Origin of the sequence: uncultured Merdimonas sp., from assembly GCF_963929015.1 — a bacterium.
Classification (GTDB): Bacteria; Bacillota; Clostridia; order Lachnospirales; family Lachnospiraceae; genus Merdimonas.
On sequence record NZ_CAWVHE010000003.1, the window covers coordinates 374,324 to 605,009 of the forward strand.

The 230,686-nt window shown below is 48.1% G+C and carries 228 protein-coding genes and 4 pseudogenes (2 of these 232 cut by a window edge); 181 read left to right on the top strand and 51 right to left on the bottom strand.

The window, feature by feature from the left end:
• Both ABGT54_RS02630 and ABGT54_RS02635 read left to right on the top strand, forming a co-directional pair.
• Positions 1-2,512, top strand: partial view of a PolC-type DNA polymerase III gene (locus tag ABGT54_RS02630; RefSeq protein WP_346662710.1) — the 3' portion only. 1,976 nt of this gene lie to the left of the window's left edge; only the last 2,512 of its 4,488 coding nucleotides appear in the window; its start codon lies beyond the left edge, outside the window; it ends in the stop codon at positions 2,510-2,512.
• Positions 2,513-2,561: 49 nt separating this feature from the next.
• Positions 2,562-3,458 carry an aminoglycoside 6-adenylyltransferase gene (locus ABGT54_RS02635; RefSeq protein WP_346662711.1) on the top strand — a complete coding sequence of 299 codons (897 nt, stop codon included), beginning with the start codon at positions 2,562-2,564 and terminating at the stop codon, positions 3,456-3,458.
• Here ABGT54_RS02635 and ABGT54_RS02640 read toward each other — a convergent pair whose 3' ends face one another.
• Positions 3,459-4,025, bottom strand: a complete 567-nt coding sequence (locus tag ABGT54_RS02640; protein ID WP_346662712.1) for a TetR/AcrR family transcriptional regulator — start codon at positions 4,023-4,025, stop codon at positions 3,459-3,461.
• A 199-nt stretch (positions 4,026-4,224) separates the two neighbouring features.
• Between ABGT54_RS02640 and ABGT54_RS02645 the strand changes: the two genes are divergently transcribed.
• Positions 4,225-6,543 (top strand): YhgE/Pip domain-containing protein, encoded by a 2,319-nt coding sequence (locus tag ABGT54_RS02645; RefSeq protein WP_346662713.1) that lies wholly within the window; start codon positions 4,225-4,227, stop codon positions 6,541-6,543.
• A 65-nt stretch (positions 6,544-6,608) separates the two neighbouring features.
• Here ABGT54_RS02645 and ABGT54_RS02650 read toward each other — a convergent pair whose 3' ends face one another.
• The 3 genes from ABGT54_RS02650 to ABGT54_RS02660 form a co-directional block, all read right to left on the bottom strand.
• Positions 6,609-7,949: a nucleobase:cation symporter-2 family protein gene (locus ABGT54_RS02650; protein ID WP_346662714.1), complete on the bottom strand. Its 1,341-nt coding sequence runs from the start codon at positions 7,947-7,949 to the stop codon at positions 6,609-6,611.
• A gap of 60 nt (positions 7,950-8,009) precedes the next feature.
• A complete protein-coding gene (locus tag ABGT54_RS02655; protein ID WP_346662715.1) occupies positions 8,010-8,855 on the bottom strand; it encodes a DUF368 domain-containing protein in 846 nt (281 codons plus the stop codon).
• Positions 8,856-8,999: 144 nt separating this feature from the next.
• On the bottom strand, positions 9,000-10,328 hold the full coding sequence (locus tag ABGT54_RS02660; protein WP_346662716.1) for a threonine/serine exporter family protein: 1,329 nt from the start codon (positions 10,326-10,328) through the stop codon (positions 9,000-9,002).
• 170 nt (positions 10,329-10,498) lie between these two features.
• Between ABGT54_RS02660 and ABGT54_RS02665 the strand changes: the two genes are divergently transcribed.
• The 5 genes from ABGT54_RS02665 (at position 10,499) to ABGT54_RS02685 (ending at position 14,935) form a co-directional block, all read left to right on the top strand.
• Positions 10,499-11,230, top strand: coding sequence for a DUF134 domain-containing protein (locus ABGT54_RS02665; protein ID WP_346662717.1), 732 nt, complete (start codon positions 10,499-10,501; stop codon positions 11,228-11,230).
• Positions 11,231-11,372: 142 nt separating this feature from the next.
• Positions 11,373-12,296 (top strand): quinolinate synthase NadA, encoded by a 924-nt coding sequence (nadA, locus tag ABGT54_RS02670; protein ID WP_346662718.1) that lies wholly within the window; start codon positions 11,373-11,375, stop codon positions 12,294-12,296.
• 5 nt (positions 12,297-12,301) lie between these two features.
• Positions 12,302-13,486, top strand: coding sequence for an L-aspartate oxidase (locus ABGT54_RS02675; protein ID WP_346662719.1), 1,185 nt, complete (start codon positions 12,302-12,304; stop codon positions 13,484-13,486).
• A 20-nt stretch (positions 13,487-13,506) separates the two neighbouring features.
• The gene (nadC, locus tag ABGT54_RS02680; RefSeq protein WP_346662720.1) at positions 13,507-14,367 is read left to right on the top strand and encodes a carboxylating nicotinate-nucleotide diphosphorylase; all 861 of its coding nucleotides are present in this window, start codon (positions 13,507-13,509) and stop codon (positions 14,365-14,367) included.
• 46 nt (positions 14,368-14,413) lie between these two features.
• Positions 14,414-14,935 (top strand): transcription repressor NadR, encoded by a 522-nt coding sequence (locus ABGT54_RS02685; RefSeq protein ID WP_346662721.1) that lies wholly within the window; start codon positions 14,414-14,416, stop codon positions 14,933-14,935.
• Between the two features lie 16 nt (positions 14,936-14,951).
• Here the strand turns inward: ABGT54_RS02685 and ABGT54_RS02690 are convergent, their stop codons facing one another.
• Together ABGT54_RS02690 and ABGT54_RS02695 are read right to left on the bottom strand one after the other, a co-directional pair.
• Complete coding sequence (locus tag ABGT54_RS02690; RefSeq protein WP_346662722.1) at positions 14,952-15,902, bottom strand: MFS transporter; 951 nt, start codon at positions 15,900-15,902, stop codon at positions 14,952-14,954.
• Positions 15,903-16,039: 137 nt separating this feature from the next.
• The gene (locus ABGT54_RS02695) at positions 16,040-16,318 is read right to left on the bottom strand and encodes a type II toxin-antitoxin system HicB family antitoxin (RefSeq protein WP_346662723.1); all 279 of its coding nucleotides are present in this window, start codon (positions 16,316-16,318) and stop codon (positions 16,040-16,042) included.
• Between the two features lie 171 nt (positions 16,319-16,489).
• Between ABGT54_RS02695 and ABGT54_RS02700 the strand changes: the two are divergent.
• The 3 genes and pseudogenes from ABGT54_RS02700 to ABGT54_RS02710 form a co-directional block, all read left to right on the top strand.
• Positions 16,490-17,855: pseudogene (locus ABGT54_RS02700) on the top strand (transposase); the annotation flags it as partial.
• A gap of 394 nt (positions 17,856-18,249) precedes the next feature.
• On the top strand, positions 18,250-18,717 hold the full coding sequence (locus ABGT54_RS02705; RefSeq protein WP_204909884.1) for a flavodoxin: 468 nt from the start codon (positions 18,250-18,252) through the stop codon (positions 18,715-18,717).
• Between the two features lie 14 nt (positions 18,718-18,731).
• On the top strand, positions 18,732-19,298 hold the full coding sequence (locus ABGT54_RS02710; protein ID WP_346662916.1) for a class I SAM-dependent methyltransferase: 567 nt from the start codon (positions 18,732-18,734) through the stop codon (positions 19,296-19,298).
• Between the two features lie 4 nt (positions 19,299-19,302).
• Here ABGT54_RS02710 and ABGT54_RS02715 read toward each other — a convergent pair whose 3' ends face one another.
• Positions 19,303-20,220, bottom strand: a complete 918-nt coding sequence (locus tag ABGT54_RS02715) for a radical SAM protein (protein ID WP_346662724.1) — start codon at positions 20,218-20,220, stop codon at positions 19,303-19,305.
• Between the two features lie 161 nt (positions 20,221-20,381).
• Here ABGT54_RS02715 and ABGT54_RS02720 point away from each other — a divergent pair, with 161 nt between their 5' ends.
• From ABGT54_RS02720 to ABGT54_RS02750, 7 genes are all read left to right on the top strand, one after another.
• Positions 20,382-20,861: a pyridoxamine 5'-phosphate oxidase family protein gene (locus ABGT54_RS02720; RefSeq protein ID WP_346662725.1), complete on the top strand. Its 480-nt coding sequence runs from the start codon at positions 20,382-20,384 to the stop codon at positions 20,859-20,861.
• Between the two features lie 80 nt (positions 20,862-20,941).
• Positions 20,942-22,696 (top strand): indolepyruvate ferredoxin oxidoreductase subunit alpha, encoded by a 1,755-nt coding sequence (gene iorA / locus ABGT54_RS02725; RefSeq protein ID WP_346662726.1) that lies wholly within the window; start codon positions 20,942-20,944, stop codon positions 22,694-22,696.
• The gene (locus ABGT54_RS02730) at positions 22,696-23,265 is read left to right on the top strand and encodes an indolepyruvate oxidoreductase subunit beta (RefSeq protein ID WP_204930428.1); all 570 of its coding nucleotides are present in this window, start codon (positions 22,696-22,698) and stop codon (positions 23,263-23,265) included. Before iorA ends, ABGT54_RS02730 begins: the two co-directional genes overlap by 1 nt.
• A 127-nt stretch (positions 23,266-23,392) precedes the next feature.
• Entirely contained in the window at positions 23,393-24,724 is a 1,332-nt protein-coding gene (locus tag ABGT54_RS02735) for a phenylacetate--CoA ligase (protein ID WP_346662727.1), read from the top strand.
• A gap of 16 nt (positions 24,725-24,740) precedes the next feature.
• Positions 24,741-25,184 (top strand): amino acid-binding protein, encoded by a 444-nt coding sequence (locus ABGT54_RS02740; protein WP_346662728.1) that lies wholly within the window; start codon positions 24,741-24,743, stop codon positions 25,182-25,184.
• 421 nt (positions 25,185-25,605) lie between these two features.
• Positions 25,606-25,812: a helix-turn-helix transcriptional regulator gene (locus ABGT54_RS02745; protein ID WP_204908324.1), complete on the top strand. Its 207-nt coding sequence runs from the start codon at positions 25,606-25,608 to the stop codon at positions 25,810-25,812.
• Between the two features lies 1 nt (position 25,813).
• Positions 25,814-26,587, top strand: coding sequence for a DUF3169 family protein (locus tag ABGT54_RS02750; protein WP_346662729.1), 774 nt, complete (start codon positions 25,814-25,816; stop codon positions 26,585-26,587).
• Positions 26,588-26,688: 101 nt separating this feature from the next.
• Here the strand turns inward: ABGT54_RS02750 and folK are convergent, their stop codons facing one another.
• From folK to ABGT54_RS02780, 6 genes are all read right to left on the bottom strand, one after another.
• A complete protein-coding gene (folK, locus tag ABGT54_RS02755; protein WP_346662730.1) occupies positions 26,689-27,507 on the bottom strand; it encodes a 2-amino-4-hydroxy-6-hydroxymethyldihydropteridine diphosphokinase in 819 nt (272 codons plus the stop codon).
• Between the two features lie 36 nt (positions 27,508-27,543).
• Positions 27,544-28,359 carry a dihydropteroate synthase gene (gene folP / locus ABGT54_RS02760; protein ID WP_346662731.1) on the bottom strand — a complete coding sequence of 272 codons (816 nt, stop codon included), beginning with the start codon at positions 28,357-28,359 and terminating at the stop codon, positions 27,544-27,546.
• A gap of 2 nt (positions 28,360-28,361) precedes the next feature.
• Entirely contained in the window at positions 28,362-28,916 is a 555-nt protein-coding gene (locus tag ABGT54_RS02765) for an HD domain-containing protein (protein ID WP_346662732.1), read from the bottom strand.
• Between the two features lies 1 nt (position 28,917).
• A complete protein-coding gene (gene folE, locus ABGT54_RS02770) occupies positions 28,918-29,481 on the bottom strand; it encodes a GTP cyclohydrolase I FolE (RefSeq protein ID WP_346662733.1) in 564 nt (187 codons plus the stop codon).
• 58 nt (positions 29,482-29,539) lie between these two features.
• Entirely contained in the window at positions 29,540-30,847 is a 1,308-nt protein-coding gene (locus ABGT54_RS02775; protein WP_346662734.1) for a folylpolyglutamate synthase/dihydrofolate synthase family protein, read from the bottom strand.
• Positions 30,848-31,176: 329 nt separating this feature from the next.
• Positions 31,177-31,374: a cold shock domain-containing protein gene (locus ABGT54_RS02780; protein ID WP_204908317.1), complete on the bottom strand. Its 198-nt coding sequence runs from the start codon at positions 31,372-31,374 to the stop codon at positions 31,177-31,179.
• Positions 31,375-31,565: 191 nt separating this feature from the next.
• Here ABGT54_RS02780 and ptsP point away from each other — a divergent pair, with 191 nt between their 5' ends.
• The 3 genes from ptsP (at position 31,566) to ABGT54_RS02795 (ending at position 35,428) form a co-directional block, all read left to right on the top strand.
• Complete coding sequence (ptsP, locus tag ABGT54_RS02785) at positions 31,566-33,191, top strand: phosphoenolpyruvate--protein phosphotransferase (protein WP_346662735.1); 1,626 nt, start codon at positions 31,566-31,568, stop codon at positions 33,189-33,191.
• A gap of 48 nt (positions 33,192-33,239) precedes the next feature.
• Positions 33,240-34,559 carry a D-serine ammonia-lyase gene (gene dsdA / locus ABGT54_RS02790; RefSeq protein ID WP_346662736.1) on the top strand — a complete coding sequence of 440 codons (1,320 nt, stop codon included), beginning with the start codon at positions 33,240-33,242 and terminating at the stop codon, positions 34,557-34,559.
• 83 nt (positions 34,560-34,642) lie between these two features.
• Positions 34,643-35,428 (top strand): GH25 family lysozyme, encoded by a 786-nt coding sequence (locus ABGT54_RS02795; protein ID WP_346662737.1) that lies wholly within the window; start codon positions 34,643-34,645, stop codon positions 35,426-35,428.
• A 91-nt stretch (positions 35,429-35,519) separates the two neighbouring features.
• On the opposite strand, the gene ABGT54_RS02800 is transcribed toward ABGT54_RS02795, so the two are convergent.
• Positions 35,520-36,521: a LacI family DNA-binding transcriptional regulator gene (locus ABGT54_RS02800; RefSeq protein WP_346662738.1), complete on the bottom strand. Its 1,002-nt coding sequence runs from the start codon at positions 36,519-36,521 to the stop codon at positions 35,520-35,522.
• Between the two features lie 207 nt (positions 36,522-36,728).
• Between ABGT54_RS02800 and ABGT54_RS02805 the strand changes: the two genes are divergently transcribed.
• From ABGT54_RS02805 to ABGT54_RS02815, 3 genes are read left to right on the top strand one after another with little or no spacing between them, the layout of a single operon-like run.
• Positions 36,729-38,993, top strand: coding sequence for a glycogen/starch/alpha-glucan phosphorylase (locus ABGT54_RS02805; RefSeq protein ID WP_346662739.1), 2,265 nt, complete (start codon positions 36,729-36,731; stop codon positions 38,991-38,993).
• Between the two features lie 15 nt (positions 38,994-39,008).
• Entirely contained in the window at positions 39,009-40,487 is a 1,479-nt protein-coding gene (gene malQ / locus ABGT54_RS02810) for a 4-alpha-glucanotransferase (protein WP_346662740.1), read from the top strand.
• Positions 40,488-40,518: 31 nt separating this feature from the next.
• Positions 40,519-42,144, top strand: a complete 1,626-nt coding sequence (locus ABGT54_RS02815; protein ID WP_346662741.1) for an alpha-glucosidase — start codon at positions 40,519-40,521, stop codon at positions 42,142-42,144.
• 54 nt (positions 42,145-42,198) lie between these two features.
• Here ABGT54_RS02815 and ABGT54_RS02820 read toward each other — a convergent pair whose 3' ends face one another.
• The gene (locus ABGT54_RS02820; protein ID WP_346662742.1) at positions 42,199-44,259 is read right to left on the bottom strand and encodes a TIM-barrel domain-containing protein; all 2,061 of its coding nucleotides are present in this window, start codon (positions 44,257-44,259) and stop codon (positions 42,199-42,201) included.
• Between the two features lie 182 nt (positions 44,260-44,441).
• Between ABGT54_RS02820 and ABGT54_RS02825 the strand changes: the two genes are divergently transcribed.
• The 5 genes from ABGT54_RS02825 to cdd all read left to right on the top strand — a co-directional run bounded on the left by ABGT54_RS02825 (position 44,442) and on the right by cdd (position 48,075).
• Positions 44,442-45,332, top strand: a complete 891-nt coding sequence (locus tag ABGT54_RS02825) for an AraC family transcriptional regulator (protein ID WP_346662743.1) — start codon at positions 44,442-44,444, stop codon at positions 45,330-45,332.
• A 25-nt stretch (positions 45,333-45,357) separates the two neighbouring features.
• Positions 45,358-46,206 carry a hypothetical protein gene (locus tag ABGT54_RS02830; RefSeq protein WP_346662744.1) on the top strand — a complete coding sequence of 283 codons (849 nt, stop codon included), beginning with the start codon at positions 45,358-45,360 and terminating at the stop codon, positions 46,204-46,206.
• 46 nt (positions 46,207-46,252) lie between these two features.
• Entirely contained in the window at positions 46,253-46,768 is a 516-nt protein-coding gene (locus tag ABGT54_RS02835; RefSeq protein WP_346662745.1) for a GNAT family N-acetyltransferase, read from the top strand.
• Between the two features lie 24 nt (positions 46,769-46,792).
• Positions 46,793-47,572 carry a uridine phosphorylase gene (udp, locus tag ABGT54_RS02840; RefSeq protein WP_346662746.1) on the top strand — a complete coding sequence of 260 codons (780 nt, stop codon included), beginning with the start codon at positions 46,793-46,795 and terminating at the stop codon, positions 47,570-47,572.
• 65 nt (positions 47,573-47,637) lie between these two features.
• Positions 47,638-48,075: a cytidine deaminase gene (gene cdd / locus ABGT54_RS02845; protein ID WP_346662917.1), complete on the top strand. Its 438-nt coding sequence runs from the start codon at positions 47,638-47,640 to the stop codon at positions 48,073-48,075.
• Between the two features lie 21 nt (positions 48,076-48,096).
• On the opposite strand, the gene ABGT54_RS02850 is transcribed toward cdd, so the two are convergent.
• On the bottom strand, positions 48,097-49,647 hold the full coding sequence (locus tag ABGT54_RS02850; RefSeq protein WP_346662747.1) for an L-glutamate gamma-semialdehyde dehydrogenase: 1,551 nt from the start codon (positions 49,645-49,647) through the stop codon (positions 48,097-48,099).
• A gap of 107 nt (positions 49,648-49,754) precedes the next feature.
• Entirely contained in the window at positions 49,755-50,642 is an 888-nt protein-coding gene (locus ABGT54_RS02855) for a LysR family transcriptional regulator (protein ID WP_346662748.1), read from the bottom strand.
• Positions 50,643-50,791: 149 nt separating this feature from the next.
• On the opposite strand from ABGT54_RS02855, the gene ABGT54_RS02860 reads away from it, so the two are divergent.
• The 14 genes from ABGT54_RS02860 (at position 50,792) to ABGT54_RS02925 (ending at position 63,555) form a co-directional block, all read left to right on the top strand.
• Positions 50,792-51,790, top strand: a complete 999-nt coding sequence (locus tag ABGT54_RS02860; RefSeq protein ID WP_346662749.1) for an alpha/beta hydrolase — start codon at positions 50,792-50,794, stop codon at positions 51,788-51,790.
• 307 nt (positions 51,791-52,097) lie between these two features.
• Positions 52,098-52,697, top strand: a complete 600-nt coding sequence (locus ABGT54_RS02865) for a DNA-3-methyladenine glycosylase I (protein ID WP_346662750.1) — start codon at positions 52,098-52,100, stop codon at positions 52,695-52,697.
• Positions 52,698-52,702: 5 nt separating this feature from the next.
• Entirely contained in the window at positions 52,703-53,209 is a 507-nt protein-coding gene (locus ABGT54_RS02870; protein ID WP_346662751.1) for a GNAT family protein, read from the top strand.
• Between the two features lie 524 nt (positions 53,210-53,733).
• Entirely contained in the window at positions 53,734-53,949 is a 216-nt protein-coding gene (locus ABGT54_RS02875; protein WP_346662752.1) for a hypothetical protein, read from the top strand.
• A gap of 2 nt (positions 53,950-53,951) precedes the next feature.
• Entirely contained in the window at positions 53,952-54,458 is a 507-nt protein-coding gene (locus ABGT54_RS02880; protein ID WP_346662753.1) for an adenylate kinase, read from the top strand.
• A gap of 2 nt (positions 54,459-54,460) precedes the next feature.
• Entirely contained in the window at positions 54,461-54,988 is a 528-nt protein-coding gene (locus ABGT54_RS02885; protein WP_346662754.1) for an acyltransferase domain-containing protein, read from the top strand.
• 7 nt (positions 54,989-54,995) lie between these two features.
• Positions 54,996-55,274: a hypothetical protein gene (locus ABGT54_RS02890; protein WP_346662755.1), complete on the top strand. Its 279-nt coding sequence runs from the start codon at positions 54,996-54,998 to the stop codon at positions 55,272-55,274.
• Between the two features lie 12 nt (positions 55,275-55,286).
• Positions 55,287-56,342 carry an N-acetyltransferase gene (locus tag ABGT54_RS02895; RefSeq protein ID WP_346662756.1) on the top strand — a complete coding sequence of 352 codons (1,056 nt, stop codon included), beginning with the start codon at positions 55,287-55,289 and terminating at the stop codon, positions 56,340-56,342.
• A gap of 38 nt (positions 56,343-56,380) precedes the next feature.
• Complete coding sequence (locus ABGT54_RS02900; RefSeq protein WP_346662757.1) at positions 56,381-57,055, top strand: 4Fe-4S double cluster binding domain-containing protein; 675 nt, start codon at positions 56,381-56,383, stop codon at positions 57,053-57,055.
• Positions 57,056-57,111: 56 nt separating this feature from the next.
• Positions 57,112-57,891, top strand: a complete 780-nt coding sequence (locus ABGT54_RS02905) for an SseB family protein (protein WP_346662758.1) — start codon at positions 57,112-57,114, stop codon at positions 57,889-57,891.
• Between the two features lie 84 nt (positions 57,892-57,975).
• Positions 57,976-58,599 carry a sugar O-acetyltransferase gene (locus ABGT54_RS02910; protein ID WP_346662759.1) on the top strand — a complete coding sequence of 208 codons (624 nt, stop codon included), beginning with the start codon at positions 57,976-57,978 and terminating at the stop codon, positions 58,597-58,599.
• A gap of 25 nt (positions 58,600-58,624) precedes the next feature.
• Complete coding sequence (locus ABGT54_RS02915; RefSeq protein WP_346662760.1) at positions 58,625-59,824, top strand: phosphopentomutase; 1,200 nt, start codon at positions 58,625-58,627, stop codon at positions 59,822-59,824.
• Between the two features lie 147 nt (positions 59,825-59,971).
• Positions 59,972-61,804, top strand: a complete 1,833-nt coding sequence (locus ABGT54_RS02920) for an NAD(P)-binding protein (protein WP_346662761.1) — start codon at positions 59,972-59,974, stop codon at positions 61,802-61,804.
• A complete protein-coding gene (locus tag ABGT54_RS02925) occupies positions 61,798-63,555 on the top strand; it encodes a [FeFe] hydrogenase, group A (RefSeq protein ID WP_346662762.1) in 1,758 nt (585 codons plus the stop codon). The genes ABGT54_RS02920 and ABGT54_RS02925 overlap by 7 nt, the downstream gene beginning before the upstream one ends.
• Positions 63,556-63,633: 78 nt before the next feature.
• Here ABGT54_RS02925 and ABGT54_RS02930 read toward each other — a convergent pair whose 3' ends face one another.
• From ABGT54_RS02930 to ABGT54_RS02945, 4 genes are read right to left on the bottom strand one after another with little or no spacing between them, the layout of a single operon-like run.
• Positions 63,634-65,829: an alpha-galactosidase gene (locus tag ABGT54_RS02930; protein ID WP_346662763.1), complete on the bottom strand. Its 2,196-nt coding sequence runs from the start codon at positions 65,827-65,829 to the stop codon at positions 63,634-63,636.
• Positions 65,830-65,860: 31 nt separating this feature from the next.
• Positions 65,861-66,706, bottom strand: a complete 846-nt coding sequence (locus ABGT54_RS02935) for a carbohydrate ABC transporter permease (protein WP_346662764.1) — start codon at positions 66,704-66,706, stop codon at positions 65,861-65,863.
• Entirely contained in the window at positions 66,706-67,572 is an 867-nt protein-coding gene (locus ABGT54_RS02940) for a sugar ABC transporter permease (protein WP_346662765.1), read from the bottom strand. Before ABGT54_RS02940 ends, ABGT54_RS02935 begins: the two co-directional genes overlap by 1 nt.
• An 18-nt stretch (positions 67,573-67,590) precedes the next feature.
• Positions 67,591-68,877 carry an extracellular solute-binding protein gene (locus ABGT54_RS02945; RefSeq protein ID WP_346662766.1) on the bottom strand — a complete coding sequence of 429 codons (1,287 nt, stop codon included), beginning with the start codon at positions 68,875-68,877 and terminating at the stop codon, positions 67,591-67,593.
• Positions 68,878-69,148: 271 nt separating this feature from the next.
• Here ABGT54_RS02945 and ABGT54_RS02950 point away from each other — a divergent pair, with 271 nt between their 5' ends.
• Complete coding sequence (locus tag ABGT54_RS02950; RefSeq protein WP_346662767.1) at positions 69,149-70,000, top strand: AraC family transcriptional regulator; 852 nt, start codon at positions 69,149-69,151, stop codon at positions 69,998-70,000.
• Between the two features lie 94 nt (positions 70,001-70,094).
• Entirely contained in the window at positions 70,095-70,412 is a 318-nt protein-coding gene (locus ABGT54_RS02955; protein WP_346662768.1) for an ABC transporter substrate-binding protein, read from the top strand.
• Here the strand turns inward: ABGT54_RS02955 and ABGT54_RS02960 are convergent.
• The 6 genes from ABGT54_RS02960 to ABGT54_RS02985 form a co-directional block, all read right to left on the bottom strand.
• A complete protein-coding gene (locus ABGT54_RS02960) occupies positions 70,407-71,804 on the bottom strand; it encodes a recombinase family protein (protein WP_346662769.1) in 1,398 nt (465 codons plus the stop codon). The two genes, ABGT54_RS02955 and ABGT54_RS02960, sit on opposite strands and share 6 nt — an antisense overlap.
• 195 nt (positions 71,805-71,999) lie before the next feature.
• Positions 72,000-73,055: an Abi family protein gene (locus ABGT54_RS02965; protein ID WP_346662770.1), complete on the bottom strand. Its 1,056-nt coding sequence runs from the start codon at positions 73,053-73,055 to the stop codon at positions 72,000-72,002.
• Between the two features lie 271 nt (positions 73,056-73,326).
• Positions 73,327-74,175, bottom strand: coding sequence for a hypothetical protein (locus ABGT54_RS02970; protein ID WP_346662771.1), 849 nt, complete (start codon positions 74,173-74,175; stop codon positions 73,327-73,329).
• Between the two features lie 72 nt (positions 74,176-74,247).
• Positions 74,248-75,135: a hypothetical protein gene (locus tag ABGT54_RS02975; RefSeq protein ID WP_346662772.1), complete on the bottom strand. Its 888-nt coding sequence runs from the start codon at positions 75,133-75,135 to the stop codon at positions 74,248-74,250.
• Positions 75,136-75,185: 50 nt separating this feature from the next.
• Positions 75,186-75,923, bottom strand: coding sequence for an ImmA/IrrE family metallo-endopeptidase (locus tag ABGT54_RS02980; protein WP_346662773.1), 738 nt, complete (start codon positions 75,921-75,923; stop codon positions 75,186-75,188).
• A gap of 16 nt (positions 75,924-75,939) precedes the next feature.
• On the bottom strand, positions 75,940-76,272 hold the full coding sequence (locus ABGT54_RS02985) for a helix-turn-helix transcriptional regulator (protein WP_346662774.1): 333 nt from the start codon (positions 76,270-76,272) through the stop codon (positions 75,940-75,942).
• A 165-nt stretch (positions 76,273-76,437) separates the two neighbouring features.
• On the opposite strand from ABGT54_RS02985, the gene ABGT54_RS02990 reads away from it, so the two are divergent.
• Positions 76,438-76,665: a helix-turn-helix transcriptional regulator gene (locus ABGT54_RS02990; RefSeq protein WP_346662775.1), complete on the top strand. Its 228-nt coding sequence runs from the start codon at positions 76,438-76,440 to the stop codon at positions 76,663-76,665.
• A gap of 197 nt (positions 76,666-76,862) precedes the next feature.
• On the opposite strand, the gene ABGT54_RS02995 is transcribed toward ABGT54_RS02990, so the two are convergent.
• Entirely contained in the window at positions 76,863-77,186 is a 324-nt protein-coding gene (locus tag ABGT54_RS02995; protein ID WP_346662776.1) for a hypothetical protein, read from the bottom strand.
• Positions 77,187-77,544: 358 nt separating this feature from the next.
• Between ABGT54_RS02995 and ABGT54_RS03000 the strand changes: the two genes are divergently transcribed.
• The 47 genes and pseudogenes from ABGT54_RS03000 to ABGT54_RS03230 all read left to right on the top strand — a co-directional run bounded on the left by ABGT54_RS03000 (position 77,545) and on the right by ABGT54_RS03230 (position 115,260).
• Positions 77,545-77,742 (top strand): hypothetical protein, encoded by a 198-nt coding sequence (locus ABGT54_RS03000; protein ID WP_346662777.1) that lies wholly within the window; start codon positions 77,545-77,547, stop codon positions 77,740-77,742.
• A gap of 85 nt (positions 77,743-77,827) precedes the next feature.
• A complete protein-coding gene (locus ABGT54_RS03005) occupies positions 77,828-78,058 on the top strand; it encodes a PC4/YdbC family ssDNA-binding protein (protein WP_346662778.1) in 231 nt (76 codons plus the stop codon).
• 13 nt (positions 78,059-78,071) lie between these two features.
• A complete protein-coding gene (locus ABGT54_RS03010) occupies positions 78,072-78,410 on the top strand; it encodes a hypothetical protein (RefSeq protein WP_346662779.1) in 339 nt (112 codons plus the stop codon).
• Between the two features lie 26 nt (positions 78,411-78,436).
• Positions 78,437-79,327 carry a hypothetical protein gene (locus tag ABGT54_RS03015; RefSeq protein ID WP_346662780.1) on the top strand — a complete coding sequence of 297 codons (891 nt, stop codon included), beginning with the start codon at positions 78,437-78,439 and terminating at the stop codon, positions 79,325-79,327.
• Positions 79,296-80,045 carry a PD-(D/E)XK nuclease-like domain-containing protein gene (locus ABGT54_RS03020; RefSeq protein WP_346662781.1) on the top strand — a complete coding sequence of 250 codons (750 nt, stop codon included), beginning with the start codon at positions 79,296-79,298 and terminating at the stop codon, positions 80,043-80,045. The genes ABGT54_RS03015 and ABGT54_RS03020 overlap by 32 nt, the downstream gene beginning before the upstream one ends.
• Positions 80,046-80,048: 3 nt before the next feature.
• Positions 80,049-81,602, top strand: a complete 1,554-nt coding sequence (locus tag ABGT54_RS03025; protein ID WP_346662782.1) for an ATP-binding protein — start codon at positions 80,049-80,051, stop codon at positions 81,600-81,602.
• Between the two features lie 18 nt (positions 81,603-81,620).
• Positions 81,621-82,061 carry a hypothetical protein gene (locus tag ABGT54_RS03030; RefSeq protein WP_346662783.1) on the top strand — a complete coding sequence of 147 codons (441 nt, stop codon included), beginning with the start codon at positions 81,621-81,623 and terminating at the stop codon, positions 82,059-82,061.
• A 15-nt stretch (positions 82,062-82,076) separates the two neighbouring features.
• A complete protein-coding gene (locus tag ABGT54_RS03035) occupies positions 82,077-82,820 on the top strand; it encodes a hypothetical protein (RefSeq protein WP_346662784.1) in 744 nt (247 codons plus the stop codon).
• Positions 82,821-82,921: 101 nt separating this feature from the next.
• Positions 82,922-83,362: a RusA family crossover junction endodeoxyribonuclease gene (locus ABGT54_RS03040; protein WP_346662785.1), complete on the top strand. Its 441-nt coding sequence runs from the start codon at positions 82,922-82,924 to the stop codon at positions 83,360-83,362.
• 9 nt (positions 83,363-83,371) lie between these two features.
• Positions 83,372-84,229 carry a DUF4373 domain-containing protein gene (locus tag ABGT54_RS03045; RefSeq protein ID WP_346662786.1) on the top strand — a complete coding sequence of 286 codons (858 nt, stop codon included), beginning with the start codon at positions 83,372-83,374 and terminating at the stop codon, positions 84,227-84,229.
• The gene (locus ABGT54_RS03050; protein WP_346662787.1) at positions 84,226-84,390 is read left to right on the top strand and encodes a hypothetical protein; all 165 of its coding nucleotides are present in this window, start codon (positions 84,226-84,228) and stop codon (positions 84,388-84,390) included. Before ABGT54_RS03045 ends, ABGT54_RS03050 begins: the two co-directional genes overlap by 4 nt.
• A 75-nt stretch (positions 84,391-84,465) precedes the next feature.
• On the top strand, positions 84,466-85,812 hold the full coding sequence (locus ABGT54_RS03055) for a hypothetical protein (RefSeq protein WP_346662788.1): 1,347 nt from the start codon (positions 84,466-84,468) through the stop codon (positions 85,810-85,812).
• A gap of 33 nt (positions 85,813-85,845) precedes the next feature.
• The gene (locus tag ABGT54_RS03060; protein WP_346662789.1) at positions 85,846-86,946 is read left to right on the top strand and encodes a DNA methyltransferase; all 1,101 of its coding nucleotides are present in this window, start codon (positions 85,846-85,848) and stop codon (positions 86,944-86,946) included.
• A gap of 223 nt (positions 86,947-87,169) precedes the next feature.
• Positions 87,170-87,556, top strand: coding sequence for a hypothetical protein (locus ABGT54_RS03065; RefSeq protein WP_346662790.1), 387 nt, complete (start codon positions 87,170-87,172; stop codon positions 87,554-87,556).
• Between the two features lies 1 nt (position 87,557).
• The gene (locus ABGT54_RS03070; protein WP_346662791.1) at positions 87,558-87,797 is read left to right on the top strand and encodes a hypothetical protein; all 240 of its coding nucleotides are present in this window, start codon (positions 87,558-87,560) and stop codon (positions 87,795-87,797) included.
• A gap of 19 nt (positions 87,798-87,816) precedes the next feature.
• Positions 87,817-88,200, top strand: a complete 384-nt coding sequence (locus ABGT54_RS03075) for a hypothetical protein (RefSeq protein WP_346662792.1) — start codon at positions 87,817-87,819, stop codon at positions 88,198-88,200.
• Between the two features lie 30 nt (positions 88,201-88,230).
• Entirely contained in the window at positions 88,231-88,440 is a 210-nt protein-coding gene (locus ABGT54_RS03080) for a hypothetical protein (protein WP_346662793.1), read from the top strand.
• Positions 88,437-88,730 carry a hypothetical protein gene (locus ABGT54_RS03085; RefSeq protein ID WP_346662794.1) on the top strand — a complete coding sequence of 98 codons (294 nt, stop codon included), beginning with the start codon at positions 88,437-88,439 and terminating at the stop codon, positions 88,728-88,730. The genes ABGT54_RS03080 and ABGT54_RS03085 overlap by 4 nt, the downstream gene beginning before the upstream one ends.
• Entirely contained in the window at positions 88,727-88,897 is a 171-nt protein-coding gene (locus ABGT54_RS03090; RefSeq protein WP_346662795.1) for a hypothetical protein, read from the top strand. The genes ABGT54_RS03085 and ABGT54_RS03090 overlap by 4 nt, the downstream gene beginning before the upstream one ends.
• A complete protein-coding gene (locus tag ABGT54_RS03095) occupies positions 88,894-89,127 on the top strand; it encodes a hypothetical protein (RefSeq protein WP_346662796.1) in 234 nt (77 codons plus the stop codon). Before ABGT54_RS03090 ends, ABGT54_RS03095 begins: the two co-directional genes overlap by 4 nt.
• Entirely contained in the window at positions 89,057-89,479 is a 423-nt protein-coding gene (locus ABGT54_RS03100) for a hypothetical protein (RefSeq protein WP_346662918.1), read from the top strand. Before ABGT54_RS03095 ends, ABGT54_RS03100 begins: the two co-directional genes overlap by 71 nt.
• Before the next feature lie 175 nt (positions 89,480-89,654).
• Positions 89,655-90,449 (top strand): hypothetical protein, encoded by a 795-nt coding sequence (locus ABGT54_RS03105; RefSeq protein ID WP_346662797.1) that lies wholly within the window; start codon positions 89,655-89,657, stop codon positions 90,447-90,449.
• Positions 90,450-90,519: 70 nt separating this feature from the next.
• Entirely contained in the window at positions 90,520-91,245 is a 726-nt protein-coding gene (gene terS / locus ABGT54_RS03110) for a phage terminase small subunit (RefSeq protein ID WP_346662798.1), read from the top strand.
• Complete coding sequence (locus ABGT54_RS03115; RefSeq protein ID WP_346662799.1) at positions 91,232-92,485, top strand: PBSX family phage terminase large subunit; 1,254 nt, start codon at positions 91,232-91,234, stop codon at positions 92,483-92,485. Before terS ends, ABGT54_RS03115 begins: the two co-directional genes overlap by 14 nt.
• 2 nt (positions 92,486-92,487) lie before the next feature.
• On the top strand, positions 92,488-94,020 hold the full coding sequence (locus ABGT54_RS03120) for a phage portal protein (protein WP_346662800.1): 1,533 nt from the start codon (positions 92,488-92,490) through the stop codon (positions 94,018-94,020).
• Positions 93,968-95,593 carry a minor capsid protein gene (locus tag ABGT54_RS03125; protein WP_346662801.1) on the top strand — a complete coding sequence of 542 codons (1,626 nt, stop codon included), beginning with the start codon at positions 93,968-93,970 and terminating at the stop codon, positions 95,591-95,593. The genes ABGT54_RS03120 and ABGT54_RS03125 overlap by 53 nt, the downstream gene beginning before the upstream one ends.
• Complete coding sequence (locus tag ABGT54_RS03130) at positions 95,593-95,775, top strand: hypothetical protein (protein WP_307999323.1); 183 nt, start codon at positions 95,593-95,595, stop codon at positions 95,773-95,775. Before ABGT54_RS03125 ends, ABGT54_RS03130 begins: the two co-directional genes overlap by 1 nt.
• Positions 95,776-95,842: 67 nt before the next feature.
• Positions 95,843-96,355, top strand: coding sequence for a DUF2829 domain-containing protein (locus tag ABGT54_RS03135; RefSeq protein ID WP_346662802.1), 513 nt, complete (start codon positions 95,843-95,845; stop codon positions 96,353-96,355).
• A 74-nt stretch (positions 96,356-96,429) separates the two neighbouring features.
• Positions 96,430-96,708: a ribosomal-processing cysteine protease Prp gene (locus tag ABGT54_RS03140; protein ID WP_346662919.1), complete on the top strand. Its 279-nt coding sequence runs from the start codon at positions 96,430-96,432 to the stop codon at positions 96,706-96,708.
• Between the two features lie 118 nt (positions 96,709-96,826).
• On the top strand, positions 96,827-97,441 hold the full coding sequence (locus ABGT54_RS03145) for a DUF4355 domain-containing protein (RefSeq protein WP_346662803.1): 615 nt from the start codon (positions 96,827-96,829) through the stop codon (positions 97,439-97,441).
• Positions 97,442-97,457: 16 nt separating this feature from the next.
• A complete protein-coding gene (locus tag ABGT54_RS03150) occupies positions 97,458-98,675 on the top strand; it encodes a phage major capsid protein (protein WP_346662804.1) in 1,218 nt (405 codons plus the stop codon).
• A gap of 12 nt (positions 98,676-98,687) precedes the next feature.
• Entirely contained in the window at positions 98,688-98,900 is a 213-nt protein-coding gene (locus ABGT54_RS03155; RefSeq protein ID WP_346662805.1) for a hypothetical protein, read from the top strand.
• Positions 98,901-98,915: 15 nt separating this feature from the next.
• A complete protein-coding gene (locus ABGT54_RS03160; RefSeq protein WP_307999330.1) occupies positions 98,916-99,248 on the top strand; it encodes a phage head-tail connector protein in 333 nt (110 codons plus the stop codon).
• Entirely contained in the window at positions 99,245-99,547 is a 303-nt protein-coding gene (locus ABGT54_RS03165) for a hypothetical protein (protein WP_346662806.1), read from the top strand. Before ABGT54_RS03160 ends, ABGT54_RS03165 begins: the two co-directional genes overlap by 4 nt.
• Entirely contained in the window at positions 99,547-99,882 is a 336-nt protein-coding gene (locus tag ABGT54_RS03170) for an HK97-gp10 family putative phage morphogenesis protein (protein ID WP_346662807.1), read from the top strand. The genes ABGT54_RS03165 and ABGT54_RS03170 overlap by 1 nt, the downstream gene beginning before the upstream one ends.
• Before the next feature lie 11 nt (positions 99,883-99,893).
• Positions 99,894-100,277 carry a hypothetical protein gene (locus ABGT54_RS03175; RefSeq protein ID WP_204931586.1) on the top strand — a complete coding sequence of 128 codons (384 nt, stop codon included), beginning with the start codon at positions 99,894-99,896 and terminating at the stop codon, positions 100,275-100,277.
• A 16-nt stretch (positions 100,278-100,293) separates the two neighbouring features.
• Complete coding sequence (locus ABGT54_RS03180) at positions 100,294-100,878, top strand: phage major tail protein, TP901-1 family (RefSeq protein WP_346662808.1); 585 nt, start codon at positions 100,294-100,296, stop codon at positions 100,876-100,878.
• Positions 100,879-100,936: 58 nt separating this feature from the next.
• Entirely contained in the window at positions 100,937-101,332 is a 396-nt protein-coding gene (locus ABGT54_RS03185; protein WP_346662809.1) for a tail assembly chaperone, read from the top strand.
• A 59-nt stretch (positions 101,333-101,391) separates the two neighbouring features.
• Complete coding sequence (locus tag ABGT54_RS03190) at positions 101,392-101,712, top strand: hypothetical protein (protein ID WP_346662810.1); 321 nt, start codon at positions 101,392-101,394, stop codon at positions 101,710-101,712.
• Positions 101,699-105,727: a tape measure protein gene (locus ABGT54_RS03195; RefSeq protein ID WP_346662811.1), complete on the top strand. Its 4,029-nt coding sequence runs from the start codon at positions 101,699-101,701 to the stop codon at positions 105,725-105,727. Before ABGT54_RS03190 ends, ABGT54_RS03195 begins: the two co-directional genes overlap by 14 nt.
• A gap of 2 nt (positions 105,728-105,729) precedes the next feature.
• Positions 105,730-107,274: a distal tail protein Dit gene (locus tag ABGT54_RS03200; protein ID WP_346662812.1), complete on the top strand. Its 1,545-nt coding sequence runs from the start codon at positions 105,730-105,732 to the stop codon at positions 107,272-107,274.
• Positions 107,275-110,802 carry a phage tail spike protein gene (locus ABGT54_RS03205; protein WP_346662813.1) on the top strand — a complete coding sequence of 1,176 codons (3,528 nt, stop codon included), beginning with the start codon at positions 107,275-107,277 and terminating at the stop codon, positions 110,800-110,802.
• Positions 110,803-110,883: 81 nt separating this feature from the next.
• Positions 110,884-111,195 carry a branched-chain amino acid ABC transporter permease gene (locus ABGT54_RS03210; RefSeq protein WP_346662814.1) on the top strand — a complete coding sequence of 104 codons (312 nt, stop codon included), beginning with the start codon at positions 110,884-110,886 and terminating at the stop codon, positions 111,193-111,195.
• A gap of 3 nt (positions 111,196-111,198) precedes the next feature.
• Positions 111,199-111,525 carry a ribonuclease gene (locus ABGT54_RS03215; RefSeq protein ID WP_346662815.1) on the top strand — a complete coding sequence of 109 codons (327 nt, stop codon included), beginning with the start codon at positions 111,199-111,201 and terminating at the stop codon, positions 111,523-111,525.
• Positions 111,526-111,589: 64 nt separating this feature from the next.
• A complete protein-coding gene (locus ABGT54_RS03220) occupies positions 111,590-112,573 on the top strand; it encodes an NlpC/P60 family protein (RefSeq protein WP_346662816.1) in 984 nt (327 codons plus the stop codon).
• Between the two features lie 164 nt (positions 112,574-112,737).
• Positions 112,738-113,544 (top strand): annotated as a pseudogene (locus ABGT54_RS03225) (ABC transporter substrate-binding protein); the annotation flags it as partial.
• A gap of 81 nt (positions 113,545-113,625) precedes the next feature.
• A complete protein-coding gene (locus ABGT54_RS03230; protein ID WP_346662817.1) occupies positions 113,626-115,260 on the top strand; it encodes a class I adenylate-forming enzyme family protein in 1,635 nt (544 codons plus the stop codon).
• Between the two features lie 59 nt (positions 115,261-115,319).
• On the opposite strand, the gene ABGT54_RS03235 is transcribed toward ABGT54_RS03230, so the two are convergent.
• Both ABGT54_RS03235 and ABGT54_RS03240 read right to left on the bottom strand, forming a co-directional pair.
• Complete coding sequence (locus tag ABGT54_RS03235) at positions 115,320-115,796, bottom strand: hypothetical protein (RefSeq protein WP_346662818.1); 477 nt, start codon at positions 115,794-115,796, stop codon at positions 115,320-115,322.
• Between the two features lie 40 nt (positions 115,797-115,836).
• The gene (locus tag ABGT54_RS03240) at positions 115,837-116,058 is read right to left on the bottom strand and encodes a hypothetical protein (RefSeq protein ID WP_346662819.1); all 222 of its coding nucleotides are present in this window, start codon (positions 116,056-116,058) and stop codon (positions 115,837-115,839) included.
• 186 nt (positions 116,059-116,244) lie between these two features.
• Here ABGT54_RS03240 and ABGT54_RS03245 point away from each other — a divergent pair, with 186 nt between their 5' ends.
• Both ABGT54_RS03245 and ABGT54_RS03250 read left to right on the top strand, forming a co-directional pair.
• On the top strand, positions 116,245-116,970 hold the full coding sequence (locus ABGT54_RS03245) for a phosphatase (protein WP_346662920.1): 726 nt from the start codon (positions 116,245-116,247) through the stop codon (positions 116,968-116,970).
• 64 nt (positions 116,971-117,034) lie between these two features.
• Positions 117,035-117,334, top strand: a complete 300-nt coding sequence (locus ABGT54_RS03250) for a YerC/YecD family TrpR-related protein (protein WP_346662820.1) — start codon at positions 117,035-117,037, stop codon at positions 117,332-117,334.
• Positions 117,335-117,364: 30 nt separating this feature from the next.
• On the opposite strand, the gene ABGT54_RS03255 is transcribed toward ABGT54_RS03250, so the two are convergent.
• Positions 117,365-117,979: a DUF1836 domain-containing protein gene (locus ABGT54_RS03255; protein ID WP_346662821.1), complete on the bottom strand. Its 615-nt coding sequence runs from the start codon at positions 117,977-117,979 to the stop codon at positions 117,365-117,367.
• A gap of 136 nt (positions 117,980-118,115) precedes the next feature.
• Here ABGT54_RS03255 and ABGT54_RS03260 point away from each other — a divergent pair, with 136 nt between their 5' ends.
• The 8 genes from ABGT54_RS03260 (at position 118,116) to ABGT54_RS03295 (ending at position 126,073) form a co-directional block, all read left to right on the top strand.
• Positions 118,116-118,529 carry a DUF3783 domain-containing protein gene (locus ABGT54_RS03260; protein ID WP_346662822.1) on the top strand — a complete coding sequence of 138 codons (414 nt, stop codon included), beginning with the start codon at positions 118,116-118,118 and terminating at the stop codon, positions 118,527-118,529.
• Complete coding sequence (gene pcrA, locus ABGT54_RS03265) at positions 118,526-120,760, top strand: DNA helicase PcrA (RefSeq protein ID WP_346662823.1); 2,235 nt, start codon at positions 118,526-118,528, stop codon at positions 120,758-120,760. Before ABGT54_RS03260 ends, pcrA begins: the two co-directional genes overlap by 4 nt.
• Positions 120,761-120,854: 94 nt before the next feature.
• Positions 120,855-121,097: a DUF4366 domain-containing protein gene (locus tag ABGT54_RS03270; protein ID WP_346662824.1), complete on the top strand. Its 243-nt coding sequence runs from the start codon at positions 120,855-120,857 to the stop codon at positions 121,095-121,097.
• A gap of 120 nt (positions 121,098-121,217) precedes the next feature.
• Positions 121,218-122,168 carry an NYN domain-containing protein gene (locus tag ABGT54_RS03275; RefSeq protein WP_204932019.1) on the top strand — a complete coding sequence of 317 codons (951 nt, stop codon included), beginning with the start codon at positions 121,218-121,220 and terminating at the stop codon, positions 122,166-122,168.
• A gap of 33 nt (positions 122,169-122,201) precedes the next feature.
• Positions 122,202-123,578, top strand: a complete 1,377-nt coding sequence (gene rlmD / locus ABGT54_RS03280; RefSeq protein WP_346662825.1) for a 23S rRNA (uracil(1939)-C(5))-methyltransferase RlmD — start codon at positions 122,202-122,204, stop codon at positions 123,576-123,578.
• 270 nt (positions 123,579-123,848) lie between these two features.
• Positions 123,849-124,727 (top strand): hypothetical protein, encoded by an 879-nt coding sequence (locus ABGT54_RS03285; protein ID WP_346662826.1) that lies wholly within the window; start codon positions 123,849-123,851, stop codon positions 124,725-124,727.
• A gap of 28 nt (positions 124,728-124,755) precedes the next feature.
• Positions 124,756-125,181 carry an SMI1/KNR4 family protein gene (locus ABGT54_RS03290; RefSeq protein ID WP_346662827.1) on the top strand — a complete coding sequence of 142 codons (426 nt, stop codon included), beginning with the start codon at positions 124,756-124,758 and terminating at the stop codon, positions 125,179-125,181.
• A gap of 4 nt (positions 125,182-125,185) precedes the next feature.
• Positions 125,186-126,073, top strand: coding sequence for a teneurin-3 (locus ABGT54_RS03295; protein WP_346662828.1), 888 nt, complete (start codon positions 125,186-125,188; stop codon positions 126,071-126,073).
• 54 nt (positions 126,074-126,127) lie between these two features.
• Here the strand turns inward: ABGT54_RS03295 and ABGT54_RS03300 are convergent, their stop codons facing one another.
• The 7 genes and pseudogenes from ABGT54_RS03300 to ABGT54_RS03330 form a co-directional block, all read right to left on the bottom strand.
• Positions 126,128-126,634, bottom strand: coding sequence for a hypothetical protein (locus tag ABGT54_RS03300; protein ID WP_346662829.1), 507 nt, complete (start codon positions 126,632-126,634; stop codon positions 126,128-126,130).
• Positions 126,635-126,790: 156 nt separating this feature from the next.
• Positions 126,791-127,993, bottom strand: a complete 1,203-nt coding sequence (locus tag ABGT54_RS03305) for an IS256 family transposase (protein WP_346662921.1) — start codon at positions 127,991-127,993, stop codon at positions 126,791-126,793.
• A gap of 225 nt (positions 127,994-128,218) precedes the next feature.
• Positions 128,219-129,658: an ISLre2 family transposase gene (locus tag ABGT54_RS03310; protein ID WP_346662830.1), complete on the bottom strand. Its 1,440-nt coding sequence runs from the start codon at positions 129,656-129,658 to the stop codon at positions 128,219-128,221.
• Between the two features lie 128 nt (positions 129,659-129,786).
• Positions 129,787-130,128 (bottom strand): annotated as a pseudogene (locus ABGT54_RS03315) (recombinase family protein); the annotation flags it as partial.
• A 151-nt stretch (positions 130,129-130,279) separates the two neighbouring features.
• Entirely contained in the window at positions 130,280-131,071 is a 792-nt protein-coding gene (gene istB, locus ABGT54_RS03320; RefSeq protein WP_346662831.1) for an IS21-like element helper ATPase IstB, read from the bottom strand.
• On the bottom strand, positions 131,068-131,856 hold the full coding sequence (locus ABGT54_RS03325; RefSeq protein WP_346662832.1) for a hypothetical protein: 789 nt from the start codon (positions 131,854-131,856) through the stop codon (positions 131,068-131,070). Before ABGT54_RS03325 ends, istB begins: the two co-directional genes overlap by 4 nt.
• A gap of 256 nt (positions 131,857-132,112) precedes the next feature.
• Positions 132,113-132,295, bottom strand: coding sequence for an Arc family DNA-binding protein (locus tag ABGT54_RS03330; RefSeq protein WP_346662833.1), 183 nt, complete (start codon positions 132,293-132,295; stop codon positions 132,113-132,115).
• A gap of 198 nt (positions 132,296-132,493) precedes the next feature.
• Here ABGT54_RS03330 and ABGT54_RS03335 point away from each other — a divergent pair, with 198 nt between their 5' ends.
• From ABGT54_RS03335 to ABGT54_RS03360, 6 genes are all read left to right on the top strand, one after another.
• The gene (locus tag ABGT54_RS03335) at positions 132,494-133,141 is read left to right on the top strand and encodes a hypothetical protein (RefSeq protein ID WP_346662834.1); all 648 of its coding nucleotides are present in this window, start codon (positions 132,494-132,496) and stop codon (positions 133,139-133,141) included.
• Between the two features lie 230 nt (positions 133,142-133,371).
• On the top strand, positions 133,372-136,962 hold the full coding sequence (locus ABGT54_RS03340; protein ID WP_346662835.1) for a DEAD/DEAH box helicase: 3,591 nt from the start codon (positions 133,372-133,374) through the stop codon (positions 136,960-136,962).
• A 1-nt stretch (position 136,963) separates the two neighbouring features.
• Positions 136,964-138,697, top strand: coding sequence for an ATP-binding domain-containing protein (locus ABGT54_RS03345; protein ID WP_346662836.1), 1,734 nt, complete (start codon positions 136,964-136,966; stop codon positions 138,695-138,697).
• Between the two features lie 35 nt (positions 138,698-138,732).
• Positions 138,733-138,909 carry a hypothetical protein gene (locus ABGT54_RS03350; RefSeq protein ID WP_171027986.1) on the top strand — a complete coding sequence of 59 codons (177 nt, stop codon included), beginning with the start codon at positions 138,733-138,735 and terminating at the stop codon, positions 138,907-138,909.
• A gap of 247 nt (positions 138,910-139,156) precedes the next feature.
• Complete coding sequence (locus ABGT54_RS03355; protein WP_346662837.1) at positions 139,157-140,539, top strand: RNA-binding domain-containing protein; 1,383 nt, start codon at positions 139,157-139,159, stop codon at positions 140,537-140,539.
• Positions 140,540-140,730: 191 nt separating this feature from the next.
• Positions 140,731-141,621: an HIRAN domain-containing protein gene (locus ABGT54_RS03360; protein ID WP_346662838.1), complete on the top strand. Its 891-nt coding sequence runs from the start codon at positions 140,731-140,733 to the stop codon at positions 141,619-141,621.
• 61 nt (positions 141,622-141,682) lie between these two features.
• Here ABGT54_RS03360 and ABGT54_RS03365 read toward each other — a convergent pair whose 3' ends face one another.
• Positions 141,683-142,249 (bottom strand): helix-turn-helix transcriptional regulator, encoded by a 567-nt coding sequence (locus ABGT54_RS03365; protein WP_118048501.1) that lies wholly within the window; start codon positions 142,247-142,249, stop codon positions 141,683-141,685.
• 439 nt (positions 142,250-142,688) lie between these two features.
• Here ABGT54_RS03365 and ABGT54_RS03370 point away from each other — a divergent pair, with 439 nt between their 5' ends.
• From ABGT54_RS03370 to ABGT54_RS03385, 4 genes are all read left to right on the top strand, one after another.
• Positions 142,689-142,850, top strand: a complete 162-nt coding sequence (locus ABGT54_RS03370; RefSeq protein WP_346662839.1) for a hypothetical protein — start codon at positions 142,689-142,691, stop codon at positions 142,848-142,850.
• 147 nt (positions 142,851-142,997) lie between these two features.
• The gene (locus ABGT54_RS03375) at positions 142,998-144,692 is read left to right on the top strand and encodes a recombinase family protein (RefSeq protein ID WP_346662840.1); all 1,695 of its coding nucleotides are present in this window, start codon (positions 142,998-143,000) and stop codon (positions 144,690-144,692) included.
• Positions 144,693-144,975: 283 nt separating this feature from the next.
• Positions 144,976-145,968: a helix-turn-helix transcriptional regulator gene (locus ABGT54_RS03380; protein WP_204932023.1), complete on the top strand. Its 993-nt coding sequence runs from the start codon at positions 144,976-144,978 to the stop codon at positions 145,966-145,968.
• A gap of 82 nt (positions 145,969-146,050) precedes the next feature.
• Positions 146,051-146,563: a nitroreductase family protein gene (locus ABGT54_RS03385; RefSeq protein ID WP_346662841.1), complete on the top strand. Its 513-nt coding sequence runs from the start codon at positions 146,051-146,053 to the stop codon at positions 146,561-146,563.
• 57 nt (positions 146,564-146,620) lie between these two features.
• On the opposite strand, the gene asnS is transcribed toward ABGT54_RS03385, so the two are convergent.
• From asnS to ABGT54_RS03410, 5 genes are all read right to left on the bottom strand, one after another.
• On the bottom strand, positions 146,621-148,021 hold the full coding sequence (gene asnS / locus ABGT54_RS03390; RefSeq protein WP_346662842.1) for an asparagine--tRNA ligase: 1,401 nt from the start codon (positions 148,019-148,021) through the stop codon (positions 146,621-146,623).
• Positions 148,022-148,555: 534 nt separating this feature from the next.
• Entirely contained in the window at positions 148,556-149,047 is a 492-nt protein-coding gene (locus ABGT54_RS03395) for a methylated-DNA--[protein]-cysteine S-methyltransferase (protein ID WP_346662843.1), read from the bottom strand.
• 69 nt (positions 149,048-149,116) lie between these two features.
• Positions 149,117-149,656: a DUF308 domain-containing protein gene (locus ABGT54_RS03400; RefSeq protein ID WP_204931370.1), complete on the bottom strand. Its 540-nt coding sequence runs from the start codon at positions 149,654-149,656 to the stop codon at positions 149,117-149,119.
• The gene (gene ftsH, locus ABGT54_RS03405; protein WP_346662844.1) at positions 149,653-151,485 is read right to left on the bottom strand and encodes an ATP-dependent zinc metalloprotease FtsH; all 1,833 of its coding nucleotides are present in this window, start codon (positions 151,483-151,485) and stop codon (positions 149,653-149,655) included. Before ftsH ends, ABGT54_RS03400 begins: the two co-directional genes overlap by 4 nt.
• A 165-nt stretch (positions 151,486-151,650) precedes the next feature.
• Positions 151,651-152,187: a TetR/AcrR family transcriptional regulator gene (locus tag ABGT54_RS03410; protein ID WP_346662845.1), complete on the bottom strand. Its 537-nt coding sequence runs from the start codon at positions 152,185-152,187 to the stop codon at positions 151,651-151,653.
• A gap of 170 nt (positions 152,188-152,357) precedes the next feature.
• Between ABGT54_RS03410 and ABGT54_RS03415 the strand changes: the two genes are divergently transcribed.
• Entirely contained in the window at positions 152,358-153,704 is a 1,347-nt protein-coding gene (locus ABGT54_RS03415; protein ID WP_346662922.1) for an MATE family efflux transporter, read from the top strand.
• Between the two features lie 69 nt (positions 153,705-153,773).
• Positions 153,774-154,598, top strand: coding sequence for a biotin--[acetyl-CoA-carboxylase] ligase (locus ABGT54_RS03420; protein ID WP_346662846.1), 825 nt, complete (start codon positions 153,774-153,776; stop codon positions 154,596-154,598).
• Positions 154,599-154,683: 85 nt separating this feature from the next.
• On the opposite strand, the gene ABGT54_RS03425 is transcribed toward ABGT54_RS03420, so the two are convergent.
• Positions 154,684-156,405, bottom strand: a complete 1,722-nt coding sequence (locus ABGT54_RS03425; RefSeq protein ID WP_346662847.1) for an L-lactate permease — start codon at positions 156,403-156,405, stop codon at positions 154,684-154,686.
• A 358-nt stretch (positions 156,406-156,763) separates the two neighbouring features.
• Here ABGT54_RS03425 and ABGT54_RS03430 point away from each other — a divergent pair, with 358 nt between their 5' ends.
• The 11 genes from ABGT54_RS03430 (at position 156,764) to ABGT54_RS03480 (ending at position 166,472) form a co-directional block, all read left to right on the top strand.
• Entirely contained in the window at positions 156,764-157,402 is a 639-nt protein-coding gene (locus ABGT54_RS03430) for a TetR/AcrR family transcriptional regulator C-terminal domain-containing protein (protein ID WP_346662848.1), read from the top strand.
• The gene (locus ABGT54_RS03435; RefSeq protein ID WP_346662849.1) at positions 157,396-158,235 is read left to right on the top strand and encodes a glycine/betaine/sarcosine/D-proline family reductase selenoprotein B; all 840 of its coding nucleotides are present in this window, start codon (positions 157,396-157,398) and stop codon (positions 158,233-158,235) included. Before ABGT54_RS03430 ends, ABGT54_RS03435 begins: the two co-directional genes overlap by 7 nt.
• A gap of 177 nt (positions 158,236-158,412) precedes the next feature.
• The gene (locus ABGT54_RS03440; RefSeq protein ID WP_346662850.1) at positions 158,413-159,693 is read left to right on the top strand and encodes a glycine/sarcosine/betaine reductase component B subunit; all 1,281 of its coding nucleotides are present in this window, start codon (positions 158,413-158,415) and stop codon (positions 159,691-159,693) included.
• A gap of 4 nt (positions 159,694-159,697) precedes the next feature.
• The gene (locus tag ABGT54_RS03445) at positions 159,698-161,017 is read left to right on the top strand and encodes a glycine/betaine/sarcosine/D-proline family reductase selenoprotein B (RefSeq protein ID WP_346662851.1); all 1,320 of its coding nucleotides are present in this window, start codon (positions 159,698-159,700) and stop codon (positions 161,015-161,017) included.
• An 11-nt stretch (positions 161,018-161,028) separates the two neighbouring features.
• Positions 161,029-162,207 carry a M20 family metallopeptidase gene (locus ABGT54_RS03450; RefSeq protein ID WP_346662852.1) on the top strand — a complete coding sequence of 393 codons (1,179 nt, stop codon included), beginning with the start codon at positions 161,029-161,031 and terminating at the stop codon, positions 162,205-162,207.
• The gene (locus ABGT54_RS03455; RefSeq protein ID WP_346662853.1) at positions 162,173-163,057 is read left to right on the top strand and encodes a radical SAM protein; all 885 of its coding nucleotides are present in this window, start codon (positions 162,173-162,175) and stop codon (positions 163,055-163,057) included. The genes ABGT54_RS03450 and ABGT54_RS03455 overlap by 35 nt, the downstream gene beginning before the upstream one ends.
• Positions 163,058-163,283: 226 nt before the next feature.
• On the top strand, positions 163,284-163,925 hold the full coding sequence (locus tag ABGT54_RS03460; RefSeq protein ID WP_346662854.1) for an alpha/beta hydrolase: 642 nt from the start codon (positions 163,284-163,286) through the stop codon (positions 163,923-163,925).
• The gene (locus ABGT54_RS03465) at positions 163,903-164,376 is read left to right on the top strand and encodes an alpha/beta hydrolase fold domain-containing protein (protein WP_346662855.1); all 474 of its coding nucleotides are present in this window, start codon (positions 163,903-163,905) and stop codon (positions 164,374-164,376) included. The genes ABGT54_RS03460 and ABGT54_RS03465 overlap by 23 nt, the downstream gene beginning before the upstream one ends.
• Before the next feature lie 21 nt (positions 164,377-164,397).
• A complete protein-coding gene (locus tag ABGT54_RS03470; RefSeq protein ID WP_270645128.1) occupies positions 164,398-164,814 on the top strand; it encodes a hypothetical protein in 417 nt (138 codons plus the stop codon).
• A gap of 86 nt (positions 164,815-164,900) precedes the next feature.
• Positions 164,901-166,031 carry an alpha/beta hydrolase gene (locus ABGT54_RS03475; RefSeq protein WP_270645127.1) on the top strand — a complete coding sequence of 377 codons (1,131 nt, stop codon included), beginning with the start codon at positions 164,901-164,903 and terminating at the stop codon, positions 166,029-166,031.
• 24 nt (positions 166,032-166,055) lie between these two features.
• On the top strand, positions 166,056-166,472 hold the full coding sequence (locus tag ABGT54_RS03480) for a hypothetical protein (protein WP_270645126.1): 417 nt from the start codon (positions 166,056-166,058) through the stop codon (positions 166,470-166,472).
• Here ABGT54_RS03480 and ABGT54_RS03485 read toward each other — a convergent pair.
• Positions 166,462-166,986 carry a TetR/AcrR family transcriptional regulator gene (locus ABGT54_RS03485; RefSeq protein ID WP_346662856.1) on the bottom strand — a complete coding sequence of 175 codons (525 nt, stop codon included), beginning with the start codon at positions 166,984-166,986 and terminating at the stop codon, positions 166,462-166,464. The genes ABGT54_RS03480 and ABGT54_RS03485 overlap by 11 nt on opposite strands.
• Before the next feature lie 155 nt (positions 166,987-167,141).
• On the opposite strand from ABGT54_RS03485, the gene ABGT54_RS03490 reads away from it, so the two are divergent.
• The gene (locus tag ABGT54_RS03490; protein ID WP_346662857.1) at positions 167,142-167,840 is read left to right on the top strand and encodes an LrgB family protein; all 699 of its coding nucleotides are present in this window, start codon (positions 167,142-167,144) and stop codon (positions 167,838-167,840) included.
• Here ABGT54_RS03490 and ABGT54_RS03495 read toward each other — a convergent pair.
• The 3 genes from ABGT54_RS03495 to ABGT54_RS03505 form a co-directional block, all read right to left on the bottom strand.
• Positions 167,833-169,578 (bottom strand): ABC transporter ATP-binding protein, encoded by a 1,746-nt coding sequence (locus tag ABGT54_RS03495; RefSeq protein WP_346662858.1) that lies wholly within the window; start codon positions 169,576-169,578, stop codon positions 167,833-167,835. The two genes, ABGT54_RS03490 and ABGT54_RS03495, sit on opposite strands and share 8 nt — an antisense overlap.
• On the bottom strand, positions 169,575-171,383 hold the full coding sequence (locus tag ABGT54_RS03500; RefSeq protein WP_346662859.1) for an ABC transporter ATP-binding protein: 1,809 nt from the start codon (positions 171,381-171,383) through the stop codon (positions 169,575-169,577). Before ABGT54_RS03500 ends, ABGT54_RS03495 begins: the two co-directional genes overlap by 4 nt.
• Positions 171,384-171,459: 76 nt before the next feature.
• A complete protein-coding gene (locus tag ABGT54_RS03505; protein ID WP_346662860.1) occupies positions 171,460-172,077 on the bottom strand; it encodes a TetR/AcrR family transcriptional regulator in 618 nt (205 codons plus the stop codon).
• Between the two features lie 196 nt (positions 172,078-172,273).
• Between ABGT54_RS03505 and ABGT54_RS03510 the strand changes: the two genes are divergently transcribed.
• From ABGT54_RS03510 to ABGT54_RS03705, 40 genes are all read left to right on the top strand, one after another.
• Entirely contained in the window at positions 172,274-172,420 is a 147-nt protein-coding gene (locus tag ABGT54_RS03510) for a hypothetical protein (protein WP_204931352.1), read from the top strand.
• On the top strand, positions 172,410-172,709 hold the full coding sequence (locus ABGT54_RS03515) for a DUF6110 family protein (protein WP_346662861.1): 300 nt from the start codon (positions 172,410-172,412) through the stop codon (positions 172,707-172,709). Before ABGT54_RS03510 ends, ABGT54_RS03515 begins: the two co-directional genes overlap by 11 nt.
• Before the next feature lie 6 nt (positions 172,710-172,715).
• Entirely contained in the window at positions 172,716-174,797 is a 2,082-nt protein-coding gene (locus ABGT54_RS03520; RefSeq protein ID WP_346662862.1) for a heavy metal translocating P-type ATPase, read from the top strand.
• Positions 174,798-174,970: 173 nt separating this feature from the next.
• A complete protein-coding gene (locus tag ABGT54_RS03525) occupies positions 174,971-175,339 on the top strand; it encodes a heavy metal-associated domain-containing protein (protein ID WP_346662863.1) in 369 nt (122 codons plus the stop codon).
• A 14-nt stretch (positions 175,340-175,353) separates the two neighbouring features.
• The gene (locus ABGT54_RS03530) at positions 175,354-175,761 is read left to right on the top strand and encodes a transcriptional repressor (protein WP_346662864.1); all 408 of its coding nucleotides are present in this window, start codon (positions 175,354-175,356) and stop codon (positions 175,759-175,761) included.
• Positions 175,762-175,863: 102 nt separating this feature from the next.
• Complete coding sequence (locus ABGT54_RS03535; RefSeq protein ID WP_346662865.1) at positions 175,864-176,127, top strand: glutaredoxin domain-containing protein; 264 nt, start codon at positions 175,864-175,866, stop codon at positions 176,125-176,127.
• A complete protein-coding gene (locus ABGT54_RS03540; protein ID WP_346662866.1) occupies positions 176,124-176,684 on the top strand; it encodes a 5-formyltetrahydrofolate cyclo-ligase in 561 nt (186 codons plus the stop codon). The genes ABGT54_RS03535 and ABGT54_RS03540 overlap by 4 nt, the downstream gene beginning before the upstream one ends.
• A 189-nt stretch (positions 176,685-176,873) precedes the next feature.
• Positions 176,874-177,818 (top strand): L-lactate dehydrogenase, encoded by a 945-nt coding sequence (locus tag ABGT54_RS03545; protein WP_204908716.1) that lies wholly within the window; start codon positions 176,874-176,876, stop codon positions 177,816-177,818.
• Between the two features lie 19 nt (positions 177,819-177,837).
• Entirely contained in the window at positions 177,838-178,635 is a 798-nt protein-coding gene (locus ABGT54_RS03550; protein WP_346662867.1) for a CoB--CoM heterodisulfide reductase iron-sulfur subunit B family protein, read from the top strand.
• Positions 178,632-179,021: a 4Fe-4S dicluster domain-containing protein gene (locus tag ABGT54_RS03555; protein WP_204908714.1), complete on the top strand. Its 390-nt coding sequence runs from the start codon at positions 178,632-178,634 to the stop codon at positions 179,019-179,021. The genes ABGT54_RS03550 and ABGT54_RS03555 overlap by 4 nt, the downstream gene beginning before the upstream one ends.
• A gap of 6 nt (positions 179,022-179,027) precedes the next feature.
• Positions 179,028-181,016, top strand: coding sequence for a 4Fe-4S binding protein (locus tag ABGT54_RS03560; RefSeq protein ID WP_204908713.1), 1,989 nt, complete (start codon positions 179,028-179,030; stop codon positions 181,014-181,016).
• Positions 181,007-181,453, top strand: a complete 447-nt coding sequence (locus ABGT54_RS03565) for a hydrogenase iron-sulfur subunit (RefSeq protein WP_204908712.1) — start codon at positions 181,007-181,009, stop codon at positions 181,451-181,453. Before ABGT54_RS03560 ends, ABGT54_RS03565 begins: the two co-directional genes overlap by 10 nt.
• A complete protein-coding gene (locus ABGT54_RS03570) occupies positions 181,438-182,412 on the top strand; it encodes a 4Fe-4S dicluster domain-containing protein (RefSeq protein ID WP_346662868.1) in 975 nt (324 codons plus the stop codon). The genes ABGT54_RS03565 and ABGT54_RS03570 overlap by 16 nt, the downstream gene beginning before the upstream one ends.
• A gap of 3 nt (positions 182,413-182,415) precedes the next feature.
• The gene (locus ABGT54_RS03575; RefSeq protein WP_346662869.1) at positions 182,416-183,462 is read left to right on the top strand and encodes a 4Fe-4S dicluster domain-containing protein; all 1,047 of its coding nucleotides are present in this window, start codon (positions 182,416-182,418) and stop codon (positions 183,460-183,462) included.
• Positions 183,459-184,313: an FAD/NAD(P)-binding protein gene (locus ABGT54_RS03580; protein WP_204908709.1), complete on the top strand. Its 855-nt coding sequence runs from the start codon at positions 183,459-183,461 to the stop codon at positions 184,311-184,313. Before ABGT54_RS03575 ends, ABGT54_RS03580 begins: the two co-directional genes overlap by 4 nt.
• A gap of 174 nt (positions 184,314-184,487) precedes the next feature.
• The gene (locus tag ABGT54_RS03585) at positions 184,488-185,162 is read left to right on the top strand and encodes a 4Fe-4S dicluster domain-containing protein (protein ID WP_204929914.1); all 675 of its coding nucleotides are present in this window, start codon (positions 184,488-184,490) and stop codon (positions 185,160-185,162) included.
• Positions 185,163-185,176: 14 nt separating this feature from the next.
• Entirely contained in the window at positions 185,177-186,778 is a 1,602-nt protein-coding gene (locus ABGT54_RS03590) for an FAD-dependent oxidoreductase (RefSeq protein WP_204929916.1), read from the top strand.
• 107 nt (positions 186,779-186,885) lie between these two features.
• On the top strand, positions 186,886-188,019 hold the full coding sequence (locus ABGT54_RS03595; protein ID WP_346662923.1) for a permease: 1,134 nt from the start codon (positions 186,886-186,888) through the stop codon (positions 188,017-188,019).
• A gap of 66 nt (positions 188,020-188,085) precedes the next feature.
• The gene (locus tag ABGT54_RS03600) at positions 188,086-188,928 is read left to right on the top strand and encodes a fumarate hydratase (RefSeq protein WP_204908706.1); all 843 of its coding nucleotides are present in this window, start codon (positions 188,086-188,088) and stop codon (positions 188,926-188,928) included.
• On the top strand, positions 188,929-189,483 hold the full coding sequence (locus tag ABGT54_RS03605; RefSeq protein WP_346662870.1) for a Fe-S-containing hydro-lyase: 555 nt from the start codon (positions 188,929-188,931) through the stop codon (positions 189,481-189,483).
• 170 nt (positions 189,484-189,653) lie between these two features.
• Positions 189,654-190,997 (top strand): hemolysin family protein, encoded by a 1,344-nt coding sequence (locus tag ABGT54_RS03610; protein WP_346662871.1) that lies wholly within the window; start codon positions 189,654-189,656, stop codon positions 190,995-190,997.
• A 164-nt stretch (positions 190,998-191,161) separates the two neighbouring features.
• Positions 191,162-194,545 carry an ABC transporter ATP-binding protein/permease gene (locus ABGT54_RS03615; RefSeq protein ID WP_346662872.1) on the top strand — a complete coding sequence of 1,128 codons (3,384 nt, stop codon included), beginning with the start codon at positions 191,162-191,164 and terminating at the stop codon, positions 194,543-194,545.
• Positions 194,546-194,598: 53 nt separating this feature from the next.
• Entirely contained in the window at positions 194,599-195,483 is an 885-nt protein-coding gene (locus ABGT54_RS03620; RefSeq protein WP_346662873.1) for a radical SAM protein, read from the top strand.
• Between the two features lie 190 nt (positions 195,484-195,673).
• Entirely contained in the window at positions 195,674-196,651 is a 978-nt protein-coding gene (locus tag ABGT54_RS03625; protein ID WP_346662874.1) for a DnaJ C-terminal domain-containing protein, read from the top strand.
• 79 nt (positions 196,652-196,730) lie between these two features.
• Complete coding sequence (locus ABGT54_RS03630) at positions 196,731-197,576, top strand: deoxyribonuclease IV (protein ID WP_346662875.1); 846 nt, start codon at positions 196,731-196,733, stop codon at positions 197,574-197,576.
• A 3-nt stretch (positions 197,577-197,579) separates the two neighbouring features.
• The gene (gene tsaA, locus ABGT54_RS03635) at positions 197,580-198,293 is read left to right on the top strand and encodes a tRNA (N6-threonylcarbamoyladenosine(37)-N6)-methyltransferase TrmO (RefSeq protein ID WP_346662876.1); all 714 of its coding nucleotides are present in this window, start codon (positions 197,580-197,582) and stop codon (positions 198,291-198,293) included.
• 22 nt (positions 198,294-198,315) lie between these two features.
• Positions 198,316-198,828 carry a GNAT family N-acetyltransferase gene (locus ABGT54_RS03640; RefSeq protein WP_204908698.1) on the top strand — a complete coding sequence of 171 codons (513 nt, stop codon included), beginning with the start codon at positions 198,316-198,318 and terminating at the stop codon, positions 198,826-198,828.
• Between the two features lie 15 nt (positions 198,829-198,843).
• Complete coding sequence (locus tag ABGT54_RS03645; protein ID WP_346662877.1) at positions 198,844-200,754, top strand: BMP family ABC transporter substrate-binding protein; 1,911 nt, start codon at positions 198,844-198,846, stop codon at positions 200,752-200,754.
• Positions 200,755-200,766: 12 nt separating this feature from the next.
• A complete protein-coding gene (locus ABGT54_RS03650; RefSeq protein ID WP_204908696.1) occupies positions 200,767-201,387 on the top strand; it encodes a metallophosphoesterase in 621 nt (206 codons plus the stop codon).
• A gap of 110 nt (positions 201,388-201,497) precedes the next feature.
• Entirely contained in the window at positions 201,498-201,797 is a 300-nt protein-coding gene (locus tag ABGT54_RS03655; protein ID WP_204908695.1) for a metal-sensing transcriptional repressor, read from the top strand.
• A 56-nt stretch (positions 201,798-201,853) separates the two neighbouring features.
• Positions 201,854-204,370, top strand: coding sequence for a heavy metal translocating P-type ATPase (locus ABGT54_RS03660; RefSeq protein ID WP_346662878.1), 2,517 nt, complete (start codon positions 201,854-201,856; stop codon positions 204,368-204,370).
• A gap of 6 nt (positions 204,371-204,376) precedes the next feature.
• Positions 204,377-205,297, top strand: a complete 921-nt coding sequence (locus ABGT54_RS03665) for a tRNA-dihydrouridine synthase family protein (protein ID WP_346662879.1) — start codon at positions 204,377-204,379, stop codon at positions 205,295-205,297.
• Positions 205,298-205,386: 89 nt separating this feature from the next.
• Positions 205,387-205,878, top strand: coding sequence for a prolyl-tRNA synthetase associated domain-containing protein (locus tag ABGT54_RS03670; protein WP_346662880.1), 492 nt, complete (start codon positions 205,387-205,389; stop codon positions 205,876-205,878).
• 40 nt (positions 205,879-205,918) lie between these two features.
• Positions 205,919-206,866, top strand: a complete 948-nt coding sequence (locus ABGT54_RS03675) for a type II CAAX endopeptidase family protein (RefSeq protein ID WP_346662881.1) — start codon at positions 205,919-205,921, stop codon at positions 206,864-206,866.
• 144 nt (positions 206,867-207,010) lie between these two features.
• The gene (locus ABGT54_RS03680) at positions 207,011-208,177 is read left to right on the top strand and encodes an NlpC/P60 family protein (RefSeq protein WP_346662882.1); all 1,167 of its coding nucleotides are present in this window, start codon (positions 207,011-207,013) and stop codon (positions 208,175-208,177) included.
• A 161-nt stretch (positions 208,178-208,338) separates the two neighbouring features.
• The gene (locus tag ABGT54_RS03685; RefSeq protein WP_346662883.1) at positions 208,339-209,586 is read left to right on the top strand and encodes an NlpC/P60 family protein; all 1,248 of its coding nucleotides are present in this window, start codon (positions 208,339-208,341) and stop codon (positions 209,584-209,586) included.
• A 155-nt stretch (positions 209,587-209,741) separates the two neighbouring features.
• Positions 209,742-210,671 (top strand): DDE-type integrase/transposase/recombinase, encoded by a 930-nt coding sequence (locus tag ABGT54_RS03690; protein ID WP_346662884.1) that lies wholly within the window; start codon positions 209,742-209,744, stop codon positions 210,669-210,671.
• Positions 210,672-211,001: 330 nt separating this feature from the next.
• The gene (gene rpsB / locus ABGT54_RS03695; RefSeq protein ID WP_346662885.1) at positions 211,002-211,757 is read left to right on the top strand and encodes a 30S ribosomal protein S2; all 756 of its coding nucleotides are present in this window, start codon (positions 211,002-211,004) and stop codon (positions 211,755-211,757) included.
• 26 nt (positions 211,758-211,783) lie between these two features.
• Positions 211,784-212,704, top strand: coding sequence for a translation elongation factor Ts (tsf, locus tag ABGT54_RS03700; protein ID WP_346662886.1), 921 nt, complete (start codon positions 211,784-211,786; stop codon positions 212,702-212,704).
• A gap of 117 nt (positions 212,705-212,821) precedes the next feature.
• Positions 212,822-213,697 carry a DUF368 domain-containing protein gene (locus ABGT54_RS03705; protein ID WP_346662887.1) on the top strand — a complete coding sequence of 292 codons (876 nt, stop codon included), beginning with the start codon at positions 212,822-212,824 and terminating at the stop codon, positions 213,695-213,697.
• A 92-nt stretch (positions 213,698-213,789) separates the two neighbouring features.
• On the opposite strand, the gene ABGT54_RS03710 is transcribed toward ABGT54_RS03705, so the two are convergent.
• Positions 213,790-214,002, bottom strand: coding sequence for a hypothetical protein (locus ABGT54_RS03710; protein WP_346662888.1), 213 nt, complete (start codon positions 214,000-214,002; stop codon positions 213,790-213,792).
• 157 nt (positions 214,003-214,159) lie between these two features.
• Between ABGT54_RS03710 and ABGT54_RS03715 the strand changes: the two genes are divergently transcribed.
• The 9 genes from ABGT54_RS03715 to rseP all read left to right on the top strand — a co-directional run bounded on the left by ABGT54_RS03715 (position 214,160) and on the right by rseP (position 222,307).
• Positions 214,160-214,801, top strand: a complete 642-nt coding sequence (locus tag ABGT54_RS03715) for a TetR/AcrR family transcriptional regulator (protein ID WP_346662889.1) — start codon at positions 214,160-214,162, stop codon at positions 214,799-214,801.
• 82 nt (positions 214,802-214,883) lie between these two features.
• Entirely contained in the window at positions 214,884-215,732 is an 849-nt protein-coding gene (locus tag ABGT54_RS03720; RefSeq protein WP_346662890.1) for a YitT family protein, read from the top strand.
• A 103-nt stretch (positions 215,733-215,835) separates the two neighbouring features.
• Positions 215,836-217,161 (top strand): MATE family efflux transporter, encoded by a 1,326-nt coding sequence (locus tag ABGT54_RS03725; RefSeq protein ID WP_346662891.1) that lies wholly within the window; start codon positions 215,836-215,838, stop codon positions 217,159-217,161.
• A 93-nt stretch (positions 217,162-217,254) separates the two neighbouring features.
• Positions 217,255-217,950: a UMP kinase gene (gene pyrH / locus ABGT54_RS03730; RefSeq protein ID WP_346662892.1), complete on the top strand. Its 696-nt coding sequence runs from the start codon at positions 217,255-217,257 to the stop codon at positions 217,948-217,950.
• A gap of 21 nt (positions 217,951-217,971) precedes the next feature.
• Positions 217,972-218,523 (top strand): ribosome recycling factor, encoded by a 552-nt coding sequence (gene frr, locus ABGT54_RS03735; RefSeq protein ID WP_346662893.1) that lies wholly within the window; start codon positions 217,972-217,974, stop codon positions 218,521-218,523.
• A gap of 78 nt (positions 218,524-218,601) precedes the next feature.
• On the top strand, positions 218,602-219,309 hold the full coding sequence (locus ABGT54_RS03740; protein WP_346662894.1) for an isoprenyl transferase: 708 nt from the start codon (positions 218,602-218,604) through the stop codon (positions 219,307-219,309).
• Between the two features lie 4 nt (positions 219,310-219,313).
• Entirely contained in the window at positions 219,314-220,111 is a 798-nt protein-coding gene (locus ABGT54_RS03745) for a phosphatidate cytidylyltransferase (protein WP_346662895.1), read from the top strand.
• Between the two features lie 18 nt (positions 220,112-220,129).
• Positions 220,130-221,272: a 1-deoxy-D-xylulose-5-phosphate reductoisomerase gene (dxr, locus tag ABGT54_RS03750; protein WP_346662896.1), complete on the top strand. Its 1,143-nt coding sequence runs from the start codon at positions 220,130-220,132 to the stop codon at positions 221,270-221,272.
• Positions 221,273-221,275: 3 nt separating this feature from the next.
• On the top strand, positions 221,276-222,307 hold the full coding sequence (gene rseP, locus ABGT54_RS03755; RefSeq protein WP_346662897.1) for an RIP metalloprotease RseP: 1,032 nt from the start codon (positions 221,276-221,278) through the stop codon (positions 222,305-222,307).
• A gap of 85 nt (positions 222,308-222,392) precedes the next feature.
• Here rseP and ABGT54_RS03760 read toward each other — a convergent pair whose 3' ends face one another.
• On the bottom strand, positions 222,393-223,661 hold the full coding sequence (locus tag ABGT54_RS03760) for a peptidoglycan-binding protein (protein WP_346662898.1): 1,269 nt from the start codon (positions 223,659-223,661) through the stop codon (positions 222,393-222,395).
• 183 nt (positions 223,662-223,844) lie between these two features.
• On the opposite strand from ABGT54_RS03760, the gene ABGT54_RS03765 reads away from it, so the two are divergent.
• The 5 genes and pseudogenes from ABGT54_RS03765 to ABGT54_RS03785 all read left to right on the top strand — a co-directional run.
• A complete protein-coding gene (locus tag ABGT54_RS03765) occupies positions 223,845-224,912 on the top strand; it encodes a carbamoyl phosphate synthase small subunit (protein ID WP_346662899.1) in 1,068 nt (355 codons plus the stop codon).
• 2 nt (positions 224,913-224,914) lie between these two features.
• Positions 224,915-228,112 carry a carbamoyl-phosphate synthase large subunit gene (gene carB, locus ABGT54_RS03770; protein WP_346662900.1) on the top strand — a complete coding sequence of 1,066 codons (3,198 nt, stop codon included), beginning with the start codon at positions 224,915-224,917 and terminating at the stop codon, positions 228,110-228,112.
• A 26-nt stretch (positions 228,113-228,138) separates the two neighbouring features.
• Positions 228,139-228,810, top strand: a complete 672-nt coding sequence (locus tag ABGT54_RS03775) for a response regulator transcription factor (RefSeq protein ID WP_346662901.1) — start codon at positions 228,139-228,141, stop codon at positions 228,808-228,810.
• Entirely contained in the window at positions 228,807-229,868 is a 1,062-nt protein-coding gene (locus tag ABGT54_RS03780) for a sensor histidine kinase (protein WP_346662902.1), read from the top strand. The genes ABGT54_RS03775 and ABGT54_RS03780 overlap by 4 nt, the downstream gene beginning before the upstream one ends.
• A 178-nt stretch (positions 229,869-230,046) precedes the next feature.
• Positions 230,047-230,686: pseudogene (locus tag ABGT54_RS03785) on the top strand (transposase); its annotated part runs 726 nt beyond the window's last position; the annotation flags it as partial.

Below are 230,686 nucleotides of genomic sequence, written 5' to 3' on the forward strand. Positions count from 1 at the left end.
CCTGATCTCCAAGTCTCATCTGGAGTATTATGCCAGAAGACCCAGGATCCCGAAAAGTGTACTTTCCAGATACCGGGAAGGCCTGCTGGTGGGAAGCGCCTGCGAGGCAGGAGAACTTTATCAGGCTCTGCTGAGTGAAAAGTCTGATGCCAGGATTGCAAAGATCGTCAGCTTTTATGATTATCTGGAGATCCAGCCGGTGGGAAATAACCGGTTTATGATCGAAAGCGACAGGATCAGAAATGTAAATTCTGTAGAGGATATCCGGAATCTGAACCGGAAGATCGTCCGGCTGGGAGAGCAGTTTCGCAAACCGGTGGTGGCTACCTGTGACGTACATTTTATGGATCCGGAGGATGAAGTCTACCGGCGGATCATTATGGCAGGAAAAGGCTTTTCGGACGCCGATGAACAGGCGCCTCTGTATCTGCATACCACGGACGAGATGCTGGAGGAATTTGAATATCTGGGTTCTGCGAAAGCCAGAGAGATCGTCATCGAGAATCCGAATAAGATTGCAGACATGATCGAGAAGATCACGCCCATCCGGCCGGATAAGTGTCCGCCGGTGATTCCGGATTCGGATAAGCAGTTAAGAGAAATCTGCTACAATAAAGCTCATTCCATGTATGGAGATCCGCTGCCGGAGGTGGTAACGGAACGTCTGGAACGAGAACTGAACTCCATCATTTCCAATGGATTTGCGGTCATGTATATCATTGCCCAGAAGCTGGTGTGGAAGTCCAATGAGGACGGATATCTGGTAGGTTCCCGGGGATCCGTAGGATCTTCTTTTGTTGCCACCATGGCGGGAATTACAGAGGTCAATCCCTTAAGCCCACACTATTACTGTAAAAAATGTCATTACAGCGACTTTGATTCCGAAGAAGTCAGGGCCTATGCGGGAGGCTGTGGCTGGGATATGCCGGATAAGCTGTGTCCGGTCTGCGGGGAGCCGCTTACAAAGGACGGTTTTGATATCCCCTTTGAGACCTTCCTGGGATTTAAAGGAAATAAGGAGCCGGATATTGACCTGAACTTTTCCGGTGATTATCAGAGTAATGCTCATAAATACACGGAGGTCATTTTCGGAGCCGGACAGACCTACCGGGCCGGGACGATTGCCACCCTGGCGGACAAGACCGCGTTCGGATATGTGAAGAATTATTATGAAGAACGGGGACAGGGAAAACGAAACTGCGAGATTGACCGGATCGTTCAGGGATGTACCGGGATCCGCAGGAGTACCGGACAGCATCCGGGCGGAATCATCGTTCTGCCGCTGGGAGAGGAGATCAACTCTTTTACGCCGGTCCAGCATCCGGCCAATGACACCACGACGGACATCGTAACCACCCATTTTGATTATCATTCCATTGACCATAACCTGCTGAAACTGGACATTCTGGGACACGATGATCCCACCATGATCAAGACACTGGAAGAGTATATCAGTTCCCCGGCTATGGATAATGAATACAATGAAACGGACCACCGGTTTGAAGCAACGAAGATCCCTCTGGACGATCCCGGCGTGATGTCTTTATTTCACGACACCTCGGCTCTTGGCATTAAGCCGGACGACATTGGCGGCTGCCCGGTGGGGTGTCTCGGGATTCCGGAGTTTGGAACGGATTTCGTTATCCAGATGGTAGTAGACACCAAGCCACAGACCCTTTCCGATCTGATCCGGATCTCCGGACTGTCTCACGGGACGGATGTGTGGCTGAACAATGCCCAGGAGTTGATCCGCAGCGGAAAAGCCACGATTTCCACGGCCATCTGTACCCGTGACGATATCATGACTTATCTGATCAATCAGGGCCTGGACAGTGAGGAATCCTTTACCATTATGGAGCGAGTCCGGAAGGGAGCCGTGGCAAAAGGAAAATGCAAGGAGTGGCCGGACTTTAAGAAAGACATGGCGGAGCATGGCGTGCCGGACTGGTATATCTGGTCCTGCGAAAAGATCAAGTACATGTTCCCCAAGGCTCACGCGGCAGCCTATGTAATGATGGCATACCGCATCGCGTACTGTAAGATCAATTATCCGCTGGCCTATTATGGAGCCTATTTCGGAATCCGTGCCGATGCCTTCTCCTATGAGATCATGTGCCAGGGAAAAGAAGTCCTGCAGAAATATATCGATGATTATAACAGACGGTCTAATTCCCTGAGTAAGAAGGAACAGGACACTATGAAGGATATGCATATCGTACAGGAAATGTATGCCAGAGGATATGAATTCCTGCCCATTGATATCTACCGGGCGAAGGCGACCAAGTTCCAGATCATCGACGGAAAACTGATGCCCCCCTTTGTCAGTATCGACGGCATGGGTGAAAAAGCGGCGGAAGCGGTAGAAGAGGCGGCCAAGGACGGACCCTATCTGTCCAGGGACGACTTCCGCCAGCGGACCAAAGCAAGCAAGACAGTGATCGATTATATGGGAGATCTGGGGCTTCTGGGTGATCTGCCGGAGTCCAATCAGCTGTCACTGTTTGATCTGTAGGACGGCGCCAGGAGGCGCCGTCCGGATCTTAAAAACAGCAGGTAGATGTATGGAAAGGAGTATCAAGGATACCATGCGTAGCGAAAAGGAAATGTTTGATCTGCTGATATCTACAGCCAGAGAAGACGAAAGAATCCTGGCTGCATATCTGGAAGGATCAAGGACGGTACCTGGAGTTCCCAAAGATATTTTTCAGGATTATGACCTGGTGTATGTAGTGAAAGAGACTAGATCATTTATTGAAGACAGGAGGTGGATCGACCGATTTGGAGAACGGCTGTATATGCAGTATCCGGACGATGGATTCTGGGCTTCGGGAAACCAGGATCATTGCTACGGCTGGCTGATGCAGTTTGTTGACGGAAATCGCCTCGATTTGCATGTGTGTACGCTGCCGTATGTGAAAGAGCAGATGAAAAAGGAAGAACCTTATCAGATCCTCTTAGATAAAGTAGAATGTCTGCCGGTACCGGATGAAGTATCAGACAGGGCTTATTGGGTAAAAAAGCCCTCCATGGAAGAATTCCGGGCTGTTTGTAATGAATTCTGGTGGTGCCTGAATAACGTGGCAAAGGGATTGTGGAGAGACGAAATCCCTTATGTAATGGAAATGCTGGATTTCGTGATTCGCCCCATGCTGTTTCAGGTAATCAGCTGGAAAGCAGGTATAGAATATGATTTTTCAATCAGTGTGGGGAAAGGCGGAAAATATCTGCGGAAATATCTTCCCGGAGCTGTTTATGAAAGCTATCTGCGTACTTATCCGGCGGGAGAAATAGTGGCGATTTGGAAGAGCGTTTTTGAGATGTGCACCCTTTTTGATACAGTGGCCCGAGAGGTGGGGAAAAATCTGGGGTTTCCCTATCAGGAAGAAGAGGCTGAAAATTCCAGAACTTATCTGGATCATGTCAGCCGGCTTCCTGTGGATGCGAAAGAAATTTATTAATCAGGATTTGATGTTTAAGGTGTTCGTGATAAGCCGGAATGTCAGCTTTGCCATGTGCTCCGGGCTTTCCGGGGAGGCGGCAGCCAGCCAGGTCTTGATGAGGCCGACACAGCCGGAGAGGCAGAAAGCGTAAGAGTACTTAAGGTCATCTGACCGGTCAGGGAATGTTGCTTCGAGTACTTTCAGGCTGTGTTTTGACAAGATGGCTTCGATCCGGTGGAGAAAGGCAATGTCTCCGTTAGAACCTAAAAGCGCGGCGCAGATCGCTTTATTTTCTGCCAGAATGGCAAAGATGTCCTCAATAAAAGGAAAACTGTTTTCTCCGAAGGGGCTGACCGGGCGTGCCTGGATCAGCTCCTCGATCTTTTCCACCAGTTCGTTTTCAATGCTTTCCATCATATCATAAATATCGCGGTAGTGAAGATAGAAAGTTGAGCGGTTGATATCAACCCGTTCGGTCAGTTCTGTTACAGTGATTTCATTAATCGCTTTTTCCCGCAGAAGTCCGGCAAGCCCATTTTCCAGTTGTGTCTTGGTTTTCCGGACTCTTCTGTCTTTTGGATTCATTTTTCCCTCCACAGATTCTTAAAATTTCATAAACAACCGACATGGGAACAGAGATGTGTCGATTATCCGACGTTGGCTCCCATATCTGATGGTTGCTTCCTTTTCTTTTGTTCAGTATAATGCAATCGGTTCTAAAAATCAACATAATGTCTATTAATAGAAATGATGTCTTTCAACTGACAGAAAGGGGAAAATAAACATGGTCAGACAGGAGTGGAAGAAGCTCTTCCATAACAAAATACTTTTATTGGTGGTTATTGCAGTCATCGCGATCCCATCTATCTACACAACCTTATTTTTGGGGTCTATGTGGGATCCATATGGAAAGGCAGACCAGCTTCCTGTTGCAGTGGTCAATCAGGATCAGGCTGCTTATTATGAAGGGAAGGAGATGAAGATCGGGGAGGAACTGACGGAGAAGCTAAAAGAGGACGATTCTCTGGATTTTCGTTTTACAGATGAAAAAACGGCGAAACAGTGGCTGGCAGACGGGAAATGCTACATGGTGATTACGATCCCGGAAGATTTTTCGGCAAATGCGGCCACTGTTACAAGTGAAAATCCGAAAAAAATGGAACTTTCTTATGAGACGAACCCGGGGACTAATTATATTGCTTCTAAAATGAGCGAAACGGCGATGAAGAGTATGGAAAACACGGTCCGGGAGAAAGTGACTACCGTTTATGCAAAAGTCATGTTTGACAGTATCAGAGAGGCCGGAGACGGGATGGCGGAGGCTGCGGATGGAAGCGGCCAGCTGGCAGACGGCGCAAAAGAAGCGGTTTCCGGAAGTGACAGGCTGGCAGAAAATCTGGGGACTCTGGCGGAGAGTACTCTGACCTTTCAAAACGGAGGAGAGGCCCTGACAGAAGGGCTGAAGGAATATACCCGAGGGGTAGAGGCAGCAGGAGACGGCGCAAGGGAGCTGGACGAGGGGGCAGGGAAACTGGCCGATGCTGCCGGACAGATTTCAGATGGGGCTGGGAGCCTGAAAAACGGAGCAGATACTTTGAATGACGGACTGCAGGCCATTGTGGGAGAAAGCCACGGACAATCTCAGGCACTGACAGATGGAGCCCGTTCGCTGAGTGAAGGAATGGCTGCATTTTCGGGAGCCCTTTCCCAGATACCTGCTTCTTCGGATCTGTCAGGTTATGCGCAGCAGATGAAGGAAGCTTCCGCTGCACTCGGCGGGGCGCCGGCTGCAGCGGATCCCTCCTATCTGGCAGGACAGATCGAAGCAGCCGTGGAGGCGAAAGATACAGAACAGTTGGCAGCGCTGGCCCGGCAAGCGCTTCAGGAAGCCCAGGCTAATTATCAAAGCGCTCAGACTATGAGCAGTCAGGTTTCCCAGGCTCAGACTGCGCTTTCCCAGGCAGGGGATCTCTTATCGGCGGCATCGAATTCAACAGAAGGGCTGCAGACGCTGGCATCGCAGGCGAAGGTACTGGAAGAAAAATCGGCTGCGCTGGCAGACGGCGTGCAGACTTATACAGCGGGGGTAGATCAGGCGGCAGACGGAAGCGCCGCTCTTGCATCAGGGATGGAAACTTTTGCTGCATCCGCACAGCAGGCTGAAAATGGCATCAAGTCATTGAAGCAGGGATCCGCCTCTCTGGCGAACGGAGCAGAACAGCTAAATGGAGCATCTCCCAAGCTGGTAACCGGTGCGAATGAGCTTACCAAAGGAGCAGAAAAGATCCATACAGGCGCAGAACAGTTAAGAGACGGAAGCGGGCAGCTTAGTACAGGGCTTTTAAAGGTACAGGATGGAGCAGACGCTCTGGCTTCAGGGTTAAAAGAGGGGGCAGATAAGGTTAGAAAGGCCAACACAGGTGATAATGCAGCGGAGATGGTTGCGGCTCCGGTGGATACCAGAGAAAGCCAGATGACAGATATGCCCAATAACGGACACGCGATGGCTCCCTACATGATGTCAGTGGGACTTTGGGTCGGTTGCATTGCCTTTAGTCTGATGTATCCTTTGAACAGCTACAGTGGAAAATTACGCTCCGGAAAAGCATGGTGGCGCAGCAAGGCTACAGTTCTCTATACGGTAGCAGTTTTGCAGGCATTGGTAATGTTGGGCGCGCTCCATCTATTTGACGGATTTGCACCTGCCAGATGGGGAGAAACCATTCTGACAGCCTGTGTGGCTTCTGTAGCATTTATGTCTATTATGTATTTCTTTACTGATCTGTTCGGGAAGGCAGGAAGCTTTCTGATGCTGATCTTTATGGTGGTACAGCTGGCGGGATCGGCCGGGACCTACCCGTTGGAAGTTTCCGGCAGCTTCGTGCCGGCCCTTCATGGATGGGTACCTTTTACGTATACCGTACAGGCTTTCCGAAGTACCATCAGCGGCGGGGAAAGTATCCGGGGATGTCTGGTCTATCTTCTGATCCTGGCGGCAGTATTTACTCTGTTTACTATTGGTGCGTTCCGGATCCGGGCGCACAGGATCCGGGAAGAAAAGCCGCTTTTGATGGATTGGCTGGAGTGTCATGGACTGGGATAGGATGTTGATATGATAAAAGATAAGTATACAAAAAACGCTGAAGCCTTATGGCCTCAGCGTTTTTCTTACTTTTGCTTTTCTTCCTTTGGAAGGATCACATTCAGCAGGATGGCCATCAATGTGGCTACCACTACCGGGGAACTTCCAAATACTGTGGTGACCCATTCAGGGAAGGCAGCCAGGGATTCGGAAGCCTGGGTAATGCCCATTCCAAGAGCAACGGACAGTCCGACAATGGATGTGTTGCGGAAATTCATTTCCTCCTGGAAGATCAGTTTGATCCCGGTCATGGCGATGGAGGCGAAAACAGAGATCGTAGCGCCGCCCAGTACGCACTGCGGGATGGTGGTCAGAAGACCGGAAAACTTAGGCACAAAACCGGCGATCATCAGGATGATGGCTGCCAGTCCAAGGACGCACCGGTTAATGACTTTTGTGGTGGTAACGATGCCCACGTTCTGGCTGTAGGTGGCAGTCGGCAGTCCGCCAAAGAACGCACACAGGATATTGCTGATGCCGTACATAATGATTCCGCCCTGCAGCTCTTTGTTATCCGGCATGCGGTTCATACTTCCGGAAGTGGTTGCAGAAAAATCTCCGATGGCCTGAATGGAGTTGATGGCAAACAAAAGGCCGATGGCCACACAGGCGGAGGGCTCGAAACTGATGGAAAAATGCAGCGGTTGCGGAAGCTGGAAGATTCCGGCGGACTGTACTCCGGAAAGATCCACCAGGCCGAAAGGTACAGCCAGGATATATCCGGCCACAATTCCCACCAGAATAGAAGCCAGCTTTAAAAATCCTTTGGCAAAGTGGTTCAGGCCTGTTACAACAGCCAGAGTAAAGAACGCCACCAGCCAGTTCTGCCAGGAACCATAATTTTCGCTGGAGGTTCCGCCTGCCATGTAGTTGACAGCAGTCGGATACAGAGAAAGTCCGATAGTGAAGACCACAGTTCCGGTTACCAGAGGCGGAAACAGTACACGGATCTTCCGGATGCAGAAGCCTACAATGATGGCGACGACACCGCCGACTACCTGAGCTCCCAGGATGGTGGCAATGTCATAGGTTCCGGCAATGGCCTGCATACTTGGCACATAGGCAAAGCTGATGCCGAGGATCACAGGAAGCGCGCTTCCCAGCTGCATATTTCCGAACCGGATAAAAGGGAAGAGCTGTAACAGTGTACTGATGGCAGAGCAGAACAGGGCCGCCTGGATCAGGATCACCCGGTCAGAAGGACTGACGCCTGCGACTCCTGCCACAATGATGGATGGAGTGACACAGCCCACGATCATGGCAACAACATGCTGCATAGCCAGTGGCAGCGCCTGCCCCAGAGACGGGACACCGTTCAGTTCAAAAACGGACGCGCGGCCTTTTTTAACAGATGGATTTGTGTTCATGTGGATAGTCTCCTTTTCATTCCTTTGTATAGTATTCCTGCCAGGAAGCAGGAAATAAACTTATTTTACTTCTACACGGCTGTTAAATTTATCCAGAAGAAGGGCTGCGATCACACCTGCCACAAGACAGATGATGTTGATGAGGCATCCGCTTACGGAAGCAGTAAAGCTGGAATATGGGACGATCACGACTGTGGCTGCGATCACAATCCCCACAATCCCGTGGAAAGCCAGGGAATAAAAATGTTCAAACAATGCGTTGATGGCTTTTGCAAGGCAGATCATTGTGACAACAGCGCCGATCCCGCCGGGGATCAGTACCTGAAAGTCCAGATGACCGATGCCGTCTACAAAAGGGGTGTACAGGCCAAGCGGCATCAGCAGTGTGGAAAAGCTCATGCCCGGGGCGATCACGCTTAAGGCCAGACAGAAGCCGCAGAACAGATAGGAAGCAAAGCCTGGTCTGATCTCAACAGAAGCAGCGCTTAGTCCGGTCAGCAGTGCAAAGATCGCGATCATGCAGACGATAAGAGAAATGTAGGAGCCTCTGGTGACTCCTTTTTCTCCGGCTTCCCGGAAAAGGGAAGGAAGCATGCCGGTGATCAGTCCGACAAAGAGACACACGGACGGATCCGGATATTTGTTCAGGAAAAAGGCCAGAAGATTGGCAATTCCCAGAAATCCGATCATGCCGCCGATAAATACCGGGATCAGAGGGGGGACATGTGTTTTGAAATTCTTAAAAGGATTGGACAACAGTTCCATAATCGGTTTATAGATACCGAAGATCACACTTAACACTCCGCCGGAGATACCGGGCAGAACAGCGCCAAGGCCGATCAGCGCGCCCTGGACGACCCGGTATATCAACAGCAGTGGATTGGTACCGTTTGTTTTTTGGATCATAGAATACCTCTTTTTTCTTTTTTTGCAGTTTGTCCGGGGAAATTTAAGATTTGCCGGATACTGCGGCACATCTACTATAGCATAGATTCTATGCGGAATCTATCCGTAAAATTGACCGGAATATCCGGGAATCCCTGATAAAAATTAACTACAGTGCCGGAAAGACCGGTCGGTGATGATCCGGGCAAAGATGAGTCCAAGCGGAAGCGCCAGGACGATCAGGAGGGCAGAGGCAAGCCAGGAGGCAGAATCTCCCAGGTACATTTCCCCCAGGTTATAGACAGCCCGGTACAGATAAAGGCCGGGGACCATGATCACAATGGAAGGCACTGTAATAGAGATCCGCGGGAATCCCAGGGGCTTTTGCAGAAGAGACGCCAGAAGCCCTGCAGTCAGAGAACCCAGAAATGCGGCCATGGCAGGCGGACATCCTGCCAGATCAACCATTTCCAGGCGAAGCGTATTGGCGATCATGCCGATCAAAGCCGCCGTTGCCGCAAGGGGGAGGGGGCTGTTGAACATAAGAGAAAAGCCAAATACACCGCAGAAGCTTGCCAGCAGTCTAAGGAAAAAAAGCGCCAGAGGCGGAACGACAAAGGAAGGGAATTCTTCCGGCTGCAGGTGTAAAAGCAACGCCATTGCCCATGCTGTGGTAGTGGCAACCACGATAATCATGACTGCATAGATCAGCCGCTCCATGCCGGAACGCATATCCTGCTTGGCAAGATCGATGCCGCTGGTGATAAAGGGAAATCCCGGGATGATAAATAACATGGAGCAGATATAACCGGCTTCGTGAGAGGACGGAATGGCAAAGCACCACTCACACAGCTGTATGGCTGCTGCATAGACAAGACAGGCCAGCGCCACGGATGCGGTAATACATAAAAACAGGGTGTATTTGCGCTGATTCAGTTTTGCCCGCAGATAATTGCCGGCTCCGGCGCCCAGGAAGGTACAAACCATCTCGGAAATACCGCCGCCCAGCAGAAAACAGAATGCACAACAGGCCATAGCTGCGGCCAGTCCCTGCATCAGAGGCGTATAATGGCCCCCGATCTTTTCAATCTCGTCCAGACGGGAGTGGAGGTCTTCCAGACTAAGGTCTTTCCCGGATTTTACAAAATCTTTGACAAAGCGCTCCAGCCGGTCCAGCCTGGAAGTGTTGACTCCGGTGCTGGGAAGACTTAGAGAATGGGAGACAGATTCTCTCCCGTCAAAACAGGTATAATCAATGGACAAAAGTCCGATATTGGCAGTACAGGTGACAGAAAGTTCAGATGCAAGAGTATTCATGGAGCTTCGGACTCTCCAGGCTCCGGTGCCGCAGGAGAGGAGCATCAGTCCCGTCCTTCCGATCAGCGCCGCTTTTTCATGAAGGCCGGCACAGGTGACGGGAAGATCCTTTCTGTGATCTATATAGTCATGCCAGTATACGTTCATATGATTGGGGGTAACAGGTGTCTGAGACATAAAGATTCCTTTCTATCATCAATCAGAGTGTGGATGGTATGAATTGGTTATCCACATATCAGTATAGAGAGAATGCGGTAAATGTCAAGCGCTTGTTTGGGGTTGCCTTTCTTATTAAAATATGTTATGGTATTTCCGACATATGACGGAAATGAAACGGAGGGATCTGTATGGCAAGGCCGAGAAAATGCAGGAGAGTCTGTATGGAACCGGATCACGTTTGTTTTTGGCCAGAGGGTGCTTCCCGGGCAGAGAAAGTAATCCTTACGGTGGATGAATACGAGGTGATCCGCCTGATCGATCTTGGGAAAATGACGCATGAACAATGCGGAAAGCAGATGGACATCTCCAGAACGACAGTGACGGAAATCTATGAGAGCGCCAGAGAAAAGATCGCAGACTGCATTGTAAACGGCAAGATCCTGCAGATCTTTGGCGGTGATTACCGGTTGTATGGCATGATACCAGAGAAAGGGGAACACAGTATGAGAGTTGCGGTAACATATGAAAATGGAAATGTATTTCAGCACTTTGGACACACGGAGCAGTTTAAGGTCTATGATGTAGAAGACGGCAGAATTACTGCCGGGCAGGTGACAGAGACAAATGGAAGCGGACATGGGGCGCTGGCAGGCTTCCTGAAGGATCTGGGAGCAGACGTACTGATCTGCGGCGGCATCGGAATGGGTGCGAAGATGGCGCTGGAAGAGGCCGGTATCCGGCTGTACGGAGGGGTATCCGGAGATGCAGACGAGGCGGTTCGGGCATTACTTGAAGGGAAACTGAATTATAATCCGGATGTGCAGTGCAGCCATCATGGAGAAGGTCATCATGGAGAAGGCCATCACTGTGGAGAGCATTCTCACGGCTGCGGTGGTCATGGAAGCTGCGGACAGATCTAAATAATCGAAAGTAATAATGTGCAGATGAGCAGGAGTTCATCTGCACATTTTTTGTGATTTCCATGAAATACACATATGTCTTGTCATATGTAAATACAGGTGCTATAATGTGTAAAGTTCGTGTAAAAGGAGAAAGTGAAAAATGGAAATTACACAAAAGATCGAACAGTTAAAAAATGAAAAAGACGCAGTGATCCTGGCGCATTATTATGTCAGGCCTGAAGTACAGAAGATTGCCGACTACATCGGAGATTCCTTTTATCTGGCGCAGGTTGCGGAAAAGCTTACCAACCAGGTGATTGTGTTTGCCGGAGTTTCTTTTATGGGGGAGAGCGCAAAAATCCTGAATCCAGAAAAGACGGTACTGCTGCCGGATGCCTGCGCTGACTGCGCGATGGCGCACATGGCAGATGCAGAAACCATTCAGAGGATGCGTAAGGCCTATGAAGATCTGGCGGTGGTGTGCTACATTAATTCTACGGCTGAATTGAAACGGTATGCGGATGTATGCGTGACGTCTGCCAATGCGGTGAAGATTGTAAAAGAGCTTCCGAATCAGAATATTTACTTTATCCCGGATCGGAACCTGGCAAGAGTTGTGGCGGCTCAGGTACCGGAGAAGCATTTTGTTTTTCATGATGGCTTCTGTCCTGTTCATGAACAGATGAAACTGGAGGAAATTCTGGAGATAAAGGAAGGGCATCCGGCCGCTTTGGTACTGGTACATCCGGAATGCCCGGAATCCATCTGTGCTCTGGCAGATTATATCGGAAGCACCTCCGGGATCATCCGGTATGCGACGGAGAGCGACGCGGAAGAGTTTCTGATCTGTACTGAAAACGGTGTACGCTATGAACTGGAACAAAAGAACCCGGGAAAGAAATTTTATTTTCCAAAGACAGAACCAGTCTGTACGGACATGAAGAGGATTACCCTTGAAAAGATCTGGGAAGTTCTGGAAACCGGGAAAAATGCCGTGGAAATTGACCGGATATTTGCGGATCAGGCCAGGGAGCCTTTAAGAAAAATGCTGGATCTGGCTGCAAAGAAGGAAGACCGGAGGTGATCCATATGACAAAAAAGACAGACGTGGTGATCGCAGGGACAGGAGTGGCCGGCCTTTATGGGGCGTTAAATCTCCCACGGTCTTTGCAGGTGCTTATGATCACAAAGAAGGATGTAAAAAGCAGCGATTCTTTTCTCGCGCAGGGAGGAATCTGCGTGTTAAGGGATGCGGACGACTATGACAGCTATTTTGAAGACACCATGCGGGCGGGCCATTATGAGAACCGCAAGGAATCGGTGGACATTATGATCCGCAGCTCCAGGCATGTGATTGAAGAGCTGGAAAGGTACGGCGTGGAATTTGCAAAAAAGAACGGAGCATACAGATATACAAGAGAAGGGGCCCATTCCAGACCAAGGATCCTGTTCCATGAAGACATTACCGGGGAGGAGATCACCAGCAAATTACTGAAAAAAGTACAGGAACTTCCCAATGTGACGATCTGGGAAGAAACAGAAATGACAGACATTATCGAGGAGGATGGAAGATGTCGGGGAATCCTGGCTAAAGGGCCGGATGGGGAGACAGAGATACGGGCGTCTTATACTTTGCTTGCCACCGGCGGGATTGGCGGGCAGTACCGCCACTCTACGAACTTTCCCCACCTGACGGGAGACGCCGTCGAGATTGCAAAAAGGCACGGGATTCGGACAGAACATCTGGATTATGTGCAGATCCATCCGACCACTTTGTATTCCACAAAACCAGGACGCAGGTTCCTGATCTCGGAATCTGTAAGGGGGGAAGGAGCTGTGTTATACAACCACAAGAAGGAACGGTTTGTGGATGAACTTAAGCCCAGAGATGTGGTGACAAAAGCCATTCGCGAAGAGATGGAAAAGGAAGGGACGGATTATGTCTGGCTGTCCATGGAACACATTTCAAAAGAAACGATCCTGGAACATTTTCCCCATATTTACCGCCACTGTCTGGAAGAGGGGTATGATGTGACCAGAGAGTGGATCCCCGTGGTGCCGGCGCAGCATTACTTTATGGGCGGAATCTGGGTAGACAGTGTAAGTCATACGTCTATGCCGGGACTCTATGCGGCAGGAGAGACCAGCTGCAACGGTGTGCACGGAGCGAACCGCCTGGCCAGTAATTCTTTGCTGGAAAGTCTGGTATTCTCTGAACGGGCGGCAAAAGATATTGCAAAGAAACTGGAAAAGCGTATAATCATAGAGAAATAGCAGGAAAAGGAGAAAACTACATGAATCAGATTACCATGACGCTTCAGGCAGATCATCTGCTCCTGGAGGCATTGAAAGAAGATATATCCAGTGAAGATGTGACAACGAATGCGGTGATGAAAGAAGCGGTGCCAGGAGAAGTGGATCTTCTGGCAAAGGAAGAGGGCATCGTTGCAGGACTGCAGGTTTTTGAAAGAGTGTTCCGCCTCCTGGATGAAAAGACAGAGGTTGAGTTTTATTGCAAAGACGGAGATCCGGTGAAAGAAGGACAGCTTATGGGAAAAGTACGGGGAGACATCCGGGTGCTGCTCTCTGCAGAGCGGGTGGCCTTAAACTATCTGCAGCGAATGAGCGGTATTGCTACCTATACACATTCTGTGGCATCTCTTCTTGCCGGGACAAAGATCCGGCTTCTGGATACACGCAAGACCACGCCTAATATGCGGATTTTTGAAAAATATGCAGTTCGTGTGGGAGGAGGATACAATCACCGGTACAACTTGTCTGACGGGATTCTTTTGAAAGATAACCATATCGGCGCGGCAGGCGGCGTCAGAGAAGCAGTAAGGATGGCAAAAGAATATGCGCCTTTTGTGCGGAAGATTGAAGTTGAGACAGAAAATCTGGACATGGTAAAGGAAGCTCTGGAAGCAGGAGCAGATATTATCATGCTGGATAATATGACGCCGGAAGAGATGAAGGAAGCGGTGCGCCTTATTGACGGCAGAGCAAAGACGGAATGCTCCGGCAATGTAACAAAAGAAAATATCAGCCGGCTTGCCGACATCGGTGTGGACTATATCTCCAGCGGCGCGCTGACACATTCTGCTCCGATCCTGGATATTTCCATGAAAAACCTGAGACGGATCGGGAAGGTGTAAGAAGCCCGGCGAAGGGAAAACACAGGAAAGAAGGGCAGGGAACGAAATGACAGGTGCAGAGAGAAGAGAGGAGATCATCCGCCGGATCCGGGAAGCGGATCAGCCTGTTCCGGCCAGGGATCTGGCGGGCCTTTATCATGTGAGCCGGCAGGTGATCGTACAGGATATCGCACTGATCCGGGCATTGGGATATGAGATCATATCTACCAACAGAGGGTATCTGCTGCATATGCCTTCGGAGGTGAGCCGGGTATTTAAAGTACGGCATACGGATGAACAGTTGGAGGAAGAACTGTGCGCCATCGTAGATCTTGGAGGCACCGTGGAAAATGTAATGGTCAGTCACCGGGTCTATGGACGCCTGGAGGCAGAGCTTGGGATCAGTTCCAGGAGAAAGGCCGCAGAATTTCTGGAAGACATTCGAAGTGGGAAATCCAGTCCCCTTAAAAATATTACCTCCGGCTACCATTATCATAAGGTGACGGCAGACAGTGAAAAAACGCTGGACCTGATCAGGGAAGACCTGAAAAAGCGAGGATTTCTGGTAGAGACAGAGGAGACAGCCTGACGGTTCGGCTGCCATATTAGATATGGTCCCGGTTTGGCGCGAAGAGTCCGTAAAATAAAAGGCAGCTGACGATACAGATCCCTGTGCCAAACAGGAAGGCGCCGGTCAGAGTCCGGTCTGCCAGTGCGCCGAAGACAAGATTTGTCCCGATTGCCACACTGTTGAGCAGCATAGAATTGACGCTAAGAGCAGTGGCGCGGTTGTCTGTCCGGATCTGCCGGTTCTGGATTTCGGTCAGGAGAGGCTGGAACAAAGTATTGCTGAATCTGAGGATCAGGATGGCCGCCGCAGACGGGAACGCCAGATGGGTCGCTGCCAGGGTAAGGCAGGAAGCGATCGCCATGCAGCAAAAGAGCAGAAGGGAGTTGCAGATTCCCAGCTGTCCGGTGACAGAGGAGGAACAGAATCCAAAAAGTCCCAGCAGGGTAGCTGCCACAAAGAGGAGTCCGATGGAGGAGCCGGACAGGCCGCATTTTTGATATTGCAATTGATTCAAGAATACTGTGATGGTCTGATGGGTTTCAGACAACAGCGCAGCTGCAATGAGGAACAGAAGCAGCGAACGGTTCTTCATTGCCTTTTTTATTGTGGCCCGGAAAGGCTCCGCATCTGTTTTTTTCACGCTGTGAATCCGGACATCCGTCAGAAAGAGGGAAAGAAAAGCAGCGACTCCGTAGCTGATCACGGTAAGAAAACCGGCAAATCCATCCGCTTTCCAGAATACGATTTTGGAAATCAAGTAGAGCACGGAACAAACGATGATCGTATGGCGGCAGCCAATCTTGTCTGCGATGATCCCCCAGGGGATTTCCAGCAGGATTAAGAGTGCAAGGGAGATGCTTTCGATCAGGGTAATCTGAAAGATGGTAATCCCGTGTGCCTGCCGGTACAGGGTGGCAATAGGGCCGTAGAAAACCATACCCTGCAGAAGGGCAATGGCGTACATGATCCATAGATTTCTTTTCATAATAAAAGTCCTTTCTCATTTTAAGTACAACAAACAGTCACCATTTAAATGGTGACTGGAGATCCCAATAAGAATGTACTTAAAATTTAGATTGGACTTCTTTTCATACTTAGATAGCTCCTGTTTCTTAAGAAAAATTATTCGTCCCAGCCTTCGTAAAAGCGGATATTAACAGAAATATTGCGGACAATGTCGCCGTCAGAGGTCTTAATGTCTTCTATGTCAGAGACATGAGGCAGAACCGGATCTTCTTCTTCCAGTTCTACGCCGATCCAGGTCTTGGCGGCATCATTGGCATTATCAATAGCGTCGTCCAGCGTATCGCCGGAGGCCTCGCAACATTCCAGATCCGGGAAAAATGCGTGGTAACGGCCGTCTTCTTTTTTGCGGAAAACCGCAGGATATATAAAAATCATGTCGTTTGTTCTCCTTTTCTTACTACCATAACTTAGGCGTTTGCGAAACGCCAAAAGCCGCATAAATACGGCATTTTTTGTTGCCAAAATAAAATATCTCCTCAAGGTTTATGGTAAAATAGAGTTGACTAGAAACTATTAACCAATCCACCTTAAAGGAGATATACCTATATGATAACACATAAGCAGCTCACTTTGGCAGAAGTTTTTGAAGATTGTCAACATAAATTCGATAATGACAAATATCATTTTCTAGCACTTCTTGATGAAGCCATTAACCTTGATGAAATTGTTCCTGTTTCTTTTGTTTCTCATTTTCACGCCCAAACCGGAAGACCTCGCAAGCACCAGCTTTATCCTATGCTCAAGGCACTTCTGCTCCAGCGTATTTTTTCAATCCCGACGGACACGCTCCTGATTGTGTTCTTGAAATACTCTCAGGAACTTCGTGATTTTTGCGGCTTTGATGTTGTACCAGACGGTTCAAAATTCACTCGCTTTAAACAGGATTTCTTATCGGACTTACAATCTATGTTCGATCATCTTGTAGATCTGACCGAACCGATATGCCAAAAGCTGAATCCGGCTCTTGCCGACATGACTATCTTTGATACCTCCGGTATTGAAGCATGGGTTACAGAAAATAATCCGAAGTATGCCAACCGTATTATTAAACAGCTGAAGGCTTTTAAAAAATCCCATAACCTTGATGATTCCTATGATCCTTACAAAGCCGCTTATGGTTCCATGCCAACTCATGCTGCATCCAACCAGGCAATCCAGCAGATGTACATCAATGGTCACTTCTGTTATGCCTATAAATTCGGTATCGTCACAAATGGACTTGGCATTGTCCGCGACATATCTTTCTACAACAAGGATTTCCTAAATGCACATCCTGATATTGTTGTAGAAAAGAAATCGGATTCTCCGGATGAGGATAAATCGCTTGCCGACTCAAAAGCGCTGCTTCCTGTTTTGATTGATTTTTTCAAAAAACATCCTTTGATTGAGCCAAAGACTTTTCTTGGCGATGCCGCCTTTGATACGATTGAAATCTATAAATCTCTTTTCGAGGAGATTGGATTCCATAAAGCTTTTATTCCCCTCAGGGTAAAACTTTCCATGGAAGGAACGGACTACACAGTGAATGAAAATGGTATTCCCTGCTGCCCACATGATCCAACACTTCCTATGAAACGGGAAGGAAGCAAATCCCATTTGCGCAGCAAACTTCCTACCATGAAGTTTGTATGTCCAAAAATGAAATGGGAATACAATCCTGCCGACAAGTCAAAATGTCGGGTATGTCACTGCGATAATCCATGCACCACTTCTTCCTGCGGACGAATGATTTATATTTATCCAGAGAAAAATCTCCGCGCCTATCCTGGTGTAGAACGAGGTTCCCAGGAATGGGAAGACACTTACAAAATCCGTGTAAATGTCGAAAAATCAATCAACCATTTCAAGGATAGTTTCTGTATTGCGAATCGTAAAACACAGAATGAAAAAACGCTTCATGCCGATTTACTTCTTGCAGGAATTACACAACTTATTACCGTACTTGTTGCTGATAAAATCCACCAACTTCAATACATACGAAGTTTAAAACCTTTGATTGCCTGACCTTTGGTATTTATAACATTTTTTCTTCGCAGTCCATCTGGGAAGTTATTTTGTCATGTCTAATTTTGATGTCACCTGCTTCTCATCTTAGGAATCCTGCATTGCAGGATTCCTACCGCATTTTTAATCAGGATTGCGACCTTGTTTCGCAATTACCTACTACCATAACTATATAGTAGAACGATTGGTAATTGCAACAGGTTTTAAAGATAAAATAATATTGACACTGTGTCAGGAGTGTACTATTATATAAATAGTGACATAATGTCAGAATAAAAGATCGAAAATAAGGAGGAATCAATATGAATACAAAGAAACTGGTGGCTTATTTTTCAGCAAGCGGCGTGACTGCAAAGGCAGCCAGAAAGATTGCGGACGCGGCAGGAGCGGAACTCTATGAGATCCGGCCGGCAGTGCCTTATACTTCTGCGGATCTGAACTGGAACAATAGCAAAAGCCGCAGTTCTGTGGAAATGAATGATCCGGCTTCCAGGCCGGAGATCGCGGAGCCGGTACCGGATATGGATCAGTATGACACCATCTGGATCGGGTTCCCTGTGTGGTGGTATGTGGAACCGAGGATTGTAGATACTTTTCTGGAGTCCGGTAACTTTGCGGGCAAGAAACTGATTCCTTTTGCAACCTCCGGAGGCAGCGGGATCAGTCAGGCAGAAAAAAGCTTAAAGGAGCACTGCCCGGAGGCAGACTGGCAGGCGGGCCGGCTGGTAAATGGCGGTGACATCGAGGCATGGGTGAAAGAAAACCTGTAAAGGAGGAGACCATGATGCGTCCGTCACAGATCACAGCGTGGTGTCAGATGATCCTTCGTACACTGGCGCCCCGGGAGGGACTTTATATTGATGCAACCATGGGAAATGGCCATGATACCCGGCTGCTTTGTCAGATGGCGGGAGAAACGGGACGGGTCCTGGCATTTGATATCCAGCAGAAGGCGCTGGAGGAAACCAGACGTCTGCTTGTCCGGGAGGGACTGGAAAAGAGAGCAGAACTGATCCTGGATGGTCATGAACATATGGACCGGTATGCAAAAGCAGAAACGGTAGACGCGATCTGCTTTAACTTTGGGTATCTGCCGGGCGGGGATCATGACATTGCCACCCGTGCAGACACCAGTGTGCAGGCGGTGGAAAAGGGACTTTGCCTCTTAAAGAAAGGCGGTCTTATGAGCCTTTGCATTTACAGCGGAGGGGACACCGGATTTGAGGAGCGGGACCGGCTGCTTGCCTATCTAAAAAGCCTTCCTGCAAAAGAATATACGGTGATCCGCAATGACTATTACAACCGGAGCAACCATCCTCCGGTACCGGTTTTTATCTGGAAAGAGGGCTAACCTCTTACAGACCTTCCAGGTCAAAAGGAGGCGTGTATTCTTCTTTTGCGCTGGAACGCTCCTGCATAAAGCCTTCGTTAAGCCCCAGGGCAAGAGCCTTGTCCAGAACTTTTTTATATTCATAGGACGTGACGCGCCGGTTGATCTCCGGGTAATCCTTTGCCCGGAAAAAAGGAGTATACTGGCTTAACAGACTTAGAAGAAAACTGCCCTTTGGGAGAGAATCTGCCATCCATTCCAGGATGCGCGCAGAATCTTCTTTCTGTCCGGGCAGGACCATATGGCGGATCAGTGTGCCTTTTTGCAGGCTTCCGTCGCTGGCAAATACAGGGATTCCGGTCTGCCGGATCATTTCTTTTACCGCTTTTGATGCGAAAGAGAAATAATCCGGCGCGCCGGAATATTTTTTTGCCGTATCCGGAGAAAAATATTTCAGATCCGGCAGATAAATATCAATATAGCCGTCCAGCATCCGTAAGGTTTCCGTCTGCTCATATCCGCTGCAATTCCAGACGATGGGAATGTGAAGGTGTGGTCGGATGCGGTCGAGGACAGGAAGGAGAGAAGGGAGAAACTGGGTGGCAGTGATAAGATCAATGTTCTGGGCTCCCTGTTCCTGAAGTCCCAGCAGGATTTCTTCCAGACGCTCCTGTGTGAGAATTTTTCCCAGACCTTCCTGACTGATGGGATAGTTCTGGCAGTAGCAGCATTTCAGCGTACAGCCGGAGAAGAAGACGGCGCCGCTTCCGCCCTGACCGGACAGACAGGGTTCCTCCCACAGGTGAAGGGCGGCCCTGGCCGCGGTAAGAAAAGCGCCGCATCCACAGACGCCTGGACGGGCCCGGCGGTCGGCATGGCACATGCGGGGGCAGAGGGTGCAGTCCTGATAGAGGACCTGGAGTGTGGAAAGATCGGTTGTCATGGGATACCTCCTGATTGAACTCCCGCAGGGCGGGACAGATTGCATATATGTGTAATTATAGCACACAGGCGGGAAAGAGGCGATTTTATATTTCTGATTTGACACTGTCAGGGGGAAGTTTTACAATTGATTTCATAAGCAGACAGGAGGAACAGTAGCAGATGCGAAGAAGAGAAAGAGAAGTAACGGATGCCGGAGAAATCAGGGAAATCCTGGATGAATGTAAGGTGTGCAGGCTGGGGCTTTCCGACGAAGACGGGATTTATATGGTGCCCATGAATTACGGATACCGGGAGCAGGACGGAAAGCTGATCCTGTATTTCCATGGCGCAAAAGAAGGAAAGAAAGTGGAAATGATCCGTAAAGATCCCAGGGCAGGATTTGAGATGGACTGTTGCCACGGACTGCAGGAGGGAGAGAAGGCCTGTCAGTACAGCTATTATTTTGCCAGTGTGATCGGAACGGGTAAGGCACAGATCCTGGAAGACCCGGCAGAGAAACTTACTGCGCTGGAAATCATTATGAAGCACCAGACCGGGAAAGAGTTTACGGAATTCCGGGAGAATCCGGGGCTTGAAAAGACTGTGGGGATCATTAAGCTGGAAGTGGAAACATATACCTGTAAACGACATGTTTCTTAAATTTTGTGCTTTAATTCGTGAAAGTATTGTGGTACAATAAACGGGTGTAGTAATGTGATTTGTGAAAGGATGAAAATGACATGGCAGAGAGTAAAAAAGTGATCATGCTGGGCAATGAAGCCATTGCCAGAGGGGCATATGAAGCGGGAGTCAAAGTATCCGCCGCTTACCCCGGCACGCCCAGTACAGAGATCAGCGAGTGTCTGGTGAAATACAAGGACGACCTGTACTGCGAGTGGTCGCCCAATGAGAAGGTGGCAACAGAAGTGGCGATCGGCGCGTCTGTCGTGGGCGTGCGCGCTATGTCCTGCATGAAGCATGTGGGATTTAACGTGGCGGCGGACCCGGCCTATACCGTTTCCTATATGGGAGTAAACGGAGGCCTGGTGATCGTGGTAGCGGATGATCCGGGGTTATACAGTTCCCAGAATGAACAGGATACCCGGATGGTGGCAAGAGCCGCTCAGCTTCCGGTACTGGAGCCGTCTGACAGTTCAGAGGCCAAGGAGTTTATGAAGCTGGCCTTTGATTTAAGCGAAAAGTTCGACCGGCCGTTTGTATTCCGGACCACAACCAGACTGGCACATTCCCAGGGACTGGTGGAGTTGGGAGAACGTGTCTGTCCGGAAGATAAACCTTATGTAAAAGACATCCGTAAGACGGTTATGATGCCGGGTAATGCAAAGCTTCGGCATGTAGAGATTGAAAAGAGAAATCTGGAACTGAAAGAAGCAGCGGATACGCTTTCTATTAACCGTGTGGAGATGCGGGATCCGAAGATCGGTGTGATCACCAGCGGTATTCCCTATCAGTATGTGCGGGAAGCGCTGCCGGAGGCATCTGTTTTGAAGCTTGGCATGGTGAATCCTCTGCCAAGAAAGATGATCGAGGACTTTGCATCGAAGGTAGAGACTCTGTACATTGTAGAAGAACTGGATCCGGTGATCGAAGAACAGGTAAAATCCTGGGGCATTTCCGCTATCGGAAAAGAAATATTTACAGTGCAGGGCGAGTACAGCGCCAACATGATCAGGGAAGCGATCCTGAAAGAAGATCTGGGGTTGGATCAGCCGGCCGCAGCGCCAGGAAGACCGCCGATCCTCTGCCCGGGCTGTCCTCACAGAAGTGTCTATTATGTGTTGAATAAATTGAAGCTTCATGCGGCAGGAGACATCGGATGTTATACGCTTGGAGCGGTTGCGCCTTTAAGCGTGGTAGATACCACCATCTGTATGGGAGCCAGCATCTCCAGTCTTCACGGCATGGAGAAGGCAAAAGGAAAAGAATATATCAAGAACTGGGTGGCAGTGATCGGAGATTCCACCTTCCTGCATACCGGAGTGAATTCCCTGATGAATATGATGTATAACCAGGCCACCGGTACAGTGATTATCCTGGATAATTCCACCACCGGAATGACCGGGCATCAGGATCACGCGGCTACCGGAAAGACTCTGCAGGGAGATCCGACCTACGCGATCAATATCCCGGCGCTCTGCAAAGCCATGGGAGTAAAAAATGTAGTGGAGATCAATGCATTTGACATTGAGAATCTGGAAAAGGTGATCAAAGAAGAGGTGGCGAAGGACGAGGTGTCTGTGATCATTACCAAGACGCCCTGCGTGCTTCTGAGCAAGGCAAAGAAGCCTCTTTATACCGTACATACAGACAAATGTAAAAAATGCGGCATGTGCATGCGGCCCGGCTGTCCGGCTATGACCAGAAATGCAGACGGAACCATCCACATTGACGATACCATGTGTACCGGCTGCGGTCTGTGTGAAAGCTTGTGTAAATTTGATGCGATCGAGCTGGTAAAGGAGGGGGACAGATAATGGAGACAAAGAATATTATGATCGTCGGCGTTGGCGGACAGGGAACACTTCTTACCAGCAGGATCCTGGGAGGACTTGCGATCGCCGGCGGCTATGATGTGAAACTTTCCGAAGTGCATGGGATGGCGCAGCGCGGCGGCAGCGTGGTTACGTTTGTCCGTTATGGAGAAAATGTGGCGGAGCCCATCGTGGAAGAAGGCCAGGCGGATGTGATCATTGCCTTTGAACGCCTGGAGGCTCTCCGTTATGCACATTTCCTGAAGAAAGACGGGGCGCTGGTTGTCAATGACTGGCGGATCGATCCCATGCCGGTAGTGATCGGAGCAGCCGAGTATCCGGATCATATTATCGAAGACTTAAGGGAGCGTCACAAGGTTTATACCGTGAATGCCACCGAAGAGGCCAAGAAACTTGGCAATCCCAGGGTATTTAACCTGGTTGTGCTGGGAATTGCCGCCCAGCATATGGATTTTACAAAAGAGCAGTGGTATGAGGTGATCGAAAAAACGGTTCCGCCAAAAACCATTGAGATCAATAAAAAGGCGTTTGACGTAGGATACCATTTATAGAGACTCTCGCGGGTATCAGATCCGCGAAAAGGGACTCAAGTCTTGTGTCAGGACTTATGGGCGAATCGGCGAAGTCGTGTGAGTGGGGAAAAAAGATATATTTTAAGCAACAGGAGGAAAGAGAGAAATGGCAGGAGTAGCACTGGAAAACTGGGTGGAACAGATCCGGGATCCGAAGATCGAGTGTATGAGCAGGGATGAAATGTCTGCCCTGCAGAGTGAGCGGCTGGTAAAACAGGTAAAAAACGTGTATGACCACGTAGAGTTTTACCGCAAAAAGATGGATGACTTGGGAGTAGAACCGGGAGATATCAAAGGGATCGAAGATATCAGCAAACTTCCATTTACGACAAAGGAAGATTTAAGAGATCATTATCCGTTTGGGCTTCTTGCGGTTCCGCAGGAGCAGATCGTCCGTGTACAGGGAACTTCCGGAACCACCGGAAAACTTACGCTTGCTTCTTATACACAAAAGGATGTGGATGTCTGGGGAGAATGCGTGGCAAGAGGACTGACTATGGCGGGACTTACGTCAAAAGACCGGATCCATATCTGCTATGGATATGGACTGTTTACCGGAGGAATGGGTCTGGATTACGGCGCCCATGCCCTCGGGGCGATGGCGATCCCGATGTCCGCAGGAAATACCAAGCGTCAGCTGATGTGTATGGAAGATTTCGGAGCTACAGCATTTGCATGTACACCGTCTTATGCGGTATATCTGGCAGAGGCGGCCCAGGAGGCAGGGATTGTAGACCGTCTCCAGATAAAAGCCAGCATCAACGGCGCAGAGCCCTGGACCGATGAGATGCGAAAGAAGATCGAGAGCATTTTACATATCAATACGTTTGATATTTACGGACTGTGCGAGATCACAGGACCGGGCGTGGCCATGGACTGCATCCATCACAAAGGACTGCATGTGCATGAGGATTTCTTCTATCCGGAAATCTTAAATCCGGCAGATCAGACGCCTTGTGCGGACGGCGAGACCGGTGAGCTGGTATTTACCACCCTTGTAAAAGAAGGCATGCCGCTTCTGCGTTACCGGACCAAGGATCTGACCAGCATTGACCACACCACTTGCGAATGTGGAAGAACACTGCCCAGGATCCAGAAGTTTACCGGACGTACCGATGACATGAAAGTTATCCGCGGCGTCAATGTATTCCCGACGCAGGTAGAAGCAGCGCTTCTGTCCATGGGCGGCGGTGTGGCGCCACATTATCTGATGATCGTAGACCGGGAGAACAATCTGGATGTGCTGACAGTTATGGTAGAAGTTGATGAAAAATATTTCTCCGATGAGATCCGTAAACTGGACGAACTCAAGAGCCGGGTGGCCGCAGTCTTAAAGCAGGCTCTTGGCGTATCTGTAAGAGTGAAGCTGGTAGAACCAAAGACCATTCAGAGAAGTGAAGGCAAGGCAAAACGAGTGATCGATAACAGAGTTCTGTAAAAAGGGGGAAAGATCCATGAGTATCAATAACACAATTCAGCAATTATCAGTATTTCTGGAAAACACAGAAGGGCGCCTGGACGAAGTGCTGGATATCCTGGCAAAAAACGATGTAGATATCGTGGCGCTTAGTCTGGCAGACACTTCCGATTACGGAATGCTCCGTATGATTGTATCTGAGCCGCAGAAAGGCCGCGCAGCCCTGAAAGATGCGGGGATCACCGCTATGCTGACAGACGTGGTGGCGCTTCGTGTGCCTCACGCCACAGGATCCTTAAGCAAGGCGATGCATCAGATTGTAGAAGGCAATGTGAATATCGAATACATGTACGCGTTCGCCAACGGTTCTGATGCAGCGGCAGTATTGAAGAGCGATGATCCGAGCCGGGTAATCGATATCCTGAAAGGCAGCGGGTTCGACGTATACAGCGCAGACGAAGCATATCGCGCAAATCGGTAATCGTAAAGATTATGATAATGATAGTAGCCAAAAGACATCTTCGAGAACGAAGATGTCTTTTTTTTCTTGTACTGGCGACGAGCCAAAGTCCGGGCTTGCCCGAGACCTTGGCGACCGCTTACAATCCCGGAATGTTCCTTTTGGCACTTCCGGTGATTGATATTCGGGTACACCCTGAAATTCATTTGGGTACACCGTGAAATGCAATTTGGGACGTAGACCTTTTGCAAAGGTCTACGTCCCCCAAAAAAGATGTTGACAAATAAAGTTGTCAATGTTATAGTTTGGATGACAAGAAAAGTTGTCAAAATGAAAACTATATTTGTCATGACAAGAAAAGAAGTTTATACATGCATGAATATTTACGAATGGATTTCCATGGCTGCTTTAGCGAACAGCTACGCGGAGAGGAGAGGTGTATATGGGGCTTAAGAACCATGTGAAGGAACATCGGGCAAGATTGAATGTGAATCAATCGCAGCTGGGCAAGATGGCTGGAGTATCCAGACAGACGATCAGCCTGATCGAGAGGGGCGATTATTCACCGTCAGTGGCACTGGCGTTGAAACTTGCGAATATTTTTGGAGTTCCTGTAGAAGAAATTTTTGAGCTTGAGGAGGATGAGTAATATGAAGACAAAGAGGGAAAATAAATTGAATTCATATGTGAAAATGATACTTATTATGTGTGGAGGCGGAGTGATCGGTGCATTTTTGGGCGCGGGGATATTTATGCTGCAGGATGGAATAGATGAACCGTTCCCGCCAGTAGCAGAATGGCTTGGCAATCAGGTGGCTGTAATCTTGTGGATTTTTGTGGTGATATCTCTGATTTTAAGCCTGATCTGCTATCGAAATGCAGAACACTATATCCGGCAGATGGATGTGGAAGATGATTCGCTGATGGAAATGCTGGATTGCGGATATGAGCGGTGGAGTTCTTTCGGAGTAGCAGGGGCGAACGTAATTGTGTGTCTTGCAATGGTGTTCTTTGCTTTCGGCTTTCCGGTTGAAGATGAAGAAACCGCAAAGCGTCTGCTGGGAGCGATAGCGCCGTTTCTTCTTACAGTCATTGTGTGTACGATGTATCAGGTCGCCGCTGTCAGACAGATGCGTAGAAAAGATCCTTCCAAGAAAGGGGACGCGGCGGATCTGCATTTTGAAAAAGAGTGGCTGGAAAGCTGTGATGAAGCAGAACAGACGATAATCTATAAAACCAGTTACAAAACATTTGTCCTGATGAAGACAATCCTGATGGTATTGCTGGCAATTGCAATGCTCGGCCAACTTTGCTTTGGAACAGGGATGATGGCAGTTGTGTTGCTGGCATTTGCCAATATCATTATGCTGACCACATATTCTATCTACTCGGTAAAACTTCAGAAAATGAAATATGAGGGATAAAGTTGATTGGGTACACCCTGAAATCCATTTAGGTACACCCTGAAATGCAATTTGGGACGTAGACCTTTGCAAAAGGTCTACGTCCCAAATTATGTCCCAAATTACGTTGCTACTTCCCGGAGCATTTCCTGCACGGTCTTCCCATTTGCCGGATGGTGAAGATAAGGTGCGATTTCTGCCAGGGGTTTTAGAACAAATTCCCGATTTGCCAGATCAACGTGTGGGATGCACAGAGTGGGATCGCCAAGAATCAGGTCGTCATAAAACAGTATGTCCAGATCCAGTGTTCTTGGCCCCCAGCGGCGGATTCGCTCGCGTCCGGCCTGCTGTTCTATCTTGTGCAGCTCGTCCAGAAGTTCGTAGGGTGTGAGCAGGGTGCGAAGTTTCAGGCATGCGTTCAGGAAGTCATCCTGGTCTGTGACGCCGTAGGGGCTGGTGACCAGATAATCAGAAACTGCCTCTACCTGGCAGGCTTTGTGTTCTTTCAAAGCCTGCACTGCCTGGTCGAGATAGGCTTTTTTATCGCCCATGTTGGAGCCGATCCCCAGATAGGCAGTGTGCCAGCTGCGGTGGATTTTTACGGCGACGGATTTCAGAGGAAGTCCTATGGGCGCCCAGGGCTTCTGGATTGTAAGTTCTACGGCATCCAGCCCGGGTGTGTGCAGAAGCAGCGCTTCTGCCAGCGTCTCGGCCGCGCGTTCGATGAGATGGAAAGTGTGGTTTTTCAGGAACTGGTCGATAAACTGGCAGATAGCGCCATAGTCAATGGATGTCGTTAAGTTATCGGTAGTCCCGGCTTCCCGGGTGTCTGTAAACAGTATGGCCGAAACGAGAAATTTCTGGCCCAGTTTATTTTCTTCCGGAAAAACCCCGTGATTTGCGAAGATTTCCAGTTTTTTAATGATGATCTGATCTTTCATAAAAACTGCCTCCCTGATCTAACGTATCGTTTGCATTTAGTATTTGTCCGCGTTTCGGATTGCTTCTGTCATCTGGATCGCCCGCCTGTTCGCCTGTACATCGTGCACCCGGATAAAGGAGCAGCCGTGAAGCATGCCGTAAACGGTGGTGGCAAGGGTTCCTTCTTCTCGCTGATCAGCTGGCAGATCAAGAGTCAGGCCGATCACGGATTTCCGGGATGTTCCAAGCAGCACCGGGTATCCCAGTTCCTGCATCCGGTCAAGGTTCCGGATCACTGCCAGGTTCATGTCATAGGTTTTCCCAAATCCGACGCCTGGGTCAAGCATGATCCGGTCGTCAGAAATGCCGGCAGATTTGGCGGAACGAATACATTTTCTAAGATCTTTCAGAAAATCCGGGAAAAAATCCTGATAATCCGCTTCTTTCCGGTTGTGCATCAGGCAGCAGGATGCCTGGTATTTACGAATCACCGGGCCCATTTCCGGATCGTACTGAAGCCCCCAGATGTCGTTGACCAGGTCGGCTCCAGCTTCCAGGGCGGCTCTTGCCACCTTGGATTTATAGGTATCAATGGAAATGGGAATGTCAAACCGCTGGTGTATGGCTTCGATCACGGGTGCGGTCCGCGAGATTTCTTCTTCATCCGTAATCTGCGTGTGGCCGGGGCGGGTGGATTCTCCGCCTATGTCCAGGATATCTGCGCCTTCCCGGATCATTTCTTCTGCATGAAACAGGGCGCTGTCCAGGCTGGTATATTTCCCGCCATCCGAAAAGGAATCGGGAGTTGTATTGAGGATCCCCATGATATGGGTGTGATTTTTCGTGTCAAACTGTCTGTTTCCAATAATCATGATCAGATAAAAATCTCCTTGTTTTTCTTGGTTTCCGGCCAGTCGCAGGAGTCTTTCGCCTCGCAGTGAAAGCAGGCTCTGGAAGCCTTGTCGCTTTCGTAGAGCAGGCGCTCCAGCGGTTCTGCGCCGGATCTTAATGTCCGGTGTCCGCGGATGGCGGTCAGGATCTGCCGGATATCTTCCGGGGAAAACCACGCTCCGCCTGGAAATGCCTTGGCGGTAGTTACAATATCCTTAAGGATACAGGAAGCGATCCTGGCGCTGGCAATCTCATGGGGCGTTCCATCTTCATACTGCTGCCATTTTCCGATGTCATGCAGAAGGGCGGCCGCATAGATCTGGTCTTTTGAGACCGGGATATTTTCTTCCAGGGACCGGATATAGGCGATCCTGGCGGTATCCAGAAAATGTTCCATCCCGTGCCGGCAGTAGATCCTGTCTTTTTCCCATTCCTGGATCCGCTGAAAAGAGCTTTGAAAAAGCGGATGCTTCCATATGGCTGTCATTTTGCGTGAGAAAAGGTTCTTTTCGCTTCCTCTTTCTGCTACAGGATCCATATTACACATTCCTTTCTAACATCCGGAAGAAACGCGCTTCCAGATACGGATCTGTGGCAAAAAGCCCGCGTCTGGCCAGACACACTGTTTTGCTTCCCGGTTTTTTGATGCCGCGCATGGTCATGCACAGATGCTCGGCTTCAGTCATAACGAGAACGCCCTTTGGCTGCATGCAGGTCATCAGAGCTTCTGCGATCTGGTCGGTCAGCTGTTCCTGCAGCTGCAGTCTTCTGGCATAGACCTCCACAGTCCGCGCCAGCTTGCTAAGGCCCACTACCTGGCCGTCGGGAATATAAGCGATATGTACCTTCCCAAAGAAGGGCAGCATGTGGTGCTCGCAGGTGGAATAAAAAGTAATGTCCTTTTCCAGCACCATTTCACTGTTGGTGGTCTGAAACATTTTGGAGAGATGGGTGGAAGGGGTTTCCTCCATGCCTGCAAAGAGTTCCGCATACATCCGGGCAATCCGGTCCGGGGTCTCAAGAAGCCCCTCCCGGGAAGGATCTTCGCCGATCCCTTCCAGCAGCAGGCGTACGCCTTCTTTGATTTTGTTCTGATCGATCATGATGGATTCCTCATTTCTATATAAATATGTTGTTTACAGATCCTGCATAAATATGTGTTTACGGATTTGGCCTACTTATGGCTTCTACAGATTCGGCAACTGCGCCAAGATAAGAGAGCGAACCAAAGGCAACAATGACGTCGTGCTTTCCTACTTCCTGCAGGGCAGACCGGACTGCTGCATCTATGGAAGGCTCTGCCTGAACCGGTACATTTTCATTGCAGTATTCTCGCATCACCAGGGCCAGCGTCTGCCCCGGAAGAGAGCGGGACGCGTCCGGAAGAGTGACTGTATGAACGGAGGCTGCAAGAGGAGCCATAATGGCCGCAATGTTCCGGTAATCTTTATCTTTAAAAACGCCCATGACCAGGATCAGACGTTTTCCGGGAAAGCAGCGCTCCAGAGTTTCTCTCAGACAGCGCGCGGCCGCGGGGTTGTGGGCGCCGTCCACAAAAAAGAGAGGTTCCTTTTTCAGACAAGTGAACCGGCCGAACCACCGGACGCCGGAAAAACCACGCCGGATGGCATCTTCCGGAATAGAATAGCCCTGCTGTTTCAGCCCTGTGATCACCTCCAGAGCCACTGCCGCATTGACCGCCTGATGTGTCCCGGGCAGAGAAACCGGCAGATCCTGATATTCCTGATAGGAAATGCTTTGTCCCAGGCAATCCTCCCGCAGGATCTGAATATCCGCAGCATTTACCGTGTGAAGGGGACATCCATTCCGGGCGGCCTGGCATTTTAGTACGGCAAGCACTTCGTCATCCTGCGGAGCAGAGACCACCCGGCAGCCCGGCTTGATGATGCCGGATTTGGTCCGGGCGATTTCCTCGAGAGTGTTTCCAAGAATTCCCAGATGATCCAGGCTGACGGCGGTAAACACCGCGCACACAGGAGACGGGATAATGTTGGTGGCATCACTTTCCCCGCCCATCCCACATTCCAGGACAACAAAATCACAATGTTGCTCCTTGAAATACAAAAAAGCTATTGCCGTTTCAATTTCAAACACAGTCGGACTCGACTTACCGGCTGCTATCATACGGTCAATAGCTTGCATTGTCTGCTCTGTCAGTCTGGCGAAAGTATCTTCAGATATCGGGATCTGATCCACCTGAATCTTTTCCAGATAGGAAACCACTGTCGGCGATATATATCTGCCGGTCCGGTATCCTGCTTCGCTTAAGACTGACGAAGTGTATGCAAGCACAGATCCCTTTCCATTGGTTCCGGCAATATGTATGAAATTCAGATCTTTCTGCGGATCCTGAAGTTCACGCAACAGCTCACGAATCGTATCCAAGCCAAGTACACTTCCGTATTTCGACACATGGTCCAAATATACCCTTGCTTCTTTATAGGTCACGTTCTTCGTTTCCCTTCTATCTAATTTTTCTTTATACTGATGTTCATCATATCACTAAACAGCAATTACGACAAGGGCAAATTGGGGACGTAGTCTTTTTGCAAATTACCCCGTCCCCAATTTGCAAAGTACTACGTCCCAAATTGCAAACCACCCTGTACCAAAATGAAAATTACCCTGTACCTGATCGGTACATGAAAAGACCGGCAGCTATGCTGCCGGTCTTTAGCCATAATCGAAAGTTTCGTGTATTGTTTTTAAATATCTAAATCAAAGCTGTTTTATCTATTCAAAAAGGTACATTTAATTTACGATTACCGCCCAGGGAATTAAAGTTTTGTCACGTTTACTGCCTGCGGTCCCTTTGCGCCTTCAGTTACGTCGTACTCTACTTCCTGTCCTTCGTCCAGAGTCTTGAATCCTTCCATGTTCAGTCCGGAGTAGTGTACAAACACGTCGTTGCCAGATTCATCAGAGATGAAACCATAGCCTTTTTGGTTGTTAAACCACTTTACTGTACCCTTCATATGATACCTCCATAAAAAAAGAAAAAGTTTGTAACCGGTCCGGTCTGTCCGGAACCAGTTGAATACGAAGAAAGCGTAGCATAAGTGGGACAAAAAGTCAATGGAAAACCAAGTATCTTGACGAATCGAAACCAACCATGTAAAGTATAATTAGTTCAAAAAATAACGGTTTTAGAAAAGGATCGAAGGTTATGATTACATTAACGGGGAAAAAAGTATCAGAAGGAATTGCGATTGGAAAATTATCTTTTTATAAAAGAGAAGGGAAGGAGATCCGTCGTATTTATGTAAAAGACGTGGAAAAGGAAGTGCAGCGTTTTCAGAAAGCGCGCACAAAGGCGATCCAGGAGCTGAAGAACCTGTATGACGCAGCGGCTAAAGAAGTGGGCGATGCCAATGCCGCGATCTTCGAGATGCAGCAGACAATCCTGGAACGGCCGGAACTGGTGGATCAGGTGAACCGCTTTATTGTGGATCAGAAATTAAATGCGGAATATGCGGTGCAGACCGTAGCGGAAAACTATCTTTCCGAAGAAAATCCAGAACAGAAGATCTATACGCAGGGCCATGACGTGGATATTAAAGATGTGGCCAATCGTGTCCTTAAGATCTTGTCCAGAAGCTGGAAGGACCGGATGCTGATGGACGAGCCGTTTGTCCTGGCGGCGGGAGAATTGTATCCCAGCGAGGCAGTACAGCTTGATAAGTCAAAAGTCCTGGGGTTTGTGACCAGATATGGTACCATTAATTCCCATACGGCCGTTCTGGCAAGGACCAAGGGGATCCCTTCTGTAATCGGTCTTGGAGAGGCTCTGAAGAAAGATTATGACGGAAAAATGATCATCATTGATGGTTACGAGGGGAAAGTCTATATTGAGCCGGATTATTCCACATTGACAAAACTGAAACAAAAGAAGGACACGAATGTCACTCATGTGAAAAATCTGGAGCGGCTGAAAGGAAAAGAAAATATCACCCAGAGCGGCCAGAGAATTGACATTTGCGCCAACATTGGAACCAGAGAAGATATTGAAAGCGTGATCCGCAGCGACGCCGGCGGCATCGGCCTGTTCCGCAGTGAGTTTCTGTATATGGAAAATGGCACCAAGCTGCCGACAGAAGAGCAGCAGTTCCAGGTATATAAGCTGGCCGCAGAGGCCATGGGCGTGAAAAAAGTAGTGATCCGTACCGCTGATCTGGGTGGAGAAAAGAAGGCGGACTGCCTGGACGTGGGCGCAGAGTCCAACCCGTCCATGGGCCTTCGGGGAATCCGGATCTCTCTGGAAAAAGAGGAGATTTTTAAAACCCAGCTTCGCGCTATTTTGCGGGCATCTGTCTATGGAAATGTATCTATTATGTTTCCGATGATCACATCTGTGGAAGAGGTGACGCGGGCAAAACTTCTGCTGGAAACAGCAAAACGGGAATTAAAGGCAGAAAAGAGCGCTTTTGATGAAGAAATCCAGGTGGGGGTAATGATCGAAACACCTGCGGCGGTTATGATCAGCGGAGAGCTGGCAAGAGAAGTAGACTTTTTCAGTATCGGCACCAACGATCTGACCCAGTTTACCCTTGGTATGGACCGGGGAAATGAAAAACTGGTAAAATTCTACAACCCCCGCCATCCGGCGCTGATCAAGATGATCCGGATTGTGGCCAATAATGTACATCTGGAAGGGAAAAAGATCAGTATCTGTGGAGATCTGGCGGCAGATCTGGAACTGACAGAAACATTTGTGCAGATGGGCATTGATGAATTGTCTGTGGCGCCGGGACAGGTGCTGGCGCTTCGGAAAAAGATCCGGGAGATCCAGTAAATATCCCTGCAGCCGGAGAAAGGCTGTAAGAGCAAAGGAGGGATGATTATGGAAAAAAGTTATGCACAGGATCCGTTGATACAAAAGATCGCGGCAGCAGAGGAAGTCTGCTGGGTAAATGACAAGCTAATACCATGGGAGACGGCAAGGGAAAAACTTCCTGTGACAGCAGAAGAAATCCGGGAAGCCACAGACCGGCTGGAGCGGTTTGCGCCGTTTATCCGGAAATGTTTTCCGGAAACAGAGCCGGAACAAGGCAGGATAGAATCGCCCCTTACCAGGATCCCCGGGATGCAAAAGATGCTGGAAGAAACTTACGGATGCAGGATTTCTGGGGAACTTCTTTTGAAACAGGACAATGCCTTGGCAGTGGCCGGTTCCGTAAAGGCAAGGGGCGGCATCTATGAAGTGCTGAAACATACGGAAGATCTGGCGCTGGAGGCCGGGCTTTTAACAGGAGCAGAAGATTATTCCGTGCTTGCTTCGGAAAAATGCCGGGAATATTTCGGCCAGTATAAGATCCAGGTGGGATCTACCGGAAATCTGGGTCTAAGTATCGGGATTGCCAGCGCTGCCATTGGCTATCAGGTGATCGTGCATATGTCGGCGGATGCCCGTCAGTGGAAAAAAGATATGCTGCGCCGCCATGGTGTGAAAGTAGTGGAATATGCGTCCGATTACAGCGAAGCGGTAAAAAACGGAAGGAAAGAGTCTGACGCAGATCCGAAGAGTTATTTTGTGGATGACGAAAATTCTAAAAATCTGTTTATGGGATATGCGGTTGCGGCCGGACGGCTGCACGCGCAGCTGGATGATCTTGGCGTGACAGTGGATGAGGGACATCCGTTATTTGTCTATATTCCCTGCGGGGTCGGAGGAGCGCCGGGCGGGATTACGTTTGGCCTGAAAGAAATCTGGGGAGACCATGTCCATGTGTTCTTTGTGGAGCCCACGCAGGCTCCCTGTATGGTTCTGGGAATGGCAACCGGACTGCACAATCAGATCTGCGTGCAGGACGTGGGGCTGACCGGACAGACCCATGCCGACGGGCTGGCAGTGGGACGTCCCTCCGGATTTGTGGGAAAGGTAATGGAACCTCTGCTGTCCGGAGAATTTACGCTGGAAGACAGATGGCTTTACGATTATATGCGGATGCTTTGGGATACAGAAGATATTTTCATTGAACCCAGTTCCTGCGCGGCTTTTGCAGGGCCGGTAAGGCTGCAGGCCTGTAAGGAGACCCGGGAGTACCTCGAAGAGAGAGGTCTGAAGGAGCAGATGGGTCAGGCGGTACAGATCGTCTGGGCCACCGGAGGGCGGCTGGTGCCAGAAGAAGTACGGGAAGAATATCGGAAAACATATCTTTAAGTGAAGCACTTCCGGCCGGAAGTTTTCATATGCTGATACTGTATCAGTAAAACAGCAGGTTTTACAGAAAGGAAGGATACAGTATGAGTTTAAATGGAATCGATATCTCCAGCTGGCAGACAGGGATCGATCTGTCTAAGGTGCCCTGTGATTTTGTGATCATCAAGGCGACAGAGGGCGTGACCTATGTCAATCCGGATTGCGACCGGGCGTTCCGGCAGGGGGCGGATCTTGGGAAAAAGCTGGGAGTATATCATTTTGCAGGAAAAAACGAAGCTTTTGCCGAGGCAGAGTATTTTGTTGATCATATCCGGGGCTATATCAAGAAAGCAGTTCTGGCATTAGACTGGGAAGGAAACGGCGTGTCGCGGGGGCCGGCCTGGGCAAAAGACTGGCTGGACCGGGTGTACCAGCTGACCGGGGTAAAACCGCTGCTCTATATGAGTAACAGCACGGTTCACGCTTATGACTGGACGTCTGTGGTAAACGGGGATTACGGATTGTGGAACGCCGGATATTATAAAGGAAATACGCCGATGGGATACAATCCGGGAGCGCCTCTTCTGGGCGGAACCGGAGCCTGGAAATTCGCGGCGCTTTATCAATATACGTCGAACGGCCGTCTGCCGGGCTACAGCGGAGATCTGGATCTTAACGTATTCTATGGAGACCGGGCGGCATGGAACGCCTATGCGGGAGGAAGTCCTGCCCAGGCAGCGCCCGAACCGGTGTATTATACTGTGAAAAGAGGAGATACCTTAAGCGGGATCGCCGCAAGATACGGAACCACCTATCAGAGACTGGCAAGGATCAACGGGATCAGCAATCCCAATCTGATCTATCCGGGACAGAAGATCCGTATCTCTTAGAAAACAAAAGAAGACGGGAAAAGATCATTCATAAAAAGAGGGAGATATGCACAAAGCAGTGCGTATCTCCTTTTCTGTGAGCGGAATTCTTTTATCTTACCGGTTTCACCGTCCCGGTGGAATTTCGTACGATCAGTTCTGCATGGAGCAGAAGCGTTCCGATCGGAACCTGGTTCCTCAGGCTTTCCAGCGCATAATATCCGCTTTTGCCAAGCTGCAGCCGGTCCTGGCGCACCGTGGTCAGAGGAGGTGATGTGTAGGCGCAAAATGGCAGGTCGTCAAAACCGATGATACTGATATCCTCTGGAACGCGGTATCCCATCTGCTGGCACTGCACCAGAGCGGCGCTGGCGATCAGGTCATGGCTGCAGATGATGGCGGTCGCCTGTTTTTCGGACAGGAGACGGGGCAGATGTTTCTCTACACAGCAGGAAGTATAGTGAGAACTGCCGGTGTCGGAAAGATCGGCGGAAAGTTCCTGCTGTTTCATGGTCTTAAGGAAAGCGTCCAGACGGATCTGCATGATGTGGGAGTTCAGAGCGTGGCTCAGATAACCGATTCTCTGATGTCCCAGACTTTTTAAGTGGGAAACAGCCAGTTCCATGCCCTCCCGGTTGTCGATCCCTATGGCGGCCATACAGGGGTTGGCGGAAACGTAATTATCATAAAGGACCGCCGGCGTATGGCTGGAAGGAAATTCTTTCATCCAGGGATCTTCCAGGGAAAAACCAAGGACAAAGGCGCCCAGATAGTTATATTGCAGCATAAAGCTATCATAGGAAAGAGAATGCTGCAGACCCTCAGTGACCGGGATCACATCCACCGTGTATCCGGCGGGTTCAGCCATCTGGCGGAATCCCAGGATCAGGTCATATCCGAACGCGCCCGGGGCCTGGTATTCCATACGCTGGATCAGGATACAGAGCCTCCGGCTTTTCCCGGATCTTTGGATCTTGTGATATCCCATCTCTACGGCAGTGTCGATGACGGTTTTCTGCAGGGATTCGCTGATGTCTGGCGCGCCGTTCAAAGCTTTTGATACTGTTCCTTTTGAAATTCCGAGCTTATCCGCAATATCCTGCAAAGTTGCCATAGAAGACCTCCTGGTGAAAAAAGATTTCGTAATATTTCGGAAACCTGCATATTTTTAATGCAGATTCTGTGTTCATTTGGAATTATTATATCATGAAATAAAAAGAATACAAGAAAAAAGGAAAAACAGATTGACGAATATCCAGACATGGATTAAGATGAAACCAAACGAAACAATACGAAACTATCTTGAAAGGAGTAGAAAGAAATGGAACAGGCATTACAGCGTGTACTGCAGGAAAAATTTCAGAAAGATTTGAAAGAAGCAACCAAAGAGGAGATGTATACAGCGCTTCTTTTTGTTACCAAAGATAAGATGAAACATATGAAACAAAAGGAAGGAGACCGGAAGCTGTATTATATTTCCGCAGAGTTTCTGATCGGCAAACTGCTTTCCAACAATCTGATCAATCTGGGCCTTTTTGATGAAGCAAAAGAGGTGCTGGCAAAATACGGATTCGATCTGACCGAGGTGGAAGAAGTAGAAGCAGAGCCTTCCCTTGGAAACGGTGGACTTGGACGGCTGGCCGCCTGTTTCCTGGATTCGATCGCAACGCTGGGGCTTGCCGGAGACGGCGTGGGGATAAACTATCATGACGGCCTTTTCCTTCAGAAATTTGCAGATCATAAGCAGCGGGAGGAGAAAAATCCATGGATCACAGAAGAGAGCTGGCTTACCAGGACGGACCGCCATTTTGAGGTGCCTTTTCAAGACTTTACCCTGACTTCTACGATGTACGATATTGATGTGCCGGGATATGGAAAGGATACCTGCAACAAACTGCATCTCTTTGACCTGGATACCGTGGATGAAAGCATCATCCATGACGGGATCCAGTTCGACAAACGAGATATCCCTAAAAATCTGACGCTCTTCCTTTATCCAGATGACAGCGACGAGGCGGGACAGCTGCTCCGGATCTATCAGCAGTATTTTATGGTCAGCAACGCGGCCCAGCTGATCTTAAAGGAAGCAGAAGAAAGAGGGGTAAACCTCTACCATCTTCACGAGCATGTATGTATCCAGATCAATGATACCCATCCGACCATGGTGATCCCGGAACTGATCCGGCTTTTGACCACGCAGAAGGGATTTAACATGGATACAGCCATCGACGTGGTAAGAAAAACCTGCGCGTATACGAACCACACGATCCTTTCCGAGGCGCTGGAAAAATGGCCGGTCTCCTATCTTGAGAAAGTAGTGCCCCACCTTCTGCCCATTATCAGAGAACTGGACGCAAGAGTCAGAAGAGATTTTCATGATGAAAAAGTCTATATCATTGATGAAATGGACCGTGTACATATGGCCCATATCGATATCCACTACGGATATGCGGTAAATGGCGTGGCGGCGCTTCACACAGAGATCCTGAAGGAATCCGAACTGAAGCCTTTCTATGACATTTATCCGGAGAAATTTAATAATAAGACCAACGGCATTACCTTCCGCCGGTGGCTGGTTCACTGTAACCATGAGCTGGCAGATTATCTGAAAGAGCTGATCGGCAAAGATTTCGTGGAGAATGCGGACAGCCTGGAGAAGCTGCTGGCCTTCCGGGACGATGACGCAGTGCTTGAAAGATTAAGAGAGATCAAGAAGGACGCCAAGCTGGAGCTGAAAAAATATCTGAAAGAAACCCAGGATGTGGATATTGATGAAAATGCAATCTTTGATATTCAGATCAAGCGACTCCATGAGTATAAGAGACAGCAGATGAATGCGCTGTATGCAATTTATAAATATAAAGAGATCAAGAAAGGACATCTTCCCAAACGTCCGGTTACCATGATCTTTGGCGCCAAAGCTGCGCCGGCCTATACCATTGCAAAAGACATTATCCATCTGATCCTGTGTCTGCAGGAACTGATCAATCACGACCCGGAGGTCAGTCCCTATCTGCGGATTGTGATGGTGGAAAATTACAATGTGACCAAAGCGGAAAAGCTGATCCCGGCCTGCGACATTTCCGAGCAGATCTCCCTGGCTTCCAAGGAGGCTTCCGGCACCGGCAATATGAAATTCATGCTGAACGGGGCGGTAACGCTTGGAACCGAGGACGGCGCTAATGTGGAGATCCACGAGCTGGTGGGCGACGATAACATTTATATTTTTGGAGAAAAGTCTGAAACAGTCATCGACCTCTACGACAAGGCGGCTTATCATTCCAGAGCCATTTACGAAAGCGATCCGGAGATCGAAGAACTGGTAGATTTTATCATCAGCAAGCAGATGATCCTTATCGGAGATCCGGTGAATCTGGGCCGGCTTTATAAGGAGATCGTGAGCAAAGACTGGTTTATGACGCTGCTTGACCTGAAAGATTATATCCTTACCAAAGAAAGGATGCTGGAGGATTATGAGGACGAGAAGGCCTGGGCAAAGAAGATGCTGGTCAATATCGCCAAAGCAGGATATTTTTCGTCTGACCGCACCATTGCAGAATATAATCAGGATATCTGGCATCTGTAAGAAAGAGGAGAGCATATGAGACAGACAGGAATCTTAATGCCTGTTTTCTCCCTGCCGTCCAAAAGCGGGATCGGAGAACTGGGAGAGGCGGCATATCATTGGATCGATATCATGGAAAAAGCGGGGATGAAGATCTGGCAGATCCTTCCCCTGAACCCGGTGGGCTACGGGAATTCTCCCTATCAGCCCTATTCCTCCTATGCAGGAGATGAACTCTACATCAGCCTGGAGGAACTCTGGAAGGAAGGGCTTCTTGCCAGGGAACCGTCGCCGTTTCGGGAGTATGCCGGAAAGGTGGACTATGACGGAGTGCGGGAATGGAAACTGCCGCATCTTAAAGAGGCCTGGAAGACGTTCCGGGAAAAGAGCCTGGATGAGACTTCAAAATTCCGCTCTTTTGCAGAGCAGAAATGGGTGCAGGAATACGGTGTGTTCCGGGCTTTGAAACGGAAAAACGGCGGGGTCTGCTGGAATGAGTGGGAGGAAGCGGATAAGAACTGGATCAGCAATCCCCGGAAACTGACGGCAGAAGAAAGGGAAGAGGCAGATTTTCAGATCTTTCTTCAGTATCTCTTTTATTTTCAGTGGATGAAGGTCAAAGAGACAGCCAATGCAAAAGGGATCCGCATTATGGGCGATGTGCCATTTTATGTGGGAGTAGACTCGGTAGACGTATGGGGCGGAAAGGATCAGTTCCTTTTGGATACCGATGGACGCCCCATCTTCATCGCAGGCGTGCCTCCGGATTATTTCAGCGCTACCGGACAGCGGTGGGGCAATCCTATCTATGACTGGGATCATATGAAAGAGGATCACTACCGGTTCTGGCTGGAACGGATCGGTTACAGCGGAAAGCTGTTCGACATCGTCAGGATCGATCACTTCCGGGCATTTGATACCTACTGGAAGATCCCGTCTTCCTGTCCGACGGCCATGGAAGGGGAATGGATCGAAGCTCCGGGCTATGAGGTGCTGGATCTTCTGACCAGAGAACTGCCGGAAGTAGAACTGGTGGCGGAGGATCTGGGGGAACTGCGTCCGGAGGTGCTGACGCTGAAAGATCATTATCATCTGAAGGGCATGAAGATCCTGGTGTTTTCCATAGATTCGGGCGGAAAATATGCCAGAGACATCAATGCAGATAAAGAAAACATGATCCTTTACACAGGAACCCATGATAATGATACCCTGATGGAATGGTATCACCATTTGAACTGTGCCTCCAGGCGGAAGATCCGCCGGTTTCTGAAAAAAGAAGGATGCAGCAGCGGTTCAGTCAAAGACCGGCTTCTGGCTTATACCTTAAAGAGCAAAGCTTCTTATGTGATCCTTCCCGTCCAGGATATCCTGGGGCTGGGAGAAGAAGGCCATATGAATACGCCGGGAACCGTAGGCTCTCCCAACTGGGAGTGGAGGATGCCGTCCTTTGAGGAAATAGAAAGAGCCATGAAAGAGTTTGGAACCTTAGTCAGAAAATATAGACCGGCCATTTAAAAGGCCGTTCGCAGGAAAAGGAGAGAATTCCATGAAAAAGCAGTATGAGAAAAAATGGTGGCAGCAGGCGGTGGTCTACCAGATCTATCCCCGCAGTTTTCAGGATAGCAATGGTGACGGGATCGGAGATATTCCCGGGATCATCGAAAGACTTCCCTACCTGGAGAAACTTGGCATTGATGCCATCTGGCTTTCACCGGTCTGCAAGTCGCCCCAAGATGACAATGGATATGATATTTCAGACTATCAGGATATTGACCCCATGTTCGGCACGCTGGCAGATATGGAGGAACTGATCCGGAAGGCGAAAGACCACGGGATCCGTATCATCATGGATCTGGTGCTGAACCATACTTCTGATGAACATCCCTGGTTTCTGGAAGCGAAAAAGAGTAAAGACAACCCGTATCATGACTATTATGTCTGGGAAGACGGCGTGGAAGGAGAACTGCCCAATGAGATGAAAGCGGGATTTGGCGGCCCGGCCTGGGAATGGGTGCCGGAGCTTGGCCAGTATTATTTCCATCAGTTTTCGGTAAAGCAGCCGGATCTGAACTGGGAGAATCCCAAAGTGCGCCGGGAGATCTATGATATGATCCTCTGGTGGATGGAAAAAGGTGTGGGAGGCTTCCGACTGGATGTGATCGATCAGATCGCCAAGGAGCCGGATCTGGAAATCACGGCGAATGGTCCGATGCTTCACGCATTTATTAGGGAAATGAGCCGGGAGACCTTCCAGAAAGGCGACCTCATTACCGTAGGAGAGGCCTGGGGCGCAGACGTGGAACGGGCAAAGCTTTACAGCCATCCAAACGGCAGCGAATTTTCCATGGTATTTCAATTTGAACATATCGGCCTGGATCAGCAGGAAGGAAAAGAAAAATGGGATCTGGCGCCGCTGCCTCTGGTGAAACTAAAAAAAGTGCTTGCCAAATGGCAGACCGAGCTCCATGGAAAAGGCTGGAACAGTCTGTTCTGGAATAATCATGATCTTCCAAGGATCGTCTCCCGCTGGGGAAATGACGGGAAATACCGGACGGAATCTGCCAAGATGCTGGCAGCCCTGCTTCATGGCATGCAGGGAACGCCTTATATCTACCAGGGGGAAGAACTGGGCATGACCAATGTGCAGTTTGAAGATATCAGCCATTACCGGGATATCGAGACCCTGAACATGTACAAAGAACGTCTGGAAAAAGGCTATGAAAAAGAGGACATCATGGCATCCATCTATGCCAGAAGCCGGGATAATGCCCGTACGCCCATGCAGTGGGATGATACCCCGAACGCAGGCTTTACGTCCGGCACACCCTGGATCGAAGTGAATCCGAATTATACCAGGATCAACGCCAGAAAGGAACTGGAAGATCCGGAATCTGTTTTTTCTTTTTACCAGAAGCTGATCCGGCTTCGGAAGGAGCATCCGGTGTTTGTAGAAGGAGAGTTTCACCTTCTCCTGCCGGAGGATCCGCAGATCTTTGCCTATACCAGACGCCTGGGAGATACAGAGATGCTGGTCTGTGCAAACTTTTCCGACCAGCCGGCCGCCTGTCCTCTCTGGAAGGAGTGGAAGGATGGAAGGGTACTGATCCACAATTATCCGGGAGAGTATGAGGAAGAGTTGAAGCCTTATGAGGCTGTGATGGTATTAATGTAATAAAAAAGATTGCCGCCTGACGGATCAGGCAGCAATCTTTTTTTGCATATCCTCTTAATTCCAAAGTGTAAGGTTCCGCTCCAAAGCTCCGGTATAGGTGATCCGGCCATCGGATGAAAGCTGAATGTCTGACAGATTTGCCGGATTCTCATAGTCTTTGCTGACGCCGTCATCGCTGTAGAGGGTATAGGAAGCTTCTGTACCCGGCCAGACGATGACCTGAAGTCTGGTATCATCCACAGCAGCAGTATTTTTTGCAGGCGCGGCCAGCGGAAGAAGATGTCCTTTTCGCAGGAAAAAGATCAGTTCGTTTTCCGCTACAGGCACATAGTGGTGTCCTGCAGTCATCAGTTTCAGACGGATATCCTCCGGACCTGTTGTGGTGATAAGGAGCATGTCTTCCGGCAGGTATACATAGCGGCCTTCTGCGTTTGGCTGATAAACAGGGGCCAGCATCAGGCTTTCGCCAAGAAGCAGCTGATCTTCCACCTGAACAGCCTGTGTATCCTGCGGGTAGTCAAAGGCAAGAGGACGGAAGAGCATCTCGTCATGCAAAGCGGCCTTCATGTACTCGCTGTACAGGTAAGGAAGCAGGCAATACCGAAGTTCCAGGATCTTCTTTGCGCTTTCCATATTGGAGAAGCGGTACAGTTCCTGTTCCCGGGTTCCCATGGCGGAGTGATTCCGCATCAGAGGCGTAAAGATCCCGAACTGCAGCCAGCGAAGGACCAGGTCTTCCGTAGTGTCACCGCCAAAGCCGCCCAGATCTGCGCCGGTATAGAGGAATCCGCACATGTTTAAGGAAGGCATCATTTTTATATTCATCAGAAGGTGGGACCACCAGGCCATATTGTCGCCCTGCCATATGCCGCCGTAGCGGTGCATGCCGATATAGGAGGCTCGGGAGAACATCAGGATCCGTTTGTCCGGCTCCAGTTCTTCAAATGCTTCGCCTGCGGCCCTGGTCATGTTATAGCCGTAGAGATTGTGGACTTTGTCGTGGCGGACTCTATCCATACCATTTCCCGGTTCATGATAAAAGCTCCGGTAATCTTCCGGATGGTTGGCCAGCGTGTTGACAAGGCCCAGAAAACGGTCATTTTTCTCCAGGTCAAGATTCTGGCCCTTCAGTTCAGCCACTTCATCAAAGACCTTGTTCAATCTCTTTTCAGAGTAAAAAATAGCCGGTTCATTCATGTCGTTCCAGAAGCCTTCGATCCCCTGATCCAGGAGAAATTTGTAATGCAGTCCGAACCACCGTCTGGCTTCGGGGTTCAACATATCCGGGAAATGCGCTTTTCCCGGCCATACGGCTCCTACAAAAGGCGTTCCGTCTTCTTCTTTGCAGAAATATCCTTTTTCCACGCCTTCCTCATAGACGGGATATCCCTCCTCCATCTTTACTCCGGCATCGATGATAGGAACCAGATGGACGCCCTGTTCTTTCAGATCATTTACCAGTCCCGGAAAATCAGGGAATCTTTCCCTGGAAACGGTAAAGTCTTTGTAGCGTTCCATATAGTCGATGTCCATGTAAATGGCGTCCAGAGGGAACCCGTTCTCTGCGTAGGTTTCGGCCACTTCCCGGAAGTCCGCTTCGTCTTTATAGCCCCAGCGGCTCTGCCCATAGCCGAACGCCCACTTCGGCGGGATATAGCTGCGTCCGATCATCTGGCGGAAGGTATGGACAATGGAAGCGGGCAGATGATCCTCTGTCTCGATCAGGTAAATGTCCAGGTTCCAGTCCTCGGGGGTAATACGCAGGGTGTCGCTTCTGGTATAACCGATATCAAAAGTCAGCGTTCCCGGATAATCGATGAAAATGCCAAAGGGTGAGGCGCCTCCGATGATGAGAAAATTGTGGGCTCCGTAGAGGGAGCGGGTGGTCTCTGTGTGATGCGGGTTATCGGTACAGTTGCTGGTGTAGATCCAGCCCCTTTTATTGATCCCCCGCACCTGTTCTCCCAGTCCGTAGACAGGAGCGCCCTTTTCCAGAGTAAGAACAAGGCTTTCCTCTGTGTTTGTAAAATAGGGGAGCGTTCCTTCCTGGGCAGGATATGTTTTTACCACTGCGTCTGTAGGGAAGGGGCGCCCGAACGTAAATTTGCGTACCATAAGATTTCTCCTTTTCTAATGATTTGTAATGTGATACGATGATGCTGTAATACCAATCTAAGGACAGACTGGAAATTTACAGCTTTGATTCTAACGATATTTTACTTTGGAAGGAAAAGAAAGTCTTGTATATTTCCAACTTATTTTGACACAATCCTGCGGTTGCGGAGGAAAAGTGAACAATGAAGGAAAAGAAAATGTACCGGGAAGAGAACCGGCATGGAAGCCCTCTTTTTCCCATTGAATATTATAATTGTGTGTACCCGGCAAGGCTTCCCGGCCTTCCGGTCCACTGGCATGAAGAGTTTGAGATCACCTGTGTCCGGAGAGGGCAGGGGACGTATCTGATCGATCTGGAGCCTTGTCCGGTAAAGGAAGGAGATGTGCTCTTCCTTACGTCCGGCATCTTACATGGAATCCCGGCGGGAAGCACAGATTTCCTGGAGACGGACAGTTTCGTGTTTCATCCTTCCCTGCTGGGTGGTCCACTGGATCTGTGCAGTGTGAAATATCTGGCCCCTCTGGAACAGGGGGAAGTCCGGTTTCCGGCGGTGATCTCCGGTGAGAGAGAACCGCGTCTGGCCGCAGAGCTTGCCGGAATGTTTGCACGTCTGAAAAAGGAGTTTGATTCAGAAGAAGAAGGACATGAACTGGCGGTTAAGGGAGAACTTCTGAAAGCGCTGGCGGTCTTATACCGGGAAGTGCCGTTTGAACGAAAAGAGAAGCAAAATCAGGAAGTGCTGGAGAAATTAAAGACGGTAACCGGATATATCAAGGAAAATTACCAGCGCCCCGTCAGTGTGGCGGAACTTGCGGATCTCTGTCATTTCAGCGAGTATTATTTTATGCGTTTCTTTAAACAGTACATGAATATGACCTGTGTAGAGTATATCAATCAGTGCCGGATGGAGGAGGCGGCAGCCAGACTGGCATCCGGAAGAGAGAGCGTAACAGAAGTGGCGCTGGATACAGGATTTGGCAATCTTTCGTATTTCAACCGGGTATTTAAAAAGCGGTTCGGCATGACGCCGGGAGCCTACCGGAAAGATGGCAGATATGCGGGAAAGAAATAAAAGAACAGGTGGATGATATTGGAGCATGAAGAAAAGTGTAAAAGTTGCGATCATAATTGCCATGATACTGGTAAGCCTGGCAATTGCGTTTGTTTATGTTTTGAAAATCATGGAAAAAAAGAATGGACAGTTGTCGCGGGATCCGATGAGGGCAGTCTATCTGGAAAAGGATGACGGGGAGGGTATTTTTGTGAATCTGGAAGCGGAATATCCTTTTTACGGGACGGTGCCAGAGGATGCAGTTTATGATGAATCAGGGAAGAAGATGGCCGCAGATAACCTGGATAACGGGGATGTGGTGGATATCTACGGAAACGGAATGATCGCGGAATCATATCCCGCACAGTATCATGGAATCACAGAGATCAGGCGGACAGAGCAGGCAAATCAGGAATACATCAGACAGTATGGACATTATCTTGATGAATTTTTTATAGAAAAAGATCCGTCTGAACGCCCGTACCTGAATGTGTGCTATACGGATGAACTGGCGGCAGCCTCGGTCATGATTCCGGAACCGCTAAGCTATACTTGGACGTATGAAGAGAATGGAGAAAGCAACACGGTTACTACGGATGCGCCGCATATTCTGCAGACAAGTCCCGTGGAAGTCAGGAAGCTCTCTGCGCCCATGCAGATGGAGCTGCAGTTTGATGAGATGCCGGAGCGTATACAGATCTTTTCATGGGAGGATGCGCTTCTGGGACAGGAACAGAATGAAGCAGAGCAGATGCCGGAAGGAGAGGCAGTTGCTGTGCAAACGAATGATAAGGGCAACCCGGAATTCGTTGCACAGCCAGGCCGGGTATATCTGGCGTGCGGCGAATGGGAGAATGGAACGGTAAGTTATGCGTTTTGGACACCGGATAAATAATAAATCCAGGATGTGAAATGCAGGTTCTGATGAAAGAGTGAGACTTATGGACAGACAGAAAATACAGGCATGGCTGAAGGAAAGAAAGATGCATCTGATCACGAAAGATGACGACGCTGCGATCGCTGCGATTATCCGTGCGAATTTGGAACGGTACCATCTGGATATCCCCGGGACGGCGTATTTCGACCCGGAACTGGATCATCTGAGCAGGTATTATGACAGCGGTCTGGAGGAAAAGGTATACTTCATCCTGACAGAAGAGAGCGGCCGGGTGATCGGCGGGGCTGGGATGGAGAAGTTTTCAGGGTTTGATCGGTGTGCGGAAGTGCAGAAGCTTTATGTGGCAGAGGGCTGGAAAGGCCGGGGATATGGGAAACTTTTATTGAAAACGGTAGAGGAATATGCCAGGGGCGCAGGTTTCCAGAGGTTGTACCTTGAGACACATTCCAACCTGGAAGTGGCCATGCAGATGTATGAAAAGTATGGATTTCATCTGATCGGGCGGCCGGAGAGCGTGGTGCATAGCACTATGGACCGGTTTTATATGAAAGAATTATAATGGATGAAAAGGAGTGGAAGGCATATGATCAATTATTCAGAAGATCAGGAAAAAGTGTATCATCTGCAGGTGGGAAAGGGAGATGTGGGGCGCTATGTAATCCTGCCCGGCGACCCGAAGCGGTGTGCAAAGATCGCAAAGTATCTGGATGATGCCAGATTGATGGCGGACAGCCGGGAATTCGTTACATATACGGGGACATTGGACGGTGAAAAAGTCAGTGTTACCTCCACCGGAATCGGCGGACCTTCCGCGTCCATTGCCATGGAGGAACTGGTGATGGCCGGGGCAGACACCTTTGTGCGGATCGGCACCTGTGGCGGAATGCAGCTGGATGTTATGGGCGGCGACCTGGTGATCGCGACCGGAGCCATTCGGATGGAAGGAACCAGCCGGGAGTATGCGCCGGTGGAGTTTCCGGCAGTGGCGGATATTCAGGTGACGAATGCGCTCGTGCGTGCGGCAAAGGAAACGGGATATACTTATCACACCGGAGTGGTGCAGTGTAAGGACTCTTTCTACGGACAGCATTCTCCAGAGACAAAACCGGTGAGTTATGAGCTTCTGAATAAATGGGAGGCGTGGAAAAGACTGGGATGCCTGGCTTCAGAAATGGAATCGGCCGCGCTGTTTGTTGTGGCAAGCAGTCTGCATGTCCGCGCCGGCTCCTGTTTCCTTGTGATGGCCAATCAGGAACGGGCGGCAAAGGGGCTTGACAATCCGGTTGTTCACGATACAGATGCGGCAGTGCGGACGGCGGTAGAGGCCGTAAGGAATCTGATCCGGGAGGACCGGAAAAATTAAAGTTTTGGAAAATAACAGAACGGAGAGGATACGATATGACAGGAAGTGATTCTGTGAATACTTGGATTGGCAAAGAAAGGATTCAGGAACTGATCCGGGAGGCAAAAGAGCAGATGACCCGCGCCTATGCGCCATATTCTCATTTTAAGGTGGGGGCTGCGCTACTGACAAAAACGGGAAAAATTTACACCGGATGTAATATCGAGAATGCGGCATATACGCCGACAAACTGTGCGGAACGGACGGCATTTTTTAAAGCAGTTAGCGAGGGGGAACGAGAATTTGCAGCAATCTGCATTGCAGGAGGTATGGACGGAAAGATTACGGATTATGTGGCTCCCTGCGGAGTATGCAGACAGGTGATGACAGAGTTCTGCTCACCAGAAGAATTTCAGATCATTCTGGCGAAAAGCGAAGAGGACTATCAGATCTATACGTTGAAGGACTTGTTGCCGAAAGGATTCGGATCAGAAAATCTAACAAAGGGGACGGGGGATTTCTAGAAATCCCCCGTCCCCTATTGATTATGAATTTAAGTCTTCTGTTACAGATTTGAGATTCAGGAAGTTGGTCAGGTAATCGCTGGTTCCTGTCTTGGCGTCTGTTCCGGACATGTTGAATCCGCCGAAGGGGTGCTGCAGGACAACGGCTGCAGTGGATTTGCGGTTGAAGTAGAGGTTTCCTACCTGGAATTCTACTTTTGCCTTCTGGATGTGCTCTCTGGTCTCGCTGTAGACAGAGCCGGTCAGGCCGTATTCTGTCTGGTTGGCGATAGCCAGGGCTTCGTCAAAGGAATCTACTTTTACAACAGCAAGCACAGGTCCGAAGATTTCCTCATTGGCGATCCGTGCGTCTTTGTCCACATCACGGATTACGGTCGGGTCAATGTAGAAGCCTTCGGCGTCGCTGTAGGTTCCGCCGTAGACGATCTTGCCTTCTTTGCGGCCTACTTCTATGTAGCCGGTGATGCTGTCATATGCTGCCTGGTTGATGACAGGACCCATAGGAGCGTTGCTTGCGCCGCTTCCCTGATGTTCTTTTAAGTCTTTGGCGCATTTTACGACTTCTTCTACAAATTCATCATAGACATCGCTCATTACTAATGCGCGGGAGCATGCGGAGCATTTCTGTCCCTGGAAGGTAAATGCAGAGCTTGCCACACCTGCGGCTGCTTTTTTGATGTTTGCAGTGGAGTCAACGATGATAGCGTTCTTTCCGCCCATCTCTGCAACCACGCGCTTCAGCCAGATCTGGCCGTCAGCTACTTTGGCTGCTTTTTCGTTAATCCTGCATCCTACGGCTTTGGAACCGGTGAAGTTGATAAAACGGGTGCGAGGATGCTCTACAATATAATCGCCGATCTCTGAGCCGGAGCCGGGGATGTAGTTGATGGTTCCTGCCGGGAATCCTGCTTTCAGGCAGAGTTCAACGAATTTGTATGCTACGATCGGTGTATCAGAAGACGGTTTGCAGATCACGCTGTTGCCGGTAACCAGAGCGGCAGTGACCATGCCTCCGCAGATAGACAGCGGGAAGTTCCACGGCGGGATGATAGCGCCTACACCGATGGGGATGTAGATACATTTGGTCAGTTCATCGGTAGGAACCAGTTCCAGTCCTTTGTCCAGGTTGGCCATATGCATAGCGTAGGAGTTAAAGAAGTCCAGCGCTTCGCAGAGTTCTCCGTCTGCTTCGCCCCAGTTCTTGCCGCTTTCTTCCACATTCCATGCGTCCAGGATGAAACGGTTTTCTTCGATCAGTCTGGTCAGGCGGCGCAGGCACCGGATCCGTTCTTCAGCCGGTGTGCGGCTCCAGGTTTTAAAAGCTTCATCTGCAGTCTGGATCGCTTTATCTGCAAGCTCGCGGCTGCAGGAGCATGCATATCCAAGGACTTCTTTTGTAGCGGGAGAAATAGAAGTGATTTTTTTCTCGGTCTCAATCTTTTCACCGCCGATGATCAGAGGATAAGTTTTTCCTTTTTCTGCATTTACCTGCTGGAAAGCTTCTTCCAGTTTCCGCCGGTTTTCTTCTACAGAAAAATCAAGTTCCACTGCATTTTTAAATCCTTTTATCATTGCATTGTACCTCCTAAATAAAATCTCAAAACGAATCCTAGCAGGGGGGATCCTGATAGACGTCTGAACCAAGTATAGCAAAAAAGTTGCTTTAACACAATAAAAATTTAAAATCTTAAAGTTGTGCCGGAATCTTTGATCTGTGACAGGAACTTTTCCGCGATCGGAGAGAAGACCTGATATTTCTTCCATATAAGATACATTTTGTTCTCAAGTGGCGGATCAAACGGAAGAAAAACGAGATCACTCTCAGAACTGGTATTGATCAGGTGGTCAAGGGTAAGCAGAACCCCCAGTCCTTCCCTGGCAAAAATGGATCCATTGTAAGATAATTGGAAAAATCCTTCTGGTTTCAGGTCTTTTATTTTGGAACCGGCCCATCTGGGGATATCCGCATTCCACGATTGTTCAGAAACAAACAGGGGTAAGCCGATCAGATCGTCTACGCAGACTGTTTCTTTGGATGTAAGCGGATGGCCCTTTGGTACGATTGCTCCCCATTTGTCCGTTTCCGGGAATTCCAGTACATTGTATTTCTTGTAGTCCGGAGTTTCTACAATGACTGCAAAATCAAGGAGACCTTTATCGAGACGTTCTATGACCTGCTCTGTCCCGCCGCTTGTGATATGGTAATGCAGGTTCGGATATTTCCTTTTGAACCGTTTTATTTCCTGCGCGAGAAAACGGATCTGATAACTTTCCGCAAGCCCAAAATACAGATTGCCGCCAGTTACATCATCCATGGAGGAAAATTCATTTGTGATTTTGTCCGCCATATCCAGTAAATCTTCTGCCCGCTTGCGTAGAAGCCGGCCTTCTTCGGTAAGTTCCATATGAAAGGCATGCCGGAGAAACAGTGTTTTCCCCAGTTCTTCCTCAAGCGCTTTTAATTGCTTTGACAGGGTCGGCTGCGTCACATGAAGAATCTGTGCAGCTTTTGTCATATTTTCTTCTCTCGCCACTGCCAGAAAATATCGTAATGCTCTTAAATCCATTTCCATCTCTCCGTTCAAAAGATATTCTAAAAAGGAATAATATGATATAAATTATAACTATTAGCAACTAGAAGTGTCAAATGTTATCATGAAATTATCAATTGGACATTTTGAACGGAAACAGAACAACGAAAGAGAGGAATGGTAAGATGTTGAAAGCAGAAGAACTTAAGCTGGTGACAGAATGGGATAAAACCTTTGCCAAAAGTGAAAAAGTAGAGCACAGGAAAGTGACTTTTGTGAATCGTTATGGAATTACCCTTGCGGCAGATTTGTATGTGCCTAAAAATGCGGCGGGCAAACTTCCTGCTATTGCTGTGTGCGGGCCGTTCGGCGCAGTGAAAGAACAGTGTTCCGGACTGTACGCACAGACCATGGCAGAACGCGGTTTTCTGACGATTGCCTTCGACCCGTCCTTTACCGGTGAAAGCGGCGGTACACCAAGATATATGGCGTCTCCCGACATTAACACCGAAGATTTTCAGGCAGCCGTTGATTTCCTTTCTATACAGGACAATGTGGATGCAGATAGAATCGGCATCATTGGTATCTGTGGCTGGGGCGGATTTGCGCTCAACACCGCCGCTCTTGATACCCGGATCAAAGCTACGGTTGTTTCCACTATGTATGATATGACGCGGGTGGCGGCAAACGGCTATTTTGACGCAGACGACTCGGAGGAAGCAAGATATGAGACAAAAAAAGCACTCAACGCCGCCAGAACCGAGGCGTACAGAACGGGCGAATACCTAAGAGCCGGAGGATGTCTGCCTCTTCCTGTTCCGGAGGATGCCCCCTTCTTTGTCAAAGATTACAGCGAATATTATAAAGGAAGAGCCTATCACGCGCGGTCGCTGAACTCCAACGACGGCTGGAATACGATCGGACAAATGTCCTTTATGAACCAGCCTATCCTAAAATACAGTAACGAGATCCGCAGCGCCGTTCTTGTGATGCACGGCGAAAAGGCGCACAGTTTTTACTTTGGAAAAGATGCTTTTGATGCAATGGTCCGGGACAGCAAGTATACCGGCAACAAGGAGTTTCTTGCCATCCCTGACGCCGTACACACAGACCTTTATGACAATCTCGATGTGATCCCCTTTGATAAGATGCAGAAGTTCTTTGAGGAAAACATGTTGTTGTAGTTGAACTGGATGGGATTTTGAAGAAAATGGTCAGTCACCTGAATAGGCGACTGGCCATTTTTTTATTTCATGGGAAATTGCTTTCCCATGAAATAAAAACGCTCCGCAAGGATCGCACTGCGGCGGAATGGAAAATGTCGCTTATGCGACCCTCCGCAGGCGGAGAATCCTGCAAAGCAGGATTCTTTCTTATGCTAGAAATAGGAGTATCTGTTTTTCTAAGTTTTTGCTATAATAGGGGAAAGGCTTTTAGAGCCGGAAAAAGTTGGAATCCTTATCAAAGAGTAGAAGTCAGGAGGGGAGAAAGATGGACAGATGTCCCTGGTGTACCTGCAATGAAAAAATGATCCGTTACCATGATGAAGAATGGGGCGTTCCGGTGTATGACGACCAGAAACAGTTTGAGTTTCTTATGATGGAGGTCATGCAGTGCGGACTAAACTGGAACATGATGATCCAGAAAAGAGAAATTTTCCGGGAGTGTTTTGACCGGTTTGATTACAATAAAGTAGCCGAATACCAGGAAACAGAGATAGAAAGGATCCTGAACACAGAAGGAATGATCCGTTCCAGAAGAAAAATTGAAGCCGTGATCCACAATGCCAGGTGCTTTCAGAAGATCCGGGAAGAATTTGGATCTTTCAGCGACTATATCTGGGGATTTACCGGAGGAAAAACCTATCTCTATACCGGACATCAGAAAGGAGAGATCCCTGCAAGAAACGGGTTGTCAGACCGGATCAGCAAGGATCTGAAAAAAAGAGGCCTGAAATACATGGGATCGATCACTGTATATTCCCATCTACAGGCCTGCGGCATCATCAACGATCATCTGGAAACCTGCGGGCGGTACCGGGAACTTCTGGCTGTTACCGATGCGGTAAAGAAGCGAAGAGACAAGGAGTGAGGAATATGAAAGTAGAATTAAGAAAATGGACGATGGACGACTGTGCAAGAATGGCTGAGATCTGCACTTTGCTGGATCGGTCTTATCTGTCGGATCAGCTTCCTGATCCCTATACAGAAGACAGCGCGGCCTGGTGGATCAATATGGCGCTGGAAAAAGAAGGAAAGGAAGGAGTCTTCCGTGCGATCCTGGCAGATGGAATGGTGGTAGGAAACATTTCCGTAGAACGGAAACAGGATGTATACCGGCAGGATGCGGAGATAGGATATTTCCTGCTGACAGAACGCTGGTCAAAAGGAATCATGACAGAGGCTGTGCGAAAGATCTGTCAGGAAGCATTTGAACAGCTGGATATTATCCGTATCACAGGACTGGTGTATGCTCCTAATATTGCTTCCCGGAGAGTATTGGAAAAGAACGGATTTGAACTGGAAGGGGTGCTGAAAAACGGAGTTCTGAAGAATGGAGCCGTTTATGATCTGTGCATTTACGGGAAACAGAAGGATCGGTGAACTTTGCCATAAAAAGAAGGCTTGTAAAGACAAGCCCTCTTGTGTATAATCAAGGTAAGGAAAGTGTCAGATACAAAATCTGATACCCTCTGAATTTGTAAAACTATTAAGAATAGCATCCAAACTTTTCGAGGGGTTGGGATGCTATTTCTTATTATGTCGGTTCTCTAAGTAAGTCAGTGCCGCAAAGATTACGAGAAATAAGGTTAAAATTTCCATCGTATTCATGGGCATCACCCTCTCCTTCATTGAACTCAAGGGCATTTTGAAAAATCGCATCCGTGTTTCCTGCCTGATTATAACAGAGAGTTTATCACAGAAAAAAACATGAACAAGTAAGATGGAAAAAGTAAGAATTGTAAGATAATTAGATTGCCTGACCCTGATAAAAACAGTATACTGAATTTATGAGCAAGGAGGAGACCCACTATGACAGAGGCGACTCTATTTATGGATCATTTTTATATTCTGGATGACGGGCGGGTGCGGCAGTTCCTGATCGCCGGAGAACGAGGAGGATTATAATGGGTATGGACGAGAAGGCAAGACTGGATGCGTTTGAAAAAATGTTGCATGCGATCCGGGAAAATTATCAGAATACGGATCAGAAAATGAAACGTCTGAAAGAAGAGGGAAAAGAAAAAACTGCGACTTACCGTCAGCTTATAGGAAATAAAATGCAATATCAGAATATGCTCTCTTTGTATCAGATATACGGATTGACAGACGAGGGAGAATGATCATGAAGAAAGTGATGGTGATCGGATGTCCCGGAGCGGGAAAGAGCACTTTTGCCAGAAAGCTTCAGGAACTGACAGGGCTTCCGCTGTATTATCTGGATATGATCTGGCATAAACCGGATCGCACTAACATTTCCAGAGAAGAATTTGACCGGTGTATCCGTGAGATTGTCAGCCAGGATGCCTGGATTATCGATGGTAATTACAACCGGACGCTGGAACTGCGGATGCGGGAATGTGACACCGTGTTTTTTTTGGATTATCCGCTGGAGGTCTGCCTGGAAGGGGCAGCTTCCCGCGTCGGAAAGGAACGGGTGGACATTCCCTGGAAGGAAGAAGAATTTGACAAAGAGTTCCGGCAGTGGATTCTGGATTTTCCGAAAGATCAGCTGCCGGAAATCTATGCGCTGCTGGAGAAATACAGGGGCTGCCGGGACATCCACATTTTTCGGAGCCGGGACGAGGCAGAAGAGTATCTGGAGAGAAAAAGAAAAAGGAAAATGGGATAAAAATGGATGTTTTACAGTTATGTAAGAGGATTGATATACAGCCTGAAGTAAAACTTCGGATAGAAAAAATACTTTCAGAGACGGATCTTGCTTTCATGGAGGATATCAGACAGGATTTTTTTGAGTATGAAAAAATGAAAAGCGTACACACCAGGCTGGAGCAGAAGCTTTCGGATGACAAAGACCATATGAAAATGCTGGCCTGCATGCTGAAGGCTGCAGCGGATTCTTATGAGATTTACCGCAGGAAGGGGATAGAGCCTTCTGTTTACACTGCTACGATGAAATGTTTTACCAGGTTTCTTAAGGAGACTTATGAGAGGACAGGAAGGTATGAATTCGACAGATATTGGTGGACGGCCCGGCAGGCCGGATGTCATGAGTTCCGGATCGGAGCTCTGGAGTATGAACGAAAGCTCTTTGATGACGGCCATGGAATAGCGGTTCATATCCCGTCAGATGCGGATTTTTCTCCGGAATCTGTGGAAAAATCATTAAAAGAAGCGAAAGTTTTTTTTCGGGAAATATGAGCCGGAGATGGCAGGATGTGAATATCGCTGTCATTCCTGGATTTTGGATCCGCAGTTAAAGAACATGCTGCCGGAGGGCTCGAATATCCGGAAGTTTCAGGAGCGATTTGAAATCTATGATCCGGGAGAACCGGGACGTGATTTCCTGGAATGGCTCTTTCAATGCCAGGATGTCCCGGAGACAGAGTATAGGAATCTGCCGGAGAAAACATCCCTGCAAAGGAACGTAAAACAGCATATCCTGGCGGGCGGAAAGATATATATTGCCTGCGGGAGATTAAAGTAAGAAGGTGTGCGAATGAAAAAAGAGAAAAACTGCCGGATCAGAGCCATGACAGCAGAAGATCTTGATTCGGTAGCGAAAATCTGGCTGGATACCAATGTGGAAGTCCATTCCTTTATTCCGTCAGAGTATTGGAAGGAAAATCTTGCTCTGGTAAAAGGAATGTTTTTACAGGCTGAGATGTATGTCTATGAGGAAAACGGAGAAATTCTGGGATTTATTGGACTGGATCAAAGCTATATCGCAGGGATCTTTGTAAAAAGCCAGTACAGATCTTTGGGAATCGGCAAAGCTCTGCTGGATTTTGTGAAAGAACAGAATGAAGAGCTGACACTTCATGTCTACCAGAAAAATGAAAAAGCAGTTCATTTTTATAAGCGAGAAGGATTTCGGATTCAGCGGAAAATGACAGATAAAGATACCAGAGAAGAAGAGTATCTATTGGAGTGGTCAAAAGGATCAGGAGTGGAAGATCATGCACAGATTCTGCTTCGTACCGCTAACCTTTCGGATGCACCACGCCTTCTGGAAATCTATGCTCCTTATGTGACGGATACCGCCATTACATTTGAATATGACGTGCCTGCAGTGGAAGAATTTCGGGAAAGGATGGAAAGAACCCTGGAAAAATATCCTTACATTGTGGCTGTCAGAGACGGTCGGATCATTGGTTATGCCTATGCGTCTGCCTTTGCAGAGCGCGCTGCATATGGATGGTCCGTGGAATTGTCCATCTATGTGGATATGAAGGAACGCCACAGCGGAGCCGGGAGAAAGCTTTACGACGCACTGGAAGCGATCCTGAAGGAGATGCACATTCTGAATGTGAATGCCTGCATTGCCTGCCCGAAGGAAGAAGATGAGTATCTGGACCGGAACAGCGTGCAGTTCCATGAACATATGGGATTTCGCCTGGCAGGTGAGTTCCATGACAGCGGTTATAAGTTTGGACGCTGGTATAACATGGTCTGGATGGAAAAAATGATCGGGGAACATACGGATCAGCCCCTGCCGGTTCTGATATTTTCACAGGTGAAAGATAAAGTTACAGGAAGAATTCTGGCAGAATAGGATCAGGAGCATAAGTATAGAAGGAAGGGAGAAAAAGCATGGGCCTTACAGAAGCATTAAAACAGGTGTTATATGAGCAGGGGGCAGACCTGGCAGGAGCCGGTGAAATGACAGGCATCGGGAACTGCGGGTATCCGGTGGGAGTCGCGGTGGCGGTTGCCCTTCCGAAAAAAGTGGTCCGCGATCTGAAAGATGGACCGACGGTGGAATATTATCATTTGTACGATGAATTAAACCAGAAATTAAATCAGATCGTCCTGGCGGGAGAGGCGTTTTTAAAAGAACGGGGATTTCAGGCTTACGCACAGACCACAGACCGGGTAAAGGTAAATGACGACTATGTCTCGCCGGTTCCCCACAAGACCGTGGCGGCAAGAGCAGGCCTTGGCTGGATCGGGAAGAATTGTCTGCTGGTCACGCCGGAGTACGGACCGGCAGTCAGGATCTCTTCTTTATTCACAGATGCTCCCCTGGAAACGGAGGAGCCCTACACAAAGTCCAGGTGCGGGAAGTGTACAGCGTGTGTTCAGAACTGTCCGGCAGGAGCGTTAAGAGGAACCTTGTGGGAGGCCGGAATGACAAGAAATGAGATCGTAGACGTAAAAAGCTGTTATGAAAAACAGCTGGAGATTATGTATGCACGGACCGGGATCCGCACAGATCTTTGCGGGAAGTGTTTTGCAGTGTGCCGGTATACCCGAACACAGGATTGAACATCCTGTCCGGCCGTGGTAAGATGAAGACAGTATGAGGAAAGGACATAACATACATGAAAGCTGATAAGAAAGAGACTTTAAACAAACTGAGAACATCACAGAATCTTTACCTGGTATTTTCTCTGTGTTCCCGGATGCCGTTTGTCTATTGCGATCCGGAAACCTTTGATGATCAGGTGCTCTTATATTTTGATAAGGAGACGGCGGAGAAAGAGATCCAGACATTGTCGGATGCAGGGGAACGGGTTCAGCTCATCGAGATGACCAATCCGATGTTCCTTCCATTTTATACCGGGCTGTTCCCTATGGGAGTGAATGCCTTGCTGGTAGATGGAGGAACAGAAGGGGAAATCCGGATACAGCTTACGGAACTGGTGCGTAGGAAGGAGGAGAAGGATCTTCCGGAAGGACAGAAACGGATTGAAAATCCGCAAATGCACCTGACTGCGCTTTATTTTGTCCAGGAGTTCCGGAAAAAGGACGGCGGACAGATGACAGACAAATTGAAAGAGTTGAATGATGAGATGCTGGCACATTTTAAAGAAGGGCATTATATTATTGCAATGCATGAAAAAGAAGGGCTTCCGATCCTGAAACAGAAGGACGGAAGAGCATACCAGCCAGTGTTTACTGATTTCGCGGAATTTCGTAAATTTGACAGAGAAAAGAAGTTTCGGGCGTCTGTGATCGAAGCATCAAAGATCCCCAATATTATTCTGGACGGGGTGTCCGGTGTGGCGGTGAATCCCCTGGGGGTAAATATTGTGTTGAATATCCAGAAAGGATCTTCCGGGAAAAAGGCAGAAGCGCCTAAAGAAGAATCTGCAGAATAAGTGCAGGTGATGAATCCATGGGAGGGATCTATCACAGGAATTTGCGGGGAAATGTTTCTGGCAGGCAAGGAGGGACGGGCATAGATGAGGAAAACATTTACACCTGAAGAAGAACGCCGGAGGATGCAGGAGGGGAAACTTTATCTTCCCACGGATCCGGATCTGCTGGCGGAGCAGGAAATCTGTCTGGAAAAACTTTATGATTATAATCACACCAGGCCGTCCCAGGGCGCGGAACGACAAAGACTGTTACAGGAAATGTTCGCAGAGATTGGAGAGGGCGTTTACCTGGAGCCGCCGCTACGGGCAAACTGGGCAGGACGTCATGTTCATCTTGGGAAAAACATATATGCCAATTTCAATCTGACGCTGGTGGATGACGGAGAAATCTATATTGGAGACTATACGATGATCGGCCCCAATGTGACGATCGCCACAGCGGGACATCCCGTTTTACCGGAACTTCGGGAAGAGGCATATCAGTTTAATATACCGGTACATATCGGAAGAAATGTATGGATCGGCGCCGGAGTGATTATCCTTCCGGGCGTGACGGTGGGCGATAACACAGTGATCGGAGCCGGAAGCGTCGTGACAAAAGACGTTTCGTCAGATGTAGTGGCAGTGGGAAATCCCTGCAGGGTATTAAGACCCATCGGTGAAAAAGACAGGAATTACTATTATAAAGATCAGAAGATTGATCTGTAAGGATGAAAAAAGGAGATGTTCGCCAATGGCAAAACGTGTATTTTTGATCGTGCTGGACAGTGTAGGGGCAGGGGCTGCGCCGGATGCTGACAGATTCGGTGACAGCGGATGCGATACACTGGGCACCTGTGTCAGAAGCGGGAAACTGCAAGTCCCCACACTGGCTGAACTCGGCCTTTACCAGATAGAGGGGACTTCTTTTCAAAAACCGAAGGAAGAAAGTATCGGATGTTATATGAAACTTCAGGAACAATCGGCCGGAAAAGACACCACGGTGGGACACTGGGAGATTGCAGGCGTAATCTCTCCAAAGCCGCTGCCTGTTTATCCGGATGGATTTCCAGAGGAGGTCATCCGGGAGTTTGAAAAAGAGACCGGCAGGGGAGTGCTTTGCAACCGCCCTTATTCCGGTACGGAAGTCATCCGCGATTATGGAAGGGAACATCTTAAGACCGGGAAGCTGATCGTGTATACATCAGCGGACAGTGTTTTTCAGATCGCGGCTCATGAAGAAAAGGTTCCCCTGGAAGAACTTTATGCGGACTGCCGGATCGCCAGAAAGATCCTGACAGGAGATCATGGCGTGGGGCGGGTGATCGCCAGACCTTTTGTGGGAGAATATCCTGATTTTACGCGGACAGTAAACCGCCATGATTTTTCCGTGGAGCCTCCGAAGGAAACGATTCTGGATGCACTGAAACAGGCAGGAAAGTCTGTGATCGGCGTAGGGAAGATCTATGACATTTTTGCCGGACGCGGGATCACGGAGACATTTCCCAATAAAGGAAATACCCGGAATATGGAGCAGACGCTGGAACTGATGGACAAAGAGTTTGAAGGCCTTTGCTTTGTAAATCTTGTGGATTTTGATATGATCTACGGGCACCGCAACGACATTGACGGATATGTGAAGGCGTTGAACGAGGTGGATCCGAAGATCCGGCAGCTGATGGGAAAGATGCGCCGGGAAGATGTGCTGATCCTTACGGCGGATCATGGGTGCGATCCCGGATTTCCGGGAACAGATCATACCAGGGAATATGTACCCTGCCTGTGTTTCGGAGAACATTTGAAAAAGGGTCTGGATCTGGGGATCCGTTCTGGCTTTTCTGACATTGCTGCCACTATTGCAGACATTTTTGACATAGATTTTCAGGGGGATGGCAAAAGCTTTTGGTCAGATATTACAGAAAATGTTGACGATTCCTACAGGTATCTGTTATAATTTCCTAAGAACAATGAAAACAGACCGGGTATTTTTATCAATTATGTGATTAATACAGGGCGTAGGCTTTTTAAGGCCTGCGTCCTGTGTTGGTTAGAGAGGTTTGTCAATGATTTGTCATAAGAGAATGAAAAGGAGTGAAAGCGTATGAGCAGATTGGAAATCGATTTGCCGAAAAGAGCGGAAGTCGTGATGGAAGGTCTCTATAAGGATCTGGAACGAAGAATCGAATCCAGCCCTCCGGGGTTATGTCCAGTGGATATGGCCCGTGCGTTCCTGGAGCTCTGCCATGCCCAGACCTGTGGGAAATGCGTACCCTGCAGGATTGGTCTTGGCCAGCTGAATCAGTTTATCAAGGATGTGCTGGATGGAAATGCTACTATGGAAACCCTGGATGTGATGGAGCAGACAGCAAAGTCCATTATGGAATCCGCAGACTGCGCCATTGGTTATGAGGCTGCAAGGATGGTATATAAAGGACTGATCGGTTATCGGGATGATTATGTAGAGCATATTCAGAATGGCCGCTGTACCTGTGCTTACAGCCAGCCGGTACCCTGCGTGTCTTTATGTCCGGCACATGTGGATATTCCGGGATATGTGGCGCTGGTGGGCGCAGGCAGATATGCAGATGCGATCCGTCTGATCCGCAAGGACAATCCGTTCCCCACTACCTGCGGCTTTATCTGCGAGCATCCCTGTGAAGCAAGGTGCCGCCGGAATATGGTGGACGATTCTGTGAATATCCGCGGCTTGAAGCGGATGGCGGCAGATTATGCAGGCGAGGTGGATCCGCCGGCATGCGCGCCGTCTACAGGTAAGAAGATCGCAGTGCTCGGCGGAGGACCGGGAGGACTTAGCGCGGCGTATTATCTGCAGCTGATGGGGCATCAGACTACGGTATATGAGATGCTTCCGGAACTGGGCGGAATGTTAAGATATGGTATTCCGAACTACCGGCTGCCCAAGGATCGTCTGGATGATGACATCAACGCGATCCTGAAGACAGGCGTGGAAGTAAAATACGGATTAAAGATCGGACAGGATATTTCGATCCAGGAACTGAGAGATCAGTATGACGCGGTACTGATCACCATCGGAGCCAGCACGGATAAAAAGCTGGGGCTGGAAGGGGAAGATGCGGACGGCATCCTTTCTGCGGTACAGTTCCTGCGTAATGTAGGAAAGAAACAGATCATGGATCTTTCCGGTAAGCATGTGGCAGTTATCGGAGGCGGAAACGTTTCCATGGATGCGGTACGTACGGCTAAGAGACTGGGTGCGGAGAAAGTTAGCATCGTATACCGCAGAAGAGTGGCGGATATGACGGCCCTGCCTGCGGAGATCGAAGGTGCGGTGGCAGAAGGTATTGAACTTCAGACACTGAAGGCCCCGGCATCCCTGGATGTAGATGAGAATCATCACATCAGAGGTATTTATGTGACGCCGCAGATGGTCAGCGCCATCAAGGATGGTCGGGCGAGCATCCGGCCCACCGGAGAAAAGGATATTTACATACCATGCGACGTACTGATCGTGGCGATCGGGCAGAATATTGAGACCAAACACTTTGAAGAGGCCGGCATCCCGGTAGCCCGCGGCAAGATCGTAACCCAGAGCTCAGGCACCTTTGAGAACATGCCGGGTGTATTTGCAGGCGGCGACTGTGCCAGCGGACCGGCGTCCGTGATCAAGGCGATCGCGGCAGCCAAGGTTGTGGCGGCAAATATTGATGAATACCTGGGATATCATCACCAGATTTCCTGTGATGTGGAGATCCCGGAGGCAAGTCTTCATGATCGCACACCTTGCGGAAGAGTGAACCTTACTGAGCGCGAAGCCTGTGAAAGAGTCTGTGATTTCGATGGTGTGGAAAACTGCATGACAGAAAAAGAAGCAAAGCAGGAGGCGTCCAGATGTCTGCGCTGTGATCACTTTGGATTCGGAATATTTAAAGGAGGCAGAGAAACATTATGGTAAATCTTACAATAGATGGAAAGCAAATATCTGTAGAAGAAAACACCACCATTATGGAAGCTGCCAAACAAAATGGCATTCCGATCCCGAAGCTTTGTTATCTGAAAGGGATCAATGAGATCGCAGCCTGTCGTGTGTGCGTGGTAGAAGTAGAGGGAAATGACAGACTGATCACTTCCTGCAACAACGTGGCCCGGGAAGGCATGGTGATCCATACCAACAGCCCCAGAGTGCGTCGCGACAGGAAGACCAATGTGGAACTGATCCTGTCCCAGCATGACTGTCAGTGTGTGACCTGTGCAAGAAGCGGAAACTGCAGTCTCCAGACAATAGCCAATGACTTGAATATTATTGACATTCCTTTTAAAAAAGAGCCTAAAAAGATGCCCTGGAATAAAGACTTCCCGCTGATCCGGGATTCATCCAAATGTATCCAGTGCATGCGCTGTATCCAGATCTGTGAGAAAGTACAGGGACTTGGCGTATGGGATGTAGAGGGCACCGGTTCCAGAACCAGTGTGAATGTGGCCGGCCATAAGACGATCGAGGAAGCAAATTGTGCGCTCTGCGGCCAGTGTATCACCCACTGTCCGGTAGGCGCTTTAAGAGAGAGAGATGATACAGAACAGGTATGGGAAGCCATTGAGGATCCGGAAAAGATCGTAGTAGCACAGGTGGCGCCTGCGGTGCGTACCGCATGGGCAGAACAGCTGGGACTGACTCCGGATGAGGCTCCGGTAGGAAAGATCCTGGATGCCTTAAAGAAGATGGGAGCTGACTATGTATTTGATACCACCTTCTCTGCGGACCTGACGATCATGGAAGAGGCCAATGAATTCGTGCAGCGTTTTGTTGCAGGCGAGTTTAAAGAGCGTCCCATGTTTACTTCCTGCTGTCCGGGCTGGCTTCGGTTTATCAAGTCTCAGTATCCGCATCTGGTAAAGCAGCTGTCTACGGCAAAATCGCCGCAGCAGATGTTTGGAGCGGTGATGAAGACCTACTTTGCAGATAAGCTTGGGGTTGCGCCGGAGAAGATCTATACGCTGTCCATCATGCCCTGCGTGGCAAAGAAGGGCGAGCGTGAGATGGAGATGTTTTATGAAGAATACGCGGGCCATGATATTGACGCGGTACTGACGACCAGAGAACTGGCGAAAATGATCCGTTCCGCTCATATCAGTCCGGAGACACTGGAAGATATCGAAAGTGACCGACCGATGCAGGAAGGCACCGGCGCAGGCGTGATCTTTGGAGCGACCGGAGGCGTAATGGAAGCAGCGCTTCGTACAGCTTACTATATCCTGAAAAAGGAAAATCCTCCGGCAGATGCCTTTAAGATGGTCAGAAGCCCTGGATTCCAGGAAAACCACGGGGTTATGGAAGCAGAACTTGCTATTGATGATATTACTGTACGGATCGCTGTAGTCAGCGGACTTGGAAATACCAGGAGACTGCTGGATATGATCGAGCGCGGCGAAGTGCACTATGATTTCGTAGAAGTGATGGCCTGTCCCGGAGGCTGCGTTGGCGGCGGCGGACAGCCAATCCACGACGGCGAAGAGTGGGCCTTTGACCGGGGCAAAAAGCTGTACTGCCTGGATGAAAATGCAGATCTTCGGTTCTCTCATGAGAATCCGGATATCAATCAGTTATATGCGGAATATTTTGGAGAGCCCAATTCTCATAAAGCGCATATGCTTCTGCATACCGATCATCTGGAAGCTATGGCAAAGACCGGTATTGGATATAAATAACAGTTAGAAATCAGAGCAGGAAAGAAGGGCGTTCCCCATGACAGGGGAGCGCCCTTTTCGCATCATATATTTTCTATTTTATGCCTGTGTTTTCCTGATGTAAATGCGGAAGCTTTCGTATTCTTCTGTTGCCTTTGGAAGCGGAATGCCCGTGTTCATCAGAACGTCTCCCGGATATTCTTTCCCGTCAATTTCATAGGTGCTCTCCGGATCCAGTCCGCGAAGCCTGGTCCAGCATCCGGGTCCATTGGGACGGATCTGTAATGCTACGATACAAAGGAGCGCCTCACTCCTGTCCTCAGCGGCAAACTGCCAGCAGTGATAGTCCTTGGTTTTCAGAGGATCTGTCAGGCGGTAATAGTTGCCATACTGGATCAGGTCATAGTATTTTTTGAATTCAAAGATCTGAGCTTTTACCACTTCTTTTTCCACCGGTGTCATGTGGTTGACATCCAGTTCATACCCAAAGGTGCCGGACATGGCCACGGTTGCCCGTGTATTGATGGGGGTGTAGCGGCCGGTCTGTTCGTTGGGACACTGGGACACATGAGATCCTACGGCAGAGATCGGATAGCAGAAGGAGGATCCATACTGGATCGACAGACGTTCAATGGCATCTGTATTGTCACTGGCCCAGATCTGGGGCGAATAGTACAGCATGCCGGCGTCAAAGCGTCCGCCTCCTCCGCAGCAGCCTTCGATCAGCATGTCCGGATAGCGTCTGCCCAGTTTGTCCAGCATATCATAAAGGCCGAGAATATACCGGTGTGTGACTTCTCCCTGCTGATCTGCAGGCAGAAGAGCACTGTAAATATCGGTAATACTGCGGTTAAAATCCCATTTCAGGTATTCAATCTTTGCAGAGTCCAGAACCTGGCACATCTGGCCGAAGATATAGTCACGCACATCCTGTCTGGAGAAATCCAGAACTAACTGATACCGGGACCGGGTGGGAGCTTTCCCGGGAATCTGCAGCGCCCAGTCAGGATGGGCCCGGTAAAGGTCGCTGTCCTCGCTGATGCCTTCCGGCTCAAACCAGATGCCAAACTGCATGCCGAGTGCATGGATCTGGTCGGAAAGTTCTCCCAGCGTACAGCCAAGTTTTTTCTCATTTACGACCCAGTCGCCCAGGCCGGATACATCTTTATCCCGCTTGCCGAACCAGCCGTCGTCCATGACAAAGAGTTCAATGCCCATGGAAGCGGCGTCCCTTGCCATCTGAACCAGTTTTTCTCCGTTAAAATCAAAGTATACACCTTCCCAGCTGTTTAAGAGCACCGGTCTGCGGGCCTTTTTAAATTTCCCTCTGCACAGGTTGTTGCGGAAGGCTCTGTGGAAAATATGGGAGAGATGTTCCAGTCCCTCTCCGGAGTAGGCCATGGCTACTTCCGGAGAACAGAAGATTTCTCCCGGTTCCAGGCGGTAGTTGAAATTGCCGGGGTTGATGCCAAGAAGAAGCCGGGTCTGATTATAGGTATCAAATTCGGCGCTCCCCAGGAAATCTCCGCTGTACAGGAAAGAGAAGCCATAGCAGTTTCCAAAGGTTTCCGTGGTTCTCTTATCGGAAAGGATCAGGAAAGGATTGTACTGATGGCTGGACATTCCGCGGGTACTCCCGACAGATTGTACTCCGTGATGGATCGGAGCGCGCTGGTAATTGCGCTCCTTGATGTGGCGCCCGTAAAAGGTGTGCAGATCAAATTCTCCGTGCAGATAGTCGACACAGGTACTTTGCACATTTTCCAGAAAAACAGGTTCGTCACTGTGGTTTTCAATGCGGACAGACCGGGTAATGAGATCCAGGTCTTCCATGACTCCATAGTATAAATGCACATAAAAGGTTTTCCGGGTGTCCTCCAGAGTGATCACCAGAGTGTCGGCCTTGTTTTCTTCCATCTGGTAGATGGCCGGAAGTCCGGGGATGCTGTATTTCCCCTCCAGGACCTCATAACCCACATAGCGCAGCTCGCAGGAAGTGGTGCCGTCCGGATAGCGCACTTTCAGAGCGCTTCCCCGGTAATCGCCGCTTCCATAGGTGGGATACTCCTGTGGAAGAGCGTCCAGAGAATAGGTGCGCTCGTCGTCCACATCATAAGGGTTGCCGGAGAACCCGCGGTCCGCATAAGTGATCAGATAAGAGTAATCAAACACGGATCCCTTTTCGCCAAACAAGGTATGGAGTAATACTCCATACCTGTCTGCTTTCATCTGGTACATACTATGGTTTGTCTGTAATGTAAATACACGATTTTTAGTGTCAAGTAAGATTGCCATAAGTTTGCCCTCGTTTCAATGTTGATTCTGGTTATTTGACTGCACCGTTTACAACACCGTTCAGAATCTGTTTCTGGCAGATCACATAGAAGATCAGGATCGGGATCAGCGCCAGCAGATAAGAGGCAAATGCCAGGTTGTAGTTGGTACCGAACTGTGTCTGGAAATTCAGCTGTGCCAGAGGCAGTGTGTTCTGTCCGGTACCGGCCATAATGATCAGCGGCGTCATTACGTCGTTCCATACGGCCAGTGCAGTGATGATCGCAACTGTCGCATGCATGGGCTTCATGATCGGGAAGATGATCTTCCAGTAGGTGCGCCATGTGGAGGCTCCGTCTACCTCGGCGGCTTCTTCCAGCGCGATCGGAATATTGACCAGGTATCCGGAGTACAACAGTACGTTCATCGGCATATAGAATACCACATAAAGGATGATTACGCCAGCCCAATTTGCAAGTCCCATCTCAGCGGTCTGTTTTGCCAGAGGCATCATTAGGATCGCGAACGGAACAAACATGCCGCTTACGATAAATAAGTATACGAATTTGTAAAATTTACTGTGCGCCCGGTTTCTTCCGATGGCATATCCCATCAGGGAATGGATCAGTACGGAGAGAACTACGGTTACTACAGTGATCAGGATACTGTTAGTCAGGGAGCGCCAGAAATCTGTCACTTCCATGGCCTGTGAGAAATTGCTTAAACTGAAGCTTGCCGGAAGTGAGAGGATACCGGAAATGCTGTTTGTCATTTCGGACGGCTGCTTAAACGCAATTACAACAGCCATGTATAATGGAAAAACTACAGTGCTTAATCCCAGGATCAATAAGATCACAACAGTCCAGTTGGTCTGATTTCCAATTCTTGCTTTTTTCATTATAACTGCTCCTCCTTCCTGCTGGATATGGTCATCTGTGCGCCGGAAAGTACGACGATCACGATGAAGAAGATGACGGCGTTAGCGCTCTGGAATCCGAACTGTCCGCCTGACATACCATTGTTGTAGATCAGGTAGGAGATGGATTCGGTACTCTGTGCAGGACCGCCTTTTGTCATGGCCATGATCTGGTCGAATACCATCAGGAAGTTCTTGACACACAGAACCATGTTGATGGTAAAGAACGGGATGATCAGAGGGAAGGTTAGGTGGCGGAAGCGCTTCCATCCGGTGGCGCCGTCCAGGTCGCCTGCTTCGTACACATCTTCCGGTACGGTCTGAAGGCCTGAGATATAGATGATCGTGTTCATGGCAACTGCCTGCCAGCAGCAGACGATCACGATAGCGAACCATGCCAGGTTTTCATTGGAAAGCATACTCTGGCTTAAGGTCGGGCTTCCGATCATCTCGCCCAGCGCCGGGATGATGTAGGTAAACAGATACTGGAAAATGTAACCTACAACCAGCGCGCCCAGAACATTCGGCAGGAAATATGCCGCGCGGAAAAAGCTTTTTGCACGGATCTTGCCGTTCAGGCCAAGGGCCAGGATCAGGCTGATCACGTTGGTCAGAACTGTGGCGCAGATGGCCAGCTTAAAGGTAAACAGGTAAGAACCGCCAACGCGGGAATCACCAAACAGGTCAATATAGTTACGGAGGCCTACCCAGTCGTAGGAACCAAAACCTCTGAAGTTTGTGAAACTGTAGATCACACCATGGATCAGAGGGATGGTGTTAAAACATACGAACAATGCCAGGATCGGTATTGTGATCAACAGATACGTCCGTTTTTTATCATTTTTCATTCTATCCCCACTCCTTTCCTACTCGGCACTGCCGTTTTCTTCTTCATATTCCTGTACAGTACGGATGATGTCGCGGTTGTAACGCTGCCAGTCTGTATCGAATCTGGACAGGAACTGTTCGATGTCGCCATTTACCACATAAGTCTGCAGGATCGCGTCAACAGCCATCTCAGACGGATAGTAGTGATCCTGGTAGTCGGTCATGTTGCCGGATTCGATGTACTCGCTCATGCCGTCCAGCATGGAACCCAGCTGATAGTCTCCTTCCTTGCAGGAGATTGCGTTCTGGTCGTCAATGTATGCCTGGATGTTGTCATCTTCATACAGGAAGTCCAGAACCTCGTAAGCAGCCTCTTTGTTTTCGCAGGCAGCGGTAACTGAGAATCCAAGGTCAATACCGGAGTTCAGAGTATTTCCGTCAGAGCTGTCGCTTGCGGGCATGACGAAGGAATCAATGTTCATGTCCGGATTTACGGACTGGATCTGAGGAACCGCATAACTTCCGATGGGGTACATGGCAGATTCTCCGTTGGCAAAAGAGGTACATGCGTCATTGTAGCCATAGGCCAGCGGATCGTCCGGACCGTAATCCATCAGCTGGAGATATTTCTCAGCGGCTTCACGGTAAGCATCTGTAAAAGTAGCTTCGCCTCTGTTGACCTGTTTGCAGATGTCAGCAGGAGCCAGATCTACGGCAATCGCATTCCAGGGAGCCAGACAGGTCCAGGTATCACGGAAGCCGAAGTAGAAGGGAAGGATCCCTTCGGACTGGATCTCTTCACACAGAGAGATCAGCTCATCCCAGTTTGTGGGGATTTCCCAGCCGTGTTCTTCGAACATATCCTTATTATAGAGAATACCGGCGGCGTTCGCCATGTAGGGAGCAATGTATGTACCGTCGGTAGGTACAAATTCCAGGGCCTCTGCGATATCAAGATAGGATTCTTTGATATTGCTCATGCCGTCCCAGTCAGACAGATCGGCCAGGATCTCGGCATCCACATAATAAGAGTAGTTGATGTCGCCGCCGATACCGATGATATCCGGATAATCTTCGCGGATGAACCGGGTCTTCATGATGGTGGACGCATCATTGGGAGAATCAATGGTCAGATGAATATCATCGTGGGTCTCATTGAATTCTTTTTCCAGTACGTCAAAGTAGTCGGTCGCTTCCATTTTGTACTGTATGATCTCGATCTCGGTCTTCCCGTCAGCAGAGGAATCGCTGCCACATCCGGCGACAGCGGCCATACTGAGAAGGAGCGTCAATACAAGAAATACAGCGGTCACTTTCTTTTTCATTCCACACCTCTCCTTTTTGGTTTGTGCAATATACAGATTGCACGAAGATTATGCTGTAAGCTATTTAGAATTATAGCATTTTAACGAATAGGGGTAAATGTATTTATGAGTCTGAATATTACCCAAATGCGTTATTTACAGCAAATAGTTGAAGTGTAGACGCATTTTGGTATATAATTGTAAAAGAAGAAGAAAGTTTATGAAAAATATATAAAAAACATGGTTAGAAATTAGTAAAAAACACAATATAAAAACGGAGAGAAGGTGCAAGATGGGGGATACGAAATTTTCCATTTTCCGGGATGAACATTTCATCGATCTGACGATCATACAGTATGGGTATGAAAAGTGCAGTCCGCTGCACGCATTCGGTCCTTATGTCAGAAATAATTATTTATTTCATTATATTATTTCCGGCAAGGGGAAACTGCGCGCCAATGATGAAAAGGATAATATGCAGGAATTTCAGCTGCAGGGTGGATCCGGGTTTATCATCGAGCCCGGATATGTGAACACCTATATGGCGGACGAGCAGGATCCATGGACCTATATGTGGGTGGAGTTTAGCGGCCTGAGGGCAAAAGAATGCATCGAGTCTGCCGGGATTTCCTATAAACATCCGGTGTATCTGCCGGATACCAAAGAGCATGGAGAGGAACTGGAACAGGAGATCAGACAGCTGGTCTATGGGGAAAATACGTCTTCCATGGAAATGATCGGACGGCTGTATCTTCTGATGGATAAGTTGATCCGTTATTCCAGTACCCGGAAAAAGCGGCAGGAAGGGAAGCTTCGGGAATTTTATTCCAAAGAGGCGATTACTTATATTGCCAATCATTATGCGGAAAATATTACGGTAGAGGAACTGGCCAGACACTGTCAGCTGGAGAGAAGTTATTTTGGAAAGATTTTTAAAATGGTGATCGGCCAGTCCCCGCAGGACTTTCTGGCCCATTACCGGATGGCGAGGGCCGTAGATTTCCTGACCACTTCAGACCGGCAGATCAGTGATATCGCTGCAATGGTGGGGTATCCCAATGCGCTGCATTTTTCCCGGGCGTTTAAGCAGATTTATGGAATATCGCCCCGGGAATACCGGCAGATTCACCGGATTGTTTCCTAGACGTCACAGCTTCTTCTCATGATGAATATATTAGTTTTGAATCTATTTTTTGCCGGCAGAGGATATGCCGGCAGAAGTCATGAGGAGGACGATTATGGAAAAGTGGATGAAGAAGCGTCTAATGGGAGCGGGCCTGGCGCTGATGCTGCTTTGCGGGATCCTGGCCGGGTGTTCCGGCACGGGAGAAGAAGACGAAAAGGGGGAAGAGAAGAACCTGGGATCTTCGGTCGGGGAGGCCGACGAAGAAACCGGAAAGGAACTGACAGAAGTTACCTTAAATGAAGTTGCACATTCTATTTTTTATGCGCCGATGTATGTGGCGGTAGAAGAAGGGTACTTTGAAGAAGAAGGGATCGCGCTGGATCTGGTATGCGGATTTGGGGTTCGCAGGTTAGGCCAAGACATTCTATAAAAAATCCACGCAGTCTACGGTATAATCTTCCTTCAGATGGATTTCATGGATGGTAGATCTCCAGAAGGCCTGACGGTTTTCTGGAGATAGTTTTTGATAGATGCTCTTGAAATCCTCCTGCAGGAGATTTTCCAGATAGGTGAAATCTTTCTTTTGTTCCGGCGCCTGGCTGGCCTGCAGGAGTTCTTTCAATTCATTTTCAATCCGGTCATATTCGGCGCTGTAGTAATCCCAGTCGATCCGGCCCTTCTGAAACAGAAGATTCAACCGTTCCAGCTCATGCTGCAGCTTTTCCGGAGTGCGGGTATCCCGTTCCTTTACCTTCTTTTCCCGGATCTGTTCACAGCGGATCCGGAATCCCTGGTATTCCTCTTCCAGATGATCCAACAGATATTGTTCAATCAGATTTTGGCTGACCTTGTGAGTGTTTGAGCAGATCCGGTCGATCAAGGCCCGGTTGCAACGGTAATAACAGTATGTGCGCTTTTCCCTTGTCTTTCGGTTGACGATGGAGGAGCAGCCGGTTCCGGCCAGTTTCTGACCGCAGACGGGACAGCGGATCATGCCAGAGAAAAGGTAGATCCGTCCGGAAGGAGTATGTTTGATATTCTTCCGGCTAATCTTCTGGATCCTGGCCCATCGTTCTTCTGACACGTAAGCAGGGCAGTAGGGGATTCCCCGGTAGGTTCCCTTGTAGAACTCGCTGGACAGCATGGTCCGCAGTACGCTGTAGGAAAAATCCGGATCATAATGCTTTTGAATATACTTGAGAGTTCCCTGTTTGCTCTGGTGCTGTTCAAAGTAATCATAGAAGGCATTGACCATTTCTTCTTCTTCCGGATCTTTCACCATGCATTTCTGGCCATTTACAATCCCGACCTTGTAGCCTCTTGGCATGTTGGTATCGCCGAAGATCACCTTCCCCTGGCGGATGGATGCTTCATTGACGAATTTGATACGCTCTGATGTGGTGTCCACTTCATTCTGGCCGATGGACAGGACTACGTTCAGCTGCAGGCGTCCGTCCCGGGTCTCCATGTTGATGCCTGGCTCTGATGCCGAGATCCAACGGACTCCGCAGGAATCCAGGATGTCCTGGACTTTGTAGAAGTCAGACATATTCCGGAACCACCGGTCAAGCCGCCAGAAGAGGATCACATCGATTTTCCCGGCTTTTACGTCTTCCAGAAGGGCATGGATTGCTTTACGCTTTTTCAATTCTTTCCGGGCCGTTTTGCCTTCGTCTGCGTAAACGCCGACCACAGTCATACCGTGGTCATTTGCATAGCTTGCTAGGTAATCCTTCTGTGCCTGCAGGGACTTGCCGTGCATGAGCTGCTCCGCTGTAGATACGCGGATGTAAATCGCACAGCGCAGGATTTTATTTGGCATAAGATCATCTCCCTTTTGTATTATATTGAAAAACAGGTACAAAAATAACAGCCAGCCGGAACGGGTGTTCCGCTTGCGCTGTTTCCAGGAAGATGATAGAATGATTTTTGAGGGAGCCGTATTGATTACGGCTGCGAGGCTCTTCCTGGAGTCTTGTACATAGCCGCTCGGTATTGGTAGTGCCGGGCGGTTTGTCTATTTACAACATCTTTTGCAAGGAATGTAATTTTGCGCTTTTGCTTCCTCCAATTCTAAGGGGGTAGCATCTTTTATACCACTACAATATGGATTTAAATGATATTTGTTGCTTGAATTTGTTATATATACAAAAGTTTGTGGTACAATATTGATATTTAATATTTGTCCAAGATATGTTACGTCTTGTGGGAATTTGGTACAATGTCTATTCACTTCTTCGTTTAGAGTACTATTTAAGTGATAGAATGGGTTTTTATACTTAAATAGACCTAATATAAATAGAAGTTGGCTAAAACCGGATATCGTTATTTCATGTTCCGATTTAAAAATTTCATTAGTTCGGAGAGAACTTTCGCATACATAATTATATGTTCGCCCACCATGAGCTGCTAGATTTCGATATTCCATACATATAAATAAAGAGTCCATCATTAATTTTCTAGCAGAATCATAATCGAGCTGTAAATCCTTTAGATTATATATTTTATCAATTATTTCATTCTTTTGAGATGTTTTAAACTGATCAATGTAATTTACCAATGTACTAAAATATATGCTTTTAAATAATATCCAAGGAGGAACGACACCGTGTTCAGTTTGATAGTGGCATATAGGATTTTTATCAGTATCCAAAGCCTTCTTCATAGTTTCCATTATGCCAGCCAAAGTAAAGCGGTATTTCCTTTTCCGTTTATTGCTATAATTTCTAAAATTTAAGTAATCATCTGGATGAGTGCCAAAAGAATGGGCTACAACATCTGCAGCAGCTTCCTTTATGTGTTCTTCCAGATCTATCATTGCAGCCATGACAGAATTCCTTAAATTTTTATCTAACAGGTATAACGAAACTAATTGGTTAAAAGATACGCCGGAACGATATACTTTCTTCCCATCAACGATAATTATGTATGGATCACGATAGCTTTTGATTAAATTTGAGTATCCGTATAAATTGAGCGCATCTTTAGCCATAGCTTCATCTTCTATTAGTAAGTTTTGTGATTTTAATTTTTCAATTTGTTCAGATAGAGAAGTATAAGCTATTTCATCCATTTTCTTATGTACCTCCAATAGCAAAAAGAGCCTTGGAACACTATTCCAAGACTCTTTTGCGACCGCACAGCAGTCATTCACTAATTGCAATTAGTATTATATCCATATGCAAAAGTCTTGTCAAGTATTCACAAAAAATATTTGTATTTTCAACTAAAAAATGATATACTAGGAAAGCTGTGTAAATAAACAGTTGTTTGTATAATTCGGTCCGGTGTTGGCGCGCCGGGCCGGTTTTTCATGTTTAGATTTATAATTGTATTATCTTTGGTTATTGTACTTCAATTAACTTATCTGTTATTTTTTGTGTTAAGTCCGTTTGTTGTGTTGCTGTTAGCTTAGAAGAAGTACGTATAATGACAGTCCCAACGACAGTATGAGAACCAGGATCGAGAAAGCCGGCTCCATCAAATGCAGACAGATAAGTGTTTCGACTTTCTGCATCTTCAGTAGAAGCATATACTTCAACACATCCGCCGCCCTCTGTTCCTTTTTCGACAATATCACTTCCATAAACGGCATTTTGATCAATGGCAGAACTTGAGAAATAAACAGCGGCTGTATAACCACCTTGTTTGTTTAGATTGCCATTAGGATCATGATCTTCGGTAACTGCTTGATAACCAGTAACTCCATCAATGTCCTGTAACCTTTGAATAATAAAATCCTGTGAAGGATTTGTAACTTGTTTAAGCTGGGTGATACTGATTTCCAATGCTTCCTGCTTGGCAGTGATATCGGAAATCGTATCCGAATAGTCTAAGGGTTTGAGCAGTTCGTTTGTTGCATTAATGATATCCTCTGTTTTATCAGGGATATCTGGAACATCTCGCATTTCTGCTGTAGCATCTGCAATGGCAGTGGTTAAAGCATCTGTTGTAGCGGAATCATACGGTGGTTCTCCAGAGTCAAGAATAGACTGTGCATCTGCAATGGTATTTTCAAGTTCTGTATTTTGCTCGGTTACCGCCGCCGCTGCGTCATTAAAATCTTCAACAGCTATATCATGAGGCCTTTTAAATTGGAAATACCAGATGCAAACACCGATGAGCGCAATTACACAAACTAAGGCTAAGATAATCCATTTTTTTGTTTTCCTCTTTGACGTTGTTTCTTCCATACCCTTTTCCTCTCTTTCGCATCCTTACACTGAGAAACCTATATAATCGCCTGGGCGGTTATAACTTAATGATTATTTCTTGTTTTGAATAACATCATAATGGGATGATATAGCTTGATGCCCTTTTTCAGTTACGTGATTATCATTATCCAGATATCCATTTTCCTGTAAGAACAGTTTTTCCTTTTTAAAATCAATTCCAAACTCATATTCAAAGTAGACAGGTATTCTTTTCCTATGTATCTTGTCTATCCAATAAAGCATGTATACGTGACCAGGGAGTAGCCCATCTGAAAACCGCGTCATCATAGACTTTGGTATAAGTGTGGATTCCCCGAACATATCTACCTGTTTTAGCCAATCAGTGTTTAATTCTCTGTCTTGAGAAATGAAAGGCTTTTCTGGGTAATGCCTATAATATTTTTTATATATCCGTTCTTTATAAGCATCACTGGCTTCGATACGCTGCATTTTATCAATTTTGTCAGCATCAATTTTATTTCTATTTTTTTCTGCTGTACGAGGTGCATTTGAAAACAAATTGTTATAGTGTTCTACACATTGATCTGGCATGCACTCATTGTAGGAGGATAAGGTTTCGACAAATTTGTTGAATCTGTTTTCCTTTCCTTTTTCGGTTTTCAGTTTATCAGCTTTTTGACAGGTGTCAGCCCACATTCTGTCGATGAAAGAATTGATTATCTCGACCCTTTTTTCATACGCTTTCATCTGCTCGTATTTATGGATGATATTATCGCCTTTTACTTTTACTTTATGCGATGCTTGTGCCTCAGCCAATATAGCGAGCTTTTCCATATATAGATCATACCTACTGAAAAATGTTTCGGGATTGACAGTGTTTTCCATTAATTCTGCACAGTCATTTACTATGTCCAAATCCCTTTGAAGAGCTACAAGATCGATTGGTTTTGTTCGTTTGAATAAATTTAATAATCCCATAGTATTTCCTCATTTCTACCTTACATTGAGAAATAAATTCTGGAGTTATATTAAACATCGTATAACCATTTTTCTTCCATAGCCCGGAGGCGTTGTCTGTCTTCTGGGAAATCCCTAAAATAATCGGTGCAATTTATATTAGAAAAAATCCGGTCAACCGATGGAATTTCGCATATATGACAGTGGCTATCGTAGGAGTTATATAAAATTTTTCCACAAAAGTCACATCTTTTTTTACTCCACACGAAACAGTTCTGATCCGAGTTATAGAACTGAGCATACATGGCTTTATCAAGAATAGTCATTTTATGAGTTACAACTTTTCTGCGCCATTTTCTATAATCTACATAGGCATTGTCAGCAGCCTCAAAAGACATACCGAATAATTTTGATACGTCATTTGCATTTTTGCACTGCGCATAGTGTATGGCCATTCTCGGGGCCAGAATGTTACTGGCAAATGCATTGGCCTCTTTTTCATTCTGATCAGAAGGGTATGTGTGCTCTAAAACATGATGTCCAAGTTCGTGCATTAGAGAAAATCTTATACGTCCTTCTGGCCTATCCGTATTATATGCTACGATTTTGGATGCTCCAGAGCGAAAAGCATCTTCTGAATAATCCAGACACAAGGCATACAACTCCGAATTCTTCTGTTGAAGTTCCCTATAAGTGAAAAGACGATATCCATAATGAATAAGCAATTCTTCACAGTTAATAGGAAAGGAATGTACATTACACTCATGAAACACTTTGATGGTAGTTGTGACTATTCTATTGATATCCAAAAAAATCAGTCCTCTGCTAATCTATTTCGGACAAAAGTTTGATCAATCTCATTTTTTGCTCTGTCGAGAAGTCCTTCCCGTTACGAGCAATAAGCTGTTCTACCTCTTCATATGATGGTTCAAAATTGCTTTGTATGACCGTGGTTTTTGTGGAGGAACCAAGTAAATAGTTCATATCAACATTAAAAAAGTCAGCAATCTTTTCTAGAGTTTCAAAATCTGGTTCCCTATTGCCATTTTCGTACATACTAACAGCGCTACGCGAAAGTCCGAGGGCTTCAGCCAAACCATCTTGAGTGTATCCAGCTTTTATTCGTAAATTTTTAAATACATTTTTGAAGTCTCCCATTTCGCACCTCCGTATTCATATCATAACACGATACGTGAATAAAGTAAATGAAAAATGACACATAACGTGAAAAATCTATATAAAAACTATTGACACGCTATGTGTAGTATGGTATAACATCTTTAGACACGAAATGTGACGAATAAATTATAGGAGGTGTACAATTTGAACAAAAATGCAATAGCTAATAGATTGGTCGAACTCCGTGGTAACCGTTCGCAGGAAGAAGTTGCAAAAGCTGTAAACATCAGCACTTCCGCGCTTTCCATGTACGAAAACGGAAGTAGAGTACCACGAGACGAAATCAAAATCAGATTAGCTGCTTTTTATGGCAAGTCAGTTCAGTATATTTTTTTTAATAAAAATGACACGAATCGTGACGAAGCCACATAAACCAAACATTTGTTCGATGAAATTACTATAGCATTTCCAGCGTAGGAAATCAACTGGTAATTCAGACAGCGGAAAGAAAGGAGAGTGATGATATGAAGAAAAATAAAAAGGAAAAGAAACCGTCAAGAATAACGGTTTCGGATGTAGGACTTATAACGTCGATTATTTCGCTTCTTTTTGTACTTTCGGGCATCTTTTTAGAATAAGCCAAGACGTCCGCTAAGTTCAAGAAGGAAAGCAAGGAGAGCTATTATTACAGAAATCCAACCTTTGATGTCAGCCTTTTTAGATGTTTTGACAGCAATATCAGCTTGGGTTTTGGCAGAATCAGCGATTTTTTCTACTGCTTTTACCTGTCGCTTTAATGGCTTAGATACTGTCTTTTTTAAGTCATCAATTTTTTCAGAAATGACTTCATCAGGAAAGATGACATCATCCGGGATATCATCGGGATAAAAATAATCATGCGTATGATTGTAGGAATCCTCGTGGATTCGATCAAGTTCATCAGAAATGCTCATAATCTATCTCCTTCGCAATACTCGGCATGCCAATGCCTGTAAGGAGATTATACCAGATACCGGCAACCCGGACAATCCGTAAGGAATACATATTAGAGAGGTGGTGCATGTGAACCCAGATATGAACAAGATCATACAGGTGCTGCTTTCCCTGATCGCGGAACAGGAGGGCGCAGAGATAACCTACCAGCTAGAGAAAACCGCTTGAAGCGGTTGAAAGGAGGGACAAGCATGTGGAAGGAAGAACTGAAGGAGCTCCTGTTGTACGGCCTGATCGGCGCGGTGATGGGGGCAGGATGTATATTGTTGCTGATCCATTACTGTTATATGCGGACAGCGTGAGAGGAGGTGGTGAGAAGTGAAAGAGATCGCAACATTGAAGTCAGACAGCGAGTTTAAAGAGTTTCTGGAAGGATTCCGCAAGGATGCAGATCTGGAAAGCCTCAAAAGCTACACATCAAAAAGATGCCAGTTGGTTGACAAGATCTGTATGCTGGATCCGGATAGCGTATTCAGCGTCCGGCAGCTGAAAGAGATCTTCGATCTGGCAAAATGAAAAGCGCGCCCACATGAGGCGGCAACCTCGGGCGCACTAGTAACTAATCAACTTTATTGTAAGCGATAGAAAGGAAAATGTAAAGGTGGCACAGACACAATTTGAAATCATAAAGCATTTACACAGTTTCCCTGTGGTGGAAGGGATGAAGTATCAGAAAGAGATCAACCTGGTTTCCTGGTACGGAAAGGAACCCAAATACGACATCCGGGGATGGAGTGAAGAGCAGGGCTGCAGGAAGCCTGGGCGCGGGATCTCGTTATCGGAAGAGGAGTTCCGGGAGCTGATCAGCATCGGAGAAGATCTTTTGTATTGAGAGGTGACGGGACATGTACATAGGAATCGGCCCGGAAGAGGGCAGAAGAGTCTATGAAAAGGATGCCTTCGGGTACGCCTGCCAGGAGATCCTTTATGGTACACCGGAGGAGCAGAAGGTATTCATGGATCTGGTGAAAGACTGCAGTGACATCAAGGAACTTGCTAAAGAAGTAGTGGACTGGTTCTATTCCGGGAACTGGTACCACAACGGATCGGATGAAAAGGAAACGGTCTATATTATCCGGTTCTCTGATAAGCGGATGCGTGCATTCCACGGGACCTACCTGCAAGCCGTGGAAAGTGCCCGGGAAGAGGCAACCGAGCAAGGGCTTGGATTTGTGGTGAATTAAAGGATAAGGAAGGAGAAAAAGCAGAAATGAATGAAGTAATGATGCAACAGAGCGGCGAACTGATGGGCCGCAATACACAGACAGAAATGATGATCAGTCGGCAGGCACAGGAAGTGCAGGCGGCCATGGTCATTGCAAAGAAGTTTCCCCGGGATGAGGTGGACAGCTTCAACCGGATCCTGCGGTCCTGTCAGAGAAGATCTCTTGCAGAGAGCGCCATGTATGAATACCCCAGAGGTGGAACAAAGGTGACAGGACCATCTATCCGTCTGGCCGAGGCCATGGCGCAGAACTGGGGAAATCTGGATTTTGGGATCACGGAGCTTGAGCAGCGAAATGGAGAGTCTCAGGTGATGGCCTATGCCTGGGATCTGGAAACGAACACACGGCAGGTGAAAATCTTTAGTGTTCCGCATATGCGGAGTACAAAGAAAGGGAATGTCCCGCTTACGGACCCAAGGGATATCTATGAGATGGTGGCCAACCAGGGCGCAAGAAGGCTGAGATCCTGCATCCTGGGAATTATTCCGGGTGATGTGGTAGATGCTGCGGTGGCAGAGTGTCAGAAAACATTAATAACCGGAAACACAGAGCCTCTGATCGACCGTGTTCGGAAAGGGATCAAGATGTTTGAGGACAAGTTTTCCGTTACTCAGGAAATGATCGAAAAATATATCGGATGCAAAAGCGAGGCTTTCAGCGAAAATGACATGCTCCGGTTAAATAACGTGTATCGATCCCTGAAGGATGGTATGGCGAAGAGGGAAGATTTCTTTGAGGTTCCGGCGCCGGATTCCGATAAGGCAGACCCAGAGATCCAGGATCCCTTTGCGAAACAGCAGAAAACCGAGGAAAAGAAATCCGGAAAGAGAGGCGTAAAGAAGGATGCAGAAGAAACTGGAACTGGATCAGAATAATTACTATTCCCCGGAAGCGAATCAGCAGTATTTTTCTGTATCGCAGTATAAAGACTTCATGCAGTGTGAGGCTATGGCCTTGGCGAAAATCCGGGGAGAGTACAAGCCGGAAATGACCAGGGCCATGCTGACAGGATCTTTTGTGGATTCTTACTTTGAAGGAACACTGAATCAGTTCATGAAAGATCATCCGGCAGTCTTTACAAGAAAGCAGGAGCTGCGTAGCGAGTTCCGGAAGGCAAACGAGATCATAGCCCGGATTCGGTCAGATGAATTGTTTATGAAGTTTATGTCTGGTGAAAAACAGCGGATCATGACTTTTGATCTCTTCGGTGTTCCGTGGAAGATGAAGATGGACAGTTATCTTCCGGGAATCTGCATTACCGATCTGAAAGTAGTATCCCGGTTCAAATCTCTTCCTTTTTGGAGGTATGACCTGCAGGGCGCGGTATATAAGGCAGGGGTGCTTATGAATACAGACGAACTTCTTCCGTTCTATCTTGCCGTGGCTACGAAGGAGCGGACGATTGACCTGGACATCTTTCAGATACCGGATTCCACCATTGATATGGCCCTGTCAGAGATAGAACGGAACATCCAGCATTATGCCGCTGTTAAATATGGACTTGTCCCGCCGGCGTATTGTGGGAAATGCGATTACTGTAAAAGCATCAAGGCTGCCAGGATCCGGAATTACAATGAATTGTTGGAGGTATAGAGAGTGAAACTGATCAAGATTTTGAGTGATAAAGTACAGATCCGGACGGATCAGGCCGAGTTTGGCAATGTCAGGATCAATGATCTGATCTCCATATCAGACGGAACAGCAGAACTGGTAACGATGGTTACTGCCGTTACAGACAATGATGTGGAAACCGGTATTGAAGAGGACGGATTTATCCTTGACGGGACCAGTGTCAAAGTAGTGAACTGTTCCATTATCGGAAGTATCCGGGATGGAAAGTTCCAGAAGTCCATTGAGCGGTATCCGGCAACGGACTGTATGGCAAGAGAGATCACCCCGGAGGGCTTTTCTAAGATGCTGCAGGATCCGGAAGACGGATTCTGTATCGGAAAGTATGCAGACTATGGATGTGAAGCGTGGGTGGACGGAAATAAATTTTTCCAGAGGCATGCCTGTATCGTAGGAAATACGGGGTCCGGAAAGTCGGAGACTGTTGCAAGGATTCTGGAGGAAGCGTCAAAGCTTCCTGGTGCAAATCTCGTCGTATTTGACATCCACGGGGAGTACAGAAACCTTTCATATGTCAGGAATATTACGATCGGGGACAAGTACCCATTCCCTATCTGGATGTTTGGATTTTCCGATATGGTGACAAATATTCTGAAAGTCCGGGAAGAATCTTCGGCTGTAGTCATGTCCGCATTACGGAAGTGTTATTACCAGACCTGCCCGGACGGCAGGGAAAACAGGCCGGTATTCTTTGATTTTGCAGAACTCCTGCATGGGCTGAAAAAGCTGAATGAAGAGGAAATACTGACAGGAGAAATATATAAGACCGGAGATAAGGCCGGGACGGCAAAGACAGTGAAAGGGGACTTTTACGGTAAGCTGTCCAGTGTGATCCATACCATGGAAGATAGGCAGAATGATAAGCGTTACGGATTTCTGTTCGAAAAAGAGGATCAGGGTTATCTGCTGAAGGTGGCAGAAGATATCCTGGCAAACGATAAACCGGTAAAAAATATTGATCTGTCTGAAATTCCTCATGATGTGGCGATTCCGCTGATCGGCATGATTACCAGGCTGATTTATGAGATACAGAAGACATTCAAGAGTGCGGATGTCGCGCCTGTGACGGTGGTATGTGATGAAGCGCATGTATATATACCGAATGATTTTCAATTGTCTGCGTCGGAACGGCGGATGGTAACAATCTTTGAAGAGATTGCAAAGGAAGGGCGGAAATTTGGCGTGACATTATTTGTTGCCAGTCAGAGACCGTCTGAATTGAATAAAACTATTATGGCTCAATGTGCAAACTTCATTGTTGCAAAGCTGAACAATGAGAATGACAAGGTTATGATCAAGGGGATGCTGCCGGACGGGAATGAAAGTGTAGTTGATGCTACGGCTACATTCAGTCCGGGAGAGGTGCTGTTCATCGGTGATGCAGTACAGATCCCGTTGAAGATCAAAGTGGACAGAGCACAGGAAAGGCCGGAATCCCGGACTATTTCCTTCTGGGATGAATGGAAATCAGGAAAGACTATGGACCTGGAAGCAGGAATCCATATCTATATGAAAGACTAAGAAAGAAGGAGGAACATTATGAAACACATTAATCTTGAAACCTTTGCGAACGGCGCCTTTACTGCCCAGGTAAACCGGGCAATGGAGGAGGTGACTAAAAACATCCAGGACCCGAACACGGAACCCAGCGCAACCAGAAAGATCACGGTGACCATTGGCTTCAAGCCTAATCAGGATCGGAACTTTGTGGCTACCGGAGTTCAGACAAAGACCACCTTGGCACCGGCCCTGGGAGCCGTGACAGCACTTAGCATGGGCAAGGATCTGCGTACCGGAGAGGTGGAAGCTGTGGAGATCGGGAACCAGATTCCCGGTCAGATGTCCATGGAAGATGTTCAGACAGCACAGCTGTCCGGAGGATCCATTCAGGAAGTCGATGGACGGGCTGTTGATGTGGAGACTGGTGAAATTCAGGAAGACAGACCTGCAAATGTTGTTGATTTAAGAAAGAAAGCATAAGGAGGATAAGGAACAATGATGGAAGGATTAAGAGAAGCATTACAGTATATCACAGGATTGAAAGCGGAGAGCATGGAACCCAAGATCCTGGAGATCAACGGGGATACATACTGCGATAAACAGCTGACGCGGTATCATCGGTTCCCATTTGCAGAAGCGATCAATGTCAACACACTGACCGCTCTGGTGGATTACATCAAAGGCAAGCCGGATGAACTGCGGGATAGCATGATCCTGCATGTGGAAAGTCCGACAACGGTCCGCCTTTATTCCGGGCTGATCAATGAAAGGGACCGGGAGTCTCTGATCCGTACAGAAGCGATCGTAAACGAGTTCCACTTTGACAGGCCTTATGACCAGGAGAGATTTCTGATCGAACTGCAGGCCAACTTCCTGGAGACTCCGGATCTTTTGACGATCATGCAGGTGGCCGGGAACATCCAGGCCGGTACCACGGCGAACTATGATGATGACGGCGTCAGCCAGAAAACCACCATCAAAACCGGTATTGCGAACAAAACGGATGTGATCGTTCCCAATCCGGTGAAGCTGCGTCCCTATCGTACCTTTGCAGAGATCGAGCAGCCGGAAAGCAGCTATGTGTTCCGGATCATGGACACGGACCGCGGTCCTGCCTTTAAGCTGGTAGAGGCTGACGGAGGATTATGGAAGAACGGGACCATGCAGAAGATCAAAGAGTACCTTGAGTATGAATTGAGCGAAGAACTGGAGAAATACCATATCACAGTGATCGCATAAGAAAGAGCATTTCCTTTTGGTTCATGTATCACACGTAACTAGATAACACAGCAGTAAAGCCCGCATTGGATCTGGCCGGTGCGGGCAGAAAGGAGGAAATGATGCGGTCAGTGACATTCCAGGTCCCAGGGAAGCCCCAGGGAAAAGCCAGGGCGCGGACCTTTTACAATCCTGCAGCCGGAAAGCATGTATCCCATACTCCGGATAATACGGTTCTGTATGAGAACCTGATCAAGGACCAGTTCCTGAACCGGGCTGATGGATTTTATCTCGAGAGAGGGACGCCGGCGGTACTTCGGATCGTGGCGAGGTTCCTGCCTCCTAAGAGCGTATCAAAGAAGAAACAGAAGCAGATGCTGGAGGGAGAGATCCTTCCGCTGAAGAAGCCGGACATGGATAATATCGTGAAGGTAGTGGCGGATGCCCTGAACGGCGTGGCCTATCACGATGACACACAGGTTATCCTGGTGTCGGCAAAGAAAGCCTATTCCGCTATGGAAGGGCTGGATATCACAGTAGAGGAATACAGCAGCGGAAGGTAGGTGATAGCGTTGGCCAGACCCAGAAAGGACGGCCTTGATTACTTTCCTTTAGATGCGGATTTCTTCGAAGATGAAAAGATAAGGATACTCAAGGCCCGATACGGGGCCGATGGTATCATCCTATATATCTATTTATTATGTAGGATCTATAAACATGGGTACTACATGAAGGTAAATGAAGATTTTGAGTATTTGATTTCCGATGACTTGAAAATGAGTCCGGATAAGGTGAAGCAGGTTTTAACATTCTTACTGTCACGGTCACTGTTTGATAACACACTTTTTCAGTCGGACGCTGTTCTAACCTCTGCCGGAATACAGAGAAGGTTCCAGCTTGCCGTAAAAGAACGGGCAAAAAAGAACCCGATACAAGCAGGAAGGTACTGGCTTTTAAAAGAAGCAGAAACAGAACCTTTTATTAAGTGTACCCAATTCGAAGGTTTTTCCCAGAAAAACAATAATAGTTCCGGGAAAAACAAAGATAATTCCCGGGAACAATCCCTAAAGGAAAGTAAAGTAAATAATGATATATATAATACTTCCTTCCCGCCGGAACTGGAACGGGCCTTCCAGCTGTACTTGTCTGTGAGAGAACATAACTTCGGCGAGATCATTCCGGAACAGGTTCAAGCACTCCGGGAAGACCTTCTTTCATTGTCTAATGATCAAGCGGAACAGCTGGCAATCGTAAAGAAGGCAACAGCAGGCGGATGGAAGAGTTTTTACAAATCAAAGGAGAAATCCGGAAAGAAGACCCAGGAGAAAAAGGACGTCGGAAAGAAGAGAAGTAAGTTTAGTAATTTCCAGGAGCGGTCTTATGACATGAACGATCTTGAGAGGAAGCTGGTGGAGAAGGGAGAATCATGATCACAACAGAATTGATCCAGAAGTATTTCGGAACCCTGGAAGAATTTGAGCGGTTCCGTCTGAACTGGATCCGGATTTGCACAAATATTAATGAGGCTGGTGCAAATGCCAGAAAGAAGGAAATGGCAGAACACCGGGCGAAGTTATTGAAGATTGTTTAAAAAATGGAAAGGAGGCGGGAGCCCCGGCCGGGAAAAGATATCTGGCTTCCTTTCGATGTGGATTATTTAGATTTTTTGAAGACGAAAATAGAGATTGCGCCGGAAAGTGGTTTTGATGTGGACCATGAAAAGATTAACCCGGCGCTGAAACCTCATCAGAGAGACGCAGTGTCTTGGGCATTGAAGGGTGGGAGAAGAGCTCTGTTTGAGAGTTTTGGTCTTGGAAAGACGATCCAAGAACTGGAGTTTTGCCGCCTGGCTGCAGAGAGAACCGGCGGGAAGGCGCTGATCGTACTTCCGCTTGGTGTGAAGCAGGAGTTCACACGGGACGCCGTGGAGCTTCTGGGATATGAAAAGCCGGAATACTGCCGGACGATGGAAGAGATCAGGGAATGCAGCAGCCAGATCATCCTGACGAATTATGAACGAGTCCGGGACGGAGATATAGATCCGACATATTTCGCGGCGACTTCCTTGGACGAAGTAAGTGTGCTGCGGTCATTTGGGAGCAAAACCTACCAGACGTTTTTGGACAAGTTTAAAGGAGTTCCCTATAAGTTGGTGGCGACAGCGACGCCTTCCCCAAACAGGTACAAGGAGCTGATCCATTATGCAGGATACCTGGAAATCATGGATACCGGACAGGCACTGACACGGTTCTTCCAGAGGGACAGTACAAAGGCCAACAACCTTACGCTATACCCTAACATGGAGGATGAGTTCTGGCTGTGGGTAAGTTCCTGGGCGCTATTTATCACAAAACCGTCTGACTTGGACCCGGCATATTCTGATGAAGGTTATGTGCTGCCACCGCTAGATGTAAGGTGGCATGAGATATCCGTCCATTACGGGGACGCAACTGATAAAGATGGTCAGATGTCATTATTTACAGACGCTGCCGCCGGGCTGAAACAGGCAGCGGAAGTGAAGCGGAATACGATTGGAATCCGGGTCCGGAAGCTGAAGGAAATCGCGGAGGCATCTCCGGAAGATCATTTCGTTCTGTGGCACGACCAGGAGGCAGAGCGGCATGAGATCAAGAAGGCGTTGCCAGAAACGGTAGATATTTATGGATCTCAAGATTACGACATCAGAGAGAAGCGTGTGATTGATTTTTCAGAAGGACGGATCCGACTGTTTGCAACGAAGAAATCTCTGTCAGGATCAGGCTGCAATTTTCAGCGGCACTGCCATCGGGAGATTTTTGTCGGGATCGACTACGAGTTCAATGATTTTATCCAGGCGGTACACCGCTGTTACCGGTTCCTGCAGGATCAGCTGGTGATCATTGACATCATCTACATGGAGAATGAGAGGAAGATTAAGGAAGAGTTGATCCGGAAGTGGAAGGACCACGATCACATGGTTGAGAAGATGATTGAGATCGTGAAGAAATATGGTCTTTCTTCCGCCGGAAAATAGCAGGGACTGAAACGAAAGATGGGAGTGAAAACGGTGAGAGTAGAAGGTACGCACTATATGGCGGTACATGACGATTGTGTGGAAGAGACCAGGAGGATGGAGAGCAATTCTGTTGGGCTGATCCATACTTCAATTCCATTTGGAAACCATTATGAGTACAGTGCTAACTACAATGATTTCGGGCATAATCAGAACACAGAGCGGTTCTTTGAGCAGATGGACTATCTGACACCGGAATTGTTGAGAGTGTTGGAGCCTGGAAGGGTGGCGGCGATCCATGTGAAGGACCGGGTGCTGTTTGGAAATGCCACGGGGACGGGAATGCCGACCGTGGAACCATTCCATGCGATGTGCATTAAGCACTATATGAAACACGGATTCCAGTATTTCGGGATGATCACCGTGGTAACGGATGTGGTCCGGGAAAACAACCAGACCTATCGCCTTGGTTGGACGGAGCAGTGCAAAGATGGTTCCAAGATGGGAGTTGGGTGTCCGGAATACATTCTTCTCTTCCGGAAGCTGCCGTCAGATCGGTCCAATGCTTATGCGGATGACCCGGTAAGAAAGTCCAAGAAAGACTATACCAGGGCGCAGTGGCAGATAGATGCTCACGGTTACTGGAGAAGTTCCGGGGATCGTCTGGTGAGCAAAGACGAACTGAAAGAGATTTCTGTAGATAACCTGCAGGCGGTATACAGGAAATACAGCAGGGAAACCGTATACGACTACGAGGAACATGTGAAGCTGGCAAAGGAGCTGGATGAAGACGGGAAACTTCCGGCCACGTTCATGGTAGTGGCACCTGGATCCTGGAACCAGATGGAGGTCTGGGACGATATTAACAGAATGAGGACGCTGAACACGACACAGAGCCGCAGGAGACAGCAGATGCACGTCTGCCCGTTGCAGCTGGATATTGTGGAGCGGATCATTAACAGGTATTCAAATAAAGGTGATGTGGTTTTGGATCCGTTTGGAGGTCTGATGACAGTCCCGATGACAGCTGTGAAAATGGACCGCTATGGATATGGGATTGAACTGAACCCGGATTACTTCCGGGACGGCGTGGGATATCTGAAAGAGATGGAAGCCGAGAAAGCCACGCCTACGCTGTTTGATTTTATGAGGTGAGATATGAACCGCAGGCAGAAAGAGAAGCGTGACAAGTTCCGTGAGTTGAGAAGGCGATGTTGTTCGGATGCGTCGTACAGTGAGATGAGACAGATCAATAGGCAATATCATGAACTCATGATTGAATTTAAGAGATACAAGAGGAGAACAGAAAAATAAGAAAGGAGCCAGCCTCCGGCCGGGGCAAGGGTATACCGGGCTTCTAATAAACAGGTAAAGAACAATGGGAAAGAAAATGAGTGATTATATGGCCGGCCGGGATGACGGACTTCTCCTGGCGCTGAAGATTGTCAAGGAAGATGGAGTGGAGGCACTGGAGAAGGAAATACATTTCCGGAATCTTACCGGGATACATACGGCGCTGGCGAAGAAAGAACTTGACCAGGCTAGTGTAAAGATCAAGGAAATGACGATCGATACGATCACCGTCTTGAGCGCTGCAACGCTTCGGGATGAATTCGAGTTCGGAAAGAAACGGATCAGCCGGTTCATAAACCGGTTAAACCTGAAGGCAGAGTGCCTGATGGATGATTATGTAACGTGGCAGGAGATCATTGACGATCTACGGGAGGATATAGGGCTGGAGCTGAAGATCAGGAGGAATGATTGATATGAGATACACAGAATATCATGACGGGGTAGCGGTGATTAAGGATAAGTCGCTGCTTCCCGGAGCGATGGAGAAACTGGCCAAGATCGAGGACATGACCGAGATCCCGCAGATCTGTTGTGACGAATATTGTAAGTATCCTGGACGGTGCAGGTCGCAGGATGAGACGGATCAGATTTGTGACAGGTGCAAGCTGGCGGAGCTGTTTGACCTGCTGTTGAGTAGTGATGAAGAAAATTAGGATTTAGTGGAGGTGTAAAATGAAAAAGTGGTCATATAGAAAGCTTGTTGATGAAGGGTATCAAGTAGAAAATGCACAGATTACAAACGTATCGTTAAACATGGAAAATCATGGGTGTTTGTGTTTAGACCTTGTTCTTGAATGGAGCGGTTGCGGCTGTGTATATGGGGGTTATGTTTTAGGAAAAGGATATGTTGGCGCGGATGATGATTTCTTTAGCGGATCAGAAAAAGGATGTGAAGCAATCATGAGAATCATGGACACGGTCGGAGAATCAGATCTTTTAAAAATGAAAGGGAAATACGTAAGAGTTGCACACAAAGGTCTTGGAAGTTCGATTAAAATTATCGGGAATATCATAAAAAATAAATGGTTTGATTATGAAACATTCTTTGATAACTAAACTGACATTTAGTGGAGGAGGCGATAAAAGGTGATACCAAGTGTATACAAAGACTACAGAGGGTGGACATACATGGTGCGCGGAGGGATTGGTCAGCAGGATTTTAAGGCATTTTATAATAAGCCTGGCAAAGATGGCTGGCACGGGTGTCGAGCACTGCCCTGGAGAAAAACACGAGAAGAAGCAGAGCAGGATTTGAATGTCTACGCTATGAAAAAAGGATGGGTGAAAATGAGATGAAAAGGAATAGCATGTATAAAGCATTTGCTGGCCTGCTGGCTATGATCGTAATTATGTGTGCCGTCGTGATCGGATGGGCAGCTGCAGAGCCATCGACAGAACAAACAACTGCACCGTATCCGGAGCCCCTGGTGATCAACACGGTAGAGTCTGGCGATGATATGCTCTTGACTGTGATATGGGACAACGGGGAGACGGTCTTTCAGTATGAGGGAGATGTACAGCTGTGGAAGGGAGCAAACGGCAAAGCATATGGGGTTTTATATCTTGATGAGGAGGTGCTGCAGTGAAGGAACGTAGAGACAGGAAGGAAATGAAAGCTGATCAGCAGAGGCATTATGAAGGGCTGGAGGAACTGCCGGTCAGCAAGAAGGCCAAGGAGCGCTTCCGGCGCCCTGCATACCAGGCCAGGGGCATGATCCGGGAGCAGGGACGGCAGATGGAGACACGGCGATGACAGTGCGTGACCTGATCGACAGGCTGATGAACGGGATCCAGTCCGGGGAGCTTCGCGGATCGGATCCGGTGCCGGCGGATATCCTGGAAGAGGACAATAAGACCGTGCTGGAATACCTGGCCGGGAAGTATGGCATAGGGGAGGATGATAAAAGTGGACATGACCAAAGAAATACTGATGAGCTACCGGAGCAAGAAGGCAGAGATCCGGGAGCTGACAGCGATCATTGAGAACAGGTATCGGGACGATTCTCTGATCGGGAATGATGTGATCCTGGATTACAGCAAAAGTTATCCTCCCATACCGCAGGGAGTCGTTGGATTTGACCAGGCGAAGTATAATAGGTTGCAGGAGCGTGACCGGCACAGGAAAGAGAAGCTGGAGAAGGAATGTGCAGAGATTGAGGATTTCATCGAGGGCATAGAGGACAGCCTTACCCGGAGAATCTTCCGGATGATCTTCATCGAAGGACGCCGGCAAAAAGATGTTGCAAAGGCGGTACATCTTGATCGTAGTAGTGTGAGCAAAAAAATTGATACATTTTTGCAACTTTCACACAATTCACAAAAATCACATTTATAATAATACTTGAGCCAGAAGGTAGATCGGACGGCTCGGAAGTGGTCTATATCTTTTTCACTTACTCCCTCAAAAATGGAAGGACGCTCTGCATGCCAGGGCGTCTTTCCTGTTGAAATCTGTCGAGAATTGGAATATTATTGAAGTAGGGTTTTCAGTGTGAGGAGAGGGAGAAAAAGTGAAAGAAAAAATACAAGATTTAGTTGTTGCGACAAAAGGAACGATAGGAGAGGTTCTTGCCGAAGACATAATACCTGTATTAGCAGAAGAAATGGTTAAAGGTACTGCGGTAGAAGCAGCAGGGGCTGCGGTAAGCTTAGTTTCTCCAAGAATTGGGGGCATCATGGTTGCATATCAGCAAAAACGTTGGGAACATAATTGGGAAAGGTATATTAAAAATATCCATGATAATCAAGAAGTATGTAATGAAAGATTGAATCAATTGGAGGAGGAATTACGACTAAAGTTTAAGCAAAAAATTTTCCCATTGGTTTCTGACTTTGTGCCAAATGAAAAGCAAGAAGAAAAAATAGAATTAATTGTCAATGGACTTATAAATATAGCAGGGGGAATAAATTGGCAGGAGGATATTATCCTCATGTATTACGATACGCTTTCTCAATTGAATTTACTGGACTTACGCTTCCTAAAATTATATGGATCTCCATATATGGAACAAGATAATACAGACAACATATATAAGTTGATGGAGGAATGTAAAATTGATAATTCCCAGGCCAATGTTATAAGAGAAAAGCTCGAACGTTTGGGGTTGATTCAAAGCAGAAACGATGAAAAAATGAATGAAAATATAGAAAATGTTATAAAATATGTTGAAGAAATTGCAAAAGGGAAGAAAAATCCAAAATTAAAAAGGATTAAAACTGTCCCAAGAAGTGAATCATATAAGATAACATCATTTGGTTTGAAATTCATTAAGTTTTTTATGGAAATTTATATACCAAAAAACTAAATTGATTTTAAACAGGCACCCTCCGGGGTGTTTTTCTAATGCATAAAATTCGGAAACAGAGGTGAGGTGATTGCCGAAACAGAGGAGTCCGGATTCTTACAAAGCCGAAGAAATGTATAAGCAGGGTATGAAGTTAGTTGAGATTGCAAGTCAACTAAATCTCCCGGAAGGCACAGTAAGAAGATGGAAACATACATACAAATGGGATAACGAACGTTCGGATAAAAAAAACGAACGTTCGCATAAAAAACCAGGCGCCCCAAAGGGCAATAAGAATGCTGTTGGGCATGGTGCCCCAAAAGGAAATCAGAATGCTGTGAAGCATGGATTGTTCTCCCGGTATCTTCCAGAGGATACCAGGGAGATTTTTTATTCCCTGGACACGGCCGATCCGTTGGATCTTCTGTGGGACCAGATCAAGTTGGCATACACAGCCATTATGAGAGCCCAGCAGATCATGCATGTCCGAGACCAAGAGGACAAAACAGTTGAGAAGGTTGAGAAGAAGGATGGCAATGTGATCGGCGAACGCTGGGAAGTACAGCAGGCATGGGATAAGCAGGCTTCCTTCCTGCAGGCGCAGGCGAAAGCCCAGAAGGAGCTGACCACCATGATTAAGCAGTATGAGGAGCTGCTGCATAAGAACTGGGATCTGGCCACGAAGGAGCAGAAGGCTCGGATCAAGCAGCTGAAAGCGAAGACGGAGCAGATCCAGGGATCCGATCAGAATCCGATAGAGGATAAGGTCCGGAAATTGTTCGAGGCGATCGGGGGTGCGTTAGATGAATCTGAATAGCATCTACACACCAAAGCAGATCGAGATCCTGAAAGCCTGCCGGAATACTGACTGGTTTATGCTAATCAACCACGGGGCGAAGCGTTCCGGGAAGACACAGTTGGACAATGATATTTTCCTGCAGGAGCTGATGAGGGTCCGGGGAATTGCGAACAGGCTGGGTATTGACACCCCTCAATACATTCTAGCCGGATACTCAATGGGAAACATTCAGGACAATATCCTCACAGAGTTGTCAAATAAGTATGGTTTCGAGTTCAAATTTGACCGGTTCAATAACTTCAACCTGTTTGGGGTGAAGGTGGTGCAGACTTCCCACGGGAATATCAGTGGACTTGGACGGATCAGAGGTATGACATCCTTTGGTGCATATATCAACGAGGCTTCTCTGGCGAATCAGGAAGTGTTTGATGAGATTAAGGCCAGGTGCAGCGGTCCGGGAGCCCGGATCATTGCCGATACGAACCCGGATCATCCGGAACACTGGCTGCTAAAGGATTATATTAAGTCTCCGGCAGAGGGGATCCTAAGCTTCCATTTTGCATTGCAGGACAATACCTTCCTGGATCCCCGGTATGTCCGGAACATTATTGAGACTACGCCGAAGGGAATGTTTTCTGATCGGGGTATTAAAGGGCTTTGGGTATCCGGGGAAGGAGTTGTCTATCCGGATTTTGATCAGAATGTACATGTGATCACACCGGAGCAGGCGCGGGGCCTGCTATTTGAACGTGTGCTGGCCGGCGTGGACTGGGGCTGGGAGCATTGGGGCGCGATTGTTGTGATTGGCGTCAAAGCTGGCAGCTACTATGTCATTGAAGAGCACGCCGCGCAGCATAAACATATAGGCGGCTGGTTAGCTGTGGCGAAGGATATTATCAAGAGATTTGGTAATATCCCTTTTTATTGCGATCCGGCCAGGCCGGAGCATGTGGCTTCCTTCCAGGAAGCAGGAATCAACGCCTTCCTGGGAAATAACCGGGTGCTGTCCGGGATAGAGGCCGTGGCCACACTGATGACGAACCGGCAGTTCTTCATCGTGTATTCCAGGTGCCCTAGGTTCCGGGATGAGATATATAAGTACATCTGGAAGAAGAATACCGGGGAGCCCCTGAAGGAGAATGATGACGTCCTCTGTGCGATTCGGTACGGTATCTATTCGGATATGACGGTGAACAAGATAGATTTGCCTGGACAGAGTCAGATGGACCAGGCAAGACGATTGAAAGGAATGTTGTGACGATGGCAGAAGAAATGCTGAAAGTAAATGAATTTGAACACGGGATAGACGGGCCATACCATTCGCATCGGAGCTTCCAGCAGCTCTACGGGCCGGAGACAAACTATACTTACCGGGCAGACATCGCAGAAGAAATCTTGGGGGATACTGGGAAACTGATCGAAATGATTATGGATCATTACAAGGTGCAGTGCCCGAGGCTGGCGGCTCTGGACAACTACATGAAGGCCAGAAATGACGGGATTTACGATGATGAAAGCCGAAGGACAGAAAAAGAACGGGCTGACCACAGGGTAGCCCATAATTTTGCCAAGGTCATAAATGTGTTTGATGTTGGATACAACACGGGTGTCCCGATCAAGAAGGTTAGTGACATTGACCGAGTGAACGAGATCATCAAAGAATATGATGATGCAAACGATATTGAAGCTTTGGACAGTGAGCTCTGGCGGGATATGAAGAAATATGGACGGGCCTATGAGCTACAGTACCGAAATGAAAAAGACCAGGACAGATCGGTGATCAGCAACGTGTTCGAGACATTTGTCTGCTATGGAACGGATGTGGAGCGGACGCCATTGTTTGCGGTCCGGTATCCGAGGTATCGGATCGGTACACAGGAAAGAGTCAGGGTCTTTGTTTATACGGATACAGAAGTCATATCATATAAAACCTGCGAAATGGCGGCACTAAAGCTGGAAGAAGAGAACAGGGAGCCCCATGAATGGGGAGAAGTTCCTGTCACAGAGTATTCCCCGGACAGATACCGGATGGGCGGCTACGAGGATGTGATCCCGCAGATTGACGCTTATGATGCAGCGCAGTCTGATACGGCAAATTATATGACAGACTTGAATGAGGCAACACTGGTGATCACAGGTGACCTGAATCTGCAGAAATATACGGTTAAAGAATTAGTGGAAATGAAAATGGCTAATCTGCTGCTTTTGTCTTCAGGGATCAATCCGGATGGAAGCAGAGAACAGACGGATGCCAAGTATGTGTACAAGCAGTACGATGTCACCGGATCAGAGGCATATAAGGACCGGCTGCAGAAGGATATCCACAAGATATCTATGGTGCCGGATCTGACAGACGAGGCGTTTGCTGGTACGCAGTCTGGCGAGGCAATGAAGTATAAGCTGTTCGGGTTCCAGCAGATTGCGAAGTCAGGACAGCGTGGCTTCAAGAAGGGGCTCATGCGGCGATACCGGCTCCTCATGAACATCAAGAACTTTGTGAATGAGGCGGATAATACGGATCTAGGGAACCTGACAATTACATTTACGCCCAACCTTCCGAAGGCCATCCTTGAAGAGCTGAAAGCGTTGGTGGATGCTGGCATGGAGATTAGTCAGGAAACGCTGATGAGTCTTGCATCCTTTATCGAGGACGTACAGGCAGAAATGGATCGGATTAATGCGGAAAAGAAAGAGGATCAGGAAGATGCGGTGATGAGGCGGATGTTTGGAGGTGCGGCAGATGGACAGCACGACGTACTGGAAGAACCGGGAAGCGGAGCAGAGGAAGCATGACATAAAGGACGAGCAGGAGTACCGGAAGCACATCGAAGAGATCTACCAGAATATGATCGATGAGATCGAGAAGGAGATCAATGGCTTTTATGGGAAGTATGCCAAGAAGGAAGGCATCACTCTGGCAGAAGCGAAAAAGCGTGCTGCTAAAGCTGATATCGAGGCACTGGGACGCAAGGCTGCCAAGTATGTGAAGGAGAAGAATTTCTCCCAGCAGGCAAATGAAGAGATGCGGCTGTACAATCTGACCATGAAAGTGAACCGCCTGGAACTCCTGAAGGCACAGATAGGGCTTGAGATGGTAGCCGGGTTCGATGAACTCCAGAAATACTACGATGAAAAGCTGACTGACCGGACAATCGCCGAGTTTGAGAGGCAGGCCGGTATTCTGGGAAAGACGATCCAGGACAATGCCAAGGCCGCTAATGCGATTGTGAATGCCTCCTTCCACAATGCTACCTTTTCTGACCGGATCTGGATGTACCAGGATATGCTCAAGAATGAACTGAACAGCCTGTTGCAGACGGGGCTGATCCAGGGACAGCACCCGCGGAAGCTGGCCGCTCATCTACGAAAGCGGTTTGGCGTCAGCCAGAGTAATGCGGAGCGGCTACTGATCACAGAAATGGCCAGGGTGCAGACGGAAGCGCAAAAGCAGTCTTTTGAGCGGAATGGCTTTGAGGAATACACATTCCTTGCTCTGGGCAATGCCTGTCCAATCTGCAAGGCGCTGGATGAGAAGCACTTCAAGGTAGCAAAGATGATGCCGGGGACGAATGCCCCACCGATGCATCCGCGTTGCAAATGCAGTACCAGCGCCTACGAGGACAGCGAAGATTATGAGGAATGGCTGGACCATCTGAGTAAGGGTGGAACTACGGAAGAGTGGAACCGGTTGAAAAAGAAAAAGGAGGATGAGTCCGATGGTGGAAGAGCTATCTTCGAGAAAATTTCCGGAATATCGAAGCAGCGAAAAGAGTTTGAAGCTGGATTATCAAAAATGAAAAGTATGGATGTAAAGCTTCTACTTGAACAATCTCTTGAGAGGGTAACGATAAAACGTGCTAAGGGAAGTAAAACAAGATACTCATCAAAAGAAAATACGGTATATTTGTCAAAATATGCAAAATCAGATTCTGTGGCACATGAATTATTCCATGAAATAGATGATACTTATGGATTGACAGAGAATGGAGCCTTTTCCCGTTCAATATCACAAGACTTCCGCAGGTTACAAAATATGTCAAAAGGGTATGGGAAATCTATTGAAGAAATGTTAAAAGAAAGATTTCCTGATTCTTTTAAAACCGGTACAACGGATTTTGAAATGAGGATGGAGTATAGGGGAATATCGGATATAATACATGGATGTAGCAAAGGAAGTATCTTTTTGGGGTGGGGGCATAGAGAGCCAGGATACTGGGATAGAAAGCTAGCTCTCGAAAAAGAAGCGTTTGCGCAATATGGCAGAATGATATATAATCAAGATGAGAAGGTATTAGATTTGTTTAACACATTATTCCCAGAAACATCAAAAGAAATGGACGAACGTATAAGGAGAGTGATAAAGTAATGTGGTATGGTAAAGATACTGATCGCTTAAAAGAACTTCGCGCTGAATACAAAAGCCTATTTGGATATAATCCTGATGGGGAAACATCCGTAGAGTACGATCAGTCAGGATATAAAGATTATATACATGATTTAGAAAAGGCAATAAAGACTAAGAAGCATTTAGCAGAGATTGCAGAATAGGTACCACCAGTCAGAAATGGCCGGTGGTATTTTTATATCCATTTTTAAGAAAGGAAAGGTGAAGAACATGAAATTTACAGAGGCGTTAAAGAACATGAAGAAAGGAATTCCGATGAAACTTCCGTCATGGGGAGGCTATTGGTATTGGGATCCGGAAAAAGAAACGATTATGATGAAATGCCGGGCGGTTGACTCGGATACTGGAAAGGATCTGCTTGATATCAGAGAAACGCAGCGTGTTGAGTATACCTTGACAAATGTACTGTCTGACGAGTGGATCCCAGCTACAGAAGAAAATACAACCATATTGGGAGGAACTCCGACTTTCAGCTTTGGTGATGCCATCAAGTACATGAAACGCGGACTTAAAGTGAAGCGCCAGGGCTGGAACGGGAAAAAACAGCATATCGAACTGGCTAGGAACATTAGCTATGTTACATCGGACGGAAGTGTACAGAATTGTGAACATGAAGCCATCGGAAATATGGCTATTGCTTTTGTCGGGACATCAGGTGTACAGATGGGGTGGCTTGCTTCTCAAGCTGACATGTTGGCTGAAGACTGGATTTTTGCAGAGTAGAGAGGCGGTGATCCAGACATCTCCCACCGGCGGGGAATGACCGGGACAGCAAAGGAGTGGTGTGATTGATTGCAGTGAGCGTCCGGAAGGACGGGATCACGGTGGACGGCCATGCGAATTATGCAGAGGCCGGGAAGGATATTGTCTGTGCCGGCGTGACGGCGCTGGTGCAGGGGCTGATCAGATCTGTTGAGAGTCTAGCTAGCGACAAAATCGAATATGAGATATCACCCGGAAGGGCTGATATACATTACTGGGATCTGTCGGAAGCAGGAACGCTTCTGGTGGATTCCTTTTTCATTGGCGTCTGTCAGATCGCTGATGATTTTCCGGATCATGTCCGGATCGAATGACCAGGCGTGAGTGTCAGAAAACCTTACGGATACGGCAGGCGTGGAACCGTCCAAAGCTACGGTGGCCAGGCGTGGAGGCCTTAAACTACGGAATACAAAAATGGAGGTATTATAACTCATGAAATTAAAAGATCTTTTAAAATTACAGTTATTTGCTGATGACTCTGGAAGTGGCGATGGAGGAAGCTCCGAATCGGGAGGAAATCCTGGAGGCGGATCAGATCCGGACGGAGATGATCCGAACGATGGTGGAGATGATGACGACGATCCGGATCCGGAGAAAAAGTACACCGTGGAAGAGGTGAACAATCTCATCAAGCGGAAAAAAGCCGAGTGGGAAAAACAGCGGAAGAAAGATGATGATGAGGCAAAGAAGTTTGCCAAGATGAACGCCCAGGAAAAAGCCGAGTATAAACAGCAGCAGCTGGAGAAGCGGATTCAGGAGCTGGAGGACGAGAAGACGCTCTCGGGAATGAGGGATGAAGCCAGGAAGCAGCTGTCCGAGAAGGGGATCAATATCTCTGACAACCTTTTGGAATTTATGGTGTCCAAAGATGCTGAAAAAACGAAAAAGGCTGTCGATTCTTTTGCGGAGCTGTTTAACGCTGCTGTGAATGAGGCCGTCAAAGGGAAAGCACGGCAGACTACCCCGAAAGAGGGCGGTGGCTTTGTGGGAGGGAAAGAGAAACTTAACATCAAAGAGATGGCGAAAGAAGCTAGGATCATAAAATAATGGAGGTATGAAGAACATGAATGTAAACAAAAAGATGCTGAAGAAGATGAATTTGCAGCTGTTCGGGCAGACATTTAATCCGGACAATGTGACCATGTACGAACACAAGGATGGAACCATCCCGGAGAAGTACAATAAACTGATTCTAAAAGATGTCATGGACGGTAGCAAGGTGATGCAGCTGGCCAAGTACGAAGAGATGGACAGCAAGGAAAAGAAGTTTGAATACTTTGCGAAAGGGCCTGGCGCTTACTGGGTAGGTGAGGGTGAGAAGATCCAGACGTCTAAACCGCAGTGGCTCCAGGTGACAATGGTGGCAAAGAAGCTAGGTGTTATCATTCCCTGCTCTCGGGAGTTCCTGCACTATAAGATGTCTGACTTCTTCGAGCAGATGAAGCCGAAGATCGCAGAGGCGTTTTACAAGAAGTTTGATGAAGCTGCGATCCTTAATATGGAAAACCCGTTCCCACAGTCTGTAGATGAATCTGCTCTGGCTGCCGGCAACCTGGTCAGCGGTGGAATCTCTTACGACAATATCCTTGAGATGGAGGATATCCTGAACAACGAGGACTACGATGTAAACGCCTTTATTTCCACCAAGAAGAACCGCAGCACACTCCGGAATGTGAACAAGATCGAGAATGGTGTAATCGTGGAGTCCTTGTATGACAGAGGCGCAAATACCATCGACGGTCTCCCGGTTGCTGATCTGAAAGGACTGGAAAGAGGAAACCTGTATGCAGGTGATTTCGATTACATGTACTATGGTATCCCGTTTGGAATGTCCTACAAAATCGATGAGTCCGCACAGCTGTCTACCCTGAAAAATGCAGATGGTACCCCGGTGAATCTGTTTGAGCAGGAACTGGCGGCCCTTCGTGTGACGATGGATGTGGCATTCATGATCGTGAAAGATGAGGCATTCGTGAAACTGGAGGCTGGAACATCTCAGCTTGGAACTCTTACAGTAGCATCCATCGCTGGAACAGCTGAAGGTGATACCAAAATCACGATCACCGAGCCCAAGGGTGATGGAAACTCCTATAAGTATAAAGTGGGAGACGCCGCTGCTGAAGTGAGCTATAAGCAGAGTGTTCGAAACTGGACTGCTTGGGACGGAGCCAGCGATATCACTGCGGAGACTGGTAAGACCATTACCGTAGTAGAGTGTGATGCGGAATACCTGGCTCTGAAGGCAGGTTCGCAGACGGTAACATCTAAAGCATCTGAGTAGGAGGGATAAGCCATGTATAAGGTGATCAAACATTTTCACGATCTGCAGGATGCAACGAAGACAAAAAGCGGTGTGGTCTATCGTGAGTACAATGTGGGGGATGAATACCCCCGCAAAGGACTCAAGGTATCTGAGGATCGTCTGAAGGAACTGTCCGGAAAGGACAATAAGCAGGGGACGCCGTTGATCGAAGAGGTAAAAGAGGAAACGCCTGTGAAGAAATAGAAAGGCGGTGGTACTATGCTGGAAGATCTGAAACGGATGCTGGGGCTGTCCGGCCAAAAGGATGAGGAGCTGGATCAGAAGCTGAACTGGATTCTCACTACCACCAGGGCAAGGCTGAAGGTTCTTCTGGGCGGTATCGATCCGGAAGATGATTTGAATTACATCATCACGGAAGTGTCAATCGTCCGGTATAACCGGATCGGCTCTGAAGGTTTCCAGTCCCACACGGTAGAAGGAGAGAGCGTGGGCTTCTTGAACTCGGATTTTGACGCTTACATGGATGATATCCAGGCATACAAGGATGCAAAGAACATTGATGTTTCAAAAGGAGGGATCCGCTGGATATGAGATATGATACACCAATATGCTTTCAGAGGATCACTCCTGGCGAGTATGATCCGAAGACCGGGAACTATGGCGAGGATACTGTGGAGGAAACCCAGCGGTACGCCTCTATTATGGATACCGGAGCAGTCATGTTGAAGTTTGTCTATGATGGTCCGAAGCAGGGCAGCCTGACGATCCAGATCCAGAACCACTACGAGGAGCCGTTTGACCGGATCCGGGTGGGAGAGAAGGTCTACAGCGTGGATTTTTCTCGGTCGCTCCGGACAAAGCATACGTTTGTAGTATCGGAGGTGCAGTGATGGGTGGAATTAAGGTTGTAGGACTTGAGAGACTGCAGAAGAAGCTGAAGCAGAATGTCCAGATGGAAGACGTGAAGAAAGTAGTCAGGCATAATGGAGCCGAGATGCTGGCGAAAGCGCAGCAGAAGGCGCCGGTAGATACCGGGTATTTGAAGCGTAGCATCGGACTTGAATTCACAGACGGAGGTATGTCTGCAGAGGTGGAGCCAAAAGCAGATTATGGAGCCTATGTGGAACTGGGCACACGAAAGATGGAAGCACAGCCTTATCTGAAACCCGCATTTGAGGAGCAATCCAAAGAGTTTCGAAAGGACATGCAAAAACTGGTAGAGTGAGGTGATCAGACGTGGATCCACAGCAGGAATTATTCACAGAGCTGCTTCTGCAGCTGAAAAAGACGGAATATGACGTGTATGACACCTTCCTCCCGCCGGAGGACACGCCGTATCCGTTTATCTACCTTGCAGATAGCCAGCAGTCCGATCGGCAGACAAAAGGCGCTGTGATCGGCAGTGTGTACCAGACGATCCATGTCTGGCACAACAACCCCAGGCAGCGGGGGACGGTGTCAAAGATGCTGCTTGATATCAAAAAGATCTGTTATGGTCTGGAACATACGGCAGGATATGGCTGGATGATCGCAAACGTGAATCAGCGGATCCTGCCGGACAACACAACAAAGACTCCACTTCTGCACGGGCTGCTGGAAGTGGAGTTTAAATTTTCATAAAAATGGAGGTATAAAAATGATTTTAGCAAAAGAAATCAAAGAAAAGCTGGCGAAGCATTATGCAGCACCGGAATTTGTTGAATATGCATTGCAGACATTTGCAGAGGCAGTACAGGGAAAGAAACTTGTGTATCTGTACAGGATCGCATCTAAAGCCGCAACGGTAGATGGAGCCACTCTGGCATTCACAACGGAAAACGGACGGACAAAGAGTAAGGATGCAGATTCTACGGCTACAAAGGATGGTCCGATCCGGACTCCCGGCGCTGCAGAGTCCGAGGTTACCGTGACTTCTATTCTTGCAAAAGGCGATGAGATGATCGATGATCTGGAAGATGCAATGGATGACGATGAACTGATGGAAATCTGGGAGGCCAATCTGGATGAACCGGCCGAAGCAGGCGACAACAAGTTCAAGGGAAGATATTTCCAGGGGTATCTGACAGAATTTGAGAAGACATCTTCTGCAGAGGATTATGTAGAGTGCAGCCTGACGTTTGGAATCAATGGATCCGGCGCGGCCGGTGATGTCACAGTGACTACGGAGCAGCAGGAAGTTGCGGCATATGTATTTAAGGACACACAGAAAACAGGAGCATAAGAGAGCGGCGTAGATCCGCTCTCTTTCTGATTATAGAAAAACCGGAAAGGAGTTTGACATGATTATTCGAGTTAATGAAACAGACTATAAAGTGAGTTTTGGCGTTGGCTTCATCAGGGAGCTGGATAAAAAGTATTACACGGAGGCAAAGACCGGGGTGCGTTTTGGCATGGGACTTGAGGTTAAGATGCCAATGCTGCTGAACAATGACATTATTACTTTATCGGAATTCCTTTATGAAGGAACAATCGCAGAAGAGAAGAGACCGACCCAGAAAGAGATCGATGCATATATCGACAGTGTTGAAGATATTGAGCATCTGTTTGAAGAGGTGGTGGATGAGCTAAAAAAGCACAACGCCACAAAGCTAGCTGTGAAGAGGATTCAGGAGGAACTGAAAGCGCAGAAGGAAGCAGAAGCAGAGATGAAAAAGCAGATGACGAAAAAAGGATAAAGTCGTCGGAAGAGCAGTATGACGATATTGTCTTGGACAGTATGCGATATCTTCATATGATGGATTTTGCGGAAATAAACAGGATGACCCTTTATGAGTTTGAAATGCGGATGAAGGCTTCTGATCTGCGAAGGGTGGATCGGGAACACGAAATCCATCTGCAGGCTTGGGCAAATTGGAATGTTCAGGCCATGAAGAAGTCTGGAAAGAGGAAGCGTGTACCTGTATTCAAGACATTTAAGCAGTTTTTTGATTATAAGAAAGCAGAGTTGGAAATTCTGAACCCGCAGAAGCGGAAATCTGGATCATCCAGGAGTCAGAAAATTATCCAGGGAATAGAGAAACAGAAAGAGAGGAGAAACGGGCGTGGAAAGCTATAGCGTAAAAGCAATACTTAGTGCTGTTGATCGTGGATATACAAGCAAAATGAAAAGCGCCGCTTCTCTTCTGGAAGAAATTGAAAACCAGAATAAGCGGACGTCCAGCAGCATGATGGACATAGCAAAAGGGGCGGGAGTTTTCCGGGTAGTGGAAGCGGCTATTAGTAAGTTGGAAGCTTCCGCCGGAGACGCGGTGGATCGGTTTGATACTATGACACGTTTCCCTAAAGTGATGGAGCAGATGGGATTTAGTGCTGATGTATCTAATCGGTCAATCAAAAAGCTTTCAGATGGAATTAAGGGCCTGCCGACCTCCTTGGATGGGATTGTGTCATCCACACAGAGGATTGCCGTTTTGACTGGAGATCTTGAGAAAGCGACAGATACTTCTCTTGCTTTGAATAACGCATTTCTTGCATCCGGATCTGCATCGGCCGATGCAGAAAGAGGACTTGTCCAGTACACACAGATGTTGTCAAAAGGCACCGTCGATATGGAAGGATGGCGTTCTCTTCAGGAAACAATGGGATATGCACTTAGTGAGACGGCGAAGCAGCTTGGAATTGCGAGTGGAAACAGTAATGAACTTTACAGCGCGATTCAGAGCGGGCAGATTACCTTTGATCAGTTTAATGATGCATTGATTGAGTGTTCTACAAGGACGGGTGGATTTGCCGAGAATGCAAAAGCGGCCAGCGCTGGCATCCAGACATCTTTTACGAATCTTGGGATTTCCATCACAAGAGGTATGGCAAATACCATTCAGTCTGTGGATGAGGCTGTTCAGAAGATAGATGGTGATACCATCGCTGATAAGCTTGATTCTGCAAGCGGTACGATAGACCGATTCTTTGAAGGTGTGTCAAAGGGCGCCGGAATTGCCGTGCAGGCGCTGGATTTGTTAGGACCGTCCATTATTACGGTGGTCGCAGGTTTCGCAGCACTGAAAGCGGCTATGGCAGTGCAAAATGTATGGGAAGAGTATCACCGGCAGGCGAAAGCGGCAACGATCGTAATTGAAGCTTTTAATAATGCGGAAAAACTGGCGGCAGATGCGACAAAATTGCGGACAGCTGCTACGACAGCAGCGGCGCAGGCAGATAAAATGTCAGAAATGTATGCCAAGGCGTCTGCTAAGGCCCTTGAGTCCCAGGCTATTGCCCAGCAATCTGCTCTTGCTGCTACAAAAGCAAGAAAGACTGCAGAGGCGGCGGCAGCCGCAGAAACGAAGGTACGGACCGCAGAGGAAAAGCTATCGGCGGCCACTTTGAAATTGAAAGCGGCAGAGGAAAAGGCTGCGGCATCGGCAACCAAATCGAAGGCTGTGCAGGAAAAGGTCGCGGCTGCTGTGACAAGAGCCAGGGCTGACGTGGATAAAAAGGCGGCTGCAGTAGCACGAGCAAAGGCAAAGATGGACGAGTTTGGTGCATCATCAGCAGAGTTGAGCGCGAAAGCAGAGACGATGGAGGCAGCAGCCACTAAGGCAGGCATCAGAGCGGACGAGGATTCTATTAAGGCATCTATGGCGAAGACGATGGCCGATGCAAAAGAGGCACAGGTGTCAAAACTAAATGCGGCAGCGGAAACGGCAAAGACGACAGCTGAGGAAGCCGGGAATATTGTTACAGCCAAGAGCAGTCTTTTGGTGATTGCGAAAACAGCGGTGTTAGGAGCGTTGTCAGGTCAGATGGGGATTGCAGAAGCGGCACAGTGGGGATTAAATGCTGCCATGACCGCCAATCCGATCGGGTCTCTGATTGTATTGGCTACAGCGCTGGTGGCTGTAACAGCAGGGGTATCCAAGGCACTTAGCAAGCTTGATAAGGAAACAGAGAAGGTTTATGATCGCCAAGAAAAAGCCGTGCAGTCTTCAAAGGACTTGATAGAGTCACTGGATTCCACGGAAAAGGCATATGAAGATAATGTTCAAGATGTTCGTGCTACTGCGGAAGCAAATAAGGAACTGGCTGATAATATCGCAAAGTTGTCTGAAAAGGAAAATAAGAGCGCACAAGACAAGGCAGAACTGAAAGCTTACGTTGATAGTTTAAATTCTTCAATGGAAGGGTTGAACCTTCAGTACAATTCCGAGACAGATGCGCTGAATATGACTACCGATGCTTTGAAGAATAAGGTAGAAGCATATGAAGCGCAGGTAAAAGCCCAGGCAGCCCAGGAGCGATATGTAGAGGTTATGAAGGAGCAGCTCAAGGTAGAGGAAGAACAGGCGGCTCTTTCGGAAAAAAGGAACCAGTTTGAAAAAGAATGGCAGGAGCTGAACAGTAACGGACCTAAGGCTATGGCTGAATATCGGGACGCGCTTGCCGAAATGGACGCTCAGTCTGAAGAATTAAATACCAGGAAGAAGGAGCTTGCTTCCTCTGAAGAATATCTGAAAGGTGTTATGACGGAAAGTCAGGCGGCACAGACAGAAGCGATAACTTCCGGAACGCAGTCGCAGATTATATCTTTGCAGGATTTGAGCGAGACGCAACAGGCTGTTGTTCAGAGTATGAATGAAACCTGGCAGTCCTATGCGGATCAGGCAACAAATATGTTTGACACATTGTCTGATGATTCAGAACTATCAGTGGCTGAAATGACACAGAACCTTCTGGAGAATCAGCGCGTAATCAGTGAGTGGGCAACGAACATTGATACCTTGGCGAAGAGAGGAATAAACGAAGGCCTTTTGGAACAGTTGCGACAGGCTGGACCAGAGTCAGCCGGATATGTCAATGCAATGGTGCAGGCGTCCGACGCAGAACTTCAGGCATTGTCAGAGGCATTTGCAAACGGTGGTGAAACGGCAACGAATGCGCTGAAGACTGTGTTTGATACATCTACAGTACCAGAGTCTGCAATGAATCTGATCACTAAGACACAGCAGACCTTGAATGAACAGATTACGGCAGCTGATTTTAGTAGTCTTGGACAAAACGTAGGCCAGGGATTGTCAGAAGGTATTTCAAGCAGTTCAGAAACCGCAGCTACCGCCGCAGGGGCGATGGCTACCGGTGTGAACGAAGCTGCGGCTAATACGCTAGGTGTCCATTCCCCATCAACTGTTTTCATGGGATATGGTCAGGATTTGATTAATGGTCTTGTAATAGGCATGCAGGGACAGTCAGGTGCGCTGAATGCAACAATGACTATGCTAATGACTTCGGCCGGTCAGGCAGCTGCTAATGCGTTGAACAGTCAGTTGAATCAGATGTCTAATGTGACAGGTGCTTCATTTACAAAGATACCTGCGGCGGCACAATCCAGTATGCAGATGACAGCGGCTGTTGTAGGGTCTGGAATGTCTGGGGTAACGCAGAAAATCACGGCCGGAATGAAGCTGTCTGAGACAGCTACAAAATCTGGAATGAAAGCAATGAACGCTGCGGTAAAGGCGGACATGCAGACGATTAAATCTTCCGCAGAATCCGGAATGAATGCTTTTGAAAATTCTATTAACAGAGGCATGAATCAGTCCAAGAACAGTGTGGTTCGAGGTGGGAACAGTATGGTATCTGCAGTGAGAAACATTCGATCTGGTTTCTATAGCAGTGGATATTATGCATCAGCAGGTCTGGCGCAGGGAATCAATGCGGGGTCTGGTGCGGCGATAGCGGCAGCAAACCGTCTGGCCAGCCAGGTGGCAGCGACAATGAACCGCGCTTTAAAAGTTGGTTCTCCGTCAAGGGTAACAAGAGAGATTGGCGGTTTCACGACAGAAGGCTTTGTGCTTGGAATATTGGATGATGTTCGGGCGGTTAAGCGTGCAGCTGTTCAGGTGGCGGAAGCAGCGCTGCCATCCGGAAGTATTGCGGATCGGTTCGCTTATGCAGGGGCATATGTTCCAGACAGCCGATTTGAGTATACAGAAACGATGGATGCAACTTATACCATCATCGTGCCTGTAATCCTGGAAGGCCGGGAAGTAGCCCGGGTGACAGCGCCGTATACGGAAGCGGAGCTGAACAAGAAGCAGAAGGTTAAGAATATGATCAAGGGCATAAAGGGGTAGAAATGTATAACTTTGTTGATGTGGATGAGGGGGCTGCAGGAAGCAGCCTCCCGTCTGAAGCCATGAAGATTAATGGCAAGTATATTGAAAACGAAATAGAGGGATACCGGACGCTGTATGTCCTTGGCCGGGAACTGACAGAGGAAGAAATCACCGAACTTCAGATCGGGATGATAGACGGGGCTGAATACCGGGGGCGCCGGACGGTGTCCAGGACAATTACGGTAGGATATCAGCTCCTTTCCGATACCCCGGAGCAGTTCCGGGCACGGTTCAATCAGCTGAATGCAATCCTTAGACAGGAAGAGGCAGAGATCATTTTTGCAGATGAGCCGGACAAATATTTTATCGGAACGAAGAGCAATGCCGGAGATGTGCCGGAAGGCCGCCTGAACGTGACAGGTGAGTTTTCCATTTACTGTTGCGATCCCCGGAAGTATTCAACTGTGGAGAAGACCTTCCCTGCATCGGTCAATGACGAGGGGATCCTGGAGGCCACGATCGAGAATGACGGAACCGAGGCTGTACCGATCAGCTATGAGATAGTACACAACAATCATGATAATGGGTATGTTGGCATTGTATCAGAGCACGGAGCAATACAGATCGGCAAGATTGACGAAGTAGACGGGGAGACTTATAAGCAAAATGAGGTCCTGGCAACATTTGAGGATCTGCTCGATCAGCAGGATGATCACGGGACAAACTATATGAACCCTGCTCACAACATGGCTGGCACGCTTGGAACATCCGTAGAAGAAGGGGAGACCTATCTTGTACTGACGTCCGAAGGATCTGCACCGCAAGCAGGGAAATGGAACGGCGGTATGCGTACTCTGACCCTGCCGGCGGATTCAGAGGGACATGTCGGCGCCAAAAATTTTTACAGTTATTTCCGGCACTGGTTCGAGTCCGACAAGGAAGGGCAGACTGGTGTCCAGGGCATCGTTTTCCTTGATGCGGACAACAGCGTGATCTGCGGCTATAAGATCTACAAGACGGATGTGGTGGGGAATACCGCATTTGTGGAGTTTCTTGTGAACGGTAATGTCGTCCGCAAGGAACATTTTACATCAATCTATTATGATACGCTGAACCCGTACGATAAGGAGCGTGGCCATAACTGTGTTCGCAAAGAGGGCGATAAGATTACAATGTATTACGGCGGGATTTATCAGGTTGTAACTGCGCCGGAGCTGGCAGATGTGGAGTGTAAAAAAGTGCAAATGTCAATCTCGCAATATGATGCGAGGGGGTTGTCAGATAAATATGTGAAAAGGAACTGTTTTCGCGCATTTACATTTGAAAAGGTCAATGTGGAGAAATGGCGGGACGTTCCGAACCGATATGTTGCCGGTGATGTGATATTTGTTGACGGGGCGGCTACAAAGATCTACCGGAACGGTATGAATATTACCGGTGATGAGATCACAGGAAGCACCTACTTCCACGCACCGCCGGGAAATACAAAGGTGCAGTTTTTTGTGTCGGATTTCTGTGACCCTAAACCAACGATCACAGCAAGGATAAGGGAGGCGTATTTGTAAATGGAAAATGTAAGGATCGCAATTCTGGATCACGCAGATCAGGTGTTGACTTATATGGATAATACCGCGCCGGAAGCTTTGCATTATTACGATGATGAGCTGCATGAGTACCTGCAGGGCAGTGCGTATACATTTGACTTTGCAACAAGTGCAAAGCATGATGACGGGCAGTATATTGTTGAGGGAAATAAGTTGGCGTTCAAGTGGGCCGGAAAAGACTACTATTTGAATCTCGTACATGTGGAGAAGGATGAACAGGAGATCCGGGCAGAGTGTTACGGGCTCCTGTTTGAGCTGCTGAACGAGGAAAAGGAAGCGTACAAAGCATCAAAAGCAATGACATTTGCGGAATACTGGTCAGCATTTGATCCGGAAGGCAGCACGGTTCTTGTACTGAATGAAGTATCTGATAAAACTATCACGCATGAATGGACTGGCACGCAGACACTTCTTGCCAGGCTGTATTCTCTTGCGACAGTGTTTTCGGCGGAAATCGAGTTTGTGACGGAGCTTGCAGACAACTACTCCTTGAAGAGGGTTGTGGCGAATGTGTACCGGGAGCACTCGGACAATTATCAGGGAATCGGGCGGGAGCGGACAGACATTACGCTGCGGTATGGGAAAGAGATCAGCGGGATCACGAAGACATCTGACATCACAGATCTGTATACCGCCATCCGGCCAACCGGAAAAGACGGACTGCAGATCACGAGCCTGGTTAAAACGGAATATGATGAAAATGGCAATATCGAATTCAACAGCCCTTCAGGAGACAACTGCATCCGGGCGGTGCAGGCAAGAAACCGCTTCCCGTCAAATCTGACGAAAAAAGAGGACGGGTATATCCTGCGGGTATGGTCCTATGATACTGACAACGCAGAGATGCTGTACGGGCAGGCGCTTGCGGAGCTGAAAAAGATCTGCGAGCCGCAGGTCAGCTATGATGTAGACGGGTATTTTGATACGGCGATCGGAGACACGGTGAATATCGTGGATGAAGAATATACGCCTGTTCTGTATCTGAATGCCAGGGTGTCGGAGCAGATCCGCAGCTTTACGGATCCAGCAAGGAACAAGACCACATTTAGCAACTTCCGGGAGCTTCAGAGCGAGATTGACCCCAGTCTGCTTTCAAGGGTGCAGGCACTTGTTGATGCAAATAAGGCTTATACCTGCTCCATTCTTACGAACAATGGCATTGTCTTTAAGAACGGGGAGGGGCAGACAACCTTGACGGCATCTGTGATGGATGCAGGGACAGACCTGACCGATTCCATGACGATTTCATGGAAAAAGGATGGCGTCCTGCAGGAAATGAGCAAATCCATCACTGTCAACGCATCGGATATCAGCGGCAAGGCAGTGTACCGGTTTGAAGCCCATGACGCCGGAGGTATCTTGCGGGGAGTCTATGAAGTAACAGTGAGTAACGTGTCCGACGGAAAAGACGGAGAGAAGGGCGAAAAAGGAGACAAAGGTGAGAAAGGTGATCCGGGAGAGCGTGGCCTCCAGGGCCTGCAGGGAGAGAAAGGCGACCAGGGGATCCCTGGAAAAGATGGGACAGATGGGAAAACCAGCTACACCCACATTGCCTACGCCAACAGTGCGGATGGGCAGACGGACTTCTCTGTATCTGACAGTGACCGGGAATATGTTGGAATGTATGTGGACTTCACCGAAACGGACAGCAAGGATCCGGGTGATTACGCCTGGAGCAAGATCAAAGGAGCAGACGGAAGCCAGGGCACGCCTGGGAAACCGGGAGCAGATGGTAGGACTCCTTATCTTCATATTGCTTATGCAAACAGTGCAGACGGTTCGAGCGGCTTCTCTGTAACAGATAGCGCCAATAAGCTGTATATTGGACAGTATACGGATTACACAGCTGCGGACAGCACAGACCCGACGAAGTATGCCTGGTCTAAGATCAAAGGTGATCCGGGACAGGATGGAGCCGATGGACAGGATGGTAAAGATGGGACAGAAATTCAATCCATTACAGCCGAGTATTATTTATCAACTTCGAAAGATAAACCTACTGGCGGTAGTTGGTCTTCTGTTCCCCCGGAATGGGAGAATGGTAAATACATTTGGACTAGAAACAAAATAGTATATCGAAATCCAGATAGAGTTGAATATACGACTCCGGTATGCGATTCTTCTTGGGAAGCGGTGAACGATATTGAAATCGGGGGAAGGAATATTCTGCTGTATACGGATGATCCGATAAATCGGTTTGATACATATGGGGGATCGACCCTTAGCCAAGAATATGATTCCGTTTCGGGGTGGAACACGGAGAAGGTGGTTCGATTATATGGAACTGGCGGAACTAGTTCTATTTGTGTTCTTTATAACAGAAGACTATACGTCATGTCGATTGAGGGGCGGAGATATGTAACCAGCGTGTTTATTAAGAACAACCACCCAACAAATGTCATTCGAGTTACCGCAAACATTAAGACGCAGTTATCGGACACCGTTGTTGTATCGCCAGGGGAGACGAAGCGTGCTGTAATTTTCTCAAAATCTTTAGGAACTTCTGGTGTTCAAATTAATTTTACCACCGACGTGGCTGGTAAAGACTTCGATTTTTCAGTTTGGCACATGCAAATAGAAGAGGGGAATGTGGTTACAGATTGGTCCCCTTCTCCAGAAGAGACAACGTCAATGTATTACGCAACCAGCTCGTCTCCTGAAACATCGGCATCGAAAGCGGCCTCGACGTCAAGGAGATCTTTGATCTTGAAGACAGGCGTTACGGTGGCAGTAAAGTTTAATTACCCAAACACCGCTTCGAATCCCACATTGAATGTAGACAATACCGGTGCGAAAGCTATTTACACCCAGGGCGTTAGATATGCTTACTGGGCGGCAGGAGCGACGGTGATATTTACATACGATGGCTCGTACTGGCGGGTATGCTCGGAACCGGTGTATGCCAGCACGGCCACGATCGGGAATCCGGGCGGAAAGAATATCTATATGGACGGAAATGCAGTGTTAATTAGAAATGGAAACACAGTACTCGCCAAATTTACTTCGGAAAATTTAACAATTCTGGACAATGCCGCGCGGATCGGGGATGATGGAATATATATCAAATCAGATCCGGTTACGAGTTTGGTCGAACAGACAGCCCATTTCGATGGTTGTTCGATGGTTACGATTCCCGAAGGTTCCGGTGGAAACTATCATAATGTTTTCAACATTATAGACGACAGGATTAATTTTGTTAATCCGCTAAAAAACGGGAAGCCTTTGCTGGCTTTTTCTGATTATGAGACAGCACTTTCTAACGAAAGTGTTCTTATTGCGTCAAATGGGAGGGCGGATCTCAAAATCAATTTTGATCAGAGCCACGATTCTGCTCCGGATGTCGTCTTAGCAACTCCGTATACCAGCACTGGTGGTGGCGTTCATATAGCTGTGAAAAACTTCACTAAAACAGGGTTCACGGCAAATATGAAAAACGACGGTTCTACTAATGCATATTTCAAAGTGTGTTACATGGCCATATGGCTTTAAGTAGGAGGGACATATGGGGATTAGGGACAGACCGTGAACCGGTCTTATTTTTGTTGCATAAAATATAGGAGGTACAGTCTGATGTATATAAGCATTGAGACGATTATTACAGCAGGCAGTCTGATCGCGGCACTGGGAGTGATTGGTGGTATGCTGATTGCTGCCTATCGTTTTTTCAGAAAGCCGGATGAGCTGGAGCGCAGGATCGAAAAGATCCGAAAGACTCATGAAGAAGATATCCGGAAGATCAACGAAGAACAGTGTCTGATCACATATGGCCTTCTGGCCTGCCTGAAAGGTCTAAAAGAGCAGGGCTGCAATGGCCCGGTAACTGATGGTATCAATAAGATAGAAAAGCACCTGAACAAACAGGCGCATGATATGGAGGAATAGACTATGAATGTAGAAGTGTTAATGGAATATGTTACTTATGCGCTGATCGCGATCGGCGTGCTGGCCTTCCTGGTCAGCATTATCACCCAGGTGATCAAGGAGATGCCGGGGCTGAAGAACATTCAGACCAACGCCGTGGCACTGGTGATCGCGTTGATCCTGTGTCCGCTGGCGGTTGTCATCCTGTGTATATATCTACAGATGACGATTATGTGGTATTACATTGTCGGATCCGTGATCGCGGCATTTATCGTTTACCTTGTCGCTACCGGCGGCTGGGAGAAGGTCGCGGAGATGTGGGGCCGGACAAAGTATAATAAGTCGAAATAAATCTGGGCGCGGATCAGCGCCCTATTTTACTGTTGTGACATCGCAACAGGAAGGAGGTATATATATGGGAAAGATAGATATGTACTGTAGCTGGATGGTTGAACTGGTAAATAATCCGCTGCACGGATACGATCAACAGTATCGATGGGGCGAAAAAGGTGACTACGACTGCTCAAGTGCTGTCATCAGCGCGTTAGAGTATGCCGGGATCCCGGCAAAGACCAAGGGCGCCACATACACTGGGAATATGTACTTTGTGCTGATGGGACTAGGGTTTGCGGATGTTACAAAAGCAATAAATATTCGAACAGGATCCGGTCTGAAGAAGGGTGATATCCTTCTGAACCACATCCATCATGTTGCTGTGTATATCGGCGATGGAAAGATTGCCCAGGCGTCTATCAATGAGAAGGGTAAGGCAACCGGGGGACAGCCGGGAGATCAGACGGGTTATGAGACAAATATAAGATCCTATTATAATTATCCCTGGAACTGTGTGCTACGGTACAATGAGGTTGTAAATAGACTGGGAACTCCTGTGTTCATCAAACAATCGGAACAGCTTGATATCGGGTTCAATTTTACTATGCCCGGCAATAAGGGGAGATTTAAGTGGCTGCTGTATGATGTGGAAAAGGGTACCTGGGAGACGCTAGTTGACTGGACGTCCAGCAACTGGGTCTCGCTCAAGAAAGACAAGAGCGGCGCCGGATACCTGGTGCAGTGCCAGCTGTATGATCTTGATCAGAAAAATGCACATTTGATCGACACCAAGACCATCGGCACGGATGCCGGGACGGGAACCGTGATCAATGGCACTTATGCAAATACCCAAGCGGACGGCAGCATCCTGATTGGCTGCTCATCCAATAATGCAGATGTGAGCTTGAAAATGAAGGTCTACAATTGCACGACCAAGAAATGGTTCATCCAGTTCGATGGCCAGTGGGCGAGCTTTGTTCCCGATCCGGGCACGAACTACATAATCCAGTTCGAGGCGCACGCCTCCGACGGCACTCTGCTGGACTATAAAGCGGTCGGAGTATAGTGAGATCCCCGGGGCCGTCAAAAGCTCCGGGGATATTAAAAATACTGTATCATCTTTTGCGAAACAAAACGAAACGAACGAATGTACGTTGTGCAAAATGCCAGAAACAAAAAAGATTCTCGACGGCGTAAATACGCGGTTTTTTCACCGTGTCTCGGCCTAAAGTATTAACCCCGTTTGGTGCTGACAAAACAATGACGGCTGTGATCTCCGGCGAAGCCGATATTGGTTTTATGGGTTCGGAAGCCTCCATCTATACTTACAATGAGGGCGCTACAGATTATGTAGTAAACTTTGCCCAGCTGACCCAGCGCGCCGGGAACTTCCTGGTGGCAAGAGAAGAAATGCCGGACTTTACCTGGGAAGACCTGAAAGGAACTCGGGTGCTGGGAGGCAGAAAAGGCGGCATGCCTCAGATGGTATTTGAATATATTCTCCGAAAAAACGGGTTGGATCCGGCGGCGGATCTTACGATCGATCAGAATATTGATTTCGGTTCTACGGCAGCTGCTTTCGCAGAAGGAAAAGGGGACTTTACCGTAGAGTTTGAGCCTGGAGCAACCAGTCTGGAAGCAGAAGGCAAAGGGTATGTAGTGGCTTCCCTTGGTACGGACAGCGGATACGTTCCTTACACTGCTTTTTCTGCAAAGCAAAGCTATATGGAGAAAAATCCGGAGATCATCCAGGGATTTACGGATGCCTTGCAGAAGGGTATGGATTATGTGCAGGGTCATACGCCGGAGGAGATCGCGCAGGTGATTGAACCGCAGTTTGAGGAAACGGATCTGGAAACCATTACCACGATCGTAGCCCGGTACTATGATCAGGATACCTGGAAGGCGGATCTGATCTTTGAAGAAGACAGCTTTGAACTTCTACAGGATATTCTGGAAGAAGCAGGTGAACTAAAGGAGCGGGCTCCTTATCAGGATCTTGTGACTACGGAATTTGCCAAAAAAGCAGTAAAATAAGGTTGACATCCCCTTTCAAAAAAGGTATAGTTACTTTAGCGATTAAAAGCGCTAAAGTGATATGCCAGAAAGGGGATTTTTATGCCTATTACAGATATTTTGGAAAAAAACTGCCGGCTGTACGGAGATGATGTGGCGCTGGTAGAGATTAATCCGGAGATGCCGGAAACCCGCAGAGTGACCTGGAAGGAATACGAACTGATCGAACCTGTGCGGGCATCCTATTATAGAAGAGAGATCACCTGGAATGTATTTAATGAAAAGGCAAACCGTTTTGCGAACCTTCTGCTGGAGCGGGGAGTTCACAAAGGTGACAAGGTGGCAGTTCTGTTGATGAATTGTCTGGAATGGCTGCCGATTTATTTTGGGATCCTGAAGACAGGGGCGCTGGCTGTTCCTCTGAATTTCCGGTATTCCGCAGAGGAGATCAAGTACTGTGTGGAACTGGCAGAGGTAGACGTGCTGGTGTTTGGTCCGGAGTTTATCGGCCGTATCGAAGAGATCGCAGATGATATCAGCCGGCACAGGCTGTTGTTTTTTGTGGGAGACGGATGCCCCGGATTTGCAGAAGATTACACCATGCATTCCGCGAACTGTTCCAGCCAGTCCCCAAAGATTGATGTGACAGATGAGGATGATGCGGCGATTTATTTTTCATCAGGAACCACAGGATTTCCCAAGGCCATTCTGCATACGCATCAGGCGCTGATGCACGCGGCGAAAGCGGAGCAGAATCACCACGGTCAGACAAAGGACGATGTGTTCTTATGTATTCCGCCGCTGTATCATACCGGGGCAAAGATGCACTGGCTGGGAAGCTTATTAACAGGCGGCAAGGCAGTGCTTTTAAAAGGAACGAATCCGGAGTTTATCCTGCGGGCGGTTTCCGAAGAAAAGTGTACCATCGTCTGGCTTCTGGTACCCTGGGCTCAGGATCTTTTACTGGCGTTGGACAGCGGAAAGATTGACTTGTCCATGTACCAGCTGGATCAGTGGCGGTTGATGCATATCGGCGCCCAGCCGGTGCCGCCAAGCCTGATCAGGCACTGGCTGGAATATTTTCCGGATCATCAGTATGACACCAACTATGGACTCAGCGAATCTCTGGGTCCTGGATGCGTCCATCTGGGAATTGGGAATATAGAGAAAGTAGGAGCCATCGGCAAGGCCGGATACGGCTGGAAGACCCGGATCATTGACGAGAATGGCAATGACGTAAAACCGGGAGAAACTGGAGAACTGGCGGTCAGCGGCCCGGGTGTCATGGTCTGCTATTACAACGATCCGAAGGCTACAGCGGATGTGCTTCACGGAGAATGGCTGTATACCGGAGACATGGCAGAAGAAGACGAAGATGGATTCATTTTCCTGGTAGACCGTAAAAAAGATGTGATCATCAGTGGTGGAGAAAACATCTATCCCGTACAGGTGGAAGATTTCCTGCGGACCAACGAAGCGGTTCACGATGTGGCAGTGATCGGGCTGCCGGATCACCGACTGGGAGAAATCGCAGCGGCGATCATAGAATTAAAACCAGGAGTTTCCTGCAGCGAAGAAGACATTAATGAATTCTGCAGGAAATTGCCAAGATATAAGAGGCCCAGAAAAATATTTTTTGCCGATGTGCCGAGAAATCCCACCGGGAAGATTGAGAAACCCAGGCTACGTGAGCGGTATGGAGCGTTGCATCTGGTGGAAGTGCAGAATAGAAGTTAGTGAAAAAAATAACAGGGGACGTAGTCCTTTTGCAAAGGACTACGTCCCCTGTTATTATCTTAACAAATCACAACAATCTTTCGTGGCGTAGTCTGCGGCGGAATGCTGCGTGTAGTTTCACTATAGTAGACGATCAGGGTATGCCCGCCGGGGGAGCACTGGAAGGCCTGCCCGTTAGCGGTTACCACGCTGGTGGAGGTGTCAATGTTCAGCTGCAGTGATCCGTCGGACGAAGTGAGGGCTTCGTCAAAATAACCGGCGTATACTTTTTCACCGGGGTTGCGTCGGCCGATAAAGACGGCGCGATATTGGGGCGGATATATGAGAGGAACAGCCTGTTCGCTGTCGTAGAGAGCAGTTACGTTCATTCCCGGGCGCAGGCGCACATTATTTTGCACATAGGTTTCCGGTCCGACGATGAAATTGTTGATTCCTTCCGTGGTGCGGATGCTGACCTGTTGTTCGCAGCAGTCGTCTCCAAAAGGCGTAATACTTACAACGATCCCGTTTACCGGGATAAGATTCATAGCTGGCATGATCAAAACTCCGTTTTTGATTAGTATATGCCGGCCAAACTTATTTGTGATTCTTTTGCGTGGGTTTTGTGACTGCCGCGGGTTTAAGCTGCGAGGCGTCTCCTCCTGGCGGCAGAAAATCATACAGATCTTCATAAGCCTCCAGCTCTTCGGAAGAAGCCGGAGCTGCCGGAATAAGTCCGGTCAGATCCTGGACGGATGCAGCGCTGGATAAATAGTCAAATTCGTCTGTTTTCTTCTGATCTTCATTTTTTTTACGCATGAGAAATATCCTCCTTGCTTCGGGTTGCAATTTGATATACCTGTAGAATATGCAGAAAACGGAAATATATACAGGCCGCGGCGTTGCTCTTTTTTCATGGTGTGTGGTATGATAGCATTTGCAGTGATAGAATTCAGGAGAGAAGAGATCCAGGAGAGAAAGAAGACAGGAAAGAAGGAAGAGTCTATGAAGATTGAGATTGATACCCATTGTCACACACTGGCCAGCGGCCATGCTTATAATACAATGCGGGAGATGGCGCAGGCAGCGGCTGAAAAAGGATTGAAAGGGCTTGCGCTCACCGAGCATGCGCCGGAGATGCCGGGAAGCTGTAAACTATACTATTTTCAGAATCTGCGCGTGGTTCCAAGAACGATGTGCGGAATCCGGCTTTTGCTGGGAACAGAGTTAAATATTATGGACAGAACAGGCAGAGTCGACCTGCCGGAATCTGCGCTGAAAGGATTGGATATTGCCATTGCCAGTATGCATACGCCCTGTTTTAAAGATGAAAAAACCAGAGAAAATGTGACGGAAGGCTACCTGTCTGCCATGCAAAATCCTTATGTGGATATTATCGGACATCCGGACGACGGACGGTTTCCGGCAGATTACGATCTCCTTGCAAAAGAAGCCAGACGCACAGGAACGCTTCTGGAAGTCAACAATACCTCCCTTCGTCCGGGCGGGTTTCGGGAAAACACCTGGGAAAATGGGATGCGGATGCTGGAAGCCTGTAAAAAGGAGGGGACAATGATCGTGTTTGGAAGTGACGCACATGTTGACGTGGACATTGCGGAATACACATTTGCTGAAAAGCTTTGCAGGGAAACCGGATTTCCAGAAGAGCTGATCGCGAATACATCATTTGAAAAATTGACGGCTTTCTTAAAACACAGGAAAAAGGTATAGACTTCAAGAATTTACTGTGTTAAAATGTAACAGTAATGAATACTGTTACAAAGGAGAGTATGCTATGAGTAAGAAGATCAGGACGGAAGCAGTCGACTATTTGTTTTCTGCGATACTGAGCCTGGAGAATAAAGAAGAATGTTATACTTTTTTTGAAGATATCTGTACGATTAACGAACTTCTATCTCTTTCGCAGAGGTTTGAAGTGGCTAAGATGTTAAGAGAGCATAAGACGTATCTGGAAATTGCAGAAAAAACAGGAGCTTCCACTGCTACCATCAGCCGGGTAAACCGCTCCTTAAATTATGGGAACGACGGGTATGACATGGTGTTTGAGAGAATTGACCCGCCCAGTGGCTCATAAAATGAAAAGAAAGAAGAAATAAGCCGCAGCTTATTTCTTCTTTTTCGTATTCTTATCTGCCGATGGCAGCTCATCAATCATTTTTTCAATGATCAGCTTTTTCACATAGACGTCAAAACTCAAATTGCAGATAAAGGAAAAAATCTGCAGATAATTTTTTTCTTCTTCCGGAAGATCAGGAAAGCGCTCTGCGGCCAGATGGTATTCTTTTGCCACATCTTTTTGCAGGCTTTCGATCCGGGCTTTTTCCATCTGACAGATTTCTTCATAGATGGCGGTCATGTCCAGAGAGGGTTCCTCATCAAAAGCTTTTTCTGTGATGGGAGCAAGCAGTGTCTCAATATCCTTGATGGAAAGAATATTTTTAAAGTAGTAGATGAAGATCATCACCAGCACATGCTCTTTGGAATATTTCTTCTTCACCGGAGGGGGGAGGAGATTATTTTTGGCATAATTATTGATCATGGTCTTGGTCAGGATCTTATCGTCTTCATGTCGCTTGGTCCGTTTCAGCTGTTCTTCCATAAAAGTTGTCACCTGATCCATGTACAGATCGATGTTGGGAATCTCTCCCGGCCTGATATAGTCAATTCTTGAAATGCTGGACAGGATGCTGTTCAGCAGATCTTTTGTATCAATTGTCATAAAATCACCTCAATACAATCATTATATAGTTTCCGAAACTATATGACAAGAAATATTTCTTTAATTTTTTCGCGCTTGCACTTCCACCTGAAAACTCATATAATGAGAACATACGGTTGGGAAGGGGGCTTTTGTCATGAAGTCAGCAGTACTCTGTTATCATCTGAAGGGAACGGAAAAAGGGAAGAAGATTGGGATGATCTTTGGATTTCTTGGCTTTAAAGTCCGGCATGTGGAAGAGGAGGAGTATGGACTTCCCATTGGTGTGCTTGCCGGGATCCGGGCAAAAGAAGATCTGCAAGATACAGATACCGGATGTGAATACAAAGGAGAAGGATTCAAAGAGGAGATGATGGTGATCAGCGCCGCTACAGAAGAAATGCTGGACAAGGCCCTGTTTTTGATGAAAAAGGAGAAGGTTCGGGTGGATCTGAAAGCGGTGGTAACTCCGATCAATCAGGAGTGGGATTCCATCTCTCTTTATGAGGAGATCAGGAAGGAACATTTATATATGAAACAGAAGGAAGCGGAAAGGAAGCAGGAAGATTGAGCATTTACGATACATTGAATGAACAACAGAAAGAAGCGGTATATCATACAGAAGGACCGCTTCTGATCCTGGCGGGGGCAGGATCTGGAAAGACCAGAGTGCTGACCCACAGGATCGCTTATCTGATCGAAGAAAAAGGAGTAAATCCCTGGAATATCCTGGCAATCACCTTTACCAATAAAGCGGCCGGTGAGATGCGCGAAAGAGTGGACCGCCTGGTGGGCTTTGGCTCGGAAAGCATCTGGGTCAGCACGTTTCACTCTATGTGTGTACGGATCCTTAGAAGACATATTGAACTTCTGGGATATGACAATAGTTTTACGATCTATGACACAGACGATCAGAAAACTCTGATGAAAGACATCTGTAAATTGCTGCAGATTGATACAAAGATTTACAGGGAGAGGTCTCTTCTGGCAGCAATCTCTCAGGCAAAAAATGAGCTGATCACACCGGAAGAATACCGGATCCAGGCGCAGGGAGACTACAGCCGCCAGAGGATCGCTTCAGTATACGAAGAGTATGAAAAACAGCTTCGGGCCAATAATGCCCTGGATTTTGATGATCTGTTGCTGAAGGCGGTGCAGCTTTTCCAGACGCAGAAAGACGTGCTGGAGTACTATCAGGAACGGTTCCGCTATATTATGGTGGACGAATATCAGGATACCAACACCGTGCAGTTTGAACTGGTCCGTCTGCTGGCCGGCAAATACCGCAATCTCTGTGTGGTAGGGGACGACGATCAGTCAATCTATAAGTTCAGAGGGGCAAATATCCGTAATATTCTGGATTTTGAGCAGGTATTTCCAGATGCAAAGGTCATCAAACTGGAGCAGAATTACCGGTCCACGGAAAATATCCTGAATGCGGCGAATGCGGTGATCCGCCATAATCACGGGCGGAAGGAGAAAACGCTCTGGACAGATAACGGGGAAGGAAAGAAGATCAATGTCCGTCAGTTTGACACGGCTTTTGACGAGGCGGAATATATCGTGGACGACATCCGTAAGCGGGTGGAAAAAGGAGAATCGGCGTATCACGACCACGCCATTTTGTACCGGACCAACGCCCAGTCCCGTTTGTTTGAGGAGAAGTTTGTAACCGCCAATATCCCGTATAAGATCGTGGGCGGCGTGAACTTCTATGCAAGGCGGGAGATCAAGGATCTGTTGGCTTACTTAAAGACCATTGATAACGGCCGCGACGACCTGGCGGTGCGCCGGATCATCAATGTGCCCAAAAGAGGGATCGGTCTTACCAGCATCAACCGGGTACAGGAATATGCGGCAGGCAGGGAGATCGGATTTTATGAAGCCCTGCGGGCGGTGGATCTGATCCCGGGGATTGGAAGAGGAGCTTCCAGACTGGAATCATTTGTGGCATTGATCGAACATTTTAAGACCGATGCAGAGGAGATGACCATCTCCGAACTGATGCAGGAGATCATCGAGGAAACTGGATACATAGAAAGCCTGCAGCAGGAAGGGGAGGAAGAAGCCCAGAGCCGGATAGAAAATATTGACGAGTTATTAAGTAAGATCTCTGCTTATGAAGAGGTTTGTGACGAGCAGGATGAACCGGCTACATTAAGCGGTTTTCTGGAAGAAGTGGCGCTGGTGGCAGACATTGACAGTCTGGATGAATCCAGCGATTATGTGGTGCTGATGACCCTTCACAGCGCCAAAGGACTGGAATTTCCTCATGTATATCTGGCCGGGATGGAGGATGGGATTTTCCCCAGTTATCTGACGATCACTTCGGACGACCCGGAAGAAGTAGAAGAAGAGCGGAGACTCTGCTATGTAGGGATCACAAGGGCAGAAGAGGAACTGACCCTGACCTGCGCGAGACGCCGGATGATCCGGGGGGAGACCCAGTATAACAAAATGTCCCGGTTTTTAAAGGAGATCCCTATGAATCTGGTGTCTACAGGCGCGGTTTTTGAAAAAGAAAAGGAAGAACCGGTGAAAACGTCAGCATACCAGCAGGCCAGACAGGCCTTTCGGACAAAAGCATTTGCAACCGCGGCACCGGCCAGGGAGTTTGGATCGCCAAAAGGAGAAGGACCGGGATACCAGGTGGGCGACCGGGTCCGGCACGTCAAATTCGGTTCCGGAACGGTGACAGCCATGGTAAAAGGCGGCCGGGATTACGAGGTGACCGTAGATTTTGACGGCCCGGGTACAAAGAAAATGTTCGCTGCTTTTGCAAAATTGCAGAAAATTGAGTAAATTGGCATAAAGTTATAGTAATCTGAAAATGTTAGTGATATAATGTCTTTAATTAATGAACTTGCTGTGACAGCATAAGAAAGGATGTGGGAGCATGAGTAAGGTAGAGGATATCATTGCTGCAACAAAGTTGAACGAACTGATCAATAAGAAGGAGGACAACAGCCAGTGCAAGACCGTACTCTGGGTACTTGCCATTGTGGGAGCTGTAGCGGCAGTTGCAGCCATCGCTTACGCGGTATACTGCTTCTTTACACCGGATTATCTGGAAGATTTTGAGGAAGATTTTGACGATGATTTTGACGATGACTTCTTCAATGATGATGATCAGGTATAGAAGAGGTTACAGTTTCAGAATGTAATAGAAAAAGCAGGTTGGAAGCCCCATCTGTGAAAGAAAGGGCGTCCTGCCTGCTTTTATCTTGAAAACATTTCTTATTATTTTCGGAGGACAATTATGGAAGAACAATGTTACGCACTGCTGATCGATGCGGAAAACGTATCGGCAAAGTATATTAAGCCTGTTCTGACAGAGCTTTCTAAATACGGTGTGATCACATATAAGAGGATATACGGGGACTGGACAAGCACCCAGCTTTCCGGATGGAAGGAGCAGCTTTTAAGCAATTCCATCACTCCGATCCAGCAGTTTAGTTATACCCAGGGGAAAAATGCCACGGATTCAGCTATGATCATTGATGCGATGGATATTTTATATACGAACGATGTGGATGGTTTCTGTATCGTATCCAGCGACAGCGATTTTACCCGTCTGGTCAGTCGTCTTCGGGAGAGCGGAAAGACTGTGATCGGCATGGGAGAAAATAAAACGCCGGAGCCCTTCCGCAAAGCCTGCGATAAATTTACGATCCTGGAAAATCTGATGGACGAGCAGGAGCCGGGCGCAGGCAAAGCCAGAGTGCAGCATGAGCGCCTCAGTATTGGAAAGATCGAAGATGCGGTGATCGATATGATCATTGAAAATCAGGACAGCAATAAAGGCACGGGTCTTGGAGAGGTGGGAAGCCGTCTGGTCAGCCTGTATCCGGATTTTGACGTGCGAAGCTACGGCTACAACATGCTGTCCAAATTCCTGGAGCAGTTCCCCAGGATCCAGCTGGTGAAGCATGGACACATTGTGACCGTGACGCTGAAAGAGGATCAGAGACGCAAAGCCGATATAGACAATTATGTGGTAAGCCTGGTGAAAAAAGCCGGGAAGAACGGTATCGAGCTGAGCACGCTTGGAAATAAGGTCTATGAAAAATACAAAGATTTTAAGATCAGCGATTATGGCTACGCTCAGTTTAATCAATATGTGAAGAGTCTGGATCATGTGAAAGTAGAGCAAGACGGAACGATCCTGAATGCAAAATACCACAGGCTTTCCGGAGACAGGCGGCAGTAAAAGGCAGTAAGAAAAAAGAAACGGAGAGTATGAATGAAAAAAGGACAGATCTATGAAGGCCGGATCCAGGAAGTGGAATTTCCGAACAAAGGAAAGATCCTTCTTCCGGAGGAGGAAAAAACGGTTGTTGTAAAGAACGGGGCGCCGGGGCAGCTGGTACGGTTTTCGGTAAATAAGATCCGTAAAGGAAAGGCAGAAGGACGGATCCTGGAGGTTCTGGAGCCTGCGGCGAACGAGATCACACCGCCCTGTCCGCATTTCGGGCAATGCGGCGGATGCACTTATCAGAATCTTCCGTATGAGGAACAGCTGAAATTAAAAGAGACTCAGATCAGAAACATGATGGATGGAGCCGTAGACGGGGAATACATCTGGGAAGGGATCCATCCAAGCCCCCGGCAGGAGGCCTACCGCAATAAGATGGAGTTTTCCTTTGGAGATGAGTACAAAGACGGGCCGCTGGCTCTCGGGATGCATAAAAGAGGCAGCTTCCACGATATTGTTAATGTGCCGGAATGCCGGATCGTGGATGAGGATTTCCGAAAAATCCTCATCAGGACACTGGACTATGCAAAAAGCACCGGTCTTCCTTATTATCACCGGATGCGTCATACCGGATTTTTCCGGCATCTTTTGGTAAGAAAAGCGGTAAAGACCGGAGAGATCCTGATCGATCTGGTGACTACGACGGAAGAAGGAGACCGTGAGTTTGACGGTCACGGATTTGCGGAAGCGCTTCTGGAACTGGAACTGGAGGGAACCATTGCAGGCATTCTCCATACAAGAAACGACAGTGTGGCGGATGTGGTGAAAGATGAAGGAACAGACATTCTTTACGGACAGAATTATTTTTATGAGGAGCTTCTGGGACTGCGGTTTAAGATTACGCCGTTTTCCTTTTTCCAGACCAATTCTCTGGGGGCGGAAGTCCTGTATGAGACAGCCAGAAGCTACATCGGTGACACAAAGGATAAGGTGATCTTCGACCTGTACAGCGGTACCGGCACCATCGCCCAGATCCTGGCTCCGGTGGCCGCAAAAGTCGTGGGCGTGGAAATTGTGGAAGAAGCTGTGGAAGCGGCAAAAGAGAATGCGGCATTAAACGGTCTTAATAACTGCGCTTTCTGGGCAGGGGATGTACTGAAGGTGATCGATGAACTGGGAGAAGTGCCGGATCTGATCGTGCTGGATCCCCCAAGAGATGGCGTGAATCCCAAAGCGCTTGAGAAGATCATCCGGTTCGGGGTACAGAAGATGGTATATATTGCATGCAAGCCCACCAGTCTTGCAAGAGATCTGGAACTTCTGCAGGGAAGAGGATACCAGGTGGAACGGATGGCGTGCGTCGATTTATTCCCCGGCACATATCATGTTGAGTGCGTATGTTTGATGTCTAAGAAAGAGAAATAAATAGCGAAAAGTACTGTATTTACGGGCTTTTTTGAGATTAGGCAATAGCTCATGAAAGTCCGTATTTCTTATATTGAAACATATCTACTGTGAAAACGGTCAGAAGGTTTAGGCTGTGGATTAGATGTCGTGGGTTGTGGCACTAGGATAGATGTTATCTAGGGTGCTAACTCAATTTGAGTGAGTGATTTAGATGTCGTCTAATCCGGCAACTCGACTGTTGGCTATATAGCAGGCAGTGGATTAGATGTTATGGAAGGAGGAAAGTATATGATTGATACAAAGGAAAGAATAGCACGTTCAAATATTTACAGCATTTTCGGGAAACTTATGAATAGACTCATTGACAATAACGATGATGGTGAAATATTACTTAAAAAAGCAGGATTATCATCATTTACAGAAGAATATGAAAATAGATTATGTCCTTATTGGTATAACAGAGGTTATCAAAACAGAAATGACCAGTATAATCCAGAATACGCATGTATGGCTATCTGTGAGAAAATAGAATCCGATGAAACAGCGTTGTTAAGATTTTTAAACACAATTTTGGAAAGTATTCATCAGATAGATGAACAGCAGTATGAGAAGTTAGCGAACTACCTCAATGTAATTGGATATGAGTTGCTTGAAACTGTCGAGGAGGATGATTATTACGAAACAATAAATTATTCTCTTATTCCTGCTTCTGGTGGTGCGCAGCAAAGAAATGCAGATGTTACATATTTACGTTCTATGTTAGTAACGCATCATTCAGATTTGGTAATTCTTTACGATGAAGCTATTTCAAATTTTGGTTCAGGACAGTATGTAAGTTGTATCGAAAACTGTAGGTCGCTTTTTGAGAGCTTTTTCAAAAAATTAGATACAGTTAATAATGATTATATTAAAGGCCTTCTGAATGCAACTGGTGAGACAATTATTGAGAACGGAGCACAGCTTACATCTATAAAGAAAATATATACATATTGGATTACAAACAAAAAAGGTGCAAACAGATTCCGTTTATTTCAGACCATGTATAGTGTGATGTCTGGATTGGGGACACATCACGAAGATGTCGCTAGCAAAGAAGATGCATTATTGTTATTACGATATGTAGAAGACTGCTTGTTGTGGTGTTTTAGAAAAGGTATTAATTGCTAAGTGAAAAACTTGGAGAAAGGTAAAAACTATGATTTCCGAAGAATTAAAATTGATTGTGGATAAATTCAATGAACAGGGAAAAATGAATTTCCTTGAAGAAACCACAGAAGAAAAGATATCAGAATTTGAGAAGGGGCATAGTGTAAAGCTTCCTACAAAATTCAAGGAATGGTTGTTGTTTTCTGATGGTGGGGAGTTTTTCTTACCAGCAGGCATTCAGTTATATGGTATTGAGCATAAACCATTAATTGATATAGATAACAATGACAGACCTAGTGAAGATTATATCGTCATCGGTGCACTCGCATCAGGAGACCCAATTCTCTGTGAAAAAGCTGGTGAAAAAATCGCTATTTATAATCAGGAAGCTGGAAGAATTGAAGATGATGAAATCTATGATGACTTCATAGCATTTTTGAATGACCTGTATGATTTGCTTGGCATAGGAGGTTGATTCCATGTCGAGACGAACAGCAGAATCCAATAAAGCGATACTTGCTGCATGGAATAAGGAACAAGAACTTGTTCAGGAAGGTAAAGGAACAAGAGAGTGGACTCCAAAACAGCAGCAAGATATTCTTGAAAAAGGCAAAGCTTATGATGACGATGGCGTTGCATTTCAAGGCCAACATATGAAGAGCGCTGAAATGTATCCGGAATATCAAGGAGACCCCGGAAACATTCAGTTCCTTACAAGAGCTGAGCATTTAGAGGCTCATAACGGAAACTGGAGAAATCCAACAAACTGGTATTTCAATCCCGTAACTAAAGAAAAATTTGACTTTGGTGATGGCCCATTTATTCCATGTGAAGTAATCAAGTTACCTGAACCGGTAGTTATTGTTCCTAAGGAGGATGGCAGCTTTAAAGAGCAAAAATCAGAAGAGAAAATTAAATCTGATAAATCTGAAGATGTATTAAATCAAAATATAGAAGTAGATAAAATTACGGATAAAAAGCAAAATACGGTCGTACCTCCTAAAATTCAAACTCCGAAGAAAAACAATATGTTTGTTAGAGGTTTGAAGTCAGTTGGTAGATTTATTGTTGAGCATCCGGTTGAATCTCTTGAAATAGCAGGTGTTGTAATTGGCGGAGCGGCGAAAGCAATATCCTCTTTTAGAGGAAGTAGCTCTAGCGGTAGTGCTCACAATACAATGCCTAAAAACGATTCAAATTCAACAGGTACCGGCATTGCTGAAAAAGTTGCGGATATAGTAGAAAAGGCTAATAGGTCTATGCCTAGTGAGAATGATGTTTCGGGGCATAGACAACGATATCATACGAAGGATGGTGTTATTTGGAAGGATAAAGCACCGTACCATCGTGGTGGAAATAAAGACTGATGACAAAACAACCCTCTCAACCATCATGGCTGGGAGGGTTTCGTGCGTCTAGGGTTATCTTTCAACATCGACCTTAAGGCCGGATTTCAATTCAACAGTACAATGGTCATCCCAGATGATGATTTGCTTAAGCCAGCGTTTTACAAGTGCTTCATCAAACACTGTAAGGTCAGAAGGCTGGTCTTTAATGAAATCCTGCAATTCAGTGATGCGCTGTAGCTGTTCATCACGCTGTACCGTGTCCATTGAGGCTTGCTGGCGTTTTTCTCTGAGCGCGAAAATCTGGTCGGCAATCTCGTCGTAGGCTTCCTTGTTGTTTGCCTTTTTAACAAGTTCCTGTTGAAGTTCCATAAGCTTCTCATCAATTCCATCAGTGGTGATTGCAGCAGAAGCTCTGATGACTGATGCGATATTTTGTTGTAGCTGATTCTGATATTTTGATTTATCACCAAGGAGCTCATTTAAGGCGGTAAGTACGATTTTCTGCAGGTCAAGCTCGTTGATAGTTCTGGCATGGCATTCAAGGCCGGTAGGTTCTAGCTTGCTGAGAGACCGTTTCAAGTTTTGTGTAAACCCAAAAAACTGATATAAGATATGTTGTTAGTTACTCTGGGCAGAGCCGATTTTTTGAGGTTCTGCCCTTGTTTGTATTATAATACCGTTTCCGGACATGTCAAGCAGGGCTGGCCCAGCCAGCCCTGTCAGGCCAGAAACAGCTTATGATCCAGATAATCGTTCTTCGAAAAATATCTCCAGCTGCGAATGAATCCGCCCCCAATCCTGTCGGTGTCCAGTCCATTTTTTCGTGATATCCATCATAGCCAGATACAGCATTTTCAGGAGACTCTCATCGGAAGGGAATACCGTCTTAGATTTCGTAACCTTCCGCAGCTGCCGGTTAAATCCCTCAATGGCATTCGTGGTATAGATTAAGCGGCGGACCGCTTCAGGATACTTGAAATACGTTGAAAGATTCGCCCAGTTGTCCTTCCATGATTTTGCGATTTTGGGATATTTCCCGCTCCATTTCTCATCAAAGCCATCCAGTTCAGCCAGTGCGATTTCTTCTGTTGGGGCTGCATATACACGCTTCAGATCAGCCATCAGCGGTTTGAGCTCCTTGTAGGAAACAAACTTTGTCGTATTCCGGATCTGATGGATAATGCATTGCTGGATCTCCGTATCCGGAAAAACAGCTTCAATTGCCTGGGGAAAGCCTGTCAGACCGTCTACACATGCGATCAGGATATCTTCCACGCCGCGATTCTTCAGACCGTTTAGGATCGAAAGCCAGAACTTTGCGCTTTCGTTTTGCCCGACATACATGCCAAGCACATCTTTGTGACCTTCCATATCGATCCCTATAGCGATATAAACAGCACGTTTTACAATCCGGCCTTCATTGCGCACATGGTAATGGATGGCATCCATAAAAACAACCGCATAGATTTCTTCCAAAGGTCTTTCCTGCCATTCTTTTACGATGGGAAGGATCTTATCTGTGATCCGGCTAATAGTGCTATCAGAAATCTCAATGTCGTACAATTCACGCATATGGCTTTCGATATCGTTCGTAGTCATTCCTTTCGCATACATGGAGATGATCTTCTCCTCCATGTCCTGAGTGATAGTATTCTGATATTTCTTGACAATCTGCGGTTCAAACTCGCCTTTCCTGTCCCTGGGAATGTCAATTTCCATGTCACCATAGCTGGTATGCATGGTCTTCTGAGAGTGCCCGTTTCTGGAATTATCGGTTTCCTTGTTACGGTAATCATACTTTGAATAACCTAATTCTTCATCCATCTCCTGGTCCAGGGCACCTTCCAGGATGATGGACATCATATCCCGCATGATAGAGTTGACATCCGTTCCATCCTTGACCTTTACATTGTTTTCTTTCAGGTAGTTGCCCATCATTTCCCGAAGAGCTGCTTTTTGTGGGGTATCTTTTTTCCTTGCCATAAAATAAACCTCCAAACTGGTAAGTCTATCTTACATCAGTTTGAAGGTTTACACAAACTTTGGGATACTCCCGATGAAAGTAAACGAATTGTCAGTTGAAATGAAAAAGACTATCCCTAGAGAAAAATGATCATAGACTTGTTTTCTCAATCATACAACCCGCAGTTCGTTTTTTCAAGTTCAGATATTCCCGATCTGTTCTCTGATCGCAAGGATCTTTCGTACAGTAGAACTCCCGGAAAGAGTTCCATGCAGTGCCTCCGCATATCGCTGAGCCTCTTTCTGCTTTGCTGTATACCGTTTCCGCTGGGATTCATCAATCATCCCATCCGTTCCGGTTGCTGCGGCTACTGACAGTTCCCGTTCCCTTCGATAATTCACCAGATCAATTACTTTTTCCCGTCCATAGTTCCGGATAAAACATCTCAGCTTACACATCCTGTCTGTACCCGTCTCGCTCCATCCCATCGGCCTGGAACTCATCCGTTCCGAATACACGCTGCTTACATGGCCTTCCGCACTGCACCCAAGGACGTGTTTGTCACGAAATGCACGTTGAATATATTTCCAGTTCCCCGTCAGATATTTTCGGCATTCCTCTACCGCATGATCACTTCCCTCATAATGATTTTTAATCCGGGTCAGAAGCTTTTTGGACGCAAGAAGCTTATTTTTATAAATATATTTATAAAACCGCCGTTTTGTAATCGTTTCCTTATCCAGGGTATACCGGGCTACCCGGTTGATATATTTCATCAGATGGAACCGGTCTGCCACCAGCTTGCTTTTCCCGACATAATTCTCCGCCGCACGGATCCAGCCTGCCCCGTCGCTGTTGATATAAACGCACTTTAAAATATCATAGTCATAATGCTGTCGAATATAGGCATCCACCTCTTCCCATAGGGCTGCATTCTGATCTGTCCCTGTATAAAGCCCTCCAAAATAGAATGGTGAGATCAGTTTCCGCCTGCTTTTACAGATCTCTTCTTTCCCTTCGAAAAGATAGACCAGTTTTCCCATGAAACATCCCTGTTCTTTTCCGTCTTTTTGCCGATGGATATGATCTTCATCTGCTTCGATATAGAGATACTCACAGGCTTTCTTTTCTACAGGGAGTTCTTCCATATGGGGGATCTCTTTTTCGATCGCATGCACCTTGTTCATCACAGTTGTTTTGGTAATTGTTTGTCCTTTTGTCTGGACGGAGTCTGCTGCATGCTGATAAGAATGTACTTCAGCCTCGCTCAGTACTTTTGCTTCGGCTACTGGAGTAAACCGTTCCCGGTTTGGAAGATGGAGCAGTTCATCCAGCAGACACCGTATCTTTCCCTCCGGATCCTTATATAGCGTATGGGTAAATGTAATATCGCCTACTCCCGAGATCAGAGTTCGGTTTCTTCTTCTCTGCACAGTATAACCGGCTTTACGCTTCCCGCTTTCCCGGATCAATGTATCAGCAGCTGTCAAGGTCAGTCCTATAAAATCGGCTGCAACCCGGTCTGTCAGTCCATTCACCGTCTCCTCAAAGGTTGAGAACCGGTCTAAATGTTCTAAAAACTCCTCCTGTGCATTGAGCAATCCGCTGACAAGAACCTGAATTAATGTTATAATGTCCATGAGTATTGGCACTCCTTTCGGTTTTTGTTTTTTTCGTCGAAATCATTATACCTCAAGGAACCAATACTCTTTTCATTTATTTTTTATCAACTGACTATTTCTTTACTCCAACGATACTCCCCTTGCTTGCAGCGCCAGACAATGGATTTGCAGCCGCGATTGTTCCAGTGTATTCTTCTGAACATTTCGCCGCAGTCACCGCAAATAATAATCTGCGAAAAGCAGTGATTGCAGCTGTAACTTCGTTTCTTTCCATTAGCGCTGGTTTTAACCACTCGCCTGCGTACCAGTTCTTCCTGCACGCGCATGTAAATCTCTCTTGGGATGATTGCTTCGTGGTTGCCTTCAACATAATACTGAGGAACGATGCCGGTGTTCTTTACTCTGGTTTTGTTAAGAAAATCGGTGGTGTAAGTCTTTTGGAGAAGGGCATCACCGATGTATTTCTCGTTGCGGAGAATCTTGTTGATGTGCAAATATCAAGCACTTTTTTACTTTGTTAGGTAAGATGTTTTTTACATCGTATGGTAAGGAGTTTTTTATATACCATGGTAAGCAGATCTTTACATCGCAAGGTAAGCACCTTTTTACACGGTATGGTAAGCAGACTTTGTCATCTGCTCAACCCTGTGGATAAAGATCCGGGTGTTTCAGCCGATAAGATTCTCCCCTGAAAGAATAACACTTTGCATGGTGGAGGATCCGGTCCAGCATGGCAGTTGTAAGCACTGGATCCCCCATCATCTCTGCCCAGTCAACGATCTCCTTATTGGTGGTAAAGATGATGGAGCTGGTTTCATAGGTGTCGCTGATAAAGGTAAAAAAGCGGTTCGCCTGTCCACGGCTGATTGGTGTGTAACCGATCTCATCAATAATGACAAGCTGTGCCTTTCGGATATTTTTCAGGCGGAATCCTGCAGCCCGCTCAGTTTCTGCAGTATCGAGGATACGGATCAGGTTCGTCATCTTTTCAAAACATACCGTATAACCGCTGTTGACAGCCTGCAGGCTCAGACCGCAGGCTACCATGGTCTTGCCGAGGCCCGGAGGCCCGGCAAAGACAAGGTTTCCACAGTTGTCCAGCCAGGATAATTCCTTCAGGACAGTAAGCTGTGCCTGAGTGATCCCGGATTCCAGTTCCTCAGGATCGAATTCTTCCAGAGGGCGGATGTTTGGCGGGAAATGCGCTGCGGAGTAGTTTCGCTTCCTGCGCCGCTCATTCCGGCCCTTTACTTCCGTTTCCAGGACTGCCAGGAGAAACTCCCTACAGGATGAATCCTGTAGATCTGCCGTCTCCAGAAGATCCGGGAGCATACGGGCCGCATGTTTCAGAGTGAAGGTCTCCAGCAGCGCAGTGAGCCGCTGTACCGGGATATGGCTGGTATCCATGCTTTTTAAGATCTCGCGGTTCACTGTACAGCCGCCCCCTTCCGTTCTGTGCGTTCCCGGAATGCTTTCGCATAAACGGAAAGGTCAGTATAGACGACACTTCCGGAGGGTATCTGTGCACGGCAGTCATCGTTTGCCAGTTCCCGTCCTGCTTTTGCAAGACTGTAGACAACCTTGAACTGAGAAAACTGATAGCGGTATTTCTGACAGCATTCCTTCATTACCTGGGCGACAAGAGATTTATCCGGATTCTCTGCATCCAGGAATTGCTCGATTGCACGCAGCTGTTTGGAAATATGCCGTGGATTCTCCTTTTTTATACCGTTGATAAAGTGCTGGAAATCATAACAGTTCCACTTGCTGCGAAGGCGCTCCATGATCTCGATCCAGTCACCGGATTCCTGTTTCCGGTGTTCCGGAAGCTGATTGATGCTTCCCTTGCGCTCGCTGAGGTTATGGGAACAGATATAGTTTAACTGTTCATCATAGATATGGATCTTTCCGCTGACAACCTTATACCGCACGGTCTTGAAAGCATAGCTGCGGGGCACGGAATATTTGCAGGATTTATATAAAACATACGGCAGGGCTGCGATCTCATAAGTACGGAATGTATTCGGCGATGTTTCATATACTGAGGGAAGCAGCGGCTGCATTGCCGCTTTCTCAATCCCGTTATAAATGTCTGCAGGGATACGCAGAGTAGTGCGGTGGATCCGCCGGTTTTTCCGTTCCAGCCATCCGGGAAGGGAACGCCATACATCATCAATGCAGGTGATCTTCCGCGCGCTGAAGAAATTTTTCTTCACGAATCCAACGGAGTTCTCAATCGGTCCCTTGCTTTCCGGGTCAGCCTTATTGCACACCCAAAGGCGGATATTAGCTTTTCACCAACGGGAAAACAGGGCAAGAAAAAGCAGATTATGAGTGGGATTGAAGTGACTGTAGTTCTGCACCTCGTGTAAGTGAACACATTTGAAATCCGTTCATAACTTCTAAATTAAATACTTGAAAAAGCCGAAAGGACGCTTGTTTTCAGAGATTCTGAGATGAGTGTCCTTTTTCTTATGCCGGAAAAGAACAAGGAGGAATGGGAATTCCATGGTCTTTTTCGTGCTGTGCAATCGCCTGACGTATCAGATAAAGCACTTCGCCGTTTATGGAACGACCATCAAACTCAGCAAGACTTTTCAATTTTGCGTGTGTCTCCGAATCAATTCTCAGACCTAAATGTTTATCCTTTTCCATGTATATCCCCTTTATCTTAATTTAAGTACAGATTAAGTTCGTTATATGAGTACATTTTAAGTTCAAATGATGGTATAATGTTCTAAATAGACTCGTTTTAAGTACAAAATATTTTTCTGCAAAGGATGTGAGGAAGTGCAGGAAACAGAGAAAAGGAAATCCAAGTATTACAGAATCCCGGTATGGATGTTCTGGAGCATGATTGTTGTATTTGTTCTTTTGATCGGTGCCGTATATTTTGGGGAGGAAATATACGAGAAATGGTTGCATAGCGGAGGAAGGGCTGAGATTTCCTATGTGGGTGCAGAATCCACTCTAAAAGAAAAAGCTGCCTGCTGTTTGTGTGGAAGTAAGGACTGGAGCATGATGAACTATTATCGGCAGTTTGATACCATAGGCTTAATTTCTTTAAATGACTGGTATGTGTTGGATTTTAAAACCGAAGAATATGAAGAAGATCGGCAATATGGACTGGATAACGGTTATACTTGCATTACTACTGGGAATACAGGAGAAATCATTTATCATGCAGAAGAAACGCCGTCCAGAGGGATGGCTTCTATTGAGGTTACACTGCCGGAGAAGTATTCTGTGGATATGGAGTTTCTGCGGGAGAATCCCTGTCAGGAATGTCTGGATAAAGTGCTGGAATCTATGGAGATCAGCAAGTGGAAACGGGAAAAGAAAGGACCGATACCGCTGTGTCTGGTGGATTTTAAAACATTAGAAATCTATTCACTGCAGGATTGGCATGTGGGGCAGACAATAAGGGATTACTGGGTGAAAATGGATTATGAAAATAGGAAGATTATGATTAGTGTTTTTACCTGCCCAAACGCCAGTTAAAAATTAATAAAATATATTACTGTAAAGAGTAGAAAAGTTGAGAAGAAGCGATTTGTGTTGTAAAATGTAGATTAAAGTGATACATGTTTTATGCGATGCATACAGTAGGATGCTTAATTAAAATGATAAAGCTTTTTTGACTGAATTAAAATATGAATTATTAAAAAGGGCAGATAGTCAAAAAGGAAAATAGAAAGATACATTGTGATAAAATCAAAAGAGGTGGCCAAATGAAACTGACAGTTTATAAGGGGTTTAATCAGGAGTTTCTTGAAACTTTGCAGGAACAACCTTTGGTAGATGGTGAGATTAGTCAAAAGAAAAATGTTCTTGAATTTGATAAATCTACTAGAAGAAAACTTGCTCAAGCACTTATTTTACTTGATGAAGATGATTCTGTATGGATCACCTATGAAGAGTATGCTCTGATAAACAAGAGGATAGATGATGCTGTTGAGGAAGATGGTTTAATTTTAAAAATTTTTAGAAATAATCTGTATCCAGATTATTTCCCTATTGATTTTTCAATGTCACCAGAGTTAGCAACAGAAATTATTGATACAATTAATGGAGATACTCGTGCTGATAATAATGAAAGCGAAGAATGTAATCGGTATCTTGCTGTATATAGCACAATTTCTGAAATTAATGGTATATATTATGGCAGTTTTTATGAATATGAGTATGAGCATTTAGAAGAGGCACCTGTAGAAGATTTTTATCCTTTTAATATAACAATTGAAGAAGGCCAGATACGCAGTGATTATGATGTTTTTATTAATGAAGATATTGACACATACTTGAGGGATTTGGAGCGGATTATAGCGATAAAGCCGAATGTTATTGGAGTAAGCTCTACTGATGGCGAAAGTGCTAAGAGAATTCAAAAGTCTCTTCAAGCGTTCTGTAAAGTGAATGGGATTTCGCTTGTTAAACATTATGAAAAATTGTCGGAAGAGATTGTCTTAGAACAGGAACTTGTTTCCATTGCACAGAATGATATTCATATTGATGGATTCACTGGGTTTAGAAAGATTCCATTTTACAAAAATCCGGATATTAATAAAGAAGTCATCGAACTTTCCCAAGCTCATATAATTGAGGAAATTATTAAGCAGGCAGAACGTTCATATGATGGAGAAAATGGCAATGCCTCTCGAGATATTTTTATTACTGCATCAACAGGAGCGGGTAAGTCCGTCATGTTCCAAATCCCAGCGGTTTATCTTGCAAAGAAATACAATAAACTAACTATAATAATAGAACCAGTTAAGGCTCTAATGCAGGACCAAAAAGAAAAATTGAATCAGAGTGGTTATACGAGAGTTGAGGTATTTAACTCAGATCTGATTTCTCAAGTTGAAAAAGAAGCTGTACTTCAAAGAATAAAAGACGGTGAAGTGGATCTTTTGTATTTAAGTCCCGAAACGTTGTTGTCGTATTCTATTGAAACCATTATTGGAGACAGAGATATTGGACTTCTTATTGTTGACGAAGCACATATTGTAACTACTTGGGGAGTTGGGTTTAGACCAGATTATTGGTATCTAGGTAGTTATATTAATCGTCTAAGAAATCAGGTTCAGACATTAAAAGGTATGAAACGAAAGATCTATCATTTTCCAATTTGTGCTTTTACAGCGACGGCAGTAAACGGTGGAATAGATGATTCTGTTAGTGATACTATTATTAGTCTGTATATGGAAAATCCAGTAAAATACATAGGTTATGTACGACGTGAAGATATAAAATTTGATATTGTTCATCATGGAGAAGGGCGTAAGCTTTCCAAATCTGAATATGAAGAGGCTAAAACCAAAGCACTTGACGAAAGAATAAAAAAGTGGCTTGCTCACAACGAAAAAACTATTGTATATTTTCCATATGCTTCATTGGCTGGAGATGCTGCCAAAGGAGTTAGAGGTTTTGCAGGAATTACTCTTGACAAACGAATCGGCACATATACGGGTCGTAATATCAATGAGATGAGTACCGAGGCATTCAATGAGTATAAACACATGATATTCGAAGGATTTCGTAAAGGTACTACACCGATTATGCTGGCAACAAAAGCATTTGGTATGGGTGTTGATGTTAATGACGTTCAAAATGTATATCACTATGCTGTAAGTGGAAATCTTTCTGATTATGTTCAAGAGATCGGACGCGCTGCACGAAAGTCTTCAATGGAAGGAACGGCAATAACTGACTTTTTCTATAATGATATGACTTTTATGCGAGTGTTATTTGGAATGTCTCAAATCCGCCAATATCAAATAAAGAAAGTTCTCGAAGGTATTTATGATACCTATAAAAGCAAAAAGGGAGCAAGAAGTTTTCTGATTTCCCCACAATCGTTTACTTATATATTTAACGGTAAAAATGAAGGGGATTGCATTAACAAATTAAAAACTTGTCTCCTTATGATTGAAAAAGATTTCCAGAATAAGTTTCCTTTCAAGGTGCTTATTTCTCGCCCTCAGAGCGTATTTACAAAAGCATTTGTTTGTATTTCAAAAGATCACGAAACTGAAGTGCTTGCTTCAAAATATGGTAAGTGCATGAAATATATAGAAAAAGGACGTTACAAAGAAATTCAAGCAGACGGATCAACTCTTAGCGATGGTGGAGATATATATACTATTGATTTGAAACAGATATGGGAAGAGTTTCATCCAAACATATCCTTTCCACAGTTCAAGTATTGGTATTTCAATTCCAATTTGACTTCCAAGGATAAGGTTGAAATTATGCCGTCCATTCGGTCTTATATTCATCCACGACAAAGAGTAAGTGTTGAAGCACGAGGGGAGTATTTGATGTCTGATCTTCGGGAACTAATTTTGACCGATTTTGAGTACATATCTGATTTGCTGTATGGAAACTTTAGAAATACTTATTTTACGACAGAAGATTTTTCAAAACTTATTCGAGAAAAGTATGGTATGGCAAAAGCAAGAATTATTGCAAACTCTCTTTTCGAATTAGTTGACCCGAATGGAAAATGTATAAAACGCAGAACGAATGATTCTTCTGGAAAAACTTATTATTCGCTCACTCATGGTAATTTCAAAGAAATGATGCGTAAGCCGATTATTAAGTCTAAAATTATGAATAACTTATCTAGGACAAATGAAAGTGCATCATATTCTGGCTTTATGAACCTTGAGTCGGATGATACTTCGAGTACGACGTTAAAACTTCTATCAATTTTTGATTACATCACCTATGAAATTGCCGGCGGAGAGGAACCAGAAATTTTTATTCGTTTGAATGATCCAAATAAAGTGAGAAACATTGTTCTGGGTAATACATTTTATTCGAATAATTACGTATCTAAAGCTAAACAGAAACATGAGAGAGATGTCGCTATTCTACTAAAGTTTTTCAATGAACTAAAAACTGACGAAGAACGGTGGACATATATTGAAGAGTATTTTCTTGGATATGACGTCCTTTGCGGTGCAGAAACAAAGACTGTAAAAACGGTAAAGCTAAGCCGTTCTGTTGACAAAGAACATTCTTATCCTACAAATATGTTCCATAACTGGAGTGAACTTGCATCATTCTTTGATGATAGTGAGCAAGTCATCATTGAGCGGATGGCTGAGAATGATATACCTATACCCGAATATTTAGAAACTACCATAAAAAAATCTGATGAGGGGAATGATATCCTTATGTCATGGCCGTCCAAAGACACTTTGGTTTGTCAACAGGATACTGCTGACAGAACCATAGAGTATTTTGAAAGTAAGGGCTGGCATGCATACAAAATTTATGAAATAGACTATAATAATATAAAGGGAGATTTGCGTTGATATGGCACAGATATATCCTATTAAAGAGGATCTCTCGAATGTACCGTATTCTGAAATAAGAGTATATGAACTCCTTGAACAACTCAATAACAATTTTACTATTTTCCATTCTGTTCAATGGGTAAAACGTGGTAATAAATGGAAATCAACATGGAAAGAAAATGATTTTCTAATTTTAAATAAAACTTTAGGGGCATTAGTTCTTGAAGTAAAAGGTGGAGATATTAGAGTTCATGGTGGAGTTTTTCATCAGATAAACACTTCGACAAATGAAGTTAGTATTTTGAACCCTGATAAAAAGAACGATCCTCTTTCCCAAGCTATTGATGGAATATATCATTATCGAAAAATGCTTGACACAATAGCACCGAATTTGAGTGATCGCTTTCCTATTGAGGCTGCAGTATGGTTTTCAACATGTGAGATCAAGAGCAAACTGCCTAACTTCCCATTAAAATATAGGGAAATTTCTGGTGCGGTTCTTGGGGATGAAGACTTTGAAAAGAAGGGACAGGCAATATATGATATTTTTGAATTTTATGCTTCTCGTGGAAAAGTTAATATAAGCGATGAGGAATATAATATGATTCTGGAATCAATTGCTAGTGACTTTGAATTAATATCTGCTCCTGGAGCTCGTAAGGGTGAACTGGATCATGCATTTTTGAAATTGACCAATGAACAAACTGGTCTTTTGGATTATATTTCAGAACAAAAAAGTGCAACAATCCAGGGGGTAGCTGGGACAGGAAAAACTTTGATTGCTAAGGAGGCTGCACGACGCTTTGGAGCCGACGGGAGAAAAGTATTGTTTCTCTGTTTTAATAGATTATTATTTACCTATTTGCAACACATGTATCCTTATGATAATGTGTCATACTGCAACATTCATACATTTATTGCAAAATATCGTCCGGGCGCAGATACCTCGTCAAAAGAAAAAAGAACAGCAGAACTTCTAAAGATTGATTGGGATTTTTTGGAGTTTGATGATGTGATAATTGATGAGGGGCAGGATTTTATGGAAGAAGAAGTTGTCTATTTTAAGGAATACATCGATCTAGTTGATGGTCATTTCTTTGTTTTTTATGACAAAAATCAGCTTCTGACAACACAAAAAGTTCCTGCGTGGATTGAAAACGCTGAATGTAAGTTGCTTTTAACTAAGAATTGTCGTAATACATATGAAATTGCGCTTACTTCCTACAATGTTATTGATATTTCATTGAATAAAAAAATAATGATGATTAATGGTGATCAGACATCCATTAGTTTTGTAAAAGGGGAGCCCATAACACGACTTGCAAAACTTATTAGAATGTTGACTGGCGAACATTACGGCTATGAATATTCAGATATTGTTATTCTGTCATTGAAATCAGAGGAAGATTCTATTCTTGGGAAGATTAATAAAATAGCTGGCATCCCGATCACCCGTGAAAAAACAAATTCTTCAATCTTGTTTACTACTGCAAGTAAATTTAAGGGACTTGAAAGTCGTGTTGTAATTATTGTGGACATTGATGAAAAAAGTTTTACAGATGAAGAAAGAAAGCGGATGTTTTATGTTGCTTGTTCAAGAGCCACTCAATACTTGAATCTTTTTATTAATGGGGATGAACAGAAAATTAAAGATATAGCAGATGCTATCAGTAGGAAAAGTCATTTCGCTGCAAAAGGACGTATTGCTATGAAAACACAAGCAAAAATTCTTGATTTAGATGAAATTATATAGAATTCGAAAGATTATAAAAGTATGGGATTAGTATTATGGAAATTGATTATAAAAGGTTGAGAAGCGATTTGAAAGATTATTATGGAACGGCAATGTTTCAGGGATTTCCAGTAGCAATGTTTGAAATATCAGTAATTGAGAAAGCTGATGGGGAAGAACTTATTTGTATTGCTACAAAATTAGGATTTGACTTACAAAGGTATTATAGGTGACATAATATGTTTGTGGAAGAAATGAAAGATTATTTGGAGAAGTATTATGAAGCAGCAGGTTTTGCAGATTTTTATGAATGAGTTTTGAAGGGAATGCCAGATGAAGATGTGATTAAAATGTATATGGACACATTTGGAAAGCAAGAAGATATAGTAATCGAAAAATAAAAACATAGGTATTTCCATATAAACTTTATTTTTGTTATAAGATGCGTGTAAGTAGTTAATAGTAAAAAGGGGTGATGCAATGACACATGAAAAAATGCGAGAAATGCTTTCAAAAGATGAAAAGATAACCATAGAATACAAAGAATGTGTAAATCAGATACATGATTCCGTATATGAAACAGTGTCGGCATTTTCCAATCGGTATGGTGGCTATATTATTATGGGCGTAAAAGATGGAGGAATCCCGATAGGTGTGAATCGAAATGCTGTTAAGGATTTAAAAAAGAATTTTGTAAATCAATTGAATAATCCTAATAAAATGTCACCTACTCTGTATTTATCTATAGAAGAATTTGAATATGAGGGAATGTTGTTGTTATATACCTATGTTCCGCCAACATCAACGGTAGAAAAATGTTCCGGACGTGTGTATGACAGAAATGAAGAAGGAGATATGGACATTACAGATTCTCCAATACAAATGGAAAATCTTTATGCCAGAAAGAGCAATACCTATACGGAAAGTAAGCTGTTTCCTTATGTTCGGGAAGAACATTTGAGAACGGATTTAATGCAGAAAGTTCGGAGATTAATTTCAAATAACAATCCTCGTCATGAATGGCTGAAAATGTCAGATAAGGAACTTATGGTTAGTGCAGGACTGTATGAAACAGATTTTGTTACAGGAGAGCAGGGATACAATCTTGCAGCCATATTACTGTTTGGAAAAGATGAGGTAATCCAATCTTGTGTACCGGGCTATGTTACAGATGCGCTATGCAGAAAAGAGAACATGGATCGGTATGACGATCGTTTAATTGTAAAAACGAATCTGATTGAGAGTTATGAAATTTTAATGGAGTTTATAGCAAAGCACACATCAGATAAATTCTATCTGGTTGATAATGTGAGAACTAGTGTCAGAGATTTGATTTCAAGAGAGGTTGTAAGTAATATTTTGGTTCATAGAGATTTTTCCAGTGCGTTTCCGGCAAAGGTCATTATTGAAAAAGACTGGATTCGGACGGAAAACTGGTGTAGACCACGGCGTCAGGGGAATATCTTGGAAACGGAATTTACACCATATCCTAAAAATCCGATTTTGGCAAGATTCTTTGTTACTGTAGGGTTGGCTGATACAATAGGTTCCGGGGTTAGGAATTTATACAAATACACACCTATTTATACTCCGGGAGGAAAACCGGAATTAATTGAGAATGACGTATTTAGAATTAACATTCCGATTACAGAAACAGCAGTCCATGAATATGCTGAAGAAAATGAATTAACAGAACGTGAGACCACGATTTTTAAAATGATAAAAGCAAATAATAAATTGACCGTTGAAGAAGTTATGGCTGTTTTAGACATTTCGAGGGCAACTGTATTTAGAGATTATGCAAAAATCCGAAAAAAATGTGGAGTTTCTTATGATAAAAAAGCGGGTGAATGGAAATTATAAGTCTCATATTAAAATGAGACTGATGAGATTTACATGAGACTACACACCAAACTTTTGAATTTTGCATGCAAAAAAACGGTATATATACGATTTTTAAAGGTGTATGATAAAAATAAGTCTCATGATCTCATTAATTTGATGAGACTGTGAGACTTATTTTGTGAAAACATATATGTGCTAAAGGAGAGGAAATGGCAGCAGATACAGGAGATTGTACGATATTCTTTTATGGTTCGAAAGAAAAACTGAATGAATTGACATTCTTTATGAAAGAAGCATGGCGAGTTCATTGTAATTCAGAAAGCTATGAGGTTAATAGAATCGATGAGTATAGTTGGCTAGGGGATTATGACGAAGAGTGGAATGTTATCCATTCACTGGGTCAGGTAAATAGCTTAGGGTATCAGTTGATTCCTGGCTTTTTGAAAAAAGTAAAAGAAAAATTTCCAGAACTTTCAATAAAAGGAATTGTGAACCATAATTGGCTGATCTGTGAAGGCGAAGAACATATGAAGATCACTTCTGAAAGTAATTCCACAGAAGTCAATTGTGAAGAATGGTGTCTGAAAGAGTTGGATTTGCAGGACTGGGAATCGGAAGAAGAACAGGAAAGGGCACAAGCGGAATTAGAAGAAAGCTGGTGTTCAACAGAGCAGGAATGGCAGGAAAATTTGTTTAACAGCGAAGACTTATTACGAATTGATTGGTATAGGTTGCAAAGCATGTTAGAGCAACAAATGGTTGTCGGAACAAAATATGAAGATAGACCCGTTAATATAGCCAAATTGACAGATGGGGAAAAAGTTTTTCTGGTGAGAGAACCAGAGAATATTTATGATGCAAATGCGATAGAGGTTAGAAGTGAAATTGGATCATTAGGACATATTCCCGCAGAGATTAGTGCAAAATTATCGCCACTTATAGATGAAAAGATTATTGAATGCGAAGCAACGGTGATAACAACAGTATCAAAACTGGAATATGCGGAAAAAGTTTCTGGAACAAAGGTTTTAGAAAAGAATCGAGAAAAACTGGCAAAAGAACCGCTTTTATGGATAAAAATTCAGATACATAAGTGCTGATTGTAATTAGTCTCACAATCTCATGGATAAAATGAGACTGTGAGACTGGTATGTAATATGTTTAGGCGGAAACGGGCGGTTTCCGCCATTTTTTCTTCGGTTCATGTTTTCCGCAGTCATCACAGGTCATAGGCCAGTTGATTTTCCACTCAAAATATTCGTCTCTGGTAATCTCACCGTTTTTTAGTTCATTTTTTCTTATGAGCCATTCTTTTAGAAAATCGTTTAAAATTCCATAGTTAAACCACAGGCAGACCGGAGGATGAGCCGGCCATTCATCATTATCATGATAACGGACGGTGGTATCACCGTTATCGTTGCATTTTTCGTCAGGGTAGGTCTCAGGAAGAAACATATTGATAGAGGACGGATTAAATTCATCCAGCCAGAAAAGCAATTCCAGCATCTCAGAAGCATCCCGTCCGGCAGTGTCATATAATGTCCACGGGTTTACATCCAGAATTTTTGCAATCTGATCTACCAAATCTTTTTTCGGGACACGACTTCCATTTTCATATTGAACAATGCGATGCCCGTCTTTTTCTCCTATTCCTAATCTAAGCGCCAGTTCTTTCTGGGTCATTCCCCGGAACTGGCGTATTTTTTTTAATTTAAGATTAAAGTTCATGATTTCCCAATCCTTTTTATAGTGTTTTCAAGTTTAATTTTATTTTACTACTAAAAATTTCATTTGTAAACAGAAAAGTGCACAAAAAAGTGCACTGGTGTATTGACTTTGGTTTTACACAGGAATATAATGACAGTAAAATAAAGTGCACAAAAAAGTACACTACAAAAACTAATCGCACATTGAAAAATAAATGAGCTGTATGATCTGTCAACAGACTGTCGCCATGAACCGGATGCTCGGAGAGCGCAGACAGACACTCCGGAAACGGTGGGAATGCTTCGAGAAGGAGGTGCCCATATCCCGAAAGGGTAGAGGTTATCTGAAACGATAACGACAGATGATATGAATGGAAGCCAAACCCAGATTCACAAATAACTGCAGATCGCAGCAGAAATGAGGTGATTCCGAAAAATATAATAGGAAAGGGGGAGGTATAATGTGTAAAGAACTGGAATATGCAAAGAAGATAGCACTGGTAAGAAAATTATTCCGGGCAGGGGGATTGTCTGAAGCGGAATATAACAGAGTGAGAGCAAAGCTGATGGATATGTATCATGTTATTGAAAATGATTTGGAAAAACAGTCGGTTTTGGCTTGAAGAATAGAAAAATGAAAGAGGAAATAATCATGGAAGAGAAAATATTTCAACAATCGTTCATATTTTATTTTAGACGTATGATAACAACACAGAAACGAAGAAAAGCCATAAGAAAAATGTGGCAGGTGAGAGAAATGGAGGAAATGTATGAGAAACACACAGGTTGAAATTTTACAGGCAACAAAACCACTTCCCAACGGAAGAGGGAGAAGAAGAGCAGGAGTGCAGATTGACAGAATCCGGGTAGCTGCATATTGCAGGGTATCTACAGACGGGGATGAGCAGTTGGGGAGTTTTGCATCCCAGAAAGCCTATTACGAGGATAAAATCAGAGAGAATCCCCAGTGGGCACTTGCCGGAATTTTTGCGGATGAAGCGATCACCGGAACAAAAGCAGATAAAAGACCGGGATTTCAAGAAATGATCCAGAGATGTATGAATGGCGAAATAGATATGATTCTTACGAAATCAATTTCCCGTTTTGCACGAAATACGCTGGATACATTGAACTATGTCAGGATGCTTACGAATCAGAGAATTCCCATTATATTTGAAAAAGAAAATATCAATACAATGGATATGAACGGAGAACTTCTTCTGACAATTATGAGTTCACTGGCACAGCAGGAAGTGGAATCTCTGTCCGGTAATGTAAAGATGGGAGTTAAAATGAAGATGAAAAGAGGAGAACTGGTAGGGTTCAATGGGTGCTTCGGCTATGATTATCACCCAGAGGATAAGAGTCTTACCGTTAATGAAAAAGAAGCGGAAATAGTGCGTTTTATGTATGATATGTATATACAGGGATATGGCAGTACCACCATTGCGAAAAGATTGACAGAAATGGAAATTAAAAATAAAAGAGGTGTAGTTAGGTGGGACGGCGGCAGTGTGATGGGAATTCTCACAAATGAGAAGTATAAAGGAGATATTCTTCAAGGGAAAACTTTTACGCTTGATCCCATATCGAAAAGACGGCTTGATAACAGAGGAGAAGAAGAACAATATTATATCAGGGATCATCATGAGCCGATTGTATCGAGAGAAATCTGGGACAGGGTAGCAGCTATCCACAGCGAGCGGGTAAAAACTAAAGTAATACCTACTACCGGAAACCGGGAACGTTACACCCGACAGTTTGCTTTCAGCAGTATGCTGGAGTGCGGATACTGTGGACATAAACTTTCCAGAAGAACAAGGCATCAGACCACTGTAACGAAAAAACCGGTATGGCAGTGTATGAATGCCACAAAGAACGGAATTGAAAGTTGCCCACATTGTAAAGCCATTGATGAAGTAATTATCGAGGGAGCATTTCTGGAAGCTTTCCGGCTACTAACCGATAATTTTGATGATGTGCTGGATTCGGTACTGCATACCATAGAGGAAGTATTAAATGACGATACGGAATTAAAACGAGTGAAACAGCTGGAAAAGGAAATCAATAATGTAGAATCAAGAAAAAGCAGGTTAACAGATCTGTTGATTGATGGTAAAATAGAACAGCAAGCATACGAAGAAAAGAATAACAGTTTTCTCCGTAAACTTCATAAGCTGACAGAGGAAAAAGCATATCTGGAAGAGAATATCGGACAGCAGAAGAATGTCAGCAAGCGTATGGCGCAGCTCCGTAAGACACTGGAAAATGAAGAAACAATGGATGAATTTGACCGTGTAGTGTTTGAGAGTATTGTGGAAAAGGTAATTGTCGGCGGGTATGATGAAGACGGAAACCCGACACCGTACAAGTTAACCTTTATCCTGAAATGTGATCAGAACTTAAATATAATGGATGCGAAAGCAGACTACAAGGCAAATCACAAGAAAGAGAGGGTGTCATAATGGAGCAGAATAAAGTGGAAATTTTAGAAGCATTGAACAATGAAAAAATGTACTCATTAAGAGGTGACGAGGTTGGGGAAATGTGTTCACCAGAAGGTAACGACACATACAGAATGTGTCTGCCTTCTGAATAAAAAATAAGGCTGTTTACCAGTAATGTACGCGCTGGTTGCGGAATTGTAAAGTCTGGTTGCTGGCGCAGGATGGCCCAAAACAGTATACTTTCCTTAACAAAGACCAGTGCGGCGCGTCAGACAGGCCGTCTGGCAGAAGGAGAAAGCATATGATCTTAGCAGACAAAATTATTTATTTACGAAAGAAGGCCGGCTGGTCCCAGGAGGAACTGGCGGAGAAAATGGAAGTAAGCCGGCAATCCATTTCTAAATGGGAAGGGGCTTTGTCGGTTCCGGATATGAATCGGATCCTGAAACTGTCAGAACTATTTGATGTCAGTACAGACTATCTTCTCCGTGATGAGATGGAAGAAGAGGAGAAAAACCCGGCAGCAGATGAGAAGATTGCAGACGAGACAGGAGAGAAGCTGGTGCCAGTGTCCATGGAACTTGCCAACGATTATCTGGCTCATTGTCAGAAGGTCTCTGTTCCCTGCGCTTTTGGCGTGTTTTTATGTATTATGTCCCCGGTATTTCTGCTGCTTCTTTCCGGAGCCGGAGAAGCAGGATTGCTTCCGTTGACAGAAGATCAGGGAGCCCTTCTGGGGACTACTATCCTGATTCTTCTGATCGTTGCGGCAGTATCTATCTTTGTGATCACCGGCCATTATGACGAGAAGTATGATTTTCTGGAGAAAGAGGCGCTGGATACAGCCTACGGAGTAGATGGCATGGTTCGGGACCGGAAGCAGAAATATGAGAGAAGTCATGTCATAGAACTGGCAGCGGGAGTGGCGCTGTGTGTGGCCTCCTGTATCCCTATTTTTCTGATGATCCTGTTATTCGGAGAAGAAAATGTCATGGCGCTTACCGGGGCGATCAGCCTGTTGCTGTTTCTCGTGGCAACCGGAGTCTTTCTCATTGTGCGTACCTGCATTATCTGGGATGGTTATCAGGTTCTTCTGGAAGAGGGAGATTATACCCGGATCGCCAAGAAGCAGAATAAACGGATCAGCGGGATCTACTGGGGTTGTGTGACGGCTGTGTATCTGCTGGTCAGTTTCCTGACGATGGAGTGGCATATTACCTGGGTGATCTGGCCGGTGGCAGGAATCGTGTGGGGCGTAGTCAGCAGCATTTACCGGAATCAGGTGGAGCGGTAAGCAGAAATCTGAAAATACTTCTTTTCACTCCCAGAGGGCAGGATTATAATAAAGGCAGGAAGAAAAAAGGAGGAAGTGCAGAATGGAATTTTCAGAAGTTGTAAGAGAACGGTATTCCTGTAAGAGTTATGACAGCCGTCAGATTGAACAGGAAAAGCTGGATCGGATCCTGGAGGCAGGACGCCTGGCGCCTACTGCCAAGAACCTGCAGGAACAGCACATTTATGTGGTACAGTCAAAGGAAGGACTTGCAAAGATCGATAAGCTGACCCGGTGTCGTTATGGAGCGCCCACGGTGCTTCTGGTGGCCTTTGATAAAAACAGTGTGTTTACTTATCCGGGAGGCAAACGGGATTCCGGGATTGAGGATGCGGCCATCGTGGCCACTCATCTGATGCTGGCGGCTAAAGATACAGGGGTGGAGAGCTGCTGGCTCAACCTGTTTGATCCGGAAGAGGCGGCAAAAGAATTCGGACTTCCTAAGCAGGAGGAGGTGCTGATGCTTCTGGACCTGGGGTATCCGACGGAAGATGCGGGTCCTCTGCCAAATCATAGCAACCGCAAAGAACTTTCAGAGACGGTCAGCTACCTGTAAGACATTATGAAAAAACAAGAGATCCCGGCCGGGGTGTTCCCGGTCAGGATCTCTTGCTTAATATTCGCAGCTTCCTGGTGTTCTGTGGAAGGGGATAACATCCCGGATGTTTTCCATTCCTGTCACATACATCAGTAACCGTTCAAAGCCCATGCCAAATCCCGAATGGTCGCAGGAGCCGTATTTGCGAAGGTTCAAATACCAGTCCAGGCTGTCTGTGGAGATGCCAAGTTCCTGCATTCTTGCCAGAAGCCGGTCATATCGCACTTCACGCTGGCTGCCGCCCATCAGTTCGCCGGCACCCGGGACGAGCAGATCGACTGCGCCGACGGTTTTGCCATCGTCGTTCTGATACATATAAAATGCTTTGATGTCCTTTGGCCAGTCATAGATAAATACGGGTGCATGAAAGTACTTTTCGGTGAGATATTTTTCGTGTTCCTTTGCCGTGTCTTCTCCATACTCTGGTTCAAATTCAAAGGATTCACCGGATTCTTTTAGGATGCGGATGGCATCCTCGTGGCGGATCCGGACAATGTTAGAGTCAATCACTGCCTGCATTCTTTCCCGGAGAGGCAATTTGGTAAAGCCTTCCAGGAATATCAATTCTTCCTTGCATTGTTTCATGATCTGTCCGAGAATGGTTTTCAAAAAATCTTCTTCCACATCCATGAGACGGTCCAGGTCGCAGAACGCCATTTCCGGTTCCACCATCCAGAACTCAGCCATGTGTGTTTTGGTATTTGAGTTTTCTGCGCGGAACGTGGGTCCGAAGGTATATACGTCGCCAAAAGCCATCGCAAATGTTTCGGCTTCAAGCTGTCCGGTCACTGCAAGCGAAGCGGGGATTCCGAAGAAATCTTGTTTAAAGATCTCTTCAGAAGCTTTCTTTGCCTGTTCTTTGATACCAGTGATATCGAGTGTCGTCACGGTAAAGGTGTTGCCGGCGCCTTCTGCGTCATTTGCGGTGATTAAAGGAGTGTTTACATATAAGAAACCTCTGTCCGCAAAATAGGCGTGGATCGATTGTGCAGCCACGCTTCTGATACGGAATACGGCCTGGAACAGACGTGTTCTCGGACGAAGATAGGCTTGTTCACGCAAAAATTCAAGAGAATGTCTTTTGGGCTGCAGGGGATAGTCCTCGGGACAGTCTCCCAGCAGTGTAACATGGGAGAGATCCAGTTCGATCAATTCCTTTTGAAACCCCTGCCGCACGGTTCCCGCTGCTTCGATGCAGGCGCCGTTGTGCAGAGTTTTCAGTCTGCCATCTTTGTCACTTTCTGTTGTGTATACCAGCTGCAGAGACTGGAAACAGCTTCCGTCGTACAATTCTATAAACCCCATATTTTTCTGCTTGCGATGGTTGCGGATCCATCCCCGGACCGTGACTTCGTGTCCGATGTGCGCGTCCTGCGCAGAAAAGAGTTCTTTGATTTTCGTACATTCTTTGCTCATTGTGTATCCTTCCTTTCAAAAATAGTTTTGCAGGGCGGAATTTTGAGCATAAAAAAATCCGTCCCTGTTTCCAAGGACGGATGGTAGATCCGTGGTGCCACCTTAGTTCGTCTGTGTCTCGCGGCACAGACCTTTCCAGGTACGGACGTCTGTATGAACACAGAAAATGTTATACATGGCATCGATACCCTTACGCTGTAATGGGCGTTCCCATCATAGTCTCAACATTGTCAGACAATGTAGTCGGTATGCGGCTCCGAGGCGTTATTCGATTCCTTTGCAGGAACTTTGATCTCTCAAAATATCTTTCCTTGCATCCACTCTCAGCAAACGGGACTCTCTGTAACAATTTCAGATACCTACTGGTTCTCTTCCTTGCCTTATCTTATTTTTCTTTGAGACGCATCTTAGCATATTTTTATGGAAAAGTCAACGAGAGTTTTGATGCTTACTTGGAATCTGATAGTTCACTTGTAAATAAATTACAGCAGGCATGACATGCCTGCTGTAATTCATACATGGCTGGCGCTGGGATTAAGCCTGTTCCAGCGCCAGCAGTTTTTCTTTTCTCCAGATGCCGCCGGCATACCCGGTGAGGCTTCCGTCTGCCCCAATCACACGGTGGCAGGGAACGATAATAGAAATCTTGTTGTGGCCGACCGCACTGCCCACTGCCTGGGCGGACAGATGCGGAAGGCCTCTTTTTGCAGCCAGCTGCTTTGCAATGGCTCCGTAAGTGGTGGTTTCGCCGTAGGGAATGGATAAGAGAATCTTCCAGACCTCTTTCTGAAAGGTGGTTCCCTGAAAATGAAGAGGAACCTGGAAGTCAGGGGCCTGCCCTGAGAAATAAACATCCAGCCAGCGGCGGGTCGCCTGAAATACGGAGAGTTCCTTTTCTTCTGTTTCTTTATCAAGTCCCTGGGCAAAATACTTCTGGTCTTCAAACCACAGGCCGGTAAGGCCGGTATCATCAGCGGCAAGAAGAATCGTGCCAAGGGGAGAGCGGTAATGGTTTATATAATGCATGTATGCTTCCTCCTCGTTGTTTCTGCCTTTATCGTACCACAGGAGGGATTATTTTTCCATTCTATCTCCTTACCGCATTCCCACATTGCTGCACGCCAGGATGATGCTGTCGGTCCCGAGGAGGATCAGGTAAAATCCGGCGATAAACCCAATCGCTGCCAGAGAAAATGCCGGACGAAAGAGCATCAGGGTCCCAAGGGCCAGGCCGACGCCGTTGAGGATCAAAGTGGTATAGTACATCCCGTTTCCTGAAAAGAGCCGTATCGTTCCTGCGTGGGACAGTCTGGAAATACAGTGGGCGATGAACCAGATAGGAAACAGGACAGATAAGACCATCACTCCTGCACCCGGATATACCACAAGCATGATGCCGGCCATTACGCTGACGATACCGGAAATCAGCGATATGACAGGGCCAAAGCCGATGAACCGTTCCATGCGGATATACAGAAGGATATCTCCGATACCCATGATCACGGCAGCGAAACCAAACAGGACGATCAGTCCCCCGAATACTTTTCCTGGCAGAAGAATCGTGGCGACGCCGAGAAGGATCAGCAGGACGCCAAGGATCAGTTCAAGCCACCCAAGTCTGGAACGTCTTTTCATTGTGCATCGCCTCCTTTTTGATTCAGGATCGCCATGAATTCTTCCCCGGTGATCGTTTCTTTTTCATAGAGATATTTTGCCAGTTCATGAAGTTTTCTTTCATGTTCGAGAAGCAGTGCTTTTGCCTTCTCATGCTGGGCCTTTACCAGTTCCACCACCTTGCGGTCAATTTCTTTCTGCGTGGCCTCGGAGCAGGCAAGGGAAGTGTCTCCGCCCAGATACTGGTTGTTCACCGTCTCCATGGCCACCATGTCGAAGTCGTCGCTCATGCCGTAACGGGTGATCATGGCACGCGCCAGTTTTGTGGCCTGCTCGATATCGTTGGACGCGCCGGTGGTGACTTCTCCAAAGATCACTTCTTCTGCGGCACGTCCGCCTGTGAAGGTGGCGATCTTATTTTCCAGTTCCTGCCTGGTCAGCAGGTACTTGTCGCCGGTGTCCACCTGCATGGTGTATCCCAGTGCGCCGGAGGTGCGGGGAATGATCGTGATCTTCTGGACCGGAGCAGAGTCAGACTGCAGCGCGGCAACCAGTGCGTGGCCGATTTCGTGATAGGAGACGACCAGCTTTTCTTTGTCGGATAAAACGGCATTTTTCTTCTGGTAACCGGCAATAACCGTTTCAATGCTTTCTTCCAGGTCCGCCTCGGTTACCACCACCCGGCCATTCCGGACCGCACGAAGAGCAGCTTCATTGATGATATTGGCAAGTTCCGCCCCGGAGGCGCCTGCGGCCATGCGGGCAATGGTGTGGAAATCCACGTCCTGGGCCAGCTTGATTTTTTTGGCATGGACTTTCAGAATGGCTTCCCGGCCTGCAAGGTCCGGCAGTTCCACAGGCACACGCCGGTCGAACCGGCCTGGTCTTGTCAGGGCAGGATCCAGGGATTCCGGCCGGTTGGTGGCAGCCAGAATGATGACGCCTGTATTTTCCTCAAACCCGTCCATCTCTGTCAGAAGCTGGTTCAGTGTCTGTTCACGCTCGTCATTTCCGCCGTAGCCTCCGCCGTTTCGCTTCTGGCCGATGGCATCGATCTCATCGATGAAGACGATACAGGGGGCTTTTTCCTTTGCCTGGCTGAAGAGATCCCGAACTTTGGAAGCGCCCATACCTACAAACATTTCGACAAACTCCGACCCGGAGATAGAGAAGAAGGGAACATTGGATTCCCCGGCGACCGCTTTTGCCAGCATGGTTTTGCCGGTTCCGGGCGGCCCCACCAGCAGGATGCCTTTGGGCATGGAAGCGCCGGCTTCCGTATATTTCTGCGGGTTGTGGAGATAATCCACGATCTCAGCCAGATTTTCTTTGGCCTCGTCCTCCCCGGCCACATCGCTGAAGCGGATACCCTGGGTGGACTGGACGTAGATCTTGGCGTTACTTTTCCCCATGCCAAAGGCCATGGAATTCTTGCCGCCCGCCTGCTCCATCAGCTTTTTGCTCATATAGCGTCCCAGTGCAATGAAGATCAGGATAGGAAGGACGGTAGTGAGCAGGATACTGAAGAGCGGCGAAACAGGCTCCTCTATGATCCGTTCAAACTCCGCGCCGCAGTTGTGGAGACGCTCTGCCAGGCCAGGATCTTCCATAGCGGTGGTCTCATAGGTTTTGCTCTGTTCTTTATTCGTAAAAATAATTTCTGTGTCCTCGATCTGTACCAGTCCGATGTCTCTGTCATCGATCATATCCATAAAGGTGTTGTAGCCAACCTCTGTCACCTGGGAATGCCCAAGCAGAGGAGCGATCAGCATATTAAAGAGGAAAATGATCAGAAGGACCATACAGTAGTAGAAGATCATAGGTCGTTTTGGTGATCTGACTTCTTTCATAGTTATAAATTCTCCTTTTCTGACGTCTGAGTATTTTTTGTCATTTTCTATTGTATGGAGCCGGAACGAAATCTACAATGATCAGATCAGAAAAAGTGTATAGACAAAAAGACTGAAGTGTAAAAAAATACACTCCAGTCTGTGAACAGATCTTTTATAGAGATATTAGGAAGAAGGGGAAATTCCTTCGCTGATCAAAAGGTAGACCAGATGAACAATCTGCTCCAGATTTTTTGTATCTGTATCTGTCCAGTTTTGCAGTAGTCCGATGATCGCATAACTGTGATAGCGAAGGATCAGACCTGCTTCTAAGCGCGTACAGTTTTTGTACATGTCTTTCTTCTCGGCCAGCTGCTCAAACAGTTGACAGAAATAGTGTGAGAAAAGCGCTTCCAGTTCATTGCCGTAATTGCTTTCCAGTCCTTTTTTCACATAAGGCATAGTGTGGATCGCCATCAGGAAAAAACGGCGGAGTTCCTCCTCCGGATCACTGCTTTCTCTTTCCTGCGCCAGGATATGCTCCTCGCTTTTCTCGAATATCCATCGGAAGAGATGGGGGATATCTTCAAAATGATAGTAGAATGCCTGCCGGGTGATTCCGCATTCTTCGACAATATTTTTTACAGTCAGTTTTTTGACATTTTTATCCATCAGAAGAGTCATGGCGGCTTCTGCAATTTGTTCTTTTGTATTGATCGGCATGTGTTCTTCTCCTTTCGCGAGAATTATACTTCCGCAGGAGAAGAATTTCAACCGTTTCCTTTCATTGGAAAACCGGAAGAAGACAACTTGACGCTGGACCTGGAAAGCAGTAAGATAAGCAGGGTAAATGGAGGGTACAGAAGGTGAAGAAGAATAAATACGAAATCGATATGTGCAACGGCACAATTATGGATAAGCTGATCTCATTCTCACTGCCGCTGATGCTGACCAGCATCCTGCAGCTGATGTTTAATGCGGTAGATATTATTGTGGTGGGGAGATTTACCGGAAGCCAGGCCCTGGCGGCCGTAGGATCCACCACTGCACTGATCAATATTTTTACCAATCTATTTATCGGCGTTTCCCTTGGCGCCAATGTGCTGGCGGCCAGGTATTACGCGGCCGGACAGGAAAAGGAAATGTCAGAGTCTGTACATACGGCCATCACCCTGGCTCTGATCAGCGGCGTGATCATGGCTTTTGTAGGGTTTGCGTCTTCCGGGGCAGCCCTGTCTTTGATGGACACGCCGGAAGATGTGATCGGACAGGCTACTTTGTATATGCAGATCTATTTTCTCGGCATGCCCTTTTTCATGCTGTATAACTACGGGGCTGCCATTTTGCGTGCGGTAGGGGACACCAAGAGGCCTCTGATGTTTCTGGCAGTGTCCGGCATGGCAAATGTGGTGCTGGACCTTCTGCTTGTGATCGTGATCCCGCTTGGAGTGGCCGGAGTGGCGATCGGCACCGTATCGTCCCAGATGATCTCTTCGATCCTGGTGATCCGCTGTCTCCAGAAAACAGAAGGAAGTTACCAGCTTTCTTTCCGGAAACTGGGAATCAAAAAAATATACATGATCCGTATATTTCAGGTGGGGATCCCGGCGGGGATCCAGAGTACGGTTATCAATTTTTCCAATGCGCTTTTACAGTCTTCGGTCAACTCCTTTGGCGCTACCGCCATGGCAGGGTATACTGCGGCCAATAATATCCTGGGATTCTTATATGTATCGGTCAATGCGGTTACCCAGGCCTGCATGAGTTTTACCAGCCAGAATTACAGCGTGGGCAAACAAAAACGGATGGACCGTGTGCTGTTAGACTGTATGATCCTGTCCGCAGGCGCGGCGGGGCTTCTGGGCGTAGGAGCCTATGTATTCGGGGATCAGGTGCTTCGGATCTATACGGCTGAGCCGGACGTGATCCGGTGCGGTCTGGAGATCCTTTCTATCACTACGGTGCCTTATTTCCTCTGCGGGGTTATGGATCTTTTCCCCGGAGCCCTGCGGGGGATGGGTCGTTCGGCAGTGCCGATGGTGTTGTCGGTGATCGGTACGGTGGGAACCCGGATCCTTTGGGTCTATGTGTTCTTCCCGCATCACAGATCCCTGTATTTCCTGTTCATCTCCTATCCGGGGTCCTGGCTCATTACCATCGCCATGCAGGCGGTATGCTTCTTCTATGTGAGGAAACAGTGTATCCGTCAGCTTCAGAATGCCGGGATGCTGGTCCGGTAAAGAAGATCCGGGCAGAAAGGGGTCTGTATCAAAGTGGAAGATCCGCATCATATAAGGAAGGAGGAAAAGATGCACGAGAAAGAGTTTTTTTACACTGACAATATCAGGGAGGCCGGTATCCGGGCGGCTCTAGGTCAAGAGCTTCGAGATCTGCCGCTTCAGGTTCTTCCGGTGGTGGATTCTACCAATATCCGGCTGCGTAAGATGGCAGAAGATGGGGCGCCGGATGGGATGGCGCTCATTGCCGGGGCGCAGACGGCCGGGAAGGGACGCCTGGGGCGAACCTTTTATTCACCTGCCGGAACCGGTGTGTACATCAGTCTGCTCCTTCGGCAGACGGGATGGGATCCGGAGCTAACAGGACGGATCACCACGATGGCTGCTGTTGCGGCCAGCGAAGCAGTAGAATCTGTGTCAGGAAAAAAGGCTGGGATCAAATGGGTCAATGATATTTATGTAGAAGGAAAAAAGGTCTGCGGAATCCTGGCAGAGGGAAGCGGCCACAGGGAGGACGGTGGTCTTTCTTATGTGATTCTGGGAGCGGGGTTTAATGTGTTTTCTCCGGAAGCGGGATTCCCGGAAGAACTGTTGCAGAAGGCAGGAGCCATTTTTGACACATATGAGGAACAGGCAAGAGAGAACCTGGCGGCCGGATTTCTGAACCGTTTTCTGCACTATTACCGTGCAAAAGACCATAAAAAATATGTGGGGAAATACCAGACGCGGTGTTTTGTGACGGGAAAGGATATTGTTGTCATTACGCCGACAGAAAAGAGAAGAGCACATGTGCTGGCTGTAGATGAAAACTGCCATCTGAAGGTGCGTTATGAGGATGGCAGGGAAGAAATGCTTTCTTCCGGAGAAATCAGCATCCGGCCCGTCGCAGAGGCGTAATAGAGGACATAAGAAAAACTCCCTTCCCGGGAAGACAGGCTGTATAGATGGCCTGTCCGCCGGCAGGGGAGCTTTTTTATGAACCTTACTGAAGCAGTTCCGGCATGGGATTTACGCCGGTAAAGAGCAGAACGCCTACAATAGTGGCAACAACTGCACAATAGATCAGGGCAGGAATGATATTGGTCCGGATCAGTTTTCCTTCGTTGCCGTTGGTGCCTGTGGTAGCGCATGCTGCAACAATATTGTTGACGCAGATCTGATTACCGATGGCTCCGCCCATATTCTGAAGAGCAACGATCAGTACCTGGGACATGCCAAGGACAGTTGCTGTTTCAAATTGCAGGGATGCAAACAGCGTGTTGGACACGGTACAGGAACCGGACATAAATGCTCCGAGTACTCCGATCAGCGGAGCTACCAGGAAGTAAGCTTTATCAAAGATATTGGCCAGCGCATGCGCCATGATATAGAGCATACTGCTGTTTGCATAGGTAAATTCTTCTACCGTCTGTCCGGCAGACAGGACGGTTTCGCCGATAGAGGCATCGCTGGTAAAGCGGTAGAGATTTACCATTGCAACGCCAAACAGAAGAGCGATGGCAGCACCGGACACCTGGTTGAACGAGTCGAAGATCGCTGTCCTTGCCTCTGTTTTTGTCATCTTATGTAAGAAAATGGTCAGTAAAGCCACGATAATAAATGGCAGGATCCCGGCATTCCAGAAGAATTTGAAATCCCAGTTAATGTTTTCAAATCCAAGGATGTGATCCACATGAAGGATAAACGGTTCATTGTTCAAAATATCCTTCAGGCCAAAGACGGCGATTCTGGAGATGACAAGAAAGATACCGATGATAATATAAGGCATCCAGGCTTTCACCGGGCTCATGCCTTTTTCCTTGGTAGTGCTGACCTTGCGGGTTGCCATCCAGGACTTGTCGCCCCATTCTTCCACCCGGTCAAAGGTCCATTCTTCTTTTGGCATCAGGATTCCTTTTTTGGCAGCAATCATCAGGACAAAGAGTGCAATGATGAAGGCAACCATAGAGGTTAATTCCGGTCCGGCAAAAATGGCCATCGGAATATAGATCACGGCAACGACTGCTCCGGAAAGGAGACAGAACGGGAGGGCCGGAAGGGCGTCTTTAAAGGACTTGTTGGGGCCAAATACCTTACAAAGTACGCAGACGCCGATAAAGATAATAAAGAATCCGCCGATCATATGAGGAATACAGGTCCATTTTGTCAGCTCCATGGTGAAAGTATCTGGGTTTCCGCCAAGGCCTGTGACAGCAGAGGCAACCGTACTGGAGGCAGTCAGAGTCGGGACGCCTACCGGTCCGGGGCAGACAGGTGTGGAGTTGTAGATCAGGCAGACCGCCGCCGCTGCAAGAGGCGGGAACCCAAGACTGATCAGGATCGGGGCTGCCAGTGCTGCCGGAGTGCCAAAGCCTGCGACTCCTTCAATAAAGCCTGCGAAGATATAGCCGATGATGACTGCCTGGATCCTTGCGTCTCTGGTAATATTTGAAAACATCTGATTGATGGACGCCATAGCTCCAGATTGTTTCAGGATATTCATCAGCAAAATCGCGCCGAAGATAATACACAGTGTTTCAAAGGCACTTAGGAAACCTGCGATCGTCTGCGCGGTCATCTCTAAAACACCCATGTGCCATACCAGTCCGGCAACCAGGCAGGCCACCAGCCAGGAAAGCGGAAGCGCCTGCTTTGCCGGCCTGTTGAATCCGACCATTAAAACTACGGTCAGCAAGATGGGAAATGATGCAATGAGAGCATACATGAAAAACTCCTCCTTTTTGAAAGTTCATAAAGTAATCCGGCATTTTTTTATGTCTGCATCATAGCAAAGTGTAAAAAGATAGTCATTTGTCAATCCGGAAGTGTGTCAGAATTATGGTCATCAAATCTGGAATGTATTAATGGATTTCAAAATTGGGAGAAAGAAGACTTGAAATATTCTGAAAATTGTGCAGTTCAAATAAATTGCACAAAAAAATCAACGGCGATTTGGTTGAATATAGATAAAACCTATATTAAAATATGATTAATAGAAAAAAGCGTAAGACAATGTAAGGGTTTTGTGAAAACAAATAATAAGAAAGGATATTGTTTTTTACGGCAGATAAGGAGAGTTGTATATGTCGAATAACATGATTACGAAGGACGCACTGGGAAAGGCATTAAAAGTGTTATTGGAAAAAAAGCCATTATCCAAAATATCTGTGAAGGATATTACGGAATACTGTAATATCAGCAGAAATACGTTTTATTATCATTTTAAGGATAAGTATGAGCTGATCAACTGGATCTTTTACACAGATATGCTGGAAAATGTGAACTCTTTTAATGACCCGTCGAAGCTGACCAACAGTTTTGTGAATGTGTGCAAGTGTCTGTATGCGAACAGGAAATTTTATCTGGCGTGTTTCCAGTATATCGGGCAGAATTCCCTGTATGAGTATCTGAATGAATTTTATTATGAACTCTGGAGGATCAATATTGACGTCCGGTATACGGAGTCTGGCTTTAAGCTGACAGAGACAGAGCTTCATCTGATGGCGAAGATGAAAGCCCATTCTCTGGTCGGGATCATATCTGACTGGGTGAAGGACGGCATGCACGATAATTATATGAGTTATTTTGAACAGGTGCATGCAGTTCTGGAGTTTGAAGCTTCCGGTTATGCAAGACTTTCTGATCAGATGATGCTGGAAAAACAGGAGGGCCAGGCAGGAAAAAAGAATGAAGAAGGGAAGAGTTATTTAAGAGTATGTTAGAAGAAGCAAAATGGATCTATTCCAATCTGGAGGATCGAAACAGGCAGGGAGAGAATCAGCTCATTCCGTTTATCAATTATCAGAAGCCTGCGCCCGAGAGATGTCTGGACATGTTGCTTTCAAAATATCGCGGGGAGCATTATCAGACGGAAGTTGTTATGGCAAAGCCGCAGAAATCACGGCTTCCTGTACTCCGCAAAAAACTAAGCCAGGCATCCGTCATGCTGATCACGGACGGCGGACTGGTACCGTACGGGAATCCGGACCGGGTTCCCTCTGTCAATGTAGGCGGGTTTTATGAATATCCGATCCGGGGTTGTGCAACCCTGGAGAGAGATAAGTATGAAGTGACCCATCAGGGATATGACAATTCTTTTGTAAAAGAAGATCCCAATCGTCTGGTTCCCGTGGATGTGATGCGGGATCTGGAGCGGGAAGGCATCGTCGGAAAGCTGTATGACAGTTTTCTTACAACAGTAGGCGTGATGGTTTCCACCGGGAAAAGCGTGTCTCTGGGAAGGGAAATAGCGGCTTATGTCAGAACCCTGGATGTAGACGCAGTGATCATCACCTCGGTGTGCGGGACCAGCACAAGGTGCGGAGCCAATATCGGCATGGAGCTTGAGAAAGTGGGAATCCCTGTGGTACAGATTACAAACCTGACAAAAATCGCAATGGATATTGGCGTACGCAGGATCGTAAAAGGAAATAACGTCTGTCATCCTCTGGGAGCGCCGAAACTATCGGATAAAGGGGAGAGAGAATACAGGAGAAAAATCGTCCTGACGGCGTTGGAAGAGCTGAGAATAGAAAGTGTGGATCAAAAGCTGTAGAAGATTTGTTTTCTACAGCTTTTTGTACAGATACGGTATTCGTCATAGAATTAAGCAGACCGAATATTTTGTTTATTGTCTGTTAATTACCTTGTGCATAGAATTAAAGTTAAATATAAAGTGAATTCGGCGGCCTGTAACCAGAGAATTTTAAAGGAAGGAGTACGGAAGAAAACTATGAGCAAAAAATTACAAATCGATTATATCCATGTGAAAAAAGTTGAATTCGGAGCAAAAACCGAATTGAAAGACGGTATCCTGACAGTCAACAAAGAAGAACTGATGGATCTGGCGAAAAGCGAATTGTTTGGAAGCCTGGACATTAAGCTGGCTGTGCCGGGAGAAAGCTGCAGGATCCTCGGAATCCACGATGTGATGCAGCCCCGTTGTAAGGCAGATGCCCCGGAAACTTCGTATCCAGGAATCTGGGGGAAGCTTGCACCCATGGGAGAAGGACGCACAATAGCATTAAAAGGAGTGGTGATCTCCGATATATATTATGCGAAGTGTAATATTAAATATTACCTGGATATGGGAGGAGAATGTGCGAAGTATACACATTTTTCCAAACATTACCATATCATCCTGGATGCGACGCCGGCAGAAGGCGTCAGTGATGCCAGCTATGCGGAAGCGCTGAAATACGCTTCTTTGAGCATTAACGTACATCTGGCAAAACTGGGAATCGACATGACGCCCGATGAGTCTGAAGTCTTTGAACTGGGACCGGTTGGACCGGGACCGGATGGCAAGCCGCTGCCGAAGGTGGCGTATCTGGTGACTCACATGGCGTCCCATGATACCTGGAACTTCCTGGTATATGGACAAAGCGCCATCGGATTCCTGCCCACGATCCTTCAGCCCACGGAGATCCTGGACGGGGCTATGGTATGGAGATACTGGGAGCCTAACTACTATCTGCAGAATGAAGTATATCTGAAAGAATTAATGAGACGTCATGGAAAAGACATTGAGTTTGTAGGATTTGTGATGGCAAACAATGTGATGAAAATTGACGGAAAAGACGCTATGGGAATGATGGCTGCCACCCTGTGCAAAGAGACACTGAAAGCGGATTGCGTAATTGTCAACAAGTCCGGTATGGGGCACTGTCAGCTGGATTCTGCGCTTGCCTATAACTGGGCGGAAAAGATGGGAATGCCCTGTGTTATGAATCTTTCGGCGGTTTCCAATGATAAGCCGGGCGACATGCTGGTTATTTCCGATCCCAAGATCGATGCAGTGGTAAACAGCGGAAGGAATTATGACCTTCATCATCCAAGGGTAGACAGGGTGATCGGCGAAGGAACCAATGTGCCCAGTCTGATGGGAGTCGATGTACAGGGACCGTTTGTTCACACCACAAACTTTGCTTATCAGGGAATCTGGTCACAGCTTGGCGACTGCTATGTGACGACGGATGCAGATTTGCCGGATGTCCCGGAGAAGGAGGCGTAGGATCATGGGAGAAAAAATAAAGGTTGTTCATTATATTAATCAGTTTTATGGAGGATACGGTGGAGAAGATACCGCCAGTATGGGGATTGAAGTGAAAGAAGGTCCGGTTGGACCGGGACTTGCCCTTGCGAAAAATCTTGGAGATGAATATGAGATCGTGGCAACATTTATCTGCGGCGATAACTATATTGCAGAAAACACAGACGCAGTATGCGAAGAGCTTTCAAAAGTGATCGAAAAGTATCAGGCGCAGCTGTTTGTGGCAGGGCCGGGCTTTAATGCCGGACGTTACGGGATCGGCTGCGGCGCAACAACCGCGATGGTGACAGAGAAATTAAAGATCCCGGCGGTAACAGCTCTCTATGCGGAAAACCCGGGGACAGATCTGTACAAAGACCGGTGTTATATTCTTCAGACCGAAAATAATGCGGCAAAGATGCGGCAGGCAGTAAAACAGGTGTCTGAATTTGCTAAGCGTCTGGTAAAAGGAGAACCCATCGGCGACGGTAAAAAGGAAGGATATCACGGCTCCGGGCCGGCGATTGAGATTGATTACAGTGTACCGGCTCCAAAGAGAGCGCTGCGGATGCTGTTAAGCAAATATCATCATGAACCATTTGCGACAGAAGTGATCATGCCCAATCATGAGGAAATTCCGTTGCCTGTTCTTGAGAAACCGGTGGATCAGATCAAGATCGCAGTGGTAACGGATGGCGGACTGGTGCCAAAGGGCAATCCGGATCATCAGGTACCTACAAATTCTAAATATTTCCGGATCTATGACACCAAGGGAGCAGACTCTCTGGATCCGGCGGATTACGAGGTCAGCCATCAGGGATATAATAACGCGTTTGTTCTTCAGGACCCCAACCGTCTGGTGCCGATGGATGCTCTGGAGGAGTTGAAAAAAGAAGGCAAGATCGGAGATGTTTATCCGAAATTCTATTCTACAGCAGGTGTTATGACGCCAATGGAGATGGGAAAGAAATTTGGAGAAGATATCGCAAAAGATATGAAGGAACACGGCATTGACGCCGCAATCCTGACGTCCACCTGAGGTACCAGCTCTCGCTGCGGTGCAGTGATGACAAAAGAGATTGAAAGGGCAGGTATCCCGATCGTCCATGTAACCAATTTGACAAAGATATCAGAAGGCATCGGTACACACAGAATTCTGCGCGGAAACAGCGTGCTTCATGTATTTGGCAACCCGTCGCTTCCGCATGAACAGGAAGTGGAGTACCGGAAAGGTATGGTGGAAGAGGCGCTGGAAATGCTGACGGAGAAACCGGAAGAAGGGCAGCAGGCGCTGATCCATGAATAGGAAAGGATAACATGATACAGCAGTACAGTGGAATACAGGCATATATTTTGAGAATCAGGCGAAGATTGCATCAGATTCCGGAAATCGGGCTGAACCTTCCTAAAACCGCTTCTTTTATTCAGAGAGAACTGGAGGCGCTTCAGATTCCTTATGTTCTGTCCGAGAGGGACAGCGGGATCATGGCGGTGATCAAGGGAGATTATCCGGGAAAGACGGTCGCATTTCGGGCGGATATGGATGCACTTCAGCTGGAAGAAGAAAATACTGTGGACTACTGTTCCCTGCATAAAGGTTGTATGCATGCGTGCGGACACGACGCGCATATGGCAATGCTGCTTGGGACGGCAAGGCTTCTGATGACCTGGCGGCACAGTATGCACGGCACAGTCCGCCTGATCTTTCAGCCGGGCGAGGAGACGGCCAGAGGAGCCGCTCTTGCGATCCAGGATGGATTTGTGGATCGTGTGGACGCGATTTTCGGCCTCCACATCGGGACTTTGTTTGGAAAAGAGATCCCCTGCGGGCAGTTTGTGGCTGCCCGCGGGTGTTGCATGGCTTCCTATGACCATTTCATTTTAAAAGTGAAGGGAAAATCCTGTCACGGATCCAATCCGGAAAAGGGGACAGATCCGATCCAGATCGCTGCTCATATGATCCTGGCTCTTCAGACCATTCAGACAAGAGAATTAAGTGGAACAACCGCCAGTGTGATCACGGTGGGCAAAGTGACCGGTGGATTTGAATATAACGTCATCCCGGACGAGGTGCTGATTGAAGGGACCACCCGGGCGCTGAATGAAGAAGTGCGTGTTTATCTGGCGGAAAGGATCCGGCAGATCGCGGAAGCAACCGCGCAGACATTTGGCGGAACCTGTGAGACAAAGATTCTCTGGGGCGCTCCGCCGGTAGTGAATGATCCCAGGATGGCCCGCCTGGCGGCAGATGCAATAGCAGAGCTGTTAGGCGAGGATAAAGTGAGCATGGAGATGGAGGCTCCCTGTATGGCAGGGGAAGATTTTGCCAATTATCTGGGCAGGGTGCCGGGGGCATTTCTGTATCTGAGCTCTTCCAATCCCAGGAAGGGTACGGATCGTCCCCATCATAGCTCAGGGTTTAATATTGATGAAGAGGTGTTATGGGAGGGGGCGGCAGCATTTGACAGGATTGCCAGAAAGATGCTGCAAAGATAAATACATGGATACCACACAGTTATATTCAGAAAAAGAAATATACCGGCCTTTCTGGGAACGAAACAGCGCGTTCCTGGAAGTGGAGACAGGGTGCAGCTGGCACAGATGTGCTTTCTGCGATTTTGCCAGGGATTCCTTTTCTTTGTTTCCGATCGATGAGATCCAGAAGAAAATCGAATTGCTGGCTCCTTATGTTCGGGAGAAAAAAAGTATCTTTTTGCTGGGAGAGAATCCCCTGGTGATGCCGACACAGAAACTTCTTTTGATTTTTCAGTCCATCCGAAAGCATATGCCCTGGATGGAGCAGATCAACATGTATGCCAGATTTGATGATGTACTGAAAAAGGCGCCGAAAGAAATCATGTTATTGCGAAAAAACGGGTTGCATAGTCTGTATCTGGGGCTGGAGTCCGGAAACGATGAAGTTCTTAAGTTGATGTCCAAGGGAGAAACTGCTTCACAGGCAGTGGAGGCCTGCAGCATCCTGCGGGCAGCCGGTGTGGAGATTGGATTAAGCGCGATCACAGGCCTTGGAGGAAAAGAACGGTCCTTTTCTCACGCCAAAGATACGGCAGAGATTTTGAATAGCATACGACCTGGGAAGATATGGATGATGGGGCTTCTGGTGTGGCCGGATACGCCCCTTGCGACATTGGTAGACCAGGGGAAATTTCACCCCCTGACACAGAAGGAAAAGGCGGAGGAAGAGATTCTGCTGTTGTCCGGCCTGGAACATTTTGACTGTATCTTTGCGGATACAACAGTGATGGGAAAGTATACGCTGATCGGTCAGCTGGCAACTGAAAAAGAACGGATGATCCAGTGGCTTCATGAGCTGGAGTGTGGTTAAGTCTGGCGATTTCCGGAATATAAATCGTACTATTTGTTAAAAAAAGCGACAAATCGAAAAAGTGTTGAAAATGAGTACACATCCGGGAGTTTGTCAGATTTCTTTTGTGTAAAAATATAGTATATTCAAACTAAGATATTTGGTGGATTTTGTTAATCTAAATGTATTTTGTTCAGGCGGAACAATACAAAATATCCAAAATTATTTTTTTAAAGGAGGAAATACTATGGGACTCGACAAATTTAGGATTCGTGACGATGCAAAATGGGGACATCCGGAACTGGAAGTTTCTTATTCCCTGATGGGGCAGTCGGTGGGATATTCAGAAGTCCTGCTCAATGACGACCTGTCTTTTGAGGAACGGCAGGAGTTTGCAGCACATGCAGAAGACGGATTTAAGGATTATCTTCCGGATTATGACTGGTCCCGCGTAACAGAGTATGAGGCTCCTGGCTGTATTGATGAGCCGGACGCTCCGCCAGTGAAGATGTTAGTGGCCAACCCCAAAGAGAAATGGAGTTATAAGAGAAACAGCCCCTGTATCCTGATTATTCCGGGAGGCGGACTTACCACATGTTTCCGGTTTACTGCCGATATTGAGAACTGGGCGGATAAGTTCGGCGTGCCGGTTGCAACACTGACGTATCGTACCCTTTGCCAGGGAGCGCAGTATCCGGCGCCGGTTAATGACTGTGAAGCTGCATACAATTTCCTGGTTGAACATGCCAAAGAGCTGAATATCAGCCCCAATAAGATCGTTCTTCACGGAAACAGCTCCGGCGGACATCTTGTCACTGGCTCTTTGCCACAGGTTAAAGAAACGTGGCATTACCCCACGCGGATGTATGGTATGGGTGCCGATCATTGATGACCGTCCGATGCCGCAGTATCGTTCTCTGAGGATTAATTCTGCTTTCTGGGGCGGCTCTGATGCAGCACAGTCCGCAAGGCAGTATCTTGGAAAATTGAATAACTGTGTGGATGTTCCGGCAGAAGCATTCCCGGGACGTGCAACAGTAGAAGAGTGTGTAGGACTTCCGCCTACATTCATCCATGCAATGATCAATGACAACGGACTGGATCAGACTTCCGAGTATATCAGCAAGCTGGCGGCAGCAGGCGTTTACTGTGAGATGCATGCATGGGGCGGCAGCCAGCACTGTTCACTGACTACGTCTGCAAATGTGTTGGATAAGGACGATCCGGATGCAGAATATGCACAGCTCTTTAACAAGGTCTGCGAAAAAGAGATCCGGGATATGTTTGAATATGATCTTAGAAGACCGTGGACAGTAGAAGAATTTAACGAACCCGATTAAACCGACAGGAGGAAATTAGAAATGGTTGAATTTTATGAATATGAGGGCCTGGGATATATTGTAGATCCGGAGAGTGATACCAAACAGGTATTTATTCCCTCTCCGCCGACGATGACAACAGTAAAGACCAATCCGCGTCCGGGTATTATCTATATCACCGGCGGAAAGGTAAAGGAAGGCTACGAGAAGTTAGAGGATCTGAAAAACTATGCGGAAGAAAATAAGGTAATGATCATTTGCCCAGCTTCCCTGGATCCGGAAGAGATTGCAGAGACTTACAAATATGTGACAACAAAATATAAAGTTTTGAATGTCAAGAGAGATGAACTTTCCGTACAGGGCGACCCTGATACTATGGAGGCGGCACAGGAGGCTGTCGACTATCTGGTTGACGAGTGTGACGCAGATGTGGATGATGCAGAGGAATTCTCCCTATAATTTCTGGTTCTAGATAGGAAATGGAGGATTGCAGGAAGGTGTAATCCTCCATTTCTGGATGATTTTAAGTAAGGAGGAAATAGAGTATGTGGGCAAAATTTGAAGGCGATCGCAATAAAGACGGGATCATCGTAGAAGAAGGACGTATGATCGATATTACAGATCCCAAATGGGGACATCCGGACGGACGTGATTTCTGGGATCTGGATCCAAAGCTGAATGAAGGAACTGCTATGCTTTACAGCCCGTCTGTTCCGCAGGAAGAGAAGCTTGCGGCAGGAACGGCAAGACAGAAAGCGTATATGGAACAGTGGTGGTCCAGTGAACATACCTGTGATATTGAGAAATATGAAGCTCCGGGCTGTGAAGAAGAGCCGGATACACCGGTAGAAGTATGGGTGGTAAAACCGCATAATCTGAAGAAGAGAAAGAACCGTGTTCTGTTCTATGTAGTAGGCGGCGGTCTGACCGGACTGAACCCCAATGCCTATCCGATCGAGAGAATGTGTGAAGAACATAAATGTGTAGGAATCGTGCCGATCTATCGGCTGTCCTGGCAGGCACAGTATCCGGCGGCCATCAATGATCTTCACGCTGCCTATAAATGGATGTATGAAAATGCAGATGAACTGGGGATCCATAACGATAAAGTGGTTATGAGCGGATCCTCCACAGGCGGACATCTGTGCCTGGCTTCTGCATTCCGGTTAAAGAGATATGGTTACAGCCCCAGAGGCATCGTGGTTGTCAGCGCGCAGACAGATGACCGTGAAAAGGACGGCGATTCCCTGTATACCGGTATGTGGGACGCAGTAGAACAGCACGACGGACTTGCAAACTGGCTGGGAAGAAACTTTGCTTCCAACAGAGTCGGCCCTGAGGCCCTTCCGAACCACGCGACAGTAGAGGACTGCATCGGATTTCCACCTACCTTCATGTATCAGGCGGAGATGGATCCGGATATCCTTCCCAATGTGGAATTTTATACCAAGCTTCTGAAGGCCCACAGTTTTGTGGAATATCATGTATATGGCGGCGCGCATCACTCCAATGGAATCTGGGCTGTGATCAAGAACTGCGGAGAGCCCAATGAATATTCTACGAGAGCATCGATCAGCTTTGAGAGCAATATTGAAGACTGCTTCAAATATGATCTTCGCCGTCCGTGGGTGGTAGAAGATTATAAAGCCGCATTTAAGAGACGCTTTGGAGAGTAAAAGGGAAGAAAGAGGTGCAGAAGAATGAATGTTGATTTCTATGAATATGACGGACTTGGTTATGTGGTAGATCCGGAAAGCGATACCAAAGTGGTGACCGTAATTCTGATCGGAAAACAGACGGTAAAGGCGAATCCCAGACCTGCAGTCATTTATGTGACGGGTGGAAAGATTGATGAGTCTTATGAAAAACTGGAAGAGTTGAAGAAATATTGTGCAGACAACAAGGTAGTATTTATCTGTCCGAAGGCAACCGATGCCGAAGAACTGGGTAAGACCTATCAGTATGCACTGGATAAGTTTAAAGATCTGAACATCGTCAAAGAAGAAATATCCATCAAAGCAGATTCAGAACATCTGGATGCAGCGCAGGAACTGGTGGAATATGTTCTGGATGAGTTTGACGACGAGCTGGACGAGGCAGAAGAGTTCAGCCTGTAAAGAAGAATGGCGCCCCTTTCCCTCCCGGACGGCGGTTTGTCTGCGAAGTACAGACGCCGCTTCCGGGAGGGATTTCCTTTTTGTTTTCTATTGTATTTTGCGGAATTTTGGGCCCCATCAATTTCAGCCGTCCGGCTGTATAAAAGTCCCTGAGCTGATCTACATAGCGCAGGGCCTTGCCTTCCGGCATATCGTGGATCACGATCTCAAAGATCCCGTTAAACATGCCGCTGGCAATGATATGGCACATCTGTTCATCTAACTCTGGGATCTCCCGCCCAAGGCGGCGGAGGACGTCCATATATTTCAGTGTATATTCCACTTCCACCTCCACCATGTTATGGACAAAATGTTCATAGCTGGTGCCTTCTGACCGGCAAAGCAGCAGCTTTACCGGTTCCCGGTGCCGGCAGATATAATCCACCATCCAGTGGACGCAGTCCGAGGATTCTACGCCCATGTGATCCGGCTGCTGTTCTTCGGGCAGTTCCGCGAAGGAAGTCTGGGCCTCCATAAACCTTCCCATAAGGGCGGCGGCATGGGGACATATGAAGGCTATGCTTGTGCCCGCCTGCGTAATCACAGTGGTGTCCACGATCGTAGTGATGGTTACAGCGGGAAAAGTGACGGATGCCTGTATCAGGAAATCAGAAAAAGGAGAAAAAACACATGCTGGAAGAAGTGATTCTTAATTCTGCGGCATCGGGAGTATTTATCAGCCTGGCCGCTTACGGGATCGGAGTGCTGGTAAAACGCAGATGGAATACGGCGCTTGCCAATCCGCTGATGATCGCCATCATCCTGGTGATCCTGTTCCTTTTGGCAACGGGAACCGATTATGAAACCTATAACGCCAGTGCAAAATATTTGTCTTATCTGCTTGCGCCGGCTACAGTGAGTCTGGCAATTCCCATGTATGACAGACTTCATCTTTTGAAGGAAAACTACCGGGCAATCCTGACCGGCATCCTGTCCGGAGTTGCGGCGAGCCTTTTGACCGTATTGGCGCTGGCGCTTTTATTTGGTCTGACCCAGGCAGAGTATGTGACGCTTCTGCCGAAATCTGTCACCACGGCGATCGGTATGGGCGTGGCGGAAGAACTGGGCGGACACAGTGAGATCGCGGCGGCTGTGATCATTATCACCGGAGTGCTGGGAAATATGATGGCAGAGCCAATCTGCCGGATCTTTTCCATCCGTCATCCGATAGCAAAAGGGATTGCCATTGGCACTTCCGCTCACGCCATCGGCACGGCAAAAGCCATGGAGATGGGTGAGACGGAAGGCGCCATGAGCAGTCTGGCGATTGTGACTGCAGGTGTCTGTACCGTGGCAGGTGCGGCAATATTTGCCGGGCTGATTACTTAAGTCTCCACCCGGCGCTCTGTCTCTGCAGATCCACCATATGGCGGAAGAGGCCGTTTTGTTTCATCAATTCCGAAGGAGTCCCCTGTTCTGTCACCATGCCTTCAGAGAGAACAACGATTTTGTCTGCTGCTTCCACGGTGCGCATCCGGTGGGCGATGACCAGAACCGTCTTGCCTGCGAGCAGGCGGGAGAGGGCTTCCTGAACAGCGCTCTCATTTTCCACGTCCAGGCTGGCGGTTGCCTCATCCAGAAGGATGACCGGCGCATCTTTCAAAAGGGCGCGGGCGATGGAAATCCGCTGGCGTTCTCCGCCGGAGAGGGTGGAGCCGTTCTCGCCGATCATGGTCTGATAGCCCCGGGGCAGTTCCCGGATAAATTCATCACACCGGGCGGCTCTGGCGGCTGCGATCACTTCCTCGTCCGAAGCGCCTCGGCGGCCCAGACGGATATTTTCCATCACCGTATCCCGGAACAGCACCACATCCTGGAATACCATGGAGTAGGAGCGAAGAAGCGTTTCCGGGTCCACTGTGGATACATCCGTTCCGCCTAAGAGAACTTTCCCGCCGGTGACGTCCCAGAACCGGGCCGCCAATTTGCAGGCAGTGGATTTCCCACCGCCGGAGGGGCCGATCAGGGCGGTCACTTCGCCCTGCTTTGCAGTGAAGCTTACATCCTCAAGTACGCCGTCTCCCTCCCGGTAGGCGAAGGAGACATGGTCAAAGGTGATGTCATAGTTCTTCGGTGTAAATTCTTCCGTCCCCTTCTGCACCGGCTGTTCCAGAATGGAGCGCATCCGCTCGATCTGCAGTTTGGCGTTGAAGGTGGCGGCGATATTCTGGAGCACAAGCCCCAGCGGGTCGTACAGCCTGGCGGCGGCAAAGAGGAACCCGAGGAAATAGAGGAAAGAAAGTTTTCCGTCCGCCAGGAGAGCTCCGCCAGTCAGGATGGTGGTCGCCAGACCCAGCCGGAGAAACGCCTGGGCGGAGCAGACGAACACGCCGGTTGCCAGCTCCGAGTGGATGGAGCCTTTCTCCATGGCTGCAAGTTTCTTCTCCAGTTTTTCCATGTACGCGTCCTGCCGGCTGCATGCCTTGATATCCCGGATGGTTTCCAGTCCTTCCTGGATACAGTCGGCGACTGCCCGTTTATTTAAAATATTCTTTGTGCCGAAGGAATCCTGGATCTTCCTGCTCCCTGCCGTCAGAAGGACCGCAGCAGGCACGACCCATAAGATTGCCAGTGCCATCCGCCAGTCGCAAACGAACATGGCGACGCCGATCACCAGCGTGGAGAAGACGGACGCAAAGAGCTGCGGCACGTAGTGGGAGAACATCTGGTCCAGACTGGAGCAGTCTGCGATCATGGTGGAGGTCAGGTCGCTCAAGTCCCGGTTTCCGAAAAAGCTTAAGGGAAGCTGCCTCAGGGTTTCTGCCAGGCTCACCCGCCGGCTGGCGCTCTCTTTATAAGTGGCCAGATACAGGGAAGCATACTGGAACCAGTGGAGGACAAACAAAAGGATCAGGACCGCCAGGGCAGAGCCTGTGTAGATCCAGAAACCCTCCAAGGGGCTGCCGCCGGTTTCCATGGCATCCAAAAGGTGCTTCGCCGTAAACAGGACGGCCCCCACCGGAAGCATCAGGCTTAAGTTGCACACAAAACACCAGATAACGGCTTTTACAAGATCTTTTGCTCCTTTCTCACTGAGCGCGAATACGTGCTGTAATTTCTTTGTCATACGGTCTTTTCCCCCTTTCCGCTTTTCGGATCTGTCCGCCCGACTTTCCACCGGGCGCTGCGCTGATAGTCTTCCCACATGGCGGCATACACGCCATGCTGTGCAAGCAGGCTTTCATGGCTGCCCTGTTCTGCGATCTTTCCGCCGCTTAAGACAATGATGTGGTCCGCATCCTGCACGGTGGACAGCCGGTGGGCGATCATCAATACGGTTTTATTCCGGATCAGCGCTTCAAACGCCTTCTGGATCTGGTGCTCATTTTCCGGGTCGGCAAAAGCTGTTGCCTCGTCCAGCACCACGATGGGCGCGTCTTTTAAAATGGCGCGGGCAAGAGCGATCCGCTGCTGCTCGCCGCCGGAGAGGTACACGCCCCTGGCGCCCACCACAGTATCCAGACCCTGGGGAAGTTTTTCCAGAATATCATCGCACTGGGCAGCGTGTGCGGCGGACAGGACTTCCTCTCTGGAAGCGTCCGGCCGGGCTGCCCGGATATTTTCCAGAAGGCTCTCTTTAAACAGCCGGGTATCCTGAAACACAAAGGCTGTCTGTTTCATCAGGTCTTCCGTATCCATTTCTTTGACATTGACGCCCCCGATGGAGACGGCGCCGCTGTCTGCATCCCAGAAGCGGGGAATGAGGCTTGCTGCTGTCGTCTTGCCTCCCCCGGAGGGCCCTACCAGCGCTGTCACCTGACCGGGCCGGACAGCAAACGATACATCGGAAAGAGCCGGGCGGTCCGCGCCGGGGTAGGTAAAGGTCACGTGGTCAAAGGATACAGCGGCGTCTGCCGGCTGTTTCTCTATGCCTGTGTTTTCCATCGGTTCCTGGCTCAGGATCTCATCCAGGCGTCCCACGGCTTCATCCGCCTCCATGACAGCTTCGCTCATGTACATGATGCGGTTGATCATCTGGCCGCAGGCAGGAGCGAACAGGGCATAGAAGATAAAGTTGACAAGCACCGTGCGCACGTCCCCGCCGGAGGCAAGCAGCAGAGCCGCCGGGATCAGCAGGGCGAAAGCTCCGTTGATAAATGTCAGGAAACAGGTCTGCCCCACACGGCAGCTCATGGCGTACTGGCTGGCAAGGTCGCTGTAGTCCCTGATGGCTGCATAGAAAGCTTTGAAAGAGTACACGGTCTGCTGGAACATTTTTACCACGGGGATGCCCCGGACATATTCCACCGCCTCGCCGCTCATGCGCTCGATCTCCTTCTGATAGCGGTGGAAAAAGCCGGCGTTCTTTCCGCCCATCATCAGGCACATGGACAGCAGCGCCAGCACCATGGTGAGCAGGCACAGAAGCCCCATTTTCCAGTCAAAGAGGAAGAGCATCAGAACGGCGGCAATGGGAGTGACGATCGTTCCCGCCAGGTCAGGCAGCTTGTGGGCAAGCAGATCTTCTGTAAGACCGGCATTGTCGTCGATCAGTTTCCTGAGCCGTCCGGACTGACTGCCCGTGAAGAATCCAAGCGGCAGCTTCAGGACGTGCCCCATGGCAGCGCGCCGGATATTCCGGGCCGTGCGGAAGGCCGCGATATGAGTGGACATGAGCGCTGCAAAATACAGAACGATACTTATGACAGCGGTCCATACCGCCGTCCAGCCCCAGCGGGCAGACCCGGACACTCCGGTGAGCGCGGGCCAGGTTTCCAGGACGTCCCTTGCCGCAAGCCATACGCACACATAGGGGATCAGCCCCAGTACCGCGGACAGGGCGGAGAGGATACAGCCCAGCAGGGTGAGATTTCTGTGCCCGCCCGCATAACCCAGGATGCGGGCAAGGCTGCTTTGCTTTTTCTGCTTCAAATGATTACCTCCCTTTTGTTTAAAATATGTATCATGAAGTTAGAAATGACTAACCATCATGCAAAAAAGATGGGGGCTACGGCCCCATCAATTTCAGCCATCCGGCTGTATAAAAGTCCCTGAGCTGATCTACATAGCGCAGGGCCCTGCCTTCCGGCATATCGTGGATCACGATCTCAAAGATCCCGTTAAACATGCCGCTGGCAATGATATGGCACATCTGTTCATCTAACTCTGGGATATCCCGCCCAAGGCGGCGGAGGACGTCCATATATTTCAGTGTATATTCCACTTCCACCTCAACCATGTTATGGACAAAATGTTCATAGCTGGTGCCTTCTGACCGGCAAAGCAGCAGCTTTACCGGTTCCCTGTGCCGGCAGATATAATCCACCATCCAGTGGACGCAGTCCGAGGATTCTACGCCCATGTGATCCGGCTGCTGTTCTTCGGGCAGTTCCGCAAAGGAAGTCTGGGCTTCCATAAACCTGCCCATAAGGGCGGCGGCATGGGGTTCTACGATGGAAGCGAACAGGGCTTCCTTGCTGGAAAAGTAGCCGTAGAAGGCCCCGGTGGTCACTCCTGCGTTTTTCACGATCTGGCGCAGGGAAGCGCCCAGGAATCCTTTTTCTGAAAATTCGTCCAATGCGGCCTGCTGGATCCGTTCTAATGTAGATAATGTGTTTTCATCCATGGCAATCTCCATATAACAGTGATATATAACAATGTTATATTATGGAAATATCCAGCCGCTGTCAAGTGGATTTCAGGGATTATATGGGATAGTGAGAAGTTTTATCGACAAGGCAGATTAGCTTTGACTACCCTGGGAGAGTGTTGCTATGCTGATATAGTATTCTTATTGTAATCTAGTAAAACAGAAGGAAGTGATGGCACATGAAACAGCACAGATTCTGGGCATGGGCTGCCGTGTTCTGCTTCATAATGGTATTTTATACCGGATACAAGCACAAGTGATCAGCCGGCAGCAGAGCAGTAAAAAGTATTATCAGGAGGTAGAAGTATATGTTCAGTGAGTCATTGATGAAAAAGATCGGATTATTCGCAGGAGGAGTCCTCTTCGGGACAGCCGGGGTAAAGCTTTTATCCAGCAAAGACGCGAAGAAGGTTTACACAGAGTGTACGGCAGCGGCGCTGCGCGCAAAGGACTGCGTGATGAAAACGGTTACGAACGTACAGGAAAATGCGGAGGATATCCTTGCGGAAGCCCAGCAGATCAATGAAGAGAGGGCGGCGCAGGAAGCGGCGGCTGTGCAGGAGACAGAGGAAGACGGTGCGGATCCTTCCGAAGAAGGAACGATGTAACCGCCCATGAAATTTATCATAAAGCATGAGATCAGGGGCCGTCTCCGCATCCATGTCGTTCAGGAGAAAATGACATGTGCGGAGGCGGATACTCTTTTCTGGTATCTGGACAGGCAGGGCAATATAACAGATGTGAAAGTGTATGAGCGCACCGCAGACGCTGTCATCTGTTATACCGGGGAGCGCGCCGCGCTGCTCCGTCTGCTGAAGAACTTCCGGTATGAAGAGGTAGCCGTGCCGGAGACCGTTGTCCGCAATTCCGGTAGAGAACTGAACGCATCTTATAAGGAAAAACTGATCGCGAAAGTGCTGCTGCACTACGGCGGAAGGCTTCTGGTGCCTGCGACCCTGCGCGCAGGGATCGTGACGCTTAAGTCACTTCGATATCTTGCGGCGGGGCTGCGCTGCATCCGGGAGAGGAAGATCGAAGTCCCGCTTCTGGATGCGACTGCCATCGGGGTCTCCGTCCTGCGGCGGGACTTTAATACCGCCGGTTCGGTCATGTTCCTCTTGGGAGTGGGAGAACTCCTGGAAGAGTGGACCCATAAAAAATCCGTGGGAGACCTGGCGCGGAGCATGTCCCTGAACATTAAAAAAGTCTGGCTGAAACGGGACGGGCAGGAGATCCTGGTAAAGGCGGATCAGATCCGAAAGGGCGACGTTGTGACCGTACATATGGGAAATGTGATCCCCTTTGACGGAGAGGTGTCCGGCGGGGAAGGCATGGTAAACCAGGTCTCCCTTACAGGGGAGGCCATGCCCGTGCGCAGGGTGCCAGGGCAGTCCGTCTATGCGGGAACCGTGGTGGAGGAAGGCGAACTGGACATCCTGGTAAAGGCGGTTTCCGGCTCCACCAGATTTGAAAAGATCGTGGCCATGATCGAAGATTTGGAGAAACTGAAGTCTTCTATGGAGAGCAGGGCGGAGCATCTGGCCGACCGGCTGGTGCCGTACACTCTGCTTGGCACGGCGGCAGCCGGGCTCCTGACCAGAAATGTGACAAAGGCGTTGTCCGTGCTTATGGTGGACTTTTCCTGCGCCCTGAAGCTTGCCATGCCCCTGACTGTGCTCTCAGCGATCCGGGAGGCCGGCGGGTACGGGATCACCGTGAAAGGCGGGAAATTCCTGGAAGCGGTCGCGGAAGCGGACACCGTGGTTTTTGACAAGACCGGGACGCTTACAAAGGCGAAGCCCACGGTGAAAGCAGTGATCCCATTCGGGGATGAACCGGAGGAAGAATGCCTGCGGATCGCGGCGTGCCTGGAGGAACATTTCCCTCATTCCATGGCAAAGGCCGTGGTGGATGCGGCAAAGAAGCGCTGTCTCGCCCATGAGGAAATGCATTCGAAAGTAGAGTATGTGGTGGCGCATGGGATCTCTTCATATATTGACGGGAAAAAAGTGGTGATCGGAAGCAGTCATTTTGTATTTGAAGACGAAGGCTGCACAGTCCGCCCGGAATGCCGGGAGAGATTTGAGGCGCTGCCGGAAGAGTACTCCCACCTGTATCTTGCCATTGAAAAGGAACTTGTCGCGGTGATCTGTATCGAAGATCCGTTGCGGGAAGAGGCGGCGGATATGATCCGGGCGCTGAGAGCACAAGGGGTACAGAAAACGGTCATGATGACCGGGGACAGTGAGAAGACCGCTGCCGCTGTCGCCCGCCGGGTCGGCGTGGACGAGTATTACGCGGAAGTGCTGCCGGAAGAAAAGGCAGGATTTGTGGAGCGGGAAAAAGCGCTGGGACACAAGGTCATCATGATCGGGGACGGGATCAATGATTCCCCGGCCCTGTCCGCCGCTGACGCGGGCATTGCCATCAGCGACGGCGCGGAGCTTGCAAGAGAGATCGCCGATATTACCATTGCGGCGGAAGACCTGGCGGAACTGGTGGTACTGAAGCGTCTCGCAAACGGGATGATGAAACGGATCGGGAAAAATTATCACCAGATCATCGGGATCAACGCGGCGCTGATCGCGCTTGGGATCACCGGACGGATCAGGCCTACATCCTCAGCGCTGCTTCACAACACATCCACACTGCTGATCAGCCTGCAAAGTATGAGAAATCTTTTGACGGAAGAATAGCGGGCCGGTTTAAAAAGTTGACTGATGTTTTCAGTGACGATTTGTCGCAGAAAACATCAGTTTTTTGTTTTTGAGAAAAAATATCAATAAAATCCACCTGGAGTTATTGAATACTAACCGTAGTTAGCATATACTAATCAATAGAATGACAGGAACAGGATGGAGGGATAGTGATGGGTGACGCGATTATTATGGTGGTGATCCTGATCGTTCTCATCTTTGCGGTGAAGGGATCGTTGAAGCATTTCAAAGGAGAGGGGGCATGCTGCGGTGGCGGATCCGGCAGCGTGAAGCCGAAAAAGCCGAAAAGGAAGACGCTTGACGGTCCTGTGATCGGACGCCGCACGATCCGCATTTCAGGCATGCACTGCCAGAACTGTGTGAACAGTGTGACCAGTGCGCTTAACGCGATAGACGGGGTTTCGGCAAAAGTAAACCTGAAAGATAACCGGGCGGAAGTGTCTTACGACCGTGCGGTAGATGAGAGTGTTCTGAAACAGGCTGTAGAAGGAGCGGGATTTGAAGTTGTCAGCATTTCCTGATATGAGGCGGCGGTATGGTGAGCAGAAAAGATGAAATCATAGAACAATTAAAAGAAAATGGATGTCGTATCACAAAGCAGAGAAAACTTCTGATTGATATCATCCTGAAGGATGACTGTGCAAGCTGCAAAGAAATCTATTACAAGGCTTCGAAACAGGACAAACGGATCGGGGTGGCCACGGTTTATCGCATGATCAACGCACTGGAAGAGATTGGAGCGATCAGCAGGCAGAACCTGTACAAGATTGAGTGCGGGAAAGGGTGCTGTAATGACGGCGGATGCGAGATCATCCTGGAGGATGATACGATCTGCCGGCTGTCAAAAGAAAAGCTGGACCAGATCATCCGGGAGGGGGTCAGACAGTACGGTTATTTAAGCACTGGAAAGAAAGTGTCAAAGATTATATATCACTGCCGGTAGCAGCAGGGAAGTTTCTTTTCATTTCCTATTGTATTATGCGGACTTTTGTGCTAAACAATAAATGGGTTGTTATGAGATAACAAAAGCAGGAGGCAAAATAGGATGAAACTGATTATGTATGGAACCAACGCCTGTCCCGATTGCGTGCATGCAGAAGAAGTGCTGAAGGACAAGAATATTTCTTATATCTATCTGGACTGGACAGACAGTACCGCAAATCTGAAGCGTTTTTTGAAACTCAGAGATCATGAGCCACTCTTTGATGAAGTGAAAAAAGAAGGGAAGATCGGAATCCCATGCTTTCAGCTGGAGGACGGAACTCTGACGCTGGACCTGGACCTGGTACTGGAGAAGGTGCAGCCATGAAGAAACAAAGACTGCGGGAAGAGCTGTTAGAGAAAAGAAAATTTCTTTCCGGCGCCTATTATCAGATGGCAGATGAGAGGATCTGTATGCTGGCGGCGGAACTTCCGGAATTCCAACAGGCAGAAGTGGTGTTCTGTTATGTGGGGATGGAAGGGGAGATCAACACCCGCCCTCTTCTGGAAAAAGTGCTGGCGGAGGGAAAACGGCTGGGCGTGCCGCGCTGTGAGAAAAAAGGCGTGATGCAGGTTTATGAGATCCATTCTTTACAGGACCTTGCACCCGGGACTTTTGGAATTTTGGAACCGGCGCCGGGAGCCGGACTGATCCGCCCGGAAGAGATAGACCTGGCTCTGGTCCCATGTCTGACCTGTAATGAACAGGGAGCCCGCCTGGGATACGGAGGCGGATATTATGACCGGTATCTGGAACAGACTGCCTGCACCAGAGCGGCCCTTTGCAGGGAATTGTTCCTGACAGACGATATACCGGTGGAAGAACATGATCAGCAGATGGATCTGATCGTTACAGAAACAGGCGCGATACATGTAGGAAAATAGTCAAAGATAATGATCAATATTAATATGGGGACGGGGGATTTTTGAAAATCCCCCGTCCCCATATTAATATTGATCAAGTTAAATAATTAACAAAAAAGATAAATACACTTCTTGTCAAATAATTAACGATATGTTATTATGATAAAAAATTATCAATCTTATTTCATCAAAAGAAAGGAAAGGAAACGTATGAGCAGTAAGATCACTATTATTGGAGCAGGAAGTGTGGGGGCAACAATCGCCTATAAACTGTCGGGAGAGGACATTGCGTCGGAACTGGTCCTCATTGACATCAATAAGGAAAAAGTGGAAGGGGAAGTGATGGATATTAAGCAGGGTACCTGCTTCCGCAATCCGATTTCGATCATAGCAGGAGATTATGAGGATGCGGCAGGATCCGATATTGTGATCATCACTTCCGGGATTGCCCGTAAGCCCGGCCAGACCAGGATCGAACTGACACAGACGAACGTGAATATCATCAAAGAGATCACGCCGGAGATCGTGAAAGCGGCGCCGGATGCCATCTATATCATTGTCAGCAATCCAGTGGATATCCTGACCTATGTGTTTACAAAGATCTCCGGTCTGCCGGAGAATCAGATCATCGGGTCGGGAACCATTCTGGATACGGCGCGTCTGCGTTACGGTCTGTCAGAGCATTTCCATGTGGCACAGAAAAATATTCACGCTTATGTTTACGGAGAACACGGGGATTCCTCTTTTGTTCCGTGGAACAGCGCTGATATCGCCAGCATGAACCTGGATGATTACTATCAGGTGATGAAGGATAAGGTAGATTTAAAAGAGCTGGATAAAGCGGGAATGGAAGAATATGTGCACAAGTCCGGCGGCCAGGTGATCGCCAAGAAGGGAGCCACTTTCTACGCCGTGTCTGTTGCAGTCTGTGAACTTTGTAATCTGATCCTTGCGGCATCCGATTCTGTAGCAACTGTTTCCAGCATGATGCATGGCGAGTACGGGATTGAGGATGTGGCATTAAGTACGCTGACCCTGGTAGGACCAAAAGGCGTGCAGGGACGGATCCCGATCCACCTGACAGAGGAAGAGGTAGAGAGACTGCAGGCCAGCGCCAAGGTATTAAAAGATGTGATCGCTCAGATTGAGATATAAGAAATGAGGAGGAAACGCTATGAAATACAGCTATTACCCCGGCTGTACGCTGAAAAATAAAGCCGAAGACCTGGACGCTTACGCCCGGGCTTCGGCCAAAGTTTTGGGCTTTGAACTGGAAGAACTGGAAGAATGGCAGTGCTGCGGCGGCGTGTACCCTCTGGGGAACGATGAGATCGCCACAAAACTTGCCTCTGTCCGGGCTCTGCATGCGGCCAGGGAAAAAGGGCAGGAACTGGTCACTCTGTGTTCCGCCTGTCACCATGTGTTAAAAAGAGTCAATGACGACATGAAAAATGTAGAGGATATCCGTACCAGGGCTAACAACTATCTGGATCTTTCCACGCCCTATGAGGGAGAGACCACAGTCCTGCATTTTCTGGAGGTTTTAAGGGACCGGATCGGTTTCGATAAAGTAAAAGAAAAGGTGGTTAATCCTCTGACAGGAAAGAAGATCGGCGCCTACTATGGATGTCTGCTCCTTCGCCCGGGAAAGATCCTGTCTTTTGACAATCCGGAGAATCCGAAGATCATGGAGGACTTTATCCGGGCCATCGGCGCAGAGCCGGTGATCTATCCTTACCGCAACGAGTGCTGCGGAGGGTATATTTCCTTAAAAGAAAAGGAAATGTCTAAGAACATGTGTCAGAAGATCGAAGAGAGCGCGGAAGGATTTGGCGCGGATATGCTGATCACCGCCTGTCCTTTATGTATGTATAATCTGAATAAAAATACCAGTACCGATCTGCCGGTTTATTATTTTACCGAACTTCTGGCAGAGGCTCTGGGTGTGAAAGATGAGGTGAAGAAGGCATGACAGACAAGAAAAAACAGGCGGAACTGATCCGGGAGATCAGCGGCGTCAATCCTTTGAAATGTATGAAGTGCGGCAAATGTTCTGCTACATGCCCATCCTATAATGAGATGGACATCAAGCCTCATCAGTTCGTGTCCTATGTGATTAATGAAGATATTGAATCGCTGGTAAAATCCAGATCCTTATGGAAATGTCTGTCCTGCTTTGCCTGTGTACAGCGGTGTCCCCGGGACGTAAAGCCGGGAAAACTCATCGACGCGGCAAGACAGATCGTAGAGCGGCAAAGGGGCGGGGACTACTTAAGTCCGGACGAGATCCCGGAACTGCTGGATCCGGAGATCCCGCAGCAGTTATTAGTCAGTGCATTCAGAAGGTACAGGAGGTGATGGAAGGTGCTTAGGATCGGCGTATTCGTCTGCCACTGCGGTTCTAATATTGCCGCAACGGTAGATGTAAAAAAAGTAGTAGAGATGGCTCTGCATGAGCCGGGCGTGGTCCACGCGGAAGATTATCAGTATATGTGTTCCGAAGCCGGGCAGGAGAAAATCCGGGCGGCTATTCAGGAGAAGCACTTAAGCGGCATCGTGGTATGCTCCTGTTCTCCGCGGATGCATGAGAATACCTTCCGGAATGCGGCAGAGCGGGCAGGATTAAACCCTTATATGGTAGAGATTGCCAACATCCGGGAGCACTGTTCCTGGATCCATAAGGATATGGAAGAGGCTACCGAGAAGGCTGTGATCCTGATGCGTGCGGCTGTGGCCAAAGTGAATTTGAATACACCGCTTCAGCCGGGAGAGAGCCGGGTGACCAAGCGGGCCCTGGTGATCGGCGGCGGGATCGCCGGCATCCAGACGGCGCTGGATATCGCGGACGCGGGGTATCCGGTGGATATCGTGGAGAAGACCCCCAGTATCGGCGGAAGAATGTCTCAGCTTGACAAGACCTTTCCAACCCTGGACTGTTCGGCCTGTATCCTGACCCCGAAGATGGTGGAGGCCAACGCGCATCCCAATATCAACATCTATACCTACAGTGAAGTAGAGAAAGTTTCCGGGTTTGTGGGAGATTTCACGGTGGACATCCGCAAGAAGGCAAGAAGCGTGGATATGAGCAAATGTACCGGCTGCGGCGTCTGTCAGGAAAAATGTCCCAGCAAGAAGACGCCCAGCGAATTTAACCGGGGGTTAAATAACCGGAGCGCCATCTATACTCCGTTTGCCCAGGCCATCCCCAATGTGCCGGTGATCGACCGGGAGGCCTGTATCAAGTTTAAGACCGGAAAATGCGGGATCTGCTCCAAGGTGTGCCAGGCAGGCGCCATCGACTATGAGCAGAAGGATGAGATCATTACCGAGAAATATGGCGCCATCGTGGTGGCTACCGGATTCGACATGATCAAGCTGGACGACTATGACGAGTATGCCTACAGCCAGAGCAAGGATGTGATCACTTCCCTGGAACTGGAGCGGATCATGAACGCGGCAGGTCCAACCGGAGGTCATCTGGAACGGCTCTCTGACGGGAAGGCGCCCAAAGAGATCGTGTTCATCCAGTGCGTGGGAAGCCGGTGCGCCGATAACCGCGGCAAGAGTTATTGTTCCAAGATCTGCTGCATGTATACCGCCAAGCACGCCATGCTGATCCGGGATAAGTATCCGGATGTAAATGTAACCGTATTCTATATCGATGTGCGGACTCCGGGCAAGAACTTTGATGAGTTCTACCGCCGGGCCGTGGAAGAATACGGTGTGAACTATATCAAAGGACAGGTGGGCAAAGTCATTCCCCAGCCAGACGGAAAGCTTCTGGTGCAGGGAGCGGATCTGCTGGACAACAAGCAGATCTTAAAGGAAGCGGATATGGTAGTCCTGGCGGCGGCCATTGAGCCAAACCCGGATGTGCGCAAAATCGCCACCATGCTCACTGCCAGCATTGACACCAATAATTTCCTGACCGAAGCCCATGCCAAGCTTCGTCCGGTAGAGTCCCCCACAGCGGGAGTCTTCCTCTCCGGCGTGTGCCAGGGGCCCAAAGATATTCCGGAGACGGTATCCCAGGCTGGAGCGGCGGCTGTAAAGGCCATCGGACTTCTGGCCAAGGATAAGCTTCTGACCAACCCCTGTACAGCCCATTCCGATGAGCTGCTGTGCAACGGTTGTTCCCAGTGTGCCAATGTGTGTCCTTACGGAGCCATTACCTATGAAGAGAAGGAAGTCAATGACCACGGGATCCGGGAAGTACGGCGCATTGCTGTGGTCAACGAAGCTCTCTGCCAGGGCTGCGGCGCCTGCACGGTTACCTGTCCTTCCGGCGCTATGGACCTGAAGGGATTTTCCAACAGACAGATTTTAGCGGAGGTGGATGCTATATGTCGATAGAAGCAAGAGAAGAATTTAAGCCTAAGATCGTGGCGTTTTGCTGTAACTGGTGCAGCTACGCCGGCGCGGATCTGGCAGGAAGCAGCCGTCTTTCTTACTCCGCAGATGTAAAGATCATCCGTGTTCCCTGTTCCTGCCGGGTAAATCCCATGTTTATCTTAAGAGCATTTGAAAGAGGGGCGGACGGAGTGATCATCTGCGGATGCCATCCCGGCGACTGCCACTATACCTCAGGAAACTATTATGCAAGGCGGAGAATGACTCTTCTTTTCTCCATGCTGGACTTTATCGGCGTGGAGAACGGACGGACCCGGGTGGAATGGGTATCCGCGGCAGAAGGTGTGAAATTCTCCCAGACCATGCATGAGTTTGTAGACAAGATCACATCCCTTGGGAAAAACGTAAGATTGGAGGATTTAAGATGCAGGAAATCGTAAATCGGGCAAAAGAACTCCTGGCCGACGGAACCGTAAAACGGGTGCTGGGATGGAAAGCCGGCGACCTGCCTTATAATCCGGAGCCGGCATATTTTGAGAAAGAAGAAGACCTGGAAGAATTCGTATATAACGGATTCTGCGGGGCAAATTTAAGCAAATACATGATCGAGGCCTCTAAGATGGAGGGAAAGACTCTGGTATTCTTAAAGCCCTGTGACACCTACAGCTTCCAGCAGCTGATGAAAGAACACCGGGTAGACCGGGAGAAAGCCTATATCATCGGCGTGGGCTGCAAGGGCAAGCTGGACATTGAGAAGATCCGCAAGATGGGGATCAAAGGGATCAAAAGCATCGCAGGAGCCAAACTTGAGGATGCGGCCGAGACCCTGACCTTTGAGACCCTTTACGGAGAGAAGGAAGTTCCCTACAAGGACGCCATGCTGGAGCGGTGTCACGTCTGTAAGGGCAAGGATCACATGATCTTCGACGAGATCATCGGGGAGTCCAAAGAGACCAAAGACGGGGACCGGTTCGCGGAAGTAGAGCGGATCGAGGCCATGAGCCCGGAAGAAAAATTCGCCTTTTTCCAGAAGGAACTGAGCAAATGTATCCGTTGCAATGCCTGCCGGAATGTTTGCCCGGCCTGCAGCTGCCGCAAATGTGTCTTTGACAGCAACAAGTTTGACAGCGCCCAGAAGGCCAACGTGGATTCCTTTGAGGAAAAGATGTTCCACATCATCCGGGCCTTCCATGTGGCGGGACGGTGTACCGACTGCGGTGAGTGCAGCCGGGTATGCCCGCAGGGGATTCCCCTTCATCTTTTCAACCGGAAGTTCATCAAAGACATTGACGAACTGTACGGAGAGTATCAGGCGGGCGCAGACCTTGAGGAGAGAGGCCCCCTGACCAGTTACCAGTTGGACGACGCAGAGCCTGGGATCGTGGCGGAAAGGAGTTAAGGCATGTATAAGATAAAACGAGAAGATCTGCCTGCATTATTCCAGAAGATCGCCGCAGATCAGGAATTATATCTGCCGGTCCGCACCGCAGATCAGACCAATTTCGGCGTGTGGAGAGAAGAGGCAGAGGTGGATCTTGACACTTTGAAGACTGTGAAGTCTCCCAAGGATGTGTTCTTTCCCCAGAGCGAGACTCTGTATACCTGTTACCGGGAGGGAAAGAAGTTAAGCGTAGAACCGGAGACCCTGAAAGAGCAGGATTTCGTGGTGTTTGGCATGAAAGCCTGCGACATAAAAGGAGTAGAGGTGCTGGACCGGGTATTCCTTTCGGATCCTATTGACACCTTCTACGCTGCAAGAAGAGACCACGGCACCATTGTTGCCCTGGCCTGTCATGAGCCGGAAGAGACCTGCTTCTGCAAGGTGTTCGGCGTGGACGCGGCCCATCCGGCGGCAGACGTGGCAGCCTGGATGGTGGAGGACACCCTGTACTGGAAGCCGGAGACGGAAAAAGGACAGAAGCTGACGGAAAATCTGGCAGACCTCCTGGAAAAAGCAGAGGATGCCGGAAGCGAAACGGCAGTGGCAGAAGAAGAGGAGAAGATCCGCTCTATCATCGAAGAACTTCCCTACTCCCATCTTTCCCTGGAAGGATGGAACGGGGATGTGCTGATGGAGAGGTTTGAGTCGCCTCTGTGGGAGGAACTCTACAAACCCTGCCTGGCCTGCGGCACCTGTACTTTCGTGTGCCCTACCTGCCAGTGCTACGACATCAAGGACTATGATACCGGACACGGGGTACAGCGCTACCGATGCTGGGATTCCTGCATGTATTCGGATTTCACTATGATGGCCCACGGCAATAACCGGACCAGCCAGAAGGAACGGTTCCGCCAGCGGTTCATGCACAAGCTGGTGTATTTCCCGGCCAACAATGACGGGATGTACTCCTGCGTAGGCTGCGGCCGGTGCGTGGAGAAATGTCCGGCGTCCCTGAATATTGTGAAGGTGATAAAAGCATTTCAGGAAAAGGAGGGGGCAAAGGCATGAGCGAATGTACCTGTCATAAGAATTATCAATTAGATACTTTGATCCCGCAGGTGGGAGTGATCACTGACATCCGGGAAGAAACGCCGGATGTGAAGACCTTCCGGGTAAATGCGCCGGAAGGCGGAAAGCTTTTCGAGCATATGCCGGGCCAGTGCGCCATGCTGTGCGCCCCGGGGGTCAGCGAGGGAATGTTTTCCATTACTTCCTCGCCTACCAATCGGGAATATCAGGAGTTCAGCATTAAGAAATGCGGCGTTCTCACCGATTATCTCCACAGCCTGGAAGTGGGAGACGAGATCACCGTGCGTGGTCCTTATGGAAACCACTTTCCGGTGGAAGATAAACTTCTGGGAAAGAATCTTCTCTTTATCGCCGGCGGCATCGGCCTTGCGCCCCTTCGGTCCGTGATCAACTACGTGCTGGATAACCGGGAGAAATACGGAACCGTGGACATCGTCTACGGATCCCGCTCCGCAGAAGACCTGGTGCAGTTAAAGGAGATCCAGGAAGTGTGGATGAAGGCAGAGGGCGTGAATGTCCACCTGACCATCGACCGGGAGGAAGAAGGCTGGGACGGTCACGTGGGATTTGTTCCCAACTACGTAAAAGAACTTGGCTTTGACGTAGACAAGACCGTGCTGGTGTGCGGACCGCCCATCATGATCAAATTCACTCTGGCAGGCCTGGAAGAACTGGGCTTCTCACGGGAGCAGGTCTACACCACCCTGGAACTTCGGATGAAGTGCGGCGTAGGCAAATGCGGAAGATGTAACATTGGATCAAAATATGTATGCAAAGACGGCCCCGTATTCCGCTGCGACGAGATCGACGAAATGCCAGACGAATACTAGCCCCTTGGATCCGGCTGCGCAGGCAGGCGGATCCGGCACTGGAGGATAAACAGGCCAACTTTATAGACATGTGAAACTCAACCGAGATGCAGCGTAAGCGAAATCGAGGTTGTAGCATAAAAGCGCCCAAAGGTTAAACCTAGGGGCGCGTCACCAGGAAAGGAACGAACACTCATGGAAAACATGGTAAACGTATATTTTTTCGGAAAACGATACAGCGTCCCTGCTGACCTGACCATTATGACGGCCATGGAATATGCAGGATATGAACTGAAACGGGGCTGCGGCTGCCGGCATGGTTTTTGCGGCGCCTGCGCCACCATTTACCGGATCAAGGGAAAGAATGAGTTAAAGACCGGGCTTGCCTGTCAGACCCAGGTGGAAGAGGGCATGTATGTGGCAAGCATTCCCTATTTCCCTACAGACAAGCGGACTTATGACATAGAAGAGATCAGGCCTGAGCAGCGGATCATGATGGAGCTTTATCCGGAGATCTACAGCTGCATTGGCTGCAACGCCTGTACCAAGGCATGCACACAGGACCTGAACGTAATGCAGTACATCGCCTACGCACAGCGGGGCGAGTTTGAGAAATGCGCGGAGGAATCCTTCGACTGTATCGGCTGCGGCTGTTGTTCCGTGCGCTGCCCGGCGGGGATCTCTCATCCCATGGTGGGGCTTCTGGCAAGACGTCTTACCGGGAAATACATTGCGCCTGAATCAGAGCATCTTACCAACCGGGTGGAGGAGATCCACCACGGGGAGTATGATCAGCTGATCGAGCAGATCATGGAAAAGCCCATCGAAGAGATGCAGGAACTTTACAATAACAGAGAGATTGAGAAATAGGAGGAGGGAAGACCATGTTTACACCGGAAATGATGGAATCTGTAAAGAAGGTAGAAGCCAGCCGGGCGGAACGTATGAAGACAGAACCCAGACGGATGACTGCAGAAGAAAAGGATGAGCTTCTGAAAGAATTCCACCCGGATTACCGCACAGAAGCATTTACAGAAATTAAGATCGGCCCCAACAAAGGGCAGAAGGCGCCGGAAGAACTGGTGCATCTTCTCCACTCCAACAGCCGTCTGTTAGGGGAAGAAATCGACCTTGACAAAGTGGATTATGACGTGGACGTACTGGTGATCGGCGGCGGCGGCGCAGGCGCTTCCGCAGCCATTGAGGCAAATGAAGCCGGAGCGGATGTGATGATCGTCACCAAGCTTCGGATCGGCGACGCCAACACCATGATGGCAGAGGGCGGCATCCAGGCGGCGGACAAGGAAAATGATTCTCCGGTCCAGCATTATCTGGACGCTTTTGGAGGCGGTCATTTTGCCGCAAGGCCGGAACTTCTGAAGCGGCTGGTCATGGAAGCGCCGGACGCCATCCAGTGGCTCAATGAACTGGGAGTAATGTTTGATAAAGATGAAAACGGACGGATGATCACCACCCACGGCGGCGGAACTTCCAGAAAGCGGATGCATGCCTGCAAGGACTACTCCGGGGCGGAGATCATGCGGACCCTGCGGGACGAGGTGCTGAACCGGCAGATCCCGGTGGTGGAATTTACCGCTGCAGTGGAACTGATCAAGGATGAGAAAGGCCAGGTTGCGGGAGCGGTATTGCAGAACCTGGAGACCGGCGATTATCTGGTGGCACGGGCCAAGACCGTGATCATTGCCACCGGAGGCGCAGGACGGATGCATTATCAGGGATTCCCCACCTCCAACCATTACGGAGCCACCGCAGACGGCCTGATCCTGGGATACCGGGCGGGAGCGCCCCTCCTTTACCAGGACACCATCCAGTACCATCCCACCGGCGTGGCATTTCCATCCCAGATCTACGGCGCGCTGGTAACGGAAAAAGTACGTTCCCTGGGAGCTCAGCTGATCAACGTGGAGGGCGAAGCCTTCATGCATCCGCTGGAGACCCGCGACGTGGCAGCTGCAGGGATCATCCGGGAATGTACGGCAAGAGGAAAAGGTGTGGACACCCCTCTTGGCAGCGGTGTGTGGCTGGATACGCCCATGATCGAGGAGCTGGGCGGAGAAGGCACCATTGAGAAGCGGATCCCGGCTATGTTGCGGATGTATCTGCGCTATGACATTGATATGCGGAAAGTCCCGATCCTGGTTTACCCCACCCTTCATTATCAGAACGGCGGTCTGGAGATCGGCGGCGACGGATTTACCAAGGTAATGGATAACCTTCTGGTGGCCGGAGAGGCGGTAGGCGGGATTCATGGAAGAAACCGTCTCATGGGAAATTCTCTTCTGGACATCATCGTATTTGGCCGAAACGCAGGGAAAGCCGCGGCGGCAAAAGCGAAGCAGGTGGAGATCGGAACCATGAACCTGGATCATATCCAGGCTTACGCAGAAGAACTGAAAGAGGCAGGACTGGAGACCGGCGATGTATCGCCGCTTCTGCTGCCGAAATATGCAAGACACCAGAGATAGATAGAATAGAAAAGTGTTTTACATTTACCGGGAGAAAGTTGTCTGAATTTTAGATAAAGAAGGGAAGGGATGAGACCGTGGGAATCGCAGCCTGGTTTCAGGAGAGTGTGTTGGGAAACACATTGATGATCGTATTTTTGGTGGCCGTCATCGGCTACCTGGTTGGAAGTATTAAAATCCGGGGCGTGGAACTGGGTACGGCAGGAGTCCTTCTGGTGGCTCTGGTATTCGGACATTTTGGATTCGAAGTGCCGGATCTGGTCAGAGAACTGGGACTGATCTGTTTTGTGACCTCCGTGGGATTTATTGCAGGCCCCAAATTTTTCCGGAACTTTAAGATCAACGCCAGATCCTACATTTTGCTGGGAGCGATCATTATCATCATCGGCGCCCTGACGACAATCGGGATCATCGAGATCGCCGGTGTACCTTCTGATGTCAGCGTAGGAATGATGGCAGGAGCGCTTACCAGTACGCCGGGACTTGCGGCGGCCATTGATGCCACCGGATCGGCCAATGCGTCGGTAGGATACGGCATCGCCTATCCCTTTGGCGTGGTGGGCGTGGTGCTGTTTGTGCAGCTGGTGCCCAAGTTTCTGAAGACCGACATGGCGGCGGAGCGGGCCCGGTTCGAGGCGGCCCAGAATGTGGGGGACGAGGAGTTCCATAAGACGAAAAAGGAAGAATTGTTCTACGCGGACAGCATGGGATTCTTTCCCTTTGCCCTGGCCATTGTGCTGGGGATCATCCTGGCCAAGATCGTGATTCCCCTTCCCGGGGGAGCGGAATTTTCCCTGGGAACCTCCGGTGGTCCGCTGATCGCCGGATTGATCCTGGGACATTTCGGGAAGATCGGAAGGCTGAGCATGAAGGTGGAGAAGCACGTGCTGGAGTGCCTGCGGGAGTTCGGCCTGGCTCTCTTCCTCATCGGAGCCGGCGTGGAGGCCGGCGCGGGATTCGTGGAGATCCTCAGGGAAGAAGGACTGGTACTCTTCATTTATGGGGCGCTGATCACCCTGATCCCAATGTTTGTCGGATATTTCTTTGCCGCGAAGGTGCTGAAGCTGAGCCTCTTCAACAGCCTGGGCTCCATCTGCGGCGGTATGACCAGTACCCCGGCTCTGGGAACCCTGATCCGGGTGACCGAGACCGACGACGTGGCAAGCGCCTATGCGGCCACCTATCCGGTGGCTCTGGTATTCGTGGTGCTGGGCTGCCAGTTTATCGGGATCTTTCTATAGATAATGTAGACTTTCAGGGGATGACTGGGTTATGATAAGAAAAGAGTGTTGAAAGGAGTGGTATTCATGCGTGAAATTAATGTAAGCGTCCTGACGGATGTGATCGAGCGGCTTTGTATCGAAGCCAACAATCATCTTCCCCAGGATGTGAAATGCGCTATCCAGGGCTGCCGGTCTAAAGAGGACGGAGAGATCGCTCAGGGCGTGCTGGATAATATTATTGAAAATTTTGAGATCGCGGACAAGGAAAATGTGCCCATCTGCCAGGATACCGGGATGGCCTGTGTCTTTCTGGAGATCGGACAGGACGTCCACCTGACAGGGGGAGATCTTGCCGAGGCGGTGGATGAAGGCGTGCGCCGCGGTTACACCAACGGATATCTCCGGAAATCCGTGGTAAAGGATCCGGTGCGCCGGGGCAATACCGGGGACAATACACCGGCTATGCTTTACACGGAGATCGTGCCCGGCGAGCAGATCAAAGTCACCGTAGGCCCCAAGGGATTTGGAAGCGAAAATATGAGCCAGATCCGGATGTTCAAGCCTTCCGCGGGACTGCAGGGGATCAAGGATTTCATCCTGGAGGCAGTGGAGACCGCAGGCCCCAACCCCTGTCCGCCCATGGTAGTAGGCGTGGGCATTGGCGGCACCTTTGATAAATGCGCTCTGCTGGCGAAAAAAGCGCTGATGCGCCCCCTGGATTCCTCCAATCCGGATCCCTTCTATGCAGATCTGGAGAAGGAAATGCTGGAAAAGATCAATGAACTTGGCATCGGACCACAGGGATTTGGCGGCAGGACCACGGCCATCGGCCTGAATATCGAGACCCTGCCCACCCACATCGCGGGCATGCCCTGCGCAGTGAACATCAACTGCCATGTGACACGCCACAAATCGGAGGTGATATAAATGGCAAGAAAGATTACCTTACCACTGACAGAAGAACTGGCAAAAACCCTTCACGCAGGAGACCAGGTGCTGCTCACCGGCACCATCTATACCTCCCGGGACGCCGGACATAAAAGGATGTGTGAAGCCCTGGCAAGAGGCGAAGAACTGCCCTTTGATCCCACTGACGCCACCATCTACTATGTAGGACCCACACCGGCCAAGCCGGGCCAGGTGATCGGAAGCGCCGGCCCCACCACCAGCGGACGGATGGACGCTTACGCGCCCACCATGATGTCCGTAGGCGCCCGGGGCATGATCGGTAAAGGCGCCCGCCTGCCGGAAGTAGTAGAAGCCATGAAAAAATACAGCGGCGTTTACTTTGGCGCCATTGGCGGCGCAGGAGCCCTGCTTGCCAAGTGCATCAAGAAAGCAGAACTGATCGCCTACGAAGACCTGGGCGCAGAAGCCCTGCGGAAGCTGTACGTAGAAGACATGCCCCTGGTAGTCATTATCGACAGCGAAGGCAGAAATCTGTACGAAGAAGGCCGGAAAGCATACCTGGCCGGCAGGTAAACGTCCGGTCGGGTACACCCTTAATTACAAAAAGGTACAGGGTAAATTGCAATTTGGGACGTAGACCTTTTGCAAAGGTCTACGTCCCAAATGAACAAAATCTTGCGAAAGCGGCCGGAACATGATATACTCCTTCTAAATGAGTCTAAATTTAGGAGGAGTTTTTTATTATGGACGCAGACCCTGCGGGGAACACTATTCTTTTTAATTTATTGTTACTGTTGTTTTTCACATTGATGAACGCTTATTTCGCCGGAGCAGAGATGGCGGTGGTATCGGTCAACAAAAATAAGATCCGGTCCCTGGCATCTGAGGGGAATAAGAAGGCCAGACTGATTGAAGGCCTGTTTGAGGACTCGACCAAGTTCCTGTCTACCATTCAGGTGGCGATCACATTTGCAGGCTTCTATTCCAGTGCATCTGCGGCGGCGGGCCTGGCGCCTTATGTTGCCGAGTGGCTGGGAAGTATGAATGTCCCGTACAGCAGCGGCATCGCAAGAAACGGCCTGACCCTGGTGCTGATGTTCTTTAACCTGGTGTTTGGCGAGCTGGTTCCAAAGCGGATCGCTCTTCAGAAGGCGGAAGCCTTTTCTATGCTGACGGTTATGCCGATCCACTATATTTCCATCGTGCTTTCACCGTTTATTAAACTGCTTTCCGTGTCTACCAAGTTAGTGCTCAAAGCGCTGCATATGAAGACGGAGGATCAGGAAGAGGCGGTGACCGAAGAGGAGATCAAGGCGCTTCTGAAAATGGGAAATGAGACAGGAACTTTCGATGATGAAGAAAGGGAAATGATCGACTCCGTCTTTGCATTCGACGACCGGACAGCAAGAGAGCTGATGGTTCCAAGAAGAGACGTGTTTACGCTGGATATCGACGAGCCATTTGAAGAAATGATCGATGAGATCCTGGAGTCCAGACACTCAAGGATCCCGGTATATGAAGAAAATATTGATAACATCATCGGCGTACTGTATGTCAAGGATGTAATGATCGAGCTTCGCAAGTCGCAGACGGCGAAGATGGATATCCGCGGCATGCTCCACAAGGCATTTTTCGTGCCGGAGACCAAAGAAGCGGACGCTCTGTTCCGCGAGATGCAGAAAGCCAGAAAGCGTATGGCGATCCTGGTGGATGAGTATGGCGGCTTTTCCGGTATTGTCACCATTGAGGACCTGGTAGAAGAGATCATGGGCGACATCAACGAAGAGTATGATGAGGTAGAGCCGGAGATCGTACAGGTGGACGAGCATACCTACCTTCTGGACGGAGGCATTCAGATCTGGGATCTGAATGAGGAACTGGAGCTTTCCCTTGAGACGGAAAATTATGATACATTGTCAGGATTCCTGATGGAACAGCTGGGGTATATCCCCAATGAAGGGGAAAAGGACGTGGTAGAGCTTAAAGAAGAAGGTCTGACCTTTGTGGTGGAAGAAGTAAAAGAAAAGCGCATCACGAAGGTGCGGCTGACCATTGAACTTCCGGAGAAAACAGAAGAAGCTTCCTAGATGAAATTCAGATAAAAGATTTCTAAAGAAAGTATAAAGAACAACATTTTGCAGTTGAAATATGCGGCAAAATGTTGTTTTCTTTATTGCGGAAACGTATAATAAAAAATATTCGGGACGGGAATCTTTTCTCCGTTCATCAGACTGGATAAGGAGAGACTTGCATGCTTCAGATTAAAGATATCCGGAAAGAATACCGGACGGGCAGCCTGGTGCAAAAAGCGCTGGACGGCGTCAGCCTGAATCTAAGAGACAATGAATTTGTGGCCATTCTGGGACCCAGCGGTTCCGGAAAGACCACGCTGTTAAATATTATCGGCGGCCTGGATCGTTATGACAGCGGCGACCTGGTGATCAACGGAATTTCCACCAGGAAATATAAAGACCGGGACTGGGATTCCTACCGCAATCATACCATCGGGTTTGTGTTTCAAAGTTACAATCTGATCCCCCACCAGAGCATCCTTGCCAATGTGGAGCTGGCGCTTACGATCTCCGGTATTGACAAAGGCGAGCGGATCCGAAGAGCCAGGGAGGCTCTGGAGGAAGTTGGGCTTGGAGAGCAGATCCACAAAAAGCCAAATCAACTGTCTGGCGGACAGATGCAGAGGGTGGCCATCGCAAGAGCCCTGGTCAATGACCCGGACATTCTGCTGGCGGACGAGCCTACCGGTGCACTGGACAGTGACACCAGCGTACAGGTCATGGATCTCTTAAAGGAGGTGGCAAAAGACCGGCTGGTGGTTATGGTTACCCACAACCCGGAGCTGGCAGAGGCCTATGCCACCCGGATCGTCCGGCTTAAAGACGGTACCATCCGCTCGGATTCTGATCCTTTTACAATAGATGAGTCGGCGCTGGAACCGGCGGAACACAAAAATATGGGAAAGGCATCCATGTCTTTTCTGACTGCGCTTTCGCTCAGCTTTAACAACCTGAAGACCAAGAAAGCAAGAACCCTTCTGACTTCCTTTGCAGGATCCATCGGCATCATCGGGATCGCCCTGATTCTGGCGCTGTCTACCGGGGTAAACGCGTACATCCATTCCATAGAAGAAGAGACACTGTCCGAATATCCGCTGCAGATCCAGAGCGCCGGATTTGATATGACTTCCATGCTTTCCGCCAGCGCGTCAGGCATGCAGAAGGAAAGTGGAAAAGGCGAAAAGTCCGGAGACGTCAATGTGATCCAGATGGTGACAGATATGTTTTCCAGTATGGATTCCAATGACCTGAAATCTCTGAAAACCTACCTGGACAGTAAAGAAAGCGGGATTGAGAAATATACCAATTCCATCGAATATTCCTATAGCGTAACACCACAGATCTACAGGCAGGAAGAGGACGGGGTGCGCCAGGTCCACCCGGATACTTCCTTTGAAGCTATGGGCATCAGCTCTGCCAACAGTACAAACAGCATGATGTCTACTATGATGAGTACGGATATGTTCTATGAGATGCCGGAAAATGCACAGTTGTATGAGCCCCAGTATGAGGTGAAAGCCGGACGGTGGCCGGAGGCATATAATGAATGTGTGGTCGTACTTACACCGGGAGGAAGCATCAGTGATTTCCTTCTCTATACGCTGGGACTTAGGGACGCAGAAGAACTGGATCAGATGGTGCAGCAGTTTGTCAATGAGGAAACCATTGAAGTGCCGGAGGAGATCGGGGACTATTCTTATGATGAGATCCTGGATGTGAAGTTCAAGCTGGTAAACAGCTGCGATTACTATACTTATGACGACCAGTATCAGGTGTGGAGAGATAAGACAGACGACGAAGCCTATATGCGGCAGCTGGTAGATGCTGGCGAGGATATAAAGATCGTAGGGATTGTCCAGGCGGCGGAAGATGCAAACGGCGCCTTCCTTACCAGCGGCATCGGGTATCTCCCTTCCCTTACAAAACATGTGGTGGAACAGGCAAAGGACAGCAGGATCGTTAAGGAGCAGCTTGCTAATCCCCAGGTGAATGTATTTACCGGAGAGGCTTTTGGAGAAGAAAGCGGGGAGAAGGAGTTTGATACCGGCAGCCTGTTTACCGTGGACGAGGAGAAACTGCAGGAAGCGTTTGGGTTTGATGAAACGGCATTTCAGGGGATAAGCGGATCCTTTGATTTCTCCAGCGCTTTCGGACAGGCGGCTGGGTCTATGGATCTGTCCGGCATGGTGGATTTAAGTGGGATCTCCATTCAGCTTCCGGAAACGCCGCAGCTTAATCTGGCAGAACTGATGCAGGGAGTAGAACTTCAGGTGTCCGCAGACGAACTGGATGCGCTGGCCGCCTCTCTGATGAGCGGATATCAGGAGTACACAAAAGAACACGGCCTTTCCGGATATGAGGATCTCCAGGCAGATTTTAATACGTATCTGAATTCGGAATCCGCAAAACAGATTATACAGGACAATCTGAATGAGATCGTAAATGAAGGCGGCGAAGCGCTGACCGCCGAACAGCTTCAGAAGCTGGCGGAAGAACTGATGGCGGGTTACGAAGCGTATGCCGCGGAACATGATCTGACCACAGCCGGTGAGATTACAGAAAACTTCCAGGGATACCTGGCTGAGGAGGAAACCAGACAGCTTTTAAGCGACAGCCTTGCCGGCATGGTGGATACCTCAGGAGTGGAGAAACAGCTTTCCGGCGCGCTGGAAGGCTATCTGACCGGGGCGCTTTCTGCATACACCGGAACCATGGCGCAGGCTCTGGAGATTCAGATCACCCAGGCCATGACCCAGATGATGCAGCAGGTTACATCCGGGATCGAGGCTGCCATGACACAGGCAATGACGCAGATCGGAAACAGCCTGCAGGACGCCATGAATATTGATGCCGATGCCTTTGCAGAAGCATTTCAGATGAATATGGACGCAGACGAACTGACAGAATTTATGATGTCCATGTCCATGACGGGCAGCTCTTCGTATGAAAGCAATCTGAAAAATCTGGGATATGTGGATTTTTCCACGCCGGACGGCATTGATATTTATCCCAAAGATTTTGAGGCAAAGGAACAGGTGGTGGACATCCTGGATGACTACAATGCCCGGATGGAAGAGGAGGGAAAGGATGAGCAGGTGATCACCTACACGGATATGGTAGGAGCCCTGATGTCCTCTGTGACCACGATCATTGACACCATCAGTTATGTGTTGATCGCGTTTGTTTCGATTTCCCTGATCGTATCTTCGATCATGATCGGAGTCATTACGTACATCAGCGTACTGGAGCGGAGAAAGGAGATCGGGATCCTGCGTGCCATCGGCGCGTCCAGGGGAAATATCTCCCAGGTGTTCAATGCAGAGACTGTGATCATCGGCTTTTGCGCCGGACTGATCGGTATCCTGCTGTCGCTTCTGATGCTGATCCCGGGAAATGCGCTGATCCATTATATTTCCGGGAATCAGGATGTAAATGCAGTGCTGCCGGCCGTACCGGCGGTAATCCTGATCCTGCTTAGCGTGGTGCTGACCCTGATCGGAGGGCTGATCCCCTCCAGAAAGGCGGCAAAGAGCGATCCGGTGACTGCGCTTCGGACAGAGTAGCCGGACGGATGCAGGAAGAGTTGAGATAGTAAATATACAGGGAGGGATGGAGCATGAATTATGAAGGACAGATCTGCCGGGCTCCAATGGAGCGGGCATCATTTATGCTGCCGGTGATGGTGGGATGCACCTACAACCGGTGTAAATTCTGTGATCTGTTTAAACATCTGACATACCGGGAGCTTCCCCTTAAGCAGATCGAAGAAGAACTGAAACGGGTGCAGTCTGCAGGCGGAGATCCAGGAAAGGTATTTCTGGGAGACGGCAATGCCTTCAGCCTCTCCCCGGACCGCCTGCAGGAGATCCTGGAGATGATCCATTCTTATTTCCCTTCCTGCGAGGCGGTAAATATGGATGCCACGGTGACCAGTATCTTAAGCAAATCCCAGGAAGATCTGGACCGTCTTTATAAGGCGGGAGTCCGGCATCTCTACATCGGGATCGAGAGCGGCCTTGACGATGTGCTGACCTTTATGGAGAAAGATCATGGGCTTGAGGAAGCGTATGAGGCCATCCGCCGCCTGAAAAAGGCCGGGCTGATCTATGACGCACATATTATGACCGGCGTGGCGGGGCATGGAAGAGGAAGAGAAAATGCAGAGGCGCTGGCGGAATTTTTCAACCGCACGCAGCCCAGGCATATCGTTAATTTTTCCCTGTTTCTCCATAAGGATGTCAGCCTTTATGAAGAGATAAAGAACGGCCGTTTTGTTCCGGCGGATGAGCTGGAGAACCTGCAGGAGGAAAGAAGGCTTCTTGAACTTTTGGAGGAGGCACAAGAGATCCGTTACGACGGACTCCATGATTTCCTGGAGATCCGGGTGAGGGGGATCCTGCCCCGCGAGAAAGAAAAGATGCTGGAAAAACTGGACCGGGCCATTGCAGAGGAGAAGGGAAAAGGAATCGAGGCCTGGGTGGAGGGCATGCCGGTTCCGTAAAGGGGATATAAAAAAGTCATATGGAACAATGGATTTTTGCATTCTGCAGTTGACAGGAGAATGAGTAAGTGTTATACTACATATAGAACAGAGGGAGAGGCAAAAAAAATGCCCTGTACTTTTGGAAACATGGACCCGGCATTTTGCCGGGTTCTTCTACGATTATAAAGGATATCAGGAGGTGGCGAAGATGGGCGCAAAAAGAGATTATTATGAAGTGCTCGGAGTGAATAAGAATGCAGATGCGGCGGCGATCAAGAAGGCATACAGAAAGCTTGCGAAAAAATACCATCCGGATACCAATAAAGAGAATCCGCAGGCGGAACAGAAGTTTAAGGAAGTGACAGAGGCCTATTCGGTATTAAGTGATCCGGAGAAAAAGAAACAATACGATCAGTTTGGCCATGCGGCGTTTGACGGAGAACCGTTCTGGCAGAAAAGCGGTCCGGGGGGAACCTATCAGGAATATCACTTTACCGGTGGAAATATGGATGATATGGAAGACATTTTCGGTGATATATTCGGGGACTTCTTCCATGGAGGGAGCCGGGCGAAAGGATCCGGAACAGGCGGTTTTGCAGGCGGCTTTACGGGCAGAAACTATGCAAGAAAAGGCGCGGACCTTCATGCGGACGTGACAGTTGCTTTTGATGAGGCGGCTTTTGGCTGTGATAAGCGGATTACATTTTCGGACGGATCCGGAAGGAATCAGACCCTTGAGGTACACATTCCTGCAGGGATCGACAGTGGCAAGAGCATACGGCTGAAGGGCAAAGGATTGCCGGGAAGTCATGGCGGGGAGTCAGGAGACCTGCTCTTGAAAGTACAGGTGGCCCCGCGTCCCGGATTTGAGCGTAAGGGCATGGATGTTTATACCACGGCGCGGATTCCGTTTACCGTTGCGGCGCTTGGAGGAGAGGCTTATGTGTCTACCTTATATGGAAAAGTAGCTTTAAAGATCCGGGAGGGAACACAGTCCGGTTCCAGGATCCGGCTGAGGGGCAAAGGCATCGTATCCATGAAAGATCCTTCTGTCCACGGCGACCAGTATGTAACAGTGCAGGTGGAAGTGCCGAAGAATTTAAGCGAGGAAGCAAAGCGGAAGTTAAAAGAGTTTGAAGCCGCATGTAACAAAGGCGGCTCCAGACATAGAATATACGCGGCGTAACAATCAGAAATTTTTTGTATAAAATTTGTATTTTAAATTCTGGTGTGGTAGGATACAATGGATTTATGGAGGAAGAACCATGACGTTGACAATCGGAGCACATATGTCCATTGCAGGAGGGCCGGTAAAGGCCGCCAGGAATGTGATCAAAATGCAGGCAAATACCATGCAGTTCTTTAGCAGGAATCCCAGGGGCTCCAGCTATAAGGAATATGAAGAAAAAGAGACCGAAGAATTTCAGAGATTACGGAAGGAGCACGGCTTTGGTCCTCTCCTTGCCCATGCGCCTTATACGATGAATCTGGCAAGCGCAGATCCCAGGACTTATGAGTTCGCCTGCCAGGTGATCCGGGAAGATACGGCAAGGATGGACGCTCTGGAGATCGAGAACCTGGTGTTCCATCCGGGAAGCCACACCGGTATCGGAAAAGAAGCTGGTATCCGGAATATTATCGCCGGTCTTAACCAGGCGATGACCGGACAGGAAAAGATCTGTATTCTCCTGGAGACGATGTCAGGTAAAGGAACGGAGATCGGCGACCGGTTCGAGGAGTTAAGGGAGATCCGGGAAGGTGCGGCTCATCCGGAACGGATCGGCATCTGCCTGGATACCTGCCACGTATTTGCGGCAGGGTATGATATTGTTCATGATCTGGACGGAGTATTGGAAGAGTTTGACCGGGTGCTGGGGCTTGCCCATCTTAAGGCCATTCATCTCAATGACAGCCTGATGCCGTTTGGCTCCCGCAAAGACCGGCATGCGGCCCTGGGAGAGGGAGAGATCGGGATGGAGGCGCTTCTTCGGGTGCTCTGTCATCCGGCGCTTGCGAAACTTCCTTTTTATCTGGAGACTCCTTTTGATGATGCAGGGCATGCGGCTGAGATCAGGAAGATCCGGGAACTTATGGCAGAGCAGGAGAGATAAGATATGGCAGAGCATCAGATCATTGCAAGAATACATACCGGTTTTCCGGAGAAGTTTGGGATTCCCAGACAAAGCGGACTTGCAGATACGAAAGGGAAGATCCTGTTTGAACCGGATTACCGGAATCCGGAAATGTTAAGAGGCATAGAAGGATATTCCCACCTGTGGCTGATCTGGGAGTTTTCCGAAGCTGTGGGAAAAGGGTGGCATCCGACGGTCCGTCCGCCAAGGCTTGGAGGGAACCAGCGGATGGGGGTATTTGCCACCCGGTCGCCGTTTCGGCCGAATCCCATCGGGCTTTCCTGCGTGCGGCTTGAAAAAGTGGAACTGGATGGCCCGGACGGTCCGGTTCTTTACGTAACCGGAGCAGATATGATGAGCGGAACGCCGATCTATGATATAAAGCCTTATCTGCCTTATGTGGACAGCATTCCACAGGCCAGAGGGGGATTTGCGTCCAGGGTAAAGGAATACGCTCTGGAGGTGGAAATCCCCGGGGCATGTCTGGAAAAGATCCCTGTATCAGAGAGGGAGACGCTGCGGCAGATTTTAAGCCAGGATCCAAGGCCCTCTTACCAGGACGATCCGGAGAGAATGTACGGTATGGGATATGCAGGCATGGAAGTGAAGTTTCAGGTAAAGGACGGACGCCTTCTGGTAAGAGACATCGAGACGGCGTCTAAAGATCCGGCGCAGGAAGAAAAGGGAAGGAAATGAGAGATACAGGAGGATGACAGAGATGGAGTTCGTAAAAGCATCCATGAAATATTTGGAGCAGATGTGTGAGATTACCGATCAGGCCAAGAGGCAGCTTGCAGGACTTGGTCTTGACCAGTGGCAGAAGGGGTATCCGTCCAGAGAGGTATGGCTTTCCGATATTGAAGAAGGATGCACTTATCTTGCGGTGGATGAAGAGAAAGTTCTGGGGATCTTTGCGTTTCAGACAACGCCGGATCCTTCTTATGGCGAGATAGAAGGCAAATGGCTGACTGACGGACCTTATGCTTCCATGCACAGGGTCTGTGTGGCGGACGGCTGTAAGGGAAAAGGCGTGGCAGGCCAGATGTTCCGGAAAGGGTTCGCGCTGGCAGAAGAACTTGGATTTCCTGCGGTGAGGATCGATACCCACCCGGGGAACCTGCCTATGCAAAGAGCGCTTGCCAAAGCAGGATTTCTGCCCTGCGGCAACATCCGTCTGGTCGGCGGAACTGAAGACGGAGATCCAAGGATCGCATTTGAAAAAGTATTGTAAAGGAGAACACAGGTTATGGCAATGTCAGATTATGAGAAGGCGTACAGACTTGGAAAAAAAGATTATCAGTACCGTGCGATGCACGGGATGCATCCGACGCTTGAGGTGCTGGACGATGTCCTGCCGCCCAAAGGCTCTTATTCTGAGGTCCCCCTGGGACTGGTGCAGATCCCTCTGGATCAGGTGGTCGGAACCAAAACCAACAGCAGAAGCAATGCGTTTGCCGGCAATTTCATGCCGATCCTGAGAGCGGACACAGAGTTCGCCCACAAATGGGTCAGATTAAGTGTCAGCCATGTCAATGAAGGGATCCATACGCCGATCAAGGCTTATGAATATATGAATAAGTTTTATGTAGAGGAAGGAAACAAACGCGTCAGCGTAATGAAATATTTCGGAGTGGTTTCCTCGCCCGGCATGGTGACCCGCATCGTTCCGAAACGTACGGAAGAGAAAGAAAATAAGCTGTATTATGAGTTTATGGACTTTTATGACCTTTCCAAAGTCAATTTTATCTGGTTCACAAAGCTTGGAAGTTTTGTGAAGTTGCAGGAAGCAGTGGGAAAAGGCCCCGATGAGGAGTGGAGTTATGACGACCGTCTGGATTTCAGTTCCATTTATACCCGGTTTAAGGCAGAATACCAGGATGCGGGAGATCCAATTCCCTCGATCACGGTAGGGGACGCATTTCTGTCTTTTATCACCCTGTATGGCTATCAGGAAGTCTGCGAGAAGACCACAAATGAATTAAAAGAACTGATTTCCAAAAGCTGGGAGGAGTTCAAGCTGTTGTCGGAAGACGAAGAGATTGATCTGAAAATGGATCCCAATACAGAGAAGAAGCCGCTCCTGAGCAGACTTTTGCAGCCCAGCATTACCAGGCTTCAGATCGCCTTCCTCTATGAGAAGACGATCACATCCTCGGCATGGACTTATGCGCACGAACTGGGAAGACTTCACCTGGAACAGACATTTCCGGAGGAGGTCAGCACCTGTTATTATGAAAATGTCACAAAAGATAATATTGACGAGATTCTGGAAGACGCCGTACAAAAAGGCTGTGATATCATCTTTACTACAACGCCGGTGATGGTGCAGGCCAGTGTAAAAGCTGCCATTGCCCATCCGAAGGTGCGGATCCTGAACTGTTCGGTGAATACCATGCACCGGTATATCCGGACCTATTATGCCAGAATGCATGAGGCAAAATTCCTGATGGGCGCTATCGCGGGAGCTATGGCGGAAAACAACCGCCTGTCCTATATTGCCGATTATCCGATCTACGGAACCATCGCCAATATCAATGCATTTGCGCTGGGGGCCCAGATGACAAACCCGCACGCCGAGGTTTATCTGGAGTGGACATCCGTGAAAGATATTGACGTGATGGAAAATGTAAAGCGGACGAACTCCAGTTGTATTTCCGGAAAAGATATGGTGATCCCGGAAGAGGCGTCCCGGTTCTTTGGCATCTATCATCTGGAGAACGGTACGCCCCACAATCTGGCCATGCCGGTATGGCACTGGGGAAAATTCTATGAACAGCTGATTCGGACGATCATGAACGGAACCTGGAGTTATGATGATGATCCGTCTTCCAGCAAGGCCATCAACTACTGGTGGGGCATGACCTCAGGGGTAGTCGATGTGATCTGCTCCCAGAATCTGCCGCTTGGCATGAAGCGTCTGGTACGGGTATTAAAAGGCGCCATCTCCTCTGGAGAATTTAACGTATTCAGCGGAGTGCTGCACTCCCAGAGCGGGATCGTTCAGCCGGATCCTCATAAGGCTCTGTCTCCGGAAGAGATCGTGACCATGGACTGGCTGGCGGATAATGTGATCGGAGAGATCCCGCCCGAGGATAAGCTGGAAGAAGAGTCCAAGGCTGTGGTACAGCAGCAGGGCGTAGAAAAAACGAAAGGTTAATGATGGAAAAGCATGAGAATACTTGCGATCGCAGATGAGGAATCCGCTTATCTGTGGGATTACTTTGAAAAAAGCAAACTGGAGGGGATCGACCTGATCATATCCTGCGGGGATCTGGCTCCGGAGTATCTGTCTTTTCTTGCCACATTTACATCGGCGCCTGTACTGTATGTCCACGGCAATCATGACAGCAAATATGAAAAGCATCCGCCGGAAGGCTGTATCTGCATCGAAGATCAGATCTATGTTTTTCAGGGGATCCGCATTCTCGGGCTTGGCGGATCCATGCGTTACCGCCCGGGAAGCCATCAGTATACCGAAGGGCAGATGCGCGCCCGGATCCGGAAACTCTGGTTCCAGTTATTCCGGCACAGAGGATTTGACATTCTGGTGACCCATGCGCCGGCCTATCAGTTAAACGACGGGCGGGATCTGCCGCATCAGGGATTCCAGGCATTCATCAGCCTGATGGAAAAGTACCGTCCCAGGTTTTTCCTGCACGGGCATGTGCATAAATCATACGGAAGACAGCATAAACGGTATGATAAATACCTGGATACACATGTGATCAATGCTTTTGACCGGTGTGTGTTCGATTATGAAGATGAAAATTTAAAAGAGCATTTATACTAGTTCAAATGGGGACGGGGGATTTTTAAAAATCCCCCGTCCCCATTTGACAAAAAACTGCTTGCAATATACCCCATAAGGGTATATACTTATTTCCGTAAGGAGGAGCGGACATGGAAGAGATGAAATGTATACACGCGAAAAAGGAGCGGTCCGAGGAGGAGTTTAAGGATCTGATCCATCGCCTGAACCGGATTGAAGGACAGGTAAGAGGGATTAAAAGGATGGTGGAGGACGAGGCGTATTGTCCGGATATTCTGATCCAGGTATCTGCAGTGAATTCGGCGCTGAATAGTTTTAGCAAGGTGCTGCTGGGGAATCATATCCGTACCTGTGTGGCCGATGATATCCGAAATGGACAGGAGGAGACGATCGACGAGCTGGTCACGCTTTTGCAGAAGCTGATGAAGTAGGCGGGACCGGATCGGGAAATGATAGAGAGTGAGAAAACGTAAGGAGGTGTAGGGAGATGGAACAATATACTGTAACTGGAATGAGCTGCGCCGCCTGCAGTGCAAGAGTGGAGAAAGCGGTGTCCGGGGTTCCGGGAGTGACATCCTGTTCGGTCAGCCTTCTGACTAATTCAATGGGAGTGGAAGGCACCGCTTCTTCCGGAGATATCATCGCTGCTGTGGAAGCGGCCGGTTATGGAGCGGCGCCAAAAGGAGCCGGAGAAAAGAAAATCGCTGCAAAAGCGGCAGAGGAAGAAGCGCTGAAGGATAAAGAGACGCCGGTATTGAAAAGACGGCTGATCGCATCCCTGTGTTTTTTACTTCCGCTCATGTATGTCTCCATGGGGCATACCATGTGGGGATGGCCGCTGCCTTCCGCCCTGGCGGGAAATCATGTGGCCACGGGCCTTTTCCAGATGTTGTTTGCGGCCATTGTTATGGTGATCAATCAGAAATTTTTCATAAGCGGTTTCCGGAGCATGATCCACAGGGCGCCGAATATGGACGCGCTGGTAGCGCTGGGGTCCGGGGCATCTTTTTTGTATAGCACGTATGTACTGTTTGCAATGACAGGAGCCCAGATGCAGATGGATCATGAAAAAGTCATGTCCTATATGCATGATCTGTATTTTGAATCAGCGGCCATGATCCTGACTCTGATCACGGTGGGAAAGATGCTGGAAGCGCGGTCAAAAGGGAAAACCACAGATGCGCTGAAAGGACTGATGCGTCTTTCCCCAAAGACTGCAGTGGTGGAACGGGACGGAAAAGAACAGGAGACAGCTGTCGAAGAAGTACGGATCGGAGATGTCTTTTTGGTACGGCCCGGAGAACAGATACCTGTAGACGGACGGGTCGTGGAAGGACACAGCGCGGTGAATGAGTCGGCACTGACAGGAGAAAGTGTGCCGGTTGATAAAGAAGCTGGAGATCTGGTGTCAGCGGCTACGCTTAACCAGTCCGGGTTTCTGCGGTGTACGGCTGTCCGTGTGGGAGAAGACACCACATTGTCTCAGATCATTCAGATGGTCAGTGATGCGGCGGCCACCAAAGCGCCCATTGCAAAGATCGCGGATCGGGTGTCCGGCGTCTTTGTACCGGTGGTGATCGGTCTTGCACTGGCAACGCTTGCCGTGTGGCTGGCAGCCGGACAAAGCGTTGGATTTGCAGTGGCAAGAGCTGTCTCTGTGCTGGTGATCAGCTGCCCCTGCGCGCTGGGGCTTGCCACGCCGGTGGCGATCATGGTAGGGAACGGAATGGGGGCAAAGAACGGCATCCTTTTTAAAACAGCGGTTTCTCTGGAGGAAGCAGGGAAAATAACGACAGCTGTTCTGGATAAGACGGGGACCATTACAAGCGGCGAACCCAAAGTGACCGACATCCTGCCTGCAGAAGGGGTGACAGAGGAAGCACTTTTGGCAGACGCTTTTGCGCTGGAGAAAAAAAGTGAGCATCCGCTTGCCGGCGCGATTCTTTCCTTGAGCGGATCCCGCAGTTTTCCCATCCGGGAGGTCGCAGATTTCCGGGCGGTTCCGGGAAATGGATTGTCCGGCGTCCTGGACGGGGCAGAGCTTTGTGGAGGGAATCTTGCTTTTATCCGCCGTCAGGCAGAAGTGCCCGGCAATCTGGAACGGATGGCAGAAAGACTTGCCGAAGAAGGAAAGACGCCCCTGTTTTTCGCCAGAGAGGGCCGGATCACGGGAATTATTGCAGTGGCCGATGTGATCAAAGAAGACAGTCCCCGCGCGGTAAAGGAGCTTCAGAACATGGGGATCCATGTGGTAATGCTGACAGGAGACAACGAGCGCACGGCCCGGGCCATTGGTCGCCAGGCCGGTGTAGATGAAGTGATTGCCGGCGTGCTTCCGGACGGAAAAGAAGCGGTGATCCGAAGGCTTAAGAAAAAAGGCAGGGTGGCCATGGTGGGAGACGGCATCAATGACGCGCCTGCTCTTACCAGAGCAGATACCGGTATTGCCATCGGAGCAGGAGCGGACATAGCGATTGACGCGGCGGATATCGTGCTGATGAAGAGCCGGTTAAGCGATGTGCCGGCAGCCATTCGCTTAAGCAGGGCCACACTTCGGAATATCCATGAAAATCTGTTCTGGGCGTTTTTCTATAATGTAGTCGGCATTCCGCTGGCTGCCGGACTTTGGTTCCCGCTGTTTGGCTGGAAACTGAATCCTATGTTTGGGGCTGCGGCTATGAGTCTGTCCAGTTTCTGCGTAGTCAGCAATGCGCTGCGGCTGAACTGGTTCCGGGTGCATGACGCATCCAGGGATAAAAAGAGAAAAGAAAAGTATCATAAGGAGGAGAAGACAATGGAAAAAACTATGAAAATCGAAGGAATGATGTGCGGGCACTGTGAGGCAAGAGTAAAAAAATGCCTGGAGGCTCTGCCGGGCGTGGAGGAAGCTTCTGTCAGTCATGAAGCCGGAACGGCAGTGGTAACATTAAGCGGGGACGTTTCGGATGAAGTTCTGAAAAAGACAGTAGAGGATCAGGATTATCAGGTGCTTGATATCCGGTAAAAAGTGATGAAGTATTATCTGGCCCCACTGGAGGGAATCACCACCTATGTTTACCGGAGAGCGTATCATACGTTTTTTCATCCCCTTGATAAATATTTCACCCCTTTCTTTGTACCGCACACGAAACGGGGATTGAATGAAAGAGAAAAAAACGAGATCCTTCCGGAGCACAATCCGGGAATGCGTCTGATTCCCCAGATCATGTCCAATGATGCAGACGGTTTTCTTAGAACCGAAGAAAAACTGCGGGAGTACGGCTATGAAGAGATCAATCTGAATCTGGGGTGTCCGTCAAAGACCGTGGTAAACAAGCATCGGGGAAGCGGATTCCTGGCAGTTCCCGGGGAGCTGGACCGCTTTCTTTTTAAGGTCTACAGCCGGACAAAGGCAAAAATCTCCATCAAGACCAGACTTGGAAAATACGATCCGGAGGAGTTTGTACGCATTCTTGAGATCTATAATCAATACCCGGTTGAAGAACTGATCATCCATCCCAGGGTGCAGCAGGATTTTTACCGGAACTCCCCGGATCTGGAGGCGTTCCGGCAGGCGCTCGGATCTGCCAGGATCCCGGTCTGCTACAACGGCGATATTTTTACGGTGGCAGATGAAAGAGCGCTGGAAGCAAAATTCCCCGAGCTCTCTTGTGTGATGCTGGGAAGAGGAGTCATAAGGAATCCGGGGCTTCCCGGGGAACTGAAAGGAGAGGAAGAAGTCTCTTTACACACGCTAGAGAGATTTCTGGACAAAATTCTGGAGGATTATCGGGAAATCTGCAGGGAAGACAACCATGCACTTTTTAAAGTCAAGGAGTTGTGGGCGTATATGGGAAGCATGTTTCCAGAGAAAAAAACAGTTCTGGAAAAGATCCGCAAGTCGGAGTCGATTTTAAATTATCAGGAGGCTGTAAAAGAGATCCTTACATAAAGGGTCTCTTTTTTACGGCTTTACATTTTTGGTACGCTGCACTATAATATAAGGAAATTTAGTTTCCGGACAGAAAGGAGAAAGGCGCCATGGAAGATCAGAAGCAAAGAGTTTATGACGCATTAGATAAGTTAAATATCAAATATGAGGTGGTGGAACATGAACCGGTCCACACCATGGAAGATATGGACAGGCTGGGACTTCCGCAGAAAGGAACCTTATGTAAAAATCTTTTTCTGAGGGATTCCAAGGGGAAACGCCATTTTCTGGTGACCTGCGAGGAGAGTAAGAAAGTGGATCTGAAGGCTCTCGGACGCCAGCTTGGGGGAGGAAACTTAAGTTTCGCCTCAGAGGAAAGGCTGGAAAAGTATCTGGGCCTTAAGCAGGGAAGTGTATCTCCCTTTGGGCTGATGAATGATACGGATCACCAGGTAGAGTTTTTTATTGATAAAGATTTAAGCAGATGTAAAAGTCTTGGCATCCACCCGCTGGAGAATACAGCAACTGTTTTCCTGTCCTACAAAGACCTGGACAAATTTTTGTGGGATCTGGATGTGGATGTGATCAAGATTAAGATTTAGACAGGATACAGACAGAAAGAAAAAGAAAGAGAGGACCGATATGGAACAACAGCAGGGAGATCCAAGGCCGCCATTCCCGCCGGAAAATTACGGGAAGAGAATGTGGCAGCTTTGGGGGCCGATTCTGATTAAATGGGGGATAGAGTTTCTGGTGTCTATCGTGGCGATGACATTTCTGGCAATGGCTTATCAGTTTGCCGACCCGGAGGCTTTTCTGGAAGCCCTTGACAGCGAAGAGGCCATGATCCGGCTCTATGACCAGCTGATTACCCGGTTTCTGGAAGCCGGGACACTGATCCAGGGAGCAACGTCTCTGGTGATCATTCCCGTCATGTGGATCTTTTTCCACAGGGATCGGGTGAAAGAAAAAATGTATGGAGTGATTCCGAACAAAAAAGCTCCGGCCTGGAAATACGCAGCGGTGGTTCTGATGTCTCTGGCCTTATGCCTGGGGTTGAATAACCTGATCAATATCGGGAATCTTGTCGTGGTGGATGAAGTCTATGCAGAAACAATGGAAGCCATGTACTCGGCGGCGTTTCCGCTGCAGGTTCTCTGTCTTGGCGTTCTGGTGCCAATCAGTGAGGAGCTTTTGTTCCGTGGCCTTTTATTCCGCAGATTAAGAGAAAGAGGCACATTTTTGCAGGCAGCCTTCTATTCCGCAGTGGTGTTTGGACTGATGCACATGAACATGGTGCAGATGATCTACGGGTTCATCCTCGGAATGATGCTTGCTTATGTATATGAGAAATACGGTTCTGTAAAAGCGCCGGTCCTGGCACATGCGACGATGAATCTTCTGTCTGTGACTGCGACACAGATCGGGCTGATGGACTGGTTGATGGCGGATATTATGCGGATCGGTACGGTGACCGTTCTTTGCGCGTCAGTGGCTGCCAGTATGTTTGTGTTTATGCAGCGGATTGATGAAAAACCGGATCTGCCGGGCAAAAATGATAATAATGATGAAAAACTGACAGCTTTTTAGGCTGTCAGTTTTAAAATGTTACAAATTTATTAAAAAATGTTGCAAAACGATTTTTCGTGGTTTATAATGGCCTCTAGAACAAGAAGTATCATGTCAAAATGAGGGGAACTGAAGTATAATATAATGCGAGAAGGAAGGTTATTTATGAAAAAATTTGGAATCAGACTGCTGACAGCGGTAGCTGCAGGTTCAATGATCGTGACGCCGGTTATGGCGGCGCCTTCTGTGGACGGTTTAAAAGAAGACAAAGCGGCCGCGCAAAGCCAGGTATCTTCTCTGGAGAGTCAGCTTACCGAACTTCTTTCCAAAGCCGGAGAGCTGGAAGAGGATCTGATCGCTACCGGCGAAGAGATCATTAAGGCGAAGGATGATCTGAAGGCTGCAGAGAAAAAAGAAAAGAAGCAGTATGAGGATATGAAGCTTCGGATTAAATACATGTATGAGCAGGGAGACGCCAGCCTTCTGGAATCACTGATTTCATCCGAAAGCTTTTCCGATCTGATCAATAAAGCAGAATATATCCAGAATGTACATAACTACGACCGCAAGATGCTGGACGAGTATGTTGCGACAACAGAAAAGATAGAAACCCTGAAGACCACTCTGGAAGAAGAACAAAAAGAGATGGAATCTCTGCAGACAGAGTATGAAGCGCAGGAGCAGGAGCTGAATGAGACCATTGAGTCCAAGAAGGATGAGGTGGCAAATCTGGATGCTCAGATCCAGGCGGCTGCAGAAGCGGCGGCAAGAGAGGCGGCAGAGCGTCAGGCTGCAGAAGAGGCGGCCCGGGCAGCGGCGTCAGGCGGTCAGAATGACGACAGCAATGGCGGCAATCAAACCGGTAATAATGGCGGGACAACTGCCGGAAACGGCGGAGCGGCTTCCAATACAGGCGGAACTTCCAATACAGGCGGAACTTCCAATACAGGCGGATCCTCAAACAGTGGAGGAGGCAGCACCAGTGGTTCTACCGGAAATACCTCCGCGGCGCAGGCAATTGTAAATGCGGCATACAGTCAGCTGGGTGTTCCTTATGTTTACGGAGGAAGCACACCGTACAAGCAGTTTGACTGTTCCGGACTTACCCAGTACTGCCACAGCGTTGCAGGTATCAGCATTGCCCGTACTTCACAGGCGCAGGGCGGCGGCGGAAAAGCCGTCAGCAACCCACAGCCCGGCGACCTGGTATGCTACGGTACGCATGTAGGGATTTACATTGGCGGCGGACAGATGATCCACGCGCCTCATACCGGCGATGTGGTCCGGGTTGCAAGCGTGTACGGATCTCCGTGGTATCGGCGCTATTGGTAAAAAAGTCGGTTGCTGCAGAAATATTTTAGAAATTTATAGAAAAACAGAATAATTTATTGAAATACGGAGATAAGTGTAGTATTCTGACCTTAAGATATGCTGGGGAGCATAGATAATACTTGTGACGGAAAGAAGCAAGAATAATAAGAGTGGGTGAGAATATGAAGAAAAAGTATGTAAGTGCGCTCATTACAGTTCTTGTAATGAGCGTTTCTTTTGGAATGCAGGGAATGGCCGCTCCAAAGGATCAGAATGTGGAAGCGCTGGAGACGCAGAAAGCCCAGGTGGAAAGTGAAGCCGCCAATGTTCAGCAGCAGCTGGTGGGGCTTTTACTTCAGTACAACGCGCTGCAGCTGGATATTGAAAATCAGAAAGCGCGGGTGGGACAGGCAGCCAAGGATCTGAAAGCTGCGGAAGAAAAAGAGCAGCAGCAGTATCAGGATATGAAAAAAAGGATCCGGTATATCTATGAGGCAGGAGATGCTTCTTTTATAGAAACACTGGTAAGTGCGAAGTCTTTTACGGATCTGATCAATAAGGCGGAGTATATCCAGAATATACATAGTTACGACAGGACACAGCTTAAAGAGTATGTAAAAGCAAAGGAAGAAGTGGCGGAAAAGAAGCTGGAACTGGAAGCCGGACAGGCAGATATGGAACAGATGTCTCAGGATATGGGACGGCAGCAGACGCAGCTTCAGGGGACGCTGGATACGATGAGAAGCCAGATCGCGGACTTTGACAGTCAGCTGGAAAGCGCCAGGGCTACAGTTGCAGAACAGCTGACCCAGCTTACGGAAGCTACAGAAAATATGATTGGTTCTGCGGAAGAAAAGAATCCGGAGGATGGACAGGAAGAGGATCAGACACCGGCGCCTCCGGCAAATAGTGAAAACAATAATGGCGGCGGTACCAGTAAGCCATCTGGCGGAAGTACCGGTAATAAGCCATCCGGCGGCGGAGCCAGCAAGCCCTCCGGCGGCAACAGCACACCATCCGGCGGCAACAGTACACCATCCGGAGGCGGAACTGCTTCTACGCCGGACAACGCCTCACTGGGACAGCAGATTGCGGATAAGGCATGCCAGTATGTAGGCAATCCTTATAAATACGGCGGTACCAGCCTGACCAATGGCGCGGACTGTTCCGGTTTTGTAATGTCTGTGCATGCGCTGTTCGGTATCTCTACACCAAGAGATTCCTGGGGACAGCTTGGAGGAGGAAAAGCGGTGAATTATTCTGATATGCTGCCAGGGGATGTGATCGTATACAGCAATCATGTAGCAATCTATATTGGCGGGAATCAGATCGTACACGCCTCCAACAGCGCGCCCTATCCGACAGGCGGCATTAAGATCAGTACACCTCCGAATTACCGGACGGTTCTGGGAGTGAGGAGATACTGGTAAGATTCAGAAAAGACAGTTAAAGACATAGCGTAAACTTTCAGGTAAAATGTTGGGGTACAATAGATAGGTAACAAAATAAAAACAAGGACCCACCTTGATGTGATATATTGGAATTGTCGAGAAACCAATAGTCCGATCAAAAGGAGAATCCTTGTATGTCGAGTTTATCACACCCCAAATATCAGCGTCAACGTATTGTTAAATATGCTCAGAATCATTCTGTAACAGAAACGGCGATCCGTTATAAAGTAAGCCGAAAAACGGTCTACAAATGGCTTTCTCGATACGATGGGACAACAGCCAGTCTGGAAGATCGCAGCCACAGGCCTAAAACATCGCCAAAAAGTCATACAGAGCTGGAACTACGGCAAATCCGGCGCCGCCTAAAAAAATATAAATGGACAGACCTGATCCTGGCATATCAGGAACTGGTAGAAAAAGATGGGTATAGGCGCAGCTACGGGGGATTTAAACGAGTCGCTGCCCGGCTGAAAGCCTTGAAACCAGTGAAAAAGAAGAAAAAGAAACGAAAGATCAAGCCTTATCAGCGTGCAGATTACCCAGGGCAGAAAATACAGATAGATGTGAAGTATGTTCCTTCCTATTGCGTGACAGATGGCAGGAAATACTATCAATATACAGCGGTAGACGAATGTAGCAGATGGACTTATCGGGAAATGTATGATGAACACAGTACCTATAGTTCCAGAGATTTCCTGGTGAAGCTAATCAAACATGCCCCTTTTCCAATCCGGGAAGTGCAGACGGATAACGGATCGGAGTTCACCAATCGGCTGTTGGTAATTAAAAGTACGCATTTAACAATGTTTGAAGAGGCACTTAAGGAGTTGGAAATCCTGTATCACCGGATTCAGATCGCAACGCCGCGACACAACGGGAAAGTGGAACGGCAGCATCGAACAGATGAAGCAAGGTTCTATAAAAAAATGCGTATGTATAATCTGGAAGATGGGAGAAAACAGCTAGCCGTATATCAGAAGAAATCAAACACTTATATCAAAACCTGTTTAGGAATGAGAAGTCCGAATACGATAGTAAGAATGTATCAGGGAGTTATGTTTTAAAGCAGACAAGGGCGACAGCAAAGGATGCTGCCGCCGCACACCATTATATCACAAAGGAATGTCAAGGTCAGGTAGTATTCCCTGCGGGAATCTCCACCTTACCCTTGACATTCCTTTCGGGGTGAAGTGTTACCAATCATTGACACCTATACACATAGCGTAAACTTTCAGGTAAAAAGCCTTGCATATGCAGGGCTTTTATGCTATCATAAAAAAGTCGCAAAAAAACACGCACATGTTTGCCCAAGACGGTGCCAAAGCCTGGAAACAGGACGGTTTCAAGGGTTTACACAGGTGCGGAAGTAAAAAAACCAAATGGAGGAAAGACACATGAGCGTAATTTCAATGAAGCAGCTTTTAGAAGCAGGTGTTCATTTTGGACATCAGACAAGAAGATGGAACCCTAAGATGGCTCCGTACATCTACACAGAGAGAAACGGTATCTATATCATCGACCTGCAGAAGTCTGTGGGAAAGGTTGACGAGGCTTACCAGGCAGTATCTGATATTGCTGCTGACGGCGGCACCATCCTGTTTGTAGGAACCAAGAAGCAGGCACAGGACGCCATCAAGACAGAGGCAGAGCGCTGCGGAATGTTTTATGTAAACGAAAGATGGCTGGGCGGAATGCTGACCAACTTCAAGACCATCAAGAGCAGAGTTGCCCGCTTAAAAGAGATTGAAAGAATGTCTGAAGACGGAACCTTTGACGTACTGCCGAAGAAAGAAGTGATCCAGTTAAAGAAAGAGTGGGAAAAGCTGGAGAAGAACCTGGGCGGTATCAAGGAAATGAAGAGACTTCCGGATGCTATTTTCGTAGTAGATCCGAAGAAAGAGAGAATCTGCGTACAGGAGGCACATACTCTGGGAATCCCGTTGATCGGTATTGCAGACACCAACTGTGATCCGGAAGAACTGGATTATGTGATCCCGGGAAATGACGATGCGATCCGTGCGGTTAAACTGATCGTTTCCAAGATGGCAGACGCTGTAGTAGAAGCAAACCAGGGAATGACCGGTGAAGAAGAGGTTGTTTACGAGGATGCCGCAGAGGAAGTATCTGAGACAGAAGCTGCAGAAGAGTAAGATTCGATATTGTGGAGGAAAATAAGATGGCAGTTACAGCTAGTATGGTAAAAGAGTTAAGAGAATTAACCGGCGCAGGAATGATGGACTGCAAAAAGGCTTTAAATGAGACAGACGGCGATATGGACGCAGCAATTGAATACCTGAGAAAGAACGGCGAGGCAAAGGCTGTTAAGAAAGCCGGAAGAATCGCAGCAGAAGGACTGGTTATGGCTGAGGTAAAAGAAGACAAGACCGCAGCAATCGTAGAAGTGAACTCCGAGACAGACTTCGTTGCAAAGAATGCTGATTTCCAGGCATTCGTAAAGGCTGTGACCGAGCAGGCAATGGCTACAGAAGCAAAAGATATGGATGCTTTTATGGCAGAGCCCTGGATCGAGGACAGCACTAAGACTGTACACGATGCTCTGACAGAGAAGATTGCCGTAATCGGTGAGAAGTTAAGCATCCGCAGATTTGAAAAGATCGTTTCTGACGGCTGCGTGGTAGCGTATATTCACGGCGGCGGACGGATCGGCGTTCTGGTAGAGGCCGAGACAGACGTAGTAAACGATGAGATCAGAAAGTGCCTGAAGAACGTGGCAATGCAGGTGGCAGCTATGTCTCCGAAGTATGTATCCCGTGAGGAAGTATCACAGGAATTCATGGATCATGAAAAAGAGATCCTGCTTGCACAGGCTAAGACTGAAAATCCGGACAAGCCGGAGAATATCATCGAGAAGATGATCATCGGACGTCTGAACAAAGAGCTCAAAGAGATCTGTCTGTTAGATCAGGTATATGTACAGGACAGCGAGCTGACCGTATCCAAGTATGTGGCCAAGGTTGCAAAAGAAAACGGCGCGAACATGACTGTTAAGAAGTTCTTCCGCTTTGAGACCGGAGAAGGTATTGAGAAGAAGGTTGACGACTTTGCGGCAGAGGTTGCAGCACAGGCAGGTATGTAAGCGTTTTGCAAAGATGTAACAGATAAAAAAAGACAGGGACCGGCGCAGAGTTTACTCGTGGCCGGTTCCATTTTTGTGCCTGCAAAAAGATGCAGGACGACAAGTACAGGAGGTATTATGTTAAGAGAAGGAATAAACGGGTTTTGTATGGCCCTTGCCGACAGCGTGCCGGGGGTGTCCGGGGGAACCGTAGCATTTATCATGGGATTCTATGACCGGTTCATCGGATCCATCCATAATCTGGCATTTGGGAAAATGAAGGAAAAAAAGACGGCGCTGAGATACCTGATCAAACTGGGGATCGGATGGGCGGTCGGAATGATCCTTGCCGTTTTGATCCTTTCAGCATTGTTTGAGAGCCATATTTATATCGTCAGCTCTGTATTTATCGGGTTTATTGCGGGCGCCATCCCGCTGATCATGCTGGAAGAGAAGGAGTGTTTGAAAAGTGTGGTAAAAGGAATCCTGTTCTGCCTGCTTGGGATCGTCCTGGTAGCCGGGATCACCTGGCTGAATGGCCGGATCACGGGAGGATCCATGAATCTGGCGCATTTTTCTCTTGGGACAGGGATCCGTCTGTTCTTTATCGGAATGATCGCCATTTCCGCCATGTTCCTTCCGGGAATTTCCGGATCCACGCTTTTGCTGGTGTTTGGAGCCTACATTCCAGTGATCACGGCTGTCCGGGGCGTGCTGTCCTTTGATCTGGCTTATGTGCCGTGTCTGATCTTTTTCGGCTGCGGCATCCTGACCGGTGCAGTGACAGTTGTCAAGATTATCAAAGTGTGTCTGGAAAAATTTCGGACGCAGACCGTTTATGCTATTATCGGTATGATGATCGGCTCATTTTACGCAATTGTAATGGGACCGACTACACTGGAAACGCCGCAGAAGGCGATGACCCTCGGAACATTCAGTGTGATAGCCGCGGTCATTGGCGTGGCGCTTGTACTGGGCATGCAGCTCATCAAAGAAAAAGGAACGTCCAGATAGTTTTTTATAAAACAGAAAAAGAGAAAAGGGAGAAGAGAAAGAAGGGGCAGGCGATCGTTTGTGAGATCACCTGCCCCGGCATGTCTGCTGTTTTATTCTTCTTCGTCCAGCCAGTATTCTTCATCTGTCTGATGGTAGGTATTGCCATTGTTGCATCCGCATGCTATTCCTTTTTTGACCGGGGAAAGGAGAAATCCTTTTATGACGCCAAGAAGCAGGCAGCAGACAATGATCAGGATCTTTTCTGCGGGCGTCCAGTCTCGTTCAAAGAAATCTTTGATGTTTTCCCAGAGTGTTTTCATCATGTGTGACCTCCTTATTAATTTTATACTTTCTGTAACAGATATTTTATTTATTATAAAATATTCAGGAAAAAAAGAAAAGGAGAAAATGCAAAAGGTTGACGCTGTGTCAGATTAGTCCTATACTGGGGGTATCAGAAAAAAGGGAGAGAAGTGACGTATGCCAAGAGGATCAGAGGAACTGACGATCGCAAGAAAAGAAGAGATCATCCAAGCATGTGCAAAACTCTATGAGACCATGAGTTTCCGTGAAATTACGATCAAGGAGATCGGTAAGGAGACGTCCTTTACGCGGACCTCCATTTATAATTATTTTCAGACCAAAGAAGAAATATTCCTTGCACTCTTCCAGAGGGAATATGAGTGGTGGACCCGGGATCTGGAGGAACTGCTTCGGGCCAATGAAAAGTTGGACGCCAGAGGGTTTGCCGACGCCCTGGCCCGTACTCTGGAAAAAAGGGAAAGGCTTCTAAAGCTGATGTCCATGAATCACTATGATATGGAGGCGAACAGCCGCATGGAAAATCTGATTGAATTTAAGATCGCATACAAAAATTCCATTGGCGCAGTGAACCGGTGCCTGGAGAAATTTTTTCCGGAGATGAGCGAAGAAGACAGGAACGACTTTGTGTATGGGTTCTATCCATTTATGTTCGGGATCTATCCTTATACAAGGGTGACAGAAAAGCAGAAAGCCGCAATGGAACAGGCAGATCTTGATTATCCCCGGTTTACGGTTTACAAACTGGCCGGGGCTCTGGTAAGAAAACTGTTGTCGGATACCGGGAGCAAAGAAGAATAAGAGGTTTCTTTTTTCTTGACAACTGTGTGAAAACGTGGAAAATAAAAGATGGTAAATAAGTCAGACAGGAGGAATGCTGGGGATGAAAACAGCAGCAAAAGATTATCTGATGATCACTGTGGGAATGGTCGTTGTGGTAATCGCGGTATATTTTTTCATGATTCCGCTCCATATCGTGCTGGGAAGTATGAGCGGTCTTGCGTTGGTGCTGACACAGTTTGTGCCGGTATCGGTTTCTTTGATGACATTGATCTTAAACGGCGTCTGCCTGATCGCAGGCTTTCTTCTGATCGGGAAAGAATTTGGCGTAAAGACGGTGTATGCTTCTTTGCTCCAGCCGTTTCTTTTGTGGGTGTGTGAAGTGATCTTTCCGGATCAGAAGTCACTGACAGGAGACGTGCTTCTGGACGCCATTGCCATGATCATTGTGGTGAGCGCCGGGCAGGCGATCATCTTTCAGGCGCAGGCTTCTTCCGGAGGACTGGATATTGTGGCCAAGATCATGAATAAATATCTCCATGTGGAGCTTGGCAAGAGCATCGCTGTCGCAGGCGCGCTGATCGTACTTAGCGCGGCGCTGGTGTACGACAGTAAAACGGTGGTACTGGGTCTGATCGTCACCTATGTAAACGGCCTGGTGGTGGACGAATACATTGGAGGTTTTCAGAGAAAGAAAAAAGTTTGTGTGATCTCGGAGCAATACGATGAGATCCGTAAATACATCAACAGCCATCTGGGCCGGGGGGCAACTCTTTATATGACGCGCGGAAGCTACGCGGGAACCGAGAGGACAGAGGTTGCAACTATCGTTACGCAGACGGAGTACGCGAAATTGATGCATTTTATCAACGAAACGGATCCCAGAGCGTTCGTGACTGTGGCGACGGTCAGCGAGGTGTCCGGCTTCTGGAACAAGAAAAAAAGAGCGTAAATAATTCTTGCAACCGGACCGGTAATTTTATATAATATCCATGTTTGAGTAGAAAGGCATCTGTCAGGAGATGCCTTTTTATATGGGAAAAAGGAGGAGAAGCATGGTCCGGGATATGACAGTCGGAAGCCCGACAAAAAGGATTTTAAATTTTACGGCGCCTATTTTTATCGGAAATATATTTCAGCAGTTTTACAGTATGGCAGATACGATCATAGTAGGGAAGTTTGTGGGAAACGCGGCGCTTGCGGCTGTAGGGGCATGCGGATCTTTGATGTTTCTGATCCTGGGATTTCTGCAGGGACTGACGGCAGGATTTACGGTTGTGACGGCGCAGCATTACGGCGCGGGCAATCAGAAAGCAATGCGGCGTTCTGTGGCCTCTGCGGGCCTGCTTTCAGCGGCAGTTTCCGTGGCGCTGACAGTGTTAAGTATGGGGACGATGGAAGAGATTTTAGAGTGGATGAACACGCCGGCAGACATGTACGGACAGGCATACGGATATATCATGGTCATCTGCGGCGGGATCGTGGCGCAGGTGCTCTATAATCTTCTGGCCAGCATCTTAAGAGCCATAGGGGACAGCAGAAGGCCTCTGTATTTTCTGATATTGGCCGCTTTTCTGAATGTGGTGCTGGACCTCTGGTTTATTGCCGGATTCCACATGGGCGCGGAGGGCGCCGCCTGGGCGACGGTGATCTCGCAGGGAGTGTCCGGTGTTCTGTGTCTGTATTATATTTACAAAAAAGTGCCGGAACTGCATTTGCACAGGGAGGATTTCCAGCTGGATGTCAGTATGATGAAATGGCAGATGGCCATCGGGTTCCCCATGGCGTTTCAGTATTCCATCACAGCCATCGGAACGATTGTGCTGCAGGCATGTTTAAATACCCTGGGATCTGTGGCCGCCGCCGGATTTGCAGCCGCCTGCAAGATCGAACAGGTGGTATCCCAGGCATATGTGGCGCTTGGGACAACGATGGCGACCTATTGTGCACAGAATATGGGAGCAGGGAAAAAGGAGCGCCTGCGGCAGGGATTCCGTAGCGCTACATGGATCGGGATTCTTTACGCGGTGCTGTCCGGACTTCTGATCATTACAGTTGGAAAGTATCTTACGGTGCTGTTTGTTTCGGAAAATCTGAATGCGATCACGGGATATGTGGACACCTATCTGAAATGTGTAGGGATTTCCTTTATTCCTCTGGTATTTGTCAATGTGTACCGCAACGGGATCCAGGGAATGGGATTTGGCCTTCTTCCGATGACGGCAGGCGTGGCGGAGCTGATCGGACGCAGTGTGATGGCGGTGGCGGCCGCCTGGCTGGGAAGTTATGTGGGAATGTGTTTTGCAGCGCCTATGGCATGGGTGCTGGCAGGAGGCCTTCTGGTCGCGATGTATCTGTATCTTATGAAAAAGCGGATATGATATTTTAAGATTCCTTTTTTCGCCATCCTATGGTATACTCTAGATAAATATGCGAAAGGCATGAGAAACTGAACATAAGGAGCAGTACAGACTATGAAGAGAGTGTTGTTAAAACTCAGTGGAGAAGCCCTTGCAGGTGACAAAAAGACCGGATTCGACGAGGAGACCTGTCTGCAGGTCGCCCGCCAGGTGAAGCAGCTTACAGACGACGGGATTCAGGTTGCGATCGTTACCGGAGGCGGAAATTTCTGGAGAGGGCGGACCAGCGAGACCATTGACCGGGTAAAGGCGGACCAGATCGGCATGCTGGCTACCGTGATGAACTGTATCTATGTGTCAGATATTTTCCGTCATGTGGGGATGAAGACGGAAGTATTTACCCCGTTTGTATGTGGAGCATTTACCACATTGTTTTCCAAGGATGCGGCAGTGGAAGCTCTGGAAGCAGGAAAGGTGATCTTTTTTGCGGGAGGAACCGGGCATCCTTACTTTTCCACAGATACAGGAGCAGTTCTGCGTGCGATAGAGATTGAGGCGGACGCCATGCTGCTGGCAAAGGCGATCGACGGTATTTATGACAGCGATCCCAAGATCAATCCGCAGGCAAAGAAATATAATGAGATTTCCATCCAGGAGATGATCGACCGCAAGCTGATGGCAGTGGATCTTACGGCATCGATCCTGTGTCTGGAAAATAAGATGCCGATGCTGGTTTTCGGGCTGAATGAAGAGAACAGCATTGCGAATACCATGTCAGGAAGATTTACCGGAACTAAAGTGACGGTATAGGAAGAAAGGGAGGACAACCATATGAATGAAAAACTGGAAAAATATGAGAGCAAGATGGAAAAGACCATGGCCAGTCTGGACGCGGAGCTGGCAGGGATCCGCGCCGGCCGGGCAAACCCGAATGTCCTGAATAAGATCATGGTAGAGTATTACGGGGTGCCGACTCCGCTGCAGCAGGTGGCGAACGTATCGGTTCCGGAGCCCCGGATGATCCAGATCCAGCCGTGGGAAAAAAGTATGATCAAGGAGATCACCAAGGCGATCCAGACCTCGGATCTTGGCATCAATCCCACAAATGACGGTTCTTCGATCCGCCTGGTATTTCCGGAGCTGACCGAGGAGCGAAGAAAAGAGCTGGCAAAGGATGTTAAGAAAAAGGGAGAAGCTGCAAAAGTAGCGCTCCGCAACATCCGCAGAGATGGAAATGATTCCTTTAAGAAGCTGAAAGGAAGCGAAGTTTCCGAGGATGAGATTAAGGATCTGGAAGACGATCTTCAGAAGATGACAGATAAGTATGTGAAAAAAGTGGATGCGGCTGTTGAGGTAAAGACCAAAGAAGTTATGACAGTATAACCGGATCCGTTGAAAAAAGGGGGCAGATCTGGAGGATACCTGGTCTGTCCCTGTGTTTGCAAAGGAGGAGAAAGGGCAATGAATATACCACGACATGTGGCGGTCATACTGGATGGAAACGGACGCTGGGCGAAGTCCAAAGGGATGCCGAGAAATTACGGACATGCACAGGGAAGCAAAAACGTGGAGAAGATCTGTGAGGAAGCCTGGCGCATGGGGATCAAATATCTGACGGTATATGCGTTTTCCACAGAGAACTGGAACCGCCCGAAAGATGAAGTGGACGCCCTGATGAAGCTGCTTCGCAATTATATGAAAACCTGCCTTAAGACGGCAGCGAAGAACGATATGAAAGTCCGTGTGATCGGGGATCTTACGGGACTGGATGCTGATATCCGCAACCGGATCCTGGAGCTGGAAGAAGCCACAAAGGGAAACGGAGGCCTGAATTTCCAGATCGCGATCAATTATGGAAGCCGGGATGAGATCCTGCGGGCTGTCAGACGGCTGGCTGCCGACTGCCGGGACGGGAAGGTGGAGCCGGAGAACATTGACGAAGAATTCTTTGAAGAATATCTGGATACCCATGACATCCCGGATCCGGATCTTCTGATCCGCACCAGCGGGGAACAAAGGCTTTCCAATTATCTTTTGTGGCAGCTTGCGTATACCGAATTCTACTTTACGGATGTTCTGTGGCCGGACTTTACAAAGGAAGAACTGGAAAAGGCGATCCGGCAGTATAATGAAAGGGACCGCCGTTACGGCGGAGTAAGGGGGGAGTAAAGGCATGTTCAAAACAAGACTTTTAAGCGGCATCGTACTGGTGATTGTGCTGATCGCCACCGTAGGACTTGGAGGGGATCTGCTGTTTTTCCTTCTTCTGGCGGTCAGCCTGATCGGTATGACAGAGCTTTATCATGTGGTAGAGGTTAGAGAGACTTTGCTTGGGGTGGCCGGATATCTGGCCGCGGCAGTGTATTACAGGCTTTTGTATGTGGGAAGACTGGAAAGTGTGATGATGCTTTCGCTTCTTTTCCTGGTCGTCCTGATGGCAATCTATGTATTTTCTTATCCCAGGTACCGGGCTGAGCAGGTGACGACCGTGTTTTTTGGACTCTTTTATGTGGCCATGATGCTGTCCTTTGTCTATCAGACCCGTATGCTCCCGGAAGAGGGCGGCGTGATCGTATGGCTGATCTTTCTTAGCTCCTGGGGCTGCGATACCTGTGCCTATTGTGTAGGCATGCTGATTGGAAAGCATAAGATGGCGCCAAAGCTTAGCCCAAAGAAATCCGTAGAGGGCGGCGTAGGCGGCATTCTGGGAGCGGCTCTTCTCGGGGCTTTGTTTGCGCTGGCCATGAACCAGTGGGGAGGCGCGGACGTGATCGTCTGGGAGTGTGCGCTGATCTGCGGAGCAGGAGGAGCGATCTCACAGGTGGGGGATCTTGCGGCATCGGCTATAAAGCGTAATCATGACATTAAGGATTATGGAAAGCTGATCCCCGGACACGGCGGGATCCTTGACCGGTTTGACAGCGTGATATTTACGGCGCCTGTGATCTTTTATCTGGCGTCTGTCATATAATGATGGAGGAGACGACTGATGAAAAAAATAGCTATTCTGGGTTCCACCGGATCAATTGGAACCCAGACGCTGGAAATTGTAAGAGAAAAACAGGATCTGGAAGTGCTTGGCCTGGCAGCAGGCAGCAATATCCAGCTTCTGGAACAGCAGATCCGGGAGTTCTCTCCGAAGATGGCGGCCGTGTGGTCAGAGGAAAAAGCGATGGAACTTCGTACAAAGGTGGCAGATACGGATACGGAAGTGGTATCCGGCATGGATGGATTGATCCGGATCGCCACGCTTTCGGATGCAGAGATACTGGTGACTGCAATCGTAGGAATGATCGGGATCCGTCCTACGATTGAGGCCATCAAAGCAGGGAAGGACATTGCACTTGCCAACAAAGAGACGCTGGTAACTGCCGGACATCTGATCATGCCTCTTGCGGCGGAACATCAGGTGAAGATTCTGCCTGTGGACAGTGAGCACAGCGCGATTTTCCAGGCATTGCAGGGAAATACAGGGAATCCGGTGCACAAGATCCTTCTGACCGCTTCCGGAGGCCCATTCAGGGGAAAGAAGCAGGAAGATCTGCTGGACGTTCAGGTGGAGGATGCGCTGCGTCATCCCAACTGGTCCATGGGGCGGAAGATTACCATTGATTCTTCTACTATGGTAAACAAGGGGCTGGAAGTGATCGAGGCAAAGTGGCTGTTTGACGTGGAGGTGGATCAGGTAGAAGTGGTGATCCAGCCCCAGAGCATCATCCACTCTATGGTAGAATATGAAGACGGGGCAGTTCTTGCACAGCTTGGCACCCCGGATATGAAGCTTCCTATTCAGTATGCGCTTTATTATCCGCAGAGAAGATATCTGCCGGGAGATCGGCTGGATTTCTGGAAGCTTCGCAGCATTACGTTTGAAAAGCCGGATATGGATACATTTTACGGTCTGAAGCTGGCGTATATTGCCGGAAGAAGAGGGGGAAGTCTTCCTACTGTATTTAACGCGGCCAATGAGTTGGCTGTACAGCAGTTTTTGAACCGGCAGATCACATTTCTGGAGATTACAGAGATTATCGAAGACTGCATCCGGGCGCATAAGGTGATCGAGCATCCGACGCTGGAGCAGATTCTGGAAACAGAAAAAGAAACTTACGATCGTATCAACAGCAGGAGGTAATTTTTGGGCATTGTATTAGCGATTTTACTATTTGGTTTTATTGTATTTTTTCATGAGCTTGGTCATTTTCTGCTGGCAAAGAAAAACGGCATTGATGTAGAAGAGTTTGCAGTCGGCATGGGGCCTGTGATCTTCCAAAAAGAATACCGGCGCACCAGATACAGTATCCGGCTTCTTCCCATTGGAGGCTTTTGCGCCATGGGAGAAGACGAAGAGGCGTCGGATTCGCCGGGCAGTTTCAACAGAAAATCTGTGTGGGCGCGGATCAGCGTGATTGCCGCCGGACCTGTGTTTAACTTTATCCTGGCATGGATCTTTGCCGTGATCCTGATCTTTATGATCGGTTATGATGAACCAGTGGTATCGGATGTGGAAGCAGGATATCCGGCTGCGGAAGCAGGGCTTCAGGCAGGAGACCGGATCGTGGAGATGGGAGGACGTAAGATTCACATTTACCGGGAAGTTTCCGCGTACCTTCAGTTTCATCCGGGAGAAAATGTTGCGGTAACTTATGAGAGGAACGGGAAAGAAACTTCCGTTACACTGACGCCTAAGATGGATGAGGAGCTGGGCTATGAGCGGATCGGGATCGCGGGAGGAACTTCCACCAGGGCAGATCTTTTTTCTGCAGTTACCTATGGTACTTATGAGGTGAAGTACTGGATCCAGGTTACGATCGACAGTCTGCGTATGTTGGCAACAGGAAGGATCGGTGTGGATCAGCTGTCCGGTCCGGTGGGAATTGTGGATGTGGTGGACGATGCCTATCAGCAGAGCCGTTCCTATGGAATCTTTGTGGTGGCGGCGCAGATGCTGAATCTGGCAATCCTGTTGTCTGCCAATCTGGGCGTTATGAATCTTCTGCCTTTGCCGGCGCTGGACGGCGGTCGTCTGGTATTTTTGTTTGTGGAAGCGATCCGCAGAAAACGGGTGCCGCCTGAGAAAGAAGGGTATGTCCATTTTGCTGGCATTGTGCTTCTGATGATCCTGATGGTGGTCGTAATGTACAACGATATACAAAGAGTATTCTTCTAAAGAAAAGGGGGTATGACACAGATGGTTTGAAACCGGTGCATACCCTCTTTTTTTGCAGAAGATCCGGCATAGCTTCGTATGGATGTCAGTTCAGTTCTGCAATCCTTGATACGCCAACGTAGATTTCAGAGATTTTATACCAGGTGGGGTAGTCTGTGATCCCTGTGGCCGGAAGGCCGAATACAGACTGGAATTTCCGGACTGCCTCTGTGGTGTCTGGTCCATAGATACCATCCGCGGCAATGGCCGGCAGGGCCGGATATGCTCTGGCAATGGCGCTTAACTGTTCCTGCAGCTGCCGGACCTTGCTTCCTCTGGAACCGCTCTTCAGGTCAGATCCCGGCCAGGAGGAAGGGATGCCGGAAATGGCTTCGGCGGTGTTGATATACAGATCATCCCCGTAATAGTGCCGGAGGATTTCTATGGCAGAATATCCCTGATCCCCCAGTTCTTTGGAACCCCACTGGGTCATCCATCCGCTGCAGGTTACCTGGTGGCCGTCACAGTACTGAGTCAGGATAGGCTGGCGCACGCCTGGTTTTGAGAGATAAGAGGCGAACAGCTCATCCACAATGGTATCAATAGGAGCATAAGTATTTCGCTCCGGGATCCATTTGTGGTCAAAAGCCGTAGAGGATGTGATGGTAAAGTCATATCCAAGATTGCGGTACCACTCTGTAAATACACGGTTCAGCGTAAAAGACATGATAGCCAGTACGTTAGCCCGGATGGTATCCGAAGGCCAGGTCGCGTAGATTTCGCTGGAAGCTACATTTTTGATGTAATCTTTGTACTTTACATAATAATTTTTTGCAGTGGAATCCCGGGGGCTGCCGTCGTGAACCACAATATATTCCGGAACGACCACCCGGCTTAGGACGATCTCGCCGGTCTCATTTACGGGTTTGATCTCGTCTTCCGGTATCTTGGCAGGATAGGATCCGTACAGGGTGTGGGCGGGGATGACATAAACTTCTTCTTCAGAGCCGGCGCCGTCGGAAGGGTTCAGAGATACATGCTGGATCGCCTGAACGGCGGGCAGGATCTCTACCCCGGCAACGCTGACAGATTCATACCCTGGGGCGGAGATCTGAAGGGTATATTCGGAATAAGGCTGGACGTCGCTGCCTGGGTCCAGGCTGTAGGACAGAGCAGGCGCTTCCAGGTCAATCGACGCAGTCTGTCCGGAATCGTCGGTGACAAGTTCCATAAGTGTGCTGTCCGGAACACCTGTATAGGAGATGCGGACCGTAGCTCCGCGGATGGGTCTTGCGCCGTTGCCGGAGGTCAGATGTACCTTCAGGCTTCCGGAAGCGTCAGATTCGGAAGCGTGCAGTGGCAGGGTTGTATTCATAAAAAGATACCTCGCAGGAAATCTCTTACTGTTAGTTTATGAAGGAAAAAAGAAATGGTTCTTCCCGGACAGAAAATCTTAAGAAAATCCGGGAAAAGAAAGTTTTAAAAAGGTTGCAAATAGAGAAAACATATAGTATAATTTCTACAATTTGTCAAGTACTAGGAAGGAAAAGGTGAATCTATGAAAGCATTTCTGATTTTAGAAGACGGAACCGTCTTCTCAGGAACGAGTATCGGGTCCACAAAAGATATGATCAGCGAGATCGTATTTAATACTTCGATGACGGGGTATCTGGAAGTTCTGACTGACCCTTCTTACGCAGGACAGGCCGTTGTCATGACCTATCCGCTGATCGGGAATTACGGGATCACGCCGGACATGGAGTCAAAGAAGGCATGGCCCGACGGGTACATTGTAAGAGAATTATCCAGAATGCCCAGTAATTTCCGGTGCGAGGGAACCATTCAGGATTTTTTAACAGAACAGGATATTCCGGGGATCGCAGGAGTAGATACCCGGGCGCTGACGAAGATCCTGCGGGAAAAGGGTACGATGAACGGCATGATCACTACAAGAGAAGATTATGATCTTCAGGAGATCATTCCAAAACTCAAAGCTTATTCCGTAGGGGACGTAGTCTCTGAAGTGACCTGCAGCCAGTCTTATGTGCTGGAAGGCCAGGGCCCCAAAGTGGCACTGATGGATTTCGGGGCCAAGAATAATATTATCCGATCTTTACAGAATCGCGGGTGCGAAGTGGTGGTTTATCCGGCTGACACACCGGCGGAAGTCATTATCAATTCTAATCCGGACGGAATCATGTTGTCCAATGGACCGGGAGATCCGGCGTCCTGTGAAACTATCATTCAAGAAACCAAGAAATTATACGATTCAGATATTCCGATTTTTGCGATCTGCCTGGGGCATCAGTTGATGGCTCTTGCAAATGGCGCAAAGACATATAAACTGAAATACGGGCACAGGGGAGGCAACCACCCGGTAAAAGACTTGAGCAACGGACGGGTGTACATATCCTCGCAGAATCACGGATACGCGGTAGACGCTTCCACTATGGATCCGGCGATTGCAAAAGAGGCGTTCGTCAATGTCAATGACGGCACCAACGAGGGGCTGATCTACGAAGGAAAGAAGATCTTTACCGTACAGTTCCACCCGGAGGCCTGCCCGGGACCGCAGGATTCCGGATACCTGTTTGACCGGTTTATGGATATGATGAAAGGAGCATAAGAATGCCAAGAAATAAAGAGATTAAAAAAGTTCTGGTAATCGGATCCGGGCCGATCGTGATCGGACAGGCCGCGGAGTTTGATTATGCGGGAACCCAGGCCTGCCGTTCCCTGAAAGAAGAGGGCATTGAGGTGGTGCTCTTAAATTCCAATCCAGCTACGATCATGACGGATAAAGACATTGCAGACCGGGTTTATATCGAGCCTCTGACCGCCGAGGTGGTGGAACAGCTGATCTTAAAGGAGCGCCCGGACAGCGTGCTTCCCACGCTGGGAGGACAGGCGGCCCTGAATCTGGCTATGGAACTGGAAGAAAGCGGTTTCTTAAAGAGAAATAATGTACGTCTGATCGGAACTACATCTGAGACGATCAAAAAAGCAGAGGACCGTCTGGAATTTAAGACGACCATGGAGAAGATCAGAGAGCCCTGCGCGGCGTCTCTGGTGGTGGAAAATGTAGAAGACGGGTTAAGATTTGCAGAGAAGATCGGCTATCCGGTGGTTCTCCGTCCGGCCTATACTCTGGGAGGAAGCGGCGGCGGGATCGCCCACGACAGAGCGCAGATGGTGGAGATCCTGGAAAACGGACTGCGCCTTTCCCGCGTCGGCCAGGTGCTGGTGGAACGGTGCATCGCCGGATGGAAGGAAATCGAATACGAAGTGATGCGGGACAGCAAGGGAAATTGCATCACCGTATGTAATATGGAAAATATCGACCCGGTAGGCGTGCATACCGGAGACAGTATCGTTGTGGCGCCGTCCCAGACTCTGGGGGATAAAGAGTATCAGATGCTGCGGACCTCGGCTCTTAACATCATCAGCGAGCTGAATATTACCGGCGGCTGTAATGTGCAGTACGCCCTGCATCCGGACACCTTTGAATACTGCGTGATCGAGGTAAATCCCCGTGTCAGCCGTTCTTCTGCGCTGGCGTCCAAGGCGACCGGGTATCCGATCGCGAAAGTAGCGGCAAAGATCGCTCTGGGGTATACGCTGGATGAGATCAAAAATGCGGTAACGAAGAAGACCTATGCCAGCTTTGAGCCCATGCTGGATTATTGTGTGGTAAAAATCCCGAGACTTCCCTTTGACAAATTTATCAGCGCGAAGCGTACGCTGACCACACAGATGAAGGCGACCGGTGAAGTGATGAGCATCTGCGATAACTTTGAAGGGGCGCTTATGAAGGCGATCCGCTCGCTGGAACAGCATGTAGACAGCCTGATGTCCTATGATTTCTCCGGATATAAGGGAGAGGATCTTCTGGAGGAACTCCGGGTGGTGGATGACCGCAGGATCTGGAAGATCGCAGAGGCTATCCGTCAGGGCATCAGTTATGAGAAGATCCATGAGGCTGCTAAGATCGATCTCTGGTTTATTGATAAGATCGCACGTCTGGTTGAGATGGAACAGACCCTTCAGACACAGACCCTGAATGCGGACACCTTAAGAGAAGCGAAGCGGATGGAATTCCCGGACAGCGTGATCGCGGGGCTGACCGGCAATACCGAGCGACAGATCCATGATATGCGCCATGAATACGGAATCCGCGCGGCATATAAGATGGTGGACACCTGCGCTGCGGAATTTGCGGCGGAGACGCCTTACTATTATTCGGTATACGGCAGTGAAAATGAGGTGGAAGAGACCACAGGAAAGAAGAAGGTGCTGGTTCTTGGCTCCGGTCCGATCCGGATCGGCCAGGGAATCGAGTTTGACTTCTGTTCCGTACACTGTACCTGGGCTTTTGCCAAAGAAGGCTATGAGACGATTATCGTCAATAATAATCCGGAGACTGTCAGCACAGACTTTGATATTGCGGATAAGCTGTATTTTGAACCTCTGACTCCGGAGGATGTGGAGAGCATCGTTGATCTGGAGCATCCGGACGGAGCTGTGGTACAGTTTGGCGGCCAGACAGCCATCAAGCTGACGGAAAGCCTGATGAAGATGGGCGTGCCGATCCTTGGAACCTCCGCTGAGAATGTGGATGCTGCAGAGGACAGGGAATTGTTCGACGAGATCCTGGAACAGTGCGAGATCCCAAGACCGACCGGCGGCACCGTGTATACGGCAGAAGAGGCAAAGGAAGTGGCAAACCGGCTGGGATATCCGGTACTGGTGCGGCCCTCTTACGTGCTGGGCGGACAGGGCATGCAGATTGCCATTAACGATCATGATATTGAAGAATTTATCGGGATCATCAACCGGATCGCTCAGGATCATCCGATCCTGGTGGATAAATATCTCCAGGGCAAGGAGATTGAGGTAGACGCGGTCTGCGACGGCACAGATATCCTGATCCCGGGGATCATGGAGCATATTGAGCGTGCAGGTATCCATTCCGGAGACAGTATCTCTGTGTATCCGGCCAAAAGTCTGAGTGAAAAGACGAAAGAAACCATTGGCGAATATACCAGAAGACTTGCAAGAGCGCTGCATGTGATCGGTCTGATCAACATTCAGTTCATTGTATGCGGGGAAGAGGTCTATGTGATCGAGGTGAATCCAAGATCCAGTCGTACCGTGCCTTATATCAGTAAGGTGACCGGCATCCCCATCGTACCGCTGGCAGCAAAAGTGATCATGGGACACACCATCCGGGAACTGGGCTATACGCCTGGATTGCAGCCGGAGGCGGATTATTTCGCTGTGAAAATGCCGGTATTCTCCTTTGAGAAGATCCGGGACGCGGACATCAGCCTGGGGCCGGAGATGAAGTCTACCGGCGAGTGCCTGGGAATCGCAAAGACCTTTGACGAGGCGCTTTATAAAGCGTTCCTGGGCGCAGGCATCAAGCTTCCGAAGCATCAGAATATGATCCTGACTGTGAGGGATGAGGATAAAGAGGAGGCCGTGAAGATCGGACGGCGTTTTGCGGATATCGGATACCGCATTTTTGCCACCAGAGGAACTGCTCACGCGCTGCAGGAAGCAGGGGTGAAAGTCATTGCGGTCAATAAGATCGAGCAGGAAAGCCCCAATCTGATGGACCTGATCCTGGGACACAAGATCGATCTGGTCATCGATACGCCGCCTCAGGGAGCAGACCGGTCCAAAGACGGATTTGTGATCCGCAGAAGCGCCATTGAGACAGGCGTCAATGTTCTGACTGCCATTGATACGGCGGAGGCGCTGATCACCAGTCTGGAAAATACAGATATTAAGAAGCTGACGCTGATCGATATCGCAAAGATTTAAAGAAAAAGAAAGGAAGGGTGAAAAGCATGTACAAGATCCTGATCGTGGAAGATGACAGGACCATTGCCAGGGTGCTGGCGTCCCATCTGGAAAAGTGGGAGTATGAAGTCAGATGTACGGAAGATTTCCACAATGTGATGGCGGACTTTCTGGCATTTGATCCGCAGCTGGTCATGCTGGATATTGCCCTTCCTTTTTTCAATGGATTTCACTGGTGCCAGGAGATCCGCAAAGTTTCCCAGGTGCCGGTTATATTTCTGTCGTCCCTGGACGATAATATGAATATCGTCATGGCCATGAACATGGGCGGGGATGAATTTATTGAAAAGCCGTTTGACCTGAATGTGGTGACGGCCAAGGTGCAGGCCATGCTCCGGCGGCCCTATTCCTTCCAGGGGTCTGCGGGGCTTATGGAGCATGGCGGGATGGTGCTGAATCTGGGGGATGCGACGATCCTGTACGAAGGACAGAAAGTGGAACTTACGAAAAATGAGTTCCGGATCCTGCAGGTCCTGTTTGAACGGGCAGGCAAGATTGTTTCCCGGGACGAGATCATCGCCAGACTCTGGGACAGCGATGAATTTATTGATGATAATACTTTGACGGTCAATGTGGCAAGACTCCGGAAAAAGCTGGAGTCCGCCGGCATGAAGGATGTGATCCGGACGAAGAAAGGGATTGGGTATATCGTAGAATGATGCGGCACAGATGTTGGAGACTATTACGAAAATATCTCAGAGAACATGCAGGGCAGATCTGTCTGTATATCGGGATCCTGGTCATTTTCCAGGTAGTTTTCTTTCTGCACAATATCCGTACAGATGCGGTGCGGTATGGATGTTTCCTGACAGTTGGATGGATGGCGCTGTACGGGGGCATCGGATTTGCCCGGTTTTATAAAAGGTGCCGGGAACTGGAGGAGAATCAGACTGCCATCCTGACAGATATTTCCCGGATGCCGGAAGCGGCAGGGCAGCTGGAAGCACAGTATCAGGAGATCATAGAACAATTATACAGCCGGATGCGGGAACTGGAATCTGCAGGCCGTATCTCCAGACAGGAGATGCTGGATTATTACGGCATGTGGGTCCACCAGATCAAAACCCCCATTGCGGCTCTGAAAGTGATGATCCAGTCTCTGGAAGAAGAAAGAGCGGATCTTCCCTATGTCAGGGAAATGAAGCTGGAGCTTTTCAAGGTGGAGCAGTATGTGGAGATGGTGCTTTCCTATCTGCGTATGGAAGATATGTCCGGAGATCTGGTGTTTGAAGAGTATTCTCTGGATGCGATCGTGCGCCAGGCTGTGCGGAAATATTCGCGGATGTTTATTCTGAAAAAGATCCGGCTGGATCTGGGGCCTCTGGATCACCAGGTGCTTACGGATGAAAAGTGGCTGGTCTTTGTGGTGGAACAGATCCTTTCCAATGCCCTGAAATACACGAAAGAAGGAGGCATCTCCATCTATATGACCAGTTACCGGGACCGTCCGGTGCTGGCGATCGAGGATACGGGGATCGGAATCTCGGCAGAGGACCTGCCCCGGGTGTTTGAAAAGGGATTTACCGGGTATAACGGAAGAGCTGACAAAAAGTCTACGGGGATCGGGCTGTATTTATGCAAAAAGATCATGGACCGGCTCCATCATAACATTTACATTGAGTCGCAGGAAGGACAGGGAACAAAAGTGTACCTGTATCTGGAACGTGAACAGGGATTCTTACAGAAATGTAAGGATGAACAGGGAAATGTCATCTAAATCAATGGAAGGGCATTTCTCCTTTTTTTATAATAGGAGATAGGCGTTTGCGAAACGCCAAAAGCCGCATAAATACGGCATTTTTTGTTGCCAAAATAAAATATCTCCTCAAGGTTTATGGTAAAATAGAGTTGACTAGAAACTATTAACCAATCCACCTTAAAGGAGATATACCTATATGATAACACATAAGCAGCTCACTTTGGCAGAAGTTTTTGAAGATTGTCAACATAAATTCGATAATGACAAATATCATTTTCTAGCACTTCTTGATGAAGCCATTAACCTTGATGAAATTGTTCCTGTTTCTTTTGTTTCTCATTTTCACGCCCAAACCGGAAGACCTCGCAAGCACCAGCTTTATCCTATGCTCAAGGCACTTCTGCTCCAGCGTATTTTTTCAATCCCGACGGACACGCTCCTGATTGTGTTCTTGAAATACTCTCAGGAACTTCGTGATTTTTGCGGCTTTGATGTTGTACCAGACGGTTCAAAATTCACTCGCTTTAAACAGGATTTCTTATCGGACTTACAATCTATGTTCGATCATCTTGTAGATCTGACCGAACCGATATGCCAAAAGCTGAATCCGGCTCTTGCCGACATGACTATCTTTGATACCTCCGGTATTGAAGCATGGGTTACAGAAAATAATCCGAAGTATGCCAACCGTATTATTAAACAGCTGAAGGCTTTTAAAAAATCCCATAACCTTGATGATTCCTATGATCCTTACAAAGCCGCTTATGGTTCCATGCCAACTCATGCTGCATCCAACCAGGCAATCCAGCAGATGTACATCAATGGTCACTTCTGTT

Bases quoted from the DNA above. Each gene is read 5' to 3' on its own strand.
- ABGT54_RS02635 (WP_346662711.1), top strand. From the start codon at position 2,562: ATGGAAAGGAGTATCAAGGATACCATGCGTAGCGAAAAGGAAATGTTT.
- ABGT54_RS02640 (WP_346662712.1), bottom strand. From the start codon at position 4,025: ATGAATCCAAAAGACAGAAGAGTCCGGAAAACCAAGACACAACTGGAA.
- ABGT54_RS02645 (WP_346662713.1), top strand. From the start codon at position 4,225: ATGGTCAGACAGGAGTGGAAGAAGCTCTTCCATAACAAAATACTTTTA.
- ABGT54_RS02650 (WP_346662714.1), bottom strand. From the start codon at position 7,949: ATGAACACAAATCCATCTGTTAAAAAAGGCCGCGCGTCCGTTTTTGAA.
- ABGT54_RS02655 (WP_346662715.1), bottom strand. From the start codon at position 8,855: ATGATCCAAAAAACAAACGGTACCAATCCACTGCTGTTGATATACCGG.
- ABGT54_RS02660 (WP_346662716.1), bottom strand. From the start codon at position 10,328: ATGTCTCAGACACCTGTTACCCCCAATCATATGAACGTATACTGGCAT.
- ABGT54_RS02665 (WP_346662717.1), top strand. From the start codon at position 10,499: ATGGCAAGGCCGAGAAAATGCAGGAGAGTCTGTATGGAACCGGATCAC.
- nadA (WP_346662718.1), top strand. From the start codon at position 11,373: ATGGAAATTACACAAAAGATCGAACAGTTAAAAAATGAAAAAGACGCA.
- ABGT54_RS02675 (WP_346662719.1), top strand. From the start codon at position 12,302: ATGACAAAAAAGACAGACGTGGTGATCGCAGGGACAGGAGTGGCCGGC.
- nadC (WP_346662720.1), top strand. From the start codon at position 13,507: ATGAATCAGATTACCATGACGCTTCAGGCAGATCATCTGCTCCTGGAG.
- ABGT54_RS02685 (WP_346662721.1), top strand. From the start codon at position 14,414: ATGACAGGTGCAGAGAGAAGAGAGGAGATCATCCGCCGGATCCGGGAA.
- ABGT54_RS02690 (WP_346662722.1), bottom strand. From the start codon at position 15,902: ATGAAAAGAAATCTATGGATCATGTACGCCATTGCCCTTCTGCAGGGT.
- ABGT54_RS02695 (WP_346662723.1), bottom strand. From the start codon at position 16,318: ATGATTTTTATATATCCTGCGGTTTTCCGCAAAAAAGAAGACGGCCGT.
- ABGT54_RS02705 (WP_204909884.1), top strand. From the start codon at position 18,250: ATGAATACAAAGAAACTGGTGGCTTATTTTTCAGCAAGCGGCGTGACT.
- ABGT54_RS02710 (WP_346662916.1), top strand. From the start codon at position 18,732: ATGCGTCCGTCACAGATCACAGCGTGGTGTCAGATGATCCTTCGTACA.
- ABGT54_RS02715 (WP_346662724.1), bottom strand. From the start codon at position 20,220: ATGACAACCGATCTTTCCACACTCCAGGTCCTCTATCAGGACTGCACC.
- ABGT54_RS02720 (WP_346662725.1), top strand. From the start codon at position 20,382: ATGCGAAGAAGAGAAAGAGAAGTAACGGATGCCGGAGAAATCAGGGAA.
- iorA (WP_346662726.1), top strand. From the start codon at position 20,942: ATGGCAGAGAGTAAAAAAGTGATCATGCTGGGCAATGAAGCCATTGCC.
- ABGT54_RS02730 (WP_204930428.1), top strand. From the start codon at position 22,696: ATGGAGACAAAGAATATTATGATCGTCGGCGTTGGCGGACAGGGAACA.
- ABGT54_RS02735 (WP_346662727.1), top strand. From the start codon at position 23,393: ATGGCAGGAGTAGCACTGGAAAACTGGGTGGAACAGATCCGGGATCCG.
- ABGT54_RS02740 (WP_346662728.1), top strand. From the start codon at position 24,741: ATGAGTATCAATAACACAATTCAGCAATTATCAGTATTTCTGGAAAAC.
- ABGT54_RS02745 (WP_204908324.1), top strand. From the start codon at position 25,606: ATGGGGCTTAAGAACCATGTGAAGGAACATCGGGCAAGATTGAATGTG.
- ABGT54_RS02750 (WP_346662729.1), top strand. From the start codon at position 25,814: ATGAAGACAAAGAGGGAAAATAAATTGAATTCATATGTGAAAATGATA.
- folK (WP_346662730.1), bottom strand. From the start codon at position 27,507: ATGAAAGATCAGATCATCATTAAAAAACTGGAAATCTTCGCAAATCAC.
- folP (WP_346662731.1), bottom strand. From the start codon at position 28,359: ATGATTATTGGAAACAGACAGTTTGACACGAAAAATCACACCCATATC.
- ABGT54_RS02765 (WP_346662732.1), bottom strand. From the start codon at position 28,916: ATGGATCCTGTAGCAGAAAGAGGAAGCGAAAAGAACCTTTTCTCACGC.
- folE (WP_346662733.1), bottom strand. From the start codon at position 29,481: ATGATCGATCAGAACAAAATCAAAGAAGGCGTACGCCTGCTGCTGGAA.
- ABGT54_RS02780 (WP_204908317.1), bottom strand. From the start codon at position 31,374: ATGAAGGGTACAGTAAAGTGGTTTAACAACCAAAAAGGCTATGGTTTC.
- ptsP (WP_346662735.1), top strand. From the start codon at position 31,566: ATGATTACATTAACGGGGAAAAAAGTATCAGAAGGAATTGCGATTGGA.
- dsdA (WP_346662736.1), top strand. From the start codon at position 33,240: ATGGAAAAAAGTTATGCACAGGATCCGTTGATACAAAAGATCGCGGCA.
- ABGT54_RS02795 (WP_346662737.1), top strand. From the start codon at position 34,643: ATGAGTTTAAATGGAATCGATATCTCCAGCTGGCAGACAGGGATCGAT.
- ABGT54_RS02800 (WP_346662738.1), bottom strand. From the start codon at position 36,521: ATGGCAACTTTGCAGGATATTGCGGATAAGCTCGGAATTTCAAAAGGA.
- ABGT54_RS02805 (WP_346662739.1), top strand. From the start codon at position 36,729: ATGGAACAGGCATTACAGCGTGTACTGCAGGAAAAATTTCAGAAAGAT.
- malQ (WP_346662740.1), top strand. From the start codon at position 39,009: ATGAGACAGACAGGAATCTTAATGCCTGTTTTCTCCCTGCCGTCCAAA.
- ABGT54_RS02815 (WP_346662741.1), top strand. From the start codon at position 40,519: ATGAAAAAGCAGTATGAGAAAAAATGGTGGCAGCAGGCGGTGGTCTAC.
- ABGT54_RS02820 (WP_346662742.1), bottom strand. From the start codon at position 44,259: ATGGTACGCAAATTTACGTTCGGGCGCCCCTTCCCTACAGACGCAGTG.
- ABGT54_RS02825 (WP_346662743.1), top strand. From the start codon at position 44,442: ATGAAGGAAAAGAAAATGTACCGGGAAGAGAACCGGCATGGAAGCCCT.
- ABGT54_RS02830 (WP_346662744.1), top strand. From the start codon at position 45,358: ATGAAGAAAAGTGTAAAAGTTGCGATCATAATTGCCATGATACTGGTA.
- ABGT54_RS02835 (WP_346662745.1), top strand. From the start codon at position 46,253: ATGGACAGACAGAAAATACAGGCATGGCTGAAGGAAAGAAAGATGCAT.
- udp (WP_346662746.1), top strand. From the start codon at position 46,793: ATGATCAATTATTCAGAAGATCAGGAAAAAGTGTATCATCTGCAGGTG.
- ABGT54_RS02850 (WP_346662747.1), bottom strand. From the start codon at position 49,647: ATGATAAAAGGATTTAAAAATGCAGTGGAACTTGATTTTTCTGTAGAA.
- ABGT54_RS02855 (WP_346662748.1), bottom strand. From the start codon at position 50,642: ATGGATTTAAGAGCATTACGATATTTTCTGGCAGTGGCGAGAGAAGAA.
- ABGT54_RS02860 (WP_346662749.1), top strand. From the start codon at position 50,792: ATGTTGAAAGCAGAAGAACTTAAGCTGGTGACAGAATGGGATAAAACC.
- ABGT54_RS02865 (WP_346662750.1), top strand. From the start codon at position 52,098: ATGGACAGATGTCCCTGGTGTACCTGCAATGAAAAAATGATCCGTTAC.
- ABGT54_RS02870 (WP_346662751.1), top strand. From the start codon at position 52,703: ATGAAAGTAGAATTAAGAAAATGGACGATGGACGACTGTGCAAGAATG.
- ABGT54_RS02875 (WP_346662752.1), top strand. From the start codon at position 53,734: ATGGGTATGGACGAGAAGGCAAGACTGGATGCGTTTGAAAAAATGTTG.
- ABGT54_RS02880 (WP_346662753.1), top strand. From the start codon at position 53,952: ATGAAGAAAGTGATGGTGATCGGATGTCCCGGAGCGGGAAAGAGCACT.
- ABGT54_RS02885 (WP_346662754.1), top strand. From the start codon at position 54,461: ATGGATGTTTTACAGTTATGTAAGAGGATTGATATACAGCCTGAAGTA.
- ABGT54_RS02890 (WP_346662755.1), top strand. From the start codon at position 54,996: ATGGCAGGATGTGAATATCGCTGTCATTCCTGGATTTTGGATCCGCAG.
- ABGT54_RS02895 (WP_346662756.1), top strand. From the start codon at position 55,287: ATGAAAAAAGAGAAAAACTGCCGGATCAGAGCCATGACAGCAGAAGAT.
- ABGT54_RS02900 (WP_346662757.1), top strand. From the start codon at position 56,381: ATGGGCCTTACAGAAGCATTAAAACAGGTGTTATATGAGCAGGGGGCA.
- ABGT54_RS02905 (WP_346662758.1), top strand. From the start codon at position 57,112: ATGAAAGCTGATAAGAAAGAGACTTTAAACAAACTGAGAACATCACAG.
- ABGT54_RS02910 (WP_346662759.1), top strand. From the start codon at position 57,976: ATGAGGAAAACATTTACACCTGAAGAAGAACGCCGGAGGATGCAGGAG.
- ABGT54_RS02915 (WP_346662760.1), top strand. From the start codon at position 58,625: ATGGCAAAACGTGTATTTTTGATCGTGCTGGACAGTGTAGGGGCAGGG.
- ABGT54_RS02920 (WP_346662761.1), top strand. From the start codon at position 59,972: ATGAGCAGATTGGAAATCGATTTGCCGAAAAGAGCGGAAGTCGTGATG.
- ABGT54_RS02925 (WP_346662762.1), top strand. From the start codon at position 61,798: ATGGTAAATCTTACAATAGATGGAAAGCAAATATCTGTAGAAGAAAAC.
- ABGT54_RS02930 (WP_346662763.1), bottom strand. From the start codon at position 65,829: ATGGCAATCTTACTTGACACTAAAAATCGTGTATTTACATTACAGACA.
- ABGT54_RS02935 (WP_346662764.1), bottom strand. From the start codon at position 66,706: ATGAAAAAAGCAAGAATTGGAAATCAGACCAACTGGACTGTTGTGATC.
- ABGT54_RS02940 (WP_346662765.1), bottom strand. From the start codon at position 67,572: ATGAAAAATGATAAAAAACGGACGTATCTGTTGATCACAATACCGATC.
- ABGT54_RS02945 (WP_346662766.1), bottom strand. From the start codon at position 68,877: ATGAAAAAGAAAGTGACCGCTGTATTTCTTGTATTGACGCTCCTTCTC.
- ABGT54_RS02950 (WP_346662767.1), top strand. From the start codon at position 69,149: ATGGGGGATACGAAATTTTCCATTTTCCGGGATGAACATTTCATCGAT.
- ABGT54_RS02955 (WP_346662768.1), top strand. From the start codon at position 70,095: ATGGAAAAGTGGATGAAGAAGCGTCTAATGGGAGCGGGCCTGGCGCTG.
- ABGT54_RS02960 (WP_346662769.1), bottom strand. From the start codon at position 71,804: ATGCCAAATAAAATCCTGCGCTGTGCGATTTACATCCGCGTATCTACA.
- ABGT54_RS02965 (WP_346662770.1), bottom strand. From the start codon at position 73,055: ATGGATGAAATAGCTTATACTTCTCTATCTGAACAAATTGAAAAATTA.
- ABGT54_RS02970 (WP_346662771.1), bottom strand. From the start codon at position 74,175: ATGGAAGAAACAACGTCAAAGAGGAAAACAAAAAAATGGATTATCTTA.
- ABGT54_RS02975 (WP_346662772.1), bottom strand. From the start codon at position 75,135: ATGGGATTATTAAATTTATTCAAACGAACAAAACCAATCGATCTTGTA.
- ABGT54_RS02985 (WP_346662774.1), bottom strand. From the start codon at position 76,272: ATGGGAGACTTCAAAAATGTATTTAAAAATTTACGAATAAAAGCTGGA.
- ABGT54_RS02995 (WP_346662776.1), bottom strand. From the start codon at position 77,186: ATGAGCATTTCTGATGAACTTGATCGAATCCACGAGGATTCCTACAAT.
- ABGT54_RS03010 (WP_346662779.1), top strand. From the start codon at position 78,072: ATGTACATAGGAATCGGCCCGGAAGAGGGCAGAAGAGTCTATGAAAAG.
- ABGT54_RS03015 (WP_346662780.1), top strand. From the start codon at position 78,437: ATGAATGAAGTAATGATGCAACAGAGCGGCGAACTGATGGGCCGCAAT.
- ABGT54_RS03020 (WP_346662781.1), top strand. From the start codon at position 79,296: ATGCAGAAGAAACTGGAACTGGATCAGAATAATTACTATTCCCCGGAA.
- ABGT54_RS03030 (WP_346662783.1), top strand. From the start codon at position 81,621: ATGAAACACATTAATCTTGAAACCTTTGCGAACGGCGCCTTTACTGCC.
- ABGT54_RS03035 (WP_346662784.1), top strand. From the start codon at position 82,077: ATGATGGAAGGATTAAGAGAAGCATTACAGTATATCACAGGATTGAAA.
- ABGT54_RS03040 (WP_346662785.1), top strand. From the start codon at position 82,922: ATGCGGTCAGTGACATTCCAGGTCCCAGGGAAGCCCCAGGGAAAAGCC.
- ABGT54_RS03050 (WP_346662787.1), top strand. From the start codon at position 84,226: ATGATCACAACAGAATTGATCCAGAAGTATTTCGGAACCCTGGAAGAA.
- ABGT54_RS03065 (WP_346662790.1), top strand. From the start codon at position 87,170: ATGGGAAAGAAAATGAGTGATTATATGGCCGGCCGGGATGACGGACTT.
- ABGT54_RS03070 (WP_346662791.1), top strand. From the start codon at position 87,558: ATGAGATACACAGAATATCATGACGGGGTAGCGGTGATTAAGGATAAG.
- ABGT54_RS03075 (WP_346662792.1), top strand. From the start codon at position 87,817: ATGAAAAAGTGGTCATATAGAAAGCTTGTTGATGAAGGGTATCAAGTA.
- ABGT54_RS03085 (WP_346662794.1), top strand. From the start codon at position 88,437: ATGAAAAGGAATAGCATGTATAAAGCATTTGCTGGCCTGCTGGCTATG.
- ABGT54_RS03095 (WP_346662796.1), top strand. From the start codon at position 88,894: ATGACAGTGCGTGACCTGATCGACAGGCTGATGAACGGGATCCAGTCC.
- ABGT54_RS03100 (WP_346662918.1), top strand. From the start codon at position 89,057: ATGACCAAAGAAATACTGATGAGCTACCGGAGCAAGAAGGCAGAGATC.
- ABGT54_RS03115 (WP_346662799.1), top strand. From the start codon at position 91,232: ATGAATCTGAATAGCATCTACACACCAAAGCAGATCGAGATCCTGAAA.
- ABGT54_RS03120 (WP_346662800.1), top strand. From the start codon at position 92,488: ATGGCAGAAGAAATGCTGAAAGTAAATGAATTTGAACACGGGATAGAC.
- ABGT54_RS03125 (WP_346662801.1), top strand. From the start codon at position 93,968: ATGGACAGCACGACGTACTGGAAGAACCGGGAAGCGGAGCAGAGGAAG.
- ABGT54_RS03130 (WP_307999323.1), top strand. From the start codon at position 95,593: ATGTGGTATGGTAAAGATACTGATCGCTTAAAAGAACTTCGCGCTGAA.
- ABGT54_RS03135 (WP_346662802.1), top strand. From the start codon at position 95,843: ATGAAATTTACAGAGGCGTTAAAGAACATGAAGAAAGGAATTCCGATG.
- ABGT54_RS03145 (WP_346662803.1), top strand. From the start codon at position 96,827: ATGAAATTAAAAGATCTTTTAAAATTACAGTTATTTGCTGATGACTCT.
- ABGT54_RS03150 (WP_346662804.1), top strand. From the start codon at position 97,458: ATGAATGTAAACAAAAAGATGCTGAAGAAGATGAATTTGCAGCTGTTC.
- ABGT54_RS03155 (WP_346662805.1), top strand. From the start codon at position 98,688: ATGTATAAGGTGATCAAACATTTTCACGATCTGCAGGATGCAACGAAG.
- ABGT54_RS03160 (WP_307999330.1), top strand. From the start codon at position 98,916: ATGCTGGAAGATCTGAAACGGATGCTGGGGCTGTCCGGCCAAAAGGAT.
- ABGT54_RS03165 (WP_346662806.1), top strand. From the start codon at position 99,245: ATGAGATATGATACACCAATATGCTTTCAGAGGATCACTCCTGGCGAG.
- ABGT54_RS03170 (WP_346662807.1), top strand. From the start codon at position 99,547: ATGGGTGGAATTAAGGTTGTAGGACTTGAGAGACTGCAGAAGAAGCTG.
- ABGT54_RS03180 (WP_346662808.1), top strand. From the start codon at position 100,294: ATGATTTTAGCAAAAGAAATCAAAGAAAAGCTGGCGAAGCATTATGCA.
- ABGT54_RS03185 (WP_346662809.1), top strand. From the start codon at position 100,937: ATGATTATTCGAGTTAATGAAACAGACTATAAAGTGAGTTTTGGCGTT.
- ABGT54_RS03190 (WP_346662810.1), top strand. From the start codon at position 101,392: ATGGATTTTGCGGAAATAAACAGGATGACCCTTTATGAGTTTGAAATG.
- ABGT54_RS03200 (WP_346662812.1), top strand. From the start codon at position 105,730: ATGTATAACTTTGTTGATGTGGATGAGGGGGCTGCAGGAAGCAGCCTC.
- ABGT54_RS03205 (WP_346662813.1), top strand. From the start codon at position 107,275: ATGGAAAATGTAAGGATCGCAATTCTGGATCACGCAGATCAGGTGTTG.
- ABGT54_RS03210 (WP_346662814.1), top strand. From the start codon at position 110,884: ATGTATATAAGCATTGAGACGATTATTACAGCAGGCAGTCTGATCGCG.
- ABGT54_RS03215 (WP_346662815.1), top strand. From the start codon at position 111,199: ATGAATGTAGAAGTGTTAATGGAATATGTTACTTATGCGCTGATCGCG.
- ABGT54_RS03220 (WP_346662816.1), top strand. From the start codon at position 111,590: ATGGGAAAGATAGATATGTACTGTAGCTGGATGGTTGAACTGGTAAAT.
- ABGT54_RS03230 (WP_346662817.1), top strand. From the start codon at position 113,626: ATGCCTATTACAGATATTTTGGAAAAAAACTGCCGGCTGTACGGAGAT.
- ABGT54_RS03235 (WP_346662818.1), bottom strand. From the start codon at position 115,796: ATGCCAGCTATGAATCTTATCCCGGTAAACGGGATCGTTGTAAGTATT.
- ABGT54_RS03240 (WP_346662819.1), bottom strand. From the start codon at position 116,058: ATGCGTAAAAAAAATGAAGATCAGAAGAAAACAGACGAATTTGACTAT.
- ABGT54_RS03245 (WP_346662920.1), top strand. From the start codon at position 116,245: ATGAAGATTGAGATTGATACCCATTGTCACACACTGGCCAGCGGCCAT.
- ABGT54_RS03250 (WP_346662820.1), top strand. From the start codon at position 117,035: ATGAGTAAGAAGATCAGGACGGAAGCAGTCGACTATTTGTTTTCTGCG.
- ABGT54_RS03255 (WP_346662821.1), bottom strand. From the start codon at position 117,979: ATGACAATTGATACAAAAGATCTGCTGAACAGCATCCTGTCCAGCATT.
- ABGT54_RS03260 (WP_346662822.1), top strand. From the start codon at position 118,116: ATGAAGTCAGCAGTACTCTGTTATCATCTGAAGGGAACGGAAAAAGGG.
- ABGT54_RS03270 (WP_346662824.1), top strand. From the start codon at position 120,855: ATGAGTAAGGTAGAGGATATCATTGCTGCAACAAAGTTGAACGAACTG.
- ABGT54_RS03275 (WP_204932019.1), top strand. From the start codon at position 121,218: ATGGAAGAACAATGTTACGCACTGCTGATCGATGCGGAAAACGTATCG.
- rlmD (WP_346662825.1), top strand. From the start codon at position 122,202: ATGAAAAAAGGACAGATCTATGAAGGCCGGATCCAGGAAGTGGAATTT.
- ABGT54_RS03285 (WP_346662826.1), top strand. From the start codon at position 123,849: ATGATTGATACAAAGGAAAGAATAGCACGTTCAAATATTTACAGCATT.
- ABGT54_RS03290 (WP_346662827.1), top strand. From the start codon at position 124,756: ATGATTTCCGAAGAATTAAAATTGATTGTGGATAAATTCAATGAACAG.
- ABGT54_RS03295 (WP_346662828.1), top strand. From the start codon at position 125,186: ATGTCGAGACGAACAGCAGAATCCAATAAAGCGATACTTGCTGCATGG.
- ABGT54_RS03305 (WP_346662921.1), bottom strand. From the start codon at position 127,993: ATGATGGGCAACTACCTGAAAGAAAACAATGTAAAGGTCAAGGATGGA.
- ABGT54_RS03310 (WP_346662830.1), bottom strand. From the start codon at position 129,658: ATGGACATTATAACATTAATTCAGGTTCTTGTCAGCGGATTGCTCAAT.
- ABGT54_RS03330 (WP_346662833.1), bottom strand. From the start codon at position 132,295: ATGGAAAAGGATAAACATTTAGGTCTGAGAATTGATTCGGAGACACAC.
- ABGT54_RS03335 (WP_346662834.1), top strand. From the start codon at position 132,494: ATGATTGTTGTATTTGTTCTTTTGATCGGTGCCGTATATTTTGGGGAG.
- ABGT54_RS03340 (WP_346662835.1), top strand. From the start codon at position 133,372: ATGAAACTGACAGTTTATAAGGGGTTTAATCAGGAGTTTCTTGAAACT.
- ABGT54_RS03345 (WP_346662836.1), top strand. From the start codon at position 136,964: ATGGCACAGATATATCCTATTAAAGAGGATCTCTCGAATGTACCGTAT.
- ABGT54_RS03350 (WP_171027986.1), top strand. From the start codon at position 138,733: ATGGAAATTGATTATAAAAGGTTGAGAAGCGATTTGAAAGATTATTAT.
- ABGT54_RS03355 (WP_346662837.1), top strand. From the start codon at position 139,157: ATGACACATGAAAAAATGCGAGAAATGCTTTCAAAAGATGAAAAGATA.
- ABGT54_RS03360 (WP_346662838.1), top strand. From the start codon at position 140,731: ATGGCAGCAGATACAGGAGATTGTACGATATTCTTTTATGGTTCGAAA.
- ABGT54_RS03365 (WP_118048501.1), bottom strand. From the start codon at position 142,249: ATGAACTTTAATCTTAAATTAAAAAAAATACGCCAGTTCCGGGGAATG.
- ABGT54_RS03370 (WP_346662839.1), top strand. From the start codon at position 142,689: ATGTGTAAAGAACTGGAATATGCAAAGAAGATAGCACTGGTAAGAAAA.
- ABGT54_RS03375 (WP_346662840.1), top strand. From the start codon at position 142,998: ATGAGAAACACACAGGTTGAAATTTTACAGGCAACAAAACCACTTCCC.
- ABGT54_RS03380 (WP_204932023.1), top strand. From the start codon at position 144,976: ATGATCTTAGCAGACAAAATTATTTATTTACGAAAGAAGGCCGGCTGG.
- ABGT54_RS03385 (WP_346662841.1), top strand. From the start codon at position 146,051: ATGGAATTTTCAGAAGTTGTAAGAGAACGGTATTCCTGTAAGAGTTAT.
- asnS (WP_346662842.1), bottom strand. From the start codon at position 148,021: ATGAGCAAAGAATGTACGAAAATCAAAGAACTCTTTTCTGCGCAGGAC.
- ABGT54_RS03395 (WP_346662843.1), bottom strand. From the start codon at position 149,047: ATGCATTATATAAACCATTACCGCTCTCCCCTTGGCACGATTCTTCTT.
- ABGT54_RS03400 (WP_204931370.1), bottom strand. From the start codon at position 149,656: ATGAAAAGACGTTCCAGACTTGGGTGGCTTGAACTGATCCTTGGCGTC.
- ftsH (WP_346662844.1), bottom strand. From the start codon at position 151,485: ATGAAAGAAGTCAGATCACCAAAACGACCTATGATCTTCTACTACTGT.
- ABGT54_RS03410 (WP_346662845.1), bottom strand. From the start codon at position 152,187: ATGCCGATCAATACAAAAGAACAAATTGCAGAAGCCGCCATGACTCTT.
- ABGT54_RS03415 (WP_346662922.1), top strand. From the start codon at position 152,358: ATGTGCAACGGCACAATTATGGATAAGCTGATCTCATTCTCACTGCCG.
- ABGT54_RS03420 (WP_346662846.1), top strand. From the start codon at position 153,774: ATGCACGAGAAAGAGTTTTTTTACACTGACAATATCAGGGAGGCCGGT.
- ABGT54_RS03425 (WP_346662847.1), bottom strand. From the start codon at position 156,405: ATGTATGCTCTCATTGCATCATTTCCCATCTTGCTGACCGTAGTTTTA.
- ABGT54_RS03430 (WP_346662848.1), top strand. From the start codon at position 156,764: ATGTCGAATAACATGATTACGAAGGACGCACTGGGAAAGGCATTAAAA.
- ABGT54_RS03435 (WP_346662849.1), top strand. From the start codon at position 157,396: ATGTTAGAAGAAGCAAAATGGATCTATTCCAATCTGGAGGATCGAAAC.
- ABGT54_RS03440 (WP_346662850.1), top strand. From the start codon at position 158,413: ATGAGCAAAAAATTACAAATCGATTATATCCATGTGAAAAAAGTTGAA.
- ABGT54_RS03450 (WP_346662852.1), top strand. From the start codon at position 161,029: ATGATACAGCAGTACAGTGGAATACAGGCATATATTTTGAGAATCAGG.
- ABGT54_RS03460 (WP_346662854.1), top strand. From the start codon at position 163,284: ATGGGACTCGACAAATTTAGGATTCGTGACGATGCAAAATGGGGACAT.
- ABGT54_RS03465 (WP_346662855.1), top strand. From the start codon at position 163,903: ATGGTATGGGTGCCGATCATTGATGACCGTCCGATGCCGCAGTATCGT.
- ABGT54_RS03470 (WP_270645128.1), top strand. From the start codon at position 164,398: ATGGTTGAATTTTATGAATATGAGGGCCTGGGATATATTGTAGATCCG.
- ABGT54_RS03475 (WP_270645127.1), top strand. From the start codon at position 164,901: ATGTGGGCAAAATTTGAAGGCGATCGCAATAAAGACGGGATCATCGTA.
- ABGT54_RS03480 (WP_270645126.1), top strand. From the start codon at position 166,056: ATGAATGTTGATTTCTATGAATATGACGGACTTGGTTATGTGGTAGAT.
- ABGT54_RS03485 (WP_346662856.1), bottom strand. From the start codon at position 166,986: ATGGAGGCCCAGACTTCCTTCGCGGAACTGCCCGAAGAACAGCAGCCG.
- ABGT54_RS03490 (WP_346662857.1), top strand. From the start codon at position 167,142: ATGCTGGAAGAAGTGATTCTTAATTCTGCGGCATCGGGAGTATTTATC.
- ABGT54_RS03495 (WP_346662858.1), bottom strand. From the start codon at position 169,578: ATGACAAAGAAATTACAGCACGTATTCGCGCTCAGTGAGAAAGGAGCA.
- ABGT54_RS03505 (WP_346662860.1), bottom strand. From the start codon at position 172,077: ATGGATGAAAACACATTATCTACATTAGAACGGATCCAGCAGGCCGCA.
- ABGT54_RS03510 (WP_204931352.1), top strand. From the start codon at position 172,274: ATGGCACATGAAACAGCACAGATTCTGGGCATGGGCTGCCGTGTTCTG.
- ABGT54_RS03515 (WP_346662861.1), top strand. From the start codon at position 172,410: ATGTTCAGTGAGTCATTGATGAAAAAGATCGGATTATTCGCAGGAGGA.
- ABGT54_RS03520 (WP_346662862.1), top strand. From the start codon at position 172,716: ATGAAATTTATCATAAAGCATGAGATCAGGGGCCGTCTCCGCATCCAT.
- ABGT54_RS03525 (WP_346662863.1), top strand. From the start codon at position 174,971: ATGGGTGACGCGATTATTATGGTGGTGATCCTGATCGTTCTCATCTTT.
- ABGT54_RS03530 (WP_346662864.1), top strand. From the start codon at position 175,354: ATGGTGAGCAGAAAAGATGAAATCATAGAACAATTAAAAGAAAATGGA.
- ABGT54_RS03535 (WP_346662865.1), top strand. From the start codon at position 175,864: ATGAAACTGATTATGTATGGAACCAACGCCTGTCCCGATTGCGTGCAT.
- ABGT54_RS03540 (WP_346662866.1), top strand. From the start codon at position 176,124: ATGAAGAAACAAAGACTGCGGGAAGAGCTGTTAGAGAAAAGAAAATTT.
- ABGT54_RS03545 (WP_204908716.1), top strand. From the start codon at position 176,874: ATGAGCAGTAAGATCACTATTATTGGAGCAGGAAGTGTGGGGGCAACA.
- ABGT54_RS03550 (WP_346662867.1), top strand. From the start codon at position 177,838: ATGAAATACAGCTATTACCCCGGCTGTACGCTGAAAAATAAAGCCGAA.
- ABGT54_RS03555 (WP_204908714.1), top strand. From the start codon at position 178,632: ATGACAGACAAGAAAAAACAGGCGGAACTGATCCGGGAGATCAGCGGC.
- ABGT54_RS03565 (WP_204908712.1), top strand. From the start codon at position 181,007: ATGTCGATAGAAGCAAGAGAAGAATTTAAGCCTAAGATCGTGGCGTTT.
- ABGT54_RS03570 (WP_346662868.1), top strand. From the start codon at position 181,438: ATGCAGGAAATCGTAAATCGGGCAAAAGAACTCCTGGCCGACGGAACC.
- ABGT54_RS03575 (WP_346662869.1), top strand. From the start codon at position 182,416: ATGTATAAGATAAAACGAGAAGATCTGCCTGCATTATTCCAGAAGATC.
- ABGT54_RS03580 (WP_204908709.1), top strand. From the start codon at position 183,459: ATGAGCGAATGTACCTGTCATAAGAATTATCAATTAGATACTTTGATC.
- ABGT54_RS03585 (WP_204929914.1), top strand. From the start codon at position 184,488: ATGGAAAACATGGTAAACGTATATTTTTTCGGAAAACGATACAGCGTC.
- ABGT54_RS03590 (WP_204929916.1), top strand. From the start codon at position 185,177: ATGTTTACACCGGAAATGATGGAATCTGTAAAGAAGGTAGAAGCCAGC.
- ABGT54_RS03600 (WP_204908706.1), top strand. From the start codon at position 188,086: ATGCGTGAAATTAATGTAAGCGTCCTGACGGATGTGATCGAGCGGCTT.
- ABGT54_RS03605 (WP_346662870.1), top strand. From the start codon at position 188,929: ATGGCAAGAAAGATTACCTTACCACTGACAGAAGAACTGGCAAAAACC.
- ABGT54_RS03610 (WP_346662871.1), top strand. From the start codon at position 189,654: ATGGACGCAGACCCTGCGGGGAACACTATTCTTTTTAATTTATTGTTA.
- ABGT54_RS03615 (WP_346662872.1), top strand. From the start codon at position 191,162: ATGCTTCAGATTAAAGATATCCGGAAAGAATACCGGACGGGCAGCCTG.
- ABGT54_RS03620 (WP_346662873.1), top strand. From the start codon at position 194,599: ATGAATTATGAAGGACAGATCTGCCGGGCTCCAATGGAGCGGGCATCA.
- ABGT54_RS03625 (WP_346662874.1), top strand. From the start codon at position 195,674: ATGGGCGCAAAAAGAGATTATTATGAAGTGCTCGGAGTGAATAAGAAT.
- ABGT54_RS03630 (WP_346662875.1), top strand. From the start codon at position 196,731: ATGACGTTGACAATCGGAGCACATATGTCCATTGCAGGAGGGCCGGTA.
- tsaA (WP_346662876.1), top strand. From the start codon at position 197,580: ATGGCAGAGCATCAGATCATTGCAAGAATACATACCGGTTTTCCGGAG.
- ABGT54_RS03640 (WP_204908698.1), top strand. From the start codon at position 198,316: ATGGAGTTCGTAAAAGCATCCATGAAATATTTGGAGCAGATGTGTGAG.
- ABGT54_RS03645 (WP_346662877.1), top strand. From the start codon at position 198,844: ATGGCAATGTCAGATTATGAGAAGGCGTACAGACTTGGAAAAAAAGAT.
- ABGT54_RS03650 (WP_204908696.1), top strand. From the start codon at position 200,767: ATGAGAATACTTGCGATCGCAGATGAGGAATCCGCTTATCTGTGGGAT.
- ABGT54_RS03655 (WP_204908695.1), top strand. From the start codon at position 201,498: ATGGAAGAGATGAAATGTATACACGCGAAAAAGGAGCGGTCCGAGGAG.
- ABGT54_RS03660 (WP_346662878.1), top strand. From the start codon at position 201,854: ATGGAACAATATACTGTAACTGGAATGAGCTGCGCCGCCTGCAGTGCA.
- ABGT54_RS03665 (WP_346662879.1), top strand. From the start codon at position 204,377: ATGAAGTATTATCTGGCCCCACTGGAGGGAATCACCACCTATGTTTAC.
- ABGT54_RS03670 (WP_346662880.1), top strand. From the start codon at position 205,387: ATGGAAGATCAGAAGCAAAGAGTTTATGACGCATTAGATAAGTTAAAT.
- ABGT54_RS03675 (WP_346662881.1), top strand. From the start codon at position 205,919: ATGGAACAACAGCAGGGAGATCCAAGGCCGCCATTCCCGCCGGAAAAT.
- ABGT54_RS03680 (WP_346662882.1), top strand. From the start codon at position 207,011: ATGAAAAAATTTGGAATCAGACTGCTGACAGCGGTAGCTGCAGGTTCA.
- ABGT54_RS03685 (WP_346662883.1), top strand. From the start codon at position 208,339: ATGAAGAAAAAGTATGTAAGTGCGCTCATTACAGTTCTTGTAATGAGC.
- ABGT54_RS03690 (WP_346662884.1), top strand. From the start codon at position 209,742: ATGTCGAGTTTATCACACCCCAAATATCAGCGTCAACGTATTGTTAAA.
- rpsB (WP_346662885.1), top strand. From the start codon at position 211,002: ATGAGCGTAATTTCAATGAAGCAGCTTTTAGAAGCAGGTGTTCATTTT.
- tsf (WP_346662886.1), top strand. From the start codon at position 211,784: ATGGCAGTTACAGCTAGTATGGTAAAAGAGTTAAGAGAATTAACCGGC.
- ABGT54_RS03705 (WP_346662887.1), top strand. From the start codon at position 212,822: ATGTTAAGAGAAGGAATAAACGGGTTTTGTATGGCCCTTGCCGACAGC.
- ABGT54_RS03710 (WP_346662888.1), bottom strand. From the start codon at position 214,002: ATGATGAAAACACTCTGGGAAAACATCAAAGATTTCTTTGAACGAGAC.
- ABGT54_RS03715 (WP_346662889.1), top strand. From the start codon at position 214,160: ATGCCAAGAGGATCAGAGGAACTGACGATCGCAAGAAAAGAAGAGATC.
- ABGT54_RS03720 (WP_346662890.1), top strand. From the start codon at position 214,884: ATGAAAACAGCAGCAAAAGATTATCTGATGATCACTGTGGGAATGGTC.
- ABGT54_RS03725 (WP_346662891.1), top strand. From the start codon at position 215,836: ATGGTCCGGGATATGACAGTCGGAAGCCCGACAAAAAGGATTTTAAAT.
- pyrH (WP_346662892.1), top strand. From the start codon at position 217,255: ATGAAGAGAGTGTTGTTAAAACTCAGTGGAGAAGCCCTTGCAGGTGAC.
- frr (WP_346662893.1), top strand. From the start codon at position 217,972: ATGAATGAAAAACTGGAAAAATATGAGAGCAAGATGGAAAAGACCATG.
- ABGT54_RS03740 (WP_346662894.1), top strand. From the start codon at position 218,602: ATGAATATACCACGACATGTGGCGGTCATACTGGATGGAAACGGACGC.
- ABGT54_RS03745 (WP_346662895.1), top strand. From the start codon at position 219,314: ATGTTCAAAACAAGACTTTTAAGCGGCATCGTACTGGTGATTGTGCTG.
- dxr (WP_346662896.1), top strand. From the start codon at position 220,130: ATGAAAAAAATAGCTATTCTGGGTTCCACCGGATCAATTGGAACCCAG.
- ABGT54_RS03760 (WP_346662898.1), bottom strand. From the start codon at position 223,661: ATGAATACAACCCTGCCACTGCACGCTTCCGAATCTGACGCTTCCGGA.
- ABGT54_RS03765 (WP_346662899.1), top strand. From the start codon at position 223,845: ATGAAAGCATTTCTGATTTTAGAAGACGGAACCGTCTTCTCAGGAACG.
- carB (WP_346662900.1), top strand. From the start codon at position 224,915: ATGCCAAGAAATAAAGAGATTAAAAAAGTTCTGGTAATCGGATCCGGG.
- ABGT54_RS03775 (WP_346662901.1), top strand. From the start codon at position 228,139: ATGTACAAGATCCTGATCGTGGAAGATGACAGGACCATTGCCAGGGTG.
- ABGT54_RS03780 (WP_346662902.1), top strand. From the start codon at position 228,807: ATGATGCGGCACAGATGTTGGAGACTATTACGAAAATATCTCAGAGAA.